Source organism: Stenotrophomonas sp. YJH_SMC_73, assembly GCF_059370155.1.
The window spans coordinates 1-227,668 of record NZ_JCAFTJ010000006.1 but is presented as its reverse complement, the minus strand read 5'-3'; the positions used below and the strand labels follow the sequence as shown (position 1 = coordinate 227,668).

The 227,668-nt window shown below is 67.4% G+C and carries 188 protein-coding genes, 1 pseudogene and 2 riboswitches (1 of these 191 cut by a window edge); of the genes and pseudogenes, 117 read left to right on the top strand and 72 right to left on the bottom strand.

All coding sequences use genetic code 11. The annotated features are described in order from the left end of the window. On the top strand, positions 1–112 hold the end of the coding sequence (locus AC5P8R_RS12075; RefSeq protein WP_032961769.1) for a hypothetical protein. The gene continues 173 nt to the left of window position 1, outside the view; 112 of the gene's 285 nt are visible here — the last part of the coding sequence; its start codon lies off the left edge, out of view; the stop codon is at positions 110–112. An 85-nt stretch (positions 113–197) separates the two neighbouring features. On the opposite strand, the gene dmeF is transcribed toward AC5P8R_RS12075, so the two are convergent. Further along, positions 198–1,157: a CDF family Co(II)/Ni(II) efflux transporter DmeF gene (gene dmeF, locus AC5P8R_RS12070; protein WP_032961767.1), complete on the bottom strand. Its 960-nt coding sequence runs from the start codon at positions 1,155–1,157 to the stop codon at positions 198–200. Positions 1,158–1,205: 48 nt separating this feature from the next. On the opposite strand from dmeF, the gene AC5P8R_RS12065 reads away from it, so the two are divergent. Continuing rightward, entirely contained in the window at positions 1,206–1,490 is a 285-nt protein-coding gene (locus AC5P8R_RS12065; protein WP_021204443.1) for a metal-sensing transcriptional repressor, read from the top strand. Between the two features lie 76 nt (positions 1,491–1,566). On the opposite strand, the gene AC5P8R_RS12060 is transcribed toward AC5P8R_RS12065, so the two are convergent. Beyond that, entirely contained in the window at positions 1,567–1,938 is a 372-nt protein-coding gene (locus tag AC5P8R_RS12060; protein WP_046428559.1) for a MerC domain-containing protein, read from the bottom strand. Between the two features lie 69 nt (positions 1,939–2,007). Here AC5P8R_RS12060 and AC5P8R_RS12055 point away from each other — a divergent pair, with 69 nt between their 5' ends. Continuing rightward, complete coding sequence (locus AC5P8R_RS12055) at positions 2,008–3,333, top strand: GTP-binding protein (RefSeq protein WP_495223452.1); 1,326 nt, start codon at positions 2,008–2,010, stop codon at positions 3,331–3,333. A gap of 186 nt (positions 3,334–3,519) precedes the next feature. Here AC5P8R_RS12055 and AC5P8R_RS12050 read toward each other — a convergent pair whose 3' ends face one another. Both AC5P8R_RS12050 and AC5P8R_RS12045 read right to left on the bottom strand, forming a co-directional pair. Beyond that, positions 3,520–5,127, bottom strand: coding sequence for an ATP-binding cassette domain-containing protein (locus tag AC5P8R_RS12050; protein ID WP_495223450.1), 1,608 nt, complete (start codon positions 5,125–5,127; stop codon positions 3,520–3,522). 210 nt (positions 5,128–5,337) lie between these two features. Then, positions 5,338–6,237, bottom strand: a complete 900-nt coding sequence (locus AC5P8R_RS12045; protein ID WP_014645763.1) for a LysR family transcriptional regulator — start codon at positions 6,235–6,237, stop codon at positions 5,338–5,340. Positions 6,238–6,467: 230 nt separating this feature from the next. Here AC5P8R_RS12045 and AC5P8R_RS12040 point away from each other — a divergent pair, with 230 nt between their 5' ends. Next, entirely contained in the window at positions 6,468–7,646 is a 1,179-nt protein-coding gene (locus tag AC5P8R_RS12040; protein WP_495223448.1) for a serine hydrolase domain-containing protein, read from the top strand. Next, positions 7,643–8,827, top strand: a complete 1,185-nt coding sequence (locus AC5P8R_RS12035; protein WP_495223447.1) for an MFS transporter — start codon at positions 7,643–7,645, stop codon at positions 8,825–8,827. Before AC5P8R_RS12040 ends, AC5P8R_RS12035 begins: the two co-directional genes overlap by 4 nt. 218 nt (positions 8,828–9,045) lie before the next feature. Here the strand turns inward: AC5P8R_RS12035 and AC5P8R_RS12030 are convergent, their stop codons facing one another. After that, positions 9,046–10,662 carry an EAL domain-containing protein gene (locus AC5P8R_RS12030; protein WP_075076829.1) on the bottom strand — a complete coding sequence of 539 codons (1,617 nt, stop codon included), beginning with the start codon at positions 10,660–10,662 and terminating at the stop codon, positions 9,046–9,048. 230 nt (positions 10,663–10,892) lie between these two features. On the opposite strand from AC5P8R_RS12030, the gene cycA reads away from it, so the two are divergent. Both cycA and AC5P8R_RS12020 read left to right on the top strand, forming a co-directional pair. After that, positions 10,893–12,266 carry a D-serine/D-alanine/glycine transporter gene (gene cycA, locus AC5P8R_RS12025; protein ID WP_032962245.1) on the top strand — a complete coding sequence of 458 codons (1,374 nt, stop codon included), beginning with the start codon at positions 10,893–10,895 and terminating at the stop codon, positions 12,264–12,266. 162 nt (positions 12,267–12,428) lie between these two features. Beyond that, positions 12,429–13,205: a lytic transglycosylase domain-containing protein gene (locus tag AC5P8R_RS12020; RefSeq protein WP_032962246.1), complete on the top strand. Its 777-nt coding sequence runs from the start codon at positions 12,429–12,431 to the stop codon at positions 13,203–13,205. Positions 13,206–13,303: 98 nt separating this feature from the next. Here the strand turns inward: AC5P8R_RS12020 and AC5P8R_RS12015 are convergent, their stop codons facing one another. Then, positions 13,304–14,824 (bottom strand): hypothetical protein, encoded by a 1,521-nt coding sequence (locus tag AC5P8R_RS12015; protein WP_111206133.1) that lies wholly within the window; start codon positions 14,822–14,824, stop codon positions 13,304–13,306. A 165-nt stretch (positions 14,825–14,989) separates the two neighbouring features. Here AC5P8R_RS12015 and AC5P8R_RS12010 point away from each other — a divergent pair, with 165 nt between their 5' ends. Continuing rightward, positions 14,990–17,071, top strand: coding sequence for a gluconolaconase (locus AC5P8R_RS12010; RefSeq protein ID WP_495223445.1), 2,082 nt, complete (start codon positions 14,990–14,992; stop codon positions 17,069–17,071). Here the strand turns inward: AC5P8R_RS12010 and AC5P8R_RS12005 are convergent. Then, positions 17,049–17,456 (bottom strand): YciI family protein, encoded by a 408-nt coding sequence (locus AC5P8R_RS12005; protein ID WP_012479004.1) that lies wholly within the window; start codon positions 17,454–17,456, stop codon positions 17,049–17,051. The two genes, AC5P8R_RS12010 and AC5P8R_RS12005, sit on opposite strands and share 23 nt — an antisense overlap. Positions 17,457–18,192: 736 nt before the next feature. Here AC5P8R_RS12005 and AC5P8R_RS12000 point away from each other — a divergent pair. The 13 genes from AC5P8R_RS12000 to AC5P8R_RS11940 all read left to right on the top strand — a co-directional run bounded on the left by AC5P8R_RS12000 (position 18,193) and on the right by AC5P8R_RS11940 (position 30,539). Beyond that, positions 18,193–18,606, top strand: coding sequence for a YciI family protein (locus AC5P8R_RS12000; RefSeq protein WP_014645771.1), 414 nt, complete (start codon positions 18,193–18,195; stop codon positions 18,604–18,606). Positions 18,607–18,673: 67 nt separating this feature from the next. Continuing rightward, a complete protein-coding gene (locus AC5P8R_RS11995; RefSeq protein ID WP_169412373.1) occupies positions 18,674–19,096 on the top strand; it encodes a VOC family protein in 423 nt (140 codons plus the stop codon). Between the two features lie 34 nt (positions 19,097–19,130). Next, on the top strand, positions 19,131–19,541 hold the full coding sequence (locus tag AC5P8R_RS11990) for a VOC family protein (RefSeq protein ID WP_014645773.1): 411 nt from the start codon (positions 19,131–19,133) through the stop codon (positions 19,539–19,541). Positions 19,542–19,564: 23 nt separating this feature from the next. After that, the gene (locus AC5P8R_RS11985) at positions 19,565–19,921 is read left to right on the top strand and encodes a DUF1428 domain-containing protein (protein ID WP_014645774.1); all 357 of its coding nucleotides are present in this window, start codon (positions 19,565–19,567) and stop codon (positions 19,919–19,921) included. A 45-nt stretch (positions 19,922–19,966) separates the two neighbouring features. Further along, positions 19,967–21,229, top strand: a complete 1,263-nt coding sequence (locus AC5P8R_RS11980) for an RNA polymerase sigma factor (protein WP_495223444.1) — start codon at positions 19,967–19,969, stop codon at positions 21,227–21,229. A 106-nt stretch (positions 21,230–21,335) separates the two neighbouring features. After that, positions 21,336–22,532, top strand: coding sequence for a hypothetical protein (locus AC5P8R_RS11975; RefSeq protein ID WP_111205906.1), 1,197 nt, complete (start codon positions 21,336–21,338; stop codon positions 22,530–22,532). Continuing rightward, complete coding sequence (locus tag AC5P8R_RS11970) at positions 22,523–23,623, top strand: hypothetical protein (RefSeq protein WP_014645777.1); 1,101 nt, start codon at positions 22,523–22,525, stop codon at positions 23,621–23,623. The genes AC5P8R_RS11975 and AC5P8R_RS11970 overlap by 10 nt, the downstream gene beginning before the upstream one ends. A gap of 98 nt (positions 23,624–23,721) precedes the next feature. Then, a complete protein-coding gene (locus AC5P8R_RS11965; protein ID WP_014645778.1) occupies positions 23,722–24,408 on the top strand; it encodes a hypothetical protein in 687 nt (228 codons plus the stop codon). A gap of 16 nt (positions 24,409–24,424) precedes the next feature. Next, a complete protein-coding gene (locus tag AC5P8R_RS11960; protein WP_041863036.1) occupies positions 24,425–26,074 on the top strand; it encodes a CsgG/HfaB family protein in 1,650 nt (549 codons plus the stop codon). A gap of 243 nt (positions 26,075–26,317) precedes the next feature. Continuing rightward, complete coding sequence (locus tag AC5P8R_RS11955) at positions 26,318–27,967, top strand: M28 family metallopeptidase (protein ID WP_197621158.1); 1,650 nt, start codon at positions 26,318–26,320, stop codon at positions 27,965–27,967. Between the two features lie 174 nt (positions 27,968–28,141). Then, a complete protein-coding gene (locus AC5P8R_RS11950) occupies positions 28,142–29,401 on the top strand; it encodes a sensor histidine kinase (protein ID WP_164166971.1) in 1,260 nt (419 codons plus the stop codon). After that, positions 29,391–30,161, top strand: coding sequence for a LytR/AlgR family response regulator transcription factor (locus AC5P8R_RS11945; RefSeq protein ID WP_014645782.1), 771 nt, complete (start codon positions 29,391–29,393; stop codon positions 30,159–30,161). The genes AC5P8R_RS11950 and AC5P8R_RS11945 overlap by 11 nt, the downstream gene beginning before the upstream one ends. A 33-nt stretch (positions 30,162–30,194) precedes the next feature. Further along, positions 30,195–30,539: a hypothetical protein gene (locus AC5P8R_RS11940; RefSeq protein WP_014645783.1), complete on the top strand. Its 345-nt coding sequence runs from the start codon at positions 30,195–30,197 to the stop codon at positions 30,537–30,539. A 39-nt stretch (positions 30,540–30,578) separates the two neighbouring features. Here the strand turns inward: AC5P8R_RS11940 and AC5P8R_RS11935 are convergent, their stop codons facing one another. Then, the gene (locus AC5P8R_RS11935) at positions 30,579–31,193 is read right to left on the bottom strand and encodes a hypothetical protein (RefSeq protein WP_014645784.1); all 615 of its coding nucleotides are present in this window, start codon (positions 31,191–31,193) and stop codon (positions 30,579–30,581) included. Between the two features lie 309 nt (positions 31,194–31,502). On the opposite strand from AC5P8R_RS11935, the gene AC5P8R_RS11930 reads away from it, so the two are divergent. After that, positions 31,503–32,432: an oxygenase MpaB family protein gene (locus AC5P8R_RS11930; RefSeq protein WP_197621159.1), complete on the top strand. Its 930-nt coding sequence runs from the start codon at positions 31,503–31,505 to the stop codon at positions 32,430–32,432. A gap of 111 nt (positions 32,433–32,543) precedes the next feature. On the opposite strand, the gene AC5P8R_RS11925 is transcribed toward AC5P8R_RS11930, so the two are convergent. Continuing rightward, positions 32,544–33,131 (bottom strand): TetR/AcrR family transcriptional regulator, encoded by a 588-nt coding sequence (locus tag AC5P8R_RS11925; protein WP_014645786.1) that lies wholly within the window; start codon positions 33,129–33,131, stop codon positions 32,544–32,546. Between the two features lie 133 nt (positions 33,132–33,264). Here AC5P8R_RS11925 and AC5P8R_RS11920 point away from each other — a divergent pair, with 133 nt between their 5' ends. Both AC5P8R_RS11920 and AC5P8R_RS11915 read left to right on the top strand, forming a co-directional pair. Continuing rightward, entirely contained in the window at positions 33,265–34,479 is a 1,215-nt protein-coding gene (locus AC5P8R_RS11920; protein WP_197621160.1) for an MFS transporter, read from the top strand. Then, positions 34,476–35,648, top strand: a complete 1,173-nt coding sequence (locus AC5P8R_RS11915) for an MFS transporter (RefSeq protein WP_197621161.1) — start codon at positions 34,476–34,478, stop codon at positions 35,646–35,648. The genes AC5P8R_RS11920 and AC5P8R_RS11915 overlap by 4 nt, the downstream gene beginning before the upstream one ends. A 280-nt stretch (positions 35,649–35,928) precedes the next feature. Here AC5P8R_RS11915 and AC5P8R_RS11910 read toward each other — a convergent pair whose 3' ends face one another. Continuing rightward, positions 35,929–38,040 (bottom strand): M13 family metallopeptidase, encoded by a 2,112-nt coding sequence (locus AC5P8R_RS11910; protein WP_032959257.1) that lies wholly within the window; start codon positions 38,038–38,040, stop codon positions 35,929–35,931. A gap of 176 nt (positions 38,041–38,216) precedes the next feature. On the opposite strand from AC5P8R_RS11910, the gene AC5P8R_RS11905 reads away from it, so the two are divergent. Then, positions 38,217–41,279 carry a bifunctional diguanylate cyclase/phosphodiesterase gene (locus AC5P8R_RS11905; protein WP_046428611.1) on the top strand — a complete coding sequence of 1,021 codons (3,063 nt, stop codon included), beginning with the start codon at positions 38,217–38,219 and terminating at the stop codon, positions 41,277–41,279. A gap of 56 nt (positions 41,280–41,335) precedes the next feature. Here the strand turns inward: AC5P8R_RS11905 and AC5P8R_RS11900 are convergent, their stop codons facing one another. Then, positions 41,336–42,217, bottom strand: coding sequence for a LysR family transcriptional regulator (locus AC5P8R_RS11900; RefSeq protein ID WP_495223443.1), 882 nt, complete (start codon positions 42,215–42,217; stop codon positions 41,336–41,338). 96 nt (positions 42,218–42,313) lie between these two features. Between AC5P8R_RS11900 and AC5P8R_RS11895 the strand changes: the two genes are divergently transcribed. From AC5P8R_RS11895 to AC5P8R_RS11885, 3 genes are all read left to right on the top strand, one after another. Then, complete coding sequence (locus AC5P8R_RS11895; RefSeq protein ID WP_069118041.1) at positions 42,314–42,724, top strand: DoxX family protein; 411 nt, start codon at positions 42,314–42,316, stop codon at positions 42,722–42,724. A 31-nt stretch (positions 42,725–42,755) separates the two neighbouring features. Next, a complete protein-coding gene (locus AC5P8R_RS11890) occupies positions 42,756–43,544 on the top strand; it encodes a dioxygenase family protein (RefSeq protein ID WP_142235390.1) in 789 nt (262 codons plus the stop codon). 117 nt (positions 43,545–43,661) lie between these two features. After that, on the top strand, positions 43,662–45,311 hold the full coding sequence (locus tag AC5P8R_RS11885) for a Na+/H+ antiporter (protein WP_046428622.1): 1,650 nt from the start codon (positions 43,662–43,664) through the stop codon (positions 45,309–45,311). Positions 45,312–45,458: 147 nt separating this feature from the next. Here AC5P8R_RS11885 and AC5P8R_RS11880 read toward each other — a convergent pair whose 3' ends face one another. Next, complete coding sequence (locus AC5P8R_RS11880; RefSeq protein ID WP_005415112.1) at positions 45,459–45,707, bottom strand: DUF3297 family protein; 249 nt, start codon at positions 45,705–45,707, stop codon at positions 45,459–45,461. 90 nt (positions 45,708–45,797) lie between these two features. On the opposite strand from AC5P8R_RS11880, the gene AC5P8R_RS11875 reads away from it, so the two are divergent. Continuing rightward, complete coding sequence (locus tag AC5P8R_RS11875; protein ID WP_014645796.1) at positions 45,798–46,340, top strand: DUF6630 family protein; 543 nt, start codon at positions 45,798–45,800, stop codon at positions 46,338–46,340. 55 nt (positions 46,341–46,395) lie between these two features. Here AC5P8R_RS11875 and AC5P8R_RS11870 read toward each other — a convergent pair whose 3' ends face one another. From AC5P8R_RS11870 to msrB (AC5P8R_RS11850), 5 genes are all read right to left on the bottom strand, one after another. Beyond that, positions 46,396–46,671 (bottom strand): DUF4031 domain-containing protein, encoded by a 276-nt coding sequence (locus AC5P8R_RS11870; RefSeq protein ID WP_032959248.1) that lies wholly within the window; start codon positions 46,669–46,671, stop codon positions 46,396–46,398. Between the two features lie 13 nt (positions 46,672–46,684). Beyond that, positions 46,685–47,173 carry a hypothetical protein gene (locus AC5P8R_RS11865; protein ID WP_049408290.1) on the bottom strand — a complete coding sequence of 163 codons (489 nt, stop codon included), beginning with the start codon at positions 47,171–47,173 and terminating at the stop codon, positions 46,685–46,687. A 97-nt stretch (positions 47,174–47,270) separates the two neighbouring features. Next, complete coding sequence (gene motB, locus AC5P8R_RS11860) at positions 47,271–48,221, bottom strand: flagellar motor protein MotB (RefSeq protein WP_014645798.1); 951 nt, start codon at positions 48,219–48,221, stop codon at positions 47,271–47,273. A 3-nt stretch (positions 48,222–48,224) separates the two neighbouring features. Then, positions 48,225–49,079 (bottom strand): flagellar motor stator protein MotA, encoded by an 855-nt coding sequence (gene motA, locus AC5P8R_RS11855; protein ID WP_014645799.1) that lies wholly within the window; start codon positions 49,077–49,079, stop codon positions 48,225–48,227. 91 nt (positions 49,080–49,170) lie between these two features. Beyond that, entirely contained in the window at positions 49,171–49,638 is a 468-nt protein-coding gene (msrB, locus tag AC5P8R_RS11850; RefSeq protein ID WP_005415117.1) for a peptide-methionine (R)-S-oxide reductase MsrB, read from the bottom strand. A 140-nt stretch (positions 49,639–49,778) separates the two neighbouring features. Between msrB (AC5P8R_RS11850) and AC5P8R_RS11845 the strand changes: the two genes are divergently transcribed. Both AC5P8R_RS11845 and AC5P8R_RS11840 read left to right on the top strand, forming a co-directional pair. Continuing rightward, a complete protein-coding gene (locus AC5P8R_RS11845; RefSeq protein ID WP_014645801.1) occupies positions 49,779–50,153 on the top strand; it encodes a hypothetical protein in 375 nt (124 codons plus the stop codon). Between the two features lie 144 nt (positions 50,154–50,297). Beyond that, positions 50,298–50,477 (top strand): lana protein, encoded by a 180-nt coding sequence (locus AC5P8R_RS11840; RefSeq protein WP_197621164.1) that lies wholly within the window; start codon positions 50,298–50,300, stop codon positions 50,475–50,477. A 102-nt stretch (positions 50,478–50,579) separates the two neighbouring features. On the opposite strand, the gene AC5P8R_RS11835 is transcribed toward AC5P8R_RS11840, so the two are convergent. Next, on the bottom strand, positions 50,580–51,059 hold the full coding sequence (locus AC5P8R_RS11835; protein WP_004140558.1) for an Lrp/AsnC ligand binding domain-containing protein: 480 nt from the start codon (positions 51,057–51,059) through the stop codon (positions 50,580–50,582). Between the two features lie 149 nt (positions 51,060–51,208). Between AC5P8R_RS11835 and AC5P8R_RS11830 the strand changes: the two genes are divergently transcribed. Beyond that, positions 51,209–52,513 carry a D-amino acid dehydrogenase gene (locus tag AC5P8R_RS11830; RefSeq protein ID WP_032959242.1) on the top strand — a complete coding sequence of 435 codons (1,305 nt, stop codon included), beginning with the start codon at positions 51,209–51,211 and terminating at the stop codon, positions 52,511–52,513. Continuing rightward, the gene (gene alr, locus AC5P8R_RS11825) at positions 52,492–53,559 is read left to right on the top strand and encodes an alanine racemase (RefSeq protein ID WP_495223441.1); all 1,068 of its coding nucleotides are present in this window, start codon (positions 52,492–52,494) and stop codon (positions 53,557–53,559) included. The genes AC5P8R_RS11830 and alr overlap by 22 nt, the downstream gene beginning before the upstream one ends. Before the next feature lie 103 nt (positions 53,560–53,662). On the opposite strand, the gene AC5P8R_RS11820 is transcribed toward alr, so the two are convergent. Next, positions 53,663–54,229, bottom strand: coding sequence for a DUF3016 domain-containing protein (locus AC5P8R_RS11820; RefSeq protein ID WP_014645805.1), 567 nt, complete (start codon positions 54,227–54,229; stop codon positions 53,663–53,665). Between the two features lie 244 nt (positions 54,230–54,473). On the opposite strand from AC5P8R_RS11820, the gene AC5P8R_RS11815 reads away from it, so the two are divergent. Together AC5P8R_RS11815 and AC5P8R_RS11810 are read left to right on the top strand one after the other, a co-directional pair. Then, positions 54,474–56,462 carry a hybrid sensor histidine kinase/response regulator gene (locus tag AC5P8R_RS11815; RefSeq protein WP_014645806.1) on the top strand — a complete coding sequence of 663 codons (1,989 nt, stop codon included), beginning with the start codon at positions 54,474–54,476 and terminating at the stop codon, positions 56,460–56,462. A 43-nt stretch (positions 56,463–56,505) separates the two neighbouring features. Next, the gene (locus tag AC5P8R_RS11810; RefSeq protein WP_014645807.1) at positions 56,506–56,799 is read left to right on the top strand and encodes a DUF3247 family protein; all 294 of its coding nucleotides are present in this window, start codon (positions 56,506–56,508) and stop codon (positions 56,797–56,799) included. Positions 56,800–56,869: 70 nt separating this feature from the next. Here the strand turns inward: AC5P8R_RS11810 and AC5P8R_RS11805 are convergent, their stop codons facing one another. Beyond that, complete coding sequence (locus AC5P8R_RS11805; RefSeq protein ID WP_005407925.1) at positions 56,870–57,133, bottom strand: hypothetical protein; 264 nt, start codon at positions 57,131–57,133, stop codon at positions 56,870–56,872. 157 nt (positions 57,134–57,290) lie between these two features. Between AC5P8R_RS11805 and AC5P8R_RS11800 the strand changes: the two genes are divergently transcribed. From AC5P8R_RS11800 to AC5P8R_RS11790, 3 genes are read left to right on the top strand one after another with little or no spacing between them, the layout of a single operon-like run. Then, positions 57,291–58,355 carry a class I SAM-dependent methyltransferase gene (locus AC5P8R_RS11800; RefSeq protein WP_164166966.1) on the top strand — a complete coding sequence of 355 codons (1,065 nt, stop codon included), beginning with the start codon at positions 57,291–57,293 and terminating at the stop codon, positions 58,353–58,355. Beyond that, positions 58,352–59,053, top strand: coding sequence for a pseudouridine synthase (locus AC5P8R_RS11795; protein ID WP_014645809.1), 702 nt, complete (start codon positions 58,352–58,354; stop codon positions 59,051–59,053). The genes AC5P8R_RS11800 and AC5P8R_RS11795 overlap by 4 nt, the downstream gene beginning before the upstream one ends. Beyond that, positions 59,050–59,733 carry an HAD family hydrolase gene (locus tag AC5P8R_RS11790; protein ID WP_046428651.1) on the top strand — a complete coding sequence of 228 codons (684 nt, stop codon included), beginning with the start codon at positions 59,050–59,052 and terminating at the stop codon, positions 59,731–59,733. Before AC5P8R_RS11795 ends, AC5P8R_RS11790 begins: the two co-directional genes overlap by 4 nt. 95 nt (positions 59,734–59,828) lie before the next feature. On the opposite strand, the gene fabB is transcribed toward AC5P8R_RS11790, so the two are convergent. Next, positions 59,829–61,037: a beta-ketoacyl-ACP synthase I gene (gene fabB, locus AC5P8R_RS11785; protein WP_014645811.1), complete on the bottom strand. Its 1,209-nt coding sequence runs from the start codon at positions 61,035–61,037 to the stop codon at positions 59,829–59,831. Further along, positions 61,037–61,552 (bottom strand): 3-hydroxyacyl-[acyl-carrier-protein] dehydratase FabA, encoded by a 516-nt coding sequence (fabA, locus tag AC5P8R_RS11780; protein ID WP_014035851.1) that lies wholly within the window; start codon positions 61,550–61,552, stop codon positions 61,037–61,039. The genes fabB and fabA overlap by 1 nt, the downstream gene beginning before the upstream one ends. A 191-nt stretch (positions 61,553–61,743) precedes the next feature. Here fabA and dinB point away from each other — a divergent pair, with 191 nt between their 5' ends. Further along, positions 61,744–62,838, top strand: a complete 1,095-nt coding sequence (dinB, locus tag AC5P8R_RS11775) for a DNA polymerase IV (protein ID WP_049441381.1) — start codon at positions 61,744–61,746, stop codon at positions 62,836–62,838. A 250-nt stretch (positions 62,839–63,088) separates the two neighbouring features. On the opposite strand, the gene AC5P8R_RS11770 is transcribed toward dinB, so the two are convergent. Continuing rightward, on the bottom strand, positions 63,089–64,000 hold the full coding sequence (locus AC5P8R_RS11770; RefSeq protein ID WP_075076145.1) for an MBL fold metallo-hydrolase: 912 nt from the start codon (positions 63,998–64,000) through the stop codon (positions 63,089–63,091). Positions 64,001–64,091: 91 nt separating this feature from the next. Continuing rightward, positions 64,092–64,730 carry an NAD(P)-dependent oxidoreductase gene (locus AC5P8R_RS11765; protein WP_495223438.1) on the bottom strand — a complete coding sequence of 213 codons (639 nt, stop codon included), beginning with the start codon at positions 64,728–64,730 and terminating at the stop codon, positions 64,092–64,094. Positions 64,731–64,838: 108 nt separating this feature from the next. On the opposite strand from AC5P8R_RS11765, the gene AC5P8R_RS11760 reads away from it, so the two are divergent. From AC5P8R_RS11760 to gph, 3 genes are all read left to right on the top strand, one after another. Beyond that, positions 64,839–65,768: a LysR family transcriptional regulator gene (locus tag AC5P8R_RS11760; RefSeq protein WP_014645815.1), complete on the top strand. Its 930-nt coding sequence runs from the start codon at positions 64,839–64,841 to the stop codon at positions 65,766–65,768. Next, positions 65,765–66,556, top strand: coding sequence for a class I SAM-dependent methyltransferase (locus tag AC5P8R_RS11755; RefSeq protein ID WP_495223436.1), 792 nt, complete (start codon positions 65,765–65,767; stop codon positions 66,554–66,556). The genes AC5P8R_RS11760 and AC5P8R_RS11755 overlap by 4 nt, the downstream gene beginning before the upstream one ends. A 64-nt stretch (positions 66,557–66,620) precedes the next feature. Beyond that, on the top strand, positions 66,621–67,289 hold the full coding sequence (gph, locus tag AC5P8R_RS11750) for a phosphoglycolate phosphatase (protein ID WP_169412566.1): 669 nt from the start codon (positions 66,621–66,623) through the stop codon (positions 67,287–67,289). Between the two features lie 93 nt (positions 67,290–67,382). Here gph and btuB read toward each other — a convergent pair whose 3' ends face one another. Continuing rightward, positions 67,383–69,224 (bottom strand): TonB-dependent vitamin B12 receptor, encoded by a 1,842-nt coding sequence (gene btuB, locus AC5P8R_RS11745; protein ID WP_046428665.1) that lies wholly within the window; start codon positions 69,222–69,224, stop codon positions 67,383–67,385. Between the two features lie 115 nt (positions 69,225–69,339). Continuing rightward, positions 69,340–69,562: riboswitch (cobalamin riboswitch) on the bottom strand. A gap of 142 nt (positions 69,563–69,704) precedes the next feature. On the opposite strand from btuB, the gene AC5P8R_RS11740 reads away from it, so the two are divergent. Continuing rightward, complete coding sequence (locus tag AC5P8R_RS11740; RefSeq protein WP_495223434.1) at positions 69,705–70,283, top strand: histidine phosphatase family protein; 579 nt, start codon at positions 69,705–69,707, stop codon at positions 70,281–70,283. Positions 70,284–70,374: 91 nt separating this feature from the next. On the opposite strand, the gene AC5P8R_RS11735 is transcribed toward AC5P8R_RS11740, so the two are convergent. Together AC5P8R_RS11735 and AC5P8R_RS11730 are read right to left on the bottom strand one after the other, a co-directional pair. Continuing rightward, the gene (locus AC5P8R_RS11735; RefSeq protein ID WP_014645820.1) at positions 70,375–70,737 is read right to left on the bottom strand and encodes a TfoX/Sxy family protein; all 363 of its coding nucleotides are present in this window, start codon (positions 70,735–70,737) and stop codon (positions 70,375–70,377) included. Next, positions 70,734–71,216 (bottom strand): GAF domain-containing protein, encoded by a 483-nt coding sequence (locus AC5P8R_RS11730; RefSeq protein WP_014645821.1) that lies wholly within the window; start codon positions 71,214–71,216, stop codon positions 70,734–70,736. The genes AC5P8R_RS11735 and AC5P8R_RS11730 overlap by 4 nt, the downstream gene beginning before the upstream one ends. 68 nt (positions 71,217–71,284) lie before the next feature. Here AC5P8R_RS11730 and bioD point away from each other — a divergent pair, with 68 nt between their 5' ends. Beyond that, on the top strand, positions 71,285–71,968 hold the full coding sequence (gene bioD / locus AC5P8R_RS11725; protein ID WP_169412562.1) for a dethiobiotin synthase: 684 nt from the start codon (positions 71,285–71,287) through the stop codon (positions 71,966–71,968). Between the two features lie 75 nt (positions 71,969–72,043). Here the strand turns inward: bioD and AC5P8R_RS11720 are convergent, their stop codons facing one another. The 4 genes from AC5P8R_RS11720 to msrB (AC5P8R_RS11705) form a co-directional block, all read right to left on the bottom strand. Beyond that, on the bottom strand, positions 72,044–73,492 hold the full coding sequence (locus AC5P8R_RS11720) for an aminotransferase-like domain-containing protein (protein ID WP_014645822.1): 1,449 nt from the start codon (positions 73,490–73,492) through the stop codon (positions 72,044–72,046). A gap of 242 nt (positions 73,493–73,734) precedes the next feature. Beyond that, positions 73,735–74,472, bottom strand: a complete 738-nt coding sequence (msrA, locus tag AC5P8R_RS11715) for a peptide-methionine (S)-S-oxide reductase MsrA (protein ID WP_262088263.1) — start codon at positions 74,470–74,472, stop codon at positions 73,735–73,737. Between the two features lie 14 nt (positions 74,473–74,486). After that, the gene (locus tag AC5P8R_RS11710) at positions 74,487–76,253 is read right to left on the bottom strand and encodes a cytochrome c biogenesis protein DipZ (protein ID WP_495223433.1); all 1,767 of its coding nucleotides are present in this window, start codon (positions 76,251–76,253) and stop codon (positions 74,487–74,489) included. A 2-nt stretch (positions 76,254–76,255) separates the two neighbouring features. Further along, a complete protein-coding gene (gene msrB, locus AC5P8R_RS11705; RefSeq protein ID WP_262088261.1) occupies positions 76,256–76,837 on the bottom strand; it encodes a peptide-methionine (R)-S-oxide reductase MsrB in 582 nt (193 codons plus the stop codon). A 144-nt stretch (positions 76,838–76,981) separates the two neighbouring features. On the opposite strand from msrB (AC5P8R_RS11705), the gene AC5P8R_RS11700 reads away from it, so the two are divergent. Continuing rightward, complete coding sequence (locus AC5P8R_RS11700) at positions 76,982–77,701, top strand: response regulator transcription factor (protein ID WP_262088260.1); 720 nt, start codon at positions 76,982–76,984, stop codon at positions 77,699–77,701. Continuing rightward, positions 77,698–79,167 (top strand): sensor histidine kinase, encoded by a 1,470-nt coding sequence (locus AC5P8R_RS11695; RefSeq protein WP_032959213.1) that lies wholly within the window; start codon positions 77,698–77,700, stop codon positions 79,165–79,167. Before AC5P8R_RS11700 ends, AC5P8R_RS11695 begins: the two co-directional genes overlap by 4 nt. Here the strand turns inward: AC5P8R_RS11695 and AC5P8R_RS11690 are convergent. Then, positions 79,164–80,510, bottom strand: a complete 1,347-nt coding sequence (locus AC5P8R_RS11690) for an ATP-binding protein (protein ID WP_032959211.1) — start codon at positions 80,508–80,510, stop codon at positions 79,164–79,166. The genes AC5P8R_RS11695 and AC5P8R_RS11690 overlap by 4 nt on opposite strands. Then, positions 80,507–81,196 (bottom strand): winged helix-turn-helix domain-containing protein, encoded by a 690-nt coding sequence (locus AC5P8R_RS11685; RefSeq protein ID WP_014645829.1) that lies wholly within the window; start codon positions 81,194–81,196, stop codon positions 80,507–80,509. Before AC5P8R_RS11685 ends, AC5P8R_RS11690 begins: the two co-directional genes overlap by 4 nt. Positions 81,197–81,545: 349 nt before the next feature. On the opposite strand from AC5P8R_RS11685, the gene asnB reads away from it, so the two are divergent. After that, positions 81,546–83,447 carry an asparagine synthase (glutamine-hydrolyzing) gene (gene asnB, locus AC5P8R_RS11680; RefSeq protein WP_495223432.1) on the top strand — a complete coding sequence of 634 codons (1,902 nt, stop codon included), beginning with the start codon at positions 81,546–81,548 and terminating at the stop codon, positions 83,445–83,447. Between the two features lie 1,016 nt (positions 83,448–84,463). Here the strand turns inward: asnB and AC5P8R_RS11675 are convergent. Both AC5P8R_RS11675 and queD read right to left on the bottom strand, forming a co-directional pair. Continuing rightward, on the bottom strand, positions 84,464–84,811 hold the full coding sequence (locus AC5P8R_RS11675; RefSeq protein ID WP_014035870.1) for a phasin family protein: 348 nt from the start codon (positions 84,809–84,811) through the stop codon (positions 84,464–84,466). A 117-nt stretch (positions 84,812–84,928) separates the two neighbouring features. Further along, the gene (gene queD, locus AC5P8R_RS11670; RefSeq protein WP_014645831.1) at positions 84,929–85,291 is read right to left on the bottom strand and encodes a 6-carboxytetrahydropterin synthase QueD; all 363 of its coding nucleotides are present in this window, start codon (positions 85,289–85,291) and stop codon (positions 84,929–84,931) included. A 192-nt stretch (positions 85,292–85,483) separates the two neighbouring features. On the opposite strand from queD, the gene AC5P8R_RS11665 reads away from it, so the two are divergent. Together AC5P8R_RS11665 and AC5P8R_RS11660 are read left to right on the top strand one after the other, a co-directional pair. Then, positions 85,484–88,123, top strand: coding sequence for a TonB-dependent receptor (locus AC5P8R_RS11665; RefSeq protein WP_495223431.1), 2,640 nt, complete (start codon positions 85,484–85,486; stop codon positions 88,121–88,123). Positions 88,124–88,197: 74 nt separating this feature from the next. After that, on the top strand, positions 88,198–90,792 hold the full coding sequence (locus AC5P8R_RS11660) for a M14 family zinc carboxypeptidase (RefSeq protein ID WP_495223430.1): 2,595 nt from the start codon (positions 88,198–88,200) through the stop codon (positions 90,790–90,792). Between the two features lie 581 nt (positions 90,793–91,373). On the opposite strand, the gene AC5P8R_RS11655 is transcribed toward AC5P8R_RS11660, so the two are convergent. Then, entirely contained in the window at positions 91,374–92,807 is a 1,434-nt protein-coding gene (locus AC5P8R_RS11655; protein ID WP_495223429.1) for a DEAD/DEAH box helicase, read from the bottom strand. An 852-nt stretch (positions 92,808–93,659) separates the two neighbouring features. Between AC5P8R_RS11655 and AC5P8R_RS11650 the strand changes: the two genes are divergently transcribed. Further along, entirely contained in the window at positions 93,660–94,649 is a 990-nt protein-coding gene (locus AC5P8R_RS11650; RefSeq protein WP_014645836.1) for a fumarylacetoacetate hydrolase family protein, read from the top strand. A gap of 14 nt (positions 94,650–94,663) precedes the next feature. Beyond that, the gene (gene maiA, locus AC5P8R_RS11645; RefSeq protein WP_014645837.1) at positions 94,664–95,332 is read left to right on the top strand and encodes a maleylacetoacetate isomerase; all 669 of its coding nucleotides are present in this window, start codon (positions 94,664–94,666) and stop codon (positions 95,330–95,332) included. 44 nt (positions 95,333–95,376) lie between these two features. Here the strand turns inward: maiA and AC5P8R_RS11640 are convergent, their stop codons facing one another. From AC5P8R_RS11640 to AC5P8R_RS11630, 3 genes are all read right to left on the bottom strand, one after another. Further along, the gene (locus AC5P8R_RS11640; RefSeq protein WP_495223428.1) at positions 95,377–96,837 is read right to left on the bottom strand and encodes a UdgX family uracil-DNA binding protein; all 1,461 of its coding nucleotides are present in this window, start codon (positions 96,835–96,837) and stop codon (positions 95,377–95,379) included. Then, on the bottom strand, positions 96,818–98,101 hold the full coding sequence (locus tag AC5P8R_RS11635) for a putative DNA modification/repair radical SAM protein (RefSeq protein ID WP_495219983.1): 1,284 nt from the start codon (positions 98,099–98,101) through the stop codon (positions 96,818–96,820). Before AC5P8R_RS11635 ends, AC5P8R_RS11640 begins: the two co-directional genes overlap by 20 nt. 131 nt (positions 98,102–98,232) lie before the next feature. Next, positions 98,233–99,360 carry a PilT/PilU family type 4a pilus ATPase gene (locus AC5P8R_RS11630; RefSeq protein ID WP_014645840.1) on the bottom strand — a complete coding sequence of 376 codons (1,128 nt, stop codon included), beginning with the start codon at positions 99,358–99,360 and terminating at the stop codon, positions 98,233–98,235. Between the two features lie 121 nt (positions 99,361–99,481). Here AC5P8R_RS11630 and AC5P8R_RS11625 point away from each other — a divergent pair, with 121 nt between their 5' ends. From AC5P8R_RS11625 to AC5P8R_RS11570, 12 genes are all read left to right on the top strand, one after another. Continuing rightward, positions 99,482–99,847 carry a DUF4398 domain-containing protein gene (locus AC5P8R_RS11625; protein ID WP_005415160.1) on the top strand — a complete coding sequence of 122 codons (366 nt, stop codon included), beginning with the start codon at positions 99,482–99,484 and terminating at the stop codon, positions 99,845–99,847. After that, positions 99,844–100,728 carry a hypothetical protein gene (locus AC5P8R_RS11620; RefSeq protein WP_288496498.1) on the top strand — a complete coding sequence of 295 codons (885 nt, stop codon included), beginning with the start codon at positions 99,844–99,846 and terminating at the stop codon, positions 100,726–100,728. Before AC5P8R_RS11625 ends, AC5P8R_RS11620 begins: the two co-directional genes overlap by 4 nt. Positions 100,729–101,052: 324 nt before the next feature. After that, positions 101,053–101,289, top strand: coding sequence for an HP1242/YdcH family protein (locus AC5P8R_RS11615; protein ID WP_005407964.1), 237 nt, complete (start codon positions 101,053–101,055; stop codon positions 101,287–101,289). Between the two features lie 301 nt (positions 101,290–101,590). After that, the gene (locus tag AC5P8R_RS11610; protein WP_014645842.1) at positions 101,591–102,961 is read left to right on the top strand and encodes a pyridoxal-phosphate dependent enzyme; all 1,371 of its coding nucleotides are present in this window, start codon (positions 101,591–101,593) and stop codon (positions 102,959–102,961) included. A gap of 123 nt (positions 102,962–103,084) precedes the next feature. Beyond that, positions 103,085–104,257, top strand: a complete 1,173-nt coding sequence (locus AC5P8R_RS11605) for a cystathionine gamma-synthase (RefSeq protein ID WP_053494788.1) — start codon at positions 103,085–103,087, stop codon at positions 104,255–104,257. Between the two features lie 28 nt (positions 104,258–104,285). Beyond that, positions 104,286–105,068, top strand: coding sequence for an ABC transporter permease (locus AC5P8R_RS11600; RefSeq protein WP_053494789.1), 783 nt, complete (start codon positions 104,286–104,288; stop codon positions 105,066–105,068). A gap of 15 nt (positions 105,069–105,083) precedes the next feature. Beyond that, positions 105,084–105,689: an acyltransferase gene (locus tag AC5P8R_RS11595; RefSeq protein WP_069118025.1), complete on the top strand. Its 606-nt coding sequence runs from the start codon at positions 105,084–105,086 to the stop codon at positions 105,687–105,689. Further along, positions 105,673–106,920 (top strand): glycosyltransferase, encoded by a 1,248-nt coding sequence (locus AC5P8R_RS11590; protein ID WP_053494791.1) that lies wholly within the window; start codon positions 105,673–105,675, stop codon positions 106,918–106,920. The genes AC5P8R_RS11595 and AC5P8R_RS11590 overlap by 17 nt, the downstream gene beginning before the upstream one ends. Next, entirely contained in the window at positions 106,920–108,212 is a 1,293-nt protein-coding gene (locus AC5P8R_RS11585; RefSeq protein WP_053494792.1) for an ABC transporter ATP-binding protein, read from the top strand. The genes AC5P8R_RS11590 and AC5P8R_RS11585 overlap by 1 nt, the downstream gene beginning before the upstream one ends. Then, positions 108,212–111,766, top strand: a complete 3,555-nt coding sequence (locus AC5P8R_RS11580) for a polysaccharide pyruvyl transferase family protein (protein ID WP_495223427.1) — start codon at positions 108,212–108,214, stop codon at positions 111,764–111,766. The genes AC5P8R_RS11585 and AC5P8R_RS11580 overlap by 1 nt, the downstream gene beginning before the upstream one ends. Next, on the top strand, positions 111,763–113,028 hold the full coding sequence (locus tag AC5P8R_RS11575; protein WP_126411698.1) for a glycosyltransferase: 1,266 nt from the start codon (positions 111,763–111,765) through the stop codon (positions 113,026–113,028). The genes AC5P8R_RS11580 and AC5P8R_RS11575 overlap by 4 nt, the downstream gene beginning before the upstream one ends. 366 nt (positions 113,029–113,394) lie before the next feature. Further along, a complete protein-coding gene (locus AC5P8R_RS11570) occupies positions 113,395–114,756 on the top strand; it encodes a glucosyltransferase domain-containing protein (RefSeq protein ID WP_188239221.1) in 1,362 nt (453 codons plus the stop codon). A 193-nt stretch (positions 114,757–114,949) separates the two neighbouring features. Here AC5P8R_RS11570 and AC5P8R_RS11565 read toward each other — a convergent pair whose 3' ends face one another. From AC5P8R_RS11565 to AC5P8R_RS11540, 6 genes are all read right to left on the bottom strand, one after another. Then, a complete protein-coding gene (locus AC5P8R_RS11565) occupies positions 114,950–115,921 on the bottom strand; it encodes an NAD-dependent epimerase/dehydratase family protein (RefSeq protein ID WP_069118022.1) in 972 nt (323 codons plus the stop codon). A gap of 3 nt (positions 115,922–115,924) precedes the next feature. Further along, the gene (locus AC5P8R_RS11560) at positions 115,925–116,302 is read right to left on the bottom strand and encodes an SMR family transporter (protein ID WP_053494798.1); all 378 of its coding nucleotides are present in this window, start codon (positions 116,300–116,302) and stop codon (positions 115,925–115,927) included. 29 nt (positions 116,303–116,331) lie between these two features. After that, a complete protein-coding gene (locus AC5P8R_RS11555; protein ID WP_053494813.1) occupies positions 116,332–117,738 on the bottom strand; it encodes a UbiA family prenyltransferase in 1,407 nt (468 codons plus the stop codon). 106 nt (positions 117,739–117,844) lie between these two features. After that, positions 117,845–120,526, bottom strand: coding sequence for a sulfatase-like hydrolase/transferase (locus AC5P8R_RS11550; protein WP_495223426.1), 2,682 nt, complete (start codon positions 120,524–120,526; stop codon positions 117,845–117,847). Positions 120,527–120,672: 146 nt separating this feature from the next. Then, the gene (locus AC5P8R_RS11545; protein WP_014645853.1) at positions 120,673–121,611 is read right to left on the bottom strand and encodes an electron transfer flavoprotein subunit alpha/FixB family protein; all 939 of its coding nucleotides are present in this window, start codon (positions 121,609–121,611) and stop codon (positions 120,673–120,675) included. Next, the gene (locus tag AC5P8R_RS11540; protein WP_014035896.1) at positions 121,611–122,357 is read right to left on the bottom strand and encodes an electron transfer flavoprotein subunit beta/FixA family protein; all 747 of its coding nucleotides are present in this window, start codon (positions 122,355–122,357) and stop codon (positions 121,611–121,613) included. Before AC5P8R_RS11540 ends, AC5P8R_RS11545 begins: the two co-directional genes overlap by 1 nt. Positions 122,358–122,604: 247 nt before the next feature. Here AC5P8R_RS11540 and AC5P8R_RS11535 point away from each other — a divergent pair, with 247 nt between their 5' ends. The 5 genes from AC5P8R_RS11535 to rfbD all read left to right on the top strand — a co-directional run bounded on the left by AC5P8R_RS11535 (position 122,605) and on the right by rfbD (position 127,292). Further along, positions 122,605–123,822 (top strand): ArnT family glycosyltransferase, encoded by a 1,218-nt coding sequence (locus tag AC5P8R_RS11535; RefSeq protein ID WP_169412132.1) that lies wholly within the window; start codon positions 122,605–122,607, stop codon positions 123,820–123,822. A gap of 68 nt (positions 123,823–123,890) precedes the next feature. Then, positions 123,891–124,946, top strand: coding sequence for a dTDP-glucose 4,6-dehydratase (rfbB, locus tag AC5P8R_RS11530; protein ID WP_142235411.1), 1,056 nt, complete (start codon positions 123,891–123,893; stop codon positions 124,944–124,946). A 14-nt stretch (positions 124,947–124,960) separates the two neighbouring features. After that, the gene (gene rfbA / locus AC5P8R_RS11525; RefSeq protein WP_445978492.1) at positions 124,961–125,848 is read left to right on the top strand and encodes a glucose-1-phosphate thymidylyltransferase RfbA; all 888 of its coding nucleotides are present in this window, start codon (positions 124,961–124,963) and stop codon (positions 125,846–125,848) included. Continuing rightward, on the top strand, positions 125,845–126,402 hold the full coding sequence (gene rfbC, locus AC5P8R_RS11520) for a dTDP-4-dehydrorhamnose 3,5-epimerase (RefSeq protein WP_262088251.1): 558 nt from the start codon (positions 125,845–125,847) through the stop codon (positions 126,400–126,402). Before rfbA ends, rfbC begins: the two co-directional genes overlap by 4 nt. After that, on the top strand, positions 126,399–127,292 hold the full coding sequence (rfbD, locus tag AC5P8R_RS11515; RefSeq protein ID WP_227864100.1) for a dTDP-4-dehydrorhamnose reductase: 894 nt from the start codon (positions 126,399–126,401) through the stop codon (positions 127,290–127,292). The genes rfbC and rfbD overlap by 4 nt, the downstream gene beginning before the upstream one ends. A 103-nt stretch (positions 127,293–127,395) precedes the next feature. Here rfbD and AC5P8R_RS11510 read toward each other — a convergent pair whose 3' ends face one another. Then, positions 127,396–128,799, bottom strand: coding sequence for a mannose-1-phosphate guanylyltransferase/mannose-6-phosphate isomerase (locus AC5P8R_RS11510; protein ID WP_053494806.1), 1,404 nt, complete (start codon positions 128,797–128,799; stop codon positions 127,396–127,398). A 13-nt stretch (positions 128,800–128,812) separates the two neighbouring features. Then, entirely contained in the window at positions 128,813–130,159 is a 1,347-nt protein-coding gene (locus AC5P8R_RS11505; RefSeq protein WP_053494807.1) for a phosphohexomutase domain-containing protein, read from the bottom strand. 657 nt (positions 130,160–130,816) lie between these two features. On the opposite strand from AC5P8R_RS11505, the gene AC5P8R_RS11500 reads away from it, so the two are divergent. Beyond that, positions 130,817–131,548 (top strand): CoA transferase subunit A, encoded by a 732-nt coding sequence (locus tag AC5P8R_RS11500; RefSeq protein ID WP_053494809.1) that lies wholly within the window; start codon positions 130,817–130,819, stop codon positions 131,546–131,548. A gap of 1 nt (position 131,549) precedes the next feature. Continuing rightward, the gene (locus tag AC5P8R_RS11495; RefSeq protein ID WP_495223425.1) at positions 131,550–132,179 is read left to right on the top strand and encodes a CoA transferase subunit B; all 630 of its coding nucleotides are present in this window, start codon (positions 131,550–131,552) and stop codon (positions 132,177–132,179) included. 30 nt (positions 132,180–132,209) lie between these two features. Here the strand turns inward: AC5P8R_RS11495 and AC5P8R_RS11490 are convergent, their stop codons facing one another. Then, positions 132,210–134,102: a glycoside hydrolase family 99-like domain-containing protein gene (locus AC5P8R_RS11490; protein ID WP_197621841.1), complete on the bottom strand. Its 1,893-nt coding sequence runs from the start codon at positions 134,100–134,102 to the stop codon at positions 132,210–132,212. Positions 134,103–134,220: 118 nt separating this feature from the next. Between AC5P8R_RS11490 and AC5P8R_RS11485 the strand changes: the two genes are divergently transcribed. Further along, a complete protein-coding gene (locus AC5P8R_RS11485) occupies positions 134,221–134,808 on the top strand; it encodes an alpha-ketoglutarate-dependent dioxygenase AlkB family protein (protein ID WP_014645863.1) in 588 nt (195 codons plus the stop codon). Positions 134,809–134,883: 75 nt separating this feature from the next. Here the strand turns inward: AC5P8R_RS11485 and AC5P8R_RS11480 are convergent, their stop codons facing one another. From AC5P8R_RS11480 to AC5P8R_RS11465, 4 genes are read right to left on the bottom strand one after another with little or no spacing between them, the layout of a single operon-like run. Next, entirely contained in the window at positions 134,884–135,525 is a 642-nt protein-coding gene (locus AC5P8R_RS11480) for an ABC-type transport auxiliary lipoprotein family protein (protein ID WP_014645864.1), read from the bottom strand. Continuing rightward, the gene (locus AC5P8R_RS11475) at positions 135,522–136,448 is read right to left on the bottom strand and encodes an MlaD family protein (RefSeq protein WP_014645865.1); all 927 of its coding nucleotides are present in this window, start codon (positions 136,446–136,448) and stop codon (positions 135,522–135,524) included. The genes AC5P8R_RS11480 and AC5P8R_RS11475 overlap by 4 nt, the downstream gene beginning before the upstream one ends. Before the next feature lie 3 nt (positions 136,449–136,451). Continuing rightward, positions 136,452–137,279, bottom strand: coding sequence for an ABC transporter ATP-binding protein (locus AC5P8R_RS11470; RefSeq protein ID WP_014645866.1), 828 nt, complete (start codon positions 137,277–137,279; stop codon positions 136,452–136,454). A gap of 1 nt (position 137,280) precedes the next feature. Continuing rightward, positions 137,281–138,402 carry an MlaE family ABC transporter permease gene (locus AC5P8R_RS11465; protein ID WP_014645867.1) on the bottom strand — a complete coding sequence of 374 codons (1,122 nt, stop codon included), beginning with the start codon at positions 138,400–138,402 and terminating at the stop codon, positions 137,281–137,283. A 92-nt stretch (positions 138,403–138,494) separates the two neighbouring features. Between AC5P8R_RS11465 and AC5P8R_RS11460 the strand changes: the two genes are divergently transcribed. Further along, positions 138,495–139,754 carry a threonine/serine exporter family protein gene (locus tag AC5P8R_RS11460; RefSeq protein ID WP_032957924.1) on the top strand — a complete coding sequence of 420 codons (1,260 nt, stop codon included), beginning with the start codon at positions 138,495–138,497 and terminating at the stop codon, positions 139,752–139,754. 92 nt (positions 139,755–139,846) lie between these two features. On the opposite strand, the gene AC5P8R_RS11455 is transcribed toward AC5P8R_RS11460, so the two are convergent. The 3 genes from AC5P8R_RS11455 to AC5P8R_RS11445 all read right to left on the bottom strand — a co-directional run bounded on the left by AC5P8R_RS11455 (position 139,847) and on the right by AC5P8R_RS11445 (position 143,078). Next, positions 139,847–140,230 carry an H-NS histone family protein gene (locus AC5P8R_RS11455; protein ID WP_010480700.1) on the bottom strand — a complete coding sequence of 128 codons (384 nt, stop codon included), beginning with the start codon at positions 140,228–140,230 and terminating at the stop codon, positions 139,847–139,849. A gap of 221 nt (positions 140,231–140,451) precedes the next feature. Beyond that, positions 140,452–142,155 (bottom strand): proline--tRNA ligase, encoded by a 1,704-nt coding sequence (locus AC5P8R_RS11450; RefSeq protein WP_046428415.1) that lies wholly within the window; start codon positions 142,153–142,155, stop codon positions 140,452–140,454. 545 nt (positions 142,156–142,700) lie between these two features. Further along, positions 142,701–143,078 carry a DUF4124 domain-containing protein gene (locus AC5P8R_RS11445; protein WP_046428468.1) on the bottom strand — a complete coding sequence of 126 codons (378 nt, stop codon included), beginning with the start codon at positions 143,076–143,078 and terminating at the stop codon, positions 142,701–142,703. Between the two features lie 80 nt (positions 143,079–143,158). Here AC5P8R_RS11445 and pssA point away from each other — a divergent pair, with 80 nt between their 5' ends. From pssA to rimI, 3 genes are read left to right on the top strand one after another with little or no spacing between them, the layout of a single operon-like run. After that, on the top strand, positions 143,159–143,935 hold the full coding sequence (gene pssA / locus AC5P8R_RS11440) for a CDP-diacylglycerol--serine O-phosphatidyltransferase (RefSeq protein WP_069118017.1): 777 nt from the start codon (positions 143,159–143,161) through the stop codon (positions 143,933–143,935). Beyond that, complete coding sequence (locus tag AC5P8R_RS11435) at positions 143,932–144,435, top strand: hypothetical protein (RefSeq protein ID WP_495223423.1); 504 nt, start codon at positions 143,932–143,934, stop codon at positions 144,433–144,435. Before pssA ends, AC5P8R_RS11435 begins: the two co-directional genes overlap by 4 nt. Beyond that, the gene (gene rimI, locus AC5P8R_RS11430) at positions 144,432–144,929 is read left to right on the top strand and encodes a ribosomal protein S18-alanine N-acetyltransferase (protein WP_014645873.1); all 498 of its coding nucleotides are present in this window, start codon (positions 144,432–144,434) and stop codon (positions 144,927–144,929) included. The genes AC5P8R_RS11435 and rimI overlap by 4 nt, the downstream gene beginning before the upstream one ends. 45 nt (positions 144,930–144,974) lie before the next feature. Here the strand turns inward: rimI and AC5P8R_RS11425 are convergent, their stop codons facing one another. The 5 genes from AC5P8R_RS11425 to AC5P8R_RS11405 form a co-directional block, all read right to left on the bottom strand. Continuing rightward, complete coding sequence (locus AC5P8R_RS11425; protein WP_032962266.1) at positions 144,975–145,796, bottom strand: EamA family transporter; 822 nt, start codon at positions 145,794–145,796, stop codon at positions 144,975–144,977. Positions 145,797–145,929: 133 nt separating this feature from the next. Then, the gene (locus tag AC5P8R_RS11420; RefSeq protein ID WP_032962264.1) at positions 145,930–148,758 is read right to left on the bottom strand and encodes a valine--tRNA ligase; all 2,829 of its coding nucleotides are present in this window, start codon (positions 148,756–148,758) and stop codon (positions 145,930–145,932) included. A gap of 33 nt (positions 148,759–148,791) precedes the next feature. After that, positions 148,792–148,983: a YqaE/Pmp3 family membrane protein gene (locus tag AC5P8R_RS11415; protein ID WP_014035920.1), complete on the bottom strand. Its 192-nt coding sequence runs from the start codon at positions 148,981–148,983 to the stop codon at positions 148,792–148,794. Positions 148,984–149,002: 19 nt separating this feature from the next. Beyond that, positions 149,003–149,428: a DNA polymerase III subunit chi gene (locus AC5P8R_RS11410; protein ID WP_014645876.1), complete on the bottom strand. Its 426-nt coding sequence runs from the start codon at positions 149,426–149,428 to the stop codon at positions 149,003–149,005. An 82-nt stretch (positions 149,429–149,510) separates the two neighbouring features. After that, complete coding sequence (locus AC5P8R_RS11405) at positions 149,511–150,989, bottom strand: leucyl aminopeptidase (RefSeq protein ID WP_495223422.1); 1,479 nt, start codon at positions 150,987–150,989, stop codon at positions 149,511–149,513. 104 nt (positions 150,990–151,093) lie between these two features. Here AC5P8R_RS11405 and lptF point away from each other — a divergent pair, with 104 nt between their 5' ends. Both lptF and lptG read left to right on the top strand, forming a co-directional pair. After that, positions 151,094–152,176, top strand: coding sequence for an LPS export ABC transporter permease LptF (gene lptF / locus AC5P8R_RS11400; protein WP_032962260.1), 1,083 nt, complete (start codon positions 151,094–151,096; stop codon positions 152,174–152,176). Further along, complete coding sequence (gene lptG, locus AC5P8R_RS11395) at positions 152,173–153,279, top strand: LPS export ABC transporter permease LptG (RefSeq protein WP_032962258.1); 1,107 nt, start codon at positions 152,173–152,175, stop codon at positions 153,277–153,279. Before lptF ends, lptG begins: the two co-directional genes overlap by 4 nt. A 179-nt stretch (positions 153,280–153,458) precedes the next feature. Here lptG and AC5P8R_RS11390 read toward each other — a convergent pair whose 3' ends face one another. After that, complete coding sequence (locus AC5P8R_RS11390; RefSeq protein WP_262088246.1) at positions 153,459–153,950, bottom strand: RDD family protein; 492 nt, start codon at positions 153,948–153,950, stop codon at positions 153,459–153,461. A 56-nt stretch (positions 153,951–154,006) separates the two neighbouring features. On the opposite strand from AC5P8R_RS11390, the gene xerD reads away from it, so the two are divergent. Together xerD and AC5P8R_RS11380 are read left to right on the top strand one after the other, a co-directional pair. Further along, positions 154,007–154,984 (top strand): site-specific tyrosine recombinase XerD, encoded by a 978-nt coding sequence (gene xerD, locus AC5P8R_RS11385; RefSeq protein ID WP_046428433.1) that lies wholly within the window; start codon positions 154,007–154,009, stop codon positions 154,982–154,984. 100 nt (positions 154,985–155,084) lie between these two features. Continuing rightward, positions 155,085–155,870, top strand: a complete 786-nt coding sequence (locus AC5P8R_RS11380; RefSeq protein ID WP_014645882.1) for a thioredoxin fold domain-containing protein — start codon at positions 155,085–155,087, stop codon at positions 155,868–155,870. A 121-nt stretch (positions 155,871–155,991) separates the two neighbouring features. Here AC5P8R_RS11380 and AC5P8R_RS11375 read toward each other — a convergent pair whose 3' ends face one another. Further along, positions 155,992–158,091, bottom strand: coding sequence for a glycosyl hydrolase family 18 protein (locus AC5P8R_RS11375; protein ID WP_495223420.1), 2,100 nt, complete (start codon positions 158,089–158,091; stop codon positions 155,992–155,994). 823 nt (positions 158,092–158,914) lie between these two features. Between AC5P8R_RS11375 and purL the strand changes: the two genes are divergently transcribed. The 17 genes from purL to pncB all read left to right on the top strand — a co-directional run bounded on the left by purL (position 158,915) and on the right by pncB (position 186,841). After that, positions 158,915–162,799 carry a phosphoribosylformylglycinamidine synthase gene (purL, locus tag AC5P8R_RS11370; protein WP_126411710.1) on the top strand — a complete coding sequence of 1,295 codons (3,885 nt, stop codon included), beginning with the start codon at positions 158,915–158,917 and terminating at the stop codon, positions 162,797–162,799. Positions 162,800–163,239: 440 nt separating this feature from the next. Continuing rightward, positions 163,240–170,421: an ESPR-type extended signal peptide-containing protein gene (locus AC5P8R_RS11365; protein ID WP_495223419.1), complete on the top strand. Its 7,182-nt coding sequence runs from the start codon at positions 163,240–163,242 to the stop codon at positions 170,419–170,421. A 157-nt stretch (positions 170,422–170,578) separates the two neighbouring features. Continuing rightward, complete coding sequence (locus AC5P8R_RS11360; protein ID WP_142235425.1) at positions 170,579–172,432, top strand: S8 family peptidase; 1,854 nt, start codon at positions 170,579–170,581, stop codon at positions 172,430–172,432. A 136-nt stretch (positions 172,433–172,568) separates the two neighbouring features. Further along, positions 172,569–174,290, top strand: coding sequence for a type II secretion system ATPase GspE (gene gspE, locus AC5P8R_RS11355; protein ID WP_014035931.1), 1,722 nt, complete (start codon positions 172,569–172,571; stop codon positions 174,288–174,290). Positions 174,291–174,314: 24 nt separating this feature from the next. Further along, positions 174,315–175,535, top strand: coding sequence for a type II secretion system protein XpsF (gene xpsF / locus AC5P8R_RS11350; protein WP_032956504.1), 1,221 nt, complete (start codon positions 174,315–174,317; stop codon positions 175,533–175,535). 49 nt (positions 175,536–175,584) lie between these two features. After that, positions 175,585–176,028: a type II secretion system major pseudopilin GspG gene (gene gspG / locus AC5P8R_RS11345; RefSeq protein WP_014645890.1), complete on the top strand. Its 444-nt coding sequence runs from the start codon at positions 175,585–175,587 to the stop codon at positions 176,026–176,028. A 6-nt stretch (positions 176,029–176,034) separates the two neighbouring features. After that, entirely contained in the window at positions 176,035–176,529 is a 495-nt protein-coding gene (xpsH, locus tag AC5P8R_RS11340; protein ID WP_014645891.1) for a type II secretion system protein XpsH, read from the top strand. Next, positions 176,526–176,945: a type II secretion system protein XpsI gene (gene xpsI / locus AC5P8R_RS11335; RefSeq protein ID WP_111205445.1), complete on the top strand. Its 420-nt coding sequence runs from the start codon at positions 176,526–176,528 to the stop codon at positions 176,943–176,945. The genes xpsH and xpsI overlap by 4 nt, the downstream gene beginning before the upstream one ends. Continuing rightward, positions 176,942–177,574: a type II secretion system protein J gene (locus AC5P8R_RS11330; RefSeq protein WP_495223418.1), complete on the top strand. Its 633-nt coding sequence runs from the start codon at positions 176,942–176,944 to the stop codon at positions 177,572–177,574. Before xpsI ends, AC5P8R_RS11330 begins: the two co-directional genes overlap by 4 nt. Further along, the gene (locus tag AC5P8R_RS11325; protein WP_046428741.1) at positions 177,571–178,434 is read left to right on the top strand and encodes a type II secretion system minor pseudopilin; all 864 of its coding nucleotides are present in this window, start codon (positions 177,571–177,573) and stop codon (positions 178,432–178,434) included. Before AC5P8R_RS11330 ends, AC5P8R_RS11325 begins: the two co-directional genes overlap by 4 nt. Further along, positions 178,431–179,576, top strand: coding sequence for a PilN domain-containing protein (locus tag AC5P8R_RS11320; protein WP_495223416.1), 1,146 nt, complete (start codon positions 178,431–178,433; stop codon positions 179,574–179,576). The genes AC5P8R_RS11325 and AC5P8R_RS11320 overlap by 4 nt, the downstream gene beginning before the upstream one ends. Next, on the top strand, positions 179,557–180,264 hold the full coding sequence (gspM, locus tag AC5P8R_RS11315) for a type II secretion system protein GspM (protein ID WP_232017607.1): 708 nt from the start codon (positions 179,557–179,559) through the stop codon (positions 180,262–180,264). The genes AC5P8R_RS11320 and gspM overlap by 20 nt, the downstream gene beginning before the upstream one ends. After that, entirely contained in the window at positions 180,254–181,042 is a 789-nt protein-coding gene (locus AC5P8R_RS11310) for a type II secretion system protein, XpsN-like (RefSeq protein WP_014645897.1), read from the top strand. The genes gspM and AC5P8R_RS11310 overlap by 11 nt, the downstream gene beginning before the upstream one ends. 9 nt (positions 181,043–181,051) lie before the next feature. After that, on the top strand, positions 181,052–183,259 hold the full coding sequence (gene gspD / locus AC5P8R_RS11305) for a type II secretion system secretin GspD (protein WP_495223415.1): 2,208 nt from the start codon (positions 181,052–181,054) through the stop codon (positions 183,257–183,259). 611 nt (positions 183,260–183,870) lie between these two features. Further along, positions 183,871–184,722: a glycosyltransferase family 2 protein gene (locus tag AC5P8R_RS11300; protein WP_046428748.1), complete on the top strand. Its 852-nt coding sequence runs from the start codon at positions 183,871–183,873 to the stop codon at positions 184,720–184,722. After that, positions 184,719–185,558, top strand: coding sequence for a glycosyltransferase family 2 protein (locus AC5P8R_RS11295; protein WP_032962463.1), 840 nt, complete (start codon positions 184,719–184,721; stop codon positions 185,556–185,558). Before AC5P8R_RS11300 ends, AC5P8R_RS11295 begins: the two co-directional genes overlap by 4 nt. Positions 185,559–185,659: 101 nt before the next feature. After that, positions 185,660–186,841: a nicotinate phosphoribosyltransferase gene (pncB, locus tag AC5P8R_RS11290; protein ID WP_014645901.1), complete on the top strand. Its 1,182-nt coding sequence runs from the start codon at positions 185,660–185,662 to the stop codon at positions 186,839–186,841. Between the two features lie 16 nt (positions 186,842–186,857). Here pncB and AC5P8R_RS11285 read toward each other — a convergent pair whose 3' ends face one another. Then, a complete protein-coding gene (locus AC5P8R_RS11285) occupies positions 186,858–187,223 on the bottom strand; it encodes a hypothetical protein (protein WP_014645902.1) in 366 nt (121 codons plus the stop codon). 460 nt (positions 187,224–187,683) lie between these two features. Here AC5P8R_RS11285 and AC5P8R_RS11280 point away from each other — a divergent pair, with 460 nt between their 5' ends. The 8 genes and pseudogenes from AC5P8R_RS11280 (at position 187,684) to AC5P8R_RS11245 (ending at position 201,355) form a co-directional block, all read left to right on the top strand. Then, the gene (locus tag AC5P8R_RS11280; protein WP_014645903.1) at positions 187,684–188,223 is read left to right on the top strand and encodes a fimbrial protein; all 540 of its coding nucleotides are present in this window, start codon (positions 187,684–187,686) and stop codon (positions 188,221–188,223) included. 85 nt (positions 188,224–188,308) lie between these two features. After that, positions 188,309–189,037, top strand: coding sequence for a fimbrial biogenesis chaperone (locus AC5P8R_RS11275; protein ID WP_014645904.1), 729 nt, complete (start codon positions 188,309–188,311; stop codon positions 189,035–189,037). 92 nt (positions 189,038–189,129) lie between these two features. Further along, positions 189,130–191,694: a fimbria/pilus outer membrane usher protein gene (locus AC5P8R_RS11270; RefSeq protein WP_049408715.1), complete on the top strand. Its 2,565-nt coding sequence runs from the start codon at positions 189,130–189,132 to the stop codon at positions 191,692–191,694. Next, the gene (locus tag AC5P8R_RS11265; protein ID WP_169411201.1) at positions 191,685–192,722 is read left to right on the top strand and encodes a fimbrial protein; all 1,038 of its coding nucleotides are present in this window, start codon (positions 191,685–191,687) and stop codon (positions 192,720–192,722) included. The genes AC5P8R_RS11270 and AC5P8R_RS11265 overlap by 10 nt, the downstream gene beginning before the upstream one ends. 266 nt (positions 192,723–192,988) lie before the next feature. Next, a pseudogene (wecB, locus tag AC5P8R_RS11260) lies at positions 192,989–194,172 on the top strand (non-hydrolyzing UDP-N-acetylglucosamine 2-epimerase). Beyond that, entirely contained in the window at positions 194,169–196,370 is a 2,202-nt protein-coding gene (locus tag AC5P8R_RS11255; RefSeq protein WP_495223414.1) for a hypothetical protein, read from the top strand. Before wecB ends, AC5P8R_RS11255 begins: the two are co-directional and overlap by 4 nt. Positions 196,371–196,376: 6 nt before the next feature. After that, on the top strand, positions 196,377–198,524 hold the full coding sequence (locus AC5P8R_RS11250) for a glycosyl transferase family protein (RefSeq protein WP_329858491.1): 2,148 nt from the start codon (positions 196,377–196,379) through the stop codon (positions 198,522–198,524). Further along, entirely contained in the window at positions 198,521–201,355 is a 2,835-nt protein-coding gene (locus AC5P8R_RS11245; protein WP_495223413.1) for an NfrA family protein, read from the top strand. Before AC5P8R_RS11250 ends, AC5P8R_RS11245 begins: the two co-directional genes overlap by 4 nt. On the opposite strand, the gene AC5P8R_RS11240 is transcribed toward AC5P8R_RS11245, so the two are convergent. The 3 genes from AC5P8R_RS11240 to ettA all read right to left on the bottom strand — a co-directional run bounded on the left by AC5P8R_RS11240 (position 201,349) and on the right by ettA (position 205,566). Beyond that, positions 201,349–202,353, bottom strand: coding sequence for a DUF4434 domain-containing protein (locus tag AC5P8R_RS11240; RefSeq protein WP_230548470.1), 1,005 nt, complete (start codon positions 202,351–202,353; stop codon positions 201,349–201,351). The genes AC5P8R_RS11245 and AC5P8R_RS11240 overlap by 7 nt on opposite strands. A 139-nt stretch (positions 202,354–202,492) precedes the next feature. After that, positions 202,493–203,809, bottom strand: coding sequence for an NCS2 family permease (locus AC5P8R_RS11235; protein WP_032962452.1), 1,317 nt, complete (start codon positions 203,807–203,809; stop codon positions 202,493–202,495). 92 nt (positions 203,810–203,901) lie between these two features. Then, the gene (ettA, locus tag AC5P8R_RS11230) at positions 203,902–205,566 is read right to left on the bottom strand and encodes an energy-dependent translational throttle protein EttA (RefSeq protein ID WP_005415249.1); all 1,665 of its coding nucleotides are present in this window, start codon (positions 205,564–205,566) and stop codon (positions 203,902–203,904) included. 254 nt (positions 205,567–205,820) lie between these two features. On the opposite strand from ettA, the gene AC5P8R_RS11225 reads away from it, so the two are divergent. From AC5P8R_RS11225 to ribD, 6 genes are all read left to right on the top strand, one after another. After that, positions 205,821–206,291 carry an RcnB family protein gene (locus AC5P8R_RS11225; RefSeq protein WP_049408719.1) on the top strand — a complete coding sequence of 157 codons (471 nt, stop codon included), beginning with the start codon at positions 205,821–205,823 and terminating at the stop codon, positions 206,289–206,291. 188 nt (positions 206,292–206,479) lie between these two features. Then, the gene (gene glyA / locus AC5P8R_RS11220) at positions 206,480–207,733 is read left to right on the top strand and encodes a serine hydroxymethyltransferase (protein WP_014645914.1); all 1,254 of its coding nucleotides are present in this window, start codon (positions 206,480–206,482) and stop codon (positions 207,731–207,733) included. A gap of 125 nt (positions 207,734–207,858) precedes the next feature. Then, complete coding sequence (locus AC5P8R_RS11215; RefSeq protein ID WP_049442181.1) at positions 207,859–208,278, top strand: hypothetical protein; 420 nt, start codon at positions 207,859–207,861, stop codon at positions 208,276–208,278. A 27-nt stretch (positions 208,279–208,305) separates the two neighbouring features. Continuing rightward, positions 208,306–208,755, top strand: coding sequence for a hypothetical protein (locus AC5P8R_RS11210; RefSeq protein WP_014645916.1), 450 nt, complete (start codon positions 208,306–208,308; stop codon positions 208,753–208,755). Positions 208,756–208,907: 152 nt separating this feature from the next. Then, entirely contained in the window at positions 208,908–209,429 is a 522-nt protein-coding gene (nrdR, locus tag AC5P8R_RS11205; protein ID WP_010481984.1) for a transcriptional regulator NrdR, read from the top strand. Between the two features lie 120 nt (positions 209,430–209,549). Continuing rightward, complete coding sequence (ribD, locus tag AC5P8R_RS11200; protein ID WP_046428779.1) at positions 209,550–210,635, top strand: bifunctional diaminohydroxyphosphoribosylaminopyrimidine deaminase/5-amino-6-(5-phosphoribosylamino)uracil reductase RibD; 1,086 nt, start codon at positions 209,550–209,552, stop codon at positions 210,633–210,635. Between the two features lie 36 nt (positions 210,636–210,671). Here the strand turns inward: ribD and AC5P8R_RS11195 are convergent, their stop codons facing one another. The 3 genes from AC5P8R_RS11195 to AC5P8R_RS11185 form a co-directional block, all read right to left on the bottom strand. Continuing rightward, complete coding sequence (locus AC5P8R_RS11195) at positions 210,672–211,049, bottom strand: hypothetical protein (protein WP_495223412.1); 378 nt, start codon at positions 211,047–211,049, stop codon at positions 210,672–210,674. A 146-nt stretch (positions 211,050–211,195) separates the two neighbouring features. After that, positions 211,196–212,080 carry a hypothetical protein gene (locus AC5P8R_RS11190; protein WP_014645919.1) on the bottom strand — a complete coding sequence of 295 codons (885 nt, stop codon included), beginning with the start codon at positions 212,078–212,080 and terminating at the stop codon, positions 211,196–211,198. A 152-nt stretch (positions 212,081–212,232) separates the two neighbouring features. After that, positions 212,233–212,853, bottom strand: a complete 621-nt coding sequence (locus AC5P8R_RS11185; protein ID WP_014645920.1) for a hypothetical protein — start codon at positions 212,851–212,853, stop codon at positions 212,233–212,235. Positions 212,854–213,284: 431 nt separating this feature from the next. After that, positions 213,285–213,430: riboswitch (FMN riboswitch) on the top strand. 77 nt (positions 213,431–213,507) lie between these two features. Here AC5P8R_RS11185 and AC5P8R_RS11180 point away from each other — a divergent pair. From AC5P8R_RS11180 to thiL, 5 genes are all read left to right on the top strand, one after another. After that, positions 213,508–214,134 carry a riboflavin synthase gene (locus AC5P8R_RS11180; protein WP_014645921.1) on the top strand — a complete coding sequence of 209 codons (627 nt, stop codon included), beginning with the start codon at positions 213,508–213,510 and terminating at the stop codon, positions 214,132–214,134. Further along, positions 214,131–215,231 carry a 3,4-dihydroxy-2-butanone-4-phosphate synthase gene (gene ribB / locus AC5P8R_RS11175; RefSeq protein WP_014645922.1) on the top strand — a complete coding sequence of 367 codons (1,101 nt, stop codon included), beginning with the start codon at positions 214,131–214,133 and terminating at the stop codon, positions 215,229–215,231. The genes AC5P8R_RS11180 and ribB overlap by 4 nt, the downstream gene beginning before the upstream one ends. 160 nt (positions 215,232–215,391) lie before the next feature. Then, a complete protein-coding gene (gene ribH / locus AC5P8R_RS11170; protein ID WP_005415267.1) occupies positions 215,392–215,859 on the top strand; it encodes a 6,7-dimethyl-8-ribityllumazine synthase in 468 nt (155 codons plus the stop codon). Beyond that, on the top strand, positions 215,856–216,335 hold the full coding sequence (gene nusB, locus AC5P8R_RS11165; protein ID WP_005408062.1) for a transcription antitermination factor NusB: 480 nt from the start codon (positions 215,856–215,858) through the stop codon (positions 216,333–216,335). The genes ribH and nusB overlap by 4 nt, the downstream gene beginning before the upstream one ends. Before the next feature lie 125 nt (positions 216,336–216,460). Continuing rightward, positions 216,461–217,423: a thiamine-phosphate kinase gene (thiL, locus tag AC5P8R_RS11160; protein ID WP_032956633.1), complete on the top strand. Its 963-nt coding sequence runs from the start codon at positions 216,461–216,463 to the stop codon at positions 217,421–217,423. Positions 217,424–217,993: 570 nt separating this feature from the next. Here the strand turns inward: thiL and AC5P8R_RS11155 are convergent. From AC5P8R_RS11155 to AC5P8R_RS11145, 3 genes are all read right to left on the bottom strand, one after another. After that, positions 217,994–218,365 carry a DUF805 domain-containing protein gene (locus AC5P8R_RS11155; RefSeq protein WP_495223410.1) on the bottom strand — a complete coding sequence of 124 codons (372 nt, stop codon included), beginning with the start codon at positions 218,363–218,365 and terminating at the stop codon, positions 217,994–217,996. Between the two features lie 128 nt (positions 218,366–218,493). Continuing rightward, a complete protein-coding gene (locus AC5P8R_RS11150; protein ID WP_495223409.1) occupies positions 218,494–218,904 on the bottom strand; it encodes a hypothetical protein in 411 nt (136 codons plus the stop codon). Between the two features lie 456 nt (positions 218,905–219,360). Continuing rightward, complete coding sequence (locus AC5P8R_RS11145; protein WP_495223408.1) at positions 219,361–221,772, bottom strand: autotransporter family protein; 2,412 nt, start codon at positions 221,770–221,772, stop codon at positions 219,361–219,363. Positions 221,773–222,091: 319 nt separating this feature from the next. Here AC5P8R_RS11145 and AC5P8R_RS11140 point away from each other — a divergent pair, with 319 nt between their 5' ends. Together AC5P8R_RS11140 and AC5P8R_RS11135 are read left to right on the top strand one after the other, a co-directional pair. Then, a complete protein-coding gene (locus tag AC5P8R_RS11140; protein ID WP_495223405.1) occupies positions 222,092–225,316 on the top strand; it encodes an autotransporter family protein in 3,225 nt (1,074 codons plus the stop codon). Between the two features lie 194 nt (positions 225,317–225,510). Further along, positions 225,511–227,532, top strand: coding sequence for an acyltransferase family protein (locus AC5P8R_RS11135; RefSeq protein WP_495223403.1), 2,022 nt, complete (start codon positions 225,511–225,513; stop codon positions 227,530–227,532). The last annotated feature ends 136 nt before the right edge of the window (positions 227,533–227,668 follow it).

The window sequence follows — 227,668 nt, the reverse complement described above, 5'->3', positions numbered from 1 at the left end:
AGTGGCCGCGCGCGTGCGTGGCGAGCGCTGGCCATGGATCGGCATCAGCGGTGCGGTGCTGAGCGCGCTGCCGCTGCTGATGTACCTGCTGCGGATGATGCTGAAGCTCTGACTGTAGAGCCGAGCCATGCTCGGCTGATGGCCTGCGGCAGCCGAGCATGGCTCGGCTCTACAAGTGCGACGGCAGTCGGACAAAATCAGCTGCGGTGGATCTCCACCGTTACATGCACCAGTTCTTCGTGGATCGCCAGCGCGTTGCGCACGGTATCGGCATCCAGCGTGGCGTCACTGGTGACCACGCTGGCGCTGACCGCGTACTTGCCGCGACCCACCTGCCAGACGTGCAGGTCGGCCAGGCGTGCCGGCCACGGGCCCTGTTCGATCACCTCGCGTACTTCGGCCACCACCGGCGCGTCCATCTGCGCGTCGAGCAGGATGCGGCCGCTGTCGCGCAGCAGGCCGACCGCCCACACCGTGACCAGTACGGCGCCGACCAGGCCCATCACCGGGTCCAGCCAGGTGAGGCCGAGCAGCTTGCCGCCGAGCAGGGCGACGATGGCCAGCACCGAGGTGGCGGCGTCGGCCAGCACGTGCACGTAGGCCGAGCGCAGGTTGAGGTCGTGACCGTGCGCATGGCCGTGGTCGTGGTGTTCGTGGCCATGCCCGTGGTCATGGCCATGGTGATGATGCGCGTGGCCCGGGCTGTCGTGCAGCCACCAGGCACACAGCAGGTTCACGCCCAGCCCGACCGCCGCGATGGCGATGGCTTCGTTGTAGTGGATCGGTGCTGGTACCCACAGCCGCTCCAGCGACTGCACGGCCATCAGCGCGGCCACGCCGAGCAGGGCGATGGCGCTGGTATAGCCGGCCAGGATCTCGATCTTCCAGGTGCCGAAGGCGAAGCGCGGGTCGTGCGCGTAGCGGCGTGCGCAGCGGTACGCAAACACCGAGAGGCCCAGCGCCAGCGCATGCGAACTCATGTGCCAGCCGTCGGCGAGCACGGCCATGGAGTTGAACCACCAGCCGCCGACGATCTCCACGACCATCATGCTGACGGTGAGCCACAGGGCGCGGCGGGTATTGCGTTCGGCCAGCGGGTTGCCGTCGTCGAAGCGGTGTTCGTGGCGACGGGCGGCGGCAAGGGCGTCCAGGTGCATGGGGGCCAGCGGTGGAGTGGATACCCCCATAGGGTATATGATTCCGGCATGGCTCATGTACACAAGCATCGAAAGCAGTTGCTGACCCGGGTGCGCCGCATCGGCGGCCAGGTGGCGGCGTTGGAGCAGGCGCTGGACAGGCCGGAGGGTGAGGCCGGCGACTGTGCGGACGTGCTGGTGCAGGTTGCCGCCGTGCGCGGTGCCGCCCATAGCCTGCTGATGGAGCTGCTGCACGAGCACCTGCAGGAACACGTGGTGGGCGCCGAAGACCCGCAGCAGCGGGCGGCCGAGGCCGAGGTGCTGGTCGAGCTGCTGCGCCGCTACGGCAAATGACCGGGTAGTGCCGGCCGCTGGCCGGCGACTGCAGGTTGTCTTCCCCGTTCATGAGGTTGCCGGCCAGCGGCCGGCACTACCCGTGGCGGTGTCGCGCGTTCCAGATATGCGTGGCGGCCAGCAGCAGGCTGCCGGTGACCGTCATCGGTGTTTCCCAGTCGTGCGAGGGCAGCGCCAACGCGCCGGCCAGCAGCAGGCCGAGCCCAGCGCCGGCGGTGGCCCAGGCCAGCACGGGCAACGGATGGCGGCGCTCGGCCCGCCACAGCGCGTAGCCGGTCAGCGGCAAGGCGATGGCCACGAACAGCAGATGCACCCATTCCGCTTCGGCCCACGTGCCGAACAGCGGCAGCGCGGCGGCAAGCAGGGGCAGCGCCAGGCAGTGCAGCAGGCACAGGCTGGACAGGGCGACCGCGCTGGCATCAAGCAGGGCGGCAGAAGGCGACTTCATGGGGGGAGGTTCCTTGCGTAGCAATTGTTATACAGTAACATTTCCGTTCCGCAGCCAACCCGCTCCGACATGAACACTGTTTCCCGCGCCGACCGTCGCCTTCCGGTCACCGTGCTGTCCGGCTTCCTCGGGGCCGGCAAGACCACCCTGCTCAACCAGATCCTGCGCAACCGCGAGGGCTTGCGTGTGGCGGTCATCGTCAACGACATGAGCGAGGTCAACATCGATGCGCAGCTGGTACGCGAGGGCGGCGCCGAACTGCGCCGCACCGAAGAGACGCTGGTGGAGTTCAGCAATGGCTGCATCTGCTGCACGCTGCGCGATGACCTGCTGCAGGAAGTGCGGCGCCTGGCCGATGCGGGGCGCTATGACTATCTGCTGATCGAGTCGACGGGCATCGGTGAGCCGATGCCGGTGGCGGCCACCTTCGCGGTACGCGACGAGCAGGGCTTCAGCCTGAGTGACATCGCGCGCCTGGACACGATGGTGACGGTGGTGGATGGCAGCGCGTTCCTCGCCGACTTCGGCTCGACGCTGCGCCTGGCCGAGCGTGGCCAGCAGGCTGGGCCGGATGACGATCGCGGCGTGGTCGACCTGCTGTGCGAACAGGTCGAGTTCGCCGACGTGATCGTGGTCAGCAAGGTCGATCAGACCGTTGACGAAGTGCTGCAGGACACGCTGGCCGTGCTGCGTGGCCTGAACCGCGACGCGAAACTGCTGCTGTCCAGCTTCGGTGACGTGCCGCTGGCCGAGCTGCTGGACACCGGTCGCTTCGACTTCGAGCGTGCGCAACGTGCGCCGGGCTGGGTAAAGGAGCTGCGTGGCGAGCACACGCCGGAAACCGAGGAGTACGGCATCGCCAGTTTCGTCTACCGCTCGCGGCGACCGTTCCATCCCGCGCGTTTCGCCCGCGCGTTGCAGTCGGGCATGCCGGGCGTGATCCGCAGCAAGGGCTGGTTCTGGCTGGCCAACCGCATGGACTGGGTGGGCGAGCTGAACACCGTAGGTGCCGCGACGCGGACGCAGGCGGCGGGATTCTGGTACGCCGCACGCGATCGCGTGCGTGCCGGGCTGGAGGACACGCCGCCGTTGCTGCCGCCCACGCCGCTGCCGTACAGCGACCTGGGCTGGGCGCGGCAGCAGGCCGATTGCTGGAGCGCACCGTTGCCGGGGCCGGAAGACTTCCCGGATGCGGCCGCGCACTCGGCGATGCAACGCCTGTGGCACCCGTTGTGGGGGGATCGCCGCCAGGAGCTGGTGGTGATCGGCGTGCACATGGATGAGCGTGCGGTACGTGCGGAACTGGATGCCTGCCTGCTCAACGACCAGGAGCTGCGTGCGGGCCCGCTGCTGTGGCATCAGTTGCCGCAGGCGTTCCCGGTGTGGAAGCGGTGACGGTGCACTGAGGATCGATGGGTTGCCGGCCAGCGGCCGGCACTACCCCTGGTCGATATGCCATGCGTGGATGGATGCATGGCGGAGTCGAGCATGGCTCGACTCTACAATGTGATCCGTCGCGGCCAATCCTGTAGAGCCGAGCCCATGCTCGGCTGCTGCAGTAGATCCAGGCATGGCGTGGATCTACAAGGCGTCACGCCACTGCCAACCCTCGGCGCTCACCTGCAACACCTGCGTCGGCTGCAACGCCTGCAGCAGGTGCCGGTCGTGGCTGACCATCACCAGCGCTCCCGGCCATGCCACCAGCAGCTCTTCAAGTGCCTGCAACGCGCTCAGGTCCAGTGCGTTGCCGGGCTCGTCCAGCAGCAACAGCTGCGGTGCGGGGTCGGCATACAGCACGCTGGCCAGCGCGCCTTTCACCCGTTCGCCATCGCTGAGGTGATGGGCTGCACGCTGGATGCGCTGCGCGTCCAGCCCGAGCAGGGCCAGCCGTGTGCGCAGTTCACCGGTATCGGCCGCCGGGTTGGCAGCCTGCACGGTGTCGAGAATGCTGCGTTCGCCGGAGAGCCCCAGCAGCTGCTGGTCGAGCGGCGCCAGTGGTGCATGCCGTTGTACGTTGCCACTGCGTGCAGGCAACTGGCCGGCCAACACGCGCAACAGCGTGGACTTGCCACTGCCGTTGTCGCCAACCACGGCGATGCGCTGGCCGCGGCGGATGTCCAGCTGCAACGGCGCGCGGCAGCCATGCGGCAGCACCAGCGACTCGGCCTGCAGCAGGCGTGCGCTGCCGCGTTCCCCCTCACCGGCAAACAGTGCGAGCTCCGGTGTGGCGTGAACCGCCGAGGCCGCAGCGCGCAGCTGGTCTGCGCTGGCCTGCAGGCGCTCGGCCTGTACCTGCTGTGCGCGGCCGTGGCTGCCCTCTGCACGTTGTTTCTGTCGGCCGAGCAGGATCGGCGCCTGGTTGGCCTGCTTTGCATCGCGATTGCCACGTGCCTGGCGTTGCTGCTGGCGTTCGTGCTGTTCGCGCGCACTGCGCTGCTGCTGCCGGTGCTGGGCGCGGGCGTGGTCGAGCTGTGCCGCGGCCGCTTCGCGTTCGGCGGCACGCGCGTCGGCGTAGTGCTGCCACGGCCCGCCATAGCGATGCAGCCCGCGCGCGTCGAGCTCGACGATCTGCTGCATGTGCGCCAGCAGTTCGCGATCATGGCTGATCACCAGCAGGCCGCCGCGCCACTGCTGCAACCGTTCGTACAACTGCTGGCGATGGCGGGCATCGAGGTGGTTGCTGGGTTCGTCCAGGATCAGCCAATCAGCGCCGCTGGCCCAGGCGCCGGACAGCGCCACCTGCATGGCCTGGCCACCGCTGAGGCGCGCGGCGGGTTGGGCGGGATCGAGGTCGTCGGGCAGCCGTAGCGCCTGCCATTGCTGCTGCAGGCGCTCGCGCAGGTCCCAACGGTCGCCGACGCAGGCGAAGTCGGCCTCGTCCACGCTGCCGGCTTCGATGCGTTGCAGTGCGGCCAGTTCAGCGCCAACGCCGGCCAGTTCACCGACCGTGCCAGCGGGTGGATAGCCGGGCGTCGGCAACAGGAACACGCGGCCGCTGCCGCGTACCTGCCCGTTCTCTGGCTGCGCCCGGCCGGCGAGCAGGCGTGCGAGCACGCTCTTGCCAGCGCCATTGGCACCGACCAGGCCGGTGGCGACCGGATCGAAGGAAAACGTCAGATCGGAAAACAGCGGGCGGCCGTCGGCCAGTCGATACGACACGCGATCGAGCGTGAGGGAATGCGGGGTCATGCGACCTCCATGGATGCCGGGTTCTCCCCTGCGCGCAGGGGCGGGAAGAGTCAGGCCGTCTTATGGGAAGACGGCGGCATCAATGGCGCATTGGTCGCGAGCCTCTTGGAGGAATGAGGGGCCAGTATAGCGGGACTGGCTGAATGGCTGCGTGCAGCGGTAGAGCCGAGCCATGCTCGGCTGACCTTAAGCACCACGCATGGCGTGGATCTACGGCACGGTACCCAGGCGGGCGCCGACGAAGTCGATGAACACCCGCAGCTTCGGCAGCACGTGGCGGCCCGAGGGCCACAACAAGTGGAAGGTGCCGCAGGAGTGCACATGATCCTCCAGCACGGTGACCAGGCGGCCGTCGGCCAGCGCATCGCGCACCGAGTGCACCGGCACGAAGGCCAGGCCGACATCACGCAGTGCCAGCGCCACCCGCGCTTCGATGGTGTTGGCCACCATGTGCACCGGAAGTTCCTGCGGTGCTTCGTCATCGGGCCAGTGGATCGGCCACGGCTCCAGCTTGCCGGTGCTGGGGAAGCGATAGTGCAGCAGCGTGTGCTGCATCAGTTCCGCCGGCGTGCGCGGAACCCCGCGACGCTGCAGGTAGCCCGGCGAGGCGATTACACGGCGCGGGAACACCCCCAGCCGGCGTGCGTTCATCCGCGAGTCGCTGGGTTCACCGACGCGCAGCACCGCATCGAAGCCTTCCTCGATGACATCGACCAGGCGGTCGCTGAAATCCAGGTCGAGGCGGATGTCCGGATACGCCGCCATGAACTCGGCCATCAACGGCAGGGTGAGATCGCCGACCAGCGGCAGGCTGATGCGCAGCGTGCCGCTGGGCGTGGCGTGCGGTTGTGCCAGCTCGGTGCGTGCGGCATCGCGCTCGTCGAGGATGCGCCGGCAGCGCGCCAGGAACAGCTGGCCCTCGGCGGTGAGCGTGATGCTGCGCGTGCTGCGGTGGAACAGGCGCACGCCCAGTGCATGCTCCAGCCGGGCAACGCACTTGCCGGCGGCAGATGCGGAGATGCCCTGCAGGCGCCCGGTCTCGACGAAGCTGCGCGTGTCGGCGGCGTGCACGAAGGTCTGCAGGTTGGCGAGATTGTCCAGGACTGACATCGGCGTAGGGGCAATGAAAGCGGCAGGGTAGGGGCGGCGTGATCACGGCGGGCGGCGCCGCCACCGCAACACTGTGGTGCAGGGTGGGGGCGCCTGCTGTTGCGGCCTTGCAGTTCCGGCCATCATGCCGATTGCGGACTCCACGGTCCATGATGCCCGGAGCGGCAACCGGCTTTTTGCGCTGCGCCGTGCTGCCTAACGTGGCGGGCCTCTCCCCACGGATCACCGCGATGAATGCCGCTCTTTCCCTCGAACCTGCACCGATGCTGCCTTCGGTGCAGCGGCTGCTGCAGCAGGTCCACCCGACGCGCCTGGTCGGTGCGGTGGTGCTGGTGTGCGAGCACGGCGTGCTGCGCCATGCCAGCGCGACCGGGCAGGCCGATCGCGAGTCGGCCCTGCCGATGCAGCACGATCAGCTGTTCCGGCTGGCATCGGTCAGCAAGCCGCTGTTGAGCACGGTGATCCTGCGCCTGGTGGCCGAGGGCGTGCTCGACCTCGATGCGCCGGTGCAGCGCTGGCTGCCGGACTTCCGGCCGGCGCTGGCCGATGGCCGCAGGCCGCCGATCAGCCTGCGCCAGCTGCTCAGCCACAGCAGCGGGCTGGGCTACCGTTTCCTGGAAGCCGATGCGCACGGACCGTACGCCCGGGCCGGCGTCAGCGATGGCATGGACGCCAACCCGGTGTCCCTGGCCGAGAACGTGCGCCGTATCGCACAGGCGCCGCTGCTGTTCGAACCGGGCAGCCAATGGCTGTACTCGTTGGGCGTGGACGTGGCCGGTGCAGTGGCCGAAGCGGCGACCGGTGAAACGCTGCAGGTGCTGTTCAAGCGTTTGCTGGCTGCCCCCCTGGGCCTGCGCGATACCGCGTTCGCCACGCGCGCTGCCGCACGGCTGGCCACGCCGTATGTGAGCGACACGCCCCAGCCGCATCGCCTGCAGGAAGGGGAGGTGGTCGTGCCGTTCGAGGGAACGGTGGGCATCGAGTACAGCCTTGCGCGTGCCCTCGATGCCAGCCGTTTCGCTTCGGCCGGCGCCGGCCTGGTGGGTACTGCCGATGACGTGATGTCGGTGCTGGAGGCGCTGCGTGACGTGCAGCGCTCCGGCCTGCTGCCGCCCGCGCTGGCGGCAGAGATGGCCAGCCCGCAAGTGGGCGAATTTGGGCCGCCGGAACCGGCCGGCTGGGGCTTCGGGCTGGGCTTTGCAGTACTGCGCGAGGCCGCTGCCAGCGGCACGCCGCAGCGCGAAGGCACCTGGCGCTGGGGCGGCGCTTATGGGCACAGCTGGTTCGTTGATCCGGCGCGTGGGCTGAGCGTGGTGGCGCTGACCAACACCCTGTACGAAGGCATGGATGGCGCCTTTGTCGATGACCTGCGCGATGCGGTCTATGCAGACCTGGAGGCTGCGCGATGAGCGGCCACGCCATCGATGCGGCCAGCCCGGCCGGTGAGGCCACGCGCTTGCCGTGGGCGGGCCTGCTGGCGCTGGCAGGCGGCGGCTTCATCACCCTGTTGACCGAGACCCTGCCGGCCGGCGTGCTGCGACCGATGGGCGACAGCCTGGGCGTGAGTGATGCGGCGGTGGGCCAGCTGGTGAGCGTGTATGCGCTGGGCTCGGTGATGGCGGCACTGCCGATGACAGCGTTGACCCAGCGCCTGCCGCGGCGTCCGCTGTTGCTGGCGGCCATCGCCGGCTTCGTGGTGGTCAACACGTTGACGGCGCTGAGCAGCAGCTATGCGCTGATCCTTGCTGCGCGTTTCCTGGCCGGGGTGAGCGGTGGCCTGCTGTGGTCACTGGTGGCTGGCTATGCCGCACGCATGGTGGTGCCGTCGCTGCAGGGACGCGCGATCGCGGTGGCGATGGTGGGATCGCCGTTGGCGCTGTCACTGGGCGTGCCGGCCGGTACGTTGCTGGGCCAGCAGGTCGGCTGGCGCTGGGCGTTCGCGTTGATGAGCGTGCTGGGCGTGGGCCTGCTGGCGTACGCGCGCTGGGCACTGCCGGCGCTGCCAGCGGCCGGTGCCGGTCAACGTGCGTCGCTGGCCAAGGTCTGGCGCATGCCGGGCGTGCGCAGCGCGCTGCTGGTGATGGTGCTGTACGTGCTGGCGCACAACGTGCTCTACACCTACATCGAACCGTTGGCGGTGAAGGCGGGTGCCGGCCCGTGGCTGGACCGGCTGCTGCTCGCCTTCGGCGTGGCGGCGATTGCCGGCATCGGGATTGCTGGTTGGGGCGTGGATCGCCACCTGCGTGCGCTGGTGTGGGCGGCGGTGATCGGCTTCATCGTACCGGTGCTGGCCTTGCTGGCATGGCCCGGCGTGGCCAGCGCGCTGCTGCTGGCGACGATCCTGTGGGGCGTGGCGTTCGGTGCGGTGCCGACCCTGTTCCAGACCGCCTTGGCACGACGCGCCGGGGCCGCCGCGGACCTGGCGCAGTCGATGCTGGTGACCGGCTGGAACCTGGCCATTGCGGCCGGCGGCGTGGCGGGCGGCGTGCTGCTGCAGGCCAGCGGCCCGAGCCAGCTGGGATGGTTGCCGCTGCTGTTGCTGGCGGTGACCGTCGCGTGGTTGCTGGCACGGCCGAAGGCGTGGGCGTAGGCGGCGCTCAACAATGATGCGGTGCCGGCCAGCGGCCGGCACTACCGTGGGCCGCGCCATCCACGCATGGCGTGGATCTACCGAGTGCAGCGACCCGCGTTTGCTTTCTTCTGTTGATTCCGTGGTAGGGCCGCCGCCGGAACCTGTCAGAGACCGTCCCGGCCAACGCCGGGATAGCTGTACGCGACCCACCACCAGGGGCTCTGCCGTTGGCCGTCCTACTCGATCCCTTCACGCTCGATCGGCACGCTGCGCGGGTTCTGCATGTGCTCGCGTGCAGCGCCGTACTGCTGCTGCCGCTTGTGGTGGAAGGCGACGAACTCATCACGCGGCAGCGGCCGCGAGAACAGCCAGCCCTGGCCGAATTCCACATGCCGGCTGTGCAGGTAGGCCAGCTGCGCTTCGGTTTCCACGCCCTCGGCCACCACCCACAGGCCCAGCTCCTTGGCCATGTCGATGATGTGCGGCGTGACCGGGCTGGTGGCGCTTTCGGTGCCGATCGCATCGATGAACGACTTGTCGATCTTCAGCGCATCCAGTGGCAGCTGCTGCAGGTACTGCAGGCTGGAGAAGCCGACGCCGAAATCGTCGATCGCCACGCTGTGGCCGGCGCGGCGGGCGGCGGCGAGCATGGTGCGCGCGCGGTCCAGGTCGAGGAAGCCACGTTCGGTGGCCTCCATCCAGATCTGCTGCGGCAGGATGCCGCTGCCGGCCATGTGCCGGGAAATCATCTTCAGGGCGCGGCCGCTGCTGATGTCTTCGGCGGCGAGGTTGATCGCGATGTGCGCGCTGCGGTCGGCCACCAGCAGCTCGCGCATGTCGCGCACCACGTTCTCGATCACCAGGTCGGTGACGTCGGCGATCATGCCGGCCTCTTCGGCCAGCGGAATGAACAGGTCCGGCCGCACCTGGGTGCCATCCGGGCGTTGCCAGCGCACCAGCGCCTCGGCGCCGACGCAGATGCCGGTGTCCAGTTCGATGATCGGCTGGTAATGCAGGTACAGCTCGCGGCGGCGGATGGCGGTGGCCAGCTCACCGCGCAGCGACAGGCGGCGCCGCGACAGCCAGATCACCAGGCCGGCCCCGGCGGCGGCCAGCAGCAGGCCGACCGGCACGTACAGCCATGCCTGCTGGCGGAAGGCGGCGGCCAGCGCGGTGCGCGGCGTGGTGGCGATGGCCAGCCATTCCTCGTTGCGCGCGGTGGCGAACAGCGTGGCGTGATCCAGGCCTTCGCCGGGGTCGCGCAGCAGTGCCTGCAGCAGGTCCGGATCCAGGCCGGGCTGTTTGGCCAGCAGGCGTCCATCGGGGCTGGCCAGCGCCAGCCGCACGTTCGGGTCGGCAATGACATCGACGAAGCGGCGGGGGTCCACCAGTGCGTCGTAGGACCCATACAGGACCGCCAGCACCTGGCGGCGGCCGCTGATTTCCGGGCGCACATCCACTGCAATGCCTGCGCCATCGCTGGTGACGTGGTCCGGCGTGGGTTGATCCACATCGGACAGGAACGGACCCCACGAGGTGCAGCGCAGCTTGCCACCTTCGAAGTAGCCCATCTGGTCGATCGATGGGGTGGTCATCACCAGGGTCTGCATGCGCCGGATGTGTTCGGGGCTGCAGGGTACGTAGGCGCCGGCCTCGGCCGATTTCAGTGCCGCCAGCGCTTCCTGGTAGGACAGGTCGGAGCGGCGCAGGGTGCGATCGGCGATGTCGCGCAGGCGCTGCTGTTCGACGCTGATCGCGCGGTCCCAGGTGGCGTAGGCCATGACCGCGATCGGCAGCGCAGCGGCCAGCAGGGCCAGGGCGGTGCCGCCGATGATGACGCGCAGCCGGCTCATGGCCGGGGCTCCAGCGGGGCGGGCGGGGCAGGGCGCATGGTGGGCCGGTCCTTGGGCAGGTGCGGCTATCTGAGCATGGCGCCGGGCCGGGCGGAATGGGATCAATACGGTATTCGGTCACATTGTGGTGAAAGCGGCCCGCTTTGACGCAATAGGTCCGTCTGGCGCTGGCGCTCGGCGCCGCGGAGGACTACCGTCGAATGCTTCGCCCGCCCCTTTTGCCCGCGCCCATGACCGAGCCCGCAACGCCCCCCGAGCACCTGCGCCGCAGCCTGTCCAACCGCCACCTGCAACTGATCGCCATCGGCGGTGCCATCGGCACCGGCCTGTTCATGGGATCGGGCAAGACCATCAGCCTGGCCGGCCCCTCCATCGTCTTCGTCTACCTGATCATCGGCGCGATGCTGTTCTTCGTGATGCGCGCGATGGGCGAACTGCTGCTGTCCAACCTGCAGTACAAATCCTTCATCGATTTCTCCACCGACCTGCTCGGCCCGTGGGCCGGGTTCTTCTGTGGATGGACCTACTGGTTCTGCTGGATCGTCACCGCCATCGCCGATGTGATCGCCATTGCCGCCTACGCGCAGTTCTGGTTCCCCGGGCTTGAAGCCTGGAAACCGGCGCTGGCCTGCGTGATGCTGCTGCTGGCATTGAACCTGGTGACGGTGAAGCTGTTCGGCGAAATGGAATTCTGGTTCGCGCTGATCAAGATCGTGGCGATCTGCGCGCTGATCATCACGGGCGCCGGGCTGGTGGCGTGGGGCTTCACCTCACCCAGCGGCCACACCGCGTCGCTGTCGAACCTGTGGAATGACGGTGGCATGTTCCCGATGGGGCTGGTCGGCTTCTTCGCCGGCTTCCAGATTGCGGTGTTCGCCTTCGTCGGCATCGAGCTGGTCGGCACCACCGCCGCCGAAACCGCCGACCCCGAGCGCAACCTGCCCAAGGCGATCAACTCGATCCCGGTGCGCATCATCATCTTCTACGTGCTGGCGCTGATCGCGATCATGGCGGTCACCCCGTGGCGCCAGGTGGTGCCGGACAAGAGCCCGTTCGTGCAGCTGTTCGTGCTGGCCGGCATTCCCGCCGCCGCCAGCCTGATCAACTTCGTGGTGCTGACGTCGGCCACGTCCTCGGCCAACAGCGGCATCTTCTCCACCAGCCGCATGCTGTACGGCCTGGCCGAAGAGGGCCACGCCCCGCGCGGGCTGTCGAAACTGTCGCGCGCCGCAGTGCCGGCCCGTGGCCTGCTGTTCTCGTGCCTGTGCCTGCTGGGCGGCACGCTGCTGATCTACCTGATTCCCAACCTGGTGACCGCCTTCACCCTGGTGACGACACTGGCGACGGTGCTGTTCATCTTCGTCTGGTCGCTGATCCTGGTGGCCTACATGGCCTATCGGCGTCGCTATCCGGAGCGCCATGCTGCATCGATCTTCAAGATGCCCGGCGGCGTCGCGATGTGCTGGGCCTGCCTGGTGTTCTTCGCCGCCGTGCTGGTGCTGCTGAGCCTGCAGGGCGACACCCGCCAGGCGCTGATCGCCAGCCCGGCGTGGTTCGTGCTGCTGGGCGTGGGCTATTGGGTGCGTCGGAGGACCGCGAAGTGATCCGAAGTGGGGTCAGATCCCGTTGCTCAGCAACGGGATCTGACCCCGGCAGGTCGCGGGAGGTTGCCGGCCAGCGGCCGGCACTACCACGGGTGCAGGACGCCGCCCTGCCGGCCCCCATTCACCCAACATTAGCGGGCACGGCCGGATCATCCGGCCGCCATGTCCCCTCGCCCCGTCCTGCTCGCGCTGTTGCTGCTGCCCAGCCTGTGGCCCGGGCTGGCCGCCGCGCGCACCGTCTACCGCTGCGTGCAGGGCAACACCGTCAGCCTGGCCACCGCGCCTGAGCCGGGATCGCGGTGCACGCCGAAGGAGATCGACGACAACGCCGTCCAGACCCCGAACCTGTGGGGCAACATGGGCGTGTTCAGCGGCGTGCTGTACGAGCGCGAACAGGACGGAGCGCTGGTCTACTCCACGCGCAACCTGCCCGGCTCACGGGTGTTCCTGAAGTTCACCGTGGCCACGCCGCCAGGCGAGCCGGCGCACGAAGGCCTGGGCAAGGTCGGCACGCCGCAGCTGGCGCAGCACGCCAGGCAGTTCAAGGCCGCGTCCAAGGCCACCGGCGTCGATGATGCCTGGCTGCGTGCCATCGCCCACGCCGAAAGCAATTTCGACGCGCTGGCGGTATCCAGCAAGGGCGCACAGGGCGTGATGCAGCTGATGCCCGAAACCGCGCAGGAATACGGGGTGAGCGATCCGTTCTCGCCGCAGCAGTCGATCGAGGGTGGCGCGCGCTACATGCGCGCGCTGCTGCGCCGCTACAACGGCGACCGCCCGTTGGCGGCGGCTGCCTACAACGCGGGCATCGGTGCGGTCACCCGCTACAAGGGCGTGCCGCCCTACGCCGAAACCCTGGCCTACGTGGACAAGGTGATGGCGCTGTACGCACGCTACCGCGAAGCGATGGGCATCCGCACCGAAGTGCCGGCGCGCTAGCGGACGGTGCTGCCTGCACGTGGCGTTGTAGAGCCGAGCCGATGCTCGGCTGCGCCAATTGCAGCCGAGCATCGGCTCGGCTCTACACAAAAAGCCGCTCAGCGCGAGGTGGAGGTGCTGACCAGGTCGTAGCGCTCGATGCGGCCGACGCGTGCCACCTCGGCCTGCACGTCGGCACGCTGCTTGAGTGCACGCCACGCGGCATCGATGCGCACATCGCCCGGCAATGACGGATAGGTTCGCATGTCCTGCAGGCTGGCCAGGGTTTCCCCGCGTTCGATGGGCGAGCGCAGCTGTTCGATCAGCACGGCGGCGGCACCGTCCAGGTTGCCTTCCTCCAGCAGCATTTCGCGATGGAACAGGCGGGCATCCTCGCGCTGGGCCAGGATCACCGCGCGTGCCGCTTCGCGCGCCTTGGCATCACCGCGCTCGCGGGCGGCGGCGAACTGCAGCAGCGCCTGCGCGGCCTTGCCGTAGCCGGCGAGGCCCGGCATGTCATTCACTGCCTGCGCAGCGTCCTGCATGCGCCCCAGCGAACTGAAGACGAAGCCGACATTCATCTGGTGCTCGACACCATCCGGGCCGAGTGCGCCGATGCGTTGGGCCTGTTGCGCCGTGGCCAGTGCCTCATCGGTGCGGCCCAGCCGGCGCAGTGCGGTGAGCCGGCTGTTGAGCAGCCAGGCCACCCATTCCGCTTCGGCGGCGGCAGGTGATTCGCCGTTGCTCGCGGCACCGGCCATGCCCTCGGTCAACGACAGCACTTCCTCGTTGCGGTCCAGCATGAGCAGGGTGGTGCTGAACTCGGCCATGCGCGCGTCCAGTGCACGGTCGAGCAGGCCGGAGACGCGCAGTTCATCGAGGTGGCGCTGCGCCGCCTGCACCGGATCGAAACGCGCATCGCCGCGATCGACATAACGGTCGAAGCGCTTGTCGCTGCGCAGGCGGATGATCTCGGCCGGGCTGTCGATGCGGGCCAGCGTGGCTGGAATGCCGTCGCCACGGCCATTGTCGGCCTGCAGCGTGGCCAGCGTCAGCCACAGCCCGGTGGGTTCCAGGCCGGCACTTTTCCAGCCGTTGTCAAACAGCGCCTGCAGCAGGTCCATGCGCTTCATCGGCTGGTCACGCAGGCGGTACTGCAGGTAGTTGATGGCGTGGTGATCGACCGGCAGCGGCGCGTCGGCATGCTGCAGTGCCTTCACCAGGAAGGTGGTGGCTGCGGCCGGCTGGTTGTCCGACAGTTCCACCGACACCTGGGTAAGCAGGATCTGTGCATCCTCCGGCAGGGCCTCCTGCGCCCGCTGCAGGTAGCGGCGGGCCAGGGCCGGCTTCTTCTGCATCAGTGCGGTCCAGCCAGCGACCTGCGAGGCGCGGCCACGATGCTCGGCATCGAAGTCGTCCAGCAGGGGATCCTCCATCAGCCGTTCCATGCTGATCAGCGCGCCCAGCGTGTTGCCACTGCGTGACTGCTGGATGGCCTCATCCCAGCGCGTGGCATAGGCCTGATGCATCGCATCGGCGGTGATTGACGGCTTCTGCGGCGCCACCGTGATCGAAGCAGTGGCGGATGTGCTGGCCAATGCGGCCAGCAGCAGGGCGGTGAGCGGGAGAACGCGGGGCATGGAGAATCTCCATCCGTGGGAACCGCATTGAACCTGCTGCAGCCAGCGAGGACAAGCACGACGAAGCGAATTCTGGCGTTCAGCCGCACAATCGGCCGTGGCGGATCGCACGCGCAGCGTCTATTGTCGGTGCCTCTTCAGACAGCAGGCAGGCAGCGCAGCACGATGGCACGGTGGCAATGGATGGCGGCAGGCGTAGCGTTGGCGACGGTAGTGGCATTGGCTGCGACCTGGTGGGAGACACCGCTGCATACGCTGGCTGAACCGGCGGGTCCGGCTCCGACGCCGTTGGCGTGGACCGCGCAGATCGAACCGCTGGTCGGCGATGGCCACCCGGGTGACCGTGATGGCGCGTCCGCGCAGGCACGCTTCGCCGATCCGTACGCGTTGCTGCGCAGTGCCGATGGCAGCGTCTATTTCACCGATGCCGGCGACAACAACCGGATCCGTCGCCGCCTTCCCGATGGCCGCGTTGAAACGGTGGCCGGGCAGGGCGAGGGACGTGTCGATGGCCCTGCACTGCAGGCCAGTTTCAACACGCCTTCGGGCATTGCCGCCGACGCGCAGGGCAACCTGTATGTGGCCGACACCGGCAACCATGCGATCCGCCGCATCAGCACCGATGGCCAGGTGACCACGCTGGCCGGTGGCGAACAGGGCCACGCCGACGGCCCTGCCGCGCAGGCCCGCTTCGATGCGCCGATGGGCATCGCCGTGGATGCGCAGGGCCAGGTTTACGTGGCCGATACGTTCAACGATCGCATCCGGGTGATCGGTACCGATGGCAGCGTGCGCACCCTGGCCGGTGGTGATCGGCCGGGCCTTGCCGATGGCGTGGGCGCCGCTGCGCGCTTCGATACGCCGGTGGCGCTGGCCTTCGACGCGCAGGGCGCGTTGCTGGTGGCCGACCTGTTCAACAACGCCGTGCGCCGGGTGGGTGCCGATGGTACGGTCAGCACCGTGGTCGCCGCCGGTGGCGTGATCAATGGGCCGCTGTCGTTGGCCACCACCCATGACGGCGTGCTGTACGTGGGTGATCTCGATGGCCGCATCGTGCAGGTGACGCCGCAGGGCCATCAGATCGCGCTGGTCGGCAATGGCCGCCTGCCGCGCCTGGCCCGCCCCAGCGGATTGGCGCTGGATGCCGATGGCAGCGTGCTGGTGGCCGACGCCGCCAGCTACCGCCTGCATCGCCTGCGCCCGCTGCCGGTGGGCGACCTGCCGGCACCGGCACTGGTCGGCCCGGCTGCCGATGCCGCGCTGCCGAAGACCGGGGGCCGTTGGCCGCTGGCACCGCAGGACGGCTGGCACGAAGTGGTCGGCACCTTGGGCGAGGTGCGCGGCAACTTCACCGGTGAGAGCCGCCACCACCTGCATGGCGGCTTCGACGTGCGCGGTGATGTGGGCCAGACCGTGCTGGCGATCGCCGAAGGCAAGATCAGCAGCCCGGTGGCCGCCTGGAACCTGGGTGAGCAGGCCGAGGGCCTGGTCGTGGATCGCCTCAAGTACATCCACATGCGGGTCGGCCGCACCCCGCGCGACGAACCCTACGATGCGCGCTGGCAGGCGCTGTACGACGAGCAGGGCAGGCTGGAGCGGATGCGCGTGCGCCGCGGCATGCGCATCCACGTCGGTGACCGCCTGGGCAGCATCAACAACCAGGCGCACGTGCACCTGGCGGTGGGTACCGGCGGCTTCGAGACCAACGCGGTGGCGCTGGGCTTCCAGGGCTACGCCGACCACTTCGCGCCGCGCATCACCGATGTGGCCCTGCTGGACGACAACGACCAGCCGATGGCCGCCGGCAGCGATGGCGTGGTGATGATGGCGCGCCAGGGCCGCGGCGTGCAGATCGTGGTCGAGGCCTGGGACCAGGTCGACAACAACCTGCCGCGCCGCCGCCTGGGCATGTACCAGGTCGGTTACCAGATCCTCGATGCCGCTGGGCAGCCGCTGCAGGGTTACGAGCAGCCGCGCTGGAACATCGTGTTCAACCGCATGCCGCCGCAGAAGGAAGCGGTGCGCGTGGCCTACGCACCGGACAGCGGCATCACCGTGCATGGCAGCGCGGTCACCCGTTTCCGCTACCTGGCCACCAACACCGTGCGCGACGGCCTGATGGAAACCGGGCGCTGGCAGCCGGCGGCGCTGCCGCCGGGCGAGTACATCGTGCGCGCCAGCGTGCGCGACTACAGCGGCAACGAAGGCGTCGGCCCGCGCGAGATCAGGGTACGGCTGCTGCCATAGCCGCAGCCGGGGCGCCGCAACGTTCGCGCTCGGCGTCCATGTCTTCCAGCGGCCGCACTTCAATGCTGCCGAAGCGCGCCCACGGGAAGTCGCGGGCGATGCGCATGGCTTCGTCGCGGTCGCGGGCGACGATCAGGTTGAAGCCGGCCAGCAGTTCGCGGGTTTCGGCGAACGGGCCATCGAGAACACGGCTGTTGCCATCACGCACGCGCAGGGTCTGTGCAGTGTCGACCGGCTGCAGTTTCTGCGCGGCCAGCAGCGTGCCTTCGGCCTGCAGCTTGTCGGCGTGGGCCAGGCAGTCGCGCATCAGCGCGTTGAATTCTTCGATGGGCAGGGCCTGCAGCAGGGCAGGCTCGATATAGATCAGAAGCAGGTACTGCTGCATGGGACGGTCCTGGCGGGGGCGGGGTGTCCATGATGGCGCAGGTTTGCCCGCCGGCATGCTGCAGCGCGAAAAGCCGCCTGCGGCGGGCGATCGGCGAACGGCGGAGCCCCTCCGTGGTGGGGTGGGTGGGTCGCTGAAAGCGGGTTTCCTGAGGGTGGGCCGGGCGGGCGGGATTGGCGGGGACGCCGTGAATCCGTCCCTGGAGGCTTAGCCGCGCCATCCACGGCGCGGATACCCCGCCAACCCCACCCGCCCGGCCCCAGACAGATTCCGGCGGCCGATCCACCACGGGAAATCAACAAGCAAGAGCAAAAGCGGGTCGCTTCGCTCGCAAAGCCGAGCCCGCCAGCCAACCGCCTTTGCTTTTTCTGTTGCTGTTGCTGTTGCTGTTGCCTTTTCTCTTGATCTTCCCGTGGTGGGTACCGGAGGCAGGAAACTGTCCAGGGCCGGGTGGGTAGGCGGGGCGAGGGTGTCCGCGGCATGGATGCCGCGGCCAAGCCCCCATGGATGGGTTTACGGCGTCCCCCGACCCGCCTACCCACCCGGCCAAACCCATGAACCCGCGCTTTCAGCGACCACCCACCCCACCACGGAGGGGCTCCGCCGTTCGCCGACCTCCGCCGAAGGCGCGCTTTCCACGGAAGAAATAATTTTCAGAGGACGTGTCGATTCCCAGCCCCCTGGTTCGTTGTACCCAATGAAGGGCACGCACCACGCGTCCCCACGGGAGACCGCAATGAAAGTGATGGTGATCGTGAAGGCCAACGCCGACTCCGAAGCCGGCCGCATGCCCAGCGAACAGGAACTGTCCGAAATGGGCGCCTTCAACGAACAACTGGTGGCCGCCGGCATCATGCTGGCCGGTGAAGGCCTGCACGCCACCCAGCGCGGCCGTCGCATTCACTTCGGCGGCGGGGCACCCCAGGTCGAGGCCGGTCCGTTCGGTCCTGCCAGTGAACAGATCGCCGGCTTCTGGCTGTGGGAGGTGCGGTCGCTGGACGAAGCGGTTGAATGGGCCAGCCGCGCGCCGTTCGGCAGTGGCGGCACGCTCGAACTGCGTCCCTTGATCTCCGCTGAAGACTTCGGTGAAGCCTTCACCCCCGAATTACAGCAGCAGGAACAGCGTCTGCGTGCACAGCTGGAAGGTTGACCCGATTCATCTCCACGCCGGGCACGACCCGGCGCTACCGCCCTGAACCACATCACGGAGTATTGCCATGAGACTGATTCCCTTCCTCGGCTTCAGCGGCCAGGCCCACGAGGCGATGGCGTTCTACGCCAAGGCACTGGGTGGCCAGGTCACTTCGGAAATGAAATACCGTGACATGCCGCCGTCCGATGGCATGCCCGGCTGCAATGAAATGCCGGCGCAGACGCTGGACCACGTCGCGCACAGCCAGCTGGAGATCGGCAACGCCATCGTGATGGCGGCCGACGGCCCCGGCGGCGGCGAGGGTGGCTCGACCACCATCAATGTCGATGTCGACAGCATCGAAGAAGCCGAACGCGTGTTCGCTGCACTGGCCGAAGGTGGCCAGGTGCAGATGCCGATCGCCGAAACGTTCTGGGCACACCGCTGGGGCATGCTGATCGACCGCTACGGTAAGCCGTGGATGGTCAACTGCATGAAGCAGCCCTGATCCCACTTTCTTTCATCCACAAGGAGCTTCACCGATGAGTGCACCGCAACCGCAGATGATCTTCGTCAACCTGCCCGTGCAGGATCTGAACGCGTCCAAGACCTTTTTCGCCGCGCTGGGCTACAGCTTCAACCCGACCTTCACCAATGACGATGCCGCCTGCATGGTGATCAGCGAGAGCATCTTCGTGATGCTGCTGACCCAGCCGTTCTTCAAGCAGTTCACCACCAAGCCAATCGCCGACGCACGCAGCCAGACCGAGGTGATCACCTGCCTGTCGGCGGACAGCCGCAAGGCGGTGGACGTGATGGTGGACAAGGCTCTGGCGGCCGGCGCCAGTGAACCGCAGCCCGCGCGCGACTACGGTTTCATGTACCAGCGTGGCTTCCAGGACCTGGATGGCCATCTCTGGGAAATCGCACACATGGACGGCGAGCCGGGCTGACGGCCGCCGCAGGGAGAACCCGCATGGCTTACGTGGACGCTTACGTGCTGCCGTGCCCGCAGGACAAGGTGGCGGCCTACCGTCGCCTTGCCCGCAAGGCCGGTGCGGTGTGGAAGGACCATGGCGCGCTGCAGTACATGGAATGCGTGGCCGACGATGTGGAGCCGGGCAAGAGCACCTCCTTCCCGCGCGCGGTCAAGGCGAAACCGGGCGAGACGGTGATCGTCGCCTTCGTGGTGTTCCGCTCGCGCGCGGCACGCGACCGCATCAACGCAAAGGTGATGGCCGACCCGCGGCTGGCGTCGCTGGGTCCGAAGGACATGCCGTTCGATACCCGGCGCATGTTCTGGGGTGGCTTCAAGCCGATTGTTGAAGCGTGAGCTGCGGCGCTTGTGCGGGCCGGGCGTGCGTGCTGTGATCGGCGCATGCTCGAGCCCGCACTGACGCAGCGTCTGGAAACCCTCTGGCGGATGGAGTCGCCAGTGCTGATTGCGCGCCTGGCGCGGCTGCTCGGTGGCGATGTCGGCCGTGCCGAGGAGCTGGCCCAGGACACCTGGCTGGCCGCGCTGGAGCGTTGGCCGGAGCAGGGTATCCCGGACAACCCCGGAGCCTGGCTGATGACCACCGCGCGCAACCGTGCCATCGATGTGCTGCGCCAGCACCAGCGGGTGGCGCAGCAGCATGCGCAGTGGGGCGAGGAACTGCATCCGGCGGCACTGCCGGCGCCGGATGACAGCCAGGCACTGGAGGACGACCTGGGCGATGACCTGCTGCGGCTGATGTTCGTGGCCTGCCATCCCGTGCTGCCGGCCGATGCGCGGGTGGCACTGACCCTGCGCCTGCTCGGTGGCCTGAGCACCGTCGAGATTGCACGTGCGTTCCTGCAGCCGGAGCCGACCATCGCCCAGCGCATCGTGCGCGCCAAGCGCACGCTGGCGCAGAAGCAGGTGCCCTATGAAGTGCCACGCGCGGACGCGATGCCGGAGCGCCTGGCCTCGGTGCTGGAAGCGATCTATCTGGTGTTCAACGAAGGCTACGCCGCCAGCGCCGGTGATGACTGGATGCGCCCGGCGCTGTGCGAGGAAGCGCTGCGGCTGGCCCGCATCCTGGCGCATCGGTTGCCGGTGCCGCCGGTACTGGGCCTGCTGGCGCTGATGGAACTGCAGGCCTCGCGCGCAGCGGCACGGGTGGACGCGCAGGGCGCGCCGGTGCTGCTGGACCAGCAGAACCGCGCGCGCTGGGACTGGCTGCAGATCGACCGCGGGCAGCAGGTGCTGGCGCGCGCGTTGGCCATCGGTGGCGACCAGGATCCGTATGTGCTGCAGGCGCGCATCGCGGCCTGCCATGCGGCTGCGCGGCGCGCCGACGCGACCGACTGGCCGCGTATCGCCGCGCTCTATACACAGCTGCTGCAGGTGCAACCTTCGCCGGTGGTGGCATTGAACCGGGTGGTGGCGATCCTGCGCAGCGAAGGCCCGTTCGCCGCGTGGGCGCAGCTGCAGCCCCTGCTGGTCGACGCGCGCCTGCGCGACTATGCGCCGCTGCAGGTGGTGCGCGGCGAGCTGCTGCAGGCACTGGGGCGTGAGCAGGACGCACGTGACGCTTTTGGCCAGGCCGCTCGGCTCAGCCAGAACCAGGCCGAGCGCGGACTGCTGCGGCAACGGGCGGGCCTGCCCCCCACGGACTGAGCCGACAAAGGCAGCACTTGTCGCCGGCCGCCTGAGCGGCTATGTTTCGCGCCCAGCGGACGCATCAGCGTCCGCGATCCGTGCGTATTGACCGAGGAGCGGTTGGATGTATTCAAGGACGAAGAGCGCATCGCGCGCTTTTGCGCGCCTGCTTGCCTGTGCCCTGTGCCTGGCCGTATGGCCGATGGCCGTGCAGGCTGCGGACAAATCACAGCAGGCCTATTGGGCCGGTTTTGCCTATACCGCTGACGCCGCCGCCGTGCAGGCGACCACCCCGCATGCGCACGCGGTGCTGGAACGGCGTGGGCTGGTCCCGCTGAACCAGACGCTGGCACAGTCGCTCAAGCGCCGCGCACCGGCCCACCTGGAGCTGATCGACCAGCCGGTGGCGATGCTCGACGGCACCACCAGTGCCACCGTGCTGGCCGCTGCGCTGGATCGCGAGCTGGTCTCGGTCGAACCGATCGGCGACCAGTACAAGGTGCTGGTGGAAGTGGCGCTGCAGGCGTTGTTCTTCGACTTCCGCGAGCGCCAGGTGATCGCCTCCTATCCGCTCACCCTGCAGCGCATCGACGTGCAGGACTACCGTCCGGACAACGACGATATCGACGCGATCGTCGCCGATCTGCTGTACGGCGGTGCCGATACCAGCCTGTCGCAGGTACTGGCGGCCAGCCTGGCGCAGGCCCGGTTGCCCGATGCCGCCGTGCGTCGCCTGCAGGTGGGCGGGGTGACCCTGTCCGACGCGGCACGCGCCAAGCTGCCCGATCCGAAGTGGGAAGCACCGCTGCGTGCCACGCTTGCGCACGAACTGTCCAAGACGCTGTCGTCCAACACTGGCGTTGGCCTGCTGCCGCCGGCCTCGGGCCAGGCGATCGGCGGTGCGATGGCCGCCCGCTTTGCCGACGGCAAGGTCTACCAGCTGAAGATTCCCGAACCCGACTACGTCATCCAGCTGCAGGTCGATGCACTGAAGAACGGCGTGATCGAGGAAACCCCGGCGATGAAGACGATGCTGTTCGGCGCCTTCTTCACCGCCAAGGTGAGCGAGCCGTTCTCGGGCAAGGTCTATTTCGAACAGCCGCTGCGCAAGGGGGCCACCAAGGTGGTGCCGGTCACGCAGTGGCAGGTCGACCAGTGGTCGGCCAGCTACGAAACCCTGCTGGCCGGCTTCGACGCCTTCGCCGGCGCCGCCGCCAAGCGTGCCGATTCGCGCGCCTGGCTGGACGAACAGAAGCCGGGCGGCCGCCCGTTGCAGCAGCAGACCCAAGCCCTCCAGGAGTTGATCAAGTCATGTCGTTGATGCGTACCATCCTGCTCATCCTCATCGCGCTGGCGGTGGCCTCGCCGGTCGCTGCGCAGACCGCGAGTTCGCGCGGTACCGGCTCGGCCAGCTACGGCCTGCGCCTGAGCGCCGATACCCGTGCCCAGGCCCTGAACAAGGCCAAGGTCAATGCCCTGGAGGCGTACATCGCCGAAACCGGTGCGGCCAAGCTGCGCCTGTTCGAGGCGCGCCGCGCCGAGTTCATCGGCGAGATCGACCGCTACGTGCTCAGCGCCGTGCAGCTGTCGGACACCGAAGACAAGAAGGCCAAGACCTACAGCGTCACCGTCCGCGCCGAGATCAACACTACCCTGCTGCAGACCAAGCTGGATGCGGGTTCGGCCGTGGCCGGCGCCACCGCTGCGCAGCGCTCGCTGCTGACCTTCCTGTTCATGGCGCGCTCGCAGGACACCGTGCAGTCGTTCCAGGACAAGGAGTACCGCCGCGTCGACGCCAGCAGCAGCTACAGCGAGAACACCCGTGAAGGCGACAGCTTCCGCGGCAACTCGGTCAGCACCAACGGCAGCATCAACCAGAACGGTTCGGTGTCGGTCACCAGCGGCGGCAGCACCACCGCGCGCGCCGACAACATCACCTGGAAGGTGGCCAACGCCGCCGAAGTCAACACCGCGATGACTGGTGCCTTCAGCGCCGCCGGCTACGAGGTGGTTGAAGCCGAATACGTGGAAGGCGAGTCGCGCGGCCTGCTCAGCATCGAGCGCATCCGCAAGGACTTCAGCACCGGCAACGACCTGGCCCCGGCCACCCTGCGCGACACCGCCAATGGCATCCGTGCGGCCAACATCCCGTACATCGCCGTCGGCACCCTCGACGTCGGCATGCGTGACCGCGATCCGGCCAGCGGCAACACCCGCGTGTTCGTCACTGTCACCGGCAAGGTGCTGGACGTGACCGGTCGTTTCCCGCGCACCGTGTCGTCGGTCGGCCCGGTGCAGTTCTCCGGCACCGGCCCGAATGAAACCGTGGCCCGTACCAATGCCCTGCAGCTGGCTGCCGAAAAGGCCGCCCAGCAGATGATCAACGAACTGAACGTCAAGGCGGTCCGCTGATCCGCCGCCCCGGTGGGTGCCGAGCTCGCTCGGCATCGCCCCTGGGTTACCGATTCCCCACGTGCCGCACGCGGCCGTTTCTCCCAAAGGACTCTCACATGATCCGCAATACCGCTCTTGCCCTGGCCATCGCGGCCGCCACCCTGTCGATGCCGGCCCATGCCGGCCTGGGCAAGCTGAAGGACCTGGCTGGTGGCTCCACCGGCTCCTCCAGCAGCACCTCCAGCGCCGCTGCCCCGGACGAAGCCGCGCAGGAAGCGCTGGTGCGTCGTTTCGTCAGCTCGCAGTCGCACTCGCTGCAGGCCCAGACCTCGTTCGCCCGTGCCTTCGGCCTGGCCGAGCAGGTGCAGCTGCTGGAAGCCGAGCGCCAGGCGCTGTCGTCGGGTTCGGTCAGCGTCGATGCGATGAAGAAGTCGGTGTCGGTCAGCGAAGCCGCCCAGGCCGCGATCGACGAGCGCCAGGCCGCGCAGCCGGAGCTGAACGCTGAATCCAAGCAGCACTACGCCGAAGGCCTGGTCTCGCTGCTGGCGTCGGCCGCCGAAGCGCAGAAGCTGGGTGGCGAAGCCAGCAACTTCACCGCCGGCATGAAGAACCTGGGCGCCACCCAGATGGCTACCGTCGGCCGCAAGCTGGCCGCTGGTGCATGGGTGGCCAAGGAATCGCCGGGCTTCATCCAGGGCCTGTACGGTTCGACCAAGTCGGCTGTGACCTTCGCCAAGAAGAGCAAGGTCAAGGTGCCGTCCAACGCCGACTCGATGCTGGGCCAGCTGGACAAGATGAACTGATCCGAGGCGAATCCCCATGCGTACGACCTCCCGTTTGATCGGCCTGGGCCTGGCTGCCGCGCTGCTTGCAGCCTGTGGCAAGCAGGACACCCCGGCCGAAGCGCCCGCACCTGCCAAGGACAAGGCAACCAGTGCACTGGCCAGCAATGCGCCAGTGGAAGCAGCGCCCCTGCGTGGCACGCCGGATTTCGGCGGCACCACCCAGGTCGCGCGCGAGGCCGACGGCATCGGCAGCACCCCGGAACTGGCGGTGCTGGCGGCGTTGCAGTCGGCGGTGGCGCAGGTCAACGGCGTACGCGTGGCCAGCCAGATGCAGAGCCTGCGTGCAGGCCTGCATGTGGATGTGGATGACGAACACGTCGGCGATATCCGCGCCGACGCGTTCACCCAGCAGATGATCGCCGGCTCGCAGGGCGCGGTGCTGGGCTATGAAATCCTGTCGCAGGACGAAGTGCGGCAGCTGGATGAAGAAACCATCGCGCGCGTGCGCGCCAGCGACGAAGGCTGGAGCTTCAAGGGTTCGGCCTCTGCCAGCGCGTCCGGCGAGGCCACGGCCAAGGGCGGCGGAGCCTCGGCCAGCGTCAAGGAGAGCTACGACGAGAAGGTCAGCGTCGATGCCAAGCGTGGCGCAAGCTCGTTCGATTCGGATGTGACCCACCGCAGCATGCGCAGCTACTGGAAGGTGCGCGTGCGTGCACAGATTGCGCAGTACCGTGCACCGGACGAGCAGGGCAAGCCGAAGATCGTGGTCGCGCTGCCGCGCACCAAGGCCGGCAGCTATGCCGTGGGCGATGGCCGCGTGAGTGCCGATGAAGTGGCCGACGCGATCCGCGCGCGCCTGTCCGACACGCTGACCCAGACCCAGCGCTTCATCGTGCTGGATCGCGAGTTCGGCGACGAACTGCAGGCCGAGATCGACCATATCAACAGCGGCAACGTGCGCCTGCAGGACACCGCACGCGTTGGGCAGCAGCTGGCGACCGACCTGATCCTGATCCCGACCATCGAACGCTTCGAGTACCCGCGCAGCGTGCGCAACCTGCGCATGTCCGACCGCCAGGTGACCTCGTACTCCGGTGGCGGCCGCATCACCCTGCGCCTGATCAACGCCACCACCGGCCAGGTGGTGATGTCCGACAGCTTCGACCACCAGCTGGCCTCGACCGGCCCGAGCACCCTGCCCCGCGTGGTCAACGGCCGCAACATGGCCGCGGCGATGATGGAATCGCTGTCGGGCCAGATCGGTACCACCATCGTCACCACGCTGTTCCCGGTGTCGGTGGTTTCTGTGGACGGTGACCAGGTGGTGCTGAGCCAGGGTGGCGAAACCCTGCAGGCCGGCCAGCGCTGGCAGGCCGTGCGCCTGGGCGAGGAACTGAAGGACCCGCAGACCGGCCGCTCACTGGGCCGCAGTGAACACCCGTGCTGCACCATCCGCATCGACCGCGTGGCCGCACAGACCTCGTACGGCACCATCGAAGACGGCGTCGACGCGATGCGCGGCGGTTTCCGCCCGGGCCAGATCGAACTGCGCCAGAAGCTGGGCAGCAAGCCGGCCGCCGCCGCAGGTGCGACTGCCTCGGCCGCTCCCGCCGCCGCCGCACGCCCGGCGGCCAAGCCGAAGCCCAAGCCCGCTGCTGCCCCGGCCGAAGACCCGAACTGGTAACACGCCCAAGCAACACACCGATGGGGTCAGAGCCCTTTTCCGGCGGGAAAAGGATCTGACCCCTTCGTGTTTCCGTGCGTGTCGACCAAGGTCGACACCCACCAACAGCAGTGGGACCCCGCCTACCCTCAGGAAACCAGCTTTTGCTGTTGCTTCGGCTGTTGCCGTTGTTTCGGCAGGTGCAGGGCGCAGCCCTGGCGAATCCCATTACACTCCAGAAGGATTTCCCTGCTGGAGAGAGCAATGAAACGAGTGGTACTGGGCGTACTGGCCCTGTCGGTGTCGAGCGCACTGATGGCGGCCACCCCGAAATTCGATGGCGCGCGGATCTCCGCCGACGTCAAGGAACTGGCCTCCGACGCCTACGAAGGCCGCTCGCCGGCCACCGCCGGCGAAGAAAAGACCATCGCCTACCTCAGCAAGCAGTTTGCCGACGCCGGCCTGCAGCCGGGCGGCGACCTCAAGGACGGCAAGCGCCTGTGGACCCAGGCCGTGCCGCTGCGCAAGGGCGACATCGTCGGCGCACCGCAGCTGGCGCTGCACCAGGGCGGCAAGACCCTGCCGCTGGAGCAGGGCAAGCAGATCGCCGTGCGCGCCGCCATGAACGGCGCCAGCAGCGTCGACATCAGCAAGGCCCCGCTGGTGTTTCTCGGCTACGGCGTGAAGGCACCGGAGCGCAACTGGGACGACTTCAAGGGCGTGGACCTGAAGGGCAAGATCGCCGTGGTGCTGATCAACGACCCGGACTTCGAAACCGGCCAAGGTGATTTCGACGGCAAGGGCATGACCTATTACGGCCGTTGGACCTACAAGTACGAGGAAGGCGCCCGTCAGGGTGCGCAGGGCGTGCTGATCGTGCACGAGACCGCACCGGCGTCGTATGGCTGGGCCACCGTGGCCGGCTCCAACACCAACACCATGTTCGACGTGGTGCGTGACAACCCGGCAGAAAGCCACCCGCTGCTGGAAGGCTGGATCCAGCGCGACCTTGCCGTGGAGCTGTTCCGCTCGGCCGGGCAGGATTTCGAGGCACTGAAGAAGAAGGCGCAGCAGCGCGACTTCACCCCGGTGCCGCTGACCGGCGCCAGCCTGGACGCGAAGTACGCGGTGAAGACCGAAGTGATCACCTCTCACAACGTGGCCGCGCGCCTGGAAGGCAGCCGCCATCCGGACGAGACCATCATCTACAGCGCGCACTGGGACCACATCGGCGTGGGCGAGCCGGACGCGCGCGGTGACCGCATCTTCAACGGCGCGCTGGACAACGCCAGCGGCACCGCCTCGCTGGTCGAGCTGGCCCGTGGCTTCGCCAAGGAGAAGCGCCCGCAGCGCTCGCTGCTGTTCCTGGCGGTCACCGCCGAGGAAAAGGGCCTGCTGGGTTCTGAGTACTACGCCACCCATCCGCTGTATCCGCTGGAAAAGACCGTGGCCGTGATCAACATGGACGGCATGGCGCCGTTCGGCCCGTCGCGTGACTTCGGTATCTACGGTGCCGCGCGCTTCGAGCTGCTGGACCAGCTGAAGGACGTGGCCAAGGGCTGGGATATCCGCTACACGCCGGACCCGAAGCCGGAAGCGGGCCTGTTCTTCCGCTCCGACCACTTCCCGTTCGCCAAGCGTGGCGTGCCGGCGCTGTCCTGGTCGGCCGGCCAGGACTGGGTGGACGGTGGCGTGGCCGCAGGCAGGAAGGCCTCCGAGGACTACACCGCCAAGCGCTATCACCAGCAGGGCGACGAGTGGCAGCCGGACTGGGTGTTTGCCGGTGCCGCGCGCGACCTGGAAGTGCTGTACACGCTGGGCAACCAGCTGGCCAATTCCCGCGATTGGCCGAACTGGAGCAAGGACGAGGCGTTCCGCGCCGTGCGTGACGCCAGCGCCGACCAGCGCAAATAACGGCGTCCGGTAGTGCCGGCCGCTGGCCGGCATTGCCGCCCCCGGAAACGCCGGGCCGTGCCCGGCGTTTCCATAACGGCTTCCATCCCAACTTTCCCGGCCTTCGTCGCAGCCTGCTTGCTTGCCCGGCGGGCCGCCCTATGCTCGGCTCACCCCCTTCCTCAAGGCGCCGCCGTGTTCGCCAGCCTCTCTCTCCTGATCCGCCACCTGCTGGCCTGGGCTGCCGCGCTGGTTGTCGCCGGCATGGTCTGGAGCGGCATCTTCAGTGGCATGAACGATGGCCCGGGCTGGATCTTCGGGCTGCTGGCGATGTTCCTGATCATTTCCGCGCTGGGCAGTGCCATCACCCACATCCGCCGGGTCTGGCTGGTGGCCGGTCGCCTGGATGCCACCACCCTGTCCGGCCGCCAGCGCCGCCAGATCGAACTGCCGATGGACGCGGGCCACGCCTTCTCGGTGGTGGAGGCGGCGATTTCCGAACTACCGCGCGTCGAAGACGTGGAAAGCTCGGCCGGCAGCCTGCAGGTGCGCGCCTATGTGCGCCGGGTCGACCTCTGGAACGGCCGCCAGCCCTCGCGCTGGAACCTGCCGGCGCGGCTGGCCATCAAGCGCAACAGCGTGCTGGCCACGGTGACACCGGGGCAGGGCACCAGCACCGTGACCCTGCTGTTCGAACCCGATGCCGGCTGGTGGGCCGACCTGCTGGCGCTCGACGAAGGCAGCAACTTCGAGAACGCCGAAGCAGTCACCCGTGCGATCAGCCGCCGCGTCGCCGACCAGCGCCGCGACGAACAGGCTGCGGCCGAACAGACCCAGGTGGAAAAGGAACTGTCGGTGGCACGCTTGAACCTGTTGCATGCGCAGGTGGAACCGCACTTCCTCTACAACACGCTGGCCAACGCGCAGGTACTGACCCGCACCGATCCGGCGCGTGCCGAACAGATGCTCGGCCACCTCATTCAATACCTGCGCAGCTCGTTGCCGCAGGTGGACGAATCGGTATCCACGCTGGGCGTGGAGCTGGACCGCACCCGCGCGTACCTGGAAATCCTGCGCATCCGCATGGGCGCACGCCTGGCGGTGGAAATGCAGGTACCGAACGAACTGCACGGCGTGCACCTGCCGGCGATGGCACTGCAGACGCTGGTGGAGAACGCGATCAAGCACGGCCTGGAACCCAAGCCCGGCGGTGGCACGATCTGGATACTGGCGCGCGGCTTCGATGACCACGTGACCGTGACCGTGGCCGACGATGGGCTGGGCTTCGGCCAGGGCACCAGCGGTACCGGCATCGGCCTGAAGAACCTGCGCGAGCGCCTGCGCCTGACCTGCGGCGAGCAGGCCGGCGTGGCGATCGTTGCCAACTTCCCCAGCGGCGTGGCCGCGACCATGACCCTGCCGCAGTCGCCCAAGGAGCGCAGCCATGCCGCTTGAAGCCCTGATCGCCGAAGACGAAGAACTGCTGCGGCAGTCACTGGTGGAGCAGCTGGGCCGGTTGTGGCCGGAGCTGAAGCTGGTGGCCGAGTGCGAGGACGGTGCCAGTGCACTGGAGCAGCTGGCCGAGACGCAGCCGGATATCGCTTTTCTCGACATCCGCATGCCCGGCATCAGCGGCATCGAGGTCGCGCGCTCGCTGTCCGAGCTGAGCCCGCGCACCCAGGTAGTGTTCGTCACCGCCTACGACCAGTACGCCATCGATGCGTTCGAGCAGGGCGCGATGGACTACCTGTTGAAGCCGGTCAGCGACGAGCGCCTGCTGGCCACCCGCGAGCGCATCCTGTCGCGGCTGCCATCAACGCGACAGGACGATGCCGTGCTGGAGCGCCTGCTGCAGCGGCTGGGCCCGTCGCAGGGCGCAGCGGAGCGCCCGCCACTGGCCTGGATCACCGCCAGCAACGGCCGCGAGACGCAGCTGATCATGCTGGAAGATGTGGCCTACTTCCGCGCCGACAACAAGTACACCACCGTGGTCACCGCTGCCGGCGAAAGCCTGCTGCGCACACCGTTACGTGAACTGCTTGAAGTGCTCGACCCGCAGCACTTCCGCCAGATCCACCGCTCCACCATCGTCAACATGAAGGCGGTGGCAGCGGTGAGCCGCGACGACACCGGGCGCGGCGTGCTGCGCCTGCGCGGGCGCACGGAGACGCTGGTGGTCAGCCAACCGTTCATGAGCCTGTTCCGCGGCATGTAGCCGCGCCGCAGTCTCCGCCGCCAGGAGCATTGCATGCGTTTTTTCCTGCTTGTCGGCCTCGCCGCATTGGCGCTTGCCGGTTGCCGGAAGTCCACTGAAACCGCGATCACCCGCACCACTGCCAATGGCGTGGACACGCTGTACAGCAAGCGCACGGTAGTGGACGGCGTGGCGCGTTTCGAGTGCATGGCCAGCCGCAGCGGCCAGTGCCATTACCTGGTGCTGGACCCGGCCTGTCGTCCTGATGCCGCCTGTGCGAAAGCGCCGATACGGTCGTTCGCGTTGGCGGCCGGCACGACCCGGGAGTTCAGGGGCCTGCCGAAGGGCTTCGCCCAGTGCGTCAGCGAGGATCGGAAAGAACAATGCCACCGTGAGTGATCACGGTGGCATTGTGGCTCCCCCCGCTTCCCTGAAGGGTCAGTAGGCAGGCTGTAGTGTCAGGTCGTGGTGGTGCTCGTTCTCGCCCACGTGGTTGAGGCGGCCGACCAGTTCGGAGTGCTGCTTCATGCGCCCGATCTCGGTCATGATGCGGATGTCCTCGTGGCGCAGCTCGCGCTTGGCGGTGACCGCCTGCTTGTAATCGAGCACTTCCGGGTAATGCTCGGCCAGGTCCAGTGCCTCGGCCACGTGCTCGACGCTGTCGGCCTTGGAGCTGATGCGTGCGCGACTGTTGAACGCCTTCATCCAGCGCTCGAAACCGGCCTGCTGATCGAACATGTTGGCCATGAACCAGATCACGAACAGGATCGACACCCACGAGCCGAACACGACTACCACGCGGGTGAACGTGATATGGAAGTCGTCGCGCCAGAGGTAGTTGGCGATCAGGCCAAGAATCAGCAGCGAGGCTGCCTGCCAGCCGACGATCGAGGCGATCAGCCATTGGCACTTGGCCTGGGCCAGCACCGCGACTTCATCGCGGATCTGCTGCTCGCTGAGATTGCGCCAATGCGCGACCTGTTTGTCGAACGGGCTGCTGTAGAGCTCGTTGTCGCGAAGCAGAATTCCCAAACCCTTGAACAAAGCAATCATGGCTGGCTCCTTGTGGAACGTGCGTCGATCAGCATTGGACGGTGTGGCGGTTCCAGTTCTAGCACTTCCAGCGAGCCGTGCAATGGGCGCAATGCCAAGCTGCGCAAGGGCTTTGCCTGAATCGGTGAATGTTGTTGCATCGCAGCATCGAGGGCGCTGCCTGCGACAGGATGTCGCAGGGTGAAATGTGCTGCGGCCGCACATGAAACCGTGGCTGAGTACGAAGACTCGCCGCCGCGGTCGTGATCGCCGAGAATCGGAGCCAACCGCGCAAGATGCGACTGTTCTTCCGTCTTTCTTGGACCTGTGATGCCGGCTCTGCTGCAGCGACTCTCCCGCCCCGTCACCGCGCCGATCCGGCGCTGGGTGCTGGAGGCCTTCCCCCGTGGCCAGAGCGGCATCGATTACGACCAGCCGCTGGGTGACCCGGGTTGGTTTGGACCCGACAGCGTGACCTGGCGCCTGCACGCCGAGTTCCCCTCGATGCTGGCCGGTGGCCTGTGCGCGCTGATGCTGCAGACCCTGCATCCGCGCGCGCTGGCCGGGGTCTACGATCACTCCAATTTCCGCCAGGACCTGGTGGGTCGCCTGCGTCGCACCACCGCGTTCGTTGCCGGTACCAGCTATGCGCCCACCGGCGAGGTGGAGGCGCTGGTGGCCAAGGTGCGCCGCATCCATGCACAGATCCGCGGCCAGACCGCACAGGGCGAACCCTACGCCGCCGACGATCCGCAACTGCTGACCTGGGTGCATGTGACCGAGGCGTTCGGGTTCCTTCAGGGCTTCCGCCGGTACGGACGGGAGGTGCCGGCACACATCGCCGACCGTTACTACGATGAGTACCGCTGCGTGGCCGAGGCACTGGGTGCGGTGGACGTGCCGCGCAGCGAAGCGGAAGTGGCGGCGTACTTCTGTGCGCGGCAGCCGGAGCTGCGCGTCGACGAGCGCTCGCGCGAGGTGCTGGAGGTGCTGTCCGGCGTGCGCCTGCCGGTACCGGTGCCGGGGCTGTCGCGCGAAGTGTTCCTGGGTGCAGGCGCGGCACTGCTGCCGGACTGGGCCGAAGGCATGCTTGAACGCAGTGGCCGTCAGCGCGCGCAGGCCGCCGCGTCGGCGAAGCTGATGCAGGGCATGGCGCCGCTGTTCCGCCGTGCGTTGCCCGATGGCCTGGCCAGCCGCGCCTGTGCGCGCATGGGCGTGCCGGTGTCGGTGCTGCGCGAGTGGCCCAGCGTTCCCCGGTAGGTGCCAACCTTGGTTGGCACGCGTTGCGCGCGGTGCCGCAGGAGCGCCAACCAAGGTTGGCCTCTACCCGAGCGGATGCCGCAGTAGATCCACGCCATGCGTGGATGGGCCTTACCCCGCCGACTTCAACCCGCGCAACAGCATCTCCAGCGCCGCCGTCGCCTGCCGCAGGCGCACGTCGCCATCCTCGCCCTCGGCGATCCAGAACGCGGCCTCGGCCAGGCTGCCATAGATCAGCGACGCCAGCGCCTGCGCATTCACCGGCGCCACCACGCCCTGGGCAACCAGATGTTCGATCAGGTGCTGCATCGAATGCACGCAGTGGCGCTGCGATTCCGGTGAGGCGCCACCGAGCACCGCGCGCGCGTCGCGCAGCACGATGCGCTGGATCTCCGGTTCCAGCGCCATCTCCAGGTACGCGCGGCAACGCTGCACGAAGCCCTCCCAGGCATCGTCGGCGGCATCACTGATCGCCTGCAGGCGCTGGTCGGTCTCGGCATCGAGCTGGGCGACGACAGCCGCCAGCAGACCCTTCTTGTCGCCGAAGTGGTGGTACAGCGCGCCGCGGGTCAGCCCGGCCTGGGCGGTCAGGTCGTCCATCGAGGTGGCGGCATAGCCATGCTCGCTGAACACCCGGCGGGCGGTGGCCAGGAGGGTGGCGCGGGTTTCTTCCATCTCGGCGCGGGTGCGGCGAACCATTCAGAGCTCCTTACATACATAGTGCATGATTATTTACATACGGCGCGTATGAATGTAGCCTCTTATTCATACGCCCTGTATGTATTGTCATGGCGCCCCGTGCGCCAGGCAAGTCGCTGCCTTGGAGAACCTGATGGCCACCCCCTATCGCGACCTGTTCGCGACCCCCGGCACCGCCGGCCTCGCCCTGGCCGGGCTGCTGGCACGCCTGCCGCTGCCGATGACCGGTATCGGCATCATCACCTTGCTGTCCCAGCTGCGCGGCAGCTATGCACTGGCCGGTGCGGTGTCGGCCACCTTCGTGCTGACCTATGCGTTGCTGTCGCCGCAGGTGTCGCGCTGGGTCGACCGGCGCGGGCAGGGCAGGGTACTGCCATGGGCCACTGCGGCCAGTGCGGCCGGTCTGCTGTTGCTGCTCGCGTGCACGCTGCTGGCCGCGCCGGACTGGACGCTGTTCGTTGCGGCGATGCTGGCCGGCTGCATGCCCAGCGTGTCGGCGATGGTGCGAGCGCGCTGGACCGCGACCCATCGCGGACGACCACAGCTGCAGACCGCGTATTCGCTGGAGAGCGTGTTCGACGAGGTGACCTTCATCGCCGGGCCACCGTTGTCCGTCGGATTGTCGGTGGCGGTATGGCCACAGGCTGGCGTACTGGCGGCCGCCCTGCTGCTGGTGGCCGGCGTCGCCGCACTGGTGCTGCAGCGGGGCACCGAGCCGCCGATACAGCACTACGAAGGTGCAACATCCTCGCACTCGCTGCTGCGGCAACCGGAGATCCGCCTGCTGGCGTTGCTGATGCTGGCGATGGGCGTGATCGTCGGCACCGTCGACATCACCAGCGTGGCATTGGCCGAGCTGCGCGGACAGCCACTAGCTGCCAGCTGGGTGCTGTCGGCCTACGCGCTGGGCAGCTGCTCGGCGGGCCTGCTGTTTGGTGCCCTGAAGCTGCCGATGCCGCTGCCGCGCCTGTTGCTGGCCGGAGCAGCGGCCACCGCATTGACCACGTTGCCGCTGCTGTGGGTCGGCACTCTGCCGGCACTGGCCGCTGCGGTACTGCTGGCCGGGGTGTTCTTCGCGCCGACGATGATCGTGGCGATGTCGCTGGTTGAACAACGCGTGCCCGAAGCACGCCTGACCGAAGGCATGACGTGGCTGCTGGCCGGCCTCAACATCGGCGTGGCGCTGGGCGCGGCGCTGTCTGGACAGAGCGTCGATGCGGCGGGCGTGCGCAGCGGTTTTGTGGTTGCGCTGGCGGCAGGCGGTGGCGTGCTGCTGTTCGCCTTGCTCGTGCAACGTGCGCTGCGCCCGTCTGCCGCGTCCACATCTCCTGAAGGAATCATCCCGTGAGCGCTTCATCGCCTGCGCATGCCGCGTCTGTGCCCCGCCATCCGTGGTGGGCGGTCTCCGCCGTCGGCCTCGCCACGTTCTCGGTGGTCACCACCGAAATGCTGCCGGTCGGCCTGCTGACTCCCATCGCCGGAGATCTCGGCGCGTCCACCGGCACCGCCGGCCTGATGATCTCACTGCCCGCCCTGCTGGCGGCAGTGTTCGCCCCGCTTGCGGTGATCGCAGCCGGTGGCATCGATCGTCGCCGCATCCTGTGTGCGCTGTTGGGCCTGCTGCTGGTCGCCAACCTTGCGTCGGCGCTGGCACCTGGCATCGGCTGGCTGTTGGCCGCGCGTGTGCTGGTGGGGTTCTGCATGGGCGGCATCTGGACCATTGCCGGTGGGCTGGCAGCGCGCCTGGTACCTGCGCAGCGCATCGGTCTGGCCACCTCGATCATCTTCGGAGGCGTGGCCGCAGCTTCGGTGCTCGGCGTTCCGTTGGGCGCGCTGATCGGGGATGCATTGGGCTGGCGCAGCGCGTTCGTGGCGATGACGTTGTTCAGTGCGGCGGTGATGCTGCTGCATCTGCGGGTGGTTCCCGCGTTGCCGGTCAGCACATCGGTGCGGCCGCGACAGTTCGTGCAGCAGCTTGGCCAGCGCAACCTGCGGCGTGGCCTGTGGCTGACCGGGCTGCTGGTGTCCGGGCACTTCATCGCCTTCACGTACGTGCGGCCGCTGCTGACGTCCGTATCGGGCGTGGATGCGTCGTGGATAGGTGCACTGCTGTTTGGGTACGGCCTGGCTGGCATCGCCGGCAACTTCATCGCCGGGCCGCTGGCTGCGCGCCATCCACGGGGCACGCTGCTGGCGATAGCCTCGGGCCTGCTGCTGACGCCTCTGCTGTTCCTGTGGGTGGGAAATGCGCCCTCCGCAGGTATTGCAGTGCTGCTGCTGTGGGGTCTGGCCTATGGCGGTGTATCGGTGGGCCTGATGAGCTGGATGATGAAGGCGGTGCCGCAGGCCGTGGAGATCGCCACCGCGTTGTATGTGGCGGTATTCAACATCGGCATCGCAATGGGTGCGTGGGGTGGTGGCCGCCTGCTGGATGGCGTGGGCCTGCATGCGAATCTGTGGGCTGCGGCGGTGTTGGCTGGGAGTGCCCTGCTGATGGCTGCCATCACCCGCAGGTAGATCCACGCCATGCGTGGATTCCTACCCCGTGCCGACCAAGGTCGGCACCCACCAGAGCGAAGTATGTGCCGACCAAGGTTGGCATCCACCAGAGCGAAGTATGTGCCGACCAAGGTTGGCATCCACCAGAGCGAAGTATGTGCCGACCAAGGTTGGCATCCACCAGAGCGGAGTATGTGCCGACCAAGGCTGGCATCCGCCAGAACTAGGCATGCGCCGACGAAGGTTGGCCGCTACCCGGAAATGAAACGGGCGCCTTGCGGCGCCCGTTCCGGTTACATCACCACACCTTGACCCGCTTGTCCGGGGCCAGGTACAGCTTCTGGCCTTCCTTCACTTCGAACGCCGGGTACCATGCGTCGATGTTGCGCACGGTCAGCGCGCGGAACTGGCCCGGGGCATGCACATCGGTCAGCAGCGAATTGCGCAGCGCCTGCTCGCGGCTCTTGCTGCGCCACGCCTGGGCGAAGCCGAGGAAGAAGCGCTGGTCCGGGCTGAAGCCTTCCAGGGTCTGGCCCGGCTTGCCCTGCAGCGACAGCTGGTAGGCGTCGTAGGCGGTACCCAGGCCAGCCACGTCGGCGATGTTCTCGCCCAGGGTCAGCTTGCCGTTCACGTGCACGCCGGGGAACGGCTCGTAGCTGCTGAACTGCGCGGCCAGCGCATCACCGGCGGCGTTGAACTGCTTCAGGTCCTCGGCGGTCCACCAGTTGTGCAGCTTGCCGGTCTCGTCGAACAGCGCGCCGGCGTTGTCGAAGCCGTGGCTGATCTCGTGGCCGATCACCGCACCGATCGCACCGTAGTTCACCGCGTCATCGGCAGCGCCGTCGAAGAACGGCGGCTGCAGGATCGCGGCCGGGAACACCAGGCGGTTCTCCAGCGGCACGTTCATCGCATTGATGGTCTGCGGCAGCATCGCCCACTCGCTGTGGTCGACCGGCTTGCCCAGCTTGGCGATGTTGCGCTGGTACTCGAACAGCTCGGCGCGCTGTGCATTGCCCAGCGGGTCATCACGGCGGATCTCCAGGCCGGTGTAGTCGCGCCACTTCTCCGGATAGCCCATGCCCACGGTCAGGCCCGTGACCTTGGCCTTGGCATGCGCCTTGGTCTGCGGCGACATCCACGACAGCGCGTCGATGCGCTTGGCAAAAGCGGCGATGATGTTCTTCGCCATCTCGTCCGCACGCTCCTTGGTCCTGGCGTCGAAGTGCTTTTCGACGTAGCGCTTGCCGATCGCTTCGCCGACGGCATGGTTGGCATCGTCCACCGCGCGCTTCCAGCGGTCGCTCTGCTGCGGCGTGCCGCTCAGCGCGGTGCCATGGAAGGCGAAGCGGGCATCGGCGAACTTCTTCGGCAGGTAGGCGGCGGCACGGTCCAGCGCGTGGAACGCCAGGTAGTCCTTCCAGGCGTCCAGCGGCTCGGTGGCGACCAGCCTGGACAGGCCGGCCACGGCCTTGGGCTGCCACACGATGAAGTCCTGCTGGTTGCCCAGCGCCGCCGCATCGAGGAAGGCGTTCCAGTCCAGGCCCGGCGCCTTTGCATTGAAGTCGGCCTGGGTCCAGGGGTTGGCGCCCTTGGTCACGTCGTTGGTTTCTTCCTGGGTGGCATGCGCCTGCGCGATCTTCGTTTCCAGCGCGAGGATGCGCTGCGCCTTGCCGGCCGGGTCGGCGACGCCGGCCAGCTGCAGCATCTGTGCGATGTAGGCCTGGTACTGCTTGCGCAGTTCGGCCATGCGGCCATCGCCCAGGTAGAAATCGCGGTCGGGCATGCCCAGGCCGCCCTGCACCAGGTACGGCGCGGTGCGATCCGGCTGCAGCATGTCCACCGACACCCACAGGCCGAACAGGCGGTCGGTGTAGAAGTTGGTGGCGTTGAGCAGGTCGACGTCGGCGCGCAGGTCGCCGCCGAGTGCGCGGGCCAGCCCGGCCTTGTCGGCGATCGCATCGATGGCCTTCAGCTGCGGCTGCACCGGCGCCAGACCGTGCTGCTCGATGCCGGCTTCGTCCATGTAGGCGGCGTAGTAGTCGCCGATCAGCTTGTCGTCGCCGCTGGCCTGGGTGTTGCCGGCGGCCCCTTCCAGGATGGCGCGGGTGTCGGCCAGGGTCTTCTCGGCAATGACATTGAAGCTGCCGAAGCGCGAGCGGTCGGCCGGAATCTCGGTGTTCTTCACCCAGGTGCCGTTGGCGAAGCCGAAGAAGTCGTCGCCGGCGGCGATGCTGCGGTCCATGCCGCTGGCATCGAAGCCGAAACTGCCCAGCATCGGCTTGGCCGCAGCGGGGGCGGCATCGGCCGGCGCGGTGGCACCGACGGCCGGGTCGGCCGGGCGGTCACAGGCGGCCAGGGACAGGCTGGCAACAATGGCCAGCGCCAGGGTGGGACGGCGCAGCTTGGACATGGACTTCTCTTGCAGCGGAAAACCCCAAGTCTAATCCGCTCCGGCGCCACTGGCCGCCCCCCTGCGGGGCCCGCCCTGTGCAGGATCTGGCTGAACGTGCGGATGCGATCTTCACGCCGTCACCGGGGTGGTGCATGCTGGACCCTCGAGCCCTGCGCGGACACGGGGAGGTGGCCATGCAGGACGGGGTCAGGCGTCAAGAATGGCGTCCGCCGGCCGTTGAGGTCGGGGACGTGGAGGATTCGTTCGCGCATGAAGCCAGCCGACTGCACAAGGAACATCAACCGATGCCCGCGCTGAAACGGGCGTTGGCCCGGCCGCTGCGCGCCATCACCTGGGGCGGTGTGCTGCTGGGCGTACTGCTGGTGACCGGTCTGGCCCTCATGCTGGTCAACGACCACCACCGCCGCCTGGAAGCGGCGCAGCGGCAGAGCCGCGCGCTGGCGGTGGGCAGCGAGCGCCTGCTGGCGCTGGAGCTGCGCAACCTGGAGCGGGCCATGACCGGCATCGCCGCCGACGCCGCGGAACTGTTCCGCAGCGTGCCGGCACAGGCGCCGGCCTTGCTGGATGCCTCCATCGGCGGCGTGCTGGGCCGGCACGCCGAACTGCACAGCATCGTGGTGCTCGACAGCTATGGCCGCGCATTGACGGCCGGCAAGGGCGACCTGCAGTTGCCGTTGTGGACCGATCCGCAACGGCGCGGCTCGGGCAGCGCGCTGTACATCGGCCCGCCGCAGCGTGCCAGCGACGGGGGCTGGGTGGTCCCGCTGGCGCTGCCGATGGCCGATGGGCGCTGGCTGCTGGCACGGCTGCGCTGTGGCGAACTGCAGCGCATCGTCGGCGGCCTGGATGTCGGTCCCAACGGATTGGTCTCGATCAGCGATGCCCAGGGCTACATGCTGGCCCGCGTACCCGATCCGCATGGCACGGTGGGCCGCCGCTACGACCTGCCGCGCCGGGATCTGCTCGGCACGCAGGCAGTGGTCGAGCTGGGCAGCATGCCCGGCGTCGTCGACGGCGTGCCGCGCATCCTCACCATCAGCACGCTCGAACGCAGCCCGCTGGCGGTGCAGGTCGGCCTGGCCGACGAAGATGTACTCGCACCGTGGTGGCCGTACCTGAAGGCGTCGGTGGCGATCGTACTGGCCTACATCGCGGTGTTGCTGGTACTGCTGTACGCCGTGCGCCGCAGCACCCGCAGCCAGCAGGCGATGGCCGAGGAACTGAAGACGGGCCACGCCGAGCTGCGCCTGGCGCACCAGGTCGGGCGTGTCTGCACCTGGTACGTGGATGAGGACGCCGCGCTGCTGCGCTGGTCGCCGCTGGCCCGCGAGATCTTTGGGGTACAGACCGACGCCTTGCCGGTCGCGGACTTCTTCGCGCGCGTGCATCGCGATGATGCCGCGCGCCTGCAGCAGGCCTTTGACCAGGCCTTCGCCGGCAGCGCTGTGCTCGACCAGGTGTTCCGCCTGGTGCTTCCCGGGGGCGAGGTGCGCTGGGTCGGCGCGCGCGGGCAGCGGGTGGAAGTGGCCGACAGCGAGCGGCGCATGATCGGTGCGCTGACCGACCTGAGCGAACGCTATCAGGCGCGCGAGCAGATGAGCGAAGTGGAACGCCGCTTCCGCCTGCTGTTCGACCGCAATCCTGCACCGTTCTGGGTGTTCGACCCGGATACGCTGCGCTTCATCGAGGTCAACGACGCTGCAGTGCGCCAGTATGGCTACAGCCGCGACGAGTTCCTGGCGATGAGCATCCTCGACATCCGCCCGCGCGAAGGCTGGGACGAAGTGCGTGGTGCCATCCAGCGGGCGCAGGTGGGCGATCCCCCCGACGCGACCGTGCGCCTGCACCGGCGCAAGGACGGCAGTGTGTTCGAGGTGCGCGCACACCTGTCCAAGCTCGACTTCGACGGACAGCCCGCGTGCCTGGTGCTGGCCGAGGATGTCAGCGAGCGGCTGGCCTACGAGCGCGACCTGGCCTACCAGGCACGGCACAACCCGGCCACCGGCCTGCTCAATGTGCGCGCCCTGACCGAACAGCTGGACGAGCAGGAGGAGGGCTACACCATCGCCTTCGTGCAGCTGCGCGGACTGCAGCTGGTGGCCGATACGCTGGGCCGCGAGATCGGCGATGCGGTGCTGCAGTCGATGGCGACCCGGCTCGGGGGCCTGGGCGCACGCTGTGGCACGCTGGCGTTCCAGCCGGCCGAGGATTTCGTCTTCGCCATCGGTGCCGAGCACGATACCCAGCGCGTGCTGGACGACCTGCTGCAGATCGTGTCGGCGCCGATGCGCGGCAAGGACTCGCTGCACCAGTTCGAGCCGCGCATCGGCGTGGCCGTGCACATCGCTGGTGACGGGCACACGGCCGAGCAGGTGATCGGCATGGCCGCGCAGGCCGCGCATGCGGCGCGCGCCGAGGGCAACGTGGTGGTCTGGTTCGATGCGGCCGTGACCACGCGCCTGGCCGACCGCCTGCGCCTGGCCGGGCGCATCCATGCCGCCATCGACAACGAATTCCAGCTGTATTTCCAGCCGATCCGGCATGCCGGCGATGGCAGCCCGGCAGCGCTGGAGGCACTGCTGCGCTGGCCGCAGGCCGATGGCAGCTTCATCCCGCCCAACGAGTTCATCCAGCTGTGCGAGGACACCGGGTTGATCCTGGCACTGGGCCGCTGGGTGATCCGCGCGGCGGCGAAGGCGCAGCGCCGTCTGGTCGAGGCCGGGTGGGGTGAGTTGCCGATCGCGGTCAACGTGTCGGCGGTTCAGTTCTTCAACAGCGACCTGGTGGCCGAATTCACCCGTGCCCAGCAGGATTTCGGCCTGGCCCGTGGCGCGCTGCACGTGGAGCTGACCGAGAGCAGCCTGATGCGCAAGCCGGCACAGGCGATGCAGACCATGCAGCGCCTGCACGAGCAGGGCATCCGCGTGTCGCTGGATGATTTCGGCACCGGCTATTCCAGCATGTCCTACCTGCAGCACCTGCCGCTGGACATCCTGAAGATCGACCGCAGCTTCGTCGCCGACGTGGAAACCAATCCACGCAATGCCTCGATCTGCCGCGCGCTGCTGTCGCTGGGCCACAGCATGGGCCTGACCATCATCGCTGAAGGCGTGGAGACGCCGGGGCAGCTGGACTGGCTGGCTGCGCATGGCTGTGACCAGGTGCAGGGCTACCTGTTGGGGCGGCCGGCGCCGCTGGAACAGATCATCGACGCGCTGGATGAGGTCCCCGCCTGATCGGGGTTCGTATGTGCCGGCCAGCGGCCGGCACTACCGGCAAGCGCCAGACTCGGCTACACCCCGGTGTCCACCAGATGGTCGATGAAACTGCGCACCTTCGGTGCCAGATGGCTGCGGCTGGTATAGACCGCGAAGATGCCGATCGGCGAGGCCTCCCATTCCGGCAGTACGCGCACCAGGCGGCCATCGGCCAGCGCGCCTTCCAGCAGGAAGTCGGGCTGCAGGATGACGCCCATGCCGGCGATCGCCGCTTCACGCAGCACGTCGCCGTTGTTGGCGTGCAGCAGGCTGTTCACCGCTACTTTCACTTCGCCGCCCGGCCCCTGCAGCGGCCAGTGGTCACCGGCGGCCCAGTAGCTGTAGCCCAGGCACGCGTGCGCCTGCAGGTCCTGCGGCGTCTGCGGGGCGCCGCGTGCGGCCAGGTAGGCCGGCGCCGCGCACAGGCTCACCCGCGATTCGCCCAGGCGGCGGGCGATCAGGGTGGGGCCCGGCTCGCGGGTGATGCGGATGGCCACATCGTAGCCTTCCTCGACCATGTCTACCAGGCGGTCGGACAGGGCCAGGTCCAGTTCCACCTGCGGAAAGCGTTCGCGGTAACTGGCCAGCAGTGGACCGAGGCGGGCGATGCCCCAACTGACCGGTGCATTGATGCGCAGCATGCCGGAGGGCTCCAGCGCCTGCGCGCCGATGCTGGCCTCCAGCGCGTCGAACTCGGCCAGCAGGCGCACGCATTGGGCGTAGTAGGCGGCGCCGGTGCTGGTGGGGCTGACCCGCCGCGTGGTGCGATGGAGCAGGCGGGTGGACAGGCGCTTTTCCAGTGCGGCGACCTGGCGGGTAACGCCGGCGGTGGACATGTCCAGGGCCTGGGCGGCGGCGCTGAAGCCGTTGCGCTCGACCACCGCCACGAACACGCGCATCGCCTCAAGGGTGTCCATTGTTGCGCCTTCTGAAATAAATACGGTCAATCGATCGTATTTATCGGCCTGTGAAGGCGCAATAACCTGAGCCCACTCCCTTCAAGGTGCTTTCCGATGCACGCCACGACCGCTCCTGTTTCGCCGCTGGCCCCGTATGGCGCCACCCTGCTGCGCCTGGCACTGGGCGTGCTGTTCCTGGTCCATGCGCTGACCAAGCTGCTGGTATTCACCCCGGCCGGCACGGCAGCATTCTTCGAGTCGCTGGGCCTGCCCGGCGTGCTCGGCTACCTCACCCTCGGCGTCGAGCTGGCGATCACTGTCGCGCTCCTGCTGGGCATCTATGCGCGCTGGGTGGGCCTGGTCGGCGTGCCGCTGCTGCTGGGCACCATCGTCACCGTGCACGGCGCCAACGGCTTCGGTTTCGCCAATGCCGGCGGCGGCTGGGAATACCCGGCGTTCTGGGCGCTGGCGCTGGTGGTGCTGTTCCTGGTCGGCGATGGCAAGTGGACCCTGCGTTCGCGCTGATCGCCGCCTGATCCTGCAACTGGAGAATTCCATGTCCCGCCTGCCTTCGCTGTACATCTCCCATGGTTCGCCGATGACCGCCCTGCATCCGGGCCAGGTCGGTGTGCGCCTGGCCGAGCTGGCGCGCGACCTGCCGCCGCCGCGCGCCATCGTGACGGCCTCGGCGCACTGGCTGGGCCGGCAGCCGCTGGTCGGCGCACATCCGCAGCCGCCGACGATCCACGACTTTGGTGGCTTCCCGCGCGCGCTGTTCGAACTGCAATACCCGGCGCCGGGTGATCCGGCACTGGCCGAAGAAGTGGCCGGTCGCATCGCCGCCGCAGGCCTGCCAGTGGCCATCGACCCGCAGCGTGGGCTCGACCACGGCGCGTGGGTACCGCTGCGGCTGTTGCGCCCGCAGGCCGACATCCCGGTCGTGCCGGTGTCGATCCAGCCGCTGCTCGGCCCCGAGCATCAGTTTGCGCTGGGCCGCGCGCTGGCACCACTGCGCGAACAAGGCGTGCTGCTGGTCGGCTCGGGCAGCATCACCCACAACCTGCACGACTGGGGCGACTACCAGGAGGGCAAGGAAGCGCCATACGTGCGGCCCTTCATCGAGTGGGTGGAGCAGCGGCTGGCCGCTGATGACCGCCAGGCGCTGTTCGATTACCGCCGGCAGGCCCCGTTCGCCGAGCGTGCGCACCCGACCGACGAGCACCTGCTGCCGCTGTTCTTCGCGATGGGAGCGGCTGGCGAGGGCGGTTTCGGCGCACGCCGCATCGACGCCGGCATCGATGCCGGCTTCCTGGCCATGGATCTGTACCGGTTCGACGGGGCATGAGCCGGGGCTGACGCGCGGCGGCCCCGGCCGTCGCGGTCAGGGCCGCATGTGGTAGTTTTTTCCGGGTTTCCGGCGCTGGCCCTCGTGCCTCCCCACGCGCCGCTTCCTGGAAGAAGCATGCATACCATTGAAGTCGTCCTGGCGATGCTGGTGGCCGTTGTCGCCAGCGGCTACCTGGTTCGCGTCCTCCCGTTCTCGCTGCCGTTGCCGCTGGTGCAGATCGGCCTGGGCGCGGTGATCGCCGGCGTGTTCAACCGCGGCCATGCGCTGGAGCCGGAAGTGTTCTTCCTGCTGTTCCTGCCGCCGCTGCTGTTCCTGGATGGCTGGCGCATTCCCAAGCAGGGCCTGTTCCGCGACAAGGGCGCGATCCTCGAACTGGCGTTCGGCCTGGTGGTGTTCACCGTGATCGGCGCCGGCCTGCTGATCCACTGGATGATTCCGGTGATGCCGCTGGCAGTGTGCTTCGCGCTGGCGGCCATCGTCTCGCCGACCGACCCGGTGGCGGTCGGGGCGATCGCCTCCAAGGCACCGATCCCGAAGCGCCTGATGCACATCCTGGAAGGCGAGTCGCTGCTCAACGATGCGTCCGGCCTGGTCTGCTTCCGTTTCGCGGTGGCCGCGGTGATGACCGGCTCCTTCTCGCTGGCCACGGCCTCGCTGACCTTCCTGTGGGTGGCGGTGGCCGGCCTTGCCGTGGGCGTGGCGGTCACCCTCGGCGTGTCCACCTTCCAGCGCTGGTTGTGGCGCCGCTTCGGCGAAGAGCCGGGTGCGGCGATGCTGGTCAACCTGCTGATTCCGTTCGCGGCCTACCTGCTCGCCGAAGAAATCCATGCCTCGGGCATCCTCGCTGCGGTCGCCGCCGGTATCGCGATGAGCTACGTCGAGCTGACCGGCCGTGTCTCCGGCAGCATGCGCGTGCAGCGCGCGGGCGTCTGGAACATGCTGCAGTTCAGCTTCAACGGCATCATGTTCGTGTTGCTGGGCGAGCAGCTGCCGGGCATCGTCGAGCGCGCCACCACCACCATGAACGAGTCCGGCCACCAGAGTGCATGGTGGCTGCTGGTATACGTGGTGGTGATCAACCTGGCGCTGATCCTGCTGCGCCTGCTGTGGGTATGGCTGTCGCTGCGCTGGAACCTGCTGCGCGCGCGCCGCCGTGGCCTGGAGCGGGGCGAGGCGCCGAACTGGCGCATCGTGGTGGCGACCTCGGTGGCTGGTGTGCGCGGCGCGATCACCCTGGCCGGTGTGTTGACCCTGCCGCTGTTCCTGCCCGATGGCAGTGCGTTCCCGGCGCGCGACCTGGTGATCTTCCTGGCCGCGGCGGTGATCCTGTTCTCGCTGGTCGGCGCCAGCGTGGCGCTGCCGCAGCTGCTGAAGGGCCTGCAGCTGCCAGCCGATTCGGGCGAGCGCAAGGAAGAGGACCTGGCACGCAAGCTGTCCTCCAAGGCCGCGCTGGCCGGGGTCGAACGCATGCGCCAGCAGCTGGTGATGAACCAGAACACCGAGAACGTGCAGCTGTACAACGATGCTGCCTCGCGGGTGAGCCTGCTGTACCAGCGGCACCTGGAGAAAGACAACGACGGCCCCGACGTGGACCCGGAGAAGGTGCGGCGCATGGAGCTGGGTTACCGCCAGCTGCGCAGCGCGGGCCTGAATGCCGAGCGCGAGGAACTGTTCCGGTTGACCCGGCGCGGGGTGATCTCCGATGAGATCTCGCGGCGCCTGATCCGCAACCTGGACCTGCTGGAATCGCGCAAGCGCGAATGACGCCTGGGCCGGGCGTTGCTGACGCTGACGCGGATTCCGCCCTGCCATGTAGAGCCGAGCCCGTGCTCGGCTGCGCTTGCTTCAGGCGTCGTGAACCCGGAACGAAAAGCAGCCGAGCACGGGCTCGGCTCTACATGCCGGTGCCGGTTATTCCGGCTTCTGGTCCAGGAAATACACCTCGACCTTGCCCTTGACCTTGATGGTCATCGGATTGCCGCGGCGGTCGCGGGCCTTGCCGGCCTGCACGCGGATCCAGCCTTCGCTGACCGAGTATTCCTCGACGTTGTCGCGCTCGACGTCGTTGAAACGCACGCCAACGCCGCGCTCCAGCGCCTGCGCATCATGGAAGGGGCTGGCCGGATTGATCGCCAGGTGGTCGGGAGGGGTATCGCTCATCGCTTCATTCACAGTGACGGCCACCAAGGCCGGCTTCAGCGGCACAGGATAAACCGTAGAATGCGGGCCTGCCCCAGAGGACGTTCCGCCATGCCCGACAACAGCGACTATTTCGACTTCGAGGAAGACATCCACGACTTCGACGAAGATGGCTTCGAGGCACGGGTCTGGAACCTGCTGGTGCTGATCAACCCGGGCGACGAGGAACTGGCCCTGCAGCAGTTCAACCGCTGGCGCGAACACCTGGCCGAGGACGGGCAGCCGCTGGAAGCGGACAGCGACTGGCTGCCGGCGCTGTTCACCGCCATCGCCTGGCAGTCCGGTTTCGATGTGGAGCGCGATGACCTGGAATCGCTGCAGTCGGCGGTGAACGAGCTGTCGGCGCGCTTCAACCTGCAACTGGACTGGGGCGGCGACCTGGACGACGAGGACTTCGCCGAGGGCCTGGACGGCGTGCAGCTGATGTCCACCGCCTTCGACCGCCTGCGCGAGCACAACTACACGCTGTGGAGCGTGGATGCCGGCAGCGACGGCTTCACCGGCGTGATGGCGCTGACCCGCGACGACGACGCGATGCTGGCGCTGTGCTCGCTGCTGAACGTGGAAATCCGGCTGGGCAGCGACCCGTTCTGAGCGATGGGCCGATCCGCCGGGCACGACCCGGCGGGGACGATCTGCTGGGCGCGGCCTACGGCCGGTACTGCGCCCTGGCGTTGGCAATCACCGCTTTGACCAGGTCACGGTCGGTGTGCCGGGAAATCGCCCGCGCACCGAGCGCTATTGCCTGTGCGCGCAGCTCGGCAGTGACGTCGTAGTGCGCACCGCTGGCCTTGTTCTGGAAGGCCCGCGGGGGAATGCCGAGCTGCGCCGCCATCGCGTGCAGCTCGGCCAGGGTGTCGGCCATCAGGTGCGCCCAGCGCTGTCCGCGCCAGGGATGCACCGCGTCATCGACGTAGACCGTCACCGCCGCGGCCGGTTCAGGCCTGCGGCTTGCTGTCGCTGTCAGCGGCCGGGGCGGCCTCGGCAGCGGCTTCTTCGGCCGCGTCGCCTTCGACGGCTTCGCCTTCTTCGCCTTCAGCGGCGTCGACGCCTTCGAACTCGGCAACCAGCTTGTCCAGGTATTCGTCAGCGGTCTGCTCGGATTCGGCAGCCAGGGTGTCCAGCAGCTTCTGCAGCAGTTCCGAGTACTCCAGGTTGACCTTGCGGCCTTCCTTTTCCTGCACGTTGGCCAGGTGCTTGAGCATGGCCAGCATCGGCACCGGGTTTTCGGCGTTGCCCATGGTCTGGCCGCCGATGGCCAGCAGCCACTCACGGCCCTGCAGGCCGATGGCCGCTACCACCTGACCGTCTTCGTTGGTCAGCACGGCATGGTTCTGCACCTGCTGCTGGGCATTCAGGCGGAGGAACGGGCGCTTGGCCTGCTGCTTCTTGCGCTTGTCGCGCTTGGCCTTGGAGTTCTGGGACATGGGGTGGGGTCACCTGGAAACGGAAAGACCGCCATTGTACCGGCCGCACGCAGGCGGGGTCAGATCCCTTTCCATGGGAAAGGGATCTGACCCCGGTTCAATGTGCCACGGGCGCGGCCTCACCTTGCGCGGCCTGCACGTCCGGGTCGGCGGTCGGCGCCGACAGTCCCACCTGCGGGCCGGCACCGGCCAGGGCGGCCGCTTCGGCGGCCTGGGTCATCACCACGATGCTGATGCGGCGGTTGATCGGGTTCTGCGGGTCGGCCTTGTCGAACAGCACCGACGAAGACAGGCCGACCACGCGGGTGATCTTGCTGTCCTCCAGGCCACCGTCCACCAGCGCACGCCGTGCGGCGTTGGCACGATCGGCGCTCAGCTCCCAGTTGCCGTAGCCGCGCGCGGCCGAATAGGCGGTGATGTCGGTGTGGCCGGTCAGGCTGATCCGGTTCGGCACATGGTTCAGGTAGTTGGCCAGCTCGTGCAGGATCTGTTGCGTGTACGGCTTCAGCGTAGCGCTGCCGAGGTCGAACATCGGCCGGTTCTGCTTGTCCACGATCTGGATGCGCAGGCCTTCCGGGGTCAGGTCCAGCAGCAGCTGGTCCTTGAACGGCTCCAGTGCCTGGCTCCTGCTGATCGCTTCCTGCAGTTCCTTCATCAGCGCTTCCAGCTGCTGCTTGTCGCGCTGCTGCTGGTCCACCGGCTGCGGCACCGCTTCCTTCTGGTTCTGGAAGGGATCGTTGCTGCTGCCGCGCGAGATGTCGGTGGCACCACCCAGCTTGATCATCGAGGTGCTGGCGCCGCCCGGGCCGGCCATGCCGGGCGCCGGCGTGGCGTTCTGCCCGCTCAGCGGGCTGGGGTTGCGGAAGTACTCGGAAATGGCCGCACGGTCGTTCTTGTTGGTGGTGGCCATCAGCCACAGCACCAGGAAGAACGCCATCATCGCGGTCACGAAGTCAGCATAGGCCACCTTCCACGAACCGCCATGATGGGCGGCGTGGCCGGCCTTCTTGACCCGGCGGACGATGACAGTGGGCTTGGTCTCGGCCATGGTTTACTTGACCGTCTTCAGGTGCTGCTCGAAATCGGAGAAGGCCGGGCGCACGTTCGACGGCAGCGTCTTGCGGGCGAATTCCAGCGCGATCTTCGGGTTGTAGCCGCGCAGGCAGGCCAGCAGGGCGGTCTTGACCGATTCGTAGATGCGGCTGTCCTGCTCGGCGCGTGCCTCCATTGCTGCCGCCATCGGGCCGACGAAGCCGTAGCCCAGCAGGATGCCCAGGAAGGTACCGACCAGCGCGCCGGCCACGTGGCCACCGACCTCGACGATGTCACCGCCGATCGAGCCCATGGTGATGACGATGCCGAGCACCGCCGCGACGATGCCGAAACCGGGCAGTCCGTCGGCGACCTTGGTCAGCACCTGCGACGGCGCCATGGCCTCGGCGTGGTGCTTCTCCAGTTCCAGCTCCAGCAGCGGCTCCAGCTCATGCGGCTCGATGTTGCTGCCGATCATCAGGCGCAGGCAGTCGGTGATGAAGTCGATCAGGTGGTGGTCGGCCTGCACCTTGGGGTAGTTGGCGAACAGGGCGCTCTCGGCCGGCCGCTCGACATGGTCTTCCAGGGCCATGAAGCCTTCGCGGCGGGCCTTGTTGAGCAGTTCATAGAGCAGGCTGAGGACATCGATGTAGTCCTGCTGCTTGTAGCGCGGGCCCTTGAACACGCCGACCATGGCCTGCAGGGTCTGCTTGACCGTCTTGGCCGGGGTGCCGACCAGGAACGCACCCAGTGCGGCACCGCCGATGATGACCAGCTCGTAGGGCTGCCAGAGGGCACCCAGGCGGCCGTGGGCACCGAGGTAGCCCCCGATCACGCTGATGATGACGACCAGGAATCCAACGATGATGAGCATGGGGCGACGCAAGGAGAGGGGATATCTCCTTGTCGGCCCGTCACCCGGTTTTCTGAAGAGGGAATTCTGTGAAATCGGTCAGCGGGGTGTTTCAGCCCGCCACACCGCTTTCCGCGCCGCCACGCTGCAACGGGTCGGGCCAGGGCTCGCCATTGCCGGTGAACGAAAGTGAGACGGAGTTCAGGCAGTGGCGCTCGTAGGTGGGCGGCGGACCATCCGGGAACACGTGGCCGAGGTGGCTGCCGCAGCGCGCGCAGGTGATCTCGGTGCGCACCATGCCATGGCTGGTATCGCGGATCTCGCGCACGTGCGCCGGGTCGAACGGGGCGAAGAAGCTGGGCCAGCCGGTGCCGGAATCGAACTTGGTGCTGGAGCGGAACAGCGGCAGCGCGCACAGCCGGCAGCAGTAGACGCCCTCGCGCTTGTTGTCCAGGAACACGCCGCAGAACGGCGCTTCGGTACCGTGCTGCAGCAGCACGCGGCGCTCTTCGCTGCTGAGGCCGGCGATCAGCGCCTCGGTCTGGGTGGCAGTGGGGGGCGTCAGGTCGAAGGCAGTCATGCCGGCTCTCCGTGGGGTCGATGGCCTGGGGATGCCGGAAAACGTGGGGGTGCCGGCGCGCGCTTGCAAGTGTGACGGCCGTTCATGGGCGGCACACAGGCGCAGGCGCAAGGTAAATGCGATCCACGCCGGAGCGTGCCATGAAACCGACCCTTCCCCTGCTGCTGATGGCCCTGTTGCCCACGTTGGCGCTGGCCCAGGTGCCTGCTGCCGACCCGACGGTCACCCGCAGCGCGACCACCGTGGCTCCGGCGCCGGTGGTACCGCCGCCGCAGGCCGCACGCCCGCAGCCGCAGGTGCTGCCGTCGCCGCAGCCGGCGCAGCCGATCAGGTCCACGGGTCCTGCCCGGATTGCGCCCACCCCGGCGCCGAGGCCGGCCGACAAGGTCTATGACCGCAATGGCCGCATCGTGCCTGGCGTGCGCCCGGCTGGCCCGAACCGGGTGTTCGATTCGCGTACCGGCCGCTATTACGACAGCGTGCCGGCCGGCGATGGGCAGCAGATCAAGCGCTGACCTCGGATGCCAAGCAAGGGTGGCAGCTTCCACACACTGCACGGCCTGAACGCACGAAAACAACATCCTGCCGATCACTGCTTTTTCGCCTGCGATTAACCGTGCCGGGACCACCGTGGCCCTGCGCCGGCATTCCGCCGCCGCATGTCCTTTGTCCACTGGATCGCGATCATGAAAAACCAGCAGAACCGTCATCCCGGCAAGGAACCGCAGGGCCGCAACCCGCAGCATCAGCAGCAACAGCAACAGATGGAACCGCAGCAGCCGCGCAAGGGTGGCAAGCAGCAGGAACAGCGCTCGCAGAAGCATCCGCAGCAGCGCTGACGGACTCCGGGTCAGAGCCCGCGTTGCGGGATCTGACCCCTCGCAATCCCTGGCCGGGGTCGGATCCCGCAACGCGGGCTCTGACCCCAACCTGCGACCGCCTCAATCCGGAATCGGCAGGCTCAGCGTTTCCTTCACTTCTTCCATCACGATGTAGCTTTTGGATTCACGCACATGCGGCAGTGTCAGCAAGGTGCTGCCGAGCAGCTTGCGGTAGGAGGCCATCTCACTGATCCGTGCCTTCAGCAGGTAATCGAAGTCGCCCGAGACCAGATGGCACTCGAGCACATTGGGCAGCTTCAGGGCGGCGCGCCGGAACTCTTCGAAGATGTCACCGGACTTGTAGGCCAGGCTGATCTCTACGAATACCAGCAGGCTGGCCTTCACCGCCGCCGGGTCCAGGTGGGCGTGGTAGCCGGTGATCACCGCTTCGCGCTCGAGCCGGCGCACGCGCTCGGTGCACGGGGTGGTCGACAGGCCGACCCGCTCACCCAGTTCGGTGAAGGAAATACGGCCCTCCGCCTGCAGGATGCGCAGGATCTTGCGGTCGATCTTGTCCAGTTCGCGGGTACGGGTGGCCATGGCCGTCAACCTTGGGGAATGAATTGCAGGAGAACATCCTGCCGGTTGATTTCAAATCAGGCAAATCAACTGGGATTGGCTGTCTATACTTCCCCAATTATGGTCCCGGCACGCTCCAGTGCAGGGAATGATCGGGTTGGAGAAGTCCCATGCGAGTCCTAGTTCTCGGCAGCGGCGTGATCGGCACCACCAGTGCCTGGTACCTGCGACAGGCCGGGTTTGAAGTCACGGTCATCGACCGCCAACCCGGCCCGGCGCTGGAGACCAGCTTCGCCAATGCCGGCCAGCTGTCGTTCGGCTACACCTCGCCGTGGGCCGCCCCGGGCGTGCCGAAGAAGGCCATCGGCTGGCTGTTCGAGAAGCACGCGCCGCTGGCGATCAAGCCGGGCATGGACCTGGCCCAGTACCGCTGGCTGTGGCAGATGCTGCGCAACTGCACCCACGAGCGCTACGCGATCAACAAGGCGCGCATGGTGCGCATGTCCGAGTACAGCCGCGACTGCCTGAACGAGCTGCGCGCGCAGATCGGCATCGAGTTCGAAGGCCGCGACCTGGGCACCACGCAGCTGTTCCGCACCCAGCAGCAGCTGGATGCCTCCGCGCAGGACATCGAGATCCTGGCCCAGTACGGCGTGCCGTACGAGGTGCTGGATCGCGCCGGCATCATCCAGGCCGAACCGGCCCTGGCCCATGTCGACGGCCTGGTCGGCGCGCTGCGCCTGCCGCGTGACCAGACCGGCGACTGCCAGCTGTTCACCCGCCGCCTGGCGCAGATGTGCGTGGACGCCGGCGTCGAGTTCCGCTTCGACCAGGACATCACCGGCCTGGAGTTCGAGGGCGACCGCATCACCGGCGTGCGCATCGACGGCAAGCGGGAAACCGCCGACCGCTTCGTGGTCGCGCTGGGCAGCTATTCGCCGGCGCTGGTCGCACCGCTGGGCATGCGCCTGCCGGTGTACCCGCTGAAGGGCTATTCGCTGACCCTGCCGATCACCGACCCGGCGATGGCGCCGACCTCGACCATCCTCGACGAGAGCTACAAGGTGGCGGTCACCCGCTTCGACGACCGCATCCGCGTCGGTGGCATGGCCGAAGTGGCCGGTTTCGACCTGTCGCTGTCGCAGCGTCGTCGCGAGACCCTGGAGCTGGTGGTCAGCGACCTCTACCCGAAGGGCGGCGACCTGTCGCGCGCACAGTTCTGGACAGGCCTGCGCCCGGCCACGCCGGACGGCACGCCGGTGATCGGCGCCACGCCGTTCCGCAACCTGTACCTCAACACCGGCCACGGCACCCTGGGCTGGACCATGGCCTGCGGCTCGGGCCGCTACCTGGCCGACCTGATGAGCGCGCGCCAGCCGCAGATCAGCACCGAAGGCCTGGATATTTTCCGCTACGGCCAGTACGGTCACGCCCCGCAACATGAGAACCGCACATGCGTCCTGCCCGCGCGCTGATCGATCTGGGCGCCCTGCGCAGCAATTACCGGCTTGCCCGTGAACTGGGCGGTGGCAAGGCCCTGGCGATCATCAAGGCCGATGCCTATGGCCATGGCGCGGTGCGCTGTGCACAGGCGCTGGAAGGCGAGGCTGATGGTTTCGGCGTGGCCACCATCGAAGAGGCGCTGGAACTGCGCCAGGCCGGGATCCGTGCGCCGATCCTGCTGCTGGAAGGCATCTTCGAACCCAGTGACATGGCGCTGGTGGCCGAGCACGATTTCTGGTTCGCGGTGGGCTCGCCGTGGCAGCTGGAAGCGCTGGTCGCATTCGACAGCCCGCGCCCGCTGACCGTGTGGCTGAAGCTGGACAGCGGCATGCATCGCCTCGGCCTGGACGTGTACAGCTTCCGCGCCGCGCATGCACGCCTGTCGGCGCTGCCGCAGGTCGAGCGCATCGTGCTGATGACCCACCTGGCGCGTGCCGATGAGCTGGACAGCGAACGCACCCATGAACAGGCGGCGACCTTCGCGCGCGCCATCGACGGCCTGGACGGCGAGACCAGCGTGTGCAATTCGCCGGCACTGCTGGGCTGGCCGGATGTACGCAGCGACTGGGTGCGCCCGGGCCTGATGCTGTACGGCGCCAATCCGCTGCCGGACAACACCGCGCTGACCGAGCGCCTGCGCCCGGTGATGACGATGCAGTCGAAGGTGATTGCCGAGCGCTGGATCGAGGCCGGTGAGCCGGTGGGCTATGGCGCACGCTTCGTGGCCAAGGCGCGCACCCGCGTGGGCGTGGTCGCGCTTGGCTATGCCGACGGTTATCCGCAGTTCGCCCCCAACGGCACGCCGGTACTGATCGATGGCCAGCCCGGCGTACTGATCGGGCGCGTGTCGATGGACATGCTGACGGTGGACCTGACCGCGCATGCGCAGGCCGGCATCGGCAGTGTGGTGGAACTGTGGGGTTCTGCGCCGACGCTGTCGGAACTGGCGCCGCGCTGCGGCGTGAGTGCCTACCAGCTGCCGTGCGCGGTCAAGCGCGTGGCGAAAGTCTACGTGTAGAGCCGAGCCCGCGCTCGGCTCTGGTAGCAGCCGACCTTGGTCGGCACCGTGCAATGCGTGTCGACCAAGGTCGACACCTGCCGGCAGGTAGAGCTGCCCGGAATCATCGTGCAGCAGTAGCCCGCGTGCTCAGCTCGCGCTTCACCCAGTCGTCGATCAGGCGCTTCTCGTAGCGCAGCGGATCGCTGTCGCTCTTCAGCCCCAGGTTGTGCAGGTAGCCGGTGTCGCTGAGCTTGGCTTCGCCCTCATCGACGATGCGACCACTGGCGTCCTTCAGCGTGTACTGCAGGGTGATCCGCGGCGGATAGATGTCCCGCATGATCCGGATGTCGCTGCCGCGCGGGCCGTGCCAGGGCTCGTAGTCGCCGGCGCGCTTGATGTCGACCAGGGTCACGTCCAGGGTCTGCCCGGGCTGCAGCGGCTTGGCCGCCGTGGTCTGCACGTAGCTGGCCAGCTGCTGCACCCAGTTGCCGCGTTCGGCCTCGAAGCGGTTGGTGCTCTGGCGGATTTCGGTGAATCCGGCTGGATCGTCCCACTTGACGCTGACCGGGCCATTGGCCTGCAGCGCGCGGGGCGCATCCGGATCGGTGACGGCGCGCGGCGCGGCGTTCGCGCTGCCCGCCATGAGGGCGCCTGCCAGCAGCAGGGCAGTGGCCAACGAGCGGTTCATGACGGTCTCCTGCGCCCCATCGACGGGGACGATGCGATTTATAGATCGAGTGTGATCCCGCTTTCCAGCCACCGCAACGGCCGATTGCGACACCGACAAGAGCGGTTGCCGCCAATTCATCGTCGTCAACCATGACTGACGGCGCTTGACGCTGTGAATACGCGCTTTGGAAGATGCTGTGCTTCCAATCCGGCCCGTCCAGACGCCCTTGTCCACACTGCCGCCCCTCGTGGAGCGCCCACCGATGATGGTGCAGGCGCCCGAACCCGACCTGCATCATGGCGTGCTTGAGCGCATCAACGCTGGTTTCTGCGTGATCCAGGTGCTGTTCGAGGGCGATCGTGCGGTCGACTATCGTTTCCTCGAGGTCAACGATGCCTTCGAGCGCCACACCGGGCTGAAGGATGCGCGTGGACAGCGCATGACCGAGCTGGAACCCAACCATGAGCAGGACTGGTTCCGCATCTACGGCGAGGTCGCACGCAGCGGCCGTCCTGCCCAGTTCGAGATGGAAGCGCGTGCGCTGGGTCGTTCGTTCGCGGTCGATGCGGTGCGCGTGGGCCGGCCGGGCGAGGACAAGGTCGGCATCCTGTTCTTCGACATCACTGCACGCAAGCAGATGGAAGTGGAGCTGGGCGAGAGCGAAGCGCGCTTCAGCGCGCTGGCCGACGGCCTGCCGATGCCGGTGTGGGTGCTCGACGAGCGCGGCCATGCCCGTTTCGTCAACAGCGCCTTCAGCGAGTTCTTCGGTGGCGACGAGACGCGTGTGCCGGAAGATGTCTGGCGCGGCCTGGTGCATCCGGACGATGCGTCGGTATTCGAATACGAACTGCAGGAAGCGCTGAAGGCGCAGCGTTCGATGCACGCGCTGGTGCGTGCGCGGCGCGCCGATGGCCAGTGGCGTTGGCTGGAGATGAACGCACGCCCGCGTTTCTCGCGGATGGGCCGCTTCATCGGCCTGGCCGGCAGCAGCCCGGACGTGACCGAACGCCGCGAGATCGAACTGGCCCGCGAGGAACTGCTGCAGTCCGAGCGCGCCGCGCGCAGCGCTGCGGAGAACATGGCGCGGCTGAAGGACGAGTTCCTGGCCACGCTGTCGCATGAACTGCGTACGCCGCTGACCACCATCCTCGGGTGGAGTGAGCTGCTGCTGCAGCGCGTGGACAACACCAGCCCTCTGTACAAGGGCCTGAACGTGATCGCCAACAGCGCCGGCGCGCAGAAGCGGCTGATCTCGGACATGCTGGACCTCAGCAGCATGCTGCTGGGCAAGGTGCAGCTGGAGGTGGAAGTGCTGGACCTGCGCACGGTGCTGGGCGAGGCCATCGGCGCGCAGGAACTGGTGGCCGAAGGCAAGGCACTGGACGTGCACCTGCAGCTGCCCGAACAGCCGAGCCTGGTGCTGGGCGATGCGACGCGCCTGCAGCAGGTGTTCTGGAACCTGCTCTCGAACGCGATCAAGTTCACCCCGGCTGAAGGCCGCATCGACCTGCAGCTGCGGGCCGACGGCAACCACTGGGAAATCACCGTGCGCGACACCGGTGATGGCATCGCACCCGAATTCCTCAATCACCTGTTCAGCCGCTTCCGCCAGGCCGATGGCACCACCACCCGGCGCCATGGTGGACTGGGACTGGGCCTGGCGATCGTGCAGCAGCTGGTCGAACTGCATGGCGGCACGGTCGCCGCGGCCAGCGAGGGGCACGGCCATGGCGCTACGTTCACCGTGCGCCTGCCGCAGCACCTTCCCGATGCCGAGCGGCGCCCGCTGCGCGAAGTGATCAGCGGGCCGATCCTGGAACCGGTGATCGTCGAGCCGTATCCGCTGCGCGGCATGCACGTGCTGGCGGTGGAAGACCAGCCGGAAGTGCTGGAGTACCTGCGGCGCATGCTGGAAGAGCAGGGCGCCAGCGTGTCGGCGGCCAGTTCGGCCGGTGAGGCGCTGGCGTTGCTGGCCGACACCGGCCATCTGCAGTACCACGTGATGCTGACCGACATCGGCATGCCGGGCATGGATGGTTATGGCCTGGTGCGCACGCTGCGCGAGGACATGGGCGTGGATGCCACGACCCTGCCCGCGGTCGCCGTCACCGCGCTGGCGCGTGCCGATGACCGCCGCCGTGCGCTGGCGTCGGGTTTCCAGGAACACGTGGCCAAGCCGTACTCGGTGGCGCAGCTGGTGGCTGCGGTACGCAAGGTGCAGGTACCCCGCGCGGACAGCGCGCTGCACTGAGCATTCACGGCCGATCGGCGACCCTGCATGCAGGAGGTCGCCGATGTCCCGCATAGCTCCCCGTATCCATACCGATCCGGCGCAGATCGCGCGCCTGGAAGCCCTGCTGCCGCAGCTGGAAGGCGAAACGCAGGTGGAACTGATTCTGCACGATGGCCGCCGCCTGCTCGGCACGGTGGCCGTGAGGCCAACCGTGCAGCAGTACCGCAACGTCACTGGTGATGAAGGCAGCAACGGCCAGCTGCGCCTGGATGACTACGACACGCCGGTGCAGCAGCACCACGTGTGGCTGGACGAGATCGCCAGCATCAACCGCCTGCCACCCAAGGCGCCTTGATCGGATGTAGAGCCGAGCCCACGCTCGGCTGCGCCGTCGCCCGAGCGTGGGCTCGGGCGCTACCGGTGTGTCAATGCTCGAACAAGGTCGGCGTCGCTTCGAACCGGCGCGCGTAGGCGCGTTCTTCCGCCACCCGGGCCACTTCGTCATCGGCCAGGTCCGGTGCGCCATATACCGCATAGGCCACGCTGCCATCGGCGCCATGGCCGACCTGGTGCAGCCGGTAACGCGAGTGCCCGCCGCCGGTGTCCTCGGGGTAGTGCACGGGCGGATGGCTGCCTTCCAGGTCCATTTCACTGTTGTCGACGACGCCACCGACGAACAAGGCTCGCATGCAGGTTCTCCTGGGTTTCCGGGGGAGCCTCTACCCTGAACGTTTCAATGTTTCTGGCAGATCAAGGCCCCGTTCGGGTTTCGCAAAGCGGCCTGCCGGGGCCGGCCCGGCCAAGCCGGTACAATGGACGGCCCTCACGCTTGAAGTACCCGCGCCGATGGCCTCCAGCGACGACGCCCCCCTGCAGACCCTGCTCCTGCCGTTCTCCCAAGGCGCCCTGCGCTGGCCGGAGGGCCCGGTGGCTTTCCTGCGTGCCCGCGATGGCTGGCCGCTGCGCGAAGCGGCCGGCAACCGCGAGCTGCACTGCGAACAGAGCTTTGCCCCGTTCGCGCAGCCGCTGCAGCAGGCCGCCGGCTGGACCGTCAGCGGCCAGCTGGACGATGTGGCCGGCAAGGGCCGTTACCCGCTGGTGCTGGTGCTGCCGCCGCGCCAGCGTGAAGAAGCCCGTGCGCTGTTCGCCCGCGCGCTGGCGCTGGTCGCCGAGGGCGGCCGTATCGTCGCCTGCCAGTCCAACAACGAAGGCGCGCGCTCCGGTGAAGGCGACCTCAAGCAGCTGGCCGGTCTCGGCGGCTGCCTGACCAAGAACCACTGCCGCGTGTACTGGACCGCCCCGCTGCAGGGCCAGCACGACGCCGACCTGGCCAAGCGCTGGTCGGCGCTGGATGCGGTGCGCCCGATCATGGGCGGACGCTTCCTGAGCCGCCCGGGCGTGTTCGCCTGGGACCGCATCGATCCGGCATCGGCGCTGCTGGCCGAGCACCTGCCGGCCGACCTGGCCGGCCGCGCCGCCGACCTTGGCGCCGGCTACGGCTATCTCTCGCGCGAGCTGCTGGAACGCTGCCCGAAGATCACCGCGCTGGACCTGTACGAGGCCGAGCAGCGTGCGCTGGCCCTGGCCGAACTGAACTTGGCGCCGCCGCCGCGCGCGCTGCCGCTGCGCTTCCTGTGGCGCGACGTCACCGCCGGCATCGAGCCGGGCTACGACGTCATCATCAGCAACCCGCCGTTCCACACGCCGTCGCGTGCCGACCGCCCGGACATCGGCCAGCGCTTCATCGCCGTGGCCGCGCAGGCGCTGCGCCCGGGCGGGCGCCTGTACGTGGTGGCCAACCGCCATCTGCCGTACGAGCACACCCTCAACGACAGCTTCGGTGCGGTGCGCGTGGTCGCCGAGCGCGACGGTTTCAAGCTGGTTGAAGCAGTGAAGGGGAAGGGCAAGTGAAGCTGGTCAAGCTCATCGCCAACCTGGGCTATGGCAGCCGCAAGCAGGTGCAGTGGATGTTCCGCGAAGGCCGCGTCACCGACGCCGACGGTGAGGTGCTGTACGCCGATGACCAGGTGCCGCACGAGGCGATCCGCGTCGATGGCGAGCCGCTGGACCCGCCGGTGGGGCTGTCGATCGCGCTGCACAAGCCCGCCGGCTACACCTGTTCGACCAAGGACACCGGCCGCCTGATCTACGACCTGCTGCCGCCGCGCTTCCGCGACCGTGATCCGGTGCTGTCCACGGTGGGCCGCCTCGACCGCGAGACCAGTGGCCTGCTGCTGCTGACCGACGATGGCGGCCTGCTGCACCGGATCATCTCGCCGAAGTCGAAGCTGCCGAAGGTCTACGAAGTCGAGTTGAGCGAGGACCTGCGCGGCGACGAAGTGGCGTTGTTCGCCAGCGGCACGCTGATGCTGGAGTCCGAGAAGACGCCCCTGCTGCCGGCGGAACTCGAAGTGCTGGAGGCGCGTCGCGCACGCCTAGTGCTGCATGAAGGCCGCTACCATCAGGTACGCCGCATGTTCGCCGCCACCGGCAACCACGTGCAGGCCCTGCACCGCAGCCGCGTCGGCGGGCTGGACCTGCAGGGGCTGGACGAAGGGCAATGGCGGCAGCTCACTTCCACCGACCTGGATACGTTGTTCGCTCCATGACCCCCTTCGCTGCGCTGCCGTTCCTGCCCGACGCCGTCATCTTCGACATGGACGGCCTGATGATCGACAGCGAGCGGGTCTCGCTGGCCTGCTGGAGCGAGGCCGCCGACGAATTCGGGCTGGGCCTGGAGGAAGCGGTGTTCCTGCGCATGGTCGGCCTCGGCGACCACGATACGCATGCGTTGCTGCGCGCGCAGGGCATCGAAGACAGCCTGATCGACGCGGTGGCGGCACGTTGCCATGAGCTGTACGAAGCACGCACGCAGACCGGGCTGCCGCTGCGGCCGGGCATCCTGGAGCTGCTGGAGCTGCTGAAGGCGCACGCGGTACCGCGTGCGGTGGCGACCACCACGCGGCAGCCGCGCGCCAACCGCAAGTTGGCGGCCGCAGGCCTGCTGCCGTACTTCGATGCCGTGATCACCAGTGGTGATGTGGCGCGGCCGAAGCCGGCGCCGGATATCTACCTGCTGGCCGCGCAGCGGCTGGGCCAGGCGCCCGAACGTTGCCTGGCGCTGGAAGATTCACCGGCCGGCACGCGGGCCGCACTGGCCGCCGGCATGACCGTGATCCAGGTGCCGGACCTGGTGCATCCGGATGAAGAGCTGCGCGCACTGGGCCACCGCATCGTCGGCTCGCTGGTGGACGCGCACGCCCTGCTGCTGCCGCTGCTGCCGAAGTAGCGGTGGCTGCCGACCTTGGTTGGCACTGAGCCGGGCATGGGCTCGGCTTCACATCTTCTGGTGGGTGCCGACCGTTGGTCGGCACACCTGTTCAATCACACCCGCCCGAACACCAGCGCAGCGTTGGTGCCACCGAAGCCGAAGCTGTTGGACATCACCGTGTCCAGCTTCTGCTCGCGGCTCTCGCGCAGGATCGGGAAGCTCTCCACCTTCGGGTCCAGCTCGCCGATGTTGGCCGAACCGGCGACGAAGCCATCGCGCATCATCAGCAGGCAGTAGATCGCCTCGTGCACGCTGGCCGCGCCCAGTGAATGGCCGGACAGCGCCTTGGTCGAGGACAGCGGTGGTACCGCATCGCCGAACACTTCACGGATCGCGTTGAGCTCGGTGACATCGCCCAGCGGGGTCGAGGTGCCGTGGGTGTTGAGGTAGTCCAGCGGGCGATCGACGCCCTGCAGTGCCATCTTCATGCAGCGCACCGCGCCCTCGCCGGACGGCGCGACCATGTCGGCGCCATCGGAGGTCACGCCGTAGCCGATCAGCTCGGCATGGATGTGCGCGCCACGCGCAACGGCGTGGTCGTAGTCCTCCAGCACCAGCATGCCGCCGCCACCGGCGATGACGAAGCCGTCGCGGTCCTTGTCGTACGGACGCGAGGCGCTGGCCGGGGTTTCGTTGAAGCTGGTCGACAGCGCGCCCATCGCATCGAACATCACGCTCATCGACCAGTGCAGGTCTTCACCGCCACCGGCGAACATGATGTCCTGCGCACCGTGGCGGATCATGTCCGCGGCAGCGCCGATGCAGTGCGCCGAGGTCGCGCAGGCGGCCGACAGCGAGTAGCTGACGCCCTTGATCTGGTAGGCCGTGGCCAGGCAGGCCGAGACCGTCGAGCACATCGTGCGCGGCACCATGTACGGGCCGACCTTGCGCACGCCACGTTCGCGCAGCAGGTCGACCGCGCCGATCTGCCATTCGCTGGAGCCGCCGCCGGAACCGGCGATCAGGCCGGTGCGCAGGTTGCTGACCTGCTCGGGGCTGAGCCCGGCATCGGCGATGGCATCGCGCATGGACAGGTAAGCGAAGGCCGCCGCGTCGCTCATGAAGCGCTTCTGCTTGCGGTCGATCAGCGCCTCCAGATCGAGGTCGACGCGACCGCCGACCTGGCTGCGCAGGCCTGCTTCGGCATGGTCGGCCAAGGCGGTGATGCCCGAGCGCCCTTCGCGCAGCGCGGCCGAAACGGTATCCAGATCATTGCCGAGGCAGGACGTGATGCCCATGCCGGTGATGACGACGCGACGCATCAGAAGCTCCCGGTTTCAGTGAACAGGCCGACGCGCAGGTCGCGCGCGCTGTAGATTTCGCGGTCATCCACGTACATGCGGGCGTCCGACTGGGCCATCACCAGCTTGCGGTTGATGACACGGCTGATGTCGATCTCGTAGCGCACGAGCTTGGCGTCCGGCAGTACCTGGCCGGTGAACTTCACCTCGCCGCAGCCGAGTGCGCGGCCCTTGCCGGGGGCACCCAGCCAGGTCAGGAAGAAGCCGGTCAGCTGCCACATGGCGTCCAGGCCCAGGCAGCCGGGCATGACCGGGTCGCCGATGAAGTGGCAGCCGAAGAACCACAGGTCCGGGCGGATATCCAGCTCGGCGCGTACCATGCCCTTACCGTGCGGTCCGCCGTCCTCGTGGATGTCGGTGATGCGGTCGAACATCAGCATCGGATCGTTGGGCAAACGGCCGGCGGCGGTGCCGAACAGTTCACCGCGTGCGCTGGCCAGCAGCTGTTCGCGGTTGAACGCGTGGAGACGGGTCATGAAGCACAATCCTGGAAGCGGGGAAACAGGGAAACAAGCGTTCGAGGATGCCCGTGGAAACTGCGCCGATCAAACATTTCAACCGTACGCAACCGTAGTGTTTTCAATGGAATACGCGCATCCTGTTGATGTGCAACGACCATACTTCGGCGTGTGGCCCGTTCGGCACGCCCCCGCCCTTTCCGCCTGACATGACCCGACTGCGCAAGATCATCCACGTCGACATGGACGCGTTCTACGCGTCGGTGGAGCAGCGCGACGATCCGTCACTGCGCGGCAAGCCGGTGGTTGTGGCATGGCGCGGCGCGCGCTCGGTGGTGTGTGCGGCGTCCTACGAGGCACGCGTGTTCGGCGTGCGTTCGGCGATGCCGGCGCTGCGCGCCGAACGCCTGTGTCCGGACGCGATCTTCGTGCCGCCGGACTTTGCACGTTACAAGGCGGTGTCACGCCAGGTACGCGAGATATTCCTGCGCCACACCGACCTGGTCGAGCCGTTGTCGCTGGACGAGGCCTACCTGGACGTGACCGAGCCGAAGAGCGGCATCGAACTGGCCACCGACATCGCCCGCACCATCCGTGCGCAGATCCGCGAGGAGACGAACCTGACCGCTTCAGCCGGGATCGCGCCGAACAAGTTCCTGGCCAAGATCGCTTCGGACTGGCGCAAGCCCGATGGCCAGTTCGTGATTCCACCGCAGCGGGTGGACGCCTTCCTGCTGCCGCTGCCGGTGAACCGGGTGCCCGGCGTCGGCAAGGTGATGGAAGGCAAACTTGCCGCGCGTGGCATCGTCACCTGCGGCGACCTGCGGCAGTGGTCCCTGGTCGACCTGGAAGAGGCGTTCGGCAGTTTCGGCCGCAGCCTGTACAACCGTGCACGCGGCATCGACGAGCGGCCGGTGGAACCGGACCAGCAGGTGCAGTCGATCTCCTCGGAGGACACCTTTGCCGAGGACCTGTTGCTGGAAGACCTGGGCGAGGCGATCGTGCAGCTGGCGGAGAAGACCTGGAATGCCACGCGCAAGACCGAACGCGTCGGCCACACCGTGGTGCTGAAGCTGAAGACCGCGCAGTTCCGCATCCTCACCCGCAGCTTCACCCCGGAGCGCCCGCCGGAATCGATGGAAGAACTGCGCGACATCGCACTGGCCCTGCGCGCCCGCGTCGACCTGCCGGCGGAGACGCGTTACCGCCTGGTCGGCGTCGGGCTGGGTGGGTTCCGCGAAAAGGAGGCCGTGGTGCAGGGGGAATTGTTCGAGCACGGACCGAACGATTCCACATCCCTCTGATCGGCAAAGGCGGGGTCAGAGCCCGTTGCGCAGCAACGGGATCCGACCCCAGCAGATTGCCGAGATCTGTCGAAGGCGGGGTGGGTCCGATGGCAGGGGTGTGAGCGGCATGGATGCCGCGACCAAGCCCCCATGGACGGGTTCACGGCGTCCCCTGCCATCGGACCCACCCCGCCAACCCACAGATATCCAGCTGTTGCCGTTGCATTGAGCAGGTGCAGGGCGCAGCCCTGCAAAACAACCCTTTACCTTAAGGCCACTGCATCTCGCCCTTGGCCACCTTCGCACTCAGCTCCAGCGATGCCACGCCGTCCAGCTTCGGGTAGCGCGACTGCATTGCTTTCACCAGCGCCGCACTGTCCTTGGCCTTTGCCGTCTCGACATCGAACGCGCGGATGTAGTCCGCAGTGAAGCGCAGCGCACTGGCATCCAGTGCGGCACCCGGCGCGTAATGCCCCGGCACCACCACCTTCGGCTTCAGTGCCTGCAACCGCTGCAGGGTCTGCAGCCAGTCGGTGTGCGACTTAGGCGTCTGCGTGTCGGCCATCCACACGTGCTCGCCGGCTACCACCGGAATGCCACCGACGATCGCGCGCAGCGACGGCACCCACAGCACCGTGCGGTCCGGGGTCGGGCCATCCAGGCCGATCAGCGGCAGGCGCTGGCCTTCCAGCTGCAGTGCATCGCCATCCAGCACCTGCGGCAGCACGATGCGCGCGGGCACGTCGGCACCCATCTTCGGTCCCCAGTAGGCCAGCTTGCCGGCCTGGGTCTGCTGGATATGGGCGACGGTCTGCGCGGTGGCGACGATGCGTGCCTGCGGGAAGGCGTCCTGCAGGGTGGCCAGGCCGAAGTAGTAGTCCGGATCGCCGTGGCTGATGTAGATCGTGGTCAGCTGCTTGCCGCTGGCGCGGATCAGCTCGACCAGCTTGCGCGCATCGCTGGCACCAAACTGCGCATTGACCAGGATCGCGTCGTGGCGGCCTTCGATCAGCACCGAGGACACCGAGAACATTGCCTGCGGGCCGGGATGGAAGGTCTGCAGGTGCAGCTGGGATTTCGTCGCCGCCGCCGGCGCCGTGGTGGCCGGTGCGGCCAGCAGCGGCGCACTGGTGAAGCTGGCGGCCAGGGCGAGGGGAAGCAGCAGGGCAGCGGTACGCATGGGAATTCCTTGTGTAGAGCCGGGCCAATGCCCGGCTGCATGTTCGCGTAGAGCCGAGCGCGGGCTTGGCTCTACATGGGACGTGCGTGGATCAATACGCTGCGGTGATGATCTGCTTCGGATACGCGTGCGCTTCCAGCTCGGCGACGAACGCCGCGCCATAGTCGGCGTAGCTGATGCGGCTGTGGCCGCTGGTATCGGCCAGGAACGCCTTGGGCTGCACGCGGTACTGGCCGCGCTCTTCACCCGGGCCGATTTCGGCGGCCGGCGAGAAGAAGGTCCAGTCCAGGTCGTCCACTGCCTGCAGGCGGTTGAACGCCTCGCGGTGGGCCAGCGCGTACGGCTTGTAGGCCTCCGGGAAGGTGGGGGTGTCGACCAGCTGCACGCCGGGTGCGACTTCCAGGCTGCCGGCACCGCCAACCACCACCAGGCGCGGCACGCCGGCCTTGCGCGCGGCAGCCGCCAGCTGCGCGGCGACCTCGCCGACGCGGCCGTTGTCATCGCCCGGGCGCGGGCCGTAGGCACTGGCGAGCACGTCGTGGCCGGCGATGGCGGCAACCAGCGCGTCCTGGTCATCCAGCGAGGCGATCACCGGATGGGCACCGGCCAGCTCGGCCGGGAGGTCCTGCGCGCTGCGCACGATGACAGTGAGTTCGTGGCCGCGGGCCAGCGCGTGGCGGGCGATATGGCGGCCGATGTTGCCGGTGGAACCAACGAGGGCGATCTTCATGGCAGGACTCCGTGGGGCGCTGTGGGGTGGGAATGGCGCCACTCTAGGCCGCTGCAGTCGCTCGAAAAACAGCGTATAACGCGCTTGTTTGTTGCATGGATCGAGCATATGGACCGATTGACCGCCATGACCGTGTTCGTCGAGGTGGCCGAGCGCGGCAGCCTGACCGCGGCGGCAGAGGTGCTGGACATGTCGCGGGCGATGGTCAGCCGCTACCTGGCTGAGGTCGAGGGCTGGCTGGGCGCACGCCTGCTGCACCGGACCACGCGCCGGGTCAGCCTGACCGGCCCGGGCGAGGCGGCGCTGGCGCGCTTCCGGCAGATGCTGGCGATCGGCGAGGAACTGCAGGGCGAGCTGGCCAGCGATGATCCCGAGCCGCATGGCACGCTGCGGGTGACTGCCAGCGTGTCGTTCGGGCAGAGCCACCTGGCGCGGGCGGTGGCCGGCTTTGTTGCGCGCCATCCGGCGGCACGCATCGAGCTGCTGCTGGTCGACCGCACGGTCAACCTGGTGGAGGAGCGGGTGGACCTGGCCGTGCGCATCGCGCGCCAGATCGATCCCAGCCTGATCGCGCGGCGGCTGGCCACCTGCCGCTCGGTGCTGTGCGCGACGCCGTCCTACCTGCAGGCACGCGGCACGCCGACTGCTCCCGAGCATCTGGCCGCGCACAACTGCCTGACCCACCACTACGTCGGCAAGAGCCTGTGGCAGCTGCACCGGGACGGCCGTTCGCTGTCGGTGGCGGTGGGCGGCAACATCAGCGCCAACGAGGCCTCGCTGCTGCTGGAGGCGGTGCGGGCCGGTGCCGGTATCGCCATGCTGCCGACCTACCAGGTGGCGCCGCTGCTGCGTACCGGCGAGCTGATCGAACTGCTGCCCGAATTCAGCCTGGACGAACTCGGCATTCATGCCGTGTACGCGTCACGGCGACAGCAGCCCGCTATCATGCGGCGATTCCTGGACTACCTGGCCGAGTGTTTCGCCAGCCCGGCCTTCCAGGATCTGGATTGGCGCCCACCGGGCAAGGAGAACACATGAACCATGGACAGGCCTTGATCGACCACAACCGTGCTGCCTGGGACCGCCAGGCCAGCGAAGTGCGCGAATGGTCGCGCCCGGTGGAAAGTTCAACCATTGCCGCCGCGCGCGAAGGCCGCTGGCAGGTGCATCTGACCCCACGTGCGCTGCCATTGGACTGGCTGGGCGATGTGCGCGGCCGCCGCATCCTGTGCCTGGCCTCGGGCGGGGGCCAGCAGGCACCGGTGCTGGCCGCTGCGGGCGCCGACGTCACCGTGTTCGATCTCTCCGACGGGCAGCTGGAACAGGACCGCAGCGTGGCGGCGCGCGACGGCCTGCAGCTGCGCACGGTGCAGGGCGACATGCGCGACCTGCACGTATTCGCCAACGACAGCTTCGACGTGGTGTTCCATCCGATCTCCAACCTGTACGTACCCGACGTGCGCCCGGTGTGGACCGAATGCCGCCGCGTGCTGGCGCGCGACGGCATGTTGATGGCCAGCTTCTACAACCCGGTGCTGTTCGTCGGCGCGCGCGATCCGCAGCTCGATGCGCAGGGCCTGATCCGGCCGAAGTACGCCATTCCCTATTCGGACCTGGAAGACCTGCCCGCCGCAGAACGTGAGGCGAAACTCGGCCGCGGCGATGCGCTGACCTTTGGCCACAGCCTGACCGAACTGATCGGCGGGCAGCTGGATGCGGGGTTCGTCATTGATCGCTTCATGGAAGACTGGCAGCCGCAGCCGCGCTTCCTGATCGACCGCTACCTGCCCACGTTCCTGGCCACCCGCGCACGCCGGATCGGTTGAGGCGGATCGGCGCAGAAACCAGCGGCGTACAATGGGCGGCCCCACGTCGTGCAGGTGCCGTCCCTTGTCGTATCCCTATCCGCTGGTCGTGTTCGACCTAGATGGCACGCTGGTCGACAGCGCAGCTGATATCGCCGAAGCACTGAACCGCACGCTGGAAGACATCGGCATGGCACGCGTGCCGGAAGCCACGGTTCTGGGCTGGATCGGCGACGGTGTGCGCCGCCTGGTCGAGCAGGCCGTGCATGCCGCGGGTCGTGAGGTCGACCTGGCCGAAGTGATGCCGGTGTTCATGGCGCACTACCGTGAGTGCCTGCTGCGCAGCCCGCGCCTGTTCGATGGCGTGGCCGAAGCGCTGATGCAGCTGCGTGCACGCGGTGTTCCGCTGGCGATCTGCACCAACAAGCCCGAAGCGCTGGTGCCGCCACTGCTGCAACACCTGGGCATTGGTGATGCGTTCGCGCTGGTACTGGGCGGCGATTCGCTGCCGCAGCGCAAGCCCAGCGGTGAGCCGCTGCGGCACATCGCTGCGCACTTCGGGCTGGCGGTGGATGCCTGCCTGATGGTGGGTGATTCGTTGACCGACTACCGCGCCGCCGAAGAGGCGGGCATGCCGATCGCACTGGTGCGTTACGGTTATCCGCGTGGCCTGGACCTGGCCACCGCACAGGCGGTGGCGGTGATTGACGACCTGCGTGAGTTGCCGGGGCTGGCCGCGGGCGTTCGGGTGTAGAGCCGAGCCCACGCTCGGCTGCTTCATTGCGTGAGCCGAGCATGGGCTCGGCTCTACAGTAGATCGGTGCCGGGCGATGCCCGGCGCGCGCCTTCATTTCGGCTGGTAACGCACGCTCAGCTGGTACTCGCGGCCGGGCTGGTTGAACCACGCCACCGTCTCGTAGCGGCGGTCGAACACGTTGGCGGCACGTGCCAGCAGCGACCACGCCGGCGTCAGCGCGTACTCGGCGCGCAGGTCCAGCGTGCCGTAGCCACCGACCTTCACCGCGTTGGCGGCATCGTCATAGCGCTTGCCCGCACCCTGCACGGTCAGGCCGGCGCGGAAATCGCCGAAGCGGCGGTCGACGTCCAGGCGCGCGGTCTGCTGTGCACGGCGCGGCAGCCAGTTGTCGAACTGGGTGCTGCCATGGGTGCGGTTGCGCGGGTCGGTGTAGCTCAGCTGCGCGTTGAGGTCGAAGCCGGCCAGCAGCACGCCACCGGTCAGTTCGGCGCCACGGATGCGCGCCTTCTCCACCTGCTGCATTTTCATCGTGGACGCATCGTAGGTGATCAGGTCATCGATGCGGGTCTCGTACACGTCCAGGCCCCAATGCCAGCCCTGGCCCTGCTGCGAAACACCGAGGTTGGCGCTCTTGGACTTCTCCGGCTTCAACGTCGGCACGCCGCTCCACGGGTCGTACAGGTCGCTGAAGGTCGGTGCCTTGAAGGCGGTGCCGTAGCTGGCATTGACGCGCAGGCCGTGGTCCAGCTGCATTGCCCAGCCGAGACTGCCGGTGGCGTGGTTGCCGAACTGCTGGTTGTCGTCGTTGCGTGCGCTGGCCTGCAGCTGATGGCGGCCGAAGCGGCCCTGGTACTGCACGAACACGCCGGTGTTGCGACGGCTGTCGACGAGGTAGCCCGCGCTGCTGCCATCCAGGTTGTCTTCGCTCCAGTCCACGCCGGTGCTCAGCAGCTGGCTTCCGGTCAAGGTGAAGTCACCCTGCAGCGAGGCGCTGTCGCGGTGGGTCTGCGCGCTGCCGCGTGCGCCGAAGTCGCCGAAGTTGTCCGATTCGTTGTCGCTGCGGCCGACGTTGGCGGTGAACGCCAGGCGCCCGGACGGGGTGTAGCGCACCTTGCCGGCCAGCACCTGCTGGCGGGTTTCCGAGTAGTTGTAATAGCCGTCGTAGTGGTTCTTGCCGTCGGCGCGCAGCGCACTGCCTTCCACATTCCACTGGTCGTTGAAGGTGTAGCCGCCACGCAGGCTCTTGGACAGGTTGCGGTAGCCGTCGCGATCGGGTTCGTCAGCGAAGCAGCCGGTGAACAGCGTCGCCGAGCCACGGCAGGCATCGACGCCATCGGAATGCTGGTAGGCGATGTCGGCGCCGAACCAGCCGCGTTCGGTGCCACCTCCGATGCCGCCGCTGGCTTCGCGCAGGCCGTTGCTGCCACCACCGAGCTGGAAGTGCGGAGCAAAATCGCCCTGGTTGCGGCGGGTGAAGATCTGGATCACGCCACCGATGGCGTCGGCGCCGTACAGGCTGGACTGCGGGCCGCGCACGATTTCCACGCGTTCGATCTGCGCCAGCGGCAGGTCCTGGTACATGGCCAGGCCGAGGTCGGCACTGTTGATGCGCACGCCATCGACCAGCACCACGGTGTGGCCCGAGTTGGTGCCGCGCAGGAACAGCGAGCTCTGCTTGCCGAGCCCGCCGGCATTGGTCAGGTTGATGCCGGCGCGGCCGCGCAGCAGTTCCTGCAACGAGGTGGCCTGACTGGATTCGATCTGCGCGCGGTCGATCACCTGGGCTGGTGCGATGCTGTCCTGCAGGGCGATCGGGGTGCGGGTGGCGGTGACCAGGATCTGGTCGAGCGCGGTGGTGTCATCGGCGGCCTGGGCCAGCGCGGGCAGGGCGGCCAGCACGGCCAGGGACAGCATTCGGGACTGCAGCTTCATGGGGGACTCCAGGTGCCACGCACGCCCGCGTGGCGAAGGGGAGGAGCCGCGAAGGCAGGCATGCGCCGACGCCGCAGCGCAGGCTGCGGTCATCCAGCGCCATGCCCACCGCACCGCGACCTGAGGCTTCCGGGCCGGTCTCCGGGCTTGCCGCCGGGTGGCGCGAGGCCACCGTCCAGGCGCCTTCCCATGCCTGCGGCACAGTGGCGTTGTTGCCTGGAACTGACGTGCTTACCGTTGCGGGGGCAGCGCCGGCCTGGCGTGGATTCACGCGTCACCGGCTTCCCGTTTCAACCTGCCGGCCGTGGCCGCAGGTCACCTGGAAGTGCGCGCAGTCTACGGCATCGCAGGCGGCCCGTAGCGTCGAGCGTACCCGACTGCCTTTGCTGTGCCCTTAGAATGGTCCCTCGATCCCGTGGTGCCGTTGCCGATGTCCGCCCGTTTTCCGCTGTTCCCGCGTTGCCTGTACAGGACGCACGCATGATCCTCGACCTGGTCCGCCATGCCGGCAACGGTCGCGATGAGTTCCTCGATGGCCGCAGCGATCCACCGCAGCTGGCCCGCCTGCCGCAGGAACTGGTCGACGCCTACGCTGCGCAGCCCTGGGAACGGGTGATCAGTTCGCCGCGGCTGCGCTCGCTGCACACGGCGATGGCCCTGGCCACCCCGCGCGGGCTGGACGTGGAAGCGGAGGAGGAATGGGAAGAGCTGGATTTCGGCGATTGGGACGGGCAGTCGCTGTTCGACCTGCCGGAGGATGCACTGGCGGTCTTCCATGCCGATCCGCATGCATTCCCACCGCCCAACGGTGAAAGCTGGGGCCACTTCGAGCGGCGTATCGCGCGCGCGCTGGATCGACTGCTCGATGATGACGACCCGGTGCCAACGCTGGTGGTCAGCCATGGCGGCCCGCTGCGCATGGTGCTGTCGCAGGTCTGCGGCCTGCCGATGTCGCTGTGCTGGGCACTGCGCATCGACCACGGCACGCGCCTGCGGGTACGGCTGGAACGTGGCGAAGCCGGGCTGGCAGGCGAGCTGCTGGAACTGCAGCAGCCGTAACCCATCGGTAGTGCCGGCCGCTGGCCGGCAGTCTCAGGAACGTTGAAAAGACCACGCAGTTGCCGGCCAGCGGCCGGCACTACCGGTGCAGTCAATCCTCGTCCGCATCCTCGGTCACGCTGTCTTCCGCGTCATCGTCGGCATCGAAGCGCTGCTCATGCACCGGACCCGACGCCGGGCCGGCCGCCTTCAGCGGATGCGCGGCGATGCGTGCTTCGTAATCCTGCACCAGCGCCTCACGCTGCGGCTCGCTCAGTTCCTGCCAGTGGCAGTCCAGCAGCGCGCCTTCCAGCGAGTACAGCAGGTTCAGGCTGGGCTTGAAGCCGGCGCGCTTGACCTTGACGAAGGCGCCGACTGCGCCGGTCGCAACCAGGTCCTCGCGGCTGCGCAGGCCGACCTGGCGCAGCCACGCTGCACTCTTGGGGCCGATGTTGCGCAGCTTCGGTGCGCTCATCCCAGCGCCTCGACGAACACGCGGGCGATGGCTTCCAGGCCGGCCTGGTCATCGGCATCGAAGCGGCCGATCTTCGGGCTGTCGATGTCGAACACGCCGATCAGTTCATCGCCGCGCAGCAGCGGCACCACCAGTTCCGAACGCGAGGCCGAATCGCAGGCGATATGGCCGGGGAAGGCATCGACGTCGTCCACGCGCTGGGTCACGCGCTGGCTGGCGGCGGCACCGCACACGCCCTTGTCCAGCGGGATGCGCACGCAGGCCGGCAGGCCCTGGAACGGGCCGACCACCAGCTCCGTGCCGTCGTACAGGTAGAAACCCACCCAGTTCAGGTCGGGCAGGGCGTGGTAGACCAGTGCGGAGAGGTTGGCCGCGTTGGCGATGCGGTCGGACTCGGCGTAGACCAGGCCACGGGCCTGTTCCAGCAGCTGGGCGTATTGTTCCGGCTTGCTGCCGGTAAGCGAGGCATTGGCGAACATGCCCGCAGTCTAGCAAGCGCGCCGGGCCGGCGATAATGCACGCTCTGTTGCCCTGTTGGAGCCTATCGATGCCGTTGCCCGCTACGCTGCCGCCCGCCCTGTTCATTACCGGCACCGATACGGAGATCGGCAAGACCGCGGCCAGCACCGCGCTGCTGCATGCGCTGCGCCGGCGCGGCCTGCGCGCGGTGGGCATGAAACCGGTGGCCAGCGGCAGCGAAGACCTGGGGCAGGGCCTGCGCAACGCAGACGCGCTGGCGCTGCAGGCGGCCAGCTGGCCGGTGCCGGACTATGCCGATCTGAACCCGTATGCGCTGCGGCAGCCGCTGGCACCGGAGCTGGCCGCTGCCGAGGACGGCGTGCGGGTGGAACTGGCGCCGATCGTGGCTGCGTTCGCGCGACTGCGCGCACAGGCCGACATCGTGGTGGTGGAAGGCGTCGGTGGGTGGCTGGCGCCGGTCTCGGCCACGCTGGACCAGCTGGACCTGGTGCGAGCACTGCAGTTGCCGGTGCTGCTGGTGGTGGGCATGCGGCTGGGCTGCGTCAACCATGCGCGGCTGACTGCGCAGTCGCTGCAGGCCAGCGGCGTGCAGTGCCTGGGCTGGATCGGCAACCACATCGACCCGGCGATGCAGCGCCAGGATGAGAACATCGCCACGTTGCAGCAGCGCCTGCCGATGCCGTGCTGGGGACGGCTGCCGCATCTGCCGGGTGCGGATGGCGAAGCGCTGAGCGCGCACCTGCTCGAGTGATCCTGGGTAGTGCCGACCGCTGGCCGGCAACCGCATCCACCCGGTGATCCCGATGTTGCCGGCCAGCGGCCGGCACTACCGTGCTGCGGCCGCCAGCTCCCGCGCGATCGCGCCCAGTCGTTCCACCGCGCCAATGAAGCGCGCATCCAGGGTCTGGCAGCACGACAGCCGCAGGCAGTGGCGGTATCGCGCGCCACGTGAATAGACCTGGCCGGGCATGAACACGATGTCCTCCTGCAGCGCTCGCTCGAACAGCTCGCGCGTATCCACGCCCGGCAGTTCCAGCCACAGCAGGAATCCGCCCTGCGGTTCGGTGGCGCGGGTGCCGGCCGGGAAGTGCTCGGCCACCAGCTGGCGCAGCCGTCCCACCTGTTCGCGGTACAGCCGGCGCATGCGATGCAGGTGGTGCTCGTAGCTGCCCGCTTCCAGATACGCCGCGACCGCGTCACCGAGCAGCTGCGGCTCGCCGCCGGTGGACTGGAATTTCAGCAGCGCGATGCGCTCGGCGAAGCGGCCGCCATCCAGCCAGCCGATGCGGTAATCCGGCGCCAGTGTCTTGGAGAAACCTCCGACCACCATCACCCAGCCGTCGCGATCGAAGGCCTTCAGCAGGGGCGCCGGCGGTTCGCAGAACTGCAGCTCGGCGTACACCGCGTCCTCGATCAGCGGCAGCTGCCGTGCGTTGACCAGCTCGGCCAGGCGCTGCTTGGCGGCGGTCGGCATGGTGCAGCCGAGCGGGTTGTGCACGGTCGGCATCACCACCAGTGCGGCCAGCGGTGTGTGCTGCAGCAGCGCGTCCAGCGCATCCACATCCAGTCCGTGCTGCGGATGGGTGGGCAGCTCGATGGCCTGCAGGCCGAGGTTGGCCAGCAACGGATACAGGTTGAAGTAGGACGGTGCCTCGATGCCGACCGCATCACCGGGCTGGGTGACCGCGCGCAGCGCCAGCTGCAGGCCCTCCATCGCACCATGGGTCAGCAGCAGGCGTTCGCTGTGGGTGTGCAGCCCCATGCGCGGGCCACGCCGCACGATCTGCGCCAGCAGCCGTGGCGAGCCGTTGGGGCGCGCGTAGGTCTCCACCGTCTGCTGGCCGTGGCGCAGCACCTGTGCGGTATGCCGGGCCAGCTGCGCGCCCGGATAGAACTGGCGCCCGCGCGGACCGGCAAAGGCCAGGTCGATCACACCGGGGCGGCGCTGTGCTTCCAGCACGCGGGCCATCAGCACCTGCTGCAGTGGTGCGGTGGGTGCGGACGGGGTATCACGCAGCGAACGCTCTGGCACCGACAAGCGCGGCGCCACCTCGAAGCCGGCTTTGGGCCGCGGAATGACCAGGCCGGCGTCCTCCAGCTGGCGATAGGCGGCAATCACCGTGTTCAGGCTGAGCCTGCGCTGCAGGGCCATCTGCCGCAGCGAAGGCAGGCGGCTGCCAACCGGAAGGCGTCCGCCGTGGATGGCCTCGGCCAGCTCGTCGGACAGCCGTTGGTAGCGGGGTGGGATCATCGCGCTCTGGTCATCTGTATCCATCGAATTTCCCACCATCTGGTGCTGTACCCATGATGATGGCGAGCCTAGCATGTCGTTGTCGGCCGGGCCTGATCGGGGCACGGCCGATACTTCCCAAACGCACGGCTGGATGGCCGTGCGTCTTTTTCTGTGTGTAGAGCCGAGCCCATGCTCGGCTGCACTTCCGCCAACAGCAGCCGAGCGTGGGCTCGGCTCTACAGAGAGCACCGCCGAGCGTCGGTCAGCCCAAGGGGGAATGCCGGCTACCGCATCGGCACCAGCACCGCCTCGCGCCGGTACAGCGCCGGGAACTGCTTGCCCAGCGCGGCCAGCTTCGGTGCGTCGTAGTAGCGGATGTAGGCCGCCTGCGGGTAGTTGGTCATGTAGTTCTGGTGGTAGCTCTCGGCCGGGTAGAAGCGCTGGCCGCTGACCAGCTGGGTGACGATCGGCGCGCGGTAGCTGCCGGCCTGGCCGAGCTGGGCGATGTAGGCGCGACTGGCAGCCTGCTGGCGCGCGTCGTCACTGAAGATCGCCGAGCGATACTGGCTGCCGTGGTCCGGCCCCTGCCGATTGAGCTGGGTCGGGTCGTGCACCACCGAGAAGAACACCTGCATCAGCTGCCCGTAGCTGACCTGGCGCGGGTCGTAGTTGATCTTCACTGCTTCGGCATGCCCGGTCTGGCCACCGCTGACGCGCTCATAACGCGCATTGGCCGCACTGCCACCGATGTAGCCGGACACGGCATTGCTCACGCCCTTGACGTGCTGGAACACGCCCTGCACGCCCCAGAAGCAACCACCGGCGAACACCACGCTGGCGTGGGGGGCGTCATCGCGGAACGCCGCATCGCCGGTGGGGGCCGGCAGTGCCTGGATCTGCGCGCTGGCTTCGATCGGCGCCGCAATCGCGCCGTGGTCAACCAGCAGCACACCGGCAATCAAGGCCGTGGCCACCAGGCCGGCCACACCGGCGGCGATGCCCTGTTCAAAGGAGAGTTTCATCATGTCCTCCCGGTTCAACCGAAGGTGAAGGCATAGGCCTGCACGCCCGCATCGAGGAACTCGATCTCGAAGCGATGCGGACCGACTGCGCCGCGCTGGCGGATCAGCTGGTACAGGCGGTGCTCGTCGACGACGCCACTGCCATCGGCACCAACATCACTGCCGGCATCGGTGGCGGGCAGCGCTTTGCCGTCCAGCCAGACGCGGAAACGCACTGGCCTGCCGTCCTCGCTCGGTGCCAGCACCAGGTGCAGGTCGCGCGCATGGAACTGGAAGGCGATGCGGCCGCCGGCCTGCTGCAGCTGTGCGGCCTCATCGGTGACGGTCCAGCGCCCGGACAGCCCCCACTGGTTCAACGCCAGGGTGGCCGGCAGCGTGTAGTCGAACGCGGCGTCGCTGCGCTGCCCGCCGGGCGAGGCGAACTGCTCGGCGCGGGCGTGTCCCAGGTAGGTTTCCGGCGAACGCAGGTTGCCCATGTCGGCCTGCACGGCCACGCCCTTCAGGCCGGCGGCAGCGGGATCGGCCGGTGGCGGCAGATTGGTCTGCCCGGCTTCGGTCAGCAGGCGACGGATCATCTGTTCCGAGCGCGCATAGTTGCCCTCGCCGAACTGGTGGCCGCGGATGTTGCCCTGCGCGTCGACGAAGTACTGCGCGGGCCAGTAGCGGTTGTTGAAGGCGCGCCAGATCGTGTACTGGTTGTCGAGCGCCACCGGGTACTCGACCTTCAGCTGCTGCACCGCTTTCATCACGTTGCGTGGGTCACGCTCGAAGGCGAACTCCGGCGTGTGCACGCCGACCACCACCAGGCCGTGGTCGCGGTAGCGTCGCTCCCATTCGTGCACGAACGGCATCGCGCGCAGGCAGTTGATGCAGGAATAGGTCCAGAAATCGACCAGAACCACCTTGCCGCGCAGCTGCTGTGCACTCAGCGGCGGGCTGTTGAGCCAGCCAGTGGCACCGTCCAGCGCGGGCAGCGTGCCCTCCACCGGCAGCGCTGCATCGGCACCGGCATTGGCGCCGGCCATCATCATCGGCGGTGCCGCCGGCTGCGCGCCGGGCGCTGCATCCAGCAGGCGTTGCTCGATACGGGCGGTGCTGACCGTGGACAAGCGGGTCAGCAGGCCGGTATCCCAGCCGAGGCCGATCGCCACGACGGCCAGCAGCGCGGCCACACCCAGCACCTTGCGAAGTACATCGCCGAGGCCGAGCCGCGCCTGCATCGCGCGGAACACCCGGCCGCCGATCCACACCGCCAGCGCCAATGCGGTGATCGCACCCAGTGCGTAGGCCAGCAGCAGCGCAGTGGTACCGACGCTGGCGCCATGCAGGGCGGCGCCGGTCAGCACCAGACCGAGGATCGGCCCGGCACACGGTGCCCACAGCAGGCCAGTGGCGATGCCGATCAGCAGCGAGGTCCACGCGCCGCCGTGCCCCGCGGCATCCGCCGCATCGGCGCGCGCACTCAGGCGGGCACCCATGCGCTGGAACGGCGCCAGCAGGTGGTCGGCCAGTCGTGGCCAGAGCAGGGCGACCGCGAACAACGCCATCAGCAGCAGGGCGACCCAGCGTCCGACCTGGTTGGCCTGTGCCACCCATTGGCTGCCCACCGCGGCCAGGCTGGCGACCACGGTGAAGGTGAGCGCCATGCCCAGCAGCAGCGGCAGCGTGCTGCGCAGGAACGGGCGATCGGCACGCGCGAACACGAACGGCAGCACCGGCAGGATGCAGGGGCTGAGCAGGGTCAGCGCGCCCCCCAGATAGGCAAGCAGCAACAGCAGCATCGTCAGGCTCCGGAAGCAGGGGAAGAACCGACCGGCACCCGCCAGCCGTCGGCAGTGCCATCCGTGGCGCCGGGAACGAACACCATCGCCGCACCGTTCATGCAGTAGCGCAGCCCGGTCGGGCGTGGCCCATCGTTGAACACATGGCCGAGATGGCCGCCGCAGCGGCGGCAATGCACCTCCACCCGCAGCATCCCGAAGGTGACGTCGCGGTCTTCGCCGATGGCGTTGTGCAGGGGGGCCCAGAAGCTGGGCCAGCCGGTGCCACTCTCGAACTTGGTGGACGAGGAGAACAGCGGCAGCGCACAGCCGGCGCAGGCGAAGGTGCCCTGCCGGTGTTCCTTGTTGAGCGGGCTGCTCCAGGGCCGTTCGGTGGCCTGCTGGCGCAGCACCGCGTACTGCGCTGGGGTCAGGCGCTGGCGCCAGTCGGCATCACTGTGCATGACCTCGAACTGTCGCGACGGGCGCGCTTCGGCGGCGGCCGGGGCGGCGCGGCTGCAGGCCCCCAGGCCGAACAGGCCGAACAGGCCGGCGGCGGTGGCGACACCGCCCAGGCCCAGCAGATGGCGGCGGGAGAGGGACATGGCGGACTCCGGGAAGGGGCGACGGGGCCATGCTGCGCCCGCCCGGGTCAACGAATCCTCACGCAGGATTCAATTTTTCGTGAGGTATCGGCGGCCGTCCCGCGCCACAATGCAGCCAGCCTCCCCACTGGCCCCGAGCTGCCGATGTCGACCAAACGCGTGCTGATCGTTGAAGACGATGCCCACATCGCCGACCTGCTGCGCATGCACCTGGGTGATGAGGGCTACAACGTCGCCCATGCCGCCAGCGGCGATGCCGGCCTGCGCCTGCTCGAGCAGGACGGCCCGTGGGATGCGCTGGTGCTGGACGTGATGCTGCCCGGCGTGGACGGGCTGCAGGTGTGCCAGCGCGCGCGCGCGATGGCGCGGTATGTCCCGATCATCATCATCAGCGCGCGCGGCAGTGAAACGCAGCGCATCGTCGGCCTGGAACTGGGCGCGGACGATTACCTGGCAAAACCCTTTTCGATGCCGGAACTGGTGGCACGGGTACGTGCGCTGCTGCGCCGCGCCGAGGCGATGGCGCAGAGCGCGCGCATCGATGCCGGCGCGATCGAGCTGGGTGGGCTGCAGCTCGATCCGGTCGCGCGCACCGCTTCGGTGGATGGCAACACGCTGGAACTGACCCCGCGCGAGTTCGACCTGCTGCTGTTCTTCGCCCGTCATCCGGACCAGGTGTTCGCACGCATGGAACTGCTCAACCAGGTCTGGGGCTACCAGCACGATGGCTATGAGCACACGGTCAACACCCACATCAACCGCTTGCGCAGCAAGATCGAACCCGACCCGGCCAACCCACGGCGGTTGCTGACGGTGTGGGGCCGCGGTTACAAGCTGGTCGACCCGGCCGGGGCGGCGGCATGATCAAGCCGAACCTGTGGCAGAAGCTGGCGGTGGTGACCGCCGCGCTGATGCTGATGTGCTGCATGGCGCTGCTGGCACTGCAGATGCGTGCCAACACCCGCCACGAGCAGGAAGTCGTGCAGCGGCTGTCGCTGGGCCTGGCCGAACACATCGCCCAGCGCAGCGAGCTGATGGACACCAGCGGCATGCGCGATGCCGCGGTGCGCGCGCTGTTCGGCCAGCTGATGGCGGTCAACCCCAGCGTCGAGGTCTACCTGCTGGACGACCAGGGCCGCATCCTCGGTCACGATGCACCCAGTGGACATCTGGTGCGCAACCGGGTGGATGTGGCGCCGTTGCGTCGCCTGCTGGCCGGTGCACCGTTGCCGATCCTCGGCGATGACCCGCGCAGCGCCGATGGCCGCAAGGTGTTCAGCGCTGCACCATTGATCGTGCAGGGCCGGCCGGCCGGCTATGTGTACGTGGTGCTGGTCGGCGAGCACCGGCAGATGCTCGCCGACGATCTTGCCGCCGGCAGCCAGTGGAACACCACGCTGTGGTCGGTGGTGCTGGTCGGCAGCCTCGGCCTGTTGGCCGGGCTGGTCGCGTTCTACTGGGTGACGCGTCCGTTGCGGCGGCTGACCCGGCGGATCCAGGCCTTTGATATCGATGCGCCGACGCCGCTGCCGCCGCCGGAGCCGCTGCGCGCTGGTGAGCGCGACGAACTGGTGATCCTGGAACATGCGCACGCGCAGATGGCGCAGCGGCTGGGCGAGCAGTGGCAGCAGCTGCGCCAGCAGGATCTGCAGCGCCGTGAACTGGTCGCCAACATCTCGCACGACCTGCGCACGCCGTTGTCGTCGCTGCACGGCTACCTGGAAACGCTGGCGTTGAAGGACGCCACGCTGTCACCGGACGAGCGCCGCCGCTATCTCGGCATTGCGCTGGCACAGAGCGCCAAGGTCGGCCGGCTGGCGCGCGCGCTGTTCGAACTGGCGCGGCTGGAGCACGGCGAAGTGCGGCTGGAGTGGGAAGTGTTCGCGCTGCCGGAGCTGCTGCAGGACGTGCTGCAGAAGTTCGAACTGGCGGCACAGGCGCGTGGCCAGCAGCTGCACGCGGCGTTTCCGCCCGGCCTGCCGCTGGTCCGTGCGGACCTGGGCCTGGTCGAGCGGGTGCTGACCAACCTGCTCGACAACGCGCTGCGCCATGCACCCGAGGGTGGCCAGATCGAGGTGCGCCTGCGCGCGACCGCCGACAGCGTGGAGGTCTGCGTCGCCGATGATGGCCCCGGGGTAGCCCCGGCGCTGCGTACCCAGCTGTTCCAGGCACCGGCCGCGCTCGGCGCGCGGCGTGGCGACAACGGCGGATTGGGCCTGTTGATCGTGCAGCGCATCGTGCAGTTGCATGGCCGCCGCATCGAACTGCGCGACAGCGAACGGGGCGCGCTGTTCGTGTTTGCCTTGCCGCGCGCGGAAACGGCGGTCTAGCAGGCTGCCTCGGCCTCCACGACACCGCCGGTTTCCAGCGGCAGGTGCAGGCGGATGCAGGCGCCGCCCAGCGCCGAATCGGTCACCTCGACCTGGCCGCCATGCTTGTCGGCCACCACCTGCACCAGCGCCAGCCCGAGGCCGAAGCCGGGGCTGCCCGGGTCCAGCCGCACATAGGGTTGCAGCACCTGGCCGCGCAGTTCCGGTGCGATGCCGGGGCCGTCGTCCTCCACCTGCAGGCACAGCCAGCCGTCATTGACCGTGCTGGCGATGCGGATCTGCCGACGCGCGTAACGCAGCGCATTGCCGAGCAGGTTGCGCAGCGCCAGTTCAAGCATGTGCCGGTTGACGTTGACCAGGCCCACCGGCGACAACGCCTGCTGCACCGGCATCGGCAACGGTGCGAACTGGGCCACCACGCCGCGCACCAGCGCCGCCAGCTGCAGGCGCTGGCGGGTCAGCTGATGGCAGCGGCCCAGTGCGGCGTATTCGACGCCGGCATCGGTGAGGTGCTGCAGCCGATCGACGTCGGTGCGCAGCCCGCCCAGCGCATCGCGCTGCACATCGTCGAGCGCGGTGTCTTCCAGGTCGGCCAGGCCGAAACGCATCCGTGCCAACGGCGTGCGCACCTCGTGCGCGACCGCCTGGGCCAGCACGCGCTGGCTTTCCAGCAGCTGCTGCAGCTGCTCGGCCATGTGGTTGAAGGCGTTGGCCAGCGGCCGCACCAGCGCGGTGCCGGCGCGCGGCGCACGCGTGTCCAGCTGGCCGTCGCGCATGCGGCGGGCCGCCTGGGCCAGCTGCGAGACGTCGCGCCACAGCCGGTACACCATCACGTACATCGGCAGTGCCACCGCTACCATCAGGATCAGCAGCAGGATCGCCACACCGGATACTTCGCTGTCCTGCCAGCCTTCGTCCGGCAGCGCCTCGTCCAACGGGCCCAGCATCACGGCGTAGTCGCTGTCGCCGATCCGCTGCAGGCTGCGCATGTGCTCCAGGTCGATCTGTACGCGGCCGTTGTTGAACGGCGGGCGCTGGCTGGCCGGCAGCGCCTTCACCGCCTCGGCCAGCGGCACCATGCGCAGCGCATAGGCGAAATCGGCGTCGAGTTCGCGCGCCAGTGCCGGCCACTGCTCGCGCGGGGTTTCGGCGAAGCGATGCTGCAGCAGCGCGTGCGTGCCGCGCATCTCGGCCTGCAGGCCGGCTTCGGTGCGGTCTTCCAGCAGGGCGTCCCAGGCCCACAGGCCCAGCACGATCAACAACAGGTGGGCGACCAGGAAACCGATGCCGTAGCGCAGGAAGTGGAAGGCGTGGCCGCGCATCGCCGACGGTGTGCGTTTCATCCCCATGCCGAGCGGCTGAACAGGTAGCCGCGGCCACGGACGGTCTTGATCCGTTCCGGCTGCTCCGGGTTGTCGCCCAGCTTGCGGCGCAGGCGCGAGATGCGGGCATCGATTGAGCGGTCCAGGCCATCGAAGGCGATGCCACGCAGGCCGCGCAGCAGCGCGTCGCGGTCCAGGATCTGGCCGGCATTGCTGGCCAGCAGGAACAGCAGGTCGAACTCGGCGGTGGTCAGCTCCAGCAGGCTGCCCTGCAGGTGCACGTTGCGGGTGGACGGGTCGATGCTCAGCTCGCCGAAGCGCAGGCTGCCGTCACGCGGTTCGACCCGGCGGTGGCGGCGCAGGTGGGCGCGCAGGCGGGCCAGCAGCACCCGCGGTTCGATGGGTTTGCCGATGTAATCGTCGGCCCCCAGTTCCAGGCCCAGCACCTGGTCGATGTTGTCGGTACGGGCGGTCAGCACGCAGATGATGCCGTCATAGTGGGGCCGGATCTGCCGACACACTTCGAAACCATCCTGGTCGGGCAGGCCCACATCGAGCAGCACCAGGGCCGGCTTCTCCGCCAGGATCCGGGCCACGGCGCGCTCGCCGCTGCGCTCGTGGGCCACCTGGTAGCCATGCCGTTGCAGGTAGTCGCTGACCATCGTTCCCAGGCGGGCATCGTCTTCGACCAGTACGATATCCAGCATTTCCAAGGCCTCCGTGGGCGCAAACGTACCGCCACGGCACGAGCGCGGCGATGCTATCCCAGCCTTCGGGCCGCCCGGGTCCCGGGGGCGGGCGCCATTCAGCCGGGGTTGCTGGCGCGCGGGCCGGGTCTCAGTCCCGGCAACAACTTGGCGGCCAGCATAGCCTGTTGCTGTTACAAAACGTTACCTTCGTGATACGGCTGGTGACGATCGCTGACAGCAAAGCGACTGACGCCGCGCGCCCCCGCGCCGAGCATGGAGTCTCCTCCGCTCCGCGTGCCGTCCCCATGTCGCCCGCCGCCCCCTGCCTGCCGAACCCGTCCCGCCGCTGCCAGTGCGGAGGCTTCCGATGAGCGGCGTGGTCGGGGCCTGGCTGCCGCCCGCCGAGGATGAGCAGCTGCTGCAGCAGCTGGCGCCGATGCTGCGCGCGCTGCAGCAGCGTGGGCGTGGCCGCATCGGCTACTGGACCGACGCCGAGGCCGGCCTCGCGCTGGGCCATTGCCGGGCGCCGACCGATACGCCGTTGCAGCCGCTGAGCTCGGACTGCGGTCGCTACGTGCTGTGCCTGGACGGCCGCCTGTACAACCGCGGCGACCTGCAGGCGCAGCTGCGCGATCTGCCCCGCAGTTGCAGCGATGCGCGGCTGCTGCTGCAGGCGATCGTCGAATGGGGCGTGCAGCGGGCGCTGTCGCGCATCGAAGGCGCCTTCGGTTTCAGCGTCTGGGACCGGGAGTCGCGCGTGCTGTGGCTGGCCCGTGATCCGGTGGGCGAGCGGCCGCTGTATTACGGCTGGTACCAGGGCCAGTTCCTGTTCGCCTCGGAGTTGAAGGCGCTGCAGGCCTTCGCCGGCTTCGCGCCGAGCATCGACCAGGATGCCCTGAGCCTGCTGCTGCGCCACGACTATGTGCCGGCGCCGCACACCATCTACCGTGGCATCCACAAACTGGTGGCGGGCGCGATGCTGCGTATCGATCTCAGCGACCATGCCGCGGGTTGCTCCAGCCAGGCCGCGCAGGGCGGCGCGCGTTACTGGTGCGCACGCGACGCGATGCAGAGTGCACTGCAGGAGCCGCTGCAGCCGGCGCCGAGCCTGGAACAGGCCACCGACCAGCTTGAAGCGGTACTGCAGAAGGCCATCGCTTCACGCATGCACTCGCCCCTGGCGTGCGGCGCGTTCCTGTCCGGCGGTACCGACTCCTCGCTGTTGACGGCGATGATGCAGGCACAATCGACCCTGCCGATCGAAGCGTGGACGGTCGGCTTCGACGATCCGGGGCATGACGAAAGCGACTGGGCGTCGCAGGTCGCGCGCCATCTGGGCGTGCAACACCACCTGCATCGCATGGACGCGCGCCAGGGCCTGGACCTGCTGCAGCGCCTGCCGCAGGTCTGGTGCGAGCCCTTCGCCGACGCCTCGCAGCTGCCGACGCTGCTGGCCAGTGAACTGCTGGGGGCGCGCAAGCCGGTGGCACTGACCGGTGACGGTGGCGATGAACTGTTCTTCGGGCATCCCAGCTATGGCCGCGCGCTGCGCAATGCGCGCCTGTGTGGTGGCCTGCCGGACTGGGTACGCGACCTGGCGCGGCGCAGCGGCAACCGCATGAACGTCGAGCGCGGCCGCCTCGGTGGTTGGCGCGCCCTGGTGGCCGAGGTGGCTGCCAATGATGTGGAAGGTCACTACCTGCAGCGCGTGACCCGCTGGCGGCAGCCGGCGCAGGTGGTGCTGGGTGCGCGTGAGCCGGTGACGATCTTCCAGCAGCAGGACACGGCGCTGCCGGCCGAGGCGCGCATCCAGCTGCTGGATTTCCGCATGGACCTGGCCGAGGGCATCCTGGCCAAGGTTGATCGTGCGGGCATGGCGGCGGGCGTTGAAACCCGTGCGCCGCTGCTGGACATGGAGGTGGTGCGCCTGGCCTGGCGGCTGCCGCAGCACCTGAAGTATCACGATGGGGAGCACAAGCGGATCCTCAAGCATCTGCTGGCACGCTATCTGCCGGAGCCGCTGGTGTATCGCCCCAAGCGCGGCTTCGGACCGCCGATGGCGCGCTGGTTGGCGGGCCCGCTGCGCGACTGGGCGGAGGCGCTGCTGGATCCGCAGCTGCTGCGCAATCAGGGCTGCTTCGATGTGGCGCGCGTGCGTGGTGTCTGGGAGGCGTTCCTGCGGGGCGAGCGCAAGTGGCACACACACCTGTGGAACGTGCTGATGTTCCAGGCGTGGCACCAGCACTGGCACGGTGGTCGCGGGCGCTGAGCCCTTCCTGCATCGCGTGCGGCGGGTTCATTCTGCGTGGCGCCGGGCGGAGGCCCTTGCGTACGAATGTCCTCCGGCGCCGGCCGTTGGCCGTCACCTCCCCCTTTACTTCGTACGCAAGGGCATCCGCCCTGCGTTCGGAGTTCGTCGGCGCCTCATTGAAGGCAGATTGTTCGCAGCCTTACCCACCGCAAGCCGAGCCTCGTCGGGGCGGGCAGGGGGTTGGGCAAAGTAGAGGAGGAGGGGACGGCCAACGGCCGGCGCCGGGGGACATTTGCCCAGGCCCCTGCCTGTCTCGGCGGGGCCCGTCAGTTCGCGGGGAATCGGGACGAAGACATGCGTGCGGCGGGTTCATTCTGCGTGGCGCCGGGCGGAGACCCTTGCGTACGAATGTCCCCCGGCGCCGGCCGTTGGCCGTCACCTCCCCCTTTACTTCGTACGCACGGGCCTCCGCCCGGCGTTCGGAGTTCGCCGGCGCCTCCTTGAAAGGCGGCCGCGAGCGCTGTGATCTCCTCGCCGGAAGCCGAGCCTCGTCGGGGCGGGCAGGGCCCATCGGTTCGCGGCGGATCAGGACGAAGACATGCGTGTGGCGGATGCATTCTGCGCGGCGCAGGGCGGAGACCCTTGCGTACGAATGTCCCCCGGCGCCGGCCGTTGGCCGTCGCCTCCTCCTTTACTTCGTACGCAAGGGCCTCCGCCCTGCGTTCGGAGTTTGTCGGCGCTTCCTTGAAAGGCGGCCGCGCGTGCTGCGCTCTCCTCACCGCACGCCGAGCCTCGTCGGGGCGGGCAGGGGTCTGGGCAAAGTAAAGGAGGAGGTGACGGCCAACGGCCGGCGCCGGGGGACATTTGCCCAGACCCCTGCCCGCCCCGGCGGGGCCCTTCAGCCTGCAGAGACGTCGCACGAAGACGCGCTTCGGTATCCAAACGACAAGCAAAAAAAGACCCGGCAGAGGGAGGGATCTGCCGGGTCCGGATTGCGTGGGGGGAGGGACCCACGCAATGAGTGTTGCGTCGCGTCAGTGGTTGTTCGCGTCCGCCGTTGATTCGTTGTAGCCCTGCACCAGCTCGGACCAAGCCTTGCTGGCCTGCAGGCCGAGACCGACCACGTCCTGCTGGGCCTGGCCCAGCCGCTGCAGGTTGTCCTGCCACAGCTGCGCGCCCTTGGAGAGCGTCCCGGCCGCATCCTCGCCGCGGGCCAGTTCACCCAGCCAGCCGCCGGTCGCAGTCAGGTTGCGCTCCATCACCTTCAGCTGCACGCCGAACATGCTTTCCGCGTTCTCCAACGCCAACCGGTTCGCGCGCGTTGCCGCGGCGGCGAGCTGGCGGGTGGCATCACTGAAGCGATCGCTGAAGGCGGCGGCCATGGGGGCGTCAGGGAGTGGCTTGATGCATTGCAGCATACGCCCTTGATGCGGCAATGCAACAAAAATAACAAAGGCGCCCAAGGCGCCTTTGAAACACCTTTCAGATCAATGGGTTGATCAGGCAGTGGGGCCGCGGTAACGGCACCCCGACGTGCAGGTTTCGTGCACGGTGATCTCGCTCAGCGCCGGCAGGCCGGGCTTGAGCTCGTTCCAGATCCACACCGCCAAGTTCTCGCTGGTCGGGTTCTCCAGGCCGGGGATGTCGTTGAGGTAGTGATGGTCCAGGCGATCGTAGATCGGCTGGAAGGCCGCCTTCACGTCACCGAAATCCATGATCCAGCCGGTCTGCGCACCCGGCTCGCCCTCGACCTTCAGTTCCACCCGGAACGAGTGGCCGTGCAGGCGCGCGCACTTGTGCCCCGGCGGTACGTTGGGGAGGCGGTGCGCCGCCTCAAGCATGAAGACTTTGAAGATTTCCATGGCGCAATTGTACGCCGCAGGTGGCCGGCCATCCTGAGCGGATGCCGGGCTTTCGTGAAGTAACTCTTTCCATCCGGATGAAGAGATGATAGTTTCTCTTATATCCGTATGAAGAGATGTTATTGGCCGGACCCGGGCCAGGCATGGACTACTGCGGAACTTCATCGCCCTTACCACCTCCCCCACATCGTCATGCCCAAGCACACCCTGCTCGTGGCGGCCCTGGCCGTCGCTCTGGCCGCGCCTTTGTCTGCCGCCGCCGAAACCTCCGCCGACGCCAGTGGCGAAGCCAGCACCCTGGCCGCCGTGCGTGTCACCGGTTCCAACATCAAGCGCACCGATACCGAGGCCTCCAACCCGGTGCAGGTGATCGGCCGCCAGCAGCTGGAACAGACCGGCAAGGCCACCGTGGCCGATGTGCTGCGTTCGATCTCGGCCAACACCGGCAACGCCAGCAACGAAACCACCAACAACGGCTGGGCCTCCGGCTCGGCCGGCATCGGCCTGCGCGGCCTGTCGCAGAAGAACACGCTGGTGCTGCTCAACGGCCGCCGCCTGGCCAACTACGGCTTCCCGGCCGGTGGCCTGTCCGATACGTTCGTTGATCTCAACGCGCTGCCGCTGGTCGCGGTCGAGCGCATCGAAGTGCTCAAGGACGGCGCCTCGGCGGTGTACGGCTCCGACGCCGTGGCCGGCGTGGTCAACATCATCACCCGGCAGAACTTCGAAGGCGCCGAGATCGGCGGCAGCTTCGGCGGTGCCGACCAGGGCGGCCTGCACGAGCAGAACCTGAAGTTCGTCGGCGGCCTTGGTGATCTCGACACCGATGGCTACAACATCCTCTTCAGCCTGCAGGGTTACAACCGCGAACGTCTGGACCAGGACGAACGCAACCTGACCAAGAGCGGCATCTACACCGACAAGCCCGGTGGCCGCTGGAACGGCTGGTCGGCCAAGGGCGCGCGCTACCTGGTCAACGGCGTGTCGGTGCCGATGCTCGACGCCAACGGCAACTGCCCGGTCGGTACCACCCGCGTCGCCAGCGCGCCGATCGACGGCCTGGCCGGCGACACCTGCGGCTTCAACCAGGCCCCGTTCACCACGCTGATCCCCTCGACCAAGCGCTACCAGGCCTATGCCAACGGTACCTTCCGCCTGAACGACAACGTCGAAGCCTTCGGCGAAGTGCTGTACAGCCAGATCAAGAGTGCCGCGTGGTTCGGCAGCAGCCCGTTCTTCACCCTGGAGAGCGGCCGCTTCGCATTGAACGCCAACAGTGGCCTGGCCGAACCGGTGTCGTCGCTGCTGCCGGCCAACAATCCGTACAACCCGTACGGCCGTGCGATCCCGATCGAATACACCTTCTTCGACCTCGGCGGCACGATCAAGACCAACCGTTCCACCGCCTATCGCGGCGTGTTCGGCCTGCGTGGCACCACTGCGAACTGGGACTGGGAAGTGGCTGCATTCGGCGCACGCAGCAGCGAGCGTGAGAGCGTGTCCGGCGGCTTCGCCAATCGCTGGGCGCTGGCCGATGCGCTGGCCACCGGCAGCTACAACCTGCTGAATCCGGCGGCCACGCCGCAGTCGGTACGTGATTCGATCAACATCGCCACGCTGCGCCCGGCCGAGTCCAAGCTGCAGGGCGTCGACGCGAAGATTTCCGGCAGCCTGGGCCACACCTGGGCCGGCGAGATCGGCTTCGCCGCCGGTGCCGAGTGGCGCCGCGAGAAGCTCGATTCCAACAACCCGTGGCAGATCGATGCCGGCCTGCAGGTGCGCCCGGCCATCGCCGAAGTACATGGCCAGCGCCAGGTCAGTGCCGCCTACGCCGAAGTGAACGTGCCGCTGGCCTCGACCCTGGAACTGTCCGCCGCCGCGCGTGCCGATCACTACGATGATTTCGGCGATGCGTTCTCGCCGAAGATCGGCCTGCGCTGGCAGCCGCTCGATTTCCTGCTGGTGCGTGCCTCGGCGTCGAAGGGCTTCCGTGCACCGTCGCTGTCGGAGAACTCCAACAGCACCAGCATCGCCTACGGCAGCGTGGCCGACCCGCGTGATCCGGACGTGCCGGGCTCGCGCCAGAATCCGACCTTCTTCACCGTCGGCAACAACGCACTGAAGCCCGAGCGCACCAAGAGCGTGAACTTCGGCGTGGTGCTGTCGCCATGGGCCAACACCAACCTGAGCGTGGACTACTACCGCATCCAGCTGGACAACCTGGTCGGCACCAACAACACCCAGACCTTGGTCAACGACAACGTGGCCGGCGCCGTGCAGCGCGACGAGCGCGGCAAGCTGCAGGCCGTCTACAACCGCTACCAGAACCTGAGCGAGCTGAAGACATCAGGCATCGACGTCGAGCTGCGCCAGCGCATTCCGACCGCTGCGCTCGGCGACTTCACCGTGTCCTCCGCCTACACCCACGTGCGCGACTACCGTCGCCCGACCGTGGTCGGCGGCCCGCTGGTCGACTACGCCGGCAGCAACCTCGGCGCGACCCTGCCCAAGGACAAGGCCACCACCACCCTGGACTGGAAATACGGCGACTTCAACGCCGCGGTGACCTGGTACTACACCAGCAGCTACCGCCAGGAGGCCAGCACCGCCGCCAAGGCCGTGCAGCAGCGCGTCGGCAGCTACAGCCAGTACGACCTGTACCTGGCCTACACCGGCATCGACAAGCTGACGGTGTACGCCAAGGTGCAGAACCTGGCCGACAGGACGCCGCCGTACGATGCCTCGTTCCCGGGCATCCGCGCGCCGTACGACTTCAGCCAGTACGACCTGCGCGGCCGCTACTTCACGCTGGGCTTCGACTACCGCTTCTGATCCACCCGCTGCGACCGGTCTCCCCAAGGGACCGGTCGCGCGACCGCCTGCCGTTGTGTTCCAGGGGAGTCACTGTGTCCTTGCATCGTCGTGCCGTTCTTCCGTTGCTGCTTGCCGCCGCCACCGCACTGTTCCAGCCGCAGCCGGTACAGGCACAGAGCACCTACTTCTTTCCGCAGGCTGCCGATGCAGCGGCGTTCGATACCGCCGTGCCCACGCCGGAGCAGTTCCTCGGCTATCCGATCGGCAGCCGTTACACCCGGCACGACCAGCTGGTGGCGTACTTCCAGGAACTGGCCCGGCGCTCGGACAGGATCAGCGTGCGCGAGATCGGCCGCAGCTATGAGGGCCGCCCGCTGTTGATCGCCACTGTCACTGCCGCAGGCAACCACGCGCGGTTGGAACAGATCCGCCAGCAGCACGCGACCCTGGCCGATCCGGCGCAGCCGCGCAGTGCGGCGGGCGACAGCCCGGTGGTGGTGTGGCTGGGATACAGCGTGCATGGCAACGAGACCTCCAGTGCCGAGGCGGCGATGCTGACGGCTTACTACCTGGTGGCCAACCGCAGCGCCGAAACCCAGCAGTGGCTGCAGCAGGCGGTGGTGCTGTTCGACCCGGCGCAGAATCCGGACGGTCGCGATCGTGCCGCCAACTGGCACAACGCGTGGGCCTCCGATCCGGCCTCGGCCGACCCGGCCGACAAGGAGCACGTCGAACCGTTCCCGCAAGGGCGCACCAACCACTACTTCACCGATCTCAACCGCGACTGGCTGGCCCTGACCCAGCAGGACTCGCGGCCGAAGGTGGAGGTGTTCCACCAGTGGTACCCGAACGTGCAGATCGACTTCCACGAAATGGGCAAGGACAGCACCTACTACTTCGAGCCCTCGCCGAAGAGCATGCACAGTCCGCTGATTCCCGCGGCGTCGTACGAATTCAACAAGACCCTGGCCCGGTACCACGCGCAGGCGCTGGATGCGCTGGGCTCGCTGTACTACACCGGCGAGAACTTCGACAACTTCTCGCCGGTATACGGCTCGACCTACCCGGACTTCCATGGTGCCGTCGGCGTGACCGTCGAACAGGCCAGCTCGCGCGGCCGCGTGCAGGAATCGGTGAATGGCCTGCTGACGTTCCCGTTCACCATCCGCAACCAGGTCGCCACCGGGCTGGGCACCGTGCGCGGCGCAGTAACCGAGCGCAGCGGCCTGTTCGACCTGCAGAAGCAGTTCTTCCAGAGCGCGCTGAAGCAGGCCGCACAGCAGCCGGTGAAGAGCTTCGTGTTCGGTGATGCGCATGATCCGGCACTGACCCGCCGCCTGCTGGAACTGTTGCTGCTGCATCGCATCGACGTGCGCGCGCTGGATCGTGCCGTCACTGTCGATGGCCAGCGCTTCGATGCCGGCAGCGCCTACGTTGTGCCGGTCCAACAGGCGCAGTTCCGCCTGGTGCATTCGATCTTTGCCGAGACGCCGCCGATCAAGGGTGATGTGTTCTACGGCAGCACCAGCTATGCAATCGCACCGGCCTACGGCGTGGCCTTCGCCGGTAGCCGCAGCCGTATCGAAGGCGGTGCACGCGTGACCGCGCTGCCGGCGGCGCAGGGCGCGGTGCTGGGCAGCCAGGCCGGATTCGCCTACGCGATCGACTGGCGCGACTACAACGCCGGGCGCGCGCTGGCCGCACTGCAGGGCAAGGGCGTGAGCGCACGTGCGGCATTCCAGCCGTTCACCACCGCGACCGCGCAGGGCGAGGTCAGCTTCGCCGCCGGCAGCCTGGTGATTCCGGTGGCCGGGCAATCGCTGCAGGGCGCAGCGCTGCTTGAGGCAGTGACGTCGGCCGCGCGCGAGGCGGGTGTGCAGGTGCACGCATTGCCCAGCGGCCGCAGCCGCGAAGGCATCGACCTCGGCAGTGACGGCGTCAAGGCGCTGCGCAAACCCACGGTCGCGCTGGTGATGGGCGAGGGCGTGGCCGCCACCGAGATCGGTTCGGCGTGGTTCCTGCTCGACCAGCAGCTGCACCTGCCTGCCAGCAAGCTGGACCCGCAGCAGCTGGGCAAGGTGCCGCTGGACCGCTACACCACGATCGTGCTGTCCGGCGGCACCTACACCGGCATCGATGCCACGGCGGTGGCCGCACTGAAGCGCTGGGTGCAGGCCGGAGGTTCACTGGTGACCTACGGCAGCGCCTCGAAGTGGGCGATCGAACAGAAGCTGGCCGACGGCGAGAAGCTCGGCAAGGAAGAAGAGACTGCCGACGAGAGCCGCCGTGCGTTCGGCGACCAGCGCGACATCGCCGCGATCGAGCGGGTCAGCGGCAACATCCTCAGTGCCGACGTGGATACCAGCCATCCGTTGGCGTTCGGCGTGCCGCGCCGGCAACTGGCGATCAACAAGGAAAACACGGTGACGCTGCAGCCGAGTGCGAACCCGTTCTCGACGGTGGTACGCATCGACACGCCGCCGCGGGTGAACGGTTACTTGTCCGAGCGCAACCGCACGCGGGTGGCGGGCAGCGCGTGGCTGCTGGTGTCGGCGCAGGGGCAGGGTAACGTGGTGCTGTTCGCCGATGATCCGGCGCATCGCAAGTACTGGCATGGCACGGACCGGCTGCTGATCAACGCGATCTTCTTCGGGAATCTGGTAAATCCGGCGAAAGCGCGGGGTTGAGGTGTTTGGCGCCGAGTTTCTGTTGTGCTTGGGAGGCAGGGGGCCTCAGCCAGGACACGCCGTAAACCCATCCATGGGGGCTCGATGGCGCCATCCTTGGCGCCAACGGTCCTGGCTGAGGCCCCCTGCCTCCCATGACAGTTTCCTGCGGGCGCGGACGCATCAGACCCCAAGGCGGGAGCAAGGGCAAATACAAAAGCAAAAGCAAAAGCAAAGGCAAGAATTGCGACTTCGGCTTTTGCCTTTGAATTTGAATTTGAACTTAAATTTGAATTTGAATTTGAATTTGAATTTGATCTTTCTTCTCCCGGCTACCCGGCGGGAGAAGAAGGCGCAGGCAATGCTTGAAGCGGATGGGCATGGGGACAGCGCAGAACCGTTGGCGCCATGGATGGCGCCATCGAGCTTACATGGACGTATTTACAGCGTGTTCTGCGCTGCCCCCATGTCCATCCGCCCTCGGTACTGCTACCGCGTGCTTTGTCACCCGGTAGCCAGCAACAAAAAAGGACGGCGCGTCAGCGCCGTCCCTCGGTAAGAAGCCCCCGCGCAGCGGGAAGCACCCTCCCTGTCAGCGGGGATCAGCCGGCGCGACCGCCGCCGTTGCCACCCTGGCCGCGGCCACGGCCGCCACCATTGCCGCCACCGCCACCGCCACCGCCACGACGCTGGCCCTGACCCGCGCCCGCACCGGCACGCTGCTGGCCATTGCCACCGCCCTCGCGGCGGCCACCACCGGCCTTCTTCGGGCCAGCATGCGCATGGCGCGGCGCATCGCCGTGCGGACGGCGCGCGTGGCTCTTGCGCGGTGCGCGCTCACCGGTATCGTGCTCGGCCTTGCCCGGCGCACTGTTGCCCCAGCGGATCGGCGTCTGCAGCTCGAAGCCCGGCACATCGCGGATGTCCATGTCGCGGCCCAGCAGGCGCACAATCGCGCGCAGCAGCTTCACTTCATCCTGCGCCACCAGCGAAATCGCCTGGCCGGTCGCGCCGTTGCGGCCGGTGCGGCCGATGCGGTGCACGTAGTCCTCGGCCACCATCGGCAGGTCGAAGTTGATCACCTTCGGCAGCTCGTTGATGTCGATGCCGCGCGCGGCGATGTCGGTGGCCACCAGCACGGTCACGCGGCCGGCCTTGAAGTCGCCCAGCGCACGCAGGCGCTGGCCCTGGCTCTTGTTGCCGTGGATCGCCGCGGTCTTGATGCCCGACTTTTCCAGGAACGTGGCCAGCTTGTCGCTGCCATGCTTGGTGCGGGCGAACACCAGGGTCTGCTCGCGGCTGTCCTGCGCCAGCAGGTGCAGCAGCAGGTCGCGCTTGCGGCCGGCGTCGACCGGATGCACGCGGTGGGTGATGGTTTCGGCCACGGTGTTCTTCGGCGTCACCTGGATCTGTTCCGGGTTGCGCATGAACTCCAGCGCCAACTGGCGGATGTTGTCCTCGAAGGTGGCCGAGAACAGCAGGGTCTGGCGGTTCTGCTTCGGCAGCTTGGCCAGGATGCGCTTGATCGACGGCAGGAAGCCCATGTCGAGCATGCGGTCGGCTTCGTCCAGGATCAGCACTTCAATGCCGGACAGGTCGACGCTGCGACGCTCAAGGTGGTCGATCAGGCGGCCCGGGCAGGCCACCAGCAGGTCCACGCCACGGCGCAGGATGTCCAGCTGGTTGCCCATGCCGACGCCGCCGTAGATGCAGGCGCTGGGGATGCGCAGGTACTTGCTGTAGCCACGCAGGCTGTCATGCACCTGGGTGGCCAGCTCGCGGGTCGGGGCCAGGATCAGCGCGCGCGGCTTGCGCGGGCCGGCACGTACCTCCTGCGAGGCGGTGCCCAGGTGCTGCAGCAGCGGCAGGCCGAACGCGGCGGTCTTGCCGGTGCCGGTCTGTGCGCCGGCCAGCAGGTCGCGACCGGCCAGCGCCAGCGGGATCGCCTGCTGCTGGATCGGGGTCGGGTTTTCGTAGCCCTGCTCGGCGAGCGCGCGCAGCAGGAAGGGCGCCAGGCCCAGCGATTCAAAAGACATTGAGTTTGCTCCAAGTACAAGAAACGCCTGTCCGAGCGGACAGACGGGGGCAGATCAAACTGATCGGCTGACTCGGAGCGTTCCCGTGAACCGCGCTGCGAGAATTGGGTGCAGCCGGCACGAAGCGCAGGCTGGAATGCGTGACGAACGGCGTCGGAGTGGGGGCGGGCGAAGAGGGCGGACCCTGGTCGCCGGCGATCCCGGAGGGAAACGGACGGCCGCTGCAGACCCTGCAAGTCTAAACGATGTTCGAGACTTCGCGCAAAAAGGCCTGTTCAGGTAGGGGCGTCTCTGCAGGGCTTGCAGCCCTGCACCCGCAGAGGCCAGAGCCACGTCAACGTCAAAAGCTGGCTTCCTGAGGGTTGGCGGGGTGGGTCCGGTTGAGGGGGGCGCCGTAAACCCATCCATGGGGGCTTGGTCGCGGCATCCATGCCGCTCACACCCCCTCAACCGGACCCACCCCGCCTTCGACAGTTTTTCGCGATCTGTCGAATCTCATTCGATTTATTTCGATATCTGACGGATTTCGACGATGAATGATGGGGATGTTCGATCCGTCATCGGGAAACTGTCGGGGGTAGGGCGGTGTGGGTGGGCAGGACCGTTGGCGCCATGGATGGCGCCATCGAGCCCCCAGGGATGGGTTTACGGCGTGTCCTGCCCACCCACACCGCCCCGCCATCCCACGGAATGCAGGCTTTTGACGTTGCGGTTGCTTCTGCAGGTGCAGGGCTGCAAGCCCTGCCGACCCCCCACTACGGTAGGGTGGGCCGATGCCGCGCTGCAGCTTGGCGCCGCCGCAGATTTGATTACACTTGAAACTTGTTTGCCCACGACTCCGGACACCCACCCATGAAGCTTGGTTCTTTGAAGGAAGGCGGCCGCGACGGCACCCTGATCGTCGTCTCGCGTGACCTGCGCCACGGCGTGCGCGCCACCGGCATTGCCGCCACCCTGCAGCAGGCCCTGGAGGACTGGAGCCACATCGCACCGCGCCTGAACGCCCTGTACGAATCGCTCAATGCCGGCGATGCCGATGGCGTGTTCGACCTCGACCCGCAGGCGCTGGCCGCACCGATGCCGCGCGCCTATGAGTTCGTCGATGGCAGCGCCTACCTGCCGCACGTCGAGCGCGTGCGCCGTGCCCGTGGCGCCGAGGTGCCGGAGAGCTTCTACACCGATCCACTGATGTACCAGGCCACCAGCGCCGGCTTCTACGGCCCGCGCGATGCGGTCAAGGTGGTCAGCGAGGACTACGGCATCGACCTGGAAGCGGAGATCGTGGTGATCACCGACGACGTGCCGATGGCGGCGACCCCGGAACAGGCAGCCGGTCATATCCAGTTGGTCGGCCTGGTCAACGATGTCTCGCTGCGCAACCTGATCCCGGGCGAGCTGGCCAAGGGTTTCGGCTTCCTGCAGTCCAAGCCGCGCTCGGCGCTGTCGCCGGTGTTCGTCACCCCTGACGAGCTGGGTGCCGCGTGGCAGGACAGCAAGGTGCACCTGCCGCTGCTGACCCACATCAACGGCCAGTGGTTCGGTGCGCCGGAAGCGGGCGTGGACATGCAGTTCAATTTCGCCCAGCTGGTTTCGCATGCGGCCAAGACCCGTCCGCTGGTCGCCGGCACCATCGTCGGCTCGGGCACCATCGCCAATGAAGACACCAGCAAGGGTGCGTCGTGCTTCGCCGAGCAGCGCGTGGTCGAAACCCTGCGGGACGGCAAGCCGAGCACGCCGTTCATGTCGTTCGGCGACGTGGTCCGCATCGAGATGCTCGATGCCGCCGGTAACAGCATCTTCGGTGCGATCGAGCAGCGCATCGAACAGGCGGCCAGGCCCTGAGCATGGAGGCGGCCATGGAGATCCCGGTCGACGACGGCATCGTGCTGTACACCTACTGGCGATCCAGCGCCGCCTACCGCGTGCGCATCGGCCTGGAGCTGAAGGGCCTGGCCTGGGACGCGCGGCCGGTGCACCTGGTGCGCGAGGGCGGCGAGCAGCACCGGGATGCCTATCGGGCGCTCAACCCGCAGCAGCTGGTGCCGACCCTGCTGCATGAGGGGCATGTGCTGACCCAGTCGCTGGCGATCCTCGAATACCTGGACGAGCGCTTTCCGCAGGTACCGCTGCTGCCGGCCGACGCCGCTGGCCGCGCGCGGGTGCGCGCGCTGGCCCAGCTGGTAGCCTGCGACATCCACCCGATCAACAATCTGCGGGTGATGCAGTACCTGGAACGCAGTCTGCAGCTGCCGGCCGATGCACGCACGCAGTGGACCCTGCACTGGATCGCCGAGGGCTTTGCGGCGATGGAGGCGCTGTTGGCCAACAGCCGTGACACCGGCGCCTTCTGCCACGGTGACCGTCCCGGCCTGGCCGACATCTGCCTGCTGCCGCAGCTGTACAACGCCCACCGCTTCGGCCTGGACCTGGCACCGTACCCGACCCTGCGCCGCATCGAATCGGCCTGCCAGGCAGTGGATGCCTTCGACCGCGCACGCCCGGAAAACCAGCCCGACGCCGCCTGAAAAAAAGGGGACGGAGGGGATTAAGTCGTATATGCACTTACGACTTAATCCCCTCCGTCCCCTTTCTGCCGCAAACGGGCCAGGTCATCGCGGAACACCCGGTAGGCTTCCTCGCGGCGCGCATCGTCGGTCTGCCGCAACACCCATGCCGGGTGCACCGTGGCGTAGCCGCGCGTGCCGTCCTCGAGGGTGTGCCAGCGTCCGCGGTCGCGCGAGAGGTCGAAATCACGACCGAATACCGAGGCTGCGGCTGTCGCGCCGAGGCACACGATCACCTGGGGCCGCACGCGTGCGATCTCACCCATCAGCCAGGGGCGGCAGGCCTGGATGTGGCGGCTTTCCGGCCGCTTGTGCAGCCGCACCTTGCCGCGCCGCTCATGGTGGAAGTGCTTCACCGCGTTGGTGAGGTACAGCTGGGCGCGATCGATTCCCAGTTCCGCCAGTGCGCGGTCCAGCACCTGGCCGGCAGGTCCTGCGAACGGCTGCCCGCGCAGATCCTCGGTATCACCGGGCTGCTCGCCGATCACCATCACCCGCGCATCGGCAGGCCCCTGCCCGAACACGGTCTGCGTGGCCTGCTCCCATAGCGGGCACTGGCGGCAGGCACTGGCCTGTCCGCGCAGATTGTCCAGGCTGCTGGCATCGGCTGCCGGCGTCGCAGCGTTCGCACGCGGGGGAATCCTGCGTTGCGGTGCCTGTGCCGGCCGGTCATGCATTTCCTGCACGCGGTCGGCCGCGTCGCGCACCAGGCGTGGCAGCAACTGTGCCTCAGGCAGGTGGCGCCAGTACTTTGCCGGCATCGCCTGCATCATCATCCGTGTGTTGAGCCGCGCCGGATTGAAGATGCTGGCGTAGTAGGTCTGCCACAGCGACTCGCGTGCATCCTCGGCCGGGGCATCTTCGCGCCGTGCACCGGGGCCGAAGGCAAGCGCCTGCCCATCCCAGGCGACGCTGCGCGAAGGGGTCAGGATCGCCCAGCGCATGCCGGTGAAGCGGCGCGCGAAGAACGGCGCGACCCGGTCGACGATGTGGTGCTGCGGCTCGAACCAGGCGATGAACGCATCGGGCTGGCCAGGTACCTCGCGGAAGCGCACGAATGCCTTCATCTTGTGCGTGTCACGGCGGACGGCCTGGGCGAGGGCTGTCGCGCGCAGGACATCGGCGTCGGCGGGGTTGCCCAGCACTGATCGCTCGCCATGGGCGATGCGCCACAGCAGGCGATACAGCACGGCCAGGCGCTGGGGATCGCGATGGCACAGGCAGGTGGCCGCCAGCTCCAGGAAGTCACGTGGAACGTTGGGTGCACCGGCATCGGCAAGCATCGGCGCCTGCTGCACGGCCGGCGCATCCAGCAGCGAGGTGTCGCTCCCTTCCAGCCAGTCCAGTTGAGGTGGCGCCACGCCGCGCAGCAACGCTTCGCGCGCAGCATCGCGCCAGGCCTGCAGCGACCACGGCGGATCCACCCGCAGCGACCAGCGCTGCGCGTCAGGATGCAGACGTTGCATCGAACAGCGAACCCTGGCGCGGAGGCGGGGCCAGCTGCGCGCGCAGCGCCGCCGGATCATCCAGTGCTTTGCGCGGGTGATGGTCGGCCAGCAGCACGAACGGCAGCAGCTTGCTCATCGGTGCCTTCAGGCGCGCGATGTCGGCCACGCGCAGCCGCCCGTGGCGGCGTGCCATCAGCACGCGCTTGACGTTGCGCACGCCAAGGCCGGGCACGCGCAGCAGCATTTCCTTCGGTGCCCGGTTCAGATCGACCGGAAAGCGCTCGGGATGGCGGATCGCCCAGGCCATCTTGGGGTCGATATCCAGGTCGAGCATGCCGTCCTGGGTGGTATCGGTAATCTCATCCACGCCGTAGCCGTAGAAGCGCAGCAGCCAGTCAGCCTGGTAGAGGCGATGTTCGCGCTGCAGCGGTGGCGGCTGCAGTGGCAGCTGCCGGCTGGCGTCCGGAATCGGGCTGAATGCGGAGTAGTAGACCCGGCGCATGCGGTAGTTGCCGTACAGGCTGTCGGCGCTGGCCAGGATCTGCTGGTCGTTTGCCCCGTCCGCGCCGACGATCATCTGGGTGCTCTGCCCGGCCGGTGCGAAACGGGGAGGGCGCGGGCGAACACTGCGACTGGCCGTCGGCGCCACCACTGCGGGGGCCTTGCGAGCTTCCTTGGCTTCCTCGATGCGCCAGCGCAGTTCGCCCATCGCGCCACGGATCGAATGCACCGTCTTCTCCGGTGCCAAGGCGCTCAGGCCGGCTTCGGTCGGCAGTTCCACGTTGATGGACAGGCGGTCCGCATAGCGCCCGGCACTGGCCAGCAGTTCCGGCGAGGCCTCGGGAATGGTCTTGAGGTGGATGTAGCCGGCGTAGCGGTGTTCTTCGCGCAGCTGCCGGGCCACTTCCACCATCTGCTCCATGGTGTAGTCCGCATTGCGGATGATGCCGCTGGACAGGAACAGGCCCTCGATGTAGTTGCGCTTGTAGAAGTCCAGGGTGAGCGTGACCACCTCGTCCACGCTGAAACGCGCGCGGGCCACGTTGCTGGAGACCCGGTTCACGCAATAGGCGCAGTCGTAAATGCAGAAGTTGGTCAGCAGGATCTTCAGCAATGAAACGCAGCGGCCGTCGGGCGTGTAGCTGTGGCAGATGCCCATGCCCTCGGTACTGCCGATACCGCCACTGGCGCGCGAATCGCGTTTGCCCGAGCCGCTGGAGGCGCAGGACGCGTCGTATTTGGCGGCGTCGGCCAGAATGGCCAGCTTGCGGATGGTTTCCATTGGGGAAACCTACGGATGAGGGGTCTCATTGGATGAGACCGCCCATGAACGCTTCAGAAAAAAGGGGACGGAGGGGATTAAGTCGCAAATGCACTTACGACTTAATCCCCTCCGTCCCCTTTTTCGTGGGGTCAGAAGCCGTGGGTGATGCTGGGTGCGCCGGCCGAGAAATCGGCGTACGGGTCGTGCTCGCCGCTGCTGCCTTCGGACAAACGGAACTTCAGGGCCAGGCCATCGCGCGAGTCGGCCGCGCGCAGCGCTTCCTCCTGCTCGATGATGCCCGCCTTGGCCAGCCGGAACAGGCACTGGTCGAAGCTCTCCATGCCTTCTTCCAGCGAGCCTTCCATCGCCGCCTTGATCTCGTGCACCTGGCCGCGACGCAGCAGGTCGCGGATCATCGGCGTGTTGATCAGCACCTCGGTGGCCGGCAGGCGACGGCCCTCCTTGTTCTTCACCAGGCGCTGGCTGATCACCGCACGCAGGTTCAGCGCCAGGTTCATCAGCACGTTCTTGTGCGCGCTTTCCGGGAAGAAGTTGAGGATGCGCTCGATGGTCTGGTCGGCGTTGTTGGAGTGCAGGGTGGCCAGGCACAGGTGCCCGGTCTCGGCGAAGGCGATCGCCGCCTCCATCGTTTCCGCATCCAGGATTTCGCCGATCAGGATCACGTCCGGCGCTTCACGCATCGCGTTCTTCAGCGCGTTGTGGAAGGCGTGGGTGTCCAGGCCGACCTCGCGCTGGTTGACGATCGACATCTTGTGCTTGTGCAGGTACTCGATCGGATCCTCGATGGTGAGGATGTGACCGGTGGTGGTGCTGTTGCGGTGGTCGATCATCGACGCCAGCGAGGTGGACTTGCCGGAACCGGTGGACCCCACCACCAGCACCAGCCCGCGCGGGGTCATGATGACGTCCTTCAGCACCTGCGGCAGGTTCAGCTCCTCGATGCTCGGGATACGGCTGCGGATGGCGCGGATGACCATGCCGACCTCGCCCCGCTGCTTGAACACGTTGACGCGGAAGCGCCCGGCATCGGGCAGGGCGATGGCCATGTTGAGCTCCAGCTCGCGCTCGAACTGCGGCACCTGGCCTTCGTCCATCAGCGAGTAGGCGATTTTCTTGACCATGCCCGGCGGCAGGCCGGTGTTGCCCAGCGGATAGAGCTTCCCCTCGATCTTGATGTAGACCGGTGCCCCGGTGGTCAGAAACATGTCCGAAGCGTTCTTTTCGGTCATCAGCTTCAGGAAGTAGCCGATATCCATTGCGAATTTTCCCCAACGAAACGGCCGACGCCCGTTGCCAGCACGGTGTCGGCTTGACGACAATGGCCGTGAACCGACAACCGGTACGGCCTCCCCAATGAAACGACTTAGCTTCGCACGAATGCGCCATGGCCTGTATGTGATGGCGTTTGCATTCGCACTGTCTGCCCCCGCCTGGGCGCAGGACGCCGCCCTGGAACTGGCGCAGGCCCGGCAGGCGGTCGACAAGGCCACCCAGGCCGACGCCGACCAGTACGCCCCGGACCTGATCGGTCTGGCCCGGCAGGGGCTGGAGCAGGCCCAGCGCGCCGCCGGCGACCGCCGCGAACGGAAGAACGCCCCGGCGATGGCCCTGCGCGCCGCCGCCGATGCCGACCTGGCACGCGTCCGCAGCGAGGAAGCCACCGTCACCGCGCAGCTGCAGCTGCGCCGCAACGAGGTCAACCAGCTGCAACGCCAGCTGTCGACCGGGGAGGACCGCCGGTGAAGCCGATGACCGCCGCAACCCTGGCCGCGCTGCTGGCGCTGCCGACCCTGGCCGTGGCCGCCGACAACCCGATGGTGGCGCAGCTGAGCCAGCGCCTGATGGCCATCCAGGCCAACCCGGATACCGCTGAGCTGGGCGCCTTCGAGCGCATGCAGGCCCAGCAGGCCATCGCGACCCTGGACAAGGCCAAGCGCCGTGACCAGGAGCTGGCCACCTACCTGGCCGAGCGCCGGGTGGAGATTGCCGAGACGGCCGTGCGCACGGCGATGGCCGCGCGCGAGGTCGACCGCCTGGAGCGCACCCGCAGCGACCTGCTGATCGAGGCCAGCCGCCGCGACGCTGCCCGCGCCCGTCAGGAAGCCGAGCAGCTGCGCATGCAGGCGCAGATGCAGGCCGAGGAAGCCGAACGCCTGCGCCAGGCCGCCGAGGCCGAAACCCTGGCCCGCCAGGACGCCGAAAACGCCCTGACCAGCGTGGCCGGCAAGCAGCAGCAGCGCCTCAGCGCCGCCCAGCAGAACGCCGCCAAGCTGGCCCGCGAGGAGGCCGAGCTGGTGTCGGGCCAGAAGCTGCCGGGTTCGAAGTTCGATGCGCGCGGTGAGGTCTTCACCTTCGGGGGCGACGCGTTCGCTGCAGGTGCGTCCAGCCTGTCTGGCGGCGCCCGCAACCAGGCCAAGGCGCTCGCCGAGTACCTGAACATCGGCAAGAAGGGCCGCCTGCGCATCGAGGCCTACGACAGTGCCAACGGCGTGGGCCAGAAGCGGGCCGAAGCGCTGCGCGACGCCCTGGTCGCGGGTGGTGTCGCCAGCAACCGCATCCAGGTCAGCGGCAAGAAGGCAGCCTCCACCCGGGCCCGTTCGGCCGAGGTCATCATCGCCCCGTAATGCATTGATATTGTTTGTTTTTCGTTGCAATGAGCATTCAGCCTGAACCCCGCCCCGGCGGGGTTCGGTCTTTTTGACGCAGGGGTCTTGTACCCCGCCTTGAGCAGGCGTAGGGTCAATCGTCCGGGACGCAATGCCGCGGACCGGACGATGGGAGGGCCGGGCCGATGCAAGCAGGGCGCGAACCGCAGCAGATCGACGTGCGCAGGCCAGTGCCGCAGGTCGTTGCAGGCGTCCAGGTGGCCATCGGCCGGCGCTCCTCCATGAACAACGCCCCGTGCCTTGTGGCCGGGGCGTTCGTGTATCTGTCGAAGGAGGTCCATCATGTTTGAAGATCAGCCCCAGAGCGAGATCGACGCCCGTCGCGCGCGTGATCCGGAGTTCAGGGCACTCCATGACCAGCACCGCAAATTGAACAAGAAGTGCATGGACGCGGAGTTGGGTGTACTCCCGATCGATGATGTCACCCTGGGTCGCATGAAGCGTGAGAAGCTGCTGGCCAAGCAACGCCTTCTGCGAATGTACGAAACACCGCTCCCAACGACGTCCCCCACGCTTTGACGCACCCCGTCGCGCCCGGAACGGCGTGACCCGGCCATCGATGGCCCCGCCGGGCGACCGCGCCCCGGCATCGCGGCACCGCCGATGAGGCGGCCGCGCCAAGGCACCACAGGCGGTGGTGCCTTGGCCAGCAGGCACAACTCACCGATGCGGGCGGTACCGGTCTCCTCGTCGATCCGGGGCCGCCCGCATCCCTTTACGGGGCCGGCGGGCGGCATCTCCGCGCCGACCTGACATTCAGCGCCATCCGTCGGATAATCATCGGTCCGGCCCTGCGTGGCGCGAATCGAAAGTCCTCCGAATGCCCATCCATTCTTCCGTCCTCGAACTCATCGGCCAGACCCCGATTGTCAAGGCCCAGCGCCTGGACACCGGTGTCTGCGAGCTCTACCTGAAGCTGGAGAGCGCCAACCCGGGCGGATCGATCAAGGATCGCATCGGCCTGTCGATGATCGAGGCGGCGGAGCAGCGTGGTGACCTGAAGCCGGGCGCGACCCTGGTTGAAGGTACCGCCGGCAACACCGGCCTGGGCCTGGCGCTGGTGGCACAGCAGAAGGGCTACAAGCTGATCCTCGTCGTTCCCGACAAGATGAGCCGCGAGAAAATCTTCAACCTGAAGGCGATGGGCGCTGAAGTGCGCCTGACCCGTTCAGACGTCGCCAAGGGCCATCCGGAGTACTACCAGGACCTGGCCAAGACCATCGCCGAGCAGACCCCGGGCGCCTACTTCATCAACCAGTTCGGCAACCCGGACAACCCGGCCGCGCATGAGTTCGGCACCGGCCCGGAAATCCTCGAGCAGATGGGCGGTGACCTCGACGCCATCGTGTTCGGCTGCGGCAGCTCCGGCACCATGACCGGCCTGTCGCGCGCGTTCGCCAAGCTGTCGCCGAAGACCGAGCTGGTGCTGGCCGATCCGGTCGGCTCGATCCTGGCCGAATACATCAACGACGGCGTGCTCAACGACAAGTCGGGCAGCTGGCTGGTGGAAGGCATCGGCGAGGACTTCCTGCCCTCGATCTCCGACTTCAGCCGCGTCAAGAAGGCTTATGCGATCAGCGATGCCGAGAGCTTCCACACCGCGCGCGAGCTGCTGGGCAAGGAAGGCATCCTGGGCGGTTCGTCCACCGGCACCCTGCTGGCGGCGGCGCTGAAGTACTGCAAGGAGCAGACCACGCCGAAGAGGGTGCTGGTGCTGGTCTGCGATACCGGCAACAAGTACCTGTCGAAGATGTACAACGACTACTGGATGCTGGACAACGGCTTCCTGCAGCGCCCGCAGCACGGCGACCTGCGCGACCTGATCCTGCGCCCGTACGGCCAGCGCGACACCGTGGTGATCGGCCCGAACGACCTGCTGACCACCGCCTACCAGCGCATGAAGCTGTACGACGTCTCGCAGCTGCCGGTGATGGACGGCGAGAAGCTGGTCGGCATCGTCGACGAAAGCGACGTGCTGCTGCATGTCTATGGCGACGAGGCGCGCTTCCGCGACACCGTGGCCACCGCGATGGTCAGCAAGCTGGACCGGCTGGACGTGAAGTCGCCGATCGAGGCCCTGCTGCCGGTGTTCGACCGCGGCCAGGTGGCGATCGTGATGGACGGCGACGCCTTCCTCGGCCTGATCACCCGCATCGACCTGCTGAATTATCTGCGTCGGCGCGTTCAGTAAGGCGTTTATCGCCGCAGATCGCTGCTGAATCCCGGTTTATCCGCGTCAAAGCTCGTTAAGGCCGCGCTGATAGACTCCCGCTCCTTCGACGGTGCCGGTCATCGGCGCCAATCAGGAAACGACATGTCCAACGCTTCTTCCCCGGACCGCGCGCTGGCCCTGGCCACGCTGGCCATCCACGGCGGCCAGTCGCCCGACCCCAGCACCGGCGCGGTGATGCCGCCGATCTACGCCACTTCGACCTATGCCCAGTCCAGCCCGGGCGAGCATCAGGGCTTCGAGTACTCGCGTACCCACAACCCGACCCGCTTCGCCTATGAGCGCTGCGTGGCCTCGCTGGAAGGCGGTACCCGCGGCTTTGCCTTCGCTTCGGGCATGGCGGCCAGCTCGACCGTGATCGAGCTGCTCGACGCTGGCAGCCACGTGGTGGCGATGGACGACATCTACGGCGGCAGCTTCCGCCTGTTCGAGCGCGTGCGTCGCCGCACCGCCGGGCTGGACTTCAGCTTCGTCGACCTCACCGATCTGGCGGCATTCGAAGCCTCCATCACGTCGAAGACGAAGATGGTCTGGATCGAGACCCCGACCAACCCGATGCTGAAGATCGTCGACATCGCCGCGGTCGCCGCCATCGCCAAGCGCCATGGCCTGATCGTAGTGGTCGACAACACCTTCGCCTCGCCGATGCTGCAGCGTCCGCTGGAACTGGGTGCGGACCTGGTCCTGCATTCGGCCACCAAGTATCTCAATGGCCACTCGGACATGGTCGGTGGCATGGTCGTGGTCGGCGATAACGCCGAACTGGCCGAGCAGATGGCCTTCCTGCAGAACTCGGTGGGGGGCGTGCAGGGCCCCTTCGACAGCTTCCTGGCCCTGCGCGGCCTGAAGACCCTGCCGCTGCGCATGAAGGCACACTGCGCCAACGCGCTGGCGCTGGCCCAATGGCTGGAAAAGCACCCGGCGGTGGAGAAGGTGATCTACCCGGGCCTGGCCTCGCACCCGCAGCATGAACTGGCCGGCAAGCAGATGGCCGGCTACGGCGGCATCGTCTCGATCGTGCTCAAGGGCGGGTTCGAGGCGGCCAAGCGCTTCTGCGAGAAGACCGAACTGTTCACCCTGGCCGAGTCGCTGGGCGGTGTTGAAAGCCTGGTCAACCATCCGGCGGTGATGACCCATGCCTCGATTCCGGTCGCGCGCCGTGAACAGCTGGGCATCAGCGATGCGCTGGTGCGGCTGAGCGTGGGCGTGGAGGAGCTGGGGGATCTGCAGGTGGATCTGGAGAGGGCACTTCAGTGACCGTCGGATTGTCCATGGTGTCTGACGCATGAGTGCCTCGAATCTGGCTGGTCTCATCTTCCAGCTCACCCGGCGTGAAGTCAGTGGCCGCTACAAGGGCTCAGTGCTCGGCTTGTTCTGGTCCTTCGTCAATCCGCTGTTGATGCTCAGCGTATACACGTTGTTCTTCTCGGTGATCCTGAAAGTTCGCTGGGGCGATCAGCCACAGCGTCAGGCGGATTTTGCGATCCTGTTGTTCGTCGGCCTGATCCTCCATGGATTCATCGCCGAATGCATCAACCGCGCGCCGGGATTGATCACGGGAAACGTCAACTACGTCAAGAAGGTCGTGTTCCCGATCGGCATTCTGCCGATCGTTTCCTGTTCATCGGCGCTGTTCCATTGGTTCATCAGTCTGAGCGTTCTGGCGCTTGCACTGGTGTTCGTCGGGAACGGTGTTCCGGTCACTTTTCCGTTGATTCTGGTAGTGATGGTCCCCCTGGTGCTGTATGCGCTGGGCATCAGCTGGATACTGGCGTCTGTGGGCGTTTACCTGAGGGACGTCAACCAGGTGGTGGGTGTTTTCTCGCAGATCCTGCTGTTCATTTCGCCAGTGTTCTTCCCGGTCACCAAGATTCCCGAGTACATCCGCCCGCTCTTCCTGGCCAATCCGCTTACGACGATCATCGAGCAGGCCCGTGCCGTCGCGGTGTTCGGTCAGCTGCCGGACTGGTGGCAGCTGGCGGGGCAGTTTGCTGCCGCGTCTGTGGTCTGCCTGCTGGGAATGGTCTGGTTCCGTCGCACGAAGTGTGGATTCGCTGATGTCCTTTAAGAAGGAGCTTGCACGATGAGTCGCCTGAAGCAATGGCTTCTTCGCCAGCGTTTCTTCTATGTGCTTATGGGGCTGAAGTACTACCTCGGCAACAATGTCGTTGCCCGCTTTCCGATCGAATGTGTTCGCCGGTTCTATCTGACCCGCGTGCTCAAGGTGGCGATCGGCAAGGACACGCACGTCAGCATGCGCTGGTTCGTCACCGGTTATCCGGTGCGCGCGCACGTCAGCATCGGTGACAACTGCGTGATCAACCGGGAGGTGTATCTGGATGGCCGGGTAGGCGTGGTTGTTGGAAACAACGTCAATGTTTCCTTCCAGACCTGCATCCTCAGCCTGCACCATGACCACAACGCACCGACCTTTCCCGCGATTGGTGGCGTGGTCACCATCCAGGACCATGCCTGGATCGGTGCCCGCGCCACCTTGTTGCCGGGCGTGACCATCGGCGAAGGTGCCGTGGTTGCGGCGGGTGCGGTCGTGGCACGCGACGTGGCACCGTATGAGGTGGTGGGTGGCGTACCCGCCCGAAAGATCGGTGAACGCAACCGGGATATCCAGTACCTCACCAGGTTCTCACCGTATTTTGATTCGGATATCTTCGATGAAACCGCAGGTTAAGAAACAAGTCCTCGTGTTCATGCTGGCGCCTTCGCTGCCGGCGGTGACGGGGGGCGACATCTATGCGGTGAACGCAGTTCTGCCGTTCGCCGAGGAGATCGACTACCACCTGTTCTGCTACGTCGGCGGCGACGCCGACCGACGCAAAGTCGAGCAGCATCGCGCGCTCTACGACAAAGTGTTCCGGTCGGTCCATCTCGAGCCTCGTCCGAAGATGCCGTTCGAGCTGCCCAAGGTGCAGCGAGCCCTGTCGATGGCGCGGCAGGCACTGCAGGGTCTGCCTTTCATCGATGCCAGCTACTACAGCCGCAGCGCCGTTGCGGCTGCACGTCGCATCGTCCGGGAACAGGGCATCGATGCGATCGAGGTCAACTCGACCCATCTGGCGTTCTTCCGTCGATTCTTGCCACAGGTGCCGGGCATCCTGCTGAGCCACAACATCGAAGCTGACATTTTTCCGTTCTGGATGCCGGCAGGCCTGACCGGATGGAAGCTGCGTTTCATGGAATGGGTTGCCAGCCGAAGCCGGCGAGCCGCGAAGGCTGTCGAGATCGACAATGCCTTCGGGTTCTCGGCGATGACCTTCATCTCTCGCCATGACATGTCGCGGGTTACCGACAAGGTCCCGCGCTACCTCATGCCGCTGCACTTTCCGTTGGGTACCACGCGTTTTGAAGACAAGCCGGATGATGTCTTCCACGTACTGTGGATGGGAGGCTTTGGCTGGTACCCGAATGCGGAGGCGGTGACCTGGTTTGCCGAGAAGATCCATCCGCTGCTGGCAGGCCAGTTGCAGGAGCGGAAGATTGTTCTGCACTTCTGCGGCGGCAATCCTCCGGAGGCGCTGCAGGCATTGCATGACGGCCGCAACGTTCTCGTGCATGGCTTCGTCGACGACCTGCAATCGCTGCTGGACAAAGCGCATCTGCTGATGGTGCCACTGCTGTCCGGCGGCGGCATCCGCGTCAAGATCGTCGAGGCGATGTCTGCCGGCATCCCGGTACTCAGCACCAGCAAGGGGTGCGAGGGCATCGGCGCGACCGACGGCGTGGACATCCTGGTGCGTGATGACGCAGAAGGGTTTGCCCGTACATTGCTGGAATGCGCGCAGGACCGAGCGCGACTGGCAGCTCTGTCGGCGGCAGGGCAGGATCTCATGGCGCGCGAGTATTCACAGCAGGCAAGCCTGGACGCCAAGCGAGCCGCCTATCGGCATGCGGGGGTGATGTGATGCAGGCAGCAGATACGCCGTTGACGGCTGCGCCGGTGGTTTCGGTACGTGGTGTCGGCAAGGTCTTCCGCATTTTCGACCGTCCGGCGCAGCGCCTGTTGCAGCCGGCAGCAAACCGGCTCCGGCGCCTGGTGGGCATGCAGCCGCAGCCGGCGCGCGTGTTCCATGCGTTGGACGACATCAACTTCGACATCGCGCCGGGCGAAACTGTTGGAATCATCGGCCGCAATGGCAGCGGCAAGTCGACGCTGCTGCAGATCCTGGTCGGTACGTTGCAGGCCAATACCGGCAGCGTGACCGTCAACGGGCGGGTATCGGCGCTGCTGGAACTGGGCGCTGGTTTCAACCCGGAATTCAGCGGGCGCGACAACGTCTACCTGGCAGGTGCCATCATCGGCCTGGGTTCGGCGGACATGACCCGCCTCATGCCTGAAATTGAAAAATTCGCCGATATCGGTGAATTCATCGACCAGCCTGTCAAGACCTACTCTTCGGGCATGTTCGTACGGCTCGCGTTCGCCGTGGCGATCCACGTGTCACCCGATATCCTGGTTGTGGATGAAGCGTTGGCAGTGGGCGACACCGCCTTCCAGACCAAGTGCCTTACCCGCATTCGCAAGATGCAGTCTGAAGGCGTCAGCATCATCCTGGTTACCCACTCCACCAATACCCTGCTGGAATACTGCGACCGGGGCATCTACCTGCGTCGCGGACGGGTCGTGCTGGACGGACCGTGCCGCGAGGTTGTCAAGAAGTATGCCGACGACCTGGTGGACGAAGAAGGCGGAGCCGTGATCTATGCGGACGAGGCCCTTGCCAGCTTGCAGGACGATGGCCTGCCTGCAGACGCTGCGGCATTGCCGGCAAGCGAAATCACCGGCGTGGAGATTCTCGACCTGCAGGGGCAGCCAAGGACGACGTTCGGCCATGGCGAACAAGTACTGGTGAAGGTCGCCATCCATGTACGCCGGCGTATCGAGCAGCCCTGCTATGGAATTCAGTTGAAGAGCGTGGATGACATCGCCCTGTGGGCTGGCACCACCCAGAACATGAGCCTTTCGCCGCTGCCGACGGAACCGGGCGATTATGTTTTCGACTGGCAGTTGACGTTGAATGTCACCGGCAACCGCTATGTGCTGGCACTGGGCATCGGTGACCTCGACACGGGCGAGTACCACCGTCACTCACGCGTGCCCTACGCGGGCCATGTGGATGTATTGCCTCAGCCCCATTCCGGTCATGGCTGGCTTGCTCCCGCCCCTCGCTTCACCGCACCAGTGAGAACTGCATGATGACGCACTCCAAGCCAGTATTCAGGGCCCTGGTCGTGGGTTTCTATGGGGCACCCAACGTGGGCGACGAGGTGCTGCTGGACCTGCTGGTCCGTCGCATCCGCGAACTGGGCGGCGAGCCGGTGGTTGCCAGCATCGATCCCTCGTTGACCCGCCGCATGCATGGTGTGGATGCCGTGCAGTTTGCCAATGTCGGGGACATCGCTCGTGCATTGATGCATTGCGACGTACTGGTGATGGGGGGCGGCGGCATCTTCCAGGACCATCATCCCTTCAACCTCGATGCGGTGTACCTCCCTTATGCGAACGACATTTCCGGCTATGCACGGCCGATGCTGCTCGCGCGGCAACTGGGAGTGCCGACAATCGTATGGGGGCAGGGGGTTGGGCCGCTGAGTTCAGAGGGCGCACGCACCCTGGTGCGCGAGTTGTTCCAGCATGCGGCCGCCGTATCCGTGCGGGATGAATCATCCAAGGCACTGCTGCGCCAGATCGGCGTGGATCGGGATATCCTCGTTGCCGCCGATCCGGGATGGTTGTTCCGCCGCTATCACCCATTGCCGGCGCAACAGGCTGCGCATGATGCAGGCCAGCCGCAGAGCAAGGTACTGGCGGTGGTGGTGCGTGAATGGGACAAGGGGCAGTGGAAAACGTCCCTGGTGGAGGCGTTGCGCACTGCAGTTCCTGCAGGATGGCGGATCCAATGGGTGGCGTTCCAGGCCCATACCGAAGGCAGTGGCGCGACGTCCGACCTGCCCTTGATCGAATCGCTGCGCCAGCAGCTACCCGGGCGCAGCAATGATGAACTGATCGCACCGGCAACAACGGATGCGACCTGGCAGACAATCGCCAGCGCTGACGCGGTGCTGTCCATGCGCCTGCATGCCAGTATCCTTGCCCTGCTGGCGGGCAAGCCCACCGCAGGCCTTGAGTACGACGACAAGCTGTCGCATGCCCATGCGATGGCTGGAATGCCGTCGATTCTGAGGCTGTCGATCGACGATGGCCCGGAGCGCTTCGTGCAGGCGATCGAATCGCTGGTCACCGAAGCCTGGCGGCCGGATCCGCAGGTGGTGGACAGCCTGGAAGTGTCCGCCAGCGCGCACCTGCAGCTGCTCGACGGCTGCTCCTCCCTGCCGCCGGTGCCCCTTCGCTTCGACGCAACCTCCACAGACTGGTTGTCACTGTGGTTGCGACAGGCACTGGTCGAGCTTGAACAGACCCGGCAGCAGAGCCAACGTGCCCACGATCTACTGCTGTTCCGGGACCATCAGCTTGCCGAGCAGACGACGCAGAACACAAACCTGACGCAGCAACTTGTCGAGAAGCAAAAGAAGATGAATGAAGACATGGTCCGCCTGGATGCGGCTCAAGGCCAGCTGCAGGAGAATGCGCAGGCATTGCAGCAGATCAGGCAGGAAAGTGCGCAGGCACTGGAGCAGATCAAGGAGGAAAGTGCGCAGGCACTGCAGCAGGTCAAGGAGGAAAGTGCGCAGATGCTGCAGCAGATCCAGCAGCAGTTGGCAGGCAAGCAGGCCTATATTGATGACAAGGAGGTCTACATTGCGATCCTGCTGCAGCAAATCGAACAGGTGCAGGCCGAGCTGGCGCGCAGCCGTCAGGAGACCGCCGATGCGCTGAATCTCTGGCGTCGCCTGCGTAGGTTCCTGCAGTTGCTTCGCCGCGACCTGGTGCGCCTGCTGGCCGCCCCCTTCAAGTTGGCTTCGGTCTGGAGGCGGCACGGGTTGAAGGTCGCACTGCAACAGATCCCGCGACGCATGAAGACGCTGGGTGTTCCTCAGACCGCTGCCACGCAACAGATGGCGGAACCGCCACCGCCGATGGTGCGACCGGTTCGCCGCGAACGCCTGCTGGTGATCGCCAACACGTTGACCACCGACGGCTGGCCCAACCGGGCGATGCACTTCGCGAAGGCGGGCGATCGTGCCGGCTTCTTCGTGCGCATCACCGCGGTGGATGGAAGTGCCTGGCCGGACGACGGCAGCGGCCTGCCGGCGCGTCTCGCTGTCGATGCGCACGCCTGGCTGCAGGAAGTGCGCGCCGAGGGTACTCGCGTTCTGCTTGCCGATGCATCGCCGGAGGCGCTGGGCCTGGCCCGGTCGGCACGTGAACGCGGTGCCGAAGTGATCGTCGACCTCGCTGCACTCGGTGCGGATTCTCTGTCCGCGGAACTGCGCGTCCTTACTGATCGCGTTGTCACCGGAACCCCGGAGCAGAAGGTCGATGGCCTGCCGTCGCGCTTCCTGGGCGCGGCTGGAGACAATGAAATCTTCGACTCCTACCGCAGTCATGGGCTGCCGCAGGCATATGAGGACGGGCGGCAACATGTCCTGTTCGTTGTCCTCGGCGGAGACGGCGACGCCTGGCTTGATGCCGCGCTGAAGGCGTCCCCCGATCTCGTTTTCCATGTCACGGGAATGAACGTGGATGGCCGCGACAGCCGCCAGGTACGTGCCCTCGATTGGTCGTGGCAGCCGCAGCAGATGGCTCCGCTGATCGCCGGCGCGCATGCGGTTGTCATCGTCGGCGGGGCCGGGGACCGCACGCGCCTTGCCGACCTGTCAATGGCGGCGCTGCTGCTGGAGAAGCCGGTGTTTGTCGATGCGCTGCCGTCATTCGCACCGTCGCCCAACCTGCATCGGGTGGATGCCGCGCAGCTGTCCGCACAGCTGGCCGGCGCCACTGCGTCGGAAGACTACGCATTCATCGCCCGCCACGCCTGGCTGGGCCATGTCGAGCAGTTGATGCAACCGGAGTATCCGCTGTCGGTAAGCGTGGTTGTGCTGATCCACAACAACCGCCGCATCATTGAGCGCTGCGTGAGCACGTTGCTGGAGCACGCCGGGGAATGGCTGCAGGAAATCGTGGTTGTCGATAACCAGTCCAGCGATGGCGGCGCCGAACTGGTTGAATCGCTGTACGCAGGGCATGCCAAGGTGAAGCTTGTGCGCAACAGTGAGAATGGATGCTCCTCGGGTCGCAACCTGGGCGTCAAGCATTCCACCGGCCGTTATATTGCGTTCTTCGACTCCGACCAGTGGTTGACCTCTCCGTCCTGCTTCAGTGAAGCCGTGAACATCCTGGCGGCCAACCCCGGTGTCGGCACCATCGGCTGGAATGCAGGATGGTTCGACGCCACGCGTGATGACCTGGGTGGACCCATCTCCGACTACCTTCCCAATCGCGGCATGAACAACGAGGCCCGCATCAAGGGATACCGCGATGACGTGGGTTTCCTGGGGACCAGCTGCATGTTCATTGCCCGTGACCTGTTCGAGCGTCTGGAAGGCTTCGATGTGTTCTACGACCCTACGTGCTTCGAAGACACGGACATCTGCTTCCAGGTGAAGAAGGCTGGTTATTCGGTGGCGTTCCGTGACCTGGCCGGTGTCCGTCACCAGCCGCACCAGACTACCGGTGCCAGCGAGGGCAGCGAGCGCTACAAGCGGCTGTTCAACCGCAACGCAGCCTACTTCCGCGACAAGTGGAAGGGGTATCCGGAGTTCTTCGTGGACCTCAAGTCCTGGCATTGAGCGAGGCAGAGACGGCAATGGGGTGGGGCAAGGTCAAGCGACGGCTGCTGGAAGCCATGCTGATGTTCGGCCCTGGGTTGTACAGTCGCTGGTCGATGTCACGGTCCACAGGAACACCCGCGGAGGTTCCGTCGACGGAACGCCCGCGGGTGCTCCTCGTGGACCATGATTTTCCCGAGATTGACCGTGATGCGGGATCGCGCGCGATCTCATGCTTCGCTGACCTGTTGGTCGATGCCGGCATGGAGGTCGTCTTCTGGTCGGCAACGATTGAGCCCTCCGCAGCTGGGAGAGCTGCCCTTGAAGGGAGAGGCATCACCCCATTGAGTCGACGGGAAACGGGGGCACTGGACGGATGGTTGGCGACGTTCGGAGGAAGTTTCATCGGGTCGGTGTCAAGCCGCCCACTGATCGCGGCCATGTATCTACCGGTCCTGCGCGCGGCGATTGCCGGTACTCATCTCTATTACGGGCACGACATCCACTATCTGCGGTTGCAGTTGATGCGTGCTACGTCCAAGGCCACCCTTGCCGATCATTGGCAGTGTCTGTTGATGAGAGTGGTGGAACAGCGGGCGTGGAGAAATGCCGACGTAGTTCTGTATCCCTCTAAAGATGAGGCTGAAACAGTGAACCGTTACCTTGCTGATCGCGGCTTGGCCGGGAACGGCGAGATGTTCCCGCTGTGGACCGTGGATGCAGGATCCATGCAGCACACGCCCGGCCCGGGCAAAAGATCGGGATTGCTGTTCGTTGGCAGCATGGCGCATGCACCAAACGCAGATGGTCTGGACTGGTTTCTGCACAAGGTGCTGCCCTTGCTTCAGCGGGGGGGACAGGCGCCGGTCCTCACCGTGGTGGGCTCCGGTATGGAGAACTACCGTGTGCCCCAGCATGCCTCTGACACGGTGCGTATTCTCGGTCGCATCGATGATGCTGCATTGGAGCGCTGTTACGCGTCTACGCGCCTGGTCATCGCGCCGTTGCGTTTCGGCGGCGGGGTCAAGGGGAAGGTGATCGAGGCAATAGGGCAGGGTGTTCCAATCATCTTGACCGGTGCGGCCGCGCAGGGCCTGGCTGGAGTCGAGGATATACTGCCGACTACCGATGACCCGTCGAAGTTTGCTGCTGCCATCCAGGCGCTGGATCAAGACGACCAGGCTTGGTCAGCCGCGTCTACCAAGGCGCGCCTGTTCCTGGCGGAACACTATGACCATCGTCAATTCGTGCAAAGGCTCAGGCACCTGCTGCTGCATTCCTGATCGGGAGTGAAGTCCTGTGATGCACGAGACTGTCCATGGGGCAATGTGCCCTATCGCTCGCTGGATCGGCTGCAGGTAGCCGCGCGGGCCTGCCCAACCATGCCGTTGGCTCACAAAGGGTTGGCTTGGCCATCATCCAGTCGAGTAGCATTCCGCACGGGATACGACGTCTTCAGGGCAGTCAAAGAGCCGATTGGGCCCGTTCACCGCCATCGGTACCTCGGCCTGGATGATGCTAGGCCGGTCAAATTCAGTTGGGCGAATCTGGAGTTAGGGGAAGATATGGATTGGAGTAACTTGGCTGGGCGGGCGCGGTCGCAGCTGCACTCGATGTGCACTGATGCCCCGAGCCATGGCGGATTCAAGATGGTGGCTGCGCTTCTGTCCATGCTGCTCGTGGCATCCGCTTATAGCCAACTATCGAATCTGCATGTGTTCGGTCACGATGAAGTTCACTACAACCACTATTTCCAGCTGAAGCTGTTGCAGGATGGCCGGTGGCTGAACTACATCTTCAAGGATGTGCTTGTCAGTATTGACGCGTCGGCTTGGTTCGCCGCGTATATCGCCGCACATCTTTTGCTGGTCTATCGCATTGCGCGCCGCGCAGGCCTGTCGGTTGCACTGGCACTGATCATTTCGGCCGTCGTTTCGATCTCTCCGCCAGTCGTGGAACAAAGCATGTGGCCGGCCACTGCGTTCTCGGCAGTTGCAGTCCTGATCCTGGCCGAGGTGGTCACGCGGCGAGTGGCGATAGCACCGGTTGCGGTCTATGCGGCGCTCGGGATCCTTCTGTTCGGGACGATGCAGAGCTACTACTTCCTGGTCCCGCTCCTGTTCATCGGCGAATTCGCGTCCGAACAGCGGAGTGCTCGAGATCGATGGAGGTTGTGGTTGCAACACACGCTCAGCTGGGTGGGAGGGGCGGTACTCGGCGCTTTGGTCATGTCGATGATGCTGCTGCTGCTGGCAGGGCATTTCGGTCCGCAGGTGGATGACTGGCGATCGCCACATCCGGCCAAGGATCTTCCCTCTTTATGGCAGAACGTAAGCTACGTCATTGGATCATTCGGGAAGTGTGTAGCTTCCATTGGCAAGGCCTCGAACCTGGATGGTTGGTTGCTGTTGGCAACCGTGCTGCTGCTCGTTCCATTCGCCGTTCGCCGGAAGGGTTCAATCCAGATCCTGTTGACGCTCGCAATGGTCGCTGCGGCGTTCCACGCATTCTCGATTCCGTTGGCACCAGTAATTACCACGCGCAGCCTGATCGCGCTGGTACTTGGACTGGCGCTGTTTTTCGGCCTTCTTGGAGGCGGGAATCGTATCTCACGGGCGGTCGTATTCCTCCTCCTGCTGGCGGGCGGTATTGGATTCCAAGCACAGGCCCGTACGTTCCTCCAGACCCAGGTGGAAACGACCTCCTTCCTGTTTGAGAAGATCCACACGCTATTGCCATTGCCGGCAGACCGGTATTCAGTACTGGCGGTTTCCGGCCGCATGCCGGGTGGCAAAGAGCCAGCTGCCACTTTCAACAACGAATACTTGATGAATTCGGTGGTGGTGGCTACCGGGGCCAGGAGTTTTGTTGATTGCCGGACGCACGAGGCAGAAGTGTGCGCGATGGCGGTGGAAGGTGACGCCGTGAATGAAACCGGGCTGGGTGAAGGGCGACTGAGGCTCTTCCAGGATGCAAAGGGTGGCGCGGTCATCGTCTATAGCGATGACTGATCAGGCGCCGCCAGTGCGTCCGGCCCGACGTAGATCGCAGCGGCTCCCGTGCAAGGAGGTCATCGCCATTTCCTTGCTGGGGCAGCATCGTGGTGGTTTGCCGCGCTGATCTCTATCCCGCCTCGCCGGACTTTTCTCCGGCGAGGCCACTGATACGGAGGCGACCCGATCCAGGTCCCTCCATGCAGATCATTCAGATCTGCTTCCGGTAATGTGCGTACGCTGCAACGAGCATGTCCTCGTCATTGCGTGTGGGATGCCAATCCAGAACTTCCTGCGTAGGTGCAATGTCGACCACGTAGTTGATGTCGGCGATCTGATACTGCTCCCGATGCAGCAGCGGTTTGCCCAGCTTTTCCAGAAGCGACAGGGTCATCTTCAACGGCTTGGCGGGTACCGGCACTACAATCGAGCGCGAGCCGATACGCTTGATCGTATTGCGCAGCAACTGGCGAACTGGTGGTGCATCGCCCGATCCCAAGCTCAGTGCGACGGCGGGGAATCCCTTCTCGACCGCAGCAAGAATTGCGCTGACGACATCCTCCACGGCGATCATCTGGTAGCGGTTCCGACCGCTGCCGATGGTTGGCACGGGAAGGCCAAGGTCCATCAGCCGGAACAGCTTGATCAGGATGCCAAAGCGTCCGGGGCCCACAATCATGCGTGGACGCAGGACGGTAATCAGGTAGCCCTCGGTTCGTGCTTGTTCGCACAGTTGTTCCGACGCCGCTTTGCTGCGTCCATACGGCCCCAACGGGTTGCGTCGGTGCGTTGGAGGTACAGGCAGCGATTCCGGCAGCCCGTACACCATGTCCGTGCTGGTATAGATCAAGCGTGGCTGGCGCAGTTTACGCATCCACTTCAGTACATTGGCTGTACCGGTAACGTTGACCTCGGCGAACCAGGCGTCCTGTTCTTTTGCCGGCACGGCGTTATGGAATTGCCTTGCCGCAAGATGGTGGACGACATCACCTTCATCCAATGGCACGCGCGACAGCGCCGCAGTATCCAGAATATCCAGCTGGTGATGGACGACCCTGCCGGAGAATTCTGCAGGCAGAGGCAGCAGGTCAACGGTCTGAACCTGCTGGCCCTGTGCAAGGAGGGTCCGGACGAGATGCGATCCGGTGAAGCCTGAGCCACCAATGACAATATGCTTGGTCACGGCTCAGCCCCCACGCGCGACGAGAACGACGCCAGCACAGATCAGCGCGATTCCAGCCAGCTTCATTACGCTGACCGGTTCACGGAAGAACAGATATGCAGCACCAACGACAATCACGTATCCCACGCTCAGGAAGGGATAAGCGAAACTCACCTGGACCTTGGAGAGGACGTACATCCAAAGCACGATGCTGATCGCATAGCACGACAGTCCGCTGAAGACCCACGGATTGAGGACAACGCGGATGGCGCCCTGTGCGAGCTCAAGCACGCCCTGGTTGGTCACCAGCGAAACATTCGGCATGCCTTTGCGAAGAAAAAGCTGCGCACTCGCATTGAGGGCTACGGAGAACAGAATGAGTGGGATGAATTTGAGATACATGCGATCAACTTTGGAATGATGAGGAGGCATTACCAGTGGCGTGTCGCCGCCATTACGATGATCAGCCCGGCGAGGCCGACGCCCTGGCTGACGCGGTCGCGCGCTGCGAACACGATGGGGTCATCATGCATGTCGCCCCGGTGGGCGACAAACCAGGCACGGCTGATCCAGTACAGCAGCACAGGACAGAGCAGCCAGAGCACTTGGGGCGTGGCGTACAGTCTGAGGCTGTCAGGGCTGTTGATGTAGAGGGCGAAGACCAGAACGCCGATGTAGCCCGCAGCTGTCCCGAATGACTGCACCAGCGGCAGATCGGCCACGGAGTATCCGCGACCGGAGGCTTTCTGCTTTCCCTGCGTTGCAGCCGCGGTTAGTTCGGTATAGCGCTTGAGAAGGGCAAGGCTGAGGAAAATGAACATCGAGAACGCGAGCAGCCAGAATGACCGTGGCGAATCGATTGCAAAAGCGCCGCCGATGATCCGCACGGTGTAAAGCGCCGCCAACACCACGACATCGATCATCACGATGCGCTTGAGCGTGAACGAATAGGCCAGGGTCGTGATGAAGTAGATCAGCAGGACCAGTGCAAACGCAGGACTTGTCCACAGCGCCAGTGCGAAACCGGCCAGTGTCAACAAGGGGGTGGCGACCAGGCCATGAAACAGGGGCAAGGTCCCGGCCGCGAATGGTCGCTTCCGCTTCCGTGGATGCTGCCGGTCTGGCGCCAGATCCAGCAGGTCGTTCAGCAGGTAAACGCCGGATGCGCACAGGCCGAAGGCAAGGAAGGCGAGCGCCGCGTTTACTACGGCTTCTGGTTCGAACAGACGGTGCGCGGTAAGCAGTGGAACCAGTACCAGAAGGTTCTTCAGCCACTGGTACAGCCGCAGGGCCTTGATCCAGGTGCGGAGCCCTCCGGGCTGTCCAGGCAGGTGGTCGATCAACCGGGTTTGCGCGCGGGCCTGGTTTGCCAGCGATCCGGTGGCGTTGACGACGACAGCACCTGCGGCGTGCTTCCAGACCGGCAGGTCAACGCGGTGGTTGCCGAGATAGTCGAACCCCCGTTCCCCATAGCGCTCGACGAGGGCTTCAGCCTTGGCGTGCCCGGCCAGATTGCGGGCCCCATCGCTGGCGATGACCTCGTCAAAAACGCCGAGATGATCGGCGATCGGCTGGACCAACAGCCGGTCCGAGGCGGTGCACAGGACACGCGGACGCTGCGGTGTCGCGCGCAGCATGGCCACGACACGCTCATCGTATGGCAGGGTTTCAACCTGCAAGGCCACCCGGGAAGCGAGCTGGCGCTTAACATAGGCCTTGCCGCGCAGCAGCCAGAACGGTACCAGCAAAGCAAACAGCGGGTTGCGCGCCAGCAGGGCCAGCAGTGATTCGTACAGCAGGTCGCTACGCAGCAGCGTCCCGTCCAGATCGACGCACAGGGCTGCTCCCGGCGTCAACTCACCGGATCCAGCCGGTACATCATTGTGATGCGACATATGCCGCAGTTCCCCTCATCCAATAGTGCGGGGAGTATACGAGGGGGAGTTACATTGCGACAGATTCAGGTACCAGCGCGGGGGCGTGAAGGCAGCGCATCCCGGGACAGGCTGGAGCAGCCGGTTGAGCCGTCGCAGCCGGGGCCAAGTGCAGACGGTGCAGGGTAATCAGCTCGCAGTCCTCCGTAGCGCAGGTCGTTTGTCCAGGCACCAGCGTCAAGGTGAGCTGCCCGCCGGCGGCGCTGGACAGGCCTGCCAGGTCGATGGGGTATTCACGCGTCCCTGCTTCGATCTGAAGCAAGCCGAGCGGGGCGTCGTTGGCCAGCACCGTGAGCTCGCGAGGTGACTGCGCCGACAGTGAAAGGACTGCCTGCAGCCGGGCGGGCTCGGATGGCAGGCGCAGTCGTAGCGAGGCGGCCGCGCCACGAACGCTGCGCCCTTGGGGAGAGGGACCGTGCCAGCCACAGGAAATGAAACGATTGCTGGCATCGGCGCTGAAATCCACCGACGATCCCACAGGCAGTGCCTCGTAGGCAGGCAGCAGGGTATAGCCATCCAGTCGCACCGCAGCGTCTGGCGATACGCCGACACGGACTTCAGCCAGGGGCAGGTCTTCAGGGAATACATACCTGGCTTCCAGCATCGTCCCGTCACGTCCATCGGCCTTGTCCAGCAGCGCATGGCGGTCGTAGGTCTGTGCCCCGTAACTGGCAACGACGTCGGCCCAGGCACCGTTGGCGGGGTGGGCCACGCCCTGCAGGCTGAGGGTGTAGTTGCCTGCGCACAGATCCTGGTAGGCGCCATAGGCCAAGGTCCCTTCCGCACCCTGCGAGAACAGCTTTCCATCCATCGCTTCACCGACGATCGTATGGCTCGCATCGAAGTGGGTGCGGATGATGAAATCGTTGCGCAGCTGGGACGCCGGGGGCGCTTCGCGTGCAGCCTGCAGCAGTTCCGGCACCAACGCGCCGGCCTTGAGCGATTGTTGTGACACCACGCGAGCCGTTCCGTCAGCGCTCCCCCACAGGCACCACTCATCGGCGGGCTGCCGTTCGTCGAACGCAAAGCAACGATCAATGTAGAGGACCTGGTGGGAATCACCGCCGGCCAGAAGGTGGCCAGAGCGGATGCCGTTCGTGCCAAGCTGGGCAATTCGGCCGCGGTCATCGGCAGCGATGGCCAAGGGCGGAGTCAGCGTCTGCTTACCCAACTGGATGACGCCATCCACCAACTGCAGGTGATCGTCGATCCGGCCCAGCTCCCATAGCGTGCTGGAATAGGCCATGAAACCTGGCAGGTGGTCCTCGCTGGCATCTGGTTCCCGACCGGGTCGGACACTCAATGAAGTACCTGCGCCCTTCACGGAAAGCTGTGAGCGGCCAAAGCCGAGTGCCACTCCCCCTTGCAGGGCATCAAGCAGTGAGGCGCCCGTATCGAGGGTGGTCGCGGGTCGATCAACCTGCCTCGCGCGCAGGTCGCTGCCGAACATGAGAAGAAGGTTGCTGCGATCAGCATCTCGCAGCAGGTCGGCAATGTCGTTGGGCAGGGCCAGATGGTCCGATGCAACAACAATGATTGTATTGCGAGCGTAGGGACTGGCGCGGATGCGGCGTACGAAATCAGCAACCAGTCGGTCCGAGCAATGGATTGCGTCGAGCATCGGCCTGCGCTGGCCAAGCCCCTCATAGGCGACATCGAGGCAGGCATGGGGGATGTGTCCGCTTGGATGATGTGTATCCAGAGTCAGGCCGACGAGGGCGAAAGGCGTGGTCTGCTGCGAGAGCGCAGCGAAGCGGTCCCAGAGCGCATCCAACAGGACATCATCGTGGACGCCCCATGGCGAGAAACGGTTGTCGCCCAGCTTCAGGCTCTTGAAATAGGAGCGATCGCGTACCGTGCCGAAGCCGTGGCTGGCGAGGAACTGTCCCTTTCCAGCGAAATCAGAAGCGGCGCCTCCGATGAACTCGACGTCGTATCCGCGCTCGCGCAGGTGATCGGTCAGGCAGTACGCGCCAGGCAGGAAGCGGCCGATGCTTGCATAGCCATTGGCGTCCTGGCTGAGGGAAAGGGGGACGCCGCACAGGGAACTGACCATGCCGGCGATCGTCCACGTGCCGCCTTCGCGCGAGTCCACGTGCCGGAAATCCACGGCCTCGCTGCGCAGCTTGTTCAACTCTGGCGCAAGGCCAGGGAATCGCGACTCATCGAGATAGGTGCGCTCGAAGCTTTCGGCGTAGAGAATCACCACGTTGCGGTGATTCCCGAGCGGGGCGTCGGGACGTACGTACTGGTCCCCTTGTGCCGGTGCAAGACGTGCCTGCCGATCCTGGCGTACCAGTGTCGCGACGTCGTAGACGATCGGATTGAAAACCAGCGTCGCCAGCAGAGAAGCCGCGAACAGGGGACCGGCGGGTGCCCACCTCCGTGCCGAATGCAGGCGGGGCATGAAAGCGAGGGCCAGGCATGCCACCAGTGCTGCCGAAAGCAGGCCGATGGGCAAGCTGAAATCAGCGGCGCCTGCGCCGCGCATGCCTGCGCGCAGATGATAGATCACGGCGTAATCGATGCCGTTGCCACTGAGTGCATCAATGAAAAGCCAGATCGCCAGCAGTGCTCCGCAGAGCGCAGTGACCAGCAGCTTCCATCGCTGTCCATGTGTGCAATGTCGCGCAAGCAACGCGAGCATTCCGATCCATGCCGCAAAAAACAGGCATTTCATCGCCATCTGCATTCTCTCCCTCCGGTTGGAGCGATGGGAGGGGAAATGCTACAGAATCAAGACAGCGCAAAAGGCGTGTTGCAATATGCCGACATGTTTTGACGAGTGGCAGGGTGGGCAATGTCTGCCCACCCTGCGAGTTGCTACGCAGGTTTCGACTACAGCGCCTTTTCCAGCTCCGGCAGGATTGCAAACAGATCGCCCACCAGGCCGATATCGGCAATCTCGAAGATCGGCGAATCCGGATCCTTGTTGATCGCGACGATCGTGCCGGCATCCTTGATACCGGTCAGGTGCTGGATGGCGCCACTGATGCCGACGGCCACGTAAAGTTCCGGGGCGATGATCTTGCCGGTCTGGCCGACCTGCAGGTCGCTGGGCACGTAGCCGGCATCAACCGCAGCACGCGAGGCACCGACGGCGGCACCGAGCTTGTCGGCCAGCTGGAAGATGACCTTGAAGTTCTCTTCCGAACCGACACCACGGCCACCGGAGACCACGCGCTTGGCGCTCTGCAGGTCCGGGCGGTCGCTGGCACCAGCGGCGAGGCCGACGAAGCGGGTGTGGGTCGGCAGGGCAGCATCGACGCTGGCCGCCTCGATGGTCGCGCTGCCGCCCTGGGCGGCTTCCGGCCACGAGGCGGCACGCACGGTGGCGACCACGATCTGGTCGGCCGGGGCTTCCACGGTGATGATCGCGTTGCCGGCGTAGATCGGGCGCTTGAAGGTGTGGCTGCCTTCAACGCTCATCAGGTCGGAAACCTGGTTGACGCCCAGCAGGGCGGCCACGCACGGCATCAGGTCCTTGCCGAAGGTGGTCGACGGGCCGAACACGTGGGTGTAACCCTTGGCCAGCTGCGCGATCTGCGGTGCCAGCACCTGGGCGATGGCCTGCGCGTTGGCAGCGTTGGCCACGGTCAGGACCTTGGCGACGCCAGCGATCTTCGCGGCCTCGGCAGCCACGGCAGCCGGATCGGCGGCCAGCACCAGCACGTCGATGCTGGCGCCGCTGATGGCGGCAGCAGCGCTGACGGTCTTGGCGGTGGCGGCGTTGAGCTTGCCGTCGTGGTGCTCGGCGATGACGAGAATCCTGCTCATTACAGCAACCCCTTCTGCTTGAGTGCGGCAACCAGTTCGGCCGCGTCCTTGACCATCACACCCTTGCTGCGCTTGGACGGCGCGGCGTACTGGGTGGTCTTGAAGGTGTCGGCGGCTTCAACGCCGAGGTCGGCCAGCTGCAGGGTCTCCAGCGGCTTGGCCTTGGCCTTCATGATGTCCGGCAGCTTGATGAAGCGCGGCTCGTTCAGGCGCAGGTCGGTGGTGACCACGGCCGGCAGATCGACTTCCAGCGTTTCCAGGCCGGCGTCGACTTCGCGGGTCACCGTGGCCTTGCCGTCGGCAATGTCCAGCTTGCTGGCGAAGGTCGCCTGCGGGCGCCCCCACAGCGTGGCCAGCATCTGGCCGGTCTGGTTGGCGTCGTCGTCGATCGCCTGCTTGCCCAGGATCACCAGGTCCGGCTGTTCCTTCTCGATCAGCTTGAGCAGGGTGCGCGCGGCGGTCAGCGGCTGGATGGCCTGGTCGGTGACCACATGGACGGCGCGGTTGGCGCCCATGGCCAGGCCGTTGCGCAGGTGCGCCTGGGCATCGGCCGGGGCGATGGTGGCGACCACGACTTCGCTGGCGATGCCCTTGTCGCGCAGGCGCAGGGCCTCTTCCAGGGCGATTTCATCGAAGGGGTTGGGGGACAGCTTGACGCCGTCGGTGACCACGCCGGAACCGTCCGGCTTGACCTGAATGCGGACGTTGTAGTCCACCACGCGCTTGTACGCGACGAGGATTTTCATCTGGTACGGGGTCCTTCAATAACGGAGAGAACGTCCGGTCCTCGCACAGCAACCGGTTCGGGGGTGGGACCCCGATTCTAACTGGCCTTTGTCGACCATGCGAATGCGTATGGTGAAACGTCGTCCTGTATCCACGTCGCCTGAATGGCTACTCTAGCGGCCGGTTCCGCTGCCCCGCCACATGCCTTCATTGACCTCGCCCCCTCCATACCGCCTGCTGCTGGCGATTGCCGTTGCTGGTGTGGCCATGCGCCTGCTGTTCGTGCAATGGATCCCCTTGCAGCCCGTTGCCGATTTCGGCCGCTATCTGGAGGTTGCCAGCAGCGTTGCCAGCGGTGGCGGCTTCCGGATTTCAGGCATTTCCTATGTGTCCCAGCCTCCGTTGTACCCCGGAGTGCTCGGCGCCTGGTTCATGCTCACCGGCGTGAACGTGGGCGCGGGCAAGATTCTCAATGTCCTGCTCTGGGCCGGCACGCTGGTTTCGTGGGTCGGTCTGGGGGTGCGCCTCCAGCTGCGCCCGGCCTGGCAGGTTGCCTCTCTGGCAGTGCTGGCATTCCATCCGGCGCTGGTCGCCTACAGCAATGTACTGGGTACCGAATCGCTGTCACTGTTCCTTGCCGTGTTCGGCATGCTTGTGGCGGTCGTGCGTTTTCCGGGCCGATGGCTGCTGCTGGGAGCCGTGCTGGCACTTACCGCGTTGAACCGGCCACAGATGCTGCCGTTGCCGGGAGCCGTGGCACTGGCGTTGCTCCTGCGTGATGGGATGCGCATCGCCACCTGGCGGCGGATCAGCATGGTGGTGCTGGGTTTTCTGCTGGTACTGGGGCCGTGGACCCTGCGCAACGCAGTTCTTTTCGGCCAGTTTGTGCCCGTCAGTGCAAACAGCGGGTATGTGCTGATGGTCAACAACAACGATGCCAATGCGCATGGCGGGTGGATGCCCTTGAAGGATGTCCCCCTCCAGGCTGACGACAAGGCCCGGTTCGCCGATGCTGGATTTCCCCAAGGGTTCTTCAGCGGAGAAAGCGAGGACTGGAAGCTCCGCCACTGGACGCCTGCGGCCGACGTGATTGGCTCAGCAATTGGCCGCCGTTGGATTTCCGAACACCCCGGCCGCTTCCTGGAGTTGGCGCTGCTGCGCGTGCGCGGATCGTTCGATGTCGGCAGCCTCCTGCATTGGCCGTTCCTGGAGAGAGGCGGTGCTCCGGTGTGGCTGGGTAGGTTGACGCTGGCACTCAACATTGCGTTGACGGCCTGGACGATGGTTGCGCTGCTGCGCATCTGCCTCCACCTGCGCCGCTGGCAGCCCGTTCATTGGCTTGCCGTGGCCACACTTGGCCTGGGAATGGTGTCGATCCTGCTGTTCGAGGGGCAGGGACGCTACCTCCTGCCACTGGTCCCAGGGGCGCTGTTCATCATTGCCGCCGCGGGCAGGCTACGCTTGCCCAGCCGGATCAACGCTTGATATCCCGTGGTCCTCCGAACCCTTCGCTGCAGACACGTCCCAACCCGTACCAATCAGGAGAACAGGTAGTGCCCACATGGCTCGTCACCGGCGGTGCCGGATTCATTGGCGGTAACTTCGTTCTCGAGGCCGTCGCACGCGGCGTCAAGGTCATCAACCTCGATGCACTGACCTACGCCGGCAACCTGAAGACCCTGGCCAGCCTGGACGGCAACCCGCAGCATGTGTTCGTGCAGGGCGATATCGGCGACAGCGCGCTGGTCGCCCGCCTGCTGACCGAGCACCAGCCCGATGCAGTGCTGAACTTCGCCGCCGAAAGCCACGTGGACCGCTCCATCGACGGCCCAGGCGCCTTCATCCAGACCAATGTGGTGGGCACCCTGGGTTTGCTTGAAGCGGTACGCGACTACTGGAAGGCGCTGCCGGCCGGACAAGGGGCGGCCTTCCGCTTCCTGCATGTGTCCACCGATGAGGTGTATGGCACCCTGGGCGAGACCGGCAGGTTCAGCGAAACCACCCCGTACGCCCCGAATTCGCCGTACTCGGCGTCGAAGGCCGCTTCGGACCACCTGGTGCGTGCGTTCCACCACACCTACGGGCTGCCGGTGCTGACCACCAACTGCTCCAACAACTACGGCCCGTATCACTTCCCCGAGAAGCTGATCCCGCTGGTGATCGCCAAGGCGCTGGCTGGCGAACCGCTGCCGGTGTACGGCGATGGCAAGCAGGTGCGCGACTGGCTGTTCGTGTCCGACCACTGCGAAGCGATCCGCACCGTGCTGGCCAAGGGCCAGGTCGGCGAGACCTACAACGTCGGCGGCAACTCGGAAAAGCAGAACATCGAAGTGGTGCAGGCGATCTGCGCACTGCTGGACCAGCGCCGTCCGCGCGAGGACGGCAAGCCGCGCAGCAGCCAGATCACCTATGTCACCGACCGTCCTGGCCATGACCGCCGCTATGCGATCGATGCTTCCAAGCTGAAGAACGAGCTGGGCTGGGAACCGGCCTACACCTTCGAGCAGGGCATCACCTTCACCGTCGACTGGTACCTGGACAACCAGGACTGGGTCAACGGCGTGCTCGACGGCAGCTACCGCCTGCAGCGCATCGGCACCACGGACTGAACCCAGGAGACACCATGACCCAGCGCAAGGGCATCATCCTCGCCGGTGGCTCCGGCACCCGCCTATATCCAATCACCAAGGGTGTCAGCAAGCAGCTGCTGCCGGTGTACGACAAGCCGATGATCTACTACCCGCTAAGCGTACTGATGCTGGCGGGCATCCGCGAAGTGCTGATCATCAACACCCCGCACGAGCAGGCGCTGTTCCAGCAGTTGCTGGGCGACGGTTCGCAGTGGGGCATGGACATCCAGTACGCGGTGCAGCCGAGTCCGGATGGCCTGGCCCAGGCCTACCTGATCGGCCGCGACTTCGTGGCTGGCAAGCCGAGCTGCCTGGTGCTGGGCGACAACATCTTCCACGGCCACGGCCTGCGCGAGGTGCTCAAGCGTGCTGACGAGCGCGTGCACGGCTCGACCGTGTTCGGGTATTGGGTCAATGACCCGGAACGGTATGGCGTGGCCGAGTTCGACCAGGGCGGCAAGGTGATCGATCTGGTGGAGAAGCCGGAAAAGCCGCGCTCCAACTATGCGGTGACCGGCCTGTACTTCTATGACGGCAAGGCCTGCGATTACGCGGCCGAATTGAAGCCGTCACCGCGTGGCGAACTGGAGATCACCGATCTCAACAAGCGTTACCTGGCCGAAGGCGACCTGCACCTGGAGGCGCTCGGCCGTGGCTATGCGTGGCTGGATACCGGTACCCACCAGTCGCTGCTGGAAGCATCCAACTTCATCGAGACGATCCAGACCCGTCAGGGCCTGCAGGTCTGCTGTCCCGAGGAAATCGCGTTCGGCAAGGGCTGGATCGACGCTGGACAATTGGAAGCGCTGGCCGCGCCGTTGATCAAGAACAGCTACGGTGAATACCTGCATAAGCTCGCCGTGCGTGGAGTCGTTCCATGAAAGTGATTGAAACCCGGTTGCCCGGCTGCGTGGTGATCGAGCCGGCGGTGTTCGGCGATGCCCGCGGTTACTTCTTCGAAACCTGGAATGCCGAGCGCTTCGCCGCGCTGGGCCTGCCGGACCGTTTCGTGCAGAGCAACGTCTCCACCTCTGCGCAGGGCGTGCTGCGCGGCCTGCATTACCAGTGGCCGCGGCCGCAGGGCAAGCTGGTCAGCGTGCTGGAAGGCGAGGTCTATGACGTGGCCGTGGATATCCGCCGCGGTTCGCCGACCTTCGGCCAGTGGGAAGCGGTGGTGCTGAGCGCGGAGAACAAGAAGCAGTTCTGGATTCCGGAGGGCTTTGCCCATGGCTTTGCCGTGTTGTCCGAGCGTGCGGTGTTCAGCTACCTGTGCACCGAGGTTTATCTGAAGGACTTCGATGCAGGTGTCCGCTGGAACGACGCCGACATCGCGGTGGACTGGCCGGTGAGCACACCAACGCTGTCGGCCAAGGACGAGAACGCGCCGTTCCTCAAGGACATTGCTGAAGATCGCCTGCCGGTCTACGTGCCATGACCGTGCTGGTGTTCGGTGGCAACGGGCAGGTGGGCCAGGAGTTGCTGCGCGCGCTGGCACCGCTGGGCAAGGTGGTTGCGACGACCCGCAGCGGCGTTCTGCCCGACGGGAGTACCTGCGAAACGGCCGACTTTGCCCGGCCCGACAGCCTGCCGGCATTGCTGGACCGCGTGCAGCCATCGGTAGTGGTCAATGCGGCGGCTTACACCGCTGTTGATCGCGCCGAACAGGACGTCGATGCGGCCTTCGCCGCCAATGCGCAGGCACCGGGCGTGATCGCGCGCTGGTGTGCGGCGCATGGCGTGCCGTTCGTGCATTACTCCACCGACTACGTGTTCGATGGACAGGGCAGCGTGCCCTACCGCGAGGACGAGCCGACCGCACCGCTCGGCGTGTATGGCACCAGCAAGCGCGATGGCGAGGACGCGGTGCGTGCGGCCGGTGGCCGCCATCTGATCTTTCGCACGGCGTGGGTGTATGCCTCGCACGGCGCGAACTTCCTGCGCACCATGCTGCGCGTGGGCGCCGAGCGCGATGCGTTGCGGGTGGTGGCCGACCAGATCGGTACACCGACGCCGGCCGCGTTGATCGCCGATGTCACCGCGCAGGCACTGCAGCATCCTGGGCAGTTGTCGGGTACCTGGCACCTGACCGCCAGCGGCCAGACCAGCTGGCATGGCTTTGCCGAGGCCATATTTGCCGAGGCGTTGGCCAGCGGCGTGTTGGCCAAGGTGCCGACGGTCGAGGCGATTCCCAGTTCCGAGTATCCGACCCCGGCCAGGCGCCCGGCCTGGTCGGTGCTGGACAACCGCAAGCTGCAGCAGGATTTCGGCGTCGTGCTGCCGAGCTGGCAGGATGGCCTGAAGCGGGTGATGGCGGAGCTGGCCTGACGGCCGTAGCGCCGGGCCAAGCCCGGCGACGCAGCGCTGCCGGGCCGATCAGCAACGGGTCAGAGCCCGTTGCGCAGCAACGGGATCCGACCCCGGGCAAACCTCAGCTGCGCCCGTAGGTATCCTCGAAGCGCACGATGTCATCCTCGCCCAGATAGCTGCCGGACTGCACTTCGATCAGTTCCAGCGGCAGCTTGCCCGGGTTGCGCAGGCGGTGGGTCACGCCCAGCGGAATATAGGTGCTCTGGTTCTCGCTGAGCAGGATCACCTCGTCACCACGGGTCACTTCAGCGGTGCCGCTGACCACGATCCAGTGTTCGGCGCGATGGTGATGCATCTGCAGGCTCAGCGTGCCGCCGGGCTTGACCGTGATCCGCTTGACCTGGAAGCGCTCGCCGTTGTCGATCGAATCGTAGGCACCCCACGGGCGATAGACCTTGCGGTGCCAGGTGGCCTCGCTGCGGCCTTCGGCCTTCAGCTGCGCCACTACGGTCTTGACCTCCTGCATGCGATCGGCCTTGCCGACCAGCACCGCGTCGTCGGTTTCCACCACCACCACGTCATCCAGCCCGACCAGCGCCACCAGGCGCTGTGCGTAGGCATAGGTGTTGCGGCAGTCGATGGCAATCACGTCGCCCTGGTGGGCGTTGCCATCGCCGTCCTGCTGCGAGACATCGCGCAGCGCGGTCCACGAGCCGACATCGTTCCAGCCGGCATCCAGTGGAATCACCACGGCATCGGCGGTCTTCTCCATCACCGCATAGTCGATCGAATCGGACGGAACGGCAGTGAAGGCCTCCTTGTCCAGGCGGGTGAAATCGGCATCGCGACGCGCCTGCTGCCAGGCCTGGCGGCTGCCGGCGAGCATGGCGGGCTGGAAGCGTTCCAGCTCCTGCAGGTAGCGCGAGGCCTTGAACAGGAACATGCCGCTGTTCCAGTAGTACTGGCCGCTGCTGACGTAGCGGGTGGCGGTGCCCAGGTCGGGCTTCTCGACGAAGCGCTCGACCGCGCGCAGGCCCTGGCCATCGGCGGCCTTGATATAGCCGTAGCCGGTTTCCGGGCCGGTCGGCACGATGCCAAAGGTCACCAGCTTTCCGGCTTCGGCAGCAGCGGCGGCGGCCTGGACGGCGCTGCGGAATGCAGTCTCGTTGTTGATCACATGATCGGAGGGCAGCACCAGCAGCAGCGCGTCGCCGCCGTCGCGGGTGGCTTCCAGCGCGGCCACCGCGATCGCCGGTGCCGTGTTGCGGCCGACCGGCTCAAGGATGATCGCGGCTGGCTCGGCGCCAACCTGCTGCAGCTGCTCGGCGGCAACAAAGCGGTGTTCCTCGTTGGCAATCACCAACGGGCCGCGCGCGGCAATCGGCGCCACCCGCTGCCAGGTGGCCTGCAGCATCGTCTGTTCGCTGGCCAGCGGAAGGAACTGCTTGGGATAGGCTTCGCGCGAAAGCGGCCACAGACGGGTACCGGAGCCACCGGACAGGATGACAGGCTGGATAGTGCTCATGGCCTTCCTTTGATTATTTCTGCAGCAGGGAGGAAATCTCGTCGGTACGCGCCTGCATCAATGCAGCGTCTCCCCGCGATTCCACATTCAGGCGCAGCAGCGGTTCAGTGTTGGAGCTGCGCAGGTTGAAGCGCCAGTCGCCGAAATCGGCGCTGACGCCATCGGTGTAGTCCAGCGCGGGCGACTGCGCGGCGAAGTGTTCCATCACGCGTGTGACCGCAGCCTTGGCATCGGCAACCTTGAAGTTGATCTCACCGCTGCAAGGGTAGGCGGCCATGCGGTCTTCAACCCAGTCGGCCAGCGAGCGGCCGCTTTCGGAGACCAGCTGGGCGATCAGCAGCCACGGAATCATGCCCGAGTCGGCATACGCGAACTCGCGGAAGTAGTGGTGGGCGCTCATCTCGCCGCCGTACACGGCATCCTCCGCGCGCATCTTTTCCTTGATGAAGGCGTGGCCACTCTTGCACAGCACTGGCACGCCACCGGCCTGTTCGACCATCTCCACGGTGTTCCAGACCAGGCGGGGGTCATGCACGACCTTGCCACCCGGATGGTGGGCGAGGATTGCCTTGGCCAGCAGGCCGACCAGGTAGTAGCCCTCGATGAAGCGGCCGTTGTGGTCGAAGAAGAAACAGCGGTCGAAATCGCCATCCCACGCAATGCCGAAGTCCGCGCCATGTTCGCGCACGGCGTCGGCGGTGGCGGCGCGGTTTTCCGGCAACAGTGGATTGGGAATGCCGTTGGGGAAGCTGCCGTCCGGTTCGTGGCAGATGCGGATGAACTCGAACGGCAGGTGCGGTGCCAGCAGGTCGACGATGGCACCGGCGCCGCCGTTGCCGGCGTTGACAACGATCTGCAGTGGCTTGAGCTTGCTGGTGTCAACGTAGCTCAGCAGGTGCTGGATGTAGGCGCTCTTGTCATGCTGGGCGATCTGGCCGGCGCAAGGCGGCTGTGCCGCGGATGAATCGGCGGCGACCGCATCGGAGATCGCGAACAGGCCGGTATCGGAGCTGATCGGCCGGGCGTTCTCCTTGACCAGCTTCATGCCGTTGTAGTCCATTGGATTGTGGCTGGCAGTGACCATCACCCCGCCGGCAGCCCCCAGGTGATCGGTCTGGAAATAGACCTCCTCGGTGCCACACAGGCCGATGTCGATGACTTCGCGGCCGGCACCGCGCAGGCCGGCCGCCAGCGCGTCCTGCAGCGCGGGGCTGGTCAGGCGGACGTCGTGGCCCAGCACCACCGGGCCCGGAGCGAGCTGTGCATTCAGGGCCGTGCCGATCCGGCGTGCCAGGTCTTCGTTCAGTTCTTCCGGCACGCGGCCGCGGATGTCATAGGCCTTGAAGGCGGGCAGGGGCATCGGTCAGATCCAATGTGAGCTTAGCCACTGATTGTAGCCTTTGTCCTGTATGGGAATCGTTTCCATTCCGCAACTCCCGGCGATTGGCTGAGGGTATCGGATACGCGGGGGCGCCCGTACCGCTTGGCAAGCGGGTAAACGGCCGCTGGCTGGGCGATCACGGCCAGGCCAGCCTCCCTCAAGTGGCCGGGAGCCAGCAGCAGCCCCAGGAGTTCCTGCCACTGGCAGCCAAACGCGATCACGCCGTTGCTGGCGTACTTGACGTGGCGGAGCAGGACCGGCGGGCGATGGCCGGACGCGGACAGCTGCAGGGATGACGCAGGCTTGTGGCGCGGTTGCTTCCCCCCGCCAGGAATTTCTGGCCGAGCATTTCACCCTGGCGACGCGCCTGTCGCCGCATGGCTGCGTGCCGCGACATCTGACAGGCAGCGTTCACCCTTTTCCAGCGGCCACGCGTCCGTCCCGCGAAGCAGGCCCTCTTCGTTGCAGGTCCGGGCCATCAGTGCGGGCGAGCCGGGCGCCGCGCCCACCACCGGCAGGAGAAACCCCCATGCAACGCAGCCCTTGGCGATGCCTCGGCAATGCTGCGGCGCATCCAGCTCTTTCGTTGCCTCCGGCTAGAATGCGGTCATCCTCAACGTGCAGGGCAGTAGAGCAATGCAGCAATCGACTTCCGGCGGAAAGCGCGGCAAGCGCTTCGCCAGTGCGACGGAGGCCCTGCAGGGGGTGGTCGCCGATGGACAGACCCTGGCCGTGGGCGGCTTTGGCCTGTGTGGCATTCCCGAGGCGCTGATCGCTGCGCTGCGCGACAGTGGCGTCAAGGGCCTGACCGTGATCTCCAACAATGCCGGTGTCGATGGCTTCGGACTGGGCCAGCTGCTGGAAACCCGGCAGATCAAGAAAATGATTTCGTCCTACGTGGGCGAGAACAAGGAATTCGAACGGCAGTTTCTGGCTGGTGAGCTGGAGCTGGAGTTCAACCCGCAGGGCACACTGGCCGAGCGCCTGCGTGCCGGTGGTGCGGGTATTCCGGCATTCTTCACTGCCACCGGCTATGGCACGGTGGTTGCCGAGGGCAAGGAAACCCGCGAGTTCGACGGTAAGCACTACGTGATGGAGACGGCGCTGCGCGCCGATGTGGCACTGGTCAAGGCCTGGAAGGCCGACGAGGCCGGCAACCTGGTGTTCCGCAAGACCGCACGCAACTTCAACCCGGCCTGTGCGATGGCCGGCAAGGTCTGCATCGTGGAAGTGGAGGAGGTGGTGCCGGTCGGTGCCATCGACCCGGACCAGGTGCACCTGCCAGGCATCTATGTGCACCGCATCGTGCACAACGCGCATCCTGAGAAGCGAATCGAACAGCGCACCATCCGCGCGGAGGGCAACTGACATGGCGTGGACCCGTGACGAGATGGCGGCACGCGCCGCCCAGGAGCTGATCGATGGCGCCTACGTGAACCTGGGCATCGGCCTGCCGACGCTGGTTGCCAATCACATTCCCGAAGGCGTGGATGTGTGGCTGCAGTCGGAGAACGGCCTGCTCGGCATCGGCCCGTTCCCGACCGACGCTGAAGTCGACGCGGACCTGATCAATGCCGGCAAGCAGACGGTTACGGCGCGTGCCGGTGCCAGCTACTTCGGCAGCCACGACAGCTTCGCGATGATCCGCGGTGGCCATGTGAACCTGGCCATCCTTGGCGCCATGCAGGTCACCGACAAGGGTGACCTGGCCAACTGGATGGTGCCCGGCAAGATGGTCAAGGGCATGGGCGGGGCAATGGACCTGGTCGCCGGCGTGCAGCGCGTTGTGGTGCTGATGGAGCACACTGCCAAGAACGGCGAGCACAAGATCCTGGCCGAATGCACGCTGCCGTTGACCGGCGTGGGCGTGGTCGACCGCATCATCACCGATCTGGCGGTGTTCGACGTGACTGAAAAGGGCCTGTTGCTGGTGGAGGCCGCGCCGGATGTCAGCGATGAAGAGCTGAAGGAAAAGACCGGCGTCGCGTTCCGGCGTTGAGGACAATGATGTTGCCGCGCAGCGCCAGCCTCAGGGTTGGCGTTGTGCGCCTCCGACGACGTAGCCGGCGTTGGCAACAAGGTCCGGCAGCAACTGCATGACCGGATCAAGTGCATTGTCGTTGTCCAGCTCACTGGGATAGCAGTGCGCATCCAGCAGTGACCGCAACGCCGACGCCCGCAGCCACATCGTGCCTGCTGTCTGCGGCGTAGGGGCGTCGGCCATCCCAAGCCGCGCCGCCCAGCGGAGATGACGGCGTGTAACGGCGACGGCCTCCGGAGTGGATGCCGCGAACATGCCCAGCGCAGGTTGCTCATCGAACTGTTGAAGCACAGCGTCGAGATCCGCCGTTCCTGGTAGCTGCGGTCTTGCCTCGCCGCTTCCGCGGAGGTCCAGCCAGCAGGCCAGCAACGATGGATCCGGACCAAAAGCCTCCAGGACCTGCACGATGCTGGACAAGGCATTGCCCGCATGGCCGATGATATCGACCGCAGCGTCATGAGGGCGCTGCGCCATTGGAATGAAAACACGGTAGCTCACGCCCAGGCCGCTGGCGGCCTCGCAAGCTGTAGCGATCAGCCCGGGATCATCAATGAGAATCAGCAGGCAGGCCCGCAGGGGGCCGGCGGGCGAAGCCGGGGACAGCGCTTGGCGCGTCGCGTCAAGCCAGGCATGCCCAAGCCGGGCATCCGGTTCCAGCACCGCGCCTTCGGCCCATTCGTTCCAGGCATTGATGAAGACCATGCGTTGGCGCGCAGGCGCCAGGGCCAGGCGTTCATGGATCGTGGTGCGCAACCAGTCGCGGTAGCCACGGGGTGAGGCGTGCAGGTACACGCGGCCGCGGCCGGAACGACGCGCCTCGTTGTCCCAGCCCGGGTTCACGCCGGGATAGAGCGGATAATCCGGAAGCGGCCGCGCTGCGATTTCTGCAGCCAGTTCGCGCCAGTCGCGTACATCGCCATTGAAGGCAGGATTGAGCAGCCACTGCTGTGCCGACAACGAGCGCGGGTTACTCATGTTCGGCGGGAATTCGACGGCGGCATCAAAGCCGATATCGCGCGGATCCGGTCGCTCGAAGCCTTGGACGTAGGCCAGGTGGATCTCGCCCACGCCGTTGTCGCGGCACCAGCGGCGCCAGCGCTCGGCAGTCGCCCGGGCGTCGGGCAGCAGGTTCGGGCGATAGACCAGCAGCATCGGCCGACCCTCGACCTTCAATGCACGGCGGTCGCGCAGGTAGGGCGCGACATGTGCGATGAAGGCCAGATCGTCCTCTGCGCTGTGCTGCTGGCCGATCAGGATGTCGTCGTCGCGGCCGTCCCAGCGTCGTGCCCAGTTCTCGTTGGCCCAGCACAGGCAGAACGGCAGGTCGATGCTGTCATCGGCCAGCCATTGACGCAGCGGGTCCTCCATCAGGGTGCGGCCGCTGAACCAATAGTAGTAGAAGCAGAATGCGCCGATGCCGTACTCCGCAGCCAAGCGTGCCTGGTCACGCATCACCTGCGGGTTGCGCAGGTCATAAAAGCCGAGGTCGGCCGGCAGGCGGGGTTGGATGTGACCCTCGAACTGCGGCAGGGCGCGGGTGACGTTGCGCCACTCGGTAAAGCCCTTGCCCCACCAGGCGTCGTTCTCCGGGAAGGTATGGAACTGCGGCAGGTAGAAAGCGACCAGCGTCGCCGGCATGGGTGACGGCAATGCTCCCTCACGCCATGGCACGTGGCCGATCGCCGGTTCATCGGCACGCCAGCGCAGCTGGGCACTGGCGCGCGCGCCCCCCTCATCCTGCTGCCCCTTGGGGGGCGGCGGCACCCAGTCGCCATGCCGTGCCAACAGCCGGGTGCGCAACCGGTCGCGCTGCGCCTGCGGCAACGGCAAGGCCCGGAACACGGCGCGCAGCAACGGGAACAGCGACTGGCGCAGGCTCATCGGGCGAGGCCTCGCGACAGCGGGCGGTAGGACGGAATCAGCATCTGGGCAACGGTCATGGCGCCATTTTCGGTGCTGGCGGCCATGACGGCAAACGGCGGCGTGCTAGCGTGTGACCATGCTGTTCCCCCACGACCTGCCCGATGCCGATGTCCTGCACCTGCCGGGATGGCTGGCTGCGGCCGAGGCCGACCAGCTGCTGTATTCGCTGCAGGCCGAAGTGCCCTGGGAAACCCATCGCATCCGCATGTTCGGCAACTGGGTGGACTCGCCGCGGCTGAGCTGCTGGATCGGCGACCCGCAGGCCCGCTATCGCTATTCCGGTGCCGAGTTCGTGCCGCGCCCCTGGCCGCCGGTGTTGCAGGCCATGCGCGGGCGCCTGGAAGCCGAAGGCCACGGCCGCTTCAACAGCGTGCTGCTGAACCGCTACCGCGGTGGCGGTGACTACATGGGCTGGCACAGCGATGACGAGCCGGAGCTGGGTCCGGCTCCGGTGATCGCGTCGCTGAGCCTGGGCGCGGCGCGCCGATTCCTGCTGCGACGCCGCGACGACCCGGCACGCAAGGCTGAATTCGTGCTGGGCCACGGCGACCTGCTGCTGATGGCCGGACAGACCCAGCGCTTCTACCAGCACGCGCTGCCGAAGATGGCGCGGGTGCACGGCGAGCGGATCAACCTGACCTTCCGTTGGATTTCGCCGCGTTGACGAAGAAGGGGTCAGGTCCCTTTCCGGCCGGAAAGGGACCTGACCCCGTAACCACATGCCCGGCGAATGCTGCGATCAGCGCGCAACGGTCGGCTGGTCGGCCTGCCCGCTCTGCAGCGTCCAGCCCACCACGTCCTGCGCCAGCTGCTGCAGGCCACGCTCGAACGCGGCGGTCACCGCCGGTACGTCGGTGCTGCCGACCGGCTGCGCCTGGCGGAAGGTGCGGTCAGCGACCACACGCTGGTCGGCGACATGGATCAGCTTGGCGTTGACCTCGATCACCACGGTGGGCGTGGCCTGGCCCTGGTAATCCGATTCGAAGCGGCGCACATCGGTGGACAGCTTGTAGTCGGCGCGGATGCCGGCGGTGCTGCGGGCCACGCCGCGGATGCGGCCGGAATCCTCGAAGCCACGCAGCAGGGTGTCTTCGATCATGTCGGTGGCCGGTTGCGCCCAGCTGGCACCCTTGTAGATCTCAAGCTGCGACGGTGTCGGCCGCACATTGATGCGCGGGCTGTCGACCATGCGCGCGGCGCTGGGCTTGGCCAGTACCAGCTGCCAGCTGGCCTGCGGCCACGCCGGGTCCGCCTTGACCTGCACGGACGGCGAGTACAGCGTCACCGCGGTTTTCTCGCTGCTGCCGAGGATGGAGCAGCCCCCCAGCAGGGTGACCATCGAAGCGGCCAGCAGCAGGCGCGGAAGAGTGGTCGGGCTCATTTGGGTTCGAACTCCTTCGGTGCGTCGCGGCCCAGCAGGTAGCGCGCGGGGTTGTTCTCGAGGCGGTCGCTGACCCGGCGCAGGTCGCGGATCAGGCCGCGCAGTTCGGTAAGCGTCGGGCCCAGCTGGCCGAGGCCATCGTTGGCGAAGCTGTTGATCGCGGCGCGGTTCTCGCCAAGGATCGAATCGGCGTTGCCGGCGGCCGAGTCGAGCTTGGCCAGGGTCGCGTCGAGCTTGTCGATGATGCCGGGCAGCTGCTGCACCAGGTTCCTGTCCAGGCGCTCGATGGTGCCGTTGGTGGTCTTCAGCGTGGTGTCCAGGCTGCGGGCGGCATCGCGCGCGCTGAGCAGCAGCGCCTGCGTGCCCTGGTCACGGTCGGCCAGGCCGCCGCTGATCGTCTCCAGGTTGGCCAGCGTCGCGTTGATCGAGGCCACGTTGCGGTCGCTGAGGATCTGGTCCATGCGCTCGACGATGCGGTTGGCGACGTCGGTGATGTTCTGCAGCGCAGAGGGCGTGGTCGGGATGATCGGTGCCGGGTCCTTGTTGACCGTGGTCAGCGCCGGCGACTGCGGCGTGCCGCCGCTGAGCTGGATGATCGACGGGCCGGTCAGGCTGGTGATCGCCAGCTTGGCGCGGGTATCGGTCTTGACCGGCGTGTTGGAGTTCAGGCGGATGCGCGCGACTACCTGGCGCGGGTCGTCCGGCACCAGGTTCAGTTCGGTGATCGAGCCCACCGCGATGCCGTTGTACTGCACCGGGCTGCCCACCGACAGGCCGGTCACCGCTTCGCGGAACACCACGCGGTACTCCTGCCAGGTACGGTCGGAGGAGTATTTGGCGGCCCACAGGCCGAAGGCCAGCAGGGCCAGGCCGGTGATCAGGGTGAACGCGCCGATCAGCACGTAGTTGGCTTTGGTTTCCATGGCTCAGGCACTCTCGATCTGTTCGCCACGCGCGGCGCGCGCGCGGGGTCCGTGGAAGTATTCCTGGATCCACGGATGATCCAGTTTCTCGATGTCAGGCAAGGGTGCGTTGGCCACCACCTTGCGGTCGGCGATCACCGCGACCCGGTCGCAGATCGCGTACAGCGTGTCCAGGTCGTGGGTGATCAGGAACACGGTCAGCCCCAGCGCTTCCTGCAGGGTCTTGATCAGGCGGTCGAACGCGGCCGCGCCGATCGGGTCGAGGCCGGCGGTGGGTTCGTCCAGGAACAGCAATGGCGGATCCAGCGCCAGTGCCCGGGCCAGGCCGGCGCGCTTGCGCATGCCGCCGGACAGCTGCGAGGGCAGCTTGTTGATCGCATCGGCGGGCAGGCCGGCCAGCTTCACTTTCAGCAGCGCCAGTTCGTAGTGCCAGCGCTCGGGCAGCTCGCGATGGTGTTCCTTCAGCGGCACCTGCACGTTCTCGCCCACGGTCAGCGAGGAGAACAGGGCGCCATCCTGGAACAACACGCCGGTGTTGCGCTCGATGTGCAGCCGGCTCTCGGCGTCGTCGGCACGCGCGTCGCGGCCGAGTACTTCGATCTGCCCGGCATCGGGCACGCGCAGGCCCAGGATCGAGCGCATCAGCACCGATTTGCCGGTACCGGAGCCGCCGACCACGCCCAGGATTTCGCCGCGGCGCACATCCAGGTCCAGGTCTTCGTGCACGGTCTGGCTGCCGAAGCGGTTGACCAGGCCACGCACGCGGATGGCCAGTTCGTGGCCCTGGTCGTCGCGCATGTCGATGGAGTCGGGGAGGGCGGATGTGCTCATGTCACCAGTCCATGTGCATGAACCACAACGCCGCGAAGGCGTCGATGATGATCACCAGCGAGATCGTCTGCACCACGCTGGAGGTGGTGCGCTCGCCGACCGACTGCGCGGTGCCCTCGACCTTCAGTCCTTCCAGGCAGCCGATCAGGCCGATCACCAGCGCGAACACGGGTGCCTTGGACAGGCCGACCAGCAGGTGCCGCACTTCCATCGTCTCGTGCATGCGCGCGATGTACATCTGCGGCGGGATGTCGAGGTCGAACGCGCCGACGGTGATGCCGCCGGCCAGGCCCGCGATCATCGCGATGAAGGTCAGCAAGGGCAGGGTGACCAGCAGCGCCAGCAGTCGCGGCAGCACCAGCAGGTCGACCGGGTCCAGGCCCAGCGTGCGCATTGCATCGATCTCCTCGCGTGCCTTCATCGCACCAATCTGCGCGGTGAACGCACTGGCGGTGCGGCCGGCCAGCACGATCGCGGTCAGCAGTACCGCGAACTCGCGCAGGAAGGCGATGTTGACCAGCTCGACCACGTAGATCTCGGCGCCGAAGTCGCGCAGGATGGTCGAGCCGAGGAATGCGATCACCGCGCCCACCAGGTAGGACAGCAGCGCCACCAGCGGTACCGCATCCAGCCCCACCTGCTCCATCTGGTGCACGGTGGCGGTCAGCCGGAAGCGGCGGGGTTCCTTGACCAGCCGGGCCGCCTTGACCAGGTTCTCGCCGAGGAAACTGCACAGCGCCTTGATGTTGTGGCCAGTGGCGTGGACGCTGACACCCAGCCGTTCCAGCGCGGCCAGCACGCCGAAATCGCGCTTGGGCTTGGGGCGGTCGTCGGCCACTTCCTCGATGGTGCACACCAGCGCCTGGTGGTCCGCGCGGAACTGCAGTGCGTCTTCGTGCAGATCGGCACGGTGGGCCACGCGCAGCACCTGCAGCACGCCGGCCGAATCCAGCTGCTCGATGCCGGTGGCATCGATGCCGGTCAGCTTGTCGGGAACGCCGTGCAGGACCTCGGCCGCGGCCAGCGCGGTCTTCAAGGTCCAGGTGCCGGACAGGTGGATCAGGCCCGGGTCATGGGCATCCTGTTCGAGCTGGGGGGCGAGGTTCGGGGTGACGTGGGCCATTCGGGTCGCAGCATAACCGTTCTGTATCGGGCTTCGCGTCGAACTCGGATGAATTTCTCCGGTGGGCCCCAGCGTAGGTAATACTACGGCGCATGTCCGCAGACGCTCACACGATCCCCACGCCCCAGGCCACCTACGCACAGCGCGTGGCCTTTGTTTCCGAGATCGCCGGACGCCTGCACAGCTATGGCACCACGGCCCAGCGCCTGGAAACGGCGGTGGTGGCACTGGCCCGCCAGCTCGATCTGGATTGTGAACCGTGGTCGAATCCCACCGGTATCATCCTCAGCTTCAGCGATCCGGCGCAGGCGATCGGCTCCAGCGACATCACCCGCGTGATCCGCCTGGCGCCCGGTGAGAACGACCTGCACAAGCTCAGCGTCGCCGACCATATCGCCGAAGAAGTGTCCAACGGGCGGATGAGCATCGCCCAGGGCCATACCGCGCTGCGCCAGCTGGACAAGGATCCGGGCCGGCGCGGCAAGCTGCGCACCATCCTGTCATTCACCCTCGGCGCGGCCGGCGTGGCCGGCATGTGGAAGCTGCCGTGGCTGGACATCGCCACCGCCGGTGTCATCGGCCTGATGATCGGCCTGCTCGGCATGGTCACCGACCGCCGCCCGGCCACCCGCGAAGCGGCCGAGGCGCTGGCGGCGCTGCTGGCCGGCATGGTCGCCACCCTGGTGGCGTCCTTCATTGGCGCGCTCAACCTCAATACGGTGATCATCGCCTCGCTGGTGGTGCTGCTGCCCGGCATGTCGCTGACCAATGCGGTCAATGAGCTGGCCAGCCAGCACTGGGTGTCGGGCACCGCGCGCTTTGCCGGCGCGCTGACCACCATCATGAAGCTCAGCGTCGGCGCGATGATCGCGGTGACCCTGGCCGACGTGCTCGGGCTGGATCCGGTGATCCGCGCCGCGCGGCCGCAGGGGCCGTGGGTGGAGTGGGGTTCGCTGCTGACCGCGGCCTTTGCGTTCGCGATGCTGTTCAAGGCCAACCGGCGCGATTACCCGTGGGTGATCGCCGCCTCGGTGGCCGGTTATGCGATCTCCAAGTTCGGCGGCCATGCCTGGGGCGCGCCGGCCGGCATCTTCCTGTCGGCGATGCTGCTGACCGCGGGCGGCAATCTGTTCGGTCGCCTGATCGGGCGTCCGGGCGCGATCATCCGCCTGCCCGGCATCATCATGATGGTGCCCGGCAGCACCAGCCTGCGCGGTGTGCTGACCCTGGTCCAACAACAGGATGTCGGCGCCGGCCAGAGCGTGTTCCTCACCGTGCTCAACGTGGTGATGGCGCTGGTCGCCGGCCTGCTGTTCGGCAACCTGCTGATGCCCGCTCGCAAGACCCTGTGATGATGTCGGTGGGTGTGGACCCCGGTCCACACACCGGAGAATGAAAAACGCCGGCGTCCGCCGGCGTCTTTCATTCCAACCTGATCCCGGCCTCAGGCCTTCTTGATCAGGAAATCTTCCGGCTTCTTGTTGCCCTTGGCGGTCAGTTCAGCCATCCAGCGCGGCTGCTTGCCACGGCCGGTCCAGGTTTCCTTCGGATTGGCCGGGTTGCGGTACTTCGGTGCAACCTTGCCCAGCTTGCGGCCGGCGGTCTTCGACGGGGCCTTGGCGGCCGGGGCGGCCTTGCGGGCACGCGTGGCCGGGGCGCTGCCGAACAGTTCTTCGATGGTGTAACCCTCGGTCTTGGCCAGCTTGGTCAGCTGGGCCCGGACCTTGGTGATCGGCCGGCGCTTGGCGACGATGGTCTGCTGCTTCTTGGCGGTACGGATCAGGGCGCCCAGCTCGCGTGCTGACAGGCCGGTCAGGTCAATGCTCATTTACGGTTACTCCGGAAACTAATGTGTGGACGGGACAAGCCAGTCCATGGCGTCGGCGGACAGAATAGAGATGAATTAATCACAGCACAAATGCAGGCGGGTCATGGCGTGGCGGCATGCAGACGCCGTCGCGGTGATTTTGACCGGATTATGTCCGCTGCAATATCGGGGAAGGGCGCGGGCAAAAAAAAAGACCGGGGCAGGCCCCGGTCTTTTCCTGATCAGCCCTGCAGACGCTGCAGCAGGGAGGCCTTGTCCAGGTTCTCCGCGTCGCTGGCGCGGCGCGAGCGGTACTCGTAGGTGCCAGCGGCCAGGCCGCGTTCGCTGACCACCACGCGATGCGGAATACCGATCAGCTCCATGTCGGCGAACATCGCGCCCGGGCGCAGGCCGCGGTCGTCGAGTGCAGCGTCCAGGCCCGCGTCGCGCAGCTCCTGCAGCAGGTTGGCAGCGGCGTCGGCCACGGCCGCATCGCCCTTCGGGTTGATCACGCACACCACCACCTGCCACGGCGCCATCGCGTCCGGCCAGATGATGCCGGCATCGTCATGGTTCTGTTCGATCGCGGCAGCCACCACGCGCGAGATGCCGATGCCGTAGCACCCCATCGCCATCACCGCGGCCTTGCCGTTCTCGTCCAGCACGGTGGCATCCAGCGCTTCGGCGTACTTGCGGCCGAGCTGGAACACATGGCCGACTTCGATGCCACGTGCGATCTTCAGTTCACCGCCGTCCACGGCACGGTCGCCGGCCCGCACGTTGCGGATGTCGGCCACTTCCGGTTCCGGCAGGTCGCGGCCCCAGTTGACGCCGGCCAGGTGGAAACCGGCTTCGTTGGCGCCGACGACGAAGTCGGCCATCGCCGCCACTTCGCGATCGGCGACCACGCGGATGGCCTTGGCCGGGGCGACCGGGCCAAGGAAGCCCGGCACGCTGCCCAGGTGCTCGGCGATTTCCGCCTCGCTGGCGAAGCGCTGCTCGTCCAGGCCGGCGACCTTGGCCAGCTTGATCTCGTTGACCTCATGGTCGCCACGCACCAGCGCCAGCACGAACTGCTGTGCCTTGCCTTCGCCGGCGATCAGCGCCACCGACTTCACCGTGCGCTGCAGGTCGATGCCGAGCAGCGCCGCGACGTCCTCGCAGGTCTTCTGGGTGGGGGTATCCACCTTGCGCATCGTTTCGGTGGCGGCCGCACGCGGCGCCGGGTCGGCGGCAATCGCCGCTTCCATGTTGGCTGCGTAGTCCGAGCCGGTGGAGAACACCAGCGCGTCCTCGCCGGAATCGGCGATGACGTGGAATTCCTGCGACGCATCACCGCCGATGGCACCGGAGTCCGCCTGCACCATGCGGAAATCCAGGCCGAGGCGGGTGAAGATGCGGCTGTAGGCCGACTTCATGTTCTCGTATTCGCGCACCAGGCACTCATCGTGCAGGTGGAACGAATAGGCGTCCTTCATCAGGAACTCGCGCGAACGCATCACGCCGAAGCGCGGGCGGATCTCGTCGCGGAACTTGGTCTGCACCTGGTAGAAGTTCACCGGCAGCTGCTTGTAGCTGGACAGCTCGCTGCGCGCGAAGTCGCAGGCGGCTTCTTCGGCGGTCGGGCTGTAGCAGAACACCTGGTCCTTGCGGTCCTTGATCTTCAGCAGCTGCGGGCCGAACTTCTGCCAGCGGCCGGTCTGCTCCCACAGTTCCTTCGGCTGGATGGTCGGGATCTGGAATTCCACGGCACCGGCCCGGTCCATTTCCTCGCGCACGATGCGCTCGACCTTGCGCAGCACGCGCAGGCCCAGCGGCGACCAGGTGTACAGGCCCGATGCCAGCTTGCGGATCATGCCCGCGCGCAGCATCAGCCGATGGCTGGTCAGCTCGGCGTCGCTGGGGGTTTCCTTGGTGGTGTGCAGGTGGAACTGGGAGAGGCGCATCGTCGGCTTCGGATAACGGCAGAGACCTCTATTCTGCCAGCCCGGCCGGGGGGAGGGGTATCGGCAGGGCTGCGCCCTGCACCCGCCTCAAGCAACGTCAACAGCAACAGCAACAGCAAAAACGGGGTTCCTGGGAGATGGCGGGGTGGGTCCGGCGGCAGGGGACGCCGTAAACCCATCCCTGGGGGCTTGGTCGCGCCTTGCTCGTGTGCGCTGTCCTGCGCACACGGCAAGACCGGTGTTGAGCGTCCTGCCCAACCCGCCCGAGGCATGCCTCGGGCCCATGGCGCTCACACCCCTGCCGCCGGACCCACCCCGCCTTCGACAGTTTCCTGCGAGCTGTCGGAATGGCTCCTGGGGTCAGATCCGTTTTCCGCAGGAAAACGGATCTGACCCCGAATTCAATTCGAGATCTGACAGATTTCATCCACGCATGGCGTGGATCTACCACCGACACCGCCCCGCCCAACCCACAGATAGCCCAGAGCCGGCTGTTGCCCTTGCTGTTGCCTCTGCAGGTGCAGGGCGCAGCCCTGCCGATACCCTTAACCGGCCGGTGGGCAGTACGCCTTGATGGCGGCCTCCGCCAATCCCCTCTGCGCGGTGTGCTGCTCCGGAGTCAATGGGGTATCGGCCTTGCCATCACCATCGGTGTCCTGCATCACCTGGCCACCGCCGTCCAGCAGGGCCAGGTTGGCCCGGGCCGTGCTGCACTGCCCAGGGACCGGCGCGGCCGGGGTCTCGGTGCTGGCTGCGGCCTGCGGGGTGCGGGCCTGCTCGCGGGTCTCGAACTTCTTGCCCGCCGGCGGGGTCTCCGAATACTGGGTTACGCCATGGGCGTCCTTCCATTTGTAGACGGGGCCGGCCACGGCGTTGGCACTGGCCAACAGCAGCAGGCATCCAAGGCAGGACAGGGCACGCATGGCAGACTCCACGGAATGGGCGCAGAACGCCGATTGCAGCATTGGCGCCGACCGCTGGCAAGTCGATTAAACTGGATTCCATGGACCCGATCACACCGCCGCCGCGCTCGCGCACGATTTACCTGCTGCCCAACCTGTTCACCACCGCCGGCCTGTTCGCCGGTTTCTACGCGATCATCGCCGCGGCCAACGGGGATTTCGTCAATGCCAGCATCGCCGTGTTCGTGGCGGCGGTGATGGATGGCCTGGACGGGCGCGTGGCGCGCCTGACCGGTACCAGCAGCGAATTCGGCGTGCAGTACGACTCGCTGGCCGACCTGGTCAGCTTCGGCATGGCCCCGGCGCTGGTGATGTACCACTGGTCGCTGTCGTGGCTGAAGTTCGACGATCCGCTGCTCGGCCGCGTCGGCTGGGCCGTGGCCTTCCTGTATGCGGCCTGCGCGGCGCTGCGCCTGGCCCGCTTCAATACCCAGGTGGCGGTGGTCGACAAGCGCTGGTTCGTCGGCCTGGCCAGCCCGGCAGCAGCGGGCCTGATGATGTCCTTCGTCTGGGCGTTCGCCGATGGCAACCTGGGCTGGGACGGCAACCAGCTGCGCTACGTGGCGCTGGCGGTGACGATCATCGCTGCGCTGCTGATGGTCAGCCGCATCCGCTTCTGGAGCTTCAAGGGTGGCGCTGCCAAGGGCACCCGTTCGGACCGCGTGCCGTTCCTGGTGCTGGCACTGGTGCCGGTGGCGATCGCGATTGCGGTCATCGACCTGCCGCGCGTGCTGTTCGCGGTCGGCATCCTGTACGCCTTGTCCGGCCCGGTGATGTGGGCCGTGCAGCGCCTGCGCAAGAAGTCCGAGGCCGCGTGAGCGAGGACCTGCCCGTGCTGTGGTCACCGGCCCAGCAGGCCTGGCTGCAGGCCATGGGCTACACCGTCTATCACGATGGCCAGCTGGCTGCCGAGCTGGATGCCGCGCTGCAGTTGAGCGTGGCCGAAGCCGAGGCCAGCGTCGCCCCGCCGGAACCGGCGCGGGCCCCCGTGCCGTCGCGCGAACAGCATGCCGGGGTGGCGCCCGCAGCCCGCCCGGAACGGCCGGCACCGCCGCGCCGCGAAACGCCGGTCAGTGCCCCGGATACCGTGCCGGCGGCTGAGCGCCCGATGCCCAGCGGCAACGCGCGCCAGCCGGTGGTCCGCCTGCCGGATCGCCTGCAGATCGCGCTGCTGCGTGCGTCCGGCTGCAACCCGAACGACCCGGCTACGCAGCGGTTGATGGACAGCTGGCCGCTGGACCAGCTGCGCCACGACCCGGCCGCCAAGCGTGCGCTGTGGCCGCAGCTGCGTGCCCTGCGCAAGCGGGGCACGCCATGAGCGCGGTCACCCGGCCCGGCCCGGTCAGCCTGCGTGCGTTGCGCGAGAGCGACCTCAATGCGGTAATGGCGATCGAACTGCGCGGCTACCCTTTTCCCTGGACCCGCGGCATCTTCATCGACTGCCTGCGTGCCGGCTATCCCGGCCTGGCGATGGAGCGCGATGGCCTGCTGGTCGGCTATGGCGTGCTCAGCATCGCCGCCGATGAAGCGCACGTGCTGAACATCTGCATCGATCCGCTGGCACAGTCGCGCGGGCTGGGCCGCCAGCTGCTGCGCGCGCTGGTGCAGCTGGCCGCCGACCGTGGCGCACAGCGCGTCTTCCTGGAAGTGCGTCCGTCCAATACGCCGGCGCTGGCGCTGTATCACAGCGAAGGATTCAACGAGATCGGCCGCCGCCCGCGCTACTACCCGGCTGCACAGGGCCGCGAGGATGCGGTCGTGATGGCGATCGAGCTGGTCGACGGCGATCTGCAGGAAATGCCGCCGCTGTAACGCAGACGGGTTGCCGGCCAGCGGCCGGCACTACCGATGCGTCGCTCACGCCAGCCGCAACGCCAGCACGCCGCCCACGATGAGCGACGCTGCCAGCCAGCGCGTGCGCGGCACCCGCTCGCGCAGCAGGAACACCGAGATCAGCAGCGCGAACAGGATCGAGGATTCGCGCAGCGCCGAGATCATTGCCACCGGCGCCTGGGTCATGGCCCACAACGCCATCGCATAGGAGGCGGTGGTGCCGACGCCACCGGCCAGTCCCAGCGGCCAATGCTGCCGCGCATAGTCCAGTACCGCGCCGCCGCGCGTATACAACGCCCACAGCGGCAGCGGGATGCCCGACAGCAGGAACAACCACAACGTGTAGCTGAGCGCGCTGCCGGACTGGCGCGCACCCTGCGCATCGACCAGCGTGTAGGTGGCGATCATCGCTGCGGTCAGCAGCGGCAGGCGCAGTTGGCCGCCGCGCGCCCCCAGTGCCATGCACAGGATGCCGGTGCTCACCAGCACCACGCCCAGCCACGCTGCGGCGGGCAATGGCTCACCGAGCAGGGTGCCGGCCAGTGCGACCAGGATCGGCGCGCTGCCACGCATCAGCGGGTAGGCCAGGCTCATGTCGACCTGCTGGTAACAACGCGCGACCAGCCCGTAGTAGGTCACCTGCAGCAGCACCGACGCAGCAAGCCAGGGCCAGCTGTGCGCGGCCGGGAAGGGCAGGAAGGGCAGGGCGGCGGCCGACAGCAACGCGGCACTGCCGGTCACCAGCACGGTACCGAGGAACTTGTCCGGGCCGCGCTTGACGATCGCATTCCAGCTGGCATGCAGCGCCGCGGCAGCGAGGACGAGCAGGAAGATGGAAAGCGGCATCCGCCGATGATGCCATGCGGGGCAAATGGAAACGCCGGGCATCGCCCGGCGTTTCCGATTCCGCTTCGGTGGGTGCCAACCTCTCCCGCCGTGGTAGGTGCCAACCTTGGTTGGCACGCACCAGAGCGCGACGTTACAGCTTCGCGCGCTGCTCGCGCAGGCCGGCCAGCTGGGTGTTCCAGTCGACCAGGCGCACGCGCTCCTGGTCGACCACGGCCGGTGGCACCTTGTCGGTGAACCTGGCCAGCTTGGTTTCGCTCTTTTCCTGCTCACCTTCCACGCGCTTGATCTCCTTGTCCAGGCGCGCGCGCTCGGCATCGAGATCGACCAGGCCTTCCAGCGGCACCAGCAGCTTCAGCTCGCCCACGATCGCGGCGGCCGCCGGCGGTGCGCTTTCGCCCTCGGCCAGCCACTGGATGCTGTCCAGCTTCAGCAGGAACGACAGCGAGGCGCTGAAGCGTTCGATGCGCACGCGGTCCTGCTCCAGGCCGGCCTGCAGGCGCAGCGGCACCTGCCTGGACGGCGCGACGTTCAATTCGCTGCGCACGCGACGCACCGCACTGATCACCGCCTTCAGCCATTCCACGTCGGCCTCGGCCTGGGCGAAATCACCGGCGAATTCGGCGGCGGTCGGATACGGCCGCAGCGACAGCGTGGTTTCGGCCAGGCCCAGGCGCGGGGCCAGCTGCTGCCACAGCTGTTCGGTGATGAACGGGGTGAGCGGGTGCAGCAGGCGCAGCAGCGCTTCCAGCACGTACAGCAGGGTGTGGCGGGTGCTTTCGGCATCAGCCGCGTCGGCACCGTTCAGTGCCGGCTTGCTCAGCTCCAGGAACCAGTCGCAGAACGCGTTCCAGGCGAACTCGTACAGGCACTGCGCCAGCAGGTCGAAGCGGTACGCGGCGAAATGGCCCTGCGCTTCGGCGGTGGTGGCGGCCAGGCGCGAAAGGATCCAGCGCTCGGCATCGGTGCGCGGGGTCGGCACGCCGGTGAACGCCGCACCTTCGGTGTTCATCAGCGCGAAGCGGCTGGCGTTCCACAGCTTGTTGCAGAAGTTCTTGTAGCCCTCGGCGCGGTTCATGTCGAACTTGATGTCGCGGCCGTGGGTGGCCAGCGCGGCGATGGTGAAGCGCAGCGCATCGGCACCGTGGGCAGCAATGCCGTCCGGGAATTCCTTGCGGGTGGCCTTCTCGATCTTCTCCACCATCTTCGGCTGCATCAGGCCGCCGGTGCGCTTGGCGACCAGGTCGTCGATGGTGATGCCGTCGATGATGTCCAGCGGGTCGAGCACGTTGCCCTTGCTCTTGGACATCTTCTGGCCCTGGCCGTCGCGGATCAGGCCGGTGAAGTACACGTCCTTGAACGGGATCTTCCCGACCAGGTTGTCGGTGGCCATGATCATGCGCGCCACCCAGAAGAAGATGATGTCGAAGCCGGTGATCAGCACCGACGACGGCAGGTAACGGTCGAAGCCGCGCTCGGCCATGGCCTGTTCGTTCGGCCAGCCCAGGGTGGAGAACGGCCACAGCTGCGAGGAGAACCAGGTCTCCAGCACGTCGCTTTCCTGGTTCAGCACCACCTCGCTGCCCAGGTTGTGCTTGGCCCGCACTTCCTCTTCGCTGCGACCGACGTAGCAGCTGCCGGTGGCGGCATCGAACCACGCCGGGATGCGGTGGCCCCACCACAGCTGGCGGCTGATGCACCAGTCCTGGATGTTGTTCATCCAGTGGCGGTAGGTGTTGATCCAGTTCGGCGGCACGAAGGCAATGCTTCCGTCCTCGACCAGGTCCAGGCCACGCTTGGCCAGGTCGTCCATCTTCACGAACCACTGGTCGGTCAGGTACGGCTCGATCACCTGGCCGGTTCGGTCGCCACGCGGCACCTGCAGCTTGTGCGCCTTGGTCTCGACCAGGATGCCCAGGTCTTCCAGCTCGGCCAGCACGGCCTTGCGTGCTTCATAGCGGTCCAGGCCCCGGAAGCGTTCCGGCGCGTTCTCGTTCAGCGCCGCCACCGGGGTGAACAGGTTGATCATCGGCAGGCTGTGGCGCACGCCCACTTCATAGTCGTTGAAATCATGTGCAGGGGTGACCTTGACCACGCCGGTGCCGAACGCGCGGTCCACGTAGTCGTCGGCGATCACCGGCACGCGCCGGCCGGTCAACGGCAGCACCACGTTCCTGCCGATCAGGTGCGCGTAACGCTCGTCTTCCGGGTGCACCATCACCGCGGTATCGCCCAGCAGGGTTTCCGGGCGGGTGGTGGCAACGACCAGGTAGTCGCGGGTTTCGCGCAGGGTTTCCACGCCGTCGGCATCGCGCTCGACGTGCTCGTAGCTCAGGCCGTCATCCAGCGTGTAGGCGATCGACCACAGGAAGCCGTCTTCCTCGGCGCTCTCCACTTCCAGGTCGGAAATGGCGGTCTTCAGCACCGGGTCCCAGTTCACCAGGCGCTGGCCGCGGTAGATTAGGCCCTGCTCGTACCAGCGCACGAAGGCCTCGTTGACCGCCGCCGATGGCTGCGGGTCCATGGTGAAAGTGCTGCGCGACCAGTCGGCGGAGGTGCCGAGGCGGCGCATCTGGCGTTCGATGGTGTCGCCGGACTGCTGCTTCCACTCCCAGACCTTGCCGATGAAGCCTTCGCGGCCCAGCGAATCGCGGGTCTCGCCCTTGCCTTCCAGCGCCAGGTTGCGGCTGACCACCATTTCGGTGGCGATGCCGGCATGGTCGGTACCGACCTGCCACAGCGTGTCGTAGCCGCGCATGCGGTGGTAGCGCACCAGCGCATCCATCAGGGTCTGCTGGAAGGCATGGCCCATGTGCAGGGTGCCGGTCACGTTCGGCGGTGGCAGCAGGATGGTGTACGGCTCGCCCGTGCCGGACGGCTTGAAGTGGCCGGCCTTCTCCCAGGCCTCGTAGAGGTCGGTCTCGAAGGACGTCGGGTCGTAGCTGGAGGCGAGTTGGGTCATGCGGGGGAACCGGTAATCAAGGCGGAAGGGAGATCAGCGCGACCCGAGGGCGCGGCGGATCTTCTGGTCGGTGTGGTACTGGCTGACCGCGTAGGCGGCCCAGATGGCGGCGGGCAGCCAGCCGATCAGGGTGATCTGCAGGATCAGGCAGACGATCCCGGCCAGCGGCCGGCCGATGGTGAAGAAGGACAGCCAGGGAAGAATCAGGGCGATCAGCAGGCGCATCAAGGGGTCCTCGCCGGGCTCACATGTCGTGCTTGTTGAGGTCGTAACCGGCGGCCTTGTACTGGCGCCAGCGCTCGCGCAGCGGTTCGCGCGCTTCCGGATCGGCCGGGACCACTTCCAGCACACGCTCGCACTGGCCCAGCCAGGGCTCATCGCGCAGGTTGATCACCAGCGGGCGTGCCGGCGCGTCGGTGCCGGGTACGGCGATCAGCACCAGGGCCTCTTCCTCGTCCATGTCTTCGCCGGCAATCTGGTGCGGGATGTAGGCATCGTTGTCGAACGCCCACAGCAGCTCGTCCAGTTCCTCGGCCTGGGCCTGGTCACGGGCCAGCACCAGGGTGAACAGCCCGGCGTCGTTGGCCTTGCGCGCCAGTTCGCAGACCAGGCGCAACGGCTCGGTCAGGAAGCGGGGCTTGGCGATCAGGTAGAAGTCGGCGCGGGGCATGGCAGGGTCCGGGTCAGGCAAGGGCCCGGCAGTGCCGGGCGAGGCCCCGGCCGGCGTCTGCCGGCCAGGGTCGGGTACGGCATCAGGCGCGGGCGACCTGGTCCAGCAGCCACTGGCTCAGCAGGCCGACCGGGCGGCCGGTGGCCATGCCACGCTTGCCTTCATCGCTGGCGACGCCTGCGATGTCCAGGTGGGCCCAGCGCTGGCCTTCGGTGAAGCGCGACAGGAAGCAGCCGGCGGTGATCGCGCCGGCCCAGCGGCCGCCGATGTTGTAGACGTCGGCGAAGGTCGAATCCAGCATCGGCTGGTACTCGTCCCACAGCGGCAGGCGCCAGGCGCGGTCGAACACGTGCTCGCCGGCGGCCAGCAGCTCGTTGGCCAGGTCGTCGTGCTTGCTCATCAGGCCGGCGGTCTGGTGGCCCAGGGCGACCATGCAGGCACCGGTCAGGGTGGCGACGTCGACCAGCGCGGCCGGCTCGAAGCGCTGTGCGTAGGTCAGCGCGTCGCACAGGATCAGGCGGCCTTCGGCGTCGGTGTTGCCGACTTCGATGGTCTTGCCCGACATCGAGGTGATCACGTCGGAAGGACGGTAGGCGTTGCCGTCGATGGCGTTTTCCACCGCCGGCACCACCACCACCAGGTTCAGCGGCAGCTTGGCCTTGACCGCCGCGACGAAGGTGCCGATGACGTTGGCGCCGCCGCACATGTCGTACTTCATCTCTTCGATGCCGCCCTGGGTCTTCAGGTTGACGCCACCGGTATCGAAGGTGATGCCCTTGCCGACCAGCACGTAGGGCTTGGCGTCGCCGCCATTGTTCCACTTCAGCACGACCAGGCGCGGGCGGTTGGCCGAACCGCGGGCCACGGCCAGCAGCGAGCCCATGCCCAGCGCTTCCATCTGGTGCTCGTCGAGGATCTCGGCTTCGGCACCCTTGTGCTCGCCGGCGAACTTCACGCCCACGTCGGCCAGATAGGCCGGGGTGCAATAGTTCGGCGGCAGGTTGCCCAGCTCGCGGGCGAACTCGACACCGGCGGCGATGGCCTGGCCCTGGGCCAGGGCCTGGGCGTCGTCACCGGCCACGGCCAGCTGGGCCAGGCCGGCATCGTCGGCCTTCTTCTTGCCCAGGGTGGCGGTGTAGCGGTAGGCGGCGTGATCGGCGGCGATCACTGCCTGGCGGATCGCCCAGGCCGCGTCGCGGTCCTTGATGGCCACTTCGGACAGGGTGAACAGCGCGCTGCGGGCGGCGCCGGCCTTCAGCGCGCGCACCGCGTCGCCCACGGCCTTCAGGTACTGCGGCACGCCGAAGCGGGCGGCGTCGCCGAGGCCGACCACCAGCACGCGCGGCGCGGTCACGCCCGGCAGGTCGTGCAGCAGGGTGGTCGCGCCGGTCTTGCCGGACAGGTCGCCACGCTGGGCCAGGGCGGCCAGGCGGCCACCGCTGGCGGCGTCCAGGGCCTCCGCGGCCGGGGTCAGGGTATGGTCGGCATACGCGCCGACCACCAGGCAATCAACGGTGGCGGCGGCCGGAGCAACGTGGTTCAGGGTGAATTCGAGGGCCATTGAGCAGATTCCATTGGCGAGTCCGTACAATCGCAGGCCGTTTACGCCCAGACAGTAGACTGGGCGGCACCGCGAACGAACCCCAGAGTTTAAACCACCGCCCCATGCTGAAGCTCGACCGATACCTGCTGGGCGATTTCGTCCAGAGTTTCCTGGCTACCCTGATCGTCCTGCTGGTGGTCAGCGTGGGCGGCGTGCTGGTGGACATCCTCGGCAACATCGCCGACGGACGCCTGCCGGCCAAGCTGCTGTTCTCCCAGCTGGGCCTGCAGTTCATCGCCTACCTGCCGCTGATCCTGCCGCTGGCGCTGATGCTGGGCCTGCTGCTGGCCGTGGCCCGGCTCTACCGCGACTCGGAGATGGCGGTCATCACCGCCATTGGCGTGGGGCCCAAGCGGCTGCTGCGGCCACTGCTGATGCTGGTGGTGCCGGTGGTGCTGCTGGTCGGCGCCTGCTCGCTGTGGCTGGGCCCGTGGGCCGGCCGGATGGCCGAGCAGATGATCATCGAGGCCAACCGCAGCGTGCTGATGGCCGGCCTGGAGCCGGGCCGCTTCACCCCGCTGCCCAATGGCGGCGTGGTGTACCTGTCCTCGATCTCGCCCGATGGCACCCAGCTGGGCAAGGTGTTCCTGCAGCGCCAGAAGGATGACCGCCTGGAAGTGGTGTCCGCCAATGGCGGCCGCATGTTCTTCGAGGGCACCCGCCAGCGCTTCCTGGAGCTGGATGATGGCCACCAGGTGGAAGGCCCGGTGGCCGGCGCGCTGGATTACCGGCTGGCGACCTTTGCCCGCAACGACGTGGCCCTGCCCGACGGTGCACAGACCCGCACCGAGGACGACCCGGAACTGATGCCGACCCTGCAGCTGATCGGCGATGAGCGCCCGCAGGCGCAGGCGCAGCTGCACCGCCGCCTGGCACCGCCGCTGATCGCGCTGGCCTTCGCCCTGCTGACCGTGCCGCTGGGCCGCAGCTCGCCGCGCCAGCAGCGCTACGGCCGCATGATGCTGGCCCTGATGGCCTACATGGTGGGCACCAACCTGATGTTCATCGGCAGTGGCTGGATCGCCAACGGCAAGATTCCGGCCGCGCTCGGCCTGTGGTGGTTGACCGTGCCGCTGCTGGCGCTGGCGATCTGGATGTATGCACGTGATGGCCGCCTGGGCCGCTCGAAGGGAGCCCGCGCATGAGGCTGCGCCCGATGCGTTTCGATCTGTACCTGGGCCAGTCGGTGTTCACCACGGTGCTGCTGACCTGGGCGGTGCTGGTCGGCCTGGACGTGGTGATGGCGTTCTCCGGCGAGTTCAAGGACATCGGCAAGAACGGCTACACCCTGGGCCATGCCGCCGCCTGGGTGCTGTACACGGTGCCGCGCCGCGCCTACACGATGTTCCCGACCGCCGCGGTGATCGGCGCGCTGATGGGCCTGGGCCAGCTGGCCGCGACCTCGGAGCTGACCGCACTGCGTGCGCTGGGCCTGTCGCGCAAGCGCCTGAGCGTGTCGGTGGCGATCGCGCTGTCGCTGCTGACCGCAGTGATGGTGCTCAGCGCCGAGACGCTGGGCCCGTGGGGACAGGACCGTGCCGATGCATTGAAGGCCAGTGCCAAGTGGGGGCGGGACATCTCCACCACCCGCTACTCCGGCCTATGGGCACGCGAAGGCGACACCTTCCTCAACGCCCAGAGCGGCGAGGAACAGCTGGTGGGCGACAAGGGCACGCGGCTGATCCTGCGTGACGTGCGCCTGTACCGGATCGCCGAAGACGGCAATATCGCCTCGTTGACCCATGCCGCCACCGCCGAGCACGACAAGGACGGTTGGGTGCTGACCGGGGTGCGTCGCGACACCTTCGGCGAGCGCTCGGCCACCCGCCAGGAAGTGGCGCGTGAGCCGTGGAACTCGAAGCTGGATCCGGCGGCGCTGGCCACCGGCATCGCCAAGCCGCGAAACCTCAGCGTGGCCGAGCTGAGTACCAGCATTGCCTATCGCCAGCGCAACGGGCTGGATGCGCGCGATTTCGAGGATGTTTACTGGAGCCGCTGGTTCTACCCGGTGAACGTGCTGGCGCTGTGCCTGGCCGCGGTGCCGTTCGCGTTCGGGTCGCTGCGTAGCGGCGGCATGGGCAAGCGCCTGTTCCTGGGCATCCTGTTTGCACTGGGCTTCTGGCTGCTGCAGCTGTTCTTCGGCCGCATGGCCGGTGCGCTGAAGTTCGATTACCGCATTGCCTATGCGCTGCCGCCGATCGTCATGCTGGCCGTGTCCGGACTGTTGTTCCGGCGCAAGTCGGGCTGATTCTGGTAGCGCGGGGCCATGCCCGGCGCTACCGGGGCAATCCACCGCTTCGGCATCCGTACCACGACCACCAGCATCCCGGCCCAGCGTGCTGGATTCTGTAGAGCCGAGCCCATGCTCGGCTGCTTTTTGCGCACCGCCTGCCAGCCGAGCATGGGCTCGGCTCTACAGATCGTGCATCACCGCTTGGGCATGCGCACCAGGCGGGTGCCGCTGGCGCGGTCGTGCCAGGTCAGGCGTTGGCGGTCGACCCAGGCCCACCAGAATCCCAGGCCGCCCAGCAGCAGCGACAGCGTCCCCACCGCGAAGCGCAGCCACAGCTGGCCGCGCCGCAACGACGTGCCATCGCGCGACTGCAGTTTCAGCCGCCACGGCCGCATGCCCAGCGTCTGTCCGCCACGGCGCCAGCTGGCCGTGGCATACCACCCCGTGATCGCCCAGCACACCGCCCACAGCAGCCACTGCCAGGCGCTGAACGGTGCGATGTTCTCGCGCTGCGCGTGGCCGCTGAAGGTGTAGGCGAGGGTGAACAGCGTGCCGGCCAGCATCCACAGCGCCAGCACCGGCAGCGCGTCGTAGACCATCGCCAGCATGCGCCAGGACAGCAGCGCGCGCGGACGGAGCGTTTCGGTAGCGGCCGCAGGGGCCGTGTCGGTGGCAGGGCGGGACATGCGCCGAGCATACGCAAAGCTGGCCGTGCCCGCAGTGGCCCTCGTATCCTGCATGCATGGCCCTTGTTTCCACCCCCGCCGAACGCCGCCAGCTGGTCCAGCAACTGCCCGAGCTGCGCGCCGACGACAGTGTGCGCATCCAGCGCTTCCTCGATGCGATCTGGGCCGAGAACGGCCTGGCCCGCGCCACCCTGGACAGCTATCGCCGCGACCTGGAAGGGCTGGCGCGCTGGATGGATGGACGCGACGGTGGCCTGGCCGGCATCGAACGTCCCGGGCTGTTCGACTACCTGGCCTGGCGCACCCGCCACGGCTGGTCGCCGCGCAGCAACGCGCGCCTGCTGTCGGCGCTGCGGGCGTTCTTCGCCGATGGCGTGCGCCGTGGCGAACGCAGCGAAGACCCCAGTGCGCTGCTCGACCCCCCGAAGCTGCCGCGGCTGTTGCCCAAGGCGCTGGCCGAGAGCCAGATCGATGCGCTGCTGGCGGCACCGGACATCGACAGCCCGCTGGGGCTGCGCGACCGCGCCATGCTGGAGCTGATGTACGCCGCCGGCCTGCGCGTGAGCGAGCTGGTGCTGCTGCCGGCCACGGCAGTCAACCTGCGCCAGGGCGTGTTGCGGGTCACCGGCAAGGGCAGCAAGGAACGGCTGGTGCCGCTGGGCGAGGAATCGCAGCACTGGCTGGAGCGTTACCTGCAGCAGTCGCGCCCGCTGCTGGTCGGCAAGGGCAAGGTGCACGCCCTGGCCGATGGGCAGACCCCGTTGTTCATCGAGCCGACGCTGCATGCGCTGACCCGGCAGGCGTTCTGGCACCTGGTCAAGCGCCACGCGCAGGTGGCCGGCATCGACCCGGCGCGGATCAGCCCGCATGGCCTGCGCCACAGCTTCGCCACCCATCTGCTCAACCGCGGTGCCGACCTGCGCGCGCTGCAGATGCTGCTCGGCCACAGTTCCTTGTCGACCACCCAGATCTACACCCTGGTAGCGCGCGAGCATCTGCAGAAGCTGCACGCCCGCCACCATCCGCGCGGCTGAGCGCCGGGCTGAATCGCTGCCCGGGGCCGTGCCGGGCGGCGCGGCCCGGTACCGGCGGCTGTGTCAGAATCCGGAGTCTTCTTCTGTTGCGGATCGCTCCATGCTCCGATTTGCCATCGCCGCCGTGTTCGGTGCGCTCAGCCTGACCGCCTGCGCCCAGCCGGCTCCGCCGGCCGCCAAGGCGCCTGCTGCCGCTGCGGCCAAGGCCAGCCCGGCCGCCAACGCGCCGGCCGACCAGGCGGTACGTGCCGCGTTGACCGCGCTCAATCCGGGTTTCCAGGTCGATTACATCGGTGCCGCGCCGTTCCCCGGCTTCCGCGAGGTCGTCGTTTCCGGCCAGCTGCTGTACGTGTCCGATGACGGCCGCTACCTGTTCCAGTCGCAGCCTTACGACACCCGCGCCAAGGGCCCGGCCAACAGCGAGGGCCTGCTTGGTTACCGCCGCGGCCTGCTGGCCAAGGCCAACCACGGCGATCGCATCGTGTTTGCCGCGCCGAACGCCAAGTACACCATCAGCGTGTTCACCGACATCGAGTGTGGTTACTGCCGCAAGCTGCACCAGGACATCGCCGAACTCAACCGCAACGGCATCACCGTCGAGTACCTGGCGTTTCCGCGCATGGGCCTGGGCAGCAAGGACTACACCGACATGATCTCGGTCTGGTGTGCAGCGGATCGTCGCCAGGCCCTGACCAACGCCAAGCGCGGTGGCAGCGTGCCGGCCAGGAACTGCACCAACCCGGTGGCGATGCAGTACGCGCTGGGCCAGCAGCTGGGCGTGAATGGAACGCCGGCGATCTTCGCGCCGGATGGCACCCAGCTGGGCGGCTACCTGCCGCCGGCGCAGCTGCGTGCCGCGCTGGAGAAGCTGTCGGCCAAGCGCTGATCGCCGCTGGTCTTTTTCTGTAGAGCCGAGCCCATGCTCGGCTGCTGTTTCCGCAGCCGAGCATGGGCTCGGCTCTACAGGCAGGAAGCCAGGGATGCGTGTCGCATCCCCGGCCTTTTGCTTACTTCAGGCCATCACTGACCGCCTTGGTCAGCGTGCCCTGCGCATCGTCACCGCTGAACTCCCAGACGAACGCGCCGCCCAGGCCCTGGGTCTTCACGTAACCCATCTTGCGGGTGATGTTGGCCGGGGTGTCGAAGCTCCACAGCGTGCTGCCGTTGTAGATCCAGGTGGCACCGGCGGTGTTGTCGGTGTAGCCCGGCCACGCCAGGTTCTTCAGCACCTTCCAGTCCTCGATGCCGGCTTCATACGTACCCGGGGCGGCGCCGGTCGCGGTCTGGTACAGGCCGTTGTTGGCGTTGGCCACACCCGTCCAGCCACGCCCGTAGTAGCCAATGCCCAGGTTGAGCTTGGCGGCGGGCACGCCACGGCTGATGAAGGCCTCGATGGCGTCGTTGCTGTTGTACAGCTTCTGGTCGCCGGTGGACGGATCATTCGGCGAATCGAACAGCGCCGACTGGTGATTGGTCTTCGTATCCCACGCGCCGTGGAAGTCGTAGGTCATCACGTTGATGTAGTCCAGGTACGGGTGGTATGCGGCCGGATCGGTGACACGGATCTTGTCGATGCCGGCACCCACCGCCACCGTCAGCAACAGGCCCGGCCGCACCGCATCGAGTTGGCGGCGGAACTCGGCCATCAGCGCGGTGAAGTTGGCGTTGTCTTCCGGCTTGCCGCATTCGATGCCACAGGCCACCGGGTATTCCCAGTCGATGTCGATGCCGTCGAACACGCCCAGCGCGGCACCGGCACCGCCGGCACCGTCGGTCACCGGCAGGTTGCCCTTGATGTAGGCGTCGATGCACGAGGCGACGAAGGCCTGGCGGTTTTCCGGGCGCGCTGCGCTGGAGAAGCCGCGCGACCAGGTCCAGCCACCCAGCGAGATCAGCACCTTCATGCCCGGGTATTTGGCCTTGAGCTGCTTGAGCTGGTTCCAGTTGCCGCGCAGCGGCTGGTCCCAGGTATCGGCACTGCCGCTGACGCTCTCGGCGGCACTGAAGGCCTTGGTGTAGTCGGCGAAGGCATCGCCACCGGCACCGCTGTTCGGATCCGACGGCTGGGTGATGCCGACTTCGCATCGGTTGTTGCGCACGTTGCCGAACGCGTAGTTGATGTGGGTCAGGCGTGCGGCCGAGCCGCTGCTGTCGATGTTCTTGACCCGGTAGTTGCGGCCGTAGATGCCCCACTGGGTGAAGTAACCGATGACCCGCTTGCCGGTGGTGCCGCCGTCACCGGCCAGCGTGGTGGCGCTGATTTCGGTGCCCTGCGCCGACGCGTTGCCGGCGTTGTCGCGCGCCCGCACGCGGTAACGGTAGGTGGTCGATGCGGTCAGCCCGCCATCCACATAGCTGGCGCTGGACGGCGAACCGACCAGGCTGCCGTTGCGGTACACGTCATAGCCAGCCAGGCCACTGCCACCGGTGTTGTCGGTGGACGGGCTCCAGCTGAGCGCGATGCTGCTGGCGGTGCGCGTTCCGGCCGCCAGCCCGCCCGGCACGCTCGGTGCGGTGGTATCGCCACCGGCGGCGTTGACGGTGATGGTGATGGTCGGGGTGCTGGTGGTGGCGTTGTTGTTGTCGGTGGCGACCGCGCGCAGGGTGTGGCTGCCGGCGCTGGCATTGGCCCAGCTGGCCGCATACGGCGCACCGGTGGCCACGCCCAGCGAGCTGCCGTCGCGGAAGAACTCGACCTTGGCGACGCTGCCGTCCGGGTCACTGGCGGTAGCGGTCACGTTGACCGTGCTGCCGGCGCTGAAGGTGGCGCCGTTGGCCGGCGAGGTCAGGCTGACCACCGGCGGCTGGTTGCTGCCGCTGCCATCGCAGGCACCAAGGTTGGTGTAGTAGGGCGCACCGGCCGGATGGTCCGGCGGCGCGTTCCAGATGTCCTGGTTCGCCCGATAGAGGACGCCTCCTTTCTGCAGGGTATCGCCGGCCCGGTAGATCCTGGCCTGGTCCCACTGGGCCACGCCGGCACAGCTGGCAGCCTGCGCCAGGCCGGGCAGGGCGGCGGTACCGGCGGCCAGGGCAAGCAGCCAGGCCAGGTGGCGGGGACGACAGCTTCGGGTCGAACGTTCGGCACTGCGCACAATCGGGTCGTACATGGGTAAGTCTCCGATCAAAGGGCGCGCGGGCCCCGATGGCGCCGCGCGTGACGCAGGTCCGGGCGTCGCCCGGGAAGGCGACGGAGGGGGCGGACGGGGTACCTGGGGGGCCGGGGAGAGAGTCCGGCGCCCAGGTGGGGACAACGTTGTCATCAATCGCGTGGTCAATCCGTGAGCAAGCGCATGGTTCCGGGATTCGGGCGGAGAGCGGCGCTGCGCGCGGTCGGCGGCCATCGGCGGAGCCCCCTCGTGGCTGGGGGCTTTCCGCGAAAAGCAGATTTCTGGGGTTGGCCGGGTGGGTGGGCTGCGCAGGGGACGCCGTGAATACGTCCCTGTAGGCTCGGGCGCGCCATCCATGGCGCTTACGCCCCTGCGCAACCCACCCGCCCGGCCACGGACAGGTTCCTGCGCGGCCAGCCACGAAAGACAGAACAAAAAATCAAAAGCAAAAGCCGGTCGCTTCGCTCTTCAATGCCTGACTTCTGAGATTTCCCTGGTTGCCGGCCAGCGGCCGGCACTACCGCAGAGCATGCACGCATGGCGTGGATTTACCGCAGATCGCGGAAATCTGTCGAAGGCGGGGTGGGTCCGGTGGCGGGGGTGTCCGCGGCATGGATGCCGCGGCCAAGCCCCCAGGGACGGGTTTACGGCGTCCCCCGCCACCGGCCCCCCCCCCGCCACCCCACGGGAACCCCGCTTTTGCTTTGGCCGTTGCTGTTGCCGTTGCCCTGGCCTCGGCGGGTGCCGGGCGCCGCCCGGCCAGAGCCCTTCCCCCGCTTCCGGTACAATGTCGGGCCCGTTTCCCAACTACGGTTCCCCGGACATGATGGTCCTCGAGGGCGCGCCCGCCCTGTCGCCGTTCCGCCGCGAACGTCTTGAATCCCGCCTGCAGTCCATCGCTCCCTCCCTGCGCATCAGCGGTGCCTGGCACGTCTATTTCGTGCAGCCCGAAGGCAGCGCCGCCCCCGACCTGACCACCCTGTGCCGCATCCTCGAAGCGGCGCCGCAGGCCGAAGCCGTGGCCGACGGCGCGGTCAGCCGCATCGTGGTGCCGCGCCTGGGCACGCTGTCGCCGTGGTCGAGCAAGGCCACCGAACTGGTCCGCGGTGCCGGCCAGCCGGTCAGCCGGGTCGAACGTGGCCTGCGCATCGACGTGCAGGGCTGGCCGGCCGATGCCGCCGCCCAGCAGGCGCTGGTCAAGGCGCTGCACGACCCGATGACGCAGTCGGTGCTGGAGACCGTGGAACAGGGCCAGGCGCTGTTCTCGGCACCGGCCCGGGGTGAACTGGAGCGCGTGCCGGTGGACCAGCTGGAGGCCGCCAACCAGCGCCTCGGCCTGGCCATGGCCCAGGACGAGATCGACTACCTGCGCGAGCGTTTCACTGCGCTGGGCCGGTCGCCGTCGGACGTGGAACTGATGATGTTCGCGCAGGCCAATTCCGAGCACTGCCGCCACAAGATCTTCAACGCCAGCTGGACCATCGACGGCCAGGAGCAGGACCGCTCGCTGTTCCGGATGATCAAGAACACCCACCAGCAGACTCCGCAGCACACGCTCAGCGCGTACAGCGACAATGCCGCGGTGATCGAAGGCCATCCGGCCTCGCGCTATCGCCCCGATCCGGCCAGTGGCGAATACCGCCGCGAGCCGCAGGTGCCCAGCGCGTTCCAGATCAAGGTGGAAACGCACAACCATCCGACCGCGATCGCGCCGTTCCCGGGTGCCTCGACCGGTGCCGGTGGCGAGATCCGCGATGAGGGCGCGACCGGCCGTGGCGGCAAGCCGAAGGCGGGCCTGACCGGCTTCTCGGTCTCGCACCTGCGCATCCCCGAGCTGCCGCAGCCGTGGGAAGCGCCGCGCGCGCTGAACCCGCGCATGGCGCCGGCGCTGGAAATCATGACCGACGGCCCGCTCGGCGGCGCCGCGTTCAACAACGAATTCGGCCGACCGAACCTGCTCGGCTACTTCCGCAGCTTCGAGCTGCCGGAAGGCGCCGATCTGGTGCGTGCGTACGACAAGCCGATCATGCTGGCCGGCGGCCTCGGCGCGATTGATCGCGTGCAGGTCGACAAGATCCCGCTGCAGGCCGGTGATGCGGTCATCGTGCTGGGTGGCCCGGCAATGCTGATCGGCCTGGGCGGCGGCGCGGCCAGTTCGGTGGCCTCCGGCGAGAGCGCCGAGGACCTGGACTTTGCCAGCGTGCAGCGCGACAACCCGGAAATGGAGCGCCGCTGCCAGGAGGTCATCGACCGCTGCGTGGCGATGGGCGCCAACAACCCGATCAAGTTCTTCCACGACGTCGGTGCCGGTGGCCTGTCCAATGCCATCCCCGAACTGCTGCACGACTCCAAGGTCGGCGGTGTCATCGACCTGGGCAAGGTGCCCACCGATGATCCGTCGCTGTCGCCGATGCAGCTGTGGTGCAACGAGTCGCAGGAGCGCTACGTGCTGGGCGTGGCCCAGGAGCGCCTGGCCGAGTTCGCCGCGCTGTGCGCCCGCGAGCGCTGCCCGTTCGCTGCCGTTGGCGTGGCCACCGCCGAGGAGCACCTGGTGGTGGCCTACGGTGCCGTGCCGGGCCACACCCCGGCCGATGCGCCGATCGACCTGCCGATGGACGTGCTGTTCGGCAAGCCGCCGAAGATGCACCGCGACACCGCGCACCCGCCGGCACCGCGCTGGCCGGCGCTGAAGACCGGCGGCCTGGACCTGCAGGAAGCCGGCCTGCGCGTACTCGCGCACCCGACCGTCGCCTCGAAGAACTTCCTGGTCACCATCGGTGACCGCAGCGTCGGTGGCCTGACCGCGCGTGAGCAGATGGTCGGCCCGTGGCAGCTGCCGGTGGCCGACGTGGCGATCACCCTGGCCGACTTCGATGGCGTGGCCGGCGAAGCGATGTCGATCGGCGAGCGCACCCCGCTGGCCCTGCTCGACGCCGCTGCGTCGGCACGCATGGCGGTGGGCGAAGCGCTGACCAACCTGTGTGCGGCCCCGGTCGATGCGCTGGATGAAATCAAGCTGTCGGCGAACTGGATGGCCGCGGCCGGCCATCCGGGCGAAGACGCACTGCTGTACGACGCGGTGAAGGCGGTGGGCATGGAACTGTGCCCGCAGCTGGACATCAGCATCCCGGTGGGCAAGGACTCGCTGTCGATGCAGGCGCAGTGGCACGACCAGGGCGAAGCGCACAAGAGCGTGTCGCCGGTGTCGCTGGTGATCTCGGCGTTCGCGCCGGTCGCCGACGTGCGCAAGCAGCTGACCCCGCTGCTCGACCGCGACGTGGACAGCGAGCTGTGGCTGATCGGCCTGGGTGCCGGCAAGCAGCGCCTGGGCGGTTCGATCCTGGCCCAGGTGCACGCCGACCATGGCGACCTGCCGGCCTTCGCCGGTGCCGCTCCGGACCTGGACGATCCGCAGCGCCTGCGTGGCTTCTTCGAGCTGATCCGCGATGCGCGCCAGTCCGGCCTGCTGCTGGCCTACCACGACCGCAGCGACGGTGGTGCCTTCGCCGCGCTGTGCGAAATGGCCTTCACTTCGCGTCTTGGCCTGGACATCACGCTCGATGCCTGGGGCGATGATCCGTTCCGCAGCCTGTTCAACGAAGAACTGGGTGCGGTGGTGCAGATCGCGCGCGAAGACCGCGCTGCGTTCGCCGACCTGGTCGAACGCCACGCACTGACCGAATGCGCACAGCGCATCGCCAAGCCGACCACCGCGCCGGTGGTGCGCGTGTCGCTGGGTGGCGAGAACCTGGCCGAATGGCGTTGGGACGCACTGTTCGACGCCTGGTGGTCGGTCACCCACGCGATGCAGAAGCGCCGCGACAACCCGGCCAACGCCGATGCCGAGCGCGAGGTCGCCCGTGCCTTCAACGCACCGGGCCTGAAGCCCAAGCTCAGCTTCGACCTGAACGAGGATGTGGCGGCACCGTTCATCAGCACCGGTGCGCGTCCGCGCGTGGCGGTGCTGCGCGAGCAGGGCGTCAACGGCCAGATCGAAATGGCCAACGCCTTCGAACGTGCCGGCTTCCGCGCCTTCGACGTGCACATGAGCGACCTGATCGAAGGCCGCGTGGCGCTGCAGGATTTCACCGGCCTGGTCGCCTGCGGCGGCTTCAGCTACGGCGATGTGCTCGGTGCCGGCCGTGGCTGGGCCACCTCGATCCTGGAGCGCAGTGCGCTGCGTGATGCCTTCGCCGCGTTCTTCGCGCGCGAAGACAGCTTCGCGCTGGGCGTGTGCAACGGCTGCCAGATGATGAGCCAGCTCAAGAACATCATCCCGGGTGCCGGACACTGGCCGCAGTTCCGCCGCAATGCCAGCGAGCAGTTCGAAGCCCGCACCGCGCTGCTGGAAGTGGTGGAATCGCCGTCGATCCTGCTGCGTGGCATGGCCGGCTCGCGCCTGCCGGTAGCGGTGGCGCACGGCGAAGGCCAGGCCGTGTTCGACAACGCCGTCGACCAGGCTGCCGCCCGCGTCTCGCTGCGCTACATCGATGGCCATGGCAACGTCGCCAGCCAGTACCCGCTGAACCCGAACGGTTCGCCGGACGGCATCACCGGCCTGACCAGCACCGACGGCCGCGTCACCATCATGATGCCGCACCCGGAGCGCACCCCGCGCGCGCTCAACCTGAGCTGGGCACCGGCTGAATGGCAGGGTGATTCGCCGTGGATGCGCATGTTCCGCAACGCGCGGGTGTGGTGCGGCTGATCGCATCGTTCCGCGCAGGCCGCAATGCCACCGCGTATGGAAAAACCCGCCGCTTTGTCGGCGGGTTTTTCTTTGTGTGCGTGAAATTGCTGATCTGGCCGCTAGTTACATCCGTTTTTCATGCGCCAGCAGTTCGTCACGTATGTCTAACAAAATGCCTTTATAAACACGTGAAATAGTGAACTGCTTCACGGCAATAGGATTTGTCGTGTCAAAGTCTTGACGATCTGCAAAGTTGCCGTTAACACTTGAACCCCGTTTCAGAATCATTCATTTCGCAGTAACCGGTTGGCGCACGCGCTCGGTTTTCTGTCGCTGCGCGCCGTTCGGCAATACCCCGCAGTAAATCACGCGAATAAACGCCCCCAGGGGACGTTGGGCCGGAAAGCCCAGCGGTGGCGTTGCTTTGCCCAAAACCAGTCCAATCAGGAGCCGTACCGATGAATCGGATTTATCGCAAGGTCTGGAACAAAGCACTGGGTCAGTTGGTGGTGGCCTCGGAACTGGCCTCCTCCGACAGCAGCAGTGGCGGGGTCGTCGACCAGCGCCGCGATGCGACACAGGCCACGCCCGCACTGCTGGCGGTGGCACTGGGCCTGGTATTGGGGTTGGGCATGAGCGGCAGCGCGACGGCACAGTCGGTGCAGATCGGCGGCAGCGCCACCTGCGTTGCATTCAGCGGCAAGCTGCTGGAAAAGTGCCTGATCGAAGGCTCGGCCACGGCCAAGGGCAGCAACGCGGTGGCGATCGGCAGCAACAGCAATGCCAGCGCCGCCAACAGCGTGGCGCTGGGCGCTGGCTCCAAGGCCACGCGGGCCAATACCGTGTCCATCGGCGATGCCGGCAAGGAGCGGCAGATCACCAACGTGGCTGCTGGCACGCAGGGCACCGATGCGGTGAACAAGGCGCAGCTGGACGCGCAGGCGCGCGCCACGCAGGCCGCGCTGGCTGATGTAGCCGCCGATGGAAACCGCTATTTCAAGGCCGACGGCGCAGGCGATGACAGCGACGCGGCGAAGATCGAGGGGCAGGGCGCAGTCGCGGCCGGCGCCGGTGCACAGGCGCTGGCCAACGCCACCACCGCCATCGGAACCCAGGCCATTGCCGCCGGTCTCGGCGCCAGTGCCTTCGGCCAGGGCGCCCTGGCCATCGGCGATGCCAGCGTGGTGGTCGGGCAGAGCGCGGCCGCGTTCGGGCTTGGCGATACAGCCGTCGGCGCCAGCGCGTACGCAGCCAGCGAGAACGGCGCGGCCACCGCACTCGGTGCGTTGTCCGAAGCCACTGCCGATGGCGCAACGGCCGTCGGCGGTGGTGCCGTGGCTATGGGCCCGGGCAGCACCGCACTGGGCCGCGGCGCTACCGCCGCCAACGAAGCGTCGATCGCGGTGGGTGCGTTCAGCACCGCCGTCGGTGAATACAGCACCGCGCTGGGTTCGAACGCCGCTGCGGTTGCCACCGGCAGCGTGGCGCTGGGCGCCGGCTCGCTGGCCGACCGCGTCGATACCGTCTCTGTCGGCGCGGCCGACTACGGCCTGACCCGGCAGATCACCAGCGTCGCTGCGGGTACTGAAGATACCGACGCGGTCAACGTCGGCCAGTTGAAGGGCGTCGCCGCCGTGGCCGATGCCACCGCCAAGCGTTTCCAGGCCACGGGCAGCAGCAACAGTGATGCGGGTGCATTGGCCGAGGGCGACGAGGCGCTGGCGGCTGGCGAGGCCGCCAATGCGATCGGCAAGGGTGCGACGGCCGTGGGCGCCGGTGCAACCGCCGTCGCGCAGAACGCCACCGCCGTTGGCAACAACGCACTGGCCTCAGGTCAGAACAGCGCCGCGTTCGGCAACAATGCACAGGCGAACGGCCCAGGCAGCGTCGCCGTCGGTGGTGCTGCGGTGGATGCCGATGGCAATCCGCTGATCACCAGTGGCGGCGTGCCGGTGGAAACCGGCGCCACCAGTGCCGGTGTCGGGGGTACTGCGGTGGGTGCGAGTGCCGAGGCCGGTGGTTTCGCCGCGTCGTCCTATGGCGTTGGCGCATATGCCGCCGGCGCGCAGTCGTCCGCGTTCGGTGCGGTTGCCAATGCCATCGGTGATTACTCCACCGCGCTGGGTACGCAGAGCAATGCCACCGGCACCAGCAGCGTGGCCATCGGCGGCCCGGCCGATCTGATTCCAGGCCTGGGCTTCTTCGTGCAGACCCAGGCCAGCGGCGAAGCGTCGACCGCCGTCGGCGCCGGCGCCATCGCCAGCGGTGATCGCGCGGTGGCCAACGGCAGCCTGACCGAAGCGTCCGGCGCCGAAGCGACTGCGGTCGGCTACTTCGCCTACGCACCGGGCGAGAACGCCAGCGCGCTCGGCGCGCAGACCTGGGCCAGCGGCGCGCAGAGCACCGCCGTGGGCTACTACGCCACCGCACGCGGTGCCAACAGCGTTGCGCTCGGCGCCAACTCCGAAGCGGTGCGTGCCAACAGCGTGGCCGTGGGCAGTGCCGGCAACGAACGGCAGATCACCAGCGTCGCCGCGGGCAGTGAAGCCACCGATGCAGTGAACAAGGCGCAGCTCGACGCGGTGGCCAGCACCGCCGACAGCACAGCGCGCTTCTTCCAGGCCCAGCCGGAAGCAGGCAGCGATGCGGGTGCATTGGCCGAGGGCGAAGGTGCGGTTGCGGCGGGTTCGTCGAGCAATGCGATCGGCGCCGGCGCGGTTGCACAGGGCGCAGCAGCCTCGGCCATCGGTGACGACGCCGTGGCGGTGGGTCGCAACAGCAACGCCACCGGCAATGGCGGTGTTGCCATCGGTGGCCTCGGCCAGGCCTACGACGAGTACAACCAGCCGATCATCGGTGCCGACGGTACGGCACAGCAGGTCGGCACCACTGCCGTCGCCGACGCCACAGCGGTCGGCAGTGGTGCGCAGGCGACCGGTGCTGCCAGCAGTGCGTTCGGCAACGCCGCCAGGGCCAGCGGAGACAACAGCTTCGCGGCCGGCGGCAAGTCGCGTGCGACCGGCAGCTACGCGGTTGCGGTTGGCGACAGCGCCTTCGCCAGCAGTGACGACAGCACCGCCGTCGGTGGCTACAGCTGGGCTACCGCAAGCGGGGCGAGTGCGTTCGGTTCCGGCGCCTGGGCAACGGCCACCAATGCCTCGGCATTTGGCAACGCGGCCTGGGCCAGTGGCAGTGGTGCGACCTCCATCGGTTACAACAGCTGGGCCAACGGCACCAGCTCCACCGCCGTCGGTCGCGGCGCATTCGGTTATGGCGACAACAGCGTGGCGCTGGGCTTCCAGGCGCTGGGCAACAGCCTCAACAGCATCGCCATCGGCACCAACACGGTGGCCGGTGGTGAAAGCGCGATCGCACTCGGTGCCGGCAGCAACGCCAGCGCCAGCAACGCCGTCGCACTGGGCGCCGGCTCGGTCGCCAACCGCGCCCGCAGCGTTTCGGTCGGCAGCACCGGCAACGAACGCCAGGTGACCAACGTCGCCGCCGGTACCCAGGCCACCGACGCGGTGAACAAGGCGCAGCTGGATGCCGTGGCGGGCGCGGCAGCCACCACCAGCCGCTTCTTCCAGGCCAGCGGCAACGGCGGTGATGTGGCCGGTGCACTGGTGGACGGTGACAACGCGCTGGCCGCCGGTGATGCGGCCAACGCCATCGGCAACGGGGCCACCGCACTCGGCAGTGGCGCCAACGCGCTGGCCAGCAATGCGCAGGCACTGGGCGTCAACGCCCTGGCCAGCGCCGCCAACGCCAGCGCGGTCGGTGCAAATGCGCAGGCGACCGCTGAATACGCAACCGCGCAGGGTGCGGAAAGCGAGGCCAGTGGCGAGCAGAGTGCGGCGTTCGGTGCGGCCAGCATCGCCAGCGGTGCTGGCAGCACCGCGACCGGCGTGCTGTCCGAAGCCTCCGGCGAGGAGGCGGTGGCAGTGGGGTACTTCAGCAATGCCAGTGGCAGCGGCGCCACCGCGGTCGGCAGCGAGAGTGTCGCAAGTGGCACCGCGTCGGCAGCGTTCGGCATCGGTGCCGAGGCGACCGGCGGCTACAGCACCGCCATCGGTGGCTATGCACAGGCCTCGGCCTTCAATGCCACGGCCTTCGGCAACTTCGCCAATGCCTCCGGCTCCAACAGCGTGGCGCTGGGCGGTGATTCGGAAGCCTCCGGTGCCTACAGCACCGCCACTGGCCAGGGCAGCCTGGCCACCGGCACCAACAGCGTCGCCGTCGGCGGATCGCTGTTCGGCGTGCTGGCCACCGAAGCATCGGGCAACTACTCCACCGCCGTCGGTGGCGGCGCCTGGTCCGGTGGCATCAACAGCACCGCGCTGGGCAACGCCGCCGAATCGCGCGCTGCCAACAGCGTGGCGCTGGGTGCCGATTCGATCGCCGACCGCGACAACACCGTGTCGGTCGGCGGCGGTGGCAACACCCGCCAGATCACCAACGTGGCTGATGGCACGCAGGGCAATGATGCGGTCAACAAGAGCCAGCTCGACGCCGTAGCCGCCGCAGCGGAAAAGACCAGCAGGCAGTTCCAGGCCAGCGGCAACGCCGATGGCGAAACAGGGGCACTGGTCGAGGGCGACAACGCGCTGGCGGTCGGCGATGCGGCCAACGCCATCGGCAACGGGGCCACCGCGCTGGGCAGCGGTGCCAACGCGCTGGCGGCCAACGCCACGGCCGTGGGCATCGATGCATTGGCCACCGGCAACAATGCGGCGGCGCTGGGCAGCACAGCGCAGGCCAGCGGTGAAGACAGCCTTGCGCTCGGCACCGGTGCCAGCGCCAGCGAGCTCGGCGCCAGCGCGGTCGGTGCGCGTGCACAGGCCAGCGGTGCGTACAGCACGGCAACCGGCACCGAATCCAACGCCAGCGGCACGCAGGCCCTGGCCAGCGGCTTCCGTAGTGCCGCCTCTGCCGATGGCACCACTGCCGTCGGTGGCTATGCCGAGGCCAGTGGACGCCTCGGCACCGCATTGGGCTACGGCTCGGCGGCCAGTGGTGCCAACACGACCGCCGTCGGCTTCGGTGCTGCTGCAGCCGGTACCGGTGCCGTGGCGGTGGGTCAGTCCAGCGAGGCCAGCGGCGAGGAAAGCGTGGCCATCGGTGGCAGCACCTTCTTCGGCCTGATCCCGTCGCGTGCCAGTGGCACCGGTGCGGCGGCGTTCGGTGCCGGCGCATGGGCGACCGAAGACTACGCCACGGCAATCGGCTGGAACTCGTGGGCCGCCGGCAGCAATGCCACGGCCCTGGGCGCCAACGCCACCGCCAACGGCAGCAACAGTGTCGCCCTCGGTGCCGGCTCCAAGGCCGACCGTGACAACACCGTGGCCGTCGGCAAGGCCGGTGGCGAACGCCAGGTGACCCATGTGGCAGCCGGTACCGAAGCCACCGACGCGGTGAACAAGGGCCAGCTGGATGCCGTTGCCAGCGTCGCCGACAGGACCAGCCGCCAGTTCCAGGCCAGCGGCAACGCCGATGGCGAGGCCGGTGCCCTGGTGGACGGTGACAACGCCTTGGCCGCCGGCAACGCGTCCAACGCCATCGGCAACGGTGCCACCGCGCTGGGCAGTGGCGCCAACGCGATGGCCGCCAACGCCACGGCGGTAGGCGCCGACGCCCTGGCGACCGGCAGCAACGCGGCGGCACTGGGTACCAACGCACAGGCCAGTGGTGTCGACAGCGTGGCCGTGGGCAGCGCTGCCAGCGCCAGTGAACTCGGCGCCAGCGCTACCGGCGCCGGCGCCCAGGCCAAGGGCGCCTACAGCACCGCCAGCGGCGCGCAGGCCACGGCCAGCGGCACGCAGTCGCAGGCCAGCGGTTTCCGCGCCACTGCCTCGGCCGATGGCGCCTCGGCGCTGGGCAGCTACGCCGAAGCCAGTGGTCGACTGGGTACTGCGGTGGGTTACGGCAGCAAGGCCACCGGTGCGAACGCTACCGCGGTGGGTGTCAGTGCCAACGCTTCGGCGGCCGGCAGCATCGCACTGGGCGCAGGCTCGGTGGCTGATCGTGCCAACACCGTGTCGGTCGGTAGTGCCAGCAGTGATCGTCAGATCACCCGTGTCGCCGCCGGTACCGAGCGCACCGATGCAGTCAATCGTGGCCAGCTCGATGCGGTCGCGGCGACCGCCGATGGCACCGCACGCTACGTCAAGGCCAGCGGCGCGGGTATCGCCAGTGCCAGCGGCAGCGATGCCGCAGCGATCGGTTCGGCCGCCAGTGCCAGCGGCGCACGCAGCAATGCGCTGGGTGCCAATGCGATGGCCATCGGCAACGGTGCGCTTGCACTGGGCAACAGTGCCGGCGCGTCCGGTGCGAACTCGGTGGCACTGGGTGCGGGCTCGCGTGCGCTCGATGCCAACGTGGTGTCGGTCGGTGGTGGCAACGGCACCGATGGCCCGGCCGCGCGCCGCATCGTCAATGTGGCCGACGGCCGCATCGCCGCCGGCAGCAGCGACGCGGTCACCGGCTCGCAGCTCAACGTCACCAACCAGCGCGTGGGCGCCGTGGAAACCCGTGTCGGTGATTTCGACTCGCGCATCGCCACGGTCGAGACCACGGCGGCCAGCGCCGTCGGCTATGACGACGCCAGCCGTGACCGCCTGACCCTGTCCGGCTTCCAGGGCACCACCATCGACAACGTCGGCGCGGGCAACATCGCCGCCGGCAGCCGCCAGGCGATCAATGGCGGGCAGCTGTTCCAGTCGCTCAGTGATGCCGCCAGCTTCCTCGGCGGTGGTGCCAGCGTCGGCATGCAGGGTGTGTTCGTGGCGCCGAACTACGTGATCCAGGGCGCCACCTACAGCAATGTCGGCGATGCGCTGGGCGCGCTGGACCGCAAGGTCAGTGAGATTGACCGTCGTACTGCCGGTGGCACGCGTGCAGGCGCGTCCAGCCTGCGCGCAATGAGTGCTTCGCTGGATGAAAGCCCGCAGGCCAGCGTGGCCGACGCACCGGCAACGGCCGATGCCGCGCCGGCCAGTACCGCACGCGTGCAGGGCACGCCGACGGTGGCCGCGGCGGGGGCGGGCATTCCGGTCGGCACCCCGGCCACCGGCTTCAACGCCGTGGCCATGGGCGATGGCGCGGTAGCCAGCGGCGCTTCGTCCACGGCCATCGGCCAGGGCGCCAGTGCCACGGCGGCAAATGCCGTGGCGCTGGGCCAGGGCTCGGTTGCCGATCGTGCCAACACGGTCTCGGTGGGCAGCGAAGGCAACGAACGCCAGGTCACCAACGTCGCCGCGGGCACCACCGCCACCGACGCCGTCAACAAGGGCCAGCTGGATCGTGGCATGGCGACGGCGAACAGCTACACCGACAGTCGCGTCCAGGCCGTTGCCGACAGCTTCGATGTGTTCAAGGGCGAGATCGACGGACGCCTGCGCCACATGGACCGCCGCATCGACCGCCAGGGCGCGATGAGCGCAGCGATGCTCAACATGGCTACCAGTGCCGCCGGTATCCGCACCCAGAACCGTGTCGGCGTCGGCATCGGTTTCCAGGGTGGCGAGTCGGCGTTGTCGCTGGGTTACCAGCGTGCGATCAGCGATCGCGCCACGGTCACCTTCGGCGGCGCCTTCAGCAGTGACGACAGTTCGGTCGGCGTCGGTGCCGGCTTCGGCTGGTAAGCCACTCCATCGCGCCGGCGGCCACCCACGCCGGCGCCGTACCTGCAGTGAGGGCCTGGGGGGAGGTCACGGCAATCCCGGCTGGGCCGGCCGGGAGTCGTCAAGGAATGATGGCCGCAGTGTTGGTTCGATCCATGACCCAGAAGAGGAATTCGACGTGATCAAGAAGCAGAACCTTCGCATCAATGTGCTTGCCGCCGCCGTGCTGTCGATGACGGCGGTCGGTGCCGTCCACGCCGCCGGGTTGCCGACCCGTGAACCGGTGCGCCAGGCCAGCACCGCCCAGCCGGGTACCGAGCGCATCATCGTCAAGTACCGGGCCGGCGCTGCTGCCGCGACCGACCGCTCGGCGAAGCTGTCCACCGTGCAGTCCGCACTGACCCGTGCCAGTCTCTCCGGCGGCACGTCACGCGCCAGCACGCTCGGCCCGCAGGTGGTCCGCAAGCTGTCTACCGGTGCGGACCTCATCCGTGTGCAGGGCCGCCTGGCACCGGCCGAACTGCAGCGCGTGCTGAAGGAACTGAAGGCCGATCCGTCGGTGCAGTACGCCGAAGCCGACGTGAAGCTGCGCCGCAGCGAACTGCGTGCCGGCAACGTGCAGCCGGCGCTGGTGCCGAACGATCCCTTCTACCAGCAGAACCAGTGGCATCTGCACAATGCGGTCGGCGGCATCAACGCACCGGCGGCGTGGGATGTCTCGCAGGGCGAGGGCATCGTGGTGGCAGTGATCGACACCGGCGTCCTGCCGCAGCATCCGGACCTGGTCGGAAACCTGCTGGAAGGCTACGACTTCATCAGCGATGCGGAGACCTCGCGGCGCCCGACCAACGATCGCGTGCCGGGTGCGCAGGACTACGGTGATTGGGTCGAGAACGACAACGAGTGCTATGACGGCTCGCTGGCCGACGACAGTTCCTGGCACGGCACCCACGTCGCCGGCACCGTGGCCGAGCAGACCAACAACGGCGTCGGCATGGCCGGTGTCGCCTACAAGGCCAAGGTGCTGCCGGTCCGCGTGCTGGGCAAGTGCGGCGGCTACCTGTCCGACATCGCTGATGCGGTGACCTGGGCCTCCGGCGGTACCGTGACCGGCATCCCGGCCAACACCAATCCGGCCGAGATCATCAACATGAGCCTGGGGGGCGGTGGTTCCTGCGCCAGCACCTACCAGGACGCGATCAACGGCGCGATCTCGCGCGGTACCACGGTGGTGGTGGCTGCCGGCAATGAAGCCGACAACGCGTCCAAGTACCAGCCGGCCAGCTGCGAAGGCGTGGTGACCGTGGGTGCCACCCGCATCACCGGTGGCATCACCTACTACTCCAACTATGGAGCCCGCGTGGACCTGTCCGGTCCGGGCGGTGGCGGCAGTGTCGACGGCAACCCGGGCGGCTACATCTGGCAGACCGGCTCCAATGCGGCCACCACGCCGGAATCGGGCACGCCGGGCTACATGGGCATGGGCGGTACCTCGATGGCCTCGCCGCATGTGGCCGCCGTTGCGGCACTGGTGCAGAGCGCACTGATCGCCAAGGGCAAGGATCCGTTGACCCCGGCCGCGATGCGTACCCTGCTGAAGGAAACGGCGCGTCCGTTCCCGGTCGCCATCCCGGCGGCGACCCCGATCGGTACCGGCATCCTTGATGCCAAGGCCGCGCTGGCCAAGGCACTGGAAGAACCGTGCACCGAAAACTGCGGGCCGGCGGCCACGCCGCTGACCAACAAGGCCGCAGTCGGCGGCCTGAACGGTGCTGCCGGCAGCAGCAAGCTGTACAGCTTCGAAGCCGTTGCCGGAAAGCAGCTCAGCGTGATCACCTACGGTGGCACCGGCAACGTCTCGGTCTACATTGCCCAGGGGCGTGAGCCGAGCGCCAGCGACAACGACGGCAAGTCGACCCGTCCCGGCACGTCCGAAACGGTGCGGGTGAACAAGCCGGTGGCGGGCACCTATTACATCAAGGTGGTGGGCGAAGCGGCATACAACGGCGTGAGCATTCTCGCCACGCAGTAATCACCTCGTGTCGTAGTTGAACGGCCGACGCCCGTCACCCTGTGTGACGGGCTTCGTCTTTTTACGAAAGGTGGCCGCAGGGCGGCGGAAATCACGGCTTAACTGCTAAAGTCGGGCCGATTGACAGGAGAGTCACGTGAACGCGCTCGCTGCAACCGTTACCGACGACGCCGAAGGCCGCATCCTGGATGCGTTGCTGGCGCGCGGCCGGCTCAAGGAAGGAGACCTGGCACGCGCGCGGCCATTGCATGCCGAGGCCGGCGGCAGTCTGCTGGGCCTGCTGGTGCGCCTGGGCCTGGTGTCTGAACGCGACCAGGCACAGGCCAGCGCTGAGGTGCTGGGCCTGCCGCTGCTGGAGGGCAAGCAGGTGCCGGAGGCCCCGCCGCAGGCGCTGGCCGAGGGACTTCCGCTGTCGCTGCGCTTCCTGAAGCAGTTCCATGTGTGCCCGCTGGAGTTGGATGAACACGGGGTGCGGCTGTGGCTGGCCGATGCCCACGACGCCTATCCACAGCAGGCCGTGCAGTTGGCCCTTGGGGTCCCGGTGACACCGGTGCTGGGCATGCGCGCGGAGATCGATGACCTGGTCGAGCGCTGGTTCGGCCAGGGCCGCAGCGCGATGGGCGCGATCGTGGAAACCGCGGATGGCGAGGGCGGTGCGGTCGACGACATCGAGCACCTGCGCGACCTTGCGTCGGAAGCACCGGTGATCCGCCTGGTCAACCTGGTGATCCAGCGTGCGGTGGAGCTGCGCGCTTCGGATATCCATGTCGAACCGTTCGAGAGCCGGTTGAAGGTCCGCTACCGCGTCGATGGCGTGCTGGTGGAGGGCGAAAGCCCGCCGGCCAACCTCACCGCTGCGGTGATCAGCCGCATCAAGATCATGGCCCGGCTCAACATCGCCGAGCGCCGCCTGCCGCAGGACGGCCGCATCATGCTGCGCGTGCAGGGCAAGGAGCTGGACCTGCGCGTGAGCACGGTACCGACCGCGCATGGCGAAAGCGTGGTGATGCGCCTGCTGGATCGCGAAACGGTGGTGTTCGATTTCCACCGGCTCGGCTTCACCGATGCCTTCCTGCCGCAGTTCCGCAAGGTGCTGGAACAGCCGCATGGCATCCTGCTGGTCACCGGCCCGACCGGCTCGGGCAAGACCACCACGCTGTACACCGCGCTGAGCCAGCTCAACACCGCCGACGTCAAGATCATCACGGTCGAAGACCCGGTGGAATACCAGATAGAAGGCATCAACCAGATCCAGGCCAAGCCGCAGATCGGCCTCGACTTCGCCAATGCCCTGCGCAGCATCGTGCGCCAGGATCCGGACATCATCATGATCGGTGAAATGCGCGACCTGGAAACCGCGCGCATCGCCATCCAGTCGGCGCTGACCGGCCACCTGGTGCTGTCCACCCTGCATACCAACAACGCAGCCGGTGGCATCACCCGCCTGCTCGACATGGGCGTGGAGGACTACCTGCTCACGTCCACCATCAACGGCATCCTGGCCCAGCGCCTGGTACGCCGGCTGGAGCCGACCCACGCCGAGCGCTACGAAGCCTCGCCGGAAGAGATCGAGCGGTTCGAACTGCGCCGCCTGCAGCCGGAAGGGCCGATCCACCTGTACCGCCCGAAGCCGTCTGCGCTGGCACCGACCGGCTACCTGGGGCGTACCACCATCATGGAATTCCTGGTGATGAACGATGCGCTGCGCCGTGCGGTGATGCGCCGCGATGGCATGGGCGAGATCGAGCGCATCGCCCGCGAGGCCGGCATGCGCACCATGTACGAGGATGGCCTGTCCAAGGCGTTGAGCGGGCAGACCACCATCGAGGAAGTGCTGCGCGTGACCGAGGAAAGCTGATGCGTGCAGGACGCCGGGGCTGACATGCCGAACTATCGCTACAAGGCGCTCAATCCGCATGGCGAGGTCTTCGATGGGCAGATGGAAGCGGCCAGCGAGGCCGAGTTGATCGCGCGCCTGCAGGACCAGGGCCACCTGCCGATGGAGACGCAGCTGGCCGACGCCGGCGCGATCGGCGGCAGCAGCTGGCGCAACCTGCTGCAGCAGCGCCCGCTGCAGGGCGCCGCCCTGCTGCAGTTCACCCAGCAGCTGGCGACCCTGCTCGGTGCCGGCCAGCCGCTGGACCGCGCGCTGTCGATCCTGCTGGGGTTGCCCGAGGACGAACGATCGCGCCGCGCGATCACCGACATCCGCGACGTGGTGCGCGGTGGCGCACCGCTGTCCACCGCGCTGGAGCGCCAGCATGGGCTGTTCTCGCGCCTGTACGTGAACATGGTGCGCGCCGGCGAAGCCGGTGGCAGCCTGCATGAAACCCTGCAACGCTTGGCCGACTACCTCGAGCGCAGCCGCGCGCTGCAGGGCAAGGTCATCAACGCGCTGGTCTACCCGGCGATCCTGCTGGTGGTGGTCGGTGGCGCGCTGTTGTTCCTGCTCGGCTACGTGGTGCCGCAGTTCGCGCAGATGTACGAAAGCCTGGACGTGGCGCTGCCGTGGTTCACCAACGCGGTACTGCAGCTGGGCCTGTTCGTGCGTGACTGGTGGGTGCTGCTGCTGGTGGTGCCCGGCGTGCTGGTGCTGTTCTTCGAGCGCAAGGCGCGGCAACCGGCGTTCCGGTTGGCGCTGGATGGCTGGCTGCTGCAGCGGCGTGGCATCGGTCGCCTCATCGGCGAGCTGGAAACCGCCCGGCTGGCGCGCACGCTGGGCACACTGCTGCGCAACGGCGTCCCCTTGCTGGGGGCACTGGGCATCGCGCGCAACGTGCTGGGCAACCGCGCCCTGGCCGCTGACGTCGAAACGGCCGCCGATGAAGTGAAGAACGGCGCCGGCCTGTCGCTGGCCCTGTCGCGCGGCAAGCGGTTCCCGCGCCTGGCGCTGCAGATGATCCAGGTCGGCGAGGAATCCGGCGCACTCGATACCATGCTGCTCAAGGCCGCCGACACCTTCGAACAGGACAGCGCCCGGCGCATCGACCGCATGCTGGCGGCGATGGTGCCGGCGATCACCCTGGTGCTGGCCTCGGTGGTCGGCGCGGTGATCGTGGCCGTGCTGGTGCCGCTGTATGACCTGACCAATGCCATCGGTTGACGATGGCACTCCCTGCAACTCCGATACTCCGCAACTGAAAGGACCGTCCATGATTGCCCGTCGCCGACCGATCCGCCTTTCCTTCACCGCCGCGCGCAACCAGTCGGGCATGAGCCTGCTGGAAATCATCATCGTCATCGTGCTGATCGGCGCGGTGCTGACCCTGGTCGCCAGCCGCGTGCTGGGCGGCGCCGACCGTGGCAAGGCCAACATCGCCAAGGCGCAGGTGCAGACCGTCGCCTCCAAGATCGACAACTACCAGATCGACACCGGCAAGCTGCCGGCCACGCTCAACGACCTGGTGACGGCGCCGGCCGGTGTCGGCGGCTGGCTCGGCCCGTACGCCAAGCCCGCCGACCTGAATGACCCGTGGGGCCACGCACTGGAGTACCGGGCGCCGGGCGAAGGCCAGCCGTATGAGCTGGTCAGCCTGGGCAAGGATGGCAAGGCTGGCGGCAGCAGCGTCGACGCTGACATCCGCTACCAGCCGTAACCGCGCATGACGCACTTCCTGCCGCGCCGGTTGCCACGCCCGCGCCTGCACGGCAGGCGCGCGGCTGGACTGTCGTTGCTGGAAATGCTGCTGGTGATCGCATTGATCGCGGCGATCGGCCTGATCACCGCCGCCGGCCTGTCGCGCGGGTTCGCCGGCATGCAGCTGCGCAGCGCCGGCAAGGACATCGCCAGCCAGCTGCGCATGGTGCGCGCGCAGGCGATCGCCCGCGGCGAACCGCAGCGCTTCGTGATCGAACCGGCACGGCGCCGCTGGGAGGGGGCCAACCAGCGCCACGGTGAGGTGCCGGCACAGCTGCAGGTGCAGTTCGAAGGTGCCGCACAGCTGGCCACCGCGGCGGGGCAGGGCGTGATCGAGTTCCATCCCGATGGTGGCTCCAGCGGCGGCCGTATCCGGTTGCAGCGCGACGGTGCCGAATGGCGCGTCGACGTCGGCTGGCTGACCGGCGAGGTCCGCTCCGGCCCCTGGCGGGCGCAATGAAGCGGCGCGCGCGTGGCTTCACCCTGCTGGAAGTGATCATCGCTTTCGCCCTGCTGGGCCTGGCGTTGACCCTGCTGCTGGGCAGCCTGTCCGGTGGCGCGAAGCAGGTACGTGACGCCGAGCTGCGCACGCGTGCGGTGCTGCATGCACAGTCGTTGCTGGCCCAGGCCGGTGTCGACGCGCCGCTGCAGGTGGGCAGCCAGCAGGGTGACTGGGAACAGGGGCGCTATCACTGGGAGCTGCAGGTCCAGCCGTGGGTCGAGCCACGCGCCGGCAACGTCGTGCAGGCCACGTCAGCGGGCACCCCATGGCTGGCCGAGCTGCAGCTGCGGGTGCGCTGGGGCGACAGCGAGCGCGAACAACTGCACTGGCGCAGCCTGCGCCTGTTGCCGCCCGACCTGGAGAGCGCGCGATGAAGCGGCGCGCCGCGGGCTTCACCCTGGTCGAAGTGATGCTGGCCACCGTGCTGCTGGCCGGCGGCCTGGCACTGGCCTTTGCCAGCGTGCGCTCGGCGATGGCGGTCAGCCAGCGCGGCGAGCAGATCGCCGCTGAAAGCGAACGCATGCGCGCGGTCGAGTCGTTGCTGCGCAGGCAGCTGGCGGGTGCACTGCGCACCCCGCTGGAGGCCCCGGACCCCACCCGCGAACCCATCTTCTTCCAGGGCGAGGAGCAACGCATGCTGTTCGCCGCCGACCTGCCCGGTTACCTCGGCCGTGGCGGCCCCTACCTGCACGCGCTGCAGGTGGACGGACGCGGTGGCCAACAGCACCTGCTGCTGGACCTCGTGCTGCTGCAGGAAGGCGAGCGCATCGCCGAGAATCCGCCGCGCCCGCCAGAGGTGCTGGTGGACAACCTGAAGTCGGTGCAGCTGCGCTATCGCGGCATCGATGCCGGCACCGGGCAGGTGACCGACTGGCTGCCGCGCTGGGATGACACCCGCCGCCTGCCGATGCTGGTGGAAATCCAGATCGTGCCATCCCGGGGCGCGCCGTGGCCGCCACTGGTGGTGGCGCTGCGTGCCGGTGGCAGTGGAGGCACGCGATGAGCCGTCAGCGCGGGGCGGCATTGGTGCTGGTGCTGTGGCTGATCGCATTGATGACGGCGCTGGTCGGTGCGTTCGCGCTGAGCGCACGGGTCGAGCACCTGCAGCAGCGCGTGCTGGATGACGATGCACGCGGGCAGGAACGTGCGCGCGCCGGCCTCGAATATGCCCTCCTGCGCCTGTCAGCCGATCCGCAACGGGCGCCCTGGCGTGCCGATGGCCGTACCTACCGCTGGCAGTTCGACGACGCCAGCATCGAGATCAAGGTGCTGGACGAGAACGGCAAGATCAACCTGAACCTGGCCGACGCCGCACTGCTGACCGCCTTCCTCAAGGCGCTGGGCGAAGACGATGCACAGGCCCGGCAGTTGGCCGGCGCCATCATCGACTGGCGCGACGAGGACAGCCTGCTGCAACCGGGCGGTGGCGCCGAAGCGCCGGACTACGCCGCAGCCGGATTGCCCTACGGCCCACGCAACAAGCGCTTCGAGACCCTGGGCGAGCTACAGCGGGTCCTGGGCATGCGCGGACCCCTGTACCGGGCGATGCTGCCGCACCTGACCCTCTACAGCCGCCAGGCACGGCCGGATCCGCAGTTCGCCAGCGCGCCGGTGCTGACCGCGCTGGGCCTGGATGCGGACAGTGTGATGGCGCAGCGCGCACAGCAGGAGCGTGATGCAGATTCCGCTGGCGGCACGACAACGCTTGCCAGCAGCAGCGGCACCTATAGTATCGAGTCCGGTGCCATCGACGGCAGTGGACGCAGGTCGGTGTTGCAGGCAGTGGTACGCAGTGGCTCGGGCGGGGTTCCCGGGCGGACTTACACAGTGCTTCGCTGGGAGCAGGGAATGACAGCAAGATGACGGCGTGGCAGGACAGTCTGCGGCAGGTGCAGGGCCGGATCGGCCCGGGCGCCGGCCGTTTCCTGCGCTGGTGGCGGCAGTCGCTGCTGGCCTGGGTGCCGGTGCGCTGGCAATGGGCATTGGGCTGGGGCCAGGCACGCCTGCTGCTGCTGCACGAGGGCGACCAGCTGCAGGTCTGGCGTGAAGCCGGCGAACGCCGCGAAGCGGTGGCGCGCCTGCCGTGGCCGCTGTCGCCGGTGGAGCTGGACCGCGTGCTGGAGCCTCGCCTGCGTACTCTGCCGCGGGTGTGGCTGCTGCCGGCGACGGACGTCCTGCGGCGTAGCCTGCGCCTGCCTGCCGCAGCGGCCGACCGCCTGCGCGCCGTGGTCGGTTTCGAGATCGACCGGCAGACCCCGTTCGAATCATCCCAGGTCAGTTATGACGTGCGTGAGCTCGGCGCGGGCGGCGAGGGCCAGCTGCAGGTCGAACTGGTGGCGTGGCCATTGCGGCAGCTGGACGCATGGCGCACCAGTGTGGGCCCATGGGCCGATGCGCTGGCGGGCGTCGATGCCATCGATGCGCAGGGCAACGTGCTGCAGGTGAACCTGCTGCCGCCCGCACAGCGCCAACTGCGGCCAGACCCGATGCGACGCTGGAACCTGCTGCTGGCAGTGGCTGCCGTCGTGATGCTGGTACTGGCCGCGGTGCAGCTGCTCGACAACCGCCAGGCCGCCGCCGATGAGCTGCGTGCACAGGTCGAGCGCAGCACGCGCAGTGCGCGAGGTGTGGCCAGCGAACGCGCGCAGCTGCAGGCGCTGATCGATGGCGCCGCATTCCTGGAGAAGCAGCGCAGCCAGCGCGCCGGCACCGTTGAAATCTGGAACGAACTGACCCGGCGCCTGCCGGAAGGTACCTACCTGGAGAAGCTGGCGATCGAGAACAACAACCTGCAGCTGATCGGCCTGAGCCGCGAGGCGTCGCAGCTGGTGCAGCTGCTGCAGGACGCACCGCAGTGGCGCAAGGTCAACCTGACCGGGGTGCTGCAGGCCGATGGCGCGGCCAGTGGCCGCGACCGCTTCACCATGACCGCCGAACTGCAGCCGTTGCCGGCCGCCGCACCAACCCCGGAGGCGGCCGATGCCGATGCCAAGCGCACGCCGTGACCGCTGGCTGGCGCTGGCACTGCTGCTGGCAGTGCTGGGCCTGGCCTATCTGCTGCTGGTGCACCCCTGGTTCACCCAGCCGCTGCGTGCGATCGATGCCGATGTCGCCGCCCTGCGCGAACGCGAGTCGCGCGTGCAGGCGCAGCTGCAGCAGCAGCCGCAGATCGAACAGCGCCTTCGCGCTACCCGCGAGGCACTGCAGCAGCGGCCAGGCTTCCTGCGCGAAGCCACTGCCGAAGCTGCCGCCGCTGCATTGGGCGCCCGGCTGCAGGATGCGGTGGCGATGGCCAGCCCGGGCAACCGCAGCTGCACCATCAGCAACCGCACGCCGCTGACCGACAACCGGCGCGACGCCGAGTTCGTGCGCGTCGCCATGCAGGTGCGCCTGCGCTGCGGGGTGGCCGAACTGGCCACCGTGCTGCACAGCCTGGAAACCGGCAGCCCACGCCTGTTCGTCGACAACCTCAACCTGATCGCGCAGCGCTTCCAGCAATCACCGAACGAATCGGGGCTGGGCCTGGACGTGTCCTTCGAGCTGGCCGGCTATCTGCTGCCGGGCGCTGCCGCCGATGGCACGGTTCCGGCGCCCGCTGCGACACCGGCACCGTCCGCGTCGCCGGCCGAGGCCGTACCTGCGCCGCAGCCGGCGCCCCCGTCCGAAGGGCAGGAGGTGGCCGATGAAGCTTGAGCAGATCAGCCTGCGTACCGGCTTCCTGCTGGCGCTGGCCGGTTGGGCGGCCGCCGTCTGGCTGGCGACCGGCTTCGGGCTGGGCAGCCAGCTGCCGGGTGCCGGCGGTGATGCCGACGCCGCGCCATCGCTGCCATCGCTGCCGCCGCTGGCGGCCGAGCGCATGGCCAGCGCCGACAGCTACAGCGCGATCGGTGAGCGCCCGTTGTTCGCCGAAGACCGCAGGCCGCGGCCTTATCTGCTGGGTGGCAGCGAACCGGCGGCCAGCGCCGCGTTGCGCCTCACCGGTGTGCTGCTGACCGGCGATTTCGGCATGGCCACGTTCACCACCGAACAGAACCGCTCGCTGCGCCTGCGCCTCAACGGCGAAGCCGTGGATGGCTGGCAGCTGGTGGCGCTGCAGCCGCGCCAGGCGACGGTGATCGGCCCTGGTGGCAACCAGGTCCTGGAACTGGCGGTGTTCAACGGCCAGGGCGGTGAGCCGCCGACGGTGCTGCGCGGTGCCAACGGCGCACCGCCTGCAGGTGCGATCGTGGTGCCGCCCTCGGCGGGCGCTCCGCCGGCGCCGCCACCGCCCGCGGCAATCCCATCGCCGTCGCCCGCTGGCAATGCACCAGCGCCTGCGGCGGCCGCTGCAACAACCCCACCGGCCAACAACAACGGTCCCAGTGAAGCGCAGATGCAGGCCATCCGCGAGCGCATCCAGGCCCGCCGCCGCCAGCTGCAGCAACAGCAGCAACAACCGTCGCCGCCCCCGGGCGATGGCACCAACCGATAGAGTGAATGCATGAACCTGCGTTTTCTTCCCTGGTACTTTGCCCTCGCGCTGCTGGTCGGCTGCAGTACGGTGTCCGCGCCGCACGTGCAGCGCAACGGCAATCTGTCGCCCAGCGCCGACGCCGGCCAGGCGGCCGATGTCGCTGCCGATGCCGCCCGTGAAAGCCAGGGGGCACCGCAGGCGGTGATCCGCCGCGGCACCGGCACCATGATCAACCGCGAGGCCGCGCGTGCGCCGGCACCGGCGCTGCACGGTGCCAGTACCGGCGAGGCGACCTTCAACTTCGAAGGCGAATCGCTGCATGCGGTGGTCAAGGCCATCCTTGGTGACATGCTTGGCCAGAACTACGTGATCGCGCCAGGCGTGCAGGGCACGGTCACCCTGGCCACGCCCAAGCCGGTATCGCCGGCGCAGGCACTGAACCTGCTGGAGATGGTGCTGGGCTGGAACAACGCGCGGATGGTCTACAGCGGTGGGCGCTACAACATCGTCGCCGCCGACCAGGCGCTGGCCGGCACGGTCGCGCCAAGCACGGCACCCGCGGCCAGCGCGCGCGGCTTCGAAGTCCGCGTGGTCCCGCTGCAGTTCATCTCCGCCACCGAAATGAAGAAGGTGCTGGAGCCGTACGCGCGCCCCAACGCCATCGTCAACGTGGACAGTGGCCGCAACGTGATCACCCTGGGGGGTACCCGCGCGGAACTGGAAAACTACCTGCGCACCGTCGAGATCTTCGACGTCGACTGGTTGTCGGGCATGTCGGTGGGCGTGTTCCCGATCCAGTCGGGCAAGGCCGAGCAGGTCGCGGCCGACCTGGAAAAGGTGTTCGGCGAAGAGAGCAAGACGCCCAGCGCCGGCATGTTCCGTTTCCTGCCGCTGGAGAATGCCAACGCCGTGTTGGTGATCACGCCGCAGGTGCGCTACCTGGACCAGATCCAGCAGTGGCTGGATCGCATCGACACCGCTGGTGGCAGCGCCCGCCTGTTCTCCTACGAGCTGCGCTACATCAAGGCGCGCGACCTGGCCGAGCGCCTCAGCGAGGCCTTCGCCAGCAGTGGCAACCGCGGCGGCTCCAGCCCGGCCTCGCTGGCACCGGGCGCCATTCCGTCGCAGCTGGGCGGCGACGGCGACCGTGGCATGGACAACAGCAGCAGCAACCTGGGTTCGACGCTGGGCGGAACCAGTGGTAGTGGCAGTGGCAGCAGCAATGGCAGCCTGAACCTGCCGCAGCGCCAGCCCGGCAACGTCAGTGTCAGCCTGGAAGTGGAGGGCGACCGCGTCGGCGTGTCGGCGGTGGAGGAAACCAACACCCTGCTGGTGCGCTCGACGCCGCAGGCGTGGCGCTCGATCCGCGAGGTGATCGAGAAACTGGACGTGATGCCGCTGCAGGTGCACATCGAGGCACAGGTGGCCGAAGTCGCGCTGACCGGTGACCTGAAGTACGGCGTGAACTGGTTCTTCGACAATGCCGTGGCCGGTCGCGCGCTCACCGGAGCCCTGGCGGGCCTGACCCTGCCGCCGGCTGCAGGTGGTTCGTGGAACACCTTCGCCGGCGGCGTCACCGGCAATGACGGTGTGGGCTGGGCCTTCACCGGCCACAACGCGGCCGCGGTGGTCAGTGCACTGGACAAGGTGACCGACCTGCGCCTGCTGCAGACGCCGTCGGTGTTCGTCCGCAACAACGCCGAGGCCACGCTCAACGTCGGCGACAAGGTGCCGATCAACACCACCACGGTGAACACCGGTGTGGGCACCAGCACCTACAGCTCGGTGCAGTACATCGACACCGGCGTGATCCTCAAGGTGCGCCCGCGCGTGACCCGCGACGGCACCGTGTTCCTGGATATCGTGCAGGAAGTCAGCAGCGCCTCGGACGTGCCGGAGGCCTGCAACCCGACCGAGCGCAACTGCAACCCGCGCATCTCGACCAAGAAGCTGTCCACCGAAGCGGCGGTGCAGAGCGGTGACACCATCATGCTGGCGGGCCTGATCACCGATTCGGCCACCGACGGCAGCAGCGGCATCCCGGGGCTGAGCAGGATTCCGGTGGTCGGTGCGTTGTTCGGGCAGAAGACCCGCACCAGCCGTCGTTCGGAAGTGATCGTGCTGCTGACCCCGACCATCGTCCGCAACAGCCAGGAATCGCGCAACCTGACCGACGAGTACAGCAAGCGCTTCCGCGCGATGGAGCCGCTGAACCAGCCGCGCGCGAAGAAGTAAGGGGTTACGGCCGGGCGGCGCCCGGCACCCGCCGAGGCCGGAGCAACGGCAACGGCCAAAGCGAAAGCAACAGCAACAGCAACAGCGGGTTTACTGAGGGAGGGTGGGTCGGCGTGGGGTGGCAGGACACGCCGTAAACCCGTCCCTGGGGGCTCGATGGCGCCATCCATGGCGCCAACGGTCCTGTCACCCCACGCCGACCCACCTCTGACAGACTCCCGCGGCTGTTGGTAGGTGTCGACCTTGGTCGACACGGTGGATCCGCGCCATGCGTGGATGACTGTCTGTCAGATTTCGAAATCAGAAAATGGGGTCAGATCCGTTTTCCTCTGGAAAACGGATCTGACCCCAGGCTTTGCCGACAGATCGCAGAAATCTGTCGAAGGCGGGGTGGGTCCGGTTGCGGGGGCGTGAGCCGCATGGATGCGGCGACCGAGCTTACATGGACGTACTTGCAGCGTCCCCCGCAACCGGACCCACCCCGCCATCCCACGGATAGCCGGCTTCTGCTGTTGCTTCGGCTCCAGCTCCAGCCTCCGCGGGTGCCGGGTGCAACCCGGCCGATACCCTCCCGGTGCTACGCTGTGGCCACCGACAACCACGGAGGCGGGATGGGGGCGATCGTGTTGTTGCCGCTGTGCGTGGACGATGCCGCACTCGACCGCTGCCTGGCCGCGCTGGATGCCGGCACGGCGCCAGGGACCGCGGTCTGGTTGGCCGATGACGCACAGACCGGGCCACGCGCGCAGGCGGTGGTGGAACACTGGCTGGCGCATACGCCGCTGCAGGCCGAGTACACCCGGCGCGCGCGGCCACTGGGCGAAGTCGCCCATCTGGACGAGATGCTGCGCGCCTGCGATGGCCTGGACGTGGCCGTGCTGGCGCCGGACAGCGTGCCATCACCCGGCTGGTTGCAGCAGTTGCAGGATGCTTTCGCCCGCGATGCCGCGATCGCCACCGCAACCCCCTGGTGCAATGCCGGCGAGACCGCCGCGTGGCCACGGCTGGGCGAGATCAATCCCGAGCCGCAGGACCCGGTCCTGCTGGCGCACACCTGCGCGACGCTGCCGACGCTGCACCCGGAGCTGCCATCGGCGGTCACCCACGCGGTGCTGGTGCGCGGCAACGCGCGCCGTCGCGCCGGCGGCCTGGACGTGGACAGCTACGCTGGCTGGAACGCGGCACTGGTCGACCTCAGCCTGCGCATGGCCGGCCTTGGCTGGCGCAACGTGTTGTGCGAGACCGCCTTCGTCAGCCGGGCAGGGGAGGCGGTCAGCCGCGATGGCGATCTGGAGGCCCTGGCCGCGCGCTGGCCGGCCTGGGTACCGCGGCTGGCCGATTTCCTGATGCACGACCCGCTGCACGGGCTGCGCGCCGACCTGCAGCAGCGCATGCGGCAGGCGATAATGCCGAAGGAACAGGGCGACCTGTTCGTCCCGTCAGTGCCGGAGCCACCCGTTTGAATGTTGCCATCGCCGCCATCGTCGTCACTTACCAGAGTGGGAGCACCATCGATGCCTGCCTCTCGCGCCTGCGCCAGGCGCAGGATGTGGCCGAGATCCGGGTGATCGACAATGGTTCGCTGGATGGCACCCTGGACATCGTGCAGCGGCATGCCAGCCACGATCCACGCGTGCGCTTCGTCGGCAACCCGGACAATCCCGGCTTCGCCGCCGCCAACAACCAGGGCGTGGCCGACTCGCACAGCCCGTGGCTGGCCTTCATCAACCCGGACCTGATGGTCGAGCCGGACACGCTGGCCGAACTGCGCTCCCGCGCCGAAGCGCTGGGCGACTGCCTGCTGGGCGTTGAACAGGTGGACGAGCATGGCCATGCCGACGAGGCGGTGCGCCGCCGCGACCCGGATTTCCTGAGGATGCTGCGTTCGCCCGGCAAGGGCTCGAAGCTGGCGGTTCCGCGTGAGCCGCACCAGGCACTGCAGCGGGTGCCGGCACTGTCCGGCGCACTGCTGATGATGCCGCGCGCGCTGTTCGACCGTATCGGTGGCTGGGACGCGGGCTATCGCCTGCACGCCGAGGACCTGGACCTGTGCCGGCGCGCGCGCGAAGCCGGCGCGGTGGTAGCGATCGCCAACGACCTGCAGGTTACCCATGTGCGCGGTGTCTCCAGCCGCTCGCGGCCGTTCTTCGTGGAATGGCACAAGCACAGGGGGCTGTGGCGCTACTTCCAGAAGTTCGAGGCCAGGCAGCGTTCGCTGCCGGTGCGCGCGGCGGTATGGGCTGCGATCTGGGTGCATGCGCTGATGCTGGTGCCGCGCCTGCTGCGCAGGTCGTTGTAGAGCCGAGCCCACGCTCGGCTGCATGGAAAGGGTCATCCACGCATGGTGTGGCTCCACTCGCCGCGCCCACGGTTCACTCCGCCGGGCGCATAATCCGCCCCATGCCTATCATCCAGTCCCTGCTCGACACCGACCTGTACAAGTTCACCATGATGCAGGCGGTGCTCCACCAGCACCCCGGCGCCCAGGTGCAGTACCGGTTCAAGTGCCGCACCCCCGGCATCGACCTGGCAAGCTACATCGCCCAGATCGATGAGGAAATCGACCACCTGTGCAGCCTGCGTTTCAGCGACGCGGAACTGGACTACATGCGTGGCCTGCGCTTCGTGAAGCCGGACTTCGCCGATTTCCTCGGCCTGTTCCATCTGGACCGCAAGTACATCCAGCTGCGTGCGTCGACGGCCGTGCCCGGCGAGATCGAGCTGGACATCACCGGCCCGTGGCTGCACACCATCCTGTTCGAAGTGCCACTGCTGGCGATCATCAACGAAGTCTGGTTCCGCAACACCACCACGGCCGACTTCGCCGAAGGCGAGCGCCGCCTGCAGGCCAAGGCCGCGCTGCTGCGCGATACCCCCGGTTTCGAGCACTGCCGCATCGCCGACTACGGCAGCCGCCGCCGCTACTCGCGTGACTGGCATGCCCGCCTGCTGCCGCTGCTGCGCGACGCGCTCGGCCCGCAGCTGGTCGGTACCAGCAACGTCCACTTCGCGCGCCTGTATGGCATGACCCCGCACGGCACCATGGCCCACGAGTACCTGCAGGCGTTCCAGGCGCTCGGCCCGCGCCTGCGTGATTCGCAGGTGGCAGCACTGGAATCGTGGGCGCGCGAGTACCGCGGCGATCTTGGCATCGCGCTGTCCGACGTGGTCGGCCTGGACGCGTTCCTGCGCGACTTCGACATGTATTTCTGTAAGCTGTTCGACGGTGTGCGCCATGACTCCGGCGATCCGTTCGACTGGGGCGACCGCATGCTGGCGCATTTCCAGCAGCGCCGGGTCGATCCGCGCAGCAAGGTGCTGGTGTTCAGCGATGGGCTCGACATCGCCAAGGTGATGCGGCTGTACGACTACTTCCGCGGTCGCTGCCAGGTCGCGTTCGGCGTTGGCACCCACCTGACCAATGACCTGGGCCCGACGCCGCTCAACATCGTCATCAAGATGGTCCGCTGCAACGGCCAGCCGGTGGCCAAGCTCAGCGATTCGCCGGGCAAGAGCATGTGCGACGACCCGGGTTACCTGGCCTACCTGCGCCAGGTGTTCGAATTGCCGCAGCCGGAGTAATACCGGCCTGCAGGGCTTACAGGTAGTCGACGACCACCAGGTAGGCGCCCTGCAGCGGCTGCTGCTTCGAAGCCTGCACGCTGTAGCGCTCGGAGAAGGCGATATCGCCGGCGCGCATCGCGCTGGCCGACACCGACAGCTTCTGGCCCTGGCGCTTGCCGTCACGCAGCGTCGCCGCCTGGCCATCGGCCAGTGCCGTCACGGCCACCGTCGAGCCCTTGGCCGACGGCGGGCAGGCCGCCAGGCTCAGCTCACCCTGGGACAGGTTCGTCGTGCAGCCCGGCTCGGCGATACGGCCGCTGAAACGGATGCTGCCGCTGCTGGCCTGGGCCAGCGCACTGACGGACATCAGGGCCACGCACAGCAGAATGGAGTTCCTCATGACACGTTCTCTGGTTCGGTGTGTCCTAGTTAGCGACAGGATCGATCAACCTTTAATAGGACGATTCCGAATCTGCTAGGGCCATCACCAAGAAAGAGTGATGCGCATCAAAGAAGCCAAATTCCCCCTGAAAAATGCCTGTTTCCGCGCGTGCCGAACGCGGCGCGCAATGCGACATCACCCAGTCGTTTGTAGCGTGACCGGACCCCGCGTCGAATCCCCCGCACCCCGAGGCTGTGATTTCGCCTAACACGTCACATTTAAGGCGTCAATGAATTGGCGTTCAGAAAAATAATGAGACTTTCATCACAGTTGTGCCTATACTTGCGTCACGGATTCAGGGAGAGGTATGTCCGAGTCCGGCCACAGGTGAGACGCAAGGATGGGTCTTGTTAGCCCGGCAGTGCTCCTTGCTTCCTCCTCTACTTCTCATCTCTTCAGTAGGGTTAGGTAAAAGCGAATGCACAAGATGAACCTCATTGCCGCTCTGATGCTGGCCGCCGCTCCGCTGGCCGCCAACGCCGCCGACGGCACCATCACCTTCAATGGCAAGGTGACCGACAAGACCTGCACCATCTCGACCCCGGGCGGCAAGGACTTCGCCGTGACCCTGCCGACCGTGTCCAAGAACACCCTGGCCACCGCCGGTGCCGTTGCGGGCCGTACCCCGTTCGCCATCAACCTGACCAAGTGCAGCGCCGGCAACGTCGCCACCTACTTCGAGCCGGGTTCGACCGTCGACTTCAACAGCGGCCGCCTGGTCAACCAGGCCTCGGCCAACGCTGCCACCAACGTGCAGCTGCAGCTGCTGGGCTCGAACAACCAGTTCCTGCCGATCAAGGCTGCTGGCGCTGGCCTGGCGCAGACCAACTCGCAGTGGGTCACCGTCGGCACCGACGGCTCGGCCGATCTGAACTACTACGCTGAGTACTACGCCACTGCCGCCGCCACCCCGGGCGACGTCACCAGCAGCGTCAAGTACACGATCATCTACAACTGATCGTCGTCGTACCCGCATTGGCCGGCGTACGCGCCGGCCAGTGCTTCGCGGCCCCTGGCCACACCCCTCGAGCGTAGTACTTCCGATGAAAGCAATCTTTCCCCGGGCGCTGCTGCTGGCAGCGTTCACGCTGCCCTTCTGCCAGAACGCTCTGGCCGGCGTGGTGGTCAACGGCACGCGAGTGATCTATCCGGCGCAGGCGCGCGAAGTGACCGTGCAGGTCGACAACGTGGGCGATTCGCCGGCGCTGGTCCAGGCCTGGATCGACAGCGGCGACGCCAACCAGACCGCCGACAACAGCGACGCCCCGTTTGTACTGACGCCGCCGATCGCGCGTGTCGAGCCGGGCCGCAGCCAGGCGCTGCGCGTGATCTTCTCCGGTGCGCAGCTGCCGACCGACCGTGAGTCGGTGTTCTGGCTCAACGTGCTGGATGTGCCACCGTCGCCCGACAACGCCGACAGCGGCGACCAGAATTACCTGCAGGTTGCGTTCCGTTCGCGCCTGAAACTGTTCTACCGGCCGCAGGGCCTGAAGGGCGTCGCCAACGACGCGCCGGCAGCGTTGCGCTGGACCCGCACGGGCGATCGCCTGCGGGTGGAAAACCCCAGTCCCTTCCACGTCACGCTGGCCGAAGTGCATGCCGTGACCGGCAGCAGCGAGAAGACCGTCGAGGACAAGGGCGCCATGGTCGCGCCGAAGCAGAGCCTGGAGTTCACCGCACCGGCGGGCTCCGACCAGGTGCGCTTCATCACCATCAACGATTACGGCGGTCGGGTGGAGCACACGGTCCGCCTCGGCAGTACCGGGGGCTGAACGCGCCGCGCCGGCCATGGGCCTGCGCATCCCGCCACCGCCGCCGTGCGGCGAATTGAAGGAATGTCAGTGTGATCGGAAACAGATTGACATTGTCGATCCACCAGGCGATCTGCCTGCTGGTTGCTGGCGTGGCCTGCCCAGGATGGGCGCTGGCTGCGCCGGCCAATCTCGGCGAACAGGCGCTGATGGCGCAGAGCGGTGCGGCCAATGCGCGTGCACCCGAGTCGGCCCAGTTCAACTCCAGCTTCCTCTCCGGCCAGGCCAAGCAGGTCGACCTGGCCTCCTTCACCAATGGCAACCCGATGGTGGCTGGCACCTACCGTGTCGACGTCTACGTCAACGGTGGCTGGCAGGGCCGTCGCGATCTGCAGTTCAAGGCCGATGAGCAGGGCCGCGTCGACGCCTGTCTGCCGCTGCCGATGCTGGAAGAAATGGGTGTGGACAGCGAGGCCGTGCTGCTGCAGCAGGACCCGACGCTGCCGACCGACACGACCAGCTGCGTGCCGGTACAGCGGCGCATGGCCAATGCCTATGGCATCTATGACAGCGGCAACCTGCGCTACGACCTCAGCATCCCGCAGGTGTTCCTGCGCCGCGAGGCGCGCGGCTACGTCAATCCGTCGCTGTGGGACCGCGGCATCAACGCTGGCTTCGTCGGCTACAGCTTCAACGCCATCGACAGCGACAGCCGTGTTGAAGGGGGGCAGCGCAATCGCAGCGCCTACCTCGGCCTCAACGCCGGCCTGAACCTGGGAGGCTGGCAGTTCCGCCACGATTCCAACCTGACCTGGTCCGAAGGCAACGGCCGCCACTGGCAGAGCATTGCCACCTATGCGCAGCGCGGCATCCCGCAGGTGCGCGGCATGCTCACCATTGGTGAGGCCTACACCACGGGCGAGCTGTTCGATTCGATCGGCTACCGGGGTGCCAGCCTGGCCAGCGACGACCGCATGCTGCCCGATTCGCTGCGCGGTTACGCGCCGGTCGTGCGCGGCATTGCCGAAACCAACGCGCGCATCGAAGTGCGCCAGAACCAGCAGCTGATCTACTCCTCCACCGTATCGCCGGGCAGCTTCGTCATCGACGACCTGTACCCGACCGGCTACGGCGGCGACCTGGAAGTGAGCGTGATCGAGGCCGACGGCCGCCGCCGCGAATTCAAGGTGCCGTTCGGTTCTGTGCCGCAGATGCTGCGCGAAGGCGTGTCGCGCTACTCGCTGACCGCCGGCCAGGTGCGCAACAAGCTGCTGGCCGATGAGCCGTGGCTGGTGCAGGGTACCTATCAGCGCGGCATCGGCAACCAGTTGACCCTGTACGGCGGCAGCGCGCTGAGCGAAGGCTACCTGTCGCTGCTGTACGGTGTCGGCCTGTCCACGCGCGTCGGTGCCTTCGCTGCCGACGTCACCCATGCACGGACCTCGTTCGACCACTACGGCAGCCACACCGGCGCCAGTGTGCGGCTGAGCTACAGCAACATGATCGGCGAGACCGGGACCAACCTGACCCTGGCCGCCTACCGCTACTCCACTGAAGGCTTCTACAGCCTGCAGGACGCGCTGTATGGCCGTGATTCGGACAAGCGCGGCATCGATCCGACCACCCGTGGCCGTCAGCGCAGCCAGTTCCAGGTAACGCTGAACCAGCCGCTGGGCCGACGTGGCGGTGCGCTGTACGTGACCGGCTCGGTGCGTGACTTCTACGACCGTTCCGGCACCTCCAAGCAGTACCAGGTGGGCTACAACAACGCCTGGCGCTCGGTGAACTACGGCTTCTCGGCGCTGCGCACCGAAGAAGGCGTGCTCGGCCGTTCCGATACCCAGTACCTGCTGTCGATGAGCGTGCCGCTGGGCCGGGGCACCCACCCGGTGTCGTTCAGCGCCGACCTTGGCGCGCGCGACCGCGGTGGCTACGACAACAGCCGCGTCGGCATCACCGGTTCGGCCGGCGTCGACAACAACTTCAGCTACGGCGTGGCCCTGTCCGATTCCCGCGAGGGTGGCACCACTGCGGTCGGCAATGCCGAGTACCGCAGCCGCTACTCGGCGTTGAACGCCACCTACAGCCACTCGCGTGATTTCCGCCAGGCGTCGGTCGGTGCCAACGGCAGCGTGGTCGTGCATCCGGGCGGCTTCACCTTCACCCCGCAGCGCGGCGACACCATGGTGCTGGTCGAAGCGCCGGGCGCGCGCGATGCGATCGTCAGCAACGCGCCGGGCCTGCGCGTCGATGGCCGCGGCTACGCCGTGGTGCCGTACGTGTCGCCGTACCGCCTCAACACCGTCACCCTCGATCCGCAGGGCATGGCCCACGACGTCGAACTGGAAAGCACCAGCCAGTCCATCGCGCCGTTCGCCGGTGCCATCAGCTACCTGCGCTTCGACACCCGCAAGGGCAACGCGCTGCTGATCCAGGTGCGCAACGCCGATGGCCGCAGCATGCCGTTCGGTGCGCAGGTCAAGGACGAACAGGGCCAGCCGGTCGGCATGGTCAGCCAGGGCGGCCGCCTGTACGTGCGCAGCGAGAAGAACCAGGGCCAGTTGCAGGTCGAGTGGGGCGCCGGTGCCGACCAGCGCTGCACCATTGATTACCAGGTACCGGCGGGCGCCGATGCGTCCAAGACCGGCTTCATCCCGCTGGAGGCAGCATGCCGATGATTTCTTCCCGTGGCCGCAAGGCGCTGGCCGCGCTGGCCGTACTGGGCGGCGTGCTGCTGGCGCAGCAGGCCAGCGCCGCCTGCCGCATCCAGAACAGCTGGTTCATCGCCCAGGACGTGACCATGGACATGGGCCAGATCGTGATCCTGCCCAGCACCCCGGTCGGCGGTGTGATCAAGGAAATCAGTGAACCGATCACCCAGCAGAACAGCGTTGCCCGCTGCGATTCCTGGACCGGCGGTCGTTCGATCGGTGAGTACGTCAACGCAGCGCAGAAGCGCCCCGTGGCCGGCTTCTCGAACGTCTATGAAACCGATGTGGCAGGCGTCGGCATCCGCCTGTACCGCGATTCGGGTGCGATCCAGACCTACTACCCGCACTCGATCAACTTCGGTGGCGGTTCCGTGGTCAGCCTCATCGGTGGCCAGTTCCGCATCCAGCTGATCAAGACCGCTGCGCAGACCGGTTCGGGCGTGATCGCGCCGAACGGCCGCTTCACCAACTACTACTTCGACGGCGATGGCCCCGGGCGCCCGGTACTGACCTCGACGTTCAAGGGCTCGGGCACCACCGTGGTCAGCCCGACCTGTGAAGTGCAGGCCGGCAGCCGCAACATTGCCGTCGATTTCGGCAGCGTGCCCAACACCACCTTCACTGGTGTCGGCTCCAAGGCCGTTGATCGCGACTTCGAGATCCGCCTGAACTGCCAGGGCAGCAACGTTGCCGCCTACCAGAGCAAGATCGGCATCCGCCTCGATGCCGACCAGGACAGCTCGAACATGCCAGGCGTGCTGAAGCTGAGCGCGGCCAGCAACAGTGCCACCCGCATCGGCATCCAGATGGTCCAGCGCGATGGCAGCACCGAGCGTGAAGTGCGCTTCGGCCAGACCATCAACGTTGGCACCACCGCGCCGGGTACCAGCGTCATGGCGCTGCCGCTGCGCGCGCGCTACGTGCAGACCCAGGCCGGTACGGTGGGCGCGGGTGTCGCAAACGGCCAGGCCACGTTCACCATCCAGTACGAGTAAGGCCGCCCCGGCGGCTGCCCCTGCTGCGTTCCTCCGCAACGTCGCCCGGCTCACGGGCGGCGTTGACTGCGTCTTGATCCTGCAACGATGAAGATCGATGCCACGACGCGCATACAGACGCCTTAGTGTGATGTATGTCGCGAATTTGGAGTTTCCTCATGAGGTGACCGTCTCCTGCCTGCGGGTGCTGGACGGCAACGCCGAAAGGATCCAGACGTGGCTACTGCTGCTTGCCCCCTTCCGCGCCGGCTTTCGGGAGCGCTCCGGTGAAGGTCCTGTCGGTGTTCGGCACGCGACCGGAAGCCATCAAGATGGGGCCGCTGGTGCGCGCCCTGGCACACGCTGCGGATATCGAATCGGTGGTCTGCATCACCGGGCAGCACCGGGCGATGCTCGACCAGGTGATGGCGCTGTTCGAGATCACCGCCGACCATGACCTCGATGTCATGGTGCCCAACCAGACCCTCAATGGCCTGTGTTCCAGGCTGTTCGAACGGCTTGACGCGCTCTACACGCAGGTCCGCCCCGACTACGTGCTGGTGCATGGCGATACCACCACGGCGATGACCGCGGCCCTGGCCGCGTTCCATCACCGCATCCCGATCGGCCATGTCGAGGCCGGCCTGCGCACCGGCGACATCCACCGGCCGTGGCCGGAGGAGATGAACCGGCGGGTGATCGATGTGGTCGGCCATCAGTTGTATGCACCCACTCCCGGCTCGCGCGCCAACCTGGCCCGTGAGCACCTGGGCGGGCAGATCCTGGTCACCGGCAACACCGTCATCGATGCCCTGCAGCAGACCGTGCAGCGGCTGGATGCCGATCCGGCACTGCGTGCGCAGGCCGACGAACCCTTCCATATGCTCGAACCCGGCCGCCGGCTGCTGCTGGTCACCGGCCATCGCCGCGAGAGTTTCGGCCAGGGCTTCGAGGACATCTGCCGTGCGCTGGCCGAGCTGGCACGGCGGCCGGACCTGCAGGTGCTGTACCCGGTGCACCTCAACCCGAACGTGCAGGGCCCGGTCAATGCCCACCTCGGCAACCTCGACAACGTGCACCTGGTGCCGCCGCAGGATTACCTGCGCTTCGTGCGCCTGATGCAGCGCGCCGACGTCATCCTCACCGACTCCGGTGGCGTGCAGGAAGAAGCCCCGGCGCTGGCCAAACCGGTGCTGGTGATGCGCGATGTCACCGAACGGCCGGAGGCGGTCGAGGCCGGTGTGGTCACGCTGGTCGGCACCACGCCCTCGCGCATCGTCGATGCGGTCAACGCGGTGTTGGCACGCCCCCCGCAGCCGGCCCGCTTCGACCCCGATGCCAGCCCGTACGGGGATGGCCGCGCCAGCGCCCGCATCGTCGCCGCCCTGCGCGGTGCGCCCCTTCCCGAATTCTCGCCCGGCGTCCGCAGCAGCGGCGCCGTCCACCCCATCCACGCGAAGTGACGCCATGACCCAGACCGGCCGCTCTTCCCTGTTTGCATCCGCCGCTGCGTTCGTCCTGTCGGGCGTGGTTGGCAGTGCCCATGCCGCCGACAGCGTCGCCGGCCAGTTCACCGAATGGAGCAGCGACAGCACGGTGAACCGGCAGATGACCCTGCGCGAACTCGGTTTCCGCCAGCCACTGGTGCTGAGCGGGCAGGAGAGCCAGCGCGAGGTCTACCTGCCGGTGCCGGCCGGTGTGGCCACCCGCGACGCGCAGCTGCAGCTGGATGGGCGCTATGTGCGCGGCCACGCCGGGCGCACCTCGGGCCTGTGGTCGGTCGATGGCGACCCGATCGCGGCGCGTTCGATCACCGATGCCCAGGGCGATGCCAGCCAGCTGCTGGCCATCGATGGCGAACCCCGCCAGAGCGGCTTCGTACGGGTCGGCGTCGGCTGGTGGTCGATCGTGTCCGATTACCAGTGCGCCGACCAGAGCGCGCCGGCCAATGTGCTGCGGCTGTCGCCGGACTCGCGTTTCAGCTACCGCTTCGACGGCCGCGCCGTGGATACCGTTGCCAAGGCGTGGGGGGCGCTGCCACCGCGGGTGCGCCTGCTGGTGGATGGCAAGGCGCTGCAGGCACCGGCCTACGATGCGGCCTGGCGCATCGGTACCGCGTTGCAGGCCGGGGGCAAACAGGTGCAGATGGTGGCCCTGCCCAAGGTCGGTGACAGCGTTGACCTCGCCGGTATCAGCATCCCGGCCAGCCTGCAGGGCGTGCCGGCCTACGCCGCGCTGGCCACGGGTGAGCGCGGGCATGCGATCAGGGATCTGGCCGAAGTCGGCGCGCTGCTGTCATTGCGCGACAGCGGGCCGTTGGCCGCCGATGTGATGATCGGCAGCGATGCACTGCGCGCCGGCGTGCGTGCGGCGCTGGATGCGCTGGCCGTACAGGTCGGCGCGGCAGGGGCCGATGCGGGCACCGCGTTCGCCGCGTGGCGCGGTACCGACATGGGCGGCCTGGAAAAGCCCGCCGCCAACGCGTCGGTCAGCGTGGTGGCCGTGGCCGGGCGTCCGACGCTGGTGGTCGACCCGGCGGCGGCGGGCAAGGTCGCCGGGCTGCTCGCCGAGCAGTGGCGCAGCTATGCACTGGGCCGCAGCCTGCAGGTCAGCGCAGCGGGCACGCCCAGACTGGACGGTGACCAGGTACTGCTGAGCCGGCTCGGCAACATCGCCGGCACCATGGATGTGGTGACCCGCGCCGACCGCAGCGCCAGCTTCGACCTCGGCGCACTGTCGGCCGATGGCCGCCTGCCCGAGCAGGTGGTGATCGATGTCTCGGCGGCCCCCAACGCGGCCGGGCAGGGCGCGGTCGCCACGATCTACCTCAACGATTACCTGTTGGGTGGCAAGGTGCTGTCGGCCAACGGCCAGCCGCAACGGCTGGTGGCCAAGGTGCCGGCCTACGCGCTGTCGGCACGCAACGAGATCCGTGTCAGCTTCCTGCGCCAGCCGGCGCGTCCCTACTGCCACGATCCGGCCACGGGCTATCCGGTCTCGATCCTGCCCAGCAGCCACCTGACCTTGGCCAAGCGTTCGCTGGGCAGTGACTTCGTGGGTGCCAGCAGCCAGCTGTCGCGCGGCAACCAGGTGTTCGTGCCCGGCACCTGGCTGCAGGATGCGCCGGCCTCGCTGGGCAAGGTCATCGCGGTGACCAGCGCAGTGGGCGCATCGCCGGAGGCATCGGAACTGAAGGTGGTCGAAGCCGGTGCCGTGGTCAGCCCGGGCGCGCCGTGGCTGGCGTTCGGCGTGGCGCCAGCCGGTGTCGATGTGGCCGGCCTGAAGGATGGCCACCTGCTGATCGGCGGCAAGCCGCAACCGCTGTTGGATGTGAGCGGGCTGGATCGTGCCGCGGTGGTGCAGGTGGGGTCGTCCGGTGGCCAGCTGGGCGTTGTTTACAGCGACCTCGGTGCGCAGTCACCGCCGTTCGGCGCCCCATTCCGTTTGCTGCGGGGCGATCTCGCCGTGCTCGACGGCAGTGATGCCGTGCGCGAATTCGACCGCCAGGATCCCTACGGCACGCGTATCGCGCAGGACGGCAACCCGCAATCGAAGTGGGAACGGCACATGGTCTGGCTGCTGCTGCTGGTCGGCGTGATCGTGTTCGCGCTGCTGGCCGCCCGCGTCACCCAGGTGCGTCGCCGCAAGTCCGTCAACACAGGGCACTGATCCACCGTGGACGGTCTGTTCTGGAACATCCAGCTGGCCAACTACTACGCCGCCCTGGAAACCACGGCGGCGGCGGTGGCCGTGCTGATCCTGATCTCCAGCCTCGATGACCTGTTCATCGATGTCTGGTACTGGGTACGCGAGAGCTGGCGCGCGCTCACGATCAAGCGCCGCGATGCCTACCGGCCGCTGACCCAGGACGACCTGCTGCAGCGCCCGCAGCAGCCGCTGGCGATCATGGTGCCGGCGTGGATGGAGTACGACGTCATCGCGCAGATGGTGGAGAACATGATCAACGTGCTCGATTACCGCGAGTACGTCGTGTTCGTCGGCACCTATCCCAACGACCAGCAGACCATCGATGAGGTCGAGCGCATGCGTCGCCGCTACAAGCGCCTGCGCCGCGTGGAAGTGCCGCACGACGGGCCGACCAGCAAGGCCGACTGCCTGAATTGGCTGATCCTGGCGATCTTCGACTACGAGAAGCGCCACGACATCGAGTTCGCCGGGGTGATCCTGCACGATAGCGAGGACGTGCTGCATCCGATGGAACTGCGCTTCTACAACTACCTGCTGCCGCGCAAGGACATGATCCAGCTGCCGGTCACCTCGCTGGACCGCGAGTGGTATGAGCTGGTTGCCGGTGTCTACATGGACGAATTCGCCGAATGGCACGCCAAGGATCTGGTCGTGCGTGAAAGTGTTTCCGGCATGGTGCCATCGGCGGGCGTCGGTACCTGCTTCTCGCGGCGCGCGCTGCTGGCGCTGAGCGCGCAGACCGACAACCAGCCCTTCAACACCGACAGCCTCACCGAGGACTATGACGTCGGTGCGCGGTTGGCGGCGATGGGCATGCAGTCGATCTTCGCCCGCTTCCCGGTGCAGTTCCGCGTGCGTCGCCCGTCCTGGTTCGGCTGGGGGCCGGTGCGCGAGCGCACCCAGCAGATGGCGCTGTGCGTGCGCGAGTACTTCCCCGACAACTTCCGTGCCTCGTACCGGCAGAAGGCGCGCTGGGTGCTGGGCATCGGCCTGCAGAGCTGGGAGTCGCTGGGCTGGCGTGGCTCGCTGGCCACCAAGTACCTGCTGGCGCGCGACCGCAAGGGCATCATCACCTCGTTCGTCAGCATCATTGCCTACCTCATCTTCCTGCAGCTGCTGCTGTTCTGGCTGCTGAAGATGTCCGGGGTGTGGACGATGCAGTTTCCCAGCGTGTTCCAGGCCGGTACCTGGCAGATGAACGTCGCGCTGCTGACCACCGCAGCGCTGGCCACCCGTGTCGTGCAGCGCTTCTACTTCGTCAACCGGCTGTACGGCTGGGAGCATGCCTTGATGTCGATCCCGCGGATGGTGGTCGGCAACATGATCAATTTCATGGCCACCGCGCGTGCGTGGAAGGTGTTCCTGGCTTACCTGCTGTTCGGCAAGCGCATGGTCTGGGACAAGACCATGCACGACTTCCCGGATGCGGCGCAGCTGGTGCAGACGCGCAAGCAGCTCGGCGAGCTGTTGACCACCTGGCAGGCGGTGGAGCCGGAGCGCCTGCAGCAGGCGCTGGACCAGCAGCATGCCGGCCGGCAGCAGCCACTGGGCCGCATCCTGCTCACCCAGGGTTGGCTGGATGATGAAACGCTGGCCGAGGCGATCGCCTTCCAGGGCGACCTGCCACGTGCGGTGATCGACGTGGATTACCTGCGGGCCGGCCCGTTCCCGGTCAGCGCCGACGCCTGCGTGCAATGGCGCATGCTGCCATTGCCGCCGCGGCAGCCGGGGACCCTGCGTCTGGCCGTGGCCAGCCCGCTGCCCGAGGAGGCACTGGCGCTGCTCAAGCAGGAAACCCGCAGCGAGCACATCGAACAGAGCATTGCCCGCGAAAGCGAAATCAACGCGGGGCTGCGCCTGATCGGCGGCGACCGGCACTGGCAGCTGGACAACGTGCCCCTGCTGGGCGACCTGCTGGTGGAGATGCGCCTGATCGATCACGCGCGCTTCGAGATCGCACTGGATGCCTACAAGCCGCAGCGCGATGGCCGCATCGGCGATTACCTGGTCAAGCAGGGCATCACCACCGAAGACGCCGTGGCCCAGGCCATGCAGGAACAGCGCCGGCGTGCGGCCGCGCTGCAGTCGCCGCCTCCCGGAGCCTTGCCGGCATGAAGACCACGCTGCTGTCCTCCGTCATTGCCGTGGCACTGGCCACGGCGGCCGCGCCGGTGCTGGCCCAGGCCGATGCAGCACTGCCGTTGTCCGGTGCGGCCTACCGCGTCGCCGAGCAGGCGTTTGCCGCCTATGAGCGCGGTGACTACCCGGCGGCTTACCGGCAGTCCACCGAAGCGATCCGGCTGCGCCCGGACGTGGTGCGGCTGCGCCTGTTGCAGATCTATGCGCTGCAGAAACTGGGGCGGGGTGCCGAGGCCCAGCAGCAGGCACGTCGTGCACTGGATGCGGGGTTGAAGGATCCGGCGTTGCCGGCGCTGGCCGCTGCCACCGCTGCGCGCAGCACGCCCCCGGATGCCAGGAGCGGGCGTGCACCCTCCCCACCGCGCGTGGCTGGCAGCGGCGCAGACCGCGCCAGGCAGCAGGCCTACGCGCTGGCCACCGAGGCCTACGCCGCCTATGACGCCGGGCGGATGGGAGAGGCAGCCAGCAAGGCCGAGCAGGCCTTTCGGCAGCAGCCAACGCAGGGCGCCTGGGCGATGCTGTGGGTGGCCGCGCTGGAGGCACAGCAGCAGCCCGAACAGGCCGACGCCGCCATTGCCACCGCGCTGCAGCTGGGCGCGCCGAATGTCGAGGCATTGCGCGCACAGCGCGTGGCGCTGGATCGACAGCGCGCGCTGCTGCAGGCCCAGCAGGCGTACCGGTCGCTGTCCACGCAGGATGATGCCGCGGCCGTTGCGCAGGCACGTGCCGCTGTCGAGCTGGCACCGGAGGTGGCGACGTACCGGTTGCTGCTGATTACCGCGCAGCTGCAGCAGGGGCAGCTGGCCGACGCCGAGCGCAGTGCCGACCAGGCGTTGCAGGCCGACGGCCAGGATCTCAATGCGCGGGTGATGCGCGGCTACCTGCGCCAGCGCCAGGGCAACAGCCTGCTCGCCAACGAGGACTTCGACACCGCGCTCGCCATGCCGGGCTCAACGACGCAGCAGCGCAACGTGCGCCTGCTGGCGGTGGATGCGGCCCTGGCCGCTGGGGATCGCGCACGTGCGGCTGCACTGCTGGCGCCGCTGCGCGCGGCATTGCCAGCAGATGCCAGCGATGCACGCGCGCAGCAGCTGCTGCAGCAGGGCATCGAGCAGCGCGCCAAGGCGGTCCGTTCCAGTCGCGAGCGTCCGCGTTTGAGCGCGCAGACCTATCCGGCGCCGTTCCAGCACTGCCAGTCTGGCGACAGCGGCAACCGTTGCGAGTTGATGCCGGCCGACCTGCAGGGCGACGGTGGTGCCGCACAGCGTGCCTACGCGGCCTACGCGCGCCGGGACTATGCCGAGGCCATCGGTGAGGCGCGGCAGGCCGTGCAGCTCGCACCGGACGACGCGAGCCTGCACGGCCTGCTGACCACCACGCTGGCGGCAGGCAACCGCAGCCAGCAGGACGAAGCACGGCAGCGCCTGGATGCGGCGCTGGCACAGCGCCCTGACGATGCGGAGGCGCTGATGCAGCGCGGCTACCTCAACCAGAAGGCGCACGAGCCGGCGCGCGCACTGGCCGACTTCCGTGCCGCCGAGGCCACCGGCAGGGCACCAAAGGGCGTGGTGCTTGACCAGGCCTACGCCAGCGCGGCCAACGGCGATCACCCGCAGGCGGTGACCCTGCTGCGGACGGCCATTGATCGTGCCGATGCCGGTGAGCTGCCACTGGATGCGCACCAGCGCCACAACGTGCGCAATGCCATCGCCAACTATTCGCGCGAGTGGGGCGTGATCGCCTCGGCCGGCTTCCGTGGCGCGCGCCAGGCGGCGACCAATGTCGGCGGCGCGGCGATCAGTACGCCGGGTGATTCGGTGTTCAGCACGCTTGAAGCGTTCTGGCGCCCGCCGGCTTTCAATGACCAGCACGGCACGCTGGAGCTTTACGCGCGGCTGCTCAACACCCTGTACGACGAGGGTGGCACCTACGAGTCGATCCGCGCCGTGGACCCGTGCACCGGCGAATCGACGCCCGATGCACGCGCGCGCGCCGAACGGCTCAGCCGCTCGCGTTCCACCACCGGCTGGCCGTCCACCATCGCCTCGTTCGGCCTGCGCTACGCCTTCGGCCAGACCGGCCTGAGCGCCGGCATCGAGCGTCGCCAGTTCCTCGGCAGCGCCACCCGCACGGGCGATGTCTACCCCGCTTCGGCGGCCGTGCAATGCAGCCTGCAGCTGGCCCGCAACCCGCCACTGGAAGCCAGCACACTGGCCCGCTACCGCCTGGCCAGCGGTTCCGGTGGCTGGATGTCCTACCTGACCTACGGCTATTACCACGGCACCGACCTGCGCACCGACGTGAATCAGTGGTGGATGGTCAGTGGCTACGCGCAGGGCGGTTACACGTGGGATGACAACAGCGCGCATTTCACCCTCGACGCACTCGATGCCAATGGCACGCCGGTGCGCCGGGTGGGCGATGCCAACGGGCGCCTGCATCGCGAACAGTGGTTCGCTGCCGGTGAACTGCGTGCCGGCCGCAGCTTCCGCTTTGGTGCCGGGCAGACCCACTGGGTGGTCACGCCGTATGTGGTGGTGGGGGCGGACTGGCTCGACCAGCGCTCGCGGGTGCGCGACATCCGCTACCCGCTGTTCCCGGCGCAGTCGTTCGCACTCAACGATACGCAGCGCAGCTGGTCACTCGGCGCAGGGCCGGGCGTGGGCGTGCGCTACTGGTTCCGCGAAGACCACTATAACACGCCGCGTTCCTACCTGGACCTGACCGTGCAGTACCGCTTCGCGATCGGCCGCGGTGATACGCAGCGCGCCAAGGGCCTGTTCGCGACCGCCATCCTCTCCTACTGAGGCAGGCCCCAACGTCGTCGCAGCGCCGCGGCCTGCGGCGTGTCCTGGGTCAGCCACGGCTCCAGTGCATAGACCAGCACGTGCTGCGCACCGCTGTCGTGCGCCCACGCCAGCTGCCGCTGGATGCGCGCGGCATCTGCGGTTTCGCCCTTGAACGCGCTGCCGTCGGCGGGGCTGCCGGGCAGTTCGCGGAACAGTTCGACGATCGCATCGAACCCGATGCCCTGTGCCCGGAAATGGCCGAGCAGCGGTTGCAGCTGCTGCACGTTGCCGGCGCCGGCCACCCCCACGCCGTCCTGCACCATCGGCCGCAGCGCGGCCCGTGCCAGCACCGCCTGCCACAGCGCGACCAGGTCGCCGTCGGTCTGCAGGCGGCTGAAGTAGCAGGAGATCGCACAGTCACCGCCGCGCGCGCTGGCGGCCTGCGCCAGCCCGTGCAGCCACTGCGCCAGCCATTGCTGGCGGGCCGGATCGGCCCAGTGGAACTGCTCCAGTTCGTAGGGCAGGTACCAGCCGCCGAAGGCGGGCTGCTGCGCCCACGGCGCCTGTGCCAACCAGCTGCGCGCGTGCGCCAGGCTGTCGGCCAGGAACGCCTGCAGCGTGGCGTCGTCGGCGCCGATGGCCTGCCACCAGCGTTGCTGGAAGGGCAGGCCAACGCGGATGCGGATGTCGTTCTCGCTGGCGGCGGTGAACAGCTGCTGCAGGTTGCTGTCCGGCAGCGACCAGTCGCCATCGCTGCCACCGACGATGCCGGTCCACTGCAGCACCAGCTGCCGGCAGCCCAGCGCGTGGGCAAGCTTCAACGAACGTTGCCAGTCGGCCGGGCCCCACTGCAGATGGCTGCGCCAGGGCTGCAGGAAGGTGCCATCCACCTGCACCGGCAGCGAACAGCCGGGCAGGGTGGCGAGCGTAGCGGCCAACGGCGCCAGCACTGCCGCGCGCAGCAACCGGCGGCGCAACGGCGAAGACGGATCCGTGGGAAGGTCGGGCCGAACCATGCCCGCATCATCCCAGAGCACCGTGGGTGGGAGGTGAACCCCGCGCCGGGTGGTGCCGGCCGCTGGCCGGCATCGTGCCCCGGGTGGCAGGTGAATCACCATCCGGTAGTGCCGGCCGCTGGCCGGCATCGCGCCCCGATTATTCCAACGCGTAGCGCAGCGCGAACAGCACCGCCACCAGCCACACCGCCGGATGCACTTCGCGCCAGCGGCCGGTGCCGGCCTTCAGCGCCGCATACGCGATGAAGCCAAACGCCAGGCCATTCGCGATGGAGTAGGTGAACGGCATCGCCAGGGCACACAGTGCGGCCGGCACCGATTCGGTCAGGTCGCTCCAGTCCACGTCCACCAGTTCGCGCAGCATCAGGCCGGCCACGAACAGCAGCGCCGGTGCGGTGGCATAGCCGGGCACCATCGCCGCCAGCGGCGAGAACAGCAGTGCGGCCAGGAACAGTGCCGACACCACCAGTGCAGTCAGGCCGGTGCGGCCGCCCACCTGCACGCCCGAGGCGCTTTCAGCGAACGCGGTAGTGCTGCTGGTGCCCAGCAGCGAACCGGCCACGATCGCCGTGCTGTCGGCCAGCAGCGCGCGGCCGAAACGCTTCTGCGCGCCCGGCAGTTTCAGCAGTCCGGCGCGACCGACCACGCCATACAGGGTGCCGGTGGCATCGAACACTTCCACCAGCACGAACACCAGCACCACCTGCAGCAACACGGCGATCGGCGCGCCACCGTTGTGGTGCAGCAGGCCCGGCAGGTCCAGCTGCAGGAAGGTCGGCGCCAGGCTCGGCGGCAGCGAGACCAGGCCCTGGTACTGCACGTCGCCCAATGCCCAGCCCGCGCCGGTCACCGCCAGGATGCCGATCAGGATCGCGCCACGGATACGGCGCGCTTCCAGCACCGCGATCAGCAGGAAGCCGGCCAGTGCCAGCAGCGGCGGCGCCGTATTCAACGGGCCCAGCGCCACCAGCGTGTCTTCATTGCCGACGATCACGCCGGACTTCTGCAGCGCGATGATCGCCAGGAACAGGCCGATGCCGGCCACGATCGCCGAGCGCAGCGACGAAGGAATGCCCGACACCAGCCACGCCCGCACACCGGTCAGCGACAGCACCAGGAACACCAGGCCGGAGATGAATACCGCGCCCAGTGCCTGCTGCCACGGCAGGCCGGCGGCACCGACCACGGTGAAGGCGAAGAACGCGTTCAGGCCCATGCCCGGTGCCATGCCGACCGGGAAGTTGGCCGCCAGTGCCATCACCGCCGAACCCAGCGCCGCGGCCAGGCAGGTGGCCACGAACACCGCACCCGCGTCCATGCCGGTGGTGCCGAGGATCTCGGGGTTCACGAAGACGATGTAGGACATCGTCAGGAAGGTGGTGACACCGGCCAGCAGCTCGGTACGCACGGTGGTGCCGTGCTGCTGCAGCTGGAACAGGCGCTCGAACAGGGACATGGGGCTTCTCGCGACAATAAGGTGTCACGACCAACGGTCGTGACCTACCCGAATGCAGAACGGCCGCGCAGAGCGCGGCCGTTCTTCCTTTCTTACTTCAGCGCCTTGAAGCGCAGGCGCTTCGGCGCGGCATCGTCGCCCATGCGACGCTTCTTGTCTTCCTCGTACTCGCGGTAGTTGCCCTGGAAGAACTCCACGTGCGAGTCGCCTTCGAAAGCGATGATGTGCGTGGCGATGCGGTCCAGGAACCAGCGGTCGTGCGAGATCACGAAGGTGTTGCCCGGGAACTCCAGCAGCGCGTCTTCCAGCGCACGCAGCGTTTCGATGTCCAGGTCGTTGGACGGTTCGTCGAGCAGCAGCACGTTGCCGCCCTGCAGCAGGGTCTTGGCCATGTGCAGGCGGCCACGCTCACCACCGGACAGCGAGCCGACCATCTTCTGCTGGTCCTGGCCCTTGAAGTTGAAGCGGCCGATGTAGGCGCGCGACTGGATCTCGATGCCGTTGATATTGAGGATGTCCAGGCCACCGGCGATTTCCTGGAAGACGTTGTGGTTGCCTTCCAGCTTGTCGCGGCTCTGGTCCACGTAGGACAGCTGCACGGTCGGGCCGATCACGATCTCGCCCGAATCCGGCTTCTCCTGGCCGGTGATCATCTTGAACAGCGTCGACTTGCCGGCGCCGTTCGGGCCGATGATGCCGACGATCGCGCCCGGCGGAATCAGCATCGACAGGTTGTCGATCAGCAGGCGGTCGCCGAACTTCTTGGAGACGTTCTTGAACTCCATCACCATGTTGCCCAGGCGCTCGCCCGGCGGGATGAAGATTTCGTTGGTCTCGTTGCGCTTCTGGTAATCCTGCGACTGCAGCTCTTCCAGGCGGGCCAGACGGGCCTTGCCCTTGGAGCGGCCGCCCTTGGCGTTCTGGCGCGACCACTCCAGTTCCTTCTGGATCGCCTTCTGGCGGGCCTTTTCCTGGTTCTCTTCCTGCTTCAGGCGCTCATCCTTCTGCACCAGCCATTCGGTGTAGTTGCCCTTCCACGGAATGCCGCGGCCGCGGTCCAGTTCCAGGATCCACTCGGCGGCGTTGTCCAGGAAGTAGCGATCGTGGGTGACGGCCACCACGGTGCCGGTATAGCGCGCCAGGAACTGTTCCAGCCATTCCACCGACTCGGCGTCCAGGTGGTTGGTCGGTTCGTCGAGCAGCAGCATGTCCGGCTTCTGCAGCAGCAGGCGGCACAGTGCGACGCGGCGCTTTTCACCGCCGGACAGGTTGGCGATCTTGGCATCCCACGGCGGCAGGCGCAGCGCATCGGCAGCCACGTCCAGCTGGTTTTCCAGGGTGTGCGCGTCGCCGGCGGCCAGGATCGCCTCGAGGCGCTCCTGTTCCTTGGCCAGCGCGTCGAAGTCGGCGCCTTCCTCGGCGTAGGCGGCGTACACCGCCTCCAGCGCGGCCTGGGCCTGCAGCACTTCGCCCACGCCTTCCTCGACCGACTCGCGCACGGTCTTGTTCGGGTCCAGTTCCGGTTCCTGCGCCAGGTAACCGACCTTGATGCCGGGCTGCGGGCGGGCTTCACCCTCGAAATCGGTGTCCACGCCGGCCATGATCTTCAGCACGGTGGACTTGCCGGCGCCGTTCAGGCCCAGCAGGCCGATCTTCGCGCCCGGGAAGAAGGACAGGGAAATGTCCTTGATGATCTGCCGCTTGGGCGGGACCACCTTGGACACGCGGTTCATGGTGTAGATGTATTGCGAGGACATGCGGTCTCCGTAGGCGCGGCCCTGCGCCCGACCCGTCACGGGAACATCCCGTTGCGGCAGCGGGCACAGACTGGAATGGAATACCGCCAATTATAGCCGGAACCGGTTCCGGCCCGCGCCCGGCCGGAGCCGCGCAGGCTGGCCGTGGCCTGAATACTCCGTCACAGTCCTGCAGCGGGAAGCGTTTCCAGCCGGAAACGGTTCAGATCGGTTGCGCAATATGGGCTCACCACCCACCCAAGCAGAGGTCTGACATGCGCATCAATCGAGTAATGGCCGGCGCCGTGGCCTCTGTGCTGGCGCTGGGCGCCGTGACCCCGGCCTTCGCCGACAACGACCATCGCCGCGACCACGACCGCCGCGAGTGGCGCGAGGATCGCCGTGAGTGGCGCCAGGACCGCCGCGACTGGGAGCGCGACCGCCGCGAGGCCCGGCGCGACTGGGAACGCGACCGCCGCGACTGGCACCGTGACCATGATCGCTACTACCGCCCGGCACCGCCGCGCGTGGTCTATCGCCCGGCCTATGGCCCGGGCTATGGCTGGAAGGTCGGCCACCGCTACCGCGACTACTACCGCGGCCCGGTCTACGTGGTGAACGACTACCCGCGCTACAACCTGCGCCGCCCGCCGTACGGCCATCAGTGGATCCGGGATGATCGCGGCAACATGCTGCTGGTGGCCATCGCCACCGGTGTGATCGCCCAGTACGTGCTCAGTCGCTGAGGATCGCGGCCGGGGTCGGATCCCTTTCCAACGGAAAGGGCTCTGACCCCACAACTATCGATCGAAACCATACGGGGCCGGATTCCTTCGGGGATGCCGGCCCCGTCCGTTTCGGCCCCAGCGGGCCAGTGCGGAGCTACAATCGAGGGCTGAGCCGTACCCCTTTTCCCTGCCTGCTGGAGTACCCGATGTTCCCGCGTGACGTCCGCATCGAATCCTACGATCCCGAACTGGCCAAGGCCATCGCCGCTGAGACCCAGCGCCAGGAAGACCACGTCGAGCTGATCGCCAGCGAGAACTACACCAGCCCGGCGGTGATGGAAGCCCAGGGCAGCCAGCTGACCAACAAGTACGCCGAAGGCTACCCGGGCAAGCGCTACTACGGTGGCTGCGAATACGTGGACATCGCCGAGCAGCTGGCGATCGACCGCCTGAAGCAGCTGTTCGATGCGGACTATGCCAACGTGCAGCCGCACAGCGGTTCGCAGGCCAACCAGGCCGTGTACTTCGCCCTGCTGCAGCCGGGTGACACCATCCTCGGCATGAGCCTGGCCCACGGCGGCCACCTCACCCACGGCGCCAAGGTCAATGCCTCGGGCAAGCTGTTCAACGCCGTGCAGTACGGCGTCAACGACCAGGGCCTGATCGACTATGACGAAGTCGAGCGCCTGGCCCTGGAGCACAAGCCGAAGATGGTCGTGGCCGGCTTCTCGGCCTACTCGCAGGTGATCGACTGGGCGCGCTTCCGCGCCATCGCCGACAAGGTCGGCGCCTACCTGTTCGTCGACATGGCCCACGTCGCCGGCCTGGTCGCCGCAGGCGTCTACCCGAGCCCGCTGGAACACGCCCACGTGGTCACCTCGACCACCCACAAGACCCTGCGCGGCCCGCGCGGCGGCATCATCATCGCCAAGGGCGCCGACGAAGACCTGGTCAAGAAGCTGCAGTCGATCGTGTTCCCGGGCATCCAGGGCGGTCCGCTGATGCACGTCATCGCCGGCAAGGCCGTGGCCTTCAAGGAAGCGCTGGAGCCGGGCTTCAAGGCCTACCAGCAGCAGGTGGTGAAGAACGCCCAGGCGATGGCCAATACGCTGATCGCGCGTGGCTACAAGATCGTCTCCGGCGGCACCCAGAACCACCTGATGCTGGTGGACATGATCGGCAAGGACGTGTCCGGCAAGGACGCGGAAGCCGCGCTGGGCAAGGCCCACATCACCGTCAACAAGAACTCGGTGCCGAACGACCCGCGTTCGCCGTTCGTGACCTCGGGCCTGCGCCTGGGTACGCCGGCGGTGACCACCCGTGGCTACGTCGAACAGGACTGCGTGGATCTGGCCAACTGGATCGCCGACGTGCTCGACGCACCGAACGATGACGCGGTCATCGCCCGCGTGCGCGACGCCGTCAGCGCGCAGTGCCGCAAGTACCCGGTCTACGGCTGATCGGAGAGCGGGGTCGGGGCCCTTTCCTGGCGGAAAGGGATCCGACCCCGCCTTCCGGATCGACGCAGGGGTCGGATCCCTTCCCGCAGGGAAGGGCTCTGACCCCGGCATCGGAGTAACCGCGCATGGATGAGCGCCACCTCAAGTACCTGTACACCGCGCTGGCGGTGCTGTTTGGCCTGCCCAGCCTGGTGATGGGCGGCGCGGCGGCGACGATGCTGCTGCTGATGGGGCTGGGCCAGTTCGGTCATGGCACGCTGGCCTCGGTGACGGTGATGCCGCTGTGGGGCCTGGCCGGCATTGCCGGTTGCCTGGCCTGGTTGTGGCTCAGCGCGGGTTTTCTGCTGCAGGGGCGTGCCGGGCTGCACGTGCACCGCCTCTGGTGGTGGATGCTGCTGGCGGGCGGTCTCGCCGCCTTGCTCCCGCTGGGGCTGGCGCTGTGGTGGGGCATCGCCGTGCATGCCGAAGGCATCGGCTTGTTGCTGCTGGGCCCGTCGATGCTGGTGCCGGCTGCGATGCTGGTGTGGATCAAACGCCGCGCATGACGTGGCCCATGGAAGGAAATCGAACGCATGGATGAGCGTCTGCACAAACGCTGGATGGCGATCGCCGGCCTGCTGGTGGGCCTGCCCGCCGTGGCGGCAGGCGGCACGGGTGCCGTGCTGGGGCTGATGGTCGTATGGGACGGCAAGTACCTGACGGGCGACGAGCACACGTGGTTGCTGCTGTGGTCGTCGGCTGGAATCATCGGCCTGCTGTCGTGGTTGTGGCTGAGCGGCCTGTTCCTGTGGCGCGGTGTTGCCGGCCTGCGCCAATCACCGGTTGTCGCCTGGGTCGGCCTTGCGCTGGGGGTGCTGGCCGCGTTGGCCGTGGTCGCCGCCGCGTTGTACTTCACCTTCAAGCATGGGGAAATCTCGACCCTGGCCTTCCTTGGGTTCGGCCCGCCGCTGCTGGTGATGGCCGGGCACCTGGCGTGGCTGCGCTGGGCACGCGCGGCCCCGGTGCCGTCGGCACCTGGTTGAACGTCTGGTCCTGCTGACCTCACTGGACGCTCTGGTTGGCCGAAATGCAGGTACTTCCGCGCAGACAGCATTTGCCGCTGCGCCCTTTCTCAGGTACCTTTGCGACGCTGCCATGACCGTGGCAATAGGTACTTTCCTGAGCCAGGCGTTCCATGCACTGCCCCTTCTGCCAACATGCCGATACCCGGGTCATCGACTCGCGCGTCTCTGAAGACGGCGCGACGATCCGTCGTCGGCGTGAATGTGAAGCCTGCGGCGAGCGCTTCAGCACCCTGGAAACGGTCGAACTGAAGCTGCCGGCCATCGTCAAGAGCGATGGCACGCGCGAGGCGTTCGACCAGCGCAAGGTCCGCGCTGGCTTCGACCGCGCGCTGCAGAAGCGTGCGGTGGCCGAAGACAAGATCGAAGCAGCGGTGCGTGCGGTGGTTCACCAGCTGCGCATCAGCGGCGAGCGCGAAGTGCCCTCGATCAAGGTCGGCGAGTTCGTGATGAACGAACTGCGCAAGCTCGATCATGTCGGCTACGTGCGCTTCGCTTCGGTCTACCGCAGCTTCGAGGACGTGGCCGATTTCCGCGAGGAGATCGAGAAGCTCGAGCGCGACCTGCCGTCCAGTACCGAACAGCTGCAGCTGCTGGGCGATGTGATCGCCCTGACCAAGAAGAAGAAGGGCTGACTGCCTCTGCCTTGGGGGTGCCAACCTTGGTGGGCACCGGTGGCCGCATTCACTGGTGGGTGCCAACCGTTGGTTGGCACTGACGGCATGGATCAACACCGGCGGCGTTACCATGGCTGCATGACCACTTCGTTCTCCGTCCTCGACCACCTGCACATGGCCAACGCGCTGCGCCTGGCCGAGCGCGCTGCCTATACCACCCGCCCCAACCCGATGGTCGGCTGCGTGATCGCCCATGGCGAACGCGTGGTCGGGCAGGGCTGGCACCAGCGCGCCGGTGGCCCGCATGCGGAAGTGTTCGCCCTGCGCGAGGCCGGCACCGAAGCACGCGGTGCCACCGCCTACGTCACCCTGGAACCCTGCGCCCACTACGGGCGCACGCCACCGTGTGCGCTGGCCTTGATCGAAGCTGGCGTGTCGCGCGTGGTCGCGGCGATGCGTGATCCATTCCCGAAGGTCGATGGCGGTGGGTTCGATCTGCTGCGCAATGCCGGCATCGACGTCGCCGAAGGGCTGATGGCGGCGCAGGCGCGCGAGCTCAACAAGGGCTTCCTGTCGCGCGTGGAGCGCAATCGGCCGTGGTTGCGGGTGAAGCTGGCCGCCAGCCTGGATGGCCGTACCGCGATGGCCGATGGCAGTTCCAAGTGGATCACCGGGCCGGCCGCGCGCGAGGACGTGCAGCACTGGCGCGCGCGCGCCGGTGCGATCCTGACCGGCGGCGACACGGTGCTGGCCGACGACCCGATGCTGACCGTGCGCCTGGCCGATACCGAAGTGATGGCACCACTGCGTGTGGTGCTGGATTCGCGCCTGCGCTCGCTCGAATGCAGCCGCGTGCGCGAGGGCGGGGCACCGACGCTGTACCTGCACGCTGCGGCGGTGAGCGCGCCGGATGCGGCCGATGCCGAATTCGCCAGCGTGCCCAGCGCAGAGGGGCGGTTGGACCTGGGCGCGGTGCTGGCGCTGCTGGCCGAGCGCGGCATCAACGAAGTGCACACCGAAGCCGGCGCGACACTGGCCGGTGCGCTGCTGCGCGGTGGCTGGGTCGATGAGCTTCTGCTCTATCAGGCGCCCACGCTGCTGGGCGACAACGGCCGCCCGCTGCTGGCTGGCCTCGGCATTGATGCCATGGACCAGCAGCGTCGCCTGCGCGTGGTTGACCAGCGCCAGGTCGGCGAGGACAACAGGCTGCTGCTGCGCCCATGAAGGAATGACGCAGGGCAGGGGGCTACGCCCATGGCGTCAGGCCGCTTCGTCGTCTTCTTCGCCAACGGGGCATTGGGATTTCCATTGCTGCTTCCACAGCACATGCAGGTCGCGGCAGTACGCGCCGAGCGCCTCGCCCGGCAGTTGCCTCGCCTTGAACCGCAACTGGCGACGCGTAAAACCGTCGTCGTACTCATCCGGCAGTACCAGCACGGCACACTGGTCGTGGTACATCAGGAAGTCGCGGCAGTGATCATCCTCACTCATCCACGCATCCAGGTGCCTGTCGCTCAGCTGCGTTGACTCGAAGGCGACCGAGGGTTGGACGACGATGATCTTCGTGGCTTTGAACCTGGACGCCTCGGCCTGCCAGCACACCATCAGCGCCAGCAACATGAGCGCGGTCGACGTCATACGGTGTTTCATGCGGTTGCCCTGGTGGAAGAGGGCAACAGCATTGACCATGCAGGCCGCGCAGGGCCATGCAAGGGTTCTGAAAATGCAGTTGCCCTTGCCGTCGGCAACGCTGGGCAGCGCGTAGGCTCGGCGTTACATCGCACTTACGCGCATTCGTCGGTCCACATCATCTCGGCGATCGGGCGCAGTGCCTTGCATTCCTGCGTCATGTCTTCGGCTGACTTCACCTTCGCCTTGGCCTTCAGTTCCTCGGTCATGGCATCCACGCCACTGATCTGGTCCGGCGCGATCTTCGCCACGCAGGCGCGGTGCTGCTGCAGCAGCAGGTCACAGCCGGGTACGCCGGTCACCTTCGGTGCGCTGGCCGCCTGCGCGTCCTGCATCCAGTCCTCGAACGGTGCCAGCGCGCCGGTCACGGTACCCACCAGATCGTCGAAGTTGCCGCTGTACCAGTAGCCGTTGTCCTTGGCCGGGTACAGGGTGAAGGTGCCGCTGACCGGCACGCGCGCACCGCTCTGCAGCGCCTGGGTGTAGGCGTCGGTGAACTGCCTGCGCGCGGCCGGGCTGGCGTCGGCCGCAAGGCTGGCGGCGAACAGCGGGCGCACCTTGCCGAGGTCGGGCACCTGGCAGCTGAAAGTGATGCGCGCCAGCTTCTGGTCTTCCACGTACTCGTTGTCTTCAATCACGCTCTTGCTGGCGCGGCACTTCGAATCACGCAGGGCCTTGGCATACAGCGCTTCGCTGGCGGCCGCGTCGGCCTTTGCGCCGGTGCTGGCAAGCACGACCTGCCACGGATCGGCCAGCGCCTTGGCCAGCGCACCCGGGTTCGGGGTCACCGCGTCCTGGCCTTCGAACGCCGGCTTCAGTGCATCGTTGAGCGCGCGGGTCGCCACGGCGTCATCTTCCAGCAGCACGCGTGCGTACAGGTCGAAAGCCTGTTCGGGCGTCAGTGTGGCCGGGGCGGCGCCGGCCAGCAGCGGGGCCGCCAGCAGGGCGCTGGCCAGCAGGGTACGCAAGGGAGTCTTCATGACGGTGTTTCCTGTTCCAGAGGCGCGCAAGCGTAGCGCATCTTTGCGCAGGCCCGTTGGTGCCTGTGGCCGCCTGCCGGCGCGCGCGGGCCCAAAAAAAACGGGCCCCTTGCGGGGCCCGTTCGATCGCACGACGAGGAGCGATCGGTAAATCAGAAGCTGGCGCGGACGCCGACCGAGTACTGGGTGACGTCGCGGTAGCCGGCGATCTCGCCCACTACACCCCAGGTCTTGGTGAAGTTGACCTGGCCGCCGACGGTACCGACCCAGGTGCCCTTGTAGTTGTTGCCGCCATCCATGTAACCGGCCTTGGCCCAGGCTTCGGTCATGCGCGACGGCTTGCCGCGGATACCCATGGTGACGCGGCCCAGGTTGGTGTGGTCCTTGCCGTGGTAACGCACGCCGTCGTAGCGCAGGGTCGATTCGGCGTTCTGGCGCACCCAGGCGGCATCGGCGGTGAAGTCCAGGCGGTCGGTCCACGGCATGTGGTAGCCGATACCCAGCTCCGGCTGGTTCAGTTCCAGCTTCAGCGAGTCTTCGCCGTAGTGGCGGGTCTTGCTGGTGCGCGACCAGCCACCGAACACGTAGACCTGCTCGGCCAGCGCGACCGAGCCGCGCAGGTAGCCACCGTCGACCTTCGGGTCGTCCAGCACGTTGTCGTCAACCTGGACCTGGGTCCAGCCGCCTTCCACGTAGGTGTAGCTCAGGGCGTCGGCCGAAGCCGAGAACGGAGCAGCGGCCAGCAGGGCGGCCACGATCAGGATCTTGCGCATGGGAATTCCTGTGAATTTCAGTCCATTGGCGGGCCTGCCCTCGCGGCTGCCCGTGGCGACCTCATGTCGTCCGCTGCGGATTTTAATGAAAGTTTTACAAAATGCGAGAGACGGCCGTCACAAGCTGGAGCCGGCCTGCAACGGGGTCAGATCCGTTTTCCGTCGGAAAACGGCTCTGACCCCTCGCGATTTCGAGGGACCCGGGGTCAGAGCCCTTTCCTGCGGAAAGGGATCCGACCCCGGTCATCAGAGTGCGAGCGGGCCTGGATCGGGGTCAGATCCGTTTTCCGTCGGAAAACGGCTCTGACCCCTCCGCGCTCCCCAGAGACCATGGGGCCAGAGCCTTGCCTGCGGAAAGGGATCCGACCCCGGTCATCCCCACCCCGTTCAGCACGGGCTGGTACACTAGCCGCGCCGGTTCGCCGGTACACAAACGTCTTCAGGGCGGGGTGCAATTCCCCACCGGCGGTAGGTGCGCAAGCACGAGCCCGCGAGCGCCCCGGCCCACGGCCGGGGGTCAGCAGATCCGGTCCAATGCCGGAGCCGACGGTCATAGTCCGGATGAAAGAAGACGGTGCCACAGGGCCTTCGCGGCCCTGCGCCCGCCTGTTTGCCTTGCGGCGTTTTTCGCTCACTTTTCGCGGAGAACGTTACTTGTTTACTGGAATCATCGAAGGCGTCGGCCGTCTGGCCGCACGCGAATCCATCGGCGGCGATGTCCGCTTCACCTTCCATGTCGGGAATCTGCCGTTCGACCACGTGCAGATGGGCGAGAGCATCGCCATCAACGGCGTCTGCCTCACCGTCATCGCGTTCGACGCCAGCAGCTTCCAGGCCGATGCCTCCACCGAGACCCTGGGGCTGACCACGCTGGGCCAGTTGGGCGAAGGGGCGGTCATCAACCTGGAGCGCGCCATGCGCCCGACCGACCGCCTGGGCGGCCATCTGGTCAGCGGCCACGTCGACGGCCTCGGCCAGGTGCTGTCCATCCATGACGACGCGCGGGCCCAGCGCTGGCGTTTCGCCGCGCCGGCCTCGCTGCGCCGCTATATCGCCAAGAAGGGCTCGATCTGCGTTGACGGCGTCAGCCTCACCGTCAACGAAGTGGACGACGACGGTTTTGAAGTCGCCCTGATCCCGCACACCGTGGCCAACACCGCCTTCTCCGCCACTGGCGTGGGCAGCGCGGTCAATCTGGAAATCGATCTGGTGGCCCGTTACGTCGAGCGATTGATGGGTGTGCCGAGCAACGGTCAGCACCCACAGGGAGACGCAGCATGAACTTCGCCCCGATTCCGGAAATCCTGGAAGACATCCGCCTGGGCCGCATGGTGGTCATCGTCGATGACGAAGACCGCGAGAACGAAGGCGACCTCATCATGGCCGCCGAGCTGGTCAAGCCGTCGGACATCAACTTCATGGTCACCCACGGCCGCGGCCTGGTGTGCCTGCCGCTGACCCGCAGCCGCGCCGCCGACCTCGGCCTGGCGCCGATGGTGCAGGCCAATACCGCCCAGTTCCAGACCAACTTCACGGTCAGCATCGAGGCCGCCGAGGGCGTCACCACCGGCATTTCGGCGCATGACCGCGCGCATACCATCCGCACCGCGGTAAAGCCCAATGCCAAGCCGTCGGACCTGCACCAGCCGGGCCACATCTTCCCGCTGATCGCCCAGCCGGGCGGCGTGCTGACCCGCGCCGGCCACACCGAAGCCGGCGTCGACCTGGCCATGCTCGCCGGGCTGGAACCGGCCGGCGTGCTGGTGGAAATCCTGAACCCGGATGGCAGCATGGCGCGCCGCCCGGAGCTGGAAGTGTTCGCCCGCGAGCACGGCCTGAAGATGGGCTCCATCGCCGATCTGATCGCCTACCGCCTGGCCACCGAAAAGACCGTCGAGCGCGTGGACGAGCGCGAGATCGACACCGAATTCGGTCCGTTCAAGCTGGTGACCTACCGTGACCGCATCGCCCACGACCTGCACTTCGCGCTGGTTCGTGGCACGCCGGATGCGGACACCCCGACCCTGGTGCGCGTGCAGGTGGAAAACCCGCTGGCCGACCTGCTGCACTGGCGCCGCGACGACTTCGGCGTGGCGGCCACCGATGCCCTGCGCGCGATCGATGCCGAGGGCGCTGGCGTGATGGTGGTGCTGTCGGCCCCGCGCGATGGCGAAGCCCTGCTGGCCCGCCTGCGGCAGCAGCCGGCGCCGGTGGTGCCGGGCAAGGACAAGGATGTGGGCCAGTGGCGCCGCAACGGTGCCGGTGCACAGATCCTGTCCGACCTGGGCCTGGGCAAGCTGCGGGTGCTGGGCACCCCGCGCCGCCAGGTTGGCCTGGCCGGTTACGGCCTGGAAGTGGTGGAGACGGTCACCCTGTAATGGGGGATTGCCGGCCAGCGGCCGGCACTACCGGTGGGTGCCGGCCCCATGCCACCGGTGGGTGCCGACCGTTGGTCGGCACACCCTGCGGGCCCCCGCCAGCCACGGCCGGGGCCCATCCACGCTAGAATTACCCCCTTATCGAGTCCCCAAGCCGCATATGAGCCACTACGAAGGCGATCTTCGCACTCCCGAGTCGGCGCGCTTCGCCATCCTGGCCAGCCGCTGGAACGCCCGCATCACCGACGCGCTGGTCGCAGGCGCGCGCCTGAGCCTGGCCGGCAACGGCATCACCGAAGCCAACATCGACGTGATCCGCGTGCCGGGTGCCTGGGAACTGCCGCTGGTGGCCGCGCGCCTGGCCGCCGCCCATGAACACGCCGCCATCCTCACCCTGGGCTGCGTGATCCGTGGCGACACCCGCCACTACGAACACGTGGCCGACCGCTGCGCCGAAGGCCTGATGCGCGTGCAGCTGGATTTCGGCGTGCCGGTGCTGAACGGCGTGCTGGCGGTGGAACGCGTTGAAGACGCCGAGGCCCGCGCAGGCGGCAGCCACGGCAACAAGGGCGAGGAAGTCGCACTCGCCGCACTGGAAATGGTCAATCTGCTGGAGCAACTGCCATGAACAAGAACACCCAGGGCAAGCCCTCCGGTAAACCCGTCCGCCGCGATGGCGTCGATCCGGTGCTGCGCTCGCGCGCCCGCCGTCGTGCCGTGCAGGCCATCTACGCCTGGCAGATCTCGGGCGGTAACGCACAGTCGCTGATCGCCCAGTTCGCCCACGAGCAGGCCCGTGAAATCGCTGACCTGGCGTACTTCGAGGCGCTGCTGCACGGCGTGCTCGACAACCGTCGTGACATCGACGAAGCGCTCGGCCCGTACCTGGACCGTGGCATCGAGGAAGTGGACGCGATCGAACGCGCGGTGCTGCGCCTGGCCGCCTACGAGCTGCGCTACCGCCTGGACGTGCCATACCGCGTGGTGATCAACGAAGCGATCGAATCGGCCAAGCGCTTCGGTTCCGAACACGGCCACACCTACGTCAACGGCGTGCTGGATCGTGCCGCCGTGGAATGGCGCAAGGTCGAATCGGGTCACTGACCCGATTTCTGTAGAGCCGAGCCATGCTCGGCTCACCGTGCAGCGCACGGTTGCGTTCGGCAATGCGGCGCGTGATCGAACTGCAGCCGAGCATGGCTCGGCTCTACAAAAAAGCAGAACGCCCCATGTCCCTGGCCGAATTCGCCCTCATCGACCGCATCCGCGCCCGCACCCTCGAGCGCGACGACATCCTGCTCGGCATCGGTGACGACGCCGCGCTGCTGCAGCCGCGTGCCAACGAGCAACTGGTGGTCACCGCCGATACGCTCAACAGCGGCGTGCACTTCCCGGTTGAGACGCCTGCCTTCGACATCGGCTGGAAGACCCTGGCGGTCAACCTGTCGGACCTGGCCGCGATGGGCGCGCGCCCGGCGTGGTGCACGCTGGCACTGTCACTGCCGGAAGCGTCTGAAGACTGGATCGAGGCCTTTGCCGATGGCTTCTTCGCCCTGGCCGACCAGCACGACATCGCGCTGATCGGTGGCGACACCACGCGCGGTCCGCTGTCGCTGTCGGTGACCGCGATGGGCCAGGTCGGGCGTGGCCAGGCCCTGCGGCGCGACCGCGCACAGGCAGGCGATGACATCTGGATCAGTGGCACGCTGGGCGATGCCGCCGGCGCGCTGCGCCTGTGGCAACAAGGTGCGTTGAGCATCGCCACCGCCACGCTGCTGGCCGACTACGAAAGCCTGCGCCTGCGCCTGCTGCGGCCGACGCCGCGCGTGACCCTGGGCCTGCGCCTGCGGGCCTTCGCGCACGCGGCGGTGGATGTGTCCGACGGCCTGCTGGCCGACCTCGGTCATATCGCCACGCGTAGCAACGTGGCCGCGCATGTGGATGCCGATTCGCTGCCGATCTCGCACGCGCTGCGTGAGCTGCTCGGCCGCGACACTGCGCGCGACTGCGCACTGCGCGGGGGCGACGACTACGAACTGTGCTTCACCGCCGCCGCCGACCAGCGCGACGCACTGCACTACCTCGCCGAATCGCTGGACGTGCCGCTCACCCGCATCGGTCGGATTGCCGAAGGGCAGGGCGTGCATGTGGATGGCGAAGCCGCCGACGGCGGTTACCAGCACTTCGCGTAGCCGCAGCGGTACTGCCCTGCTGGGTGCCAAGCTTCGGGGTGGGGTCAGATCGATGTTGCTCTGGTAGGTGCCAACCTTGGTTGGCACGGATGTGTCAGCCGCGCGTGGCAACTCCGTGTCGACCAAGGTCGACACCTACCAAAGCGTAGGCGCATTGGTGCGCTCTGGTAGGTGCCAACCTTGGTTGGCACGGATGTGTCAGTCGCGCGTGCCAACAGCGTGTCGACCAAGGTCGACACCTACCCAGGCGGGAACACCTCGGTGTTGCTCTGGTAGGTGCCAACCTTGGTTGGCACGGATGCGTCAGCCGCCCGTGCCAACAGCGTGTCGACCAAGGTCGACACCTACCCAGGCGGGAATACCTCGGTGTTGCTCTGGTAGGTGCCAACCTTGGTTGGCACGGATGTGTCAGCCGACCGTGCCAACAGCGTGTCGACCAAGGTCGACACCTACCAAAGCGGAGGCGCATCGGTGCGCTCTGGCAGGTGCCAACCTTGGTTGGCACGGATGTGTAAGACGCCCGTGCCAACAGCGTGTCGACCAAGGTCGACACCCACCAACGCGGGCGGGTTACATGTGCGGAACCGCTGTGTCGAAGCGGTTGTTGCCCGGCGTGCCGGGTAGCAGCAGGAACACCAGCACCACCAGACCCACGATCGGCACCAGCATCAGCAGGTACCACCAGCCGGAACGGTCGGTGTCATGCAGACGGCGCACGGTCACTGCAATCATCGGCACGATGATCGCCAGCCACACCAACGCGCCCACGCCCGTCGATATCAGTGCCAGCGTGCTTGAACCGGTGTAGCCAGCAATGAAGCCCAGCACATTCGACGGTATCAACACGATCACGACGAACAACTGGAACCACCAGAACTCACCGCGGCTGGCGCGCCCATTGAACTGTGCATAGCGGACAAGCGGAATCATCATCTTGTGCATCCGGGCACTCCCTGAAAAGAAGTGCGCACTATTGGTGCTCCTGTGATGATGAGCCATCGGAATCGTTGCAATTGCGCGCAGCGTGCAACTGAACTGAGCGCTTCCCCGCACTTCTCGTCGTTGGATGCTTACACCGCCCGCAACTGCACATCCACATACTCGGCCAGCCCACGGCAGGCCAGCAGCAGCCCTTCGCGCGCGCCATCGCCCATCTGCTGATCGATATCCCCGTCCACGCGGACACGTTCGGTGGCGTACAGCAGTTCCAGCAGGAAACTCAGCCCCGCATTGGCGCGGTCGATGCGCGCCAAGGCCAAACGCTGTCCGGGTGTGCGGTTGCTGCCGGGCCACGGCTGGCCATCGGCGGCATCGCCCTGGCGGATGTACTGCAGGCAGGCCTGCAGGGTGATGGCGCCAGGGCTGTTACCGGTCTGCAGCGCAACGAAGGTGTCTTCCAGCGTGCGGGCCAGGTCATCGGGCAGGCGCGTGGCGGCCTCGCCCAGGGTGGCGAACAGGTGCGGGTAAGGGGAAGCGGTCATGGCGGCGTCCTTGTGCAAGCGGCAAGGGGCCACCCTGCTTAACAGCGAGGGTGGCGGACGGTGCGTGGTTCCAATACCGGTGGCTAACGTCGTCAAACGCCGGCGGGCACGAGGCCCCCACGCACCGCCCGCCATAGGTGCGCGGACAGAATGCCTGCCGACGCCACCCAACAAGGAAAGGGCGACGCCGGCAGGCAAGCGTAAACGACATTAACCGAACGGGATTGGAAGCCCGTGCCACCCGTTGTCGGTGGCGCTACATGATTTGCATGAAGCGCCAGTGCCGCCAATGAGAATTGTTGGAAAGTTCGAAAGCGTTGCAATCGTGCGGCGCACGCCACAGCGTGGCAATCGCGACATTCGTGTAGAGCCGAGCCGACGCTCGGCTCATCACAATCTCATCGAGAAGCAGCCGAGCATGGCTCGGCTCTACAGAAAGTAGAACGCGCTCCTACCTCACCACTTGTACGACATGCTCAGATTGGCCGTCGCTTCGCGGTACCCATGGTCACCCCGCATCACGCCGAAGCCACCCCACGCACTCAGCCCGGAACGGAAGTCCACGCGCGCACCGGCATTCAACTCGTAGCGGTTGCGCGGCACGCTGGCCTTCAGCGCTTCATCATCGAACGCCATGCCGTTGCTGGCGCCATCGCGGTACCAGTTGGCCACCACATACGGGCTGACCGACGCGCCGGCGGCACTGCGGCCTTCGCCCTGCAGACGCAGGCCCACGCGGCCGGACAGACCGCTGTCGCCCAGGCTGCGCACCACCGTGCCGTTGGTTTCCTCGTGGCGGTGGGTGTTGGCGTCGGTGTAGACCAGCTGCAGTTCCGGCTGCAGGCTCAGCGCGGTGCTGCCGATCTGGCCGATGCCGAAGCGGTAGCCGGCTTCCAGCGAGCTCTGCCAGATGTCCGAGTCGTAGCGTTCCTCGGCCAGGCCTTCGCCCTGCACGCGGTTGCGGAACTGGCCGCGCTGCACACTGGCATCCACATACAGTGCATCGTTGCTCCAGTTGCCGTACACGCCCAGCGCGCCGCCGTTGACCTTGCCGCGTGCGCTGTAGCCGGTCAGCTGCGAACGCGAGGTGGCATCGGACCTGGCCAGCGTGCCCATCAGGCCCACGCGGCCCTGGCCGTTGTCGAACACGCCGATGTCCGCACCCAGCTGCAGGCGCGAGCGGTCCACGCGCAGGTCCAGCTGGTCTTCCACAGCCGACAGCTTGCTCTGCGTGGCATCCACGCGGGCCCAGCCGCGCACGCCATCAACGGCGGCGGTGCTGCCGCCCTGACGGTCGCGCCAGCCGTGGCGCAGCAGCTGGCTCATCGCGAACTGGTTGGCCAGGTAGGCGCCAGCCTCCGGGCGCAGCACTGGCGTGGGGTCGATCGGATCGATCGGGTCCACCGGATCGACCGGATCGACCGGATCGACTGGCGTGCACTCCGGCAGCGTGGGATCCACCACGCACGGGTCCGGCGTGCCGGCCAGCTCCGAGCGCAGGTACCAGCCGCCGTTGGTCGCCTCCTTGAACAGGAAGTACTCGTACTGCCCGCCCACCGCGCGGCCCTGCAGGTCGAACTGCGCATTGGACGCACCGCCCACGCGGATCAGCTCGATGCCCTTGTCGGTCTTCGCGCCCGCGCCACCGGCATTGAACACGCGCACGTTGGCTTGGCCGTTGGCATCGCCCCTGATGATGAGCTTGTCGGTGGCCGAGCTGTCGTCACCCAGCTGGGTGTTGAACAGCAGGGTGCCGCCGGCGCCGTCGAAGGTATCCACGGTGAGCGTGTTGAACGTGCTGCCATTGCCCAGCGCCACCTTGCCGGCGCTGCCCAGCGCCAGGTGGCCGACGTTGCTGTCGCCGGTCATCAGCCAGGTGCTGTCGCTGTCGATGCTGGCCGAGGTGACGCTGAGGAAGCGGCCGTCGATCTGTGCCTTGTTACGCAGGGTTACGTTGATCGTGCCGTTGGCAACCGTTGCCGTATCGAGCCTCACATCACCGATCAGCCGCGCGTCGTCCACTGTAAAGCTGACACGACTGTCGGCGGCGACAGGGTTGCCGGTCCACGAACTCATCAGCAGCAGATTCCCGTCGCCTGCGACAAGTTGTGACCCGTTCGCGACGGTGATCTGGTACTCGGCATCCCGCGCGCGCGGTGCGACGCGGATTGCAGCGCCGCGACGGGACTGGAGCACGGAGTGGTCAACACGAAGTTCGATCGGGGGCTGGCCGGCCGCTGAGGGCGCCAGCAGTGCGGCCATGTTGTCGGCGTCGATGCGGGAGCCTTCCAGATGGATCGTGCCCCCCATCAGACGTACGCCCAAGCCGCTGTTGATGTCACTCGTACCGGGCGCATCCTGGGCACGGATGGTGCTGTTGCGCACCGTTGCGAACGCGTTCTGTGGGAAGGAAGCCCCGGCAGGAGCGAGGTCGATGCCCACGCTGGCAATGCCGGGATGCACGCCCGCTCCCGCCGCCACGGAGATCTGGCTGTCTTCGATCAAGGCGGTGCTGTTGTCGACAAGATGGATGCTACCGTTGAATTGCGTCGATCGAGCCGCCAGGGCCGAGGCGCCGGAGAGGCGCACAGCGGGGCCCGCCGTCGTCGCATCCACACTAGTGTTGGACAGCACCACGGTCGAGTCCTCAGCGGTCAGATTGCGGGTTGCGCCGTCATTCACGGTCAGCAGCGAGCCGTTCTTCAACGTCCACGCTTCGACCGGATCGCCAGCACCGACCTCCGCAGTCTGGCCATCGAGATCGCCGGCAAGTGCGATGCCGGCGGGAAGGGACGCCAGCGCCAGCACCAGGCTGCGGAACAGCGGGCGCGGCGTCAGAGGATGGGATGCGGTGGCGGTGCGCTTCATGGGGGAATCCTTGTGTCGGAGAAGGGGGAGAGACGCGACACGACGCAACCGCATTCAGACGAAGTGCCGTATATCCTTCATCTCTGTGAGGATGGTGTGAAGAGTGGGCAATTGCGAAGTCAAGTGTCTCTACTGGCGCCAGTCTCTGTGCGCAGCCCGGCCGAACCCATGCAAAAAGTTGTAAAGCCCACTGAACACCGGTAGCGCCTTCAGCTTTCAGCCAGCACTGCGACACCCTGTCGCAGGTGGGTTGCAAGTGATTCGATGGAGGCAGTGAAAGGAGATGACGAGCATGGCGCCTCCTTTCAGGAGCAACCCCATGCATACACCCACCCCACGCCACCATGCGCTGCCAGCTGCCCTAGCCATTGCACTGCTTGCCAGCATTCCCGCCTCGGCCCAGCAGATCGTGGCGGACGGCGACGACCAGATGCCCGCCGAAGGCGATTACCACACCACTGAGCCGGTGCTGCCGGGCGACCCGTCGGGACATGCCTTCTACGCAATCAACGGCGGCCGCATTCTTCCGACAGGGCCGGTCAATCTCTCTACCGAAGGACGCGGAGCGCACGCTGCGCACGCCGAAGGTACCGGCAGCCTGATCTCGTTGCAGGGCGCATCGGTGAGCACCACTGGCATCTCTGCAGCAGGCGCGTCAGTTGCCGCAGGCGCCCGACTGGAGGCCGCCGATGTAGTGATCGAGACACGCGGCAACGGCGCTCACGGGGTACAGGTGCAGGGCGCGGATGCCGTGCTGAGAAACGTGCAGGTCCGCAGCACCGGCGGCGATGCGCTTCGGTTGATGGGAGGCACGCTGCAGGTTCAGGGCGCTCAGTTGCAGGTGAACCGCTACGGTACTTACGGTCTGTATGCGAATGCGGGCACAGCAACGCTGGATGGGGTCCACATCGACATGGCGGGTGACGCGGGCAATGGTGTCCTGGCGACCGGCACGGCCGAGGTCGTCCTGCAGGACGCGAGCATTGGACGCGTGGGCTATTCGGGTGTGGCCGCAACGGCGCATCGCGGCACGCGCCTGGTGATGAAGGGTGTGGACATTGACATGCGCGGTGACGCCGCCGTCGGTCTGGCGATGGGAGGCAGCGTAAACGTTTCCGACAGCCGCATCAGCGTGCAGGGCGCCCATGGTCGCGCCGTCGATCAGTCAGGTGGTGCGCTGGACGTGCAGAGCAGCGAGCTGTCCGGCAATACGGGACTGAGGCTGATGGACAATGGCAGCGCGAACCTGCGTGACAGCAGTGTCCGCAGCGAGCTGGTCGCATTGGATATCAATGGCCGAGGCAACGTCGTGACAGTGGAACGCAGCTCGCTTGCAACGTCTGCAGGTACTGCCATCTGGATGCCGAACGATTCCACGCTGGTGCTGAGTGAGTCTTCAGTGGTGGCCCAGGGAGACGGTGGGCTCGGCCTTGATGCACGAGGCGGCAGCGCGCAGCTTTTCAGTACCAACCTGCGCACAGGGGGGCGTTCTGCCCATGGTCTGTATGCGCAGGGCGGCGCCGGGCGGCCGCCCGGGATCGAGGCGGTCGATTCCCAGGTGCTGACCGAGGGTGATGGGTCTGCTGCGGCGATTGCACGCACCGGCGGGACCGTCACGCTGGTCGACAGCCGCTTGCAGACCCTTGGCCGATCCTCGCACGGTGTCATTGCCGGTGGTGCTGGGCATATCGCTTTGAACAACACCCATGTGCGCACCGAAGGCGAGGGCGCGTGGGCGGCGGTGATCAATGACAACGGGCGGATGCGCATCGACGGCGGCTCGCTGGTGAGCGTCCAGCATGGTGGTGTGTGGGTGCGCAGCAGCCGCGACCCCGGCCTGACCCTGTCCAACGGTGCGGTGGTATCGGGCGGCAATGGCATCGCCTTGGCACTGGATGCCGCAGTGGCCGGGCGCTTCGATGTGGTGCTGGAGGGCCGCTCGCGGATGGACGGTGACATCGCCATCACCCCGGAGGACGAGGACGCTGGGCTGCCGCCACAGTCGGACGTGCATGTACGGCTGGCCGATGGTTCGCTCTGGCAGGGTTCGTCGGATCTGGTGCAGACGATGGCGATCGAGAACGGCAGCCAGTGGACGCTGACCGGTGATGCCACGGTGGGCGAGTTGCAGGTACTCAACAGTGGCGTGGCCTTGTCCGACGGCAGCGGCCGTTTCAATACGCTCACCGTGGACGGCGACCTGCACAGCGCAGGGGCGACGTTCCTGTTCCAGGGCACGCTGGCCGGCGATGACAGCGCGATGGACCGCCTGCACGTGCGCGGCGACAGCTCCGGCGACGCGCTGATCGCGGTGAAGAACACCGGTGGCGTAGGCGCACCTACAGTGGATGGCATCGCGCTGATCGAGATCGACGGTGCATCGCTGGCGAGTTACACGCTGAGCGGCCGCGCGGTGGGCGGATCGTACGAGTACTTCCTGTTCCAGGGCGGCCTGGCCGATCCTTCCGATGGCAACTGGTATCTGCGTTCGCAGTGGTTCGATATCTGCCAGGACAACCCGGCCGCACCGGGGTGCGTGGTCGATCCGGGCCCGGATCCGGATCCAACCGATCCGACTGATCCGACTGATCCGACTGATCCGACTGATCCGATCCTGCCGCCACCGGTGCTGCGCCCGGAAGCGGGGGCTTACCTGGCCAACCAGTCGGCGGCGATCAACCTGTTCGCGCACCGCATGCACGAGCGCAATGGCGCACGTTCGATGGACGGCGAGCGCCAGGCCTGGGCACGCGTGGGTCGGCAGCAGGCGGATTTCAGCGCGGTCGGCGGCCAGCTGTCGATTGATGGCAACACCTCGATGTTGCAGATCGGCACTGACCTGCTGCAGCGTGGCAACGCGGTTGCCGGTGTGATGCTGGGCAGCGGCCGCGCCGACAGCAGCGTAGTGTCCGATCTGACCGGTTACAGCGCCAAGGGCCGGGTGCGTGGCAGCGCCGTGGGTGTGTACGGCACCTGGATGCAGGAAGCGGACGGCACGCGGGGCGCGTATGTGGATGCAGCCCTGCAGTACGGCCGCTTCGATAACCGCGTGCAGGGCATCGGCCTGGCGCCGGAGCACTACGACTCGCGCATGGCCACTGCGTCACTGGAGTCCGGCTACACATTCAATGTGTGGCAGGACACCGCCAGCGCACTGTATGTGCAGCCACAACTGCAGCTGAGCCATGTCGATTTCCGCGCCGATCGCCACGTGGAGAGCAACGGTACGGTGGTCGACCATGCCGACGCCGGTGGCCTTAGCGGGCGCCTGGGCGTGCGTGTGTTCGGCCATGGCACGGCCGCCGGCAACACCGTGCAGCCGTACCTGGGCGTGAACTGGCTGCGTGGCAGCGGCACCAGCACGTTGCAGTTCAACGGTGACACGCTGGGTGCGGACGTGCCGCGCAACCGCTATGAAGTGCAGGCCGGTGCCGAGCTGAGGCTGGGCCAGCGTTGGGGTGCGTGGGGTGGCATGAGCGTGCAGCGCGGCGACCATGGCTACCGCAACGTAGGCGGCCAGCTGGGCCTGCGCATGGCCTGGTAAGCGCGCCTGCGGCGGGGTCGGATCCCATTGCCAAGGCAATGGGCTCTGACCCCCAGTTGCTGCTGTGGAGCCGAGCCTATGCTCGGCTCACTGCGATCTGGACGAAGGGCAGCCGAGCATGGCTCGGCTCTACAACCGCGCCGATCCGGGACTGGACCTGAACGTTGTCCACGTCTGTCGCGATTGTCCATTGAATGACTGCGCAAACGGTGGCGATGCTGCCGCCCTGTCTTCTGCCGGTTGCCCGCGTGTCCTCTCCCGAACGTTCCCACAACGCCGCCATCGATGGCCTGCGTGCACTGGCGGTGCTGGCCGTCGTCCTTTTCCACACCAACGCGACGTGGCTGCCCGGCGGCTTCACCGGTGTGGACCTGTTCTTCGTGGTATCCGGCTTCGTGATCAGCCAGTCGCTGGCCTCGCGCGCCCAAGCATCGCTGGGTGCGATGCTGCTCGATTTCTACCGGCGTCGCGTGCTGCGCCTGTTGCCGGCGCTGCTGGTGATGCTGATGGCGAGCTTCGTGCTGTCGGCGTTGTTCATTCCCCGCGCGTGGCGCAATGAGCAGTTCGACCAGACCGGCTGGGCCGCGCTGGTCGGCTTGAGCAACATCGTGCTGGCCGGCCAGCAGGACGATTACTTCTCGCCCGGCGCTGAACTCAATCCGTTCCTGCATACCTGGACGCTGGGTGTGGAAGAGCAGTTCTACCTGGTCTTCCCGCTGTTGTTCTTCGTGTGGCTGCGCGGGCGTGAGCGCTGGCCGGGGGCGCGTTGGCTGTTGCCGGCGCTCACCATGCTGTCGCTGGCGTGGGCGGGCTGGCAGGCGCGATCGGCGCCGGCGTCGGCGTTCTATCTGCTGCCGGCGCGGTTCTGGGAGCTGGCCGCAGGTGCGCTGCTCTACCAGTGGATGCATAAACGTACGCCACGCCAGGGCAGCGACGCGGCTGCCGTGGCGGGCTTGGCGCTGCTGGCCGCGGGTGTGCTGATCGCCCCGCAGTTGGCGATGCCGGTGCCGGGCGTGCTGGCGACCGTGGCCGGTACCCTGCTGCTGTTGGCGGGCGTGTCGACAGCGGGGACATCGCGCATCGCCCGTGCGCTGGGCTGCGCACCGCTGGCCTACCTGGGGCGGCTGTCCTATTCGCTGTACCTGTGGCATTGGCCGCTGCTGGTACTGCTGCGCTGGACGTATGGCCTGCATGGCGTCGCGCTGTGGCTGTATCCGGTGCTGCTGCTGGGGGTGTCGGCCGCGTCCTACCACTTCATCGAGCGCCCGCTGCGCAGTGCGGCGCCGCTGCTGCGGCTGGCACCGGCCAAGGTGCTGGCGATGGCGTTTCCGCTGGTGGCGCTGTGCGGTGCCGGCGCCTGGGCCACGGTGGAGTACCACGAGCAGGTCTCGCTCAGCGTCACCCGCAACGGCTACGCATGGCAGGCGCGTCGCTACCCGGCGTGGCGCCCGCTGGAACCGGTGAGTGCGCCGGCGCTTGAAGGGCGGCGCCTGTTCGTGGCCGGCGACTCGCATGCGGCGGCGTATCGCACCGTGACCAGCATGGTCGCGCGGCAGACCGGCATGGAGGTACGCCAGCAGGATCGCGGCGGCTGCAGCTTCGTCAACCTGCTGCGGGCCAGCCCGGCCGACTGCCAGGACTTCATTGAAGACACGCTGTCGACCATCGAACGCGAGGCGCGCCCGGGTGACATCGTGCTGCTGGCGGCCTTGCGCATGCCGGAACTGCGTGGGTTCGACTGGCAGCGGCAGGATGCACAGCAGATCTATCAACAGCTGCTGGCCGAGCGCACGCCCGCGCATGCACAGGCTGCACGCGACGAAGCCGATCGCGTGCTGGGGCGTTTGCAGAAGCTGGGCGTACACGTGGTGATCGACGCACCGCTGCCGCTGTTCAAGGCCGGTGCGTACCGCTGTTCGGACTGGTTCAACCGCCACAACCCGGCATGCGTGGGAGGCCTGAGTATGTCGCGCGCGGATCTGGAGAGGCTGCGGGCGCCGCAGATGGCGTTGCTGGCCGAGCTGGCAGCGCACCATCCATCGCTCACCGTGTGGGATCCGCTGCCGCTGCTGTGTGGGCCGCAGGCCTGTTCGGCGGTGGAAGACGGCGAACCATTGTTCTTCGACAATGATCACCTGAGCGGGCATGGCAACCGCGTGCTGCTGCCCAGTTTCCGGCAGACCCTGATCGATATCGCAGCCGACAAGACGGTGTAGAGCCGAGCCCACGCTCGGCTTGCGCGCACAGCGCGGGCGTCATCGCGATCTGGTCGAAGAGCAGCCGAGCATGGCTCGGCTCTACAGGAGCGCGAAGGTGAACGACACGTTGTTGTAGAGCCGAGCCCACGCTCGG

What these genes read in the sequence shown, in the direction of transcription:
- msrB (WP_262088261.1), bottom strand. Translation starts at nt 76,837, where the DNA reads ATGTCCCTCTCCCGCCGCCATCTGCTGGGCCTGGGCGGTGTCGCCACC.
- msrA (WP_262088263.1), bottom strand. Translation starts at nt 74,472, where the DNA reads ATGAAACTCTCCTTTGAACAGGGCATCGCCGCCGGTGTGGCCGGCCTG.
- AC5P8R_RS11610 (WP_014645842.1), top strand. Translation starts at nt 101,591, where the DNA reads ATGCCCATCCATTCTTCCGTCCTCGAACTCATCGGCCAGACCCCGATT.
- AC5P8R_RS11900 (WP_495223443.1), bottom strand. Translation starts at nt 42,217, where the DNA reads ATGGACACCCTTGAGGCGATGCGCGTGTTCGTGGCGGTGGTCGAGCGC.
- AC5P8R_RS11650 (WP_014645836.1), top strand. Translation starts at nt 93,660, where the DNA reads ATGAAGCTTGGTTCTTTGAAGGAAGGCGGCCGCGACGGCACCCTGATC.
- AC5P8R_RS11990 (WP_014645773.1), top strand. Translation starts at nt 19,131, where the DNA reads ATGAGTGCACCGCAACCGCAGATGATCTTCGTCAACCTGCCCGTGCAG.
- btuB (WP_046428665.1), bottom strand. Translation starts at nt 69,224, where the DNA reads ATGAAGCTGCAGTCCCGAATGCTGTCCCTGGCCGTGCTGGCCGCCCTG.
- AC5P8R_RS11505 (WP_053494807.1), bottom strand. Translation starts at nt 130,159, where the DNA reads ATGCCCCTGCCCGCCTTCAAGGCCTATGACATCCGCGGCCGCGTGCCG.
- AC5P8R_RS11330 (WP_495223418.1), top strand. Translation starts at nt 176,942, where the DNA reads ATGAAGCGGCGCGCCGCGGGCTTCACCCTGGTCGAAGTGATGCTGGCC.
- gspG (WP_014645890.1), top strand. Translation starts at nt 175,585, where the DNA reads ATGATTGCCCGTCGCCGACCGATCCGCCTTTCCTTCACCGCCGCGCGC.
- AC5P8R_RS11135 (WP_495223403.1), top strand. Translation starts at nt 225,511, where the DNA reads ATGACTGCGCAAACGGTGGCGATGCTGCCGCCCTGTCTTCTGCCGGTT.
- AC5P8R_RS11695 (WP_032959213.1), top strand. Translation starts at nt 77,698, where the DNA reads ATGATCAAGCCGAACCTGTGGCAGAAGCTGGCGGTGGTGACCGCCGCG.
- AC5P8R_RS11895 (WP_069118041.1), top strand. Translation starts at nt 42,314, where the DNA reads ATGCACGCCACGACCGCTCCTGTTTCGCCGCTGGCCCCGTATGGCGCC.
- AC5P8R_RS11940 (WP_014645783.1), top strand. Translation starts at nt 30,195, where the DNA reads ATGCGTTTTTTCCTGCTTGTCGGCCTCGCCGCATTGGCGCTTGCCGGT.
- AC5P8R_RS11215 (WP_049442181.1), top strand. Translation starts at nt 207,859, where the DNA reads ATGGATGAGCGCCACCTCAAGTACCTGTACACCGCGCTGGCGGTGCTG.
- ribH (WP_005415267.1), top strand. Translation starts at nt 215,392, where the DNA reads ATGAGCCACTACGAAGGCGATCTTCGCACTCCCGAGTCGGCGCGCTTC.
- AC5P8R_RS11475 (WP_014645865.1), bottom strand. Translation starts at nt 136,448, where the DNA reads ATGGAAACCAAAGCCAACTACGTGCTGATCGGCGCGTTCACCCTGATC.
- AC5P8R_RS11635 (WP_495219983.1), bottom strand. Translation starts at nt 98,101, where the DNA reads ATGGAAACCATCCGCAAGCTGGCCATTCTGGCCGACGCCGCCAAATAC.
- AC5P8R_RS11905 (WP_046428611.1), top strand. Translation starts at nt 38,217, where the DNA reads ATGCAGGACGGGGTCAGGCGTCAAGAATGGCGTCCGCCGGCCGTTGAG.
- AC5P8R_RS12055 (WP_495223452.1), top strand. Translation starts at nt 2,008, where the DNA reads ATGAACACTGTTTCCCGCGCCGACCGTCGCCTTCCGGTCACCGTGCTG.
- maiA (WP_014645837.1), top strand. Translation starts at nt 94,664, where the DNA reads ATGGAGATCCCGGTCGACGACGGCATCGTGCTGTACACCTACTGGCGA.
- AC5P8R_RS12020 (WP_032962246.1), top strand. Translation starts at nt 12,429, where the DNA reads ATGTCCCCTCGCCCCGTCCTGCTCGCGCTGTTGCTGCTGCCCAGCCTG.
- AC5P8R_RS11240 (WP_230548470.1), bottom strand. Translation starts at nt 202,353, where the DNA reads ATGGTTCGGCCCGACCTTCCCACGGATCCGTCTTCGCCGTTGCGCCGC.
- AC5P8R_RS11390 (WP_262088246.1), bottom strand. Translation starts at nt 153,950, where the DNA reads ATGTCCCGCCCTGCCACCGACACGGCCCCTGCGGCCGCTACCGAAACG.
- AC5P8R_RS11675 (WP_014035870.1), bottom strand. Translation starts at nt 84,811, where the DNA reads ATGGCCGCCGCCTTCAGCGATCGCTTCAGTGATGCCACCCGCCAGCTC.
- AC5P8R_RS11445 (WP_046428468.1), bottom strand. Translation starts at nt 143,078, where the DNA reads ATGCGTGCCCTGTCCTGCCTTGGATGCCTGCTGCTGTTGGCCAGTGCC.
- AC5P8R_RS11955 (WP_197621158.1), top strand. Translation starts at nt 26,318, where the DNA reads ATGAAACGAGTGGTACTGGGCGTACTGGCCCTGTCGGTGTCGAGCGCA.
- AC5P8R_RS12005 (WP_012479004.1), bottom strand. Translation starts at nt 17,456, where the DNA reads ATGCAGCAGTACCTGCTTCTGATCTATATCGAGCCTGCCCTGCTGCAG.
- AC5P8R_RS11595 (WP_069118025.1), top strand. Translation starts at nt 105,084, where the DNA reads ATGAGTCGCCTGAAGCAATGGCTTCTTCGCCAGCGTTTCTTCTATGTG.
- xpsI (WP_111205445.1), top strand. Translation starts at nt 176,526, where the DNA reads ATGAAGCGGCGCGCGCGTGGCTTCACCCTGCTGGAAGTGATCATCGCT.
- AC5P8R_RS12010 (WP_495223445.1), top strand. Translation starts at nt 14,990, where the DNA reads ATGGCACGGTGGCAATGGATGGCGGCAGGCGTAGCGTTGGCGACGGTA.
- motB (WP_014645798.1), bottom strand. Translation starts at nt 48,221, where the DNA reads ATGGCCGAGACCAAGCCCACTGTCATCGTCCGCCGGGTCAAGAAGGCC.
- AC5P8R_RS11550 (WP_495223426.1), bottom strand. Translation starts at nt 120,526, where the DNA reads ATGCAGATGGCGATGAAATGCCTGTTTTTTGCGGCATGGATCGGAATG.
- AC5P8R_RS11920 (WP_197621160.1), top strand. Translation starts at nt 33,265, where the DNA reads ATGGCCACCCCCTATCGCGACCTGTTCGCGACCCCCGGCACCGCCGGC.
- asnB (WP_495223432.1), top strand. Translation starts at nt 81,546, where the DNA reads ATGAGCGGCGTGGTCGGGGCCTGGCTGCCGCCCGCCGAGGATGAGCAG.
- AC5P8R_RS11985 (WP_014645774.1), top strand. Translation starts at nt 19,565, where the DNA reads ATGGCTTACGTGGACGCTTACGTGCTGCCGTGCCCGCAGGACAAGGTG.
- AC5P8R_RS11755 (WP_495223436.1), top strand. Translation starts at nt 65,765, where the DNA reads ATGAACCATGGACAGGCCTTGATCGACCACAACCGTGCTGCCTGGGAC.
- alr (WP_495223441.1), top strand. Translation starts at nt 52,492, where the DNA reads ATGCGTCCTGCCCGCGCGCTGATCGATCTGGGCGCCCTGCGCAGCAAT.
- fabB (WP_014645811.1), bottom strand. Translation starts at nt 61,037, where the DNA reads ATGCGTCGCGTCGTCATCACCGGCATGGGCATCACGTCCTGCCTCGGC.
- bioD (WP_169412562.1), top strand. Translation starts at nt 71,285, where the DNA reads ATGCCGTTGCCCGCTACGCTGCCGCCCGCCCTGTTCATTACCGGCACC.
- dinB (WP_049441381.1), top strand. Translation starts at nt 61,744, where the DNA reads ATGACCCGACTGCGCAAGATCATCCACGTCGACATGGACGCGTTCTAC.
- AC5P8R_RS11185 (WP_014645920.1), bottom strand. Translation starts at nt 212,853, where the DNA reads ATGCGCAAGATCCTGATCGTGGCCGCCCTGCTGGCCGCTGCTCCGTTC.
- AC5P8R_RS11500 (WP_053494809.1), top strand. Translation starts at nt 130,817, where the DNA reads ATGCAGCAATCGACTTCCGGCGGAAAGCGCGGCAAGCGCTTCGCCAGT.
- rfbA (WP_445978492.1), top strand. Translation starts at nt 124,961, where the DNA reads ATGACCCAGCGCAAGGGCATCATCCTCGCCGGTGGCTCCGGCACCCGC.
- purL (WP_126411710.1), top strand. Translation starts at nt 158,915, where the DNA reads ATGATGGTCCTCGAGGGCGCGCCCGCCCTGTCGCCGTTCCGCCGCGAA.
- AC5P8R_RS11585 (WP_053494792.1), top strand. Translation starts at nt 106,920, where the DNA reads ATGCAGGCAGCAGATACGCCGTTGACGGCTGCGCCGGTGGTTTCGGTA.
- ettA (WP_005415249.1), bottom strand. Translation starts at nt 205,566, where the DNA reads ATGTCCTCGCAATACATCTACACCATGAACCGCGTGTCCAAGGTGGTC.
- AC5P8R_RS11540 (WP_014035896.1), bottom strand. Translation starts at nt 122,357, where the DNA reads ATGAAAATCCTCGTCGCGTACAAGCGCGTGGTGGACTACAACGTCCGC.
- AC5P8R_RS11615 (WP_005407964.1), top strand. Translation starts at nt 101,053, where the DNA reads ATGTTTGAAGATCAGCCCCAGAGCGAGATCGACGCCCGTCGCGCGCGT.
- AC5P8R_RS11625 (WP_005415160.1), top strand. Translation starts at nt 99,482, where the DNA reads ATGCGCCATGGCCTGTATGTGATGGCGTTTGCATTCGCACTGTCTGCC.
- AC5P8R_RS11265 (WP_169411201.1), top strand. Translation starts at nt 191,685, where the DNA reads ATGCCGATGATTTCTTCCCGTGGCCGCAAGGCGCTGGCCGCGCTGGCC.
- AC5P8R_RS12065 (WP_021204443.1), top strand. Translation starts at nt 1,206, where the DNA reads ATGGCTCATGTACACAAGCATCGAAAGCAGTTGCTGACCCGGGTGCGC.
- AC5P8R_RS11465 (WP_014645867.1), bottom strand. Translation starts at nt 138,402, where the DNA reads ATGGCCCACGTCACCCCGAACCTCGCCCCCCAGCTCGAACAGGATGCC.
- xerD (WP_046428433.1), top strand. Translation starts at nt 154,007, where the DNA reads ATGGCCCTTGTTTCCACCCCCGCCGAACGCCGCCAGCTGGTCCAGCAA.
- rfbC (WP_262088251.1), top strand. Translation starts at nt 125,845, where the DNA reads ATGAAAGTGATTGAAACCCGGTTGCCCGGCTGCGTGGTGATCGAGCCG.
- glyA (WP_014645914.1), top strand. Translation starts at nt 206,480, where the DNA reads ATGTTCCCGCGTGACGTCCGCATCGAATCCTACGATCCCGAACTGGCC.
- rfbD (WP_227864100.1), top strand. Translation starts at nt 126,399, where the DNA reads ATGACCGTGCTGGTGTTCGGTGGCAACGGGCAGGTGGGCCAGGAGTTG.
- AC5P8R_RS11150 (WP_495223409.1), bottom strand. Translation starts at nt 218,904, where the DNA reads ATGACCGCTTCCCCTTACCCGCACCTGTTCGCCACCCTGGGCGAGGCC.
- AC5P8R_RS11455 (WP_010480700.1), bottom strand. Translation starts at nt 140,230, where the DNA reads ATGAGCATTGACCTGACCGGCCTGTCAGCACGCGAGCTGGGCGCCCTG.
- pncB (WP_014645901.1), top strand. Translation starts at nt 185,660, where the DNA reads ATGCCTATCATCCAGTCCCTGCTCGACACCGACCTGTACAAGTTCACC.
- nusB (WP_005408062.1), top strand. Translation starts at nt 215,856, where the DNA reads ATGAACAAGAACACCCAGGGCAAGCCCTCCGGTAAACCCGTCCGCCGC.
- AC5P8R_RS11485 (WP_014645863.1), top strand. Translation starts at nt 134,221, where the DNA reads ATGCTGTTCCCCCACGACCTGCCCGATGCCGATGTCCTGCACCTGCCG.
- AC5P8R_RS12035 (WP_495223447.1), top strand. Translation starts at nt 7,643, where the DNA reads ATGAGCGGCCACGCCATCGATGCGGCCAGCCCGGCCGGTGAGGCCACG.
- AC5P8R_RS11730 (WP_014645821.1), bottom strand. Translation starts at nt 71,216, where the DNA reads ATGTTCGCCAATGCCTCGCTTACCGGCAGCAAGCCGGAACAATACGCC.
- AC5P8R_RS11810 (WP_014645807.1), top strand. Translation starts at nt 56,506, where the DNA reads ATGTCCCGCATAGCTCCCCGTATCCATACCGATCCGGCGCAGATCGCG.
- AC5P8R_RS11535 (WP_169412132.1), top strand. Translation starts at nt 122,605, where the DNA reads ATGCGCCTGCTGTTCGTGCAATGGATCCCCTTGCAGCCCGTTGCCGAT.
- AC5P8R_RS11570 (WP_188239221.1), top strand. Translation starts at nt 113,395, where the DNA reads ATGGTGGCTGCGCTTCTGTCCATGCTGCTCGTGGCATCCGCTTATAGC.
- AC5P8R_RS11760 (WP_014645815.1), top strand. Translation starts at nt 64,839, where the DNA reads ATGGACCGATTGACCGCCATGACCGTGTTCGTCGAGGTGGCCGAGCGC.
- AC5P8R_RS11480 (WP_014645864.1), bottom strand. Translation starts at nt 135,525, where the DNA reads ATGAGCCCGACCACTCTTCCGCGCCTGCTGCTGGCCGCTTCGATGGTC.
- AC5P8R_RS11935 (WP_014645784.1), bottom strand. Translation starts at nt 31,193, where the DNA reads ATGATTGCTTTGTTCAAGGGTTTGGGAATTCTGCTTCGCGACAACGAG.
- AC5P8R_RS11890 (WP_142235390.1), top strand. Translation starts at nt 42,756, where the DNA reads ATGTCCCGCCTGCCTTCGCTGTACATCTCCCATGGTTCGCCGATGACC.
- cycA (WP_032962245.1), top strand. Translation starts at nt 10,893, where the DNA reads ATGACCGAGCCCGCAACGCCCCCCGAGCACCTGCGCCGCAGCCTGTCC.
- AC5P8R_RS11325 (WP_046428741.1), top strand. Translation starts at nt 177,571, where the DNA reads ATGAGCCGTCAGCGCGGGGCGGCATTGGTGCTGGTGCTGTGGCTGATC.
- lptG (WP_032962258.1), top strand. Translation starts at nt 152,173, where the DNA reads ATGAGGCTGCGCCCGATGCGTTTCGATCTGTACCTGGGCCAGTCGGTG.
- AC5P8R_RS11605 (WP_053494788.1), top strand. Translation starts at nt 103,085, where the DNA reads ATGTCCAACGCTTCTTCCCCGGACCGCGCGCTGGCCCTGGCCACGCTG.
- AC5P8R_RS11255 (WP_495223414.1), top strand. Translation starts at nt 194,169, where the DNA reads ATGACCCAGACCGGCCGCTCTTCCCTGTTTGCATCCGCCGCTGCGTTC.
- AC5P8R_RS11880 (WP_005415112.1), bottom strand. Translation starts at nt 45,707, where the DNA reads ATGAGCGATACCCCTCCCGACCACCTGGCGATCAATCCGGCCAGCCCC.
- AC5P8R_RS11545 (WP_014645853.1), bottom strand. Translation starts at nt 121,611, where the DNA reads ATGAGCAGGATTCTCGTCATCGCCGAGCACCACGACGGCAAGCTCAAC.
- AC5P8R_RS11195 (WP_495223412.1), bottom strand. Translation starts at nt 211,049, where the DNA reads ATGACGTCGACCGCGCTCATGTTGCTGGCGCTGATGGTGTGCTGGCAG.
- AC5P8R_RS11380 (WP_014645882.1), top strand. Translation starts at nt 155,085, where the DNA reads ATGCTCCGATTTGCCATCGCCGCCGTGTTCGGTGCGCTCAGCCTGACC.
- AC5P8R_RS11690 (WP_032959211.1), bottom strand. Translation starts at nt 80,510, where the DNA reads ATGAAACGCACACCGTCGGCGATGCGCGGCCACGCCTTCCACTTCCTG.
- AC5P8R_RS11845 (WP_014645801.1), top strand. Translation starts at nt 49,779, where the DNA reads ATGAAACCGACCCTTCCCCTGCTGCTGATGGCCCTGTTGCCCACGTTG.
- thiL (WP_032956633.1), top strand. Translation starts at nt 216,461, where the DNA reads ATGTCCCTGGCCGAATTCGCCCTCATCGACCGCATCCGCGCCCGCACC.
- AC5P8R_RS11960 (WP_041863036.1), top strand. Translation starts at nt 24,425, where the DNA reads ATGCGTACGACCTCCCGTTTGATCGGCCTGGGCCTGGCTGCCGCGCTG.
- AC5P8R_RS12050 (WP_495223450.1), bottom strand. Translation starts at nt 5,127, where the DNA reads ATGACCCCGCATTCCCTCACGCTCGATCGCGTGTCGTATCGACTGGCC.
- AC5P8R_RS11685 (WP_014645829.1), bottom strand. Translation starts at nt 81,196, where the DNA reads ATGCTGGATATCGTACTGGTCGAAGACGATGCCCGCCTGGGAACGATG.
- AC5P8R_RS11320 (WP_495223416.1), top strand. Translation starts at nt 178,431, where the DNA reads ATGACGGCGTGGCAGGACAGTCTGCGGCAGGTGCAGGGCCGGATCGGC.
- AC5P8R_RS11875 (WP_014645796.1), top strand. Translation starts at nt 45,798, where the DNA reads ATGCCCGACAACAGCGACTATTTCGACTTCGAGGAAGACATCCACGAC.
- msrB (WP_005415117.1), bottom strand. Translation starts at nt 49,638, where the DNA reads ATGACTGCCTTCGACCTGACGCCCCCCACTGCCACCCAGACCGAGGCG.
- AC5P8R_RS11945 (WP_014645782.1), top strand. Translation starts at nt 29,391, where the DNA reads ATGCCGCTTGAAGCCCTGATCGCCGAAGACGAAGAACTGCTGCGGCAG.
- AC5P8R_RS11790 (WP_046428651.1), top strand. Translation starts at nt 59,050, where the DNA reads ATGACCCCCTTCGCTGCGCTGCCGTTCCTGCCCGACGCCGTCATCTTC.
- AC5P8R_RS11965 (WP_014645778.1), top strand. Translation starts at nt 23,722, where the DNA reads ATGATCCGCAATACCGCTCTTGCCCTGGCCATCGCGGCCGCCACCCTG.
- AC5P8R_RS12030 (WP_075076829.1), bottom strand. Translation starts at nt 10,662, where the DNA reads ATGAGCCGGCTGCGCGTCATCATCGGCGGCACCGCCCTGGCCCTGCTG.
- pssA (WP_069118017.1), top strand. Translation starts at nt 143,159, where the DNA reads ATGGACCCGATCACACCGCCGCCGCGCTCGCGCACGATTTACCTGCTG.
- AC5P8R_RS11970 (WP_014645777.1), top strand. Translation starts at nt 22,523, where the DNA reads ATGTCGTTGATGCGTACCATCCTGCTCATCCTCATCGCGCTGGCGGTG.
- lptF (WP_032962260.1), top strand. Translation starts at nt 151,094, where the DNA reads ATGCTGAAGCTCGACCGATACCTGCTGGGCGATTTCGTCCAGAGTTTC.
- AC5P8R_RS11415 (WP_014035920.1), bottom strand. Translation starts at nt 148,983, where the DNA reads ATGCGCCTGCTGATCGCCCTGATTCTTCCCTGGCTGTCCTTCTTCACC.
- gspM (WP_232017607.1), top strand. Translation starts at nt 179,557, where the DNA reads ATGCCAAGCGCACGCCGTGACCGCTGGCTGGCGCTGGCACTGCTGCTG.
- AC5P8R_RS11735 (WP_014645820.1), bottom strand. Translation starts at nt 70,737, where the DNA reads ATGAGCGCACCGAAGCTGCGCAACATCGGCCCCAAGAGTGCAGCGTGG.
- AC5P8R_RS12000 (WP_014645771.1), top strand. Translation starts at nt 18,193, where the DNA reads ATGAAAGTGATGGTGATCGTGAAGGCCAACGCCGACTCCGAAGCCGGC.
- queD (WP_014645831.1), bottom strand. Translation starts at nt 85,291, where the DNA reads ATGGAAATCTTCAAAGTCTTCATGCTTGAGGCGGCGCACCGCCTCCCC.
- AC5P8R_RS11560 (WP_053494798.1), bottom strand. Translation starts at nt 116,302, where the DNA reads ATGTATCTCAAATTCATCCCACTCATTCTGTTCTCCGTAGCCCTCAAT.
- AC5P8R_RS11580 (WP_495223427.1), top strand. Translation starts at nt 108,212, where the DNA reads ATGACGCACTCCAAGCCAGTATTCAGGGCCCTGGTCGTGGGTTTCTAT.
- AC5P8R_RS11600 (WP_053494789.1), top strand. Translation starts at nt 104,286, where the DNA reads ATGAGTGCCTCGAATCTGGCTGGTCTCATCTTCCAGCTCACCCGGCGT.
- AC5P8R_RS11365 (WP_495223419.1), top strand. Translation starts at nt 163,240, where the DNA reads ATGAATCGGATTTATCGCAAGGTCTGGAACAAAGCACTGGGTCAGTTG.
- AC5P8R_RS11740 (WP_495223434.1), top strand. Translation starts at nt 69,705, where the DNA reads ATGATCCTCGACCTGGTCCGCCATGCCGGCAACGGTCGCGATGAGTTC.
- AC5P8R_RS11630 (WP_014645840.1), bottom strand. Translation starts at nt 99,360, where the DNA reads ATGGATATCGGCTACTTCCTGAAGCTGATGACCGAAAAGAACGCTTCG.
- AC5P8R_RS11460 (WP_032957924.1), top strand. Translation starts at nt 138,495, where the DNA reads ATGTCCGCAGACGCTCACACGATCCCCACGCCCCAGGCCACCTACGCA.
- AC5P8R_RS11140 (WP_495223405.1), top strand. Translation starts at nt 222,092, where the DNA reads ATGCATACACCCACCCCACGCCACCATGCGCTGCCAGCTGCCCTAGCC.
- AC5P8R_RS11285 (WP_014645902.1), bottom strand. Translation starts at nt 187,223, where the DNA reads ATGAGGAACTCCATTCTGCTGTGCGTGGCCCTGATGTCCGTCAGTGCG.
- AC5P8R_RS12060 (WP_046428559.1), bottom strand. Translation starts at nt 1,938, where the DNA reads ATGAAGTCGCCTTCTGCCGCCCTGCTTGATGCCAGCGCGGTCGCCCTG.
- AC5P8R_RS11720 (WP_014645822.1), bottom strand. Translation starts at nt 73,492, where the DNA reads ATGGATACAGATGACCAGAGCGCGATGATCCCACCCCGCTACCAACGG.
- AC5P8R_RS11800 (WP_164166966.1), top strand. Translation starts at nt 57,291, where the DNA reads ATGGCCTCCAGCGACGACGCCCCCCTGCAGACCCTGCTCCTGCCGTTC.
- AC5P8R_RS11840 (WP_197621164.1), top strand. Translation starts at nt 50,298, where the DNA reads ATGTCCTTTGTCCACTGGATCGCGATCATGAAAAACCAGCAGAACCGT.
- rimI (WP_014645873.1), top strand. Translation starts at nt 144,432, where the DNA reads ATGAGCGCGGTCACCCGGCCCGGCCCGGTCAGCCTGCGTGCGTTGCGC.
- AC5P8R_RS11410 (WP_014645876.1), bottom strand. Translation starts at nt 149,428, where the DNA reads ATGCCCCGCGCCGACTTCTACCTGATCGCCAAGCCCCGCTTCCTGACC.
- nrdR (WP_010481984.1), top strand. Translation starts at nt 208,908, where the DNA reads ATGCACTGCCCCTTCTGCCAACATGCCGATACCCGGGTCATCGACTCG.
- AC5P8R_RS11310 (WP_014645897.1), top strand. Translation starts at nt 180,254, where the DNA reads ATGAAGCTTGAGCAGATCAGCCTGCGTACCGGCTTCCTGCTGGCGCTG.
- AC5P8R_RS11375 (WP_495223420.1), bottom strand. Translation starts at nt 158,091, where the DNA reads ATGTACGACCCGATTGTGCGCAGTGCCGAACGTTCGACCCGAAGCTGT.
- AC5P8R_RS12045 (WP_014645763.1), bottom strand. Translation starts at nt 6,237, where the DNA reads ATGTCAGTCCTGGACAATCTCGCCAACCTGCAGACCTTCGTGCACGCC.
- xpsF (WP_032956504.1), top strand. Translation starts at nt 174,315, where the DNA reads ATGCCGAACTATCGCTACAAGGCGCTCAATCCGCATGGCGAGGTCTTC.
- AC5P8R_RS11245 (WP_495223413.1), top strand. Translation starts at nt 198,521, where the DNA reads ATGAAGACCACGCTGCTGTCCTCCGTCATTGCCGTGGCACTGGCCACG.
- xpsH (WP_014645891.1), top strand. Translation starts at nt 176,035, where the DNA reads ATGACGCACTTCCTGCCGCGCCGGTTGCCACGCCCGCGCCTGCACGGC.
- AC5P8R_RS11710 (WP_495223433.1), bottom strand. Translation starts at nt 76,253, where the DNA reads ATGCTGCTGTTGCTGCTTGCCTATCTGGGGGGCGCGCTGACCCTGCTC.
- fabA (WP_014035851.1), bottom strand. Translation starts at nt 61,552, where the DNA reads ATGACCCGTCTCCACGCGTTCAACCGCGAACAGCTGCTGGCCAGCGCA.
- gspD (WP_495223415.1), top strand. Translation starts at nt 181,052, where the DNA reads ATGAACCTGCGTTTTCTTCCCTGGTACTTTGCCCTCGCGCTGCTGGTC.
- AC5P8R_RS11655 (WP_495223429.1), bottom strand. Translation starts at nt 92,807, where the DNA reads ATGTCTTTTGAATCGCTGGGCCTGGCGCCCTTCCTGCTGCGCGCGCTC.
- AC5P8R_RS11815 (WP_014645806.1), top strand. Translation starts at nt 54,474, where the DNA reads ATGATGGTGCAGGCGCCCGAACCCGACCTGCATCATGGCGTGCTTGAG.
- AC5P8R_RS11770 (WP_075076145.1), bottom strand. Translation starts at nt 64,000, where the DNA reads ATGCGTACCGCTGCCCTGCTGCTTCCCCTCGCCCTGGCCGCCAGCTTC.
- AC5P8R_RS11155 (WP_495223410.1), bottom strand. Translation starts at nt 218,365, where the DNA reads ATGCACAAGATGATGATTCCGCTTGTCCGCTATGCACAGTTCAATGGG.
- AC5P8R_RS11280 (WP_014645903.1), top strand. Translation starts at nt 187,684, where the DNA reads ATGCACAAGATGAACCTCATTGCCGCTCTGATGCTGGCCGCCGCTCCG.
- AC5P8R_RS11510 (WP_053494806.1), bottom strand. Translation starts at nt 128,799, where the DNA reads ATGAGCACTATCCAGCCTGTCATCCTGTCCGGTGGCTCCGGTACCCGT.
- AC5P8R_RS11805 (WP_005407925.1), bottom strand. Translation starts at nt 57,133, where the DNA reads ATGCGAGCCTTGTTCGTCGGTGGCGTCGTCGACAACAGTGAAATGGAC.
- ribD (WP_046428779.1), top strand. Translation starts at nt 209,550, where the DNA reads ATGACCACTTCGTTCTCCGTCCTCGACCACCTGCACATGGCCAACGCG.
- AC5P8R_RS11275 (WP_014645904.1), top strand. Translation starts at nt 188,309, where the DNA reads ATGAAAGCAATCTTTCCCCGGGCGCTGCTGCTGGCAGCGTTCACGCTG.
- AC5P8R_RS12040 (WP_495223448.1), top strand. Translation starts at nt 6,468, where the DNA reads ATGAATGCCGCTCTTTCCCTCGAACCTGCACCGATGCTGCCTTCGGTG.
- AC5P8R_RS11700 (WP_262088260.1), top strand. Translation starts at nt 76,982, where the DNA reads ATGTCGACCAAACGCGTGCTGATCGTTGAAGACGATGCCCACATCGCC.
- AC5P8R_RS11490 (WP_197621841.1), bottom strand. Translation starts at nt 134,102, where the DNA reads ATGAGCCTGCGCCAGTCGCTGTTCCCGTTGCTGCGCGCCGTGTTCCGG.
- motA (WP_014645799.1), bottom strand. Translation starts at nt 49,079, where the DNA reads ATGCTCATCATCGTTGGATTCCTGGTCGTCATCATCAGCGTGATCGGG.
- AC5P8R_RS11300 (WP_046428748.1), top strand. Translation starts at nt 183,871, where the DNA reads ATGGGGGCGATCGTGTTGTTGCCGCTGTGCGTGGACGATGCCGCACTC.
- AC5P8R_RS11145 (WP_495223408.1), bottom strand. Translation starts at nt 221,772, where the DNA reads ATGAAGCGCACCGCCACCGCATCCCATCCTCTGACGCCGCGCCCGCTG.
- AC5P8R_RS11190 (WP_014645919.1), bottom strand. Translation starts at nt 212,080, where the DNA reads ATGAAGACTCCCTTGCGTACCCTGCTGGCCAGCGCCCTGCTGGCGGCC.
- AC5P8R_RS11495 (WP_495223425.1), top strand. Translation starts at nt 131,550, where the DNA reads ATGGCGTGGACCCGTGACGAGATGGCGGCACGCGCCGCCCAGGAGCTG.
- AC5P8R_RS11910 (WP_032959257.1), bottom strand. Translation starts at nt 38,040, where the DNA reads ATGTCCAAGCTGCGCCGTCCCACCCTGGCGCTGGCCATTGTTGCCAGC.
- AC5P8R_RS11450 (WP_046428415.1), bottom strand. Translation starts at nt 142,155, where the DNA reads ATGCGCCTCTCCCAGTTCCACCTGCACACCACCAAGGAAACCCCCAGC.
- AC5P8R_RS12015 (WP_111206133.1), bottom strand. Translation starts at nt 14,824, where the DNA reads ATGCCCCGCGTTCTCCCGCTCACCGCCCTGCTGCTGGCCGCATTGGCC.
- AC5P8R_RS11420 (WP_032962264.1), bottom strand. Translation starts at nt 148,758, where the DNA reads ATGACCCAACTCGCCTCCAGCTACGACCCGACGTCCTTCGAGACCGAC.
- AC5P8R_RS11930 (WP_197621159.1), top strand. Translation starts at nt 31,503, where the DNA reads ATGCCGGCTCTGCTGCAGCGACTCTCCCGCCCCGTCACCGCGCCGATC.
- AC5P8R_RS11980 (WP_495223444.1), top strand. Translation starts at nt 19,967, where the DNA reads ATGCTCGAGCCCGCACTGACGCAGCGTCTGGAAACCCTCTGGCGGATG.
- AC5P8R_RS11975 (WP_111205906.1), top strand. Translation starts at nt 21,336, where the DNA reads ATGTATTCAAGGACGAAGAGCGCATCGCGCGCTTTTGCGCGCCTGCTT.
- dmeF (WP_032961767.1), bottom strand. Translation starts at nt 1,157, where the DNA reads ATGCACCTGGACGCCCTTGCCGCCGCCCGTCGCCACGAACACCGCTTC.
- AC5P8R_RS11235 (WP_032962452.1), bottom strand. Translation starts at nt 203,809, where the DNA reads ATGTCCCTGTTCGAGCGCCTGTTCCAGCTGCAGCAGCACGGCACCACC.
- AC5P8R_RS11425 (WP_032962266.1), bottom strand. Translation starts at nt 145,796, where the DNA reads ATGCCGCTTTCCATCTTCCTGCTCGTCCTCGCTGCCGCGGCGCTGCAT.
- AC5P8R_RS11665 (WP_495223431.1), top strand. Translation starts at nt 85,484, where the DNA reads ATGCCCAAGCACACCCTGCTCGTGGCGGCCCTGGCCGTCGCTCTGGCC.
- AC5P8R_RS11225 (WP_049408719.1), top strand. Translation starts at nt 205,821, where the DNA reads ATGCGCATCAATCGAGTAATGGCCGGCGCCGTGGCCTCTGTGCTGGCG.
- AC5P8R_RS11885 (WP_046428622.1), top strand. Translation starts at nt 43,662, where the DNA reads ATGCATACCATTGAAGTCGTCCTGGCGATGCTGGTGGCCGTTGTCGCC.
- AC5P8R_RS11925 (WP_014645786.1), bottom strand. Translation starts at nt 33,131, where the DNA reads ATGGTTCGCCGCACCCGCGCCGAGATGGAAGAAACCCGCGCCACCCTC.
- AC5P8R_RS11995 (WP_169412373.1), top strand. Translation starts at nt 18,674, where the DNA reads ATGAGACTGATTCCCTTCCTCGGCTTCAGCGGCCAGGCCCACGAGGCG.
- ribB (WP_014645922.1), top strand. Translation starts at nt 214,131, where the DNA reads ATGAACTTCGCCCCGATTCCGGAAATCCTGGAAGACATCCGCCTGGGC.
- AC5P8R_RS11405 (WP_495223422.1), bottom strand. Translation starts at nt 150,989, where the DNA reads ATGGCCCTCGAATTCACCCTGAACCACGTTGCTCCGGCCGCCGCCACC.
- AC5P8R_RS11830 (WP_032959242.1), top strand. Translation starts at nt 51,209, where the DNA reads ATGCGAGTCCTAGTTCTCGGCAGCGGCGTGATCGGCACCACCAGTGCC.
- AC5P8R_RS11210 (WP_014645916.1), top strand. Translation starts at nt 208,306, where the DNA reads ATGGATGAGCGTCTGCACAAACGCTGGATGGCGATCGCCGGCCTGCTG.
- AC5P8R_RS11590 (WP_053494791.1), top strand. Translation starts at nt 105,673, where the DNA reads ATGAAACCGCAGGTTAAGAAACAAGTCCTCGTGTTCATGCTGGCGCCT.
- AC5P8R_RS11470 (WP_014645866.1), bottom strand. Translation starts at nt 137,279, where the DNA reads ATGAGCACATCCGCCCTCCCCGACTCCATCGACATGCGCGACGACCAG.
- AC5P8R_RS11765 (WP_495223438.1), bottom strand. Translation starts at nt 64,730, where the DNA reads ATGAAGATCGCCCTCGTTGGTTCCACCGGCAACATCGGCCGCCATATC.
- AC5P8R_RS11820 (WP_014645805.1), bottom strand. Translation starts at nt 54,229, where the DNA reads ATGAACCGCTCGTTGGCCACTGCCCTGCTGCTGGCAGGCGCCCTCATG.
- AC5P8R_RS11640 (WP_495223428.1), bottom strand. Translation starts at nt 96,837, where the DNA reads ATGCAACGTCTGCATCCTGACGCGCAGCGCTGGTCGCTGCGGGTGGAT.
- AC5P8R_RS11835 (WP_004140558.1), bottom strand. Translation starts at nt 51,059, where the DNA reads ATGGCCACCCGTACCCGCGAACTGGACAAGATCGACCGCAAGATCCTG.
- AC5P8R_RS11865 (WP_049408290.1), bottom strand. Translation starts at nt 47,173, where the DNA reads ATGTCCCAGAACTCCAAGGCCAAGCGCGACAAGCGCAAGAAGCAGCAG.